Source organism: Companilactobacillus halodurans (assembly GCF_009600985.1).
GTDB classification, from domain to species: Bacteria; Bacillota; Bacilli; order Lactobacillales; family Lactobacillaceae; genus Companilactobacillus; species Companilactobacillus halodurans.
Window position 1 is genome coordinate 1 of record NZ_VDFP01000001.1, and the last position, 230,686, is coordinate 230,686.

General features: G+C 35.7%; 221 protein-coding genes, 6 pseudogenes and 3 riboswitches. Of the genes and pseudogenes, 37 read left to right on the top strand and 190 right to left on the bottom strand.

Going from position 1 to position 230,686, the window contains the following annotated elements; all coding sequences use genetic code 11:
• Positions 1–147: 147 nt before the first annotated feature.
• The 12 genes from FHL06_RS00005 to FHL06_RS00060 all read right to left on the bottom strand — a co-directional run bounded on the left by FHL06_RS00005 (position 148) and on the right by FHL06_RS00060 (position 11,193).
• Positions 148–1,026 (bottom strand): aldose 1-epimerase family protein, encoded by an 879-nt coding sequence (locus FHL06_RS00005; protein ID WP_153384205.1) that lies wholly within the window; start codon positions 1,024–1,026, stop codon positions 148–150.
• A gap of 10 nt (positions 1,027–1,036) precedes the next feature.
• Positions 1,037–2,479: an ATP-dependent protease ATPase subunit HslU gene (hslU, locus tag FHL06_RS00010; RefSeq protein ID WP_153384206.1), complete on the bottom strand. Its 1,443-nt coding sequence runs from the start codon at positions 2,477–2,479 to the stop codon at positions 1,037–1,039.
• A gap of 15 nt (positions 2,480–2,494) precedes the next feature.
• On the bottom strand, positions 2,495–3,019 hold the full coding sequence (gene hslV, locus FHL06_RS00015; RefSeq protein WP_153384207.1) for an HslVU peptidase proteolytic subunit: 525 nt from the start codon (positions 3,017–3,019) through the stop codon (positions 2,495–2,497).
• Positions 3,020–3,032: 13 nt separating this feature from the next.
• Positions 3,033–3,932 carry a tyrosine recombinase XerC gene (gene xerC, locus FHL06_RS00020; RefSeq protein ID WP_153384208.1) on the bottom strand — a complete coding sequence of 300 codons (900 nt, stop codon included), beginning with the start codon at positions 3,930–3,932 and terminating at the stop codon, positions 3,033–3,035.
• Positions 3,933–6,020, bottom strand: coding sequence for a type I DNA topoisomerase (gene topA, locus FHL06_RS00025; RefSeq protein WP_162000259.1), 2,088 nt, complete (start codon positions 6,018–6,020; stop codon positions 3,933–3,935).
• A gap of 104 nt (positions 6,021–6,124) precedes the next feature.
• Positions 6,125–6,943: a DNA-processing protein DprA gene (dprA, locus tag FHL06_RS00030; RefSeq protein ID WP_153384210.1), complete on the bottom strand. Its 819-nt coding sequence runs from the start codon at positions 6,941–6,943 to the stop codon at positions 6,125–6,127.
• Positions 6,944–6,990: 47 nt separating this feature from the next.
• A complete protein-coding gene (locus tag FHL06_RS00035; protein ID WP_153384211.1) occupies positions 6,991–7,761 on the bottom strand; it encodes a ribonuclease HII in 771 nt (256 codons plus the stop codon).
• Positions 7,751–8,605, bottom strand: coding sequence for a ribosome biogenesis GTPase YlqF (gene ylqF / locus FHL06_RS00040; protein WP_153384212.1), 855 nt, complete (start codon positions 8,603–8,605; stop codon positions 7,751–7,753). Before ylqF ends, FHL06_RS00035 begins: the two co-directional genes overlap by 11 nt.
• Before the next feature lie 9 nt (positions 8,606–8,614).
• Positions 8,615–8,839: a YozE family protein gene (locus tag FHL06_RS00045; RefSeq protein ID WP_153384213.1), complete on the bottom strand. Its 225-nt coding sequence runs from the start codon at positions 8,837–8,839 to the stop codon at positions 8,615–8,617.
• Positions 8,840–8,855: 16 nt separating this feature from the next.
• Positions 8,856–9,449, bottom strand: coding sequence for a YpmS family protein (locus FHL06_RS00050; protein ID WP_153384214.1), 594 nt, complete (start codon positions 9,447–9,449; stop codon positions 8,856–8,858).
• A 2-nt stretch (positions 9,450–9,451) separates the two neighbouring features.
• Positions 9,452–10,303, bottom strand: coding sequence for a GDSL-type esterase/lipase family protein (locus FHL06_RS00055; RefSeq protein WP_153384215.1), 852 nt, complete (start codon positions 10,301–10,303; stop codon positions 9,452–9,454).
• A 47-nt stretch (positions 10,304–10,350) separates the two neighbouring features.
• Positions 10,351–11,193, bottom strand: coding sequence for a DegV family protein (locus FHL06_RS00060; RefSeq protein WP_153384216.1), 843 nt, complete (start codon positions 11,191–11,193; stop codon positions 10,351–10,353).
• A 229-nt stretch (positions 11,194–11,422) separates the two neighbouring features.
• Between FHL06_RS00060 and trhA the strand changes: the two genes are divergently transcribed.
• Positions 11,423–12,073, top strand: coding sequence for a PAQR family membrane homeostasis protein TrhA (gene trhA / locus FHL06_RS00065; RefSeq protein WP_153384217.1), 651 nt, complete (start codon positions 11,423–11,425; stop codon positions 12,071–12,073).
• 18 nt (positions 12,074–12,091) lie between these two features.
• Here trhA and FHL06_RS00070 read toward each other — a convergent pair whose 3' ends face one another.
• From FHL06_RS00070 to FHL06_RS00165, 20 genes are all read right to left on the bottom strand, one after another.
• Positions 12,092–12,580: a dihydrofolate reductase gene (locus FHL06_RS00070; protein ID WP_153384218.1), complete on the bottom strand. Its 489-nt coding sequence runs from the start codon at positions 12,578–12,580 to the stop codon at positions 12,092–12,094.
• 14 nt (positions 12,581–12,594) lie between these two features.
• Positions 12,595–13,545, bottom strand: a complete 951-nt coding sequence (locus tag FHL06_RS00075) for a thymidylate synthase (protein WP_153384219.1) — start codon at positions 13,543–13,545, stop codon at positions 12,595–12,597.
• Positions 13,546–13,554: 9 nt separating this feature from the next.
• Positions 13,555–15,456, bottom strand: a complete 1,902-nt coding sequence (locus FHL06_RS00080; RefSeq protein ID WP_153384220.1) for an ABC-F family ATP-binding cassette domain-containing protein — start codon at positions 15,454–15,456, stop codon at positions 13,555–13,557.
• Positions 15,457–15,572: 116 nt separating this feature from the next.
• Positions 15,573–15,758 carry a hypothetical protein gene (locus FHL06_RS00085; protein WP_153384221.1) on the bottom strand — a complete coding sequence of 62 codons (186 nt, stop codon included), beginning with the start codon at positions 15,756–15,758 and terminating at the stop codon, positions 15,573–15,575.
• Positions 15,759–15,831: 73 nt separating this feature from the next.
• Positions 15,832–16,296, bottom strand: a complete 465-nt coding sequence (locus FHL06_RS00090; RefSeq protein WP_153384222.1) for a hypothetical protein — start codon at positions 16,294–16,296, stop codon at positions 15,832–15,834.
• A 52-nt stretch (positions 16,297–16,348) separates the two neighbouring features.
• Complete coding sequence (locus tag FHL06_RS00095) at positions 16,349–17,551, bottom strand: CCA tRNA nucleotidyltransferase (RefSeq protein ID WP_153384223.1); 1,203 nt, start codon at positions 17,549–17,551, stop codon at positions 16,349–16,351.
• A gap of 170 nt (positions 17,552–17,721) precedes the next feature.
• Positions 17,722–19,140 (bottom strand): Na+/H+ antiporter NhaC, encoded by a 1,419-nt coding sequence (gene nhaC / locus FHL06_RS00100; protein ID WP_153384224.1) that lies wholly within the window; start codon positions 19,138–19,140, stop codon positions 17,722–17,724.
• Positions 19,141–19,626: 486 nt separating this feature from the next.
• Entirely contained in the window at positions 19,627–20,874 is a 1,248-nt protein-coding gene (locus FHL06_RS00105; RefSeq protein ID WP_153384225.1) for a tetratricopeptide repeat protein, read from the bottom strand.
• A 72-nt stretch (positions 20,875–20,946) separates the two neighbouring features.
• Positions 20,947–21,222: an HU family DNA-binding protein gene (locus tag FHL06_RS00110; protein ID WP_057739444.1), complete on the bottom strand. Its 276-nt coding sequence runs from the start codon at positions 21,220–21,222 to the stop codon at positions 20,947–20,949.
• 188 nt (positions 21,223–21,410) lie between these two features.
• A complete protein-coding gene (gene der / locus FHL06_RS00115) occupies positions 21,411–22,724 on the bottom strand; it encodes a ribosome biogenesis GTPase Der (RefSeq protein ID WP_153384226.1) in 1,314 nt (437 codons plus the stop codon).
• 11 nt (positions 22,725–22,735) lie between these two features.
• Positions 22,736–23,395 (bottom strand): (d)CMP kinase, encoded by a 660-nt coding sequence (gene cmk, locus FHL06_RS00120; protein ID WP_153384227.1) that lies wholly within the window; start codon positions 23,393–23,395, stop codon positions 22,736–22,738.
• A gap of 59 nt (positions 23,396–23,454) precedes the next feature.
• Positions 23,455–24,669 (bottom strand): LysM peptidoglycan-binding domain-containing protein, encoded by a 1,215-nt coding sequence (locus FHL06_RS00125; RefSeq protein WP_153384228.1) that lies wholly within the window; start codon positions 24,667–24,669, stop codon positions 23,455–23,457.
• Between the two features lie 90 nt (positions 24,670–24,759).
• Entirely contained in the window at positions 24,760–25,311 is a 552-nt protein-coding gene (locus FHL06_RS00130; RefSeq protein WP_153384229.1) for an ECF transporter S component, read from the bottom strand.
• Positions 25,312–25,379: 68 nt separating this feature from the next.
• Positions 25,380–25,500: riboswitch (FMN riboswitch) on the bottom strand.
• Positions 25,501–25,593: 93 nt separating this feature from the next.
• Positions 25,594–26,313 carry a pseudouridine synthase gene (locus tag FHL06_RS00135; RefSeq protein WP_153384230.1) on the bottom strand — a complete coding sequence of 240 codons (720 nt, stop codon included), beginning with the start codon at positions 26,311–26,313 and terminating at the stop codon, positions 25,594–25,596.
• Entirely contained in the window at positions 26,300–26,845 is a 546-nt protein-coding gene (gene scpB, locus FHL06_RS00140; protein WP_162000260.1) for an SMC-Scp complex subunit ScpB, read from the bottom strand. The genes FHL06_RS00135 and scpB overlap by 14 nt, the downstream gene beginning before the upstream one ends.
• A 1-nt stretch (position 26,846) precedes the next feature.
• Complete coding sequence (locus FHL06_RS00145) at positions 26,847–27,569, bottom strand: segregation and condensation protein A (protein WP_153384231.1); 723 nt, start codon at positions 27,567–27,569, stop codon at positions 26,847–26,849.
• A complete protein-coding gene (locus tag FHL06_RS00150) occupies positions 27,569–27,961 on the bottom strand; it encodes a RibT protein (RefSeq protein ID WP_153384232.1) in 393 nt (130 codons plus the stop codon). The genes FHL06_RS00145 and FHL06_RS00150 overlap by 1 nt, the downstream gene beginning before the upstream one ends.
• Positions 27,962–27,971: 10 nt before the next feature.
• A complete protein-coding gene (gene xerD, locus FHL06_RS00155; RefSeq protein WP_192917930.1) occupies positions 27,972–28,892 on the bottom strand; it encodes a site-specific tyrosine recombinase XerD in 921 nt (306 codons plus the stop codon).
• A 12-nt stretch (positions 28,893–28,904) separates the two neighbouring features.
• A complete protein-coding gene (locus tag FHL06_RS00160; RefSeq protein WP_153384233.1) occupies positions 28,905–29,771 on the bottom strand; it encodes a CvfB family protein in 867 nt (288 codons plus the stop codon).
• Between the two features lie 270 nt (positions 29,772–30,041).
• Positions 30,042–30,305 (bottom strand): hypothetical protein, encoded by a 264-nt coding sequence (locus FHL06_RS00165; RefSeq protein WP_153384234.1) that lies wholly within the window; start codon positions 30,303–30,305, stop codon positions 30,042–30,044.
• Positions 30,306–30,514: 209 nt separating this feature from the next.
• On the opposite strand from FHL06_RS00165, the gene FHL06_RS00170 reads away from it, so the two are divergent.
• Positions 30,515–31,636 carry an NAD(P)-dependent alcohol dehydrogenase gene (locus tag FHL06_RS00170; protein ID WP_153384235.1) on the top strand — a complete coding sequence of 374 codons (1,122 nt, stop codon included), beginning with the start codon at positions 30,515–30,517 and terminating at the stop codon, positions 31,634–31,636.
• 197 nt (positions 31,637–31,833) lie between these two features.
• Here FHL06_RS00170 and FHL06_RS00175 read toward each other — a convergent pair whose 3' ends face one another.
• The 5 genes and pseudogenes from FHL06_RS00175 to dnaE form a co-directional block, all read right to left on the bottom strand.
• Positions 31,834–33,771 (bottom strand): hypothetical protein, encoded by a 1,938-nt coding sequence (locus FHL06_RS00175; protein WP_153384236.1) that lies wholly within the window; start codon positions 33,769–33,771, stop codon positions 31,834–31,836.
• A 361-nt stretch (positions 33,772–34,132) separates the two neighbouring features.
• Positions 34,133–34,940: pseudogene (locus tag FHL06_RS00180) on the bottom strand (DUF4931 domain-containing protein).
• A gap of 124 nt (positions 34,941–35,064) precedes the next feature.
• Positions 35,065–36,834 (bottom strand): pyruvate kinase, encoded by a 1,770-nt coding sequence (gene pyk, locus FHL06_RS00185; RefSeq protein ID WP_153384237.1) that lies wholly within the window; start codon positions 36,832–36,834, stop codon positions 35,065–35,067.
• Between the two features lie 67 nt (positions 36,835–36,901).
• Positions 36,902–37,861 (bottom strand): 6-phosphofructokinase, encoded by a 960-nt coding sequence (gene pfkA, locus FHL06_RS00190; RefSeq protein WP_153384238.1) that lies wholly within the window; start codon positions 37,859–37,861, stop codon positions 36,902–36,904.
• Positions 37,862–37,964: 103 nt separating this feature from the next.
• The gene (gene dnaE, locus FHL06_RS00195) at positions 37,965–41,285 is read right to left on the bottom strand and encodes a DNA polymerase III subunit alpha (protein ID WP_153384239.1); all 3,321 of its coding nucleotides are present in this window, start codon (positions 41,283–41,285) and stop codon (positions 37,965–37,967) included.
• Positions 41,286–41,378: 93 nt separating this feature from the next.
• Here dnaE and FHL06_RS00200 point away from each other — a divergent pair, with 93 nt between their 5' ends.
• Positions 41,379–41,576 (top strand): YjzD family protein, encoded by a 198-nt coding sequence (locus FHL06_RS00200; RefSeq protein ID WP_153384240.1) that lies wholly within the window; start codon positions 41,379–41,381, stop codon positions 41,574–41,576.
• A gap of 96 nt (positions 41,577–41,672) precedes the next feature.
• Here the strand turns inward: FHL06_RS00200 and FHL06_RS00205 are convergent, their stop codons facing one another.
• The 7 genes from FHL06_RS00205 to obgE form a co-directional block, all read right to left on the bottom strand.
• A complete protein-coding gene (locus tag FHL06_RS00205; protein ID WP_153384241.1) occupies positions 41,673–42,407 on the bottom strand; it encodes a hypothetical protein in 735 nt (244 codons plus the stop codon).
• A 65-nt stretch (positions 42,408–42,472) separates the two neighbouring features.
• The gene (rpmF, locus tag FHL06_RS00210) at positions 42,473–42,655 is read right to left on the bottom strand and encodes a 50S ribosomal protein L32 (RefSeq protein WP_153384242.1); all 183 of its coding nucleotides are present in this window, start codon (positions 42,653–42,655) and stop codon (positions 42,473–42,475) included.
• An 88-nt stretch (positions 42,656–42,743) separates the two neighbouring features.
• Positions 42,744–43,064: a lipopolysaccharide assembly protein LapA domain-containing protein gene (locus tag FHL06_RS00215; RefSeq protein WP_153384243.1), complete on the bottom strand. Its 321-nt coding sequence runs from the start codon at positions 43,062–43,064 to the stop codon at positions 42,744–42,746.
• A 13-nt stretch (positions 43,065–43,077) separates the two neighbouring features.
• Positions 43,078–43,875: an SDR family NAD(P)-dependent oxidoreductase gene (locus FHL06_RS00220; protein ID WP_153384244.1), complete on the bottom strand. Its 798-nt coding sequence runs from the start codon at positions 43,873–43,875 to the stop codon at positions 43,078–43,080.
• A gap of 14 nt (positions 43,876–43,889) precedes the next feature.
• Positions 43,890–44,816 (bottom strand): ribonuclease Z, encoded by a 927-nt coding sequence (gene rnz, locus FHL06_RS00225; protein ID WP_153384245.1) that lies wholly within the window; start codon positions 44,814–44,816, stop codon positions 43,890–43,892.
• A 14-nt stretch (positions 44,817–44,830) separates the two neighbouring features.
• On the bottom strand, positions 44,831–46,756 hold the full coding sequence (locus FHL06_RS00230; protein ID WP_153384246.1) for an acyltransferase family protein: 1,926 nt from the start codon (positions 46,754–46,756) through the stop codon (positions 44,831–44,833).
• Positions 46,757–46,768: 12 nt separating this feature from the next.
• Positions 46,769–48,055, bottom strand: a complete 1,287-nt coding sequence (gene obgE / locus FHL06_RS00235) for a GTPase ObgE (protein WP_337692510.1) — start codon at positions 48,053–48,055, stop codon at positions 46,769–46,771.
• Positions 48,056–48,250: 195 nt separating this feature from the next.
• Here obgE and FHL06_RS00240 point away from each other — a divergent pair, with 195 nt between their 5' ends.
• Genes FHL06_RS00240 through FHL06_RS00250 form a run of 3 tightly spaced genes read left to right on the top strand, consistent with a single transcriptional unit; the run spans position 48,251 to position 51,892 of the window.
• Positions 48,251–49,003 carry a DeoR family transcriptional regulator gene (locus FHL06_RS00240; protein WP_162000214.1) on the top strand — a complete coding sequence of 251 codons (753 nt, stop codon included), beginning with the start codon at positions 48,251–48,253 and terminating at the stop codon, positions 49,001–49,003.
• Positions 49,003–49,923 carry a 1-phosphofructokinase gene (gene pfkB, locus FHL06_RS00245; protein WP_162000215.1) on the top strand — a complete coding sequence of 307 codons (921 nt, stop codon included), beginning with the start codon at positions 49,003–49,005 and terminating at the stop codon, positions 49,921–49,923. Before FHL06_RS00240 ends, pfkB (FHL06_RS00245) begins: the two co-directional genes overlap by 1 nt.
• 22 nt (positions 49,924–49,945) lie before the next feature.
• Positions 49,946–51,892 carry a PTS fructose transporter subunit IIABC gene (locus FHL06_RS00250; RefSeq protein WP_153384249.1) on the top strand — a complete coding sequence of 649 codons (1,947 nt, stop codon included), beginning with the start codon at positions 49,946–49,948 and terminating at the stop codon, positions 51,890–51,892.
• A 95-nt stretch (positions 51,893–51,987) separates the two neighbouring features.
• Here the strand turns inward: FHL06_RS00250 and FHL06_RS00255 are convergent, their stop codons facing one another.
• From FHL06_RS00255 to FHL06_RS00270, 7 genes and pseudogenes are all read right to left on the bottom strand, one after another.
• Positions 51,988–53,352 (bottom strand): PTS transporter subunit IIC, encoded by a 1,365-nt coding sequence (locus tag FHL06_RS00255; RefSeq protein WP_153384250.1) that lies wholly within the window; start codon positions 53,350–53,352, stop codon positions 51,988–51,990.
• 52 nt (positions 53,353–53,404) lie between these two features.
• Positions 53,405–53,845 (bottom strand): hypothetical protein, encoded by a 441-nt coding sequence (locus FHL06_RS14575; RefSeq protein ID WP_202879058.1) that lies wholly within the window; start codon positions 53,843–53,845, stop codon positions 53,405–53,407.
• A gap of 15 nt (positions 53,846–53,860) precedes the next feature.
• Complete coding sequence (locus tag FHL06_RS14580; RefSeq protein WP_202879059.1) at positions 53,861–54,523, bottom strand: hypothetical protein; 663 nt, start codon at positions 54,521–54,523, stop codon at positions 53,861–53,863.
• A 96-nt stretch (positions 54,524–54,619) separates the two neighbouring features.
• Positions 54,620–54,778: pseudogene (locus tag FHL06_RS15065) on the bottom strand (hypothetical protein); the annotation flags it as partial.
• Positions 54,736–55,728 (bottom strand): beta-galactosidase, encoded by a 993-nt coding sequence (locus FHL06_RS14590; protein WP_202879060.1) that lies wholly within the window; start codon positions 55,726–55,728, stop codon positions 54,736–54,738. The pseudogene FHL06_RS15065 and the gene FHL06_RS14590, both read right to left, overlap by 43 nt.
• 23 nt (positions 55,729–55,751) lie before the next feature.
• A pseudogene (locus tag FHL06_RS15070) lies at positions 55,752–57,007 on the bottom strand (oligosaccharide MFS transporter).
• A gap of 109 nt (positions 57,008–57,116) precedes the next feature.
• Entirely contained in the window at positions 57,117–58,031 is a 915-nt protein-coding gene (locus tag FHL06_RS00270; RefSeq protein WP_153384251.1) for an AraC family transcriptional regulator, read from the bottom strand.
• A gap of 174 nt (positions 58,032–58,205) precedes the next feature.
• Here FHL06_RS00270 and FHL06_RS00275 point away from each other — a divergent pair, with 174 nt between their 5' ends.
• Both FHL06_RS00275 and FHL06_RS00280 read left to right on the top strand, forming a co-directional pair.
• The gene (locus tag FHL06_RS00275; RefSeq protein WP_153384252.1) at positions 58,206–61,508 is read left to right on the top strand and encodes a tetratricopeptide repeat protein; all 3,303 of its coding nucleotides are present in this window, start codon (positions 58,206–58,208) and stop codon (positions 61,506–61,508) included.
• Entirely contained in the window at positions 61,505–62,527 is a 1,023-nt protein-coding gene (locus tag FHL06_RS00280) for an aldose epimerase family protein (protein WP_153384253.1), read from the top strand. Before FHL06_RS00275 ends, FHL06_RS00280 begins: the two co-directional genes overlap by 4 nt.
• 138 nt (positions 62,528–62,665) lie before the next feature.
• Here FHL06_RS00280 and map read toward each other — a convergent pair whose 3' ends face one another.
• Entirely contained in the window at positions 62,666–63,502 is an 837-nt protein-coding gene (gene map, locus FHL06_RS00285; RefSeq protein WP_153384254.1) for a type I methionyl aminopeptidase, read from the bottom strand.
• 15 nt (positions 63,503–63,517) lie between these two features.
• Entirely contained in the window at positions 63,518–65,335 is a 1,818-nt protein-coding gene (gene uvrC / locus FHL06_RS00290) for an excinuclease ABC subunit UvrC (protein ID WP_153384255.1), read from the bottom strand.
• A 173-nt stretch (positions 65,336–65,508) separates the two neighbouring features.
• Between uvrC and FHL06_RS00295 the strand changes: the two genes are divergently transcribed.
• Together FHL06_RS00295 and FHL06_RS00300 are read left to right on the top strand one after the other, a co-directional pair.
• On the top strand, positions 65,509–66,066 hold the full coding sequence (locus FHL06_RS00295) for a hypothetical protein (RefSeq protein ID WP_153384256.1): 558 nt from the start codon (positions 65,509–65,511) through the stop codon (positions 66,064–66,066).
• A gap of 148 nt (positions 66,067–66,214) precedes the next feature.
• Positions 66,215–66,370: an SPJ_0845 family protein gene (locus FHL06_RS00300; protein ID WP_153384257.1), complete on the top strand. Its 156-nt coding sequence runs from the start codon at positions 66,215–66,217 to the stop codon at positions 66,368–66,370.
• A 114-nt stretch (positions 66,371–66,484) separates the two neighbouring features.
• Here FHL06_RS00300 and FHL06_RS00305 read toward each other — a convergent pair whose 3' ends face one another.
• The 5 genes from FHL06_RS00305 to pfkB (FHL06_RS00325) all read right to left on the bottom strand — a co-directional run bounded on the left by FHL06_RS00305 (position 66,485) and on the right by pfkB (FHL06_RS00325) (position 71,488).
• Positions 66,485–66,892, bottom strand: coding sequence for a hypothetical protein (locus FHL06_RS00305; RefSeq protein ID WP_153384258.1), 408 nt, complete (start codon positions 66,890–66,892; stop codon positions 66,485–66,487).
• A 257-nt stretch (positions 66,893–67,149) separates the two neighbouring features.
• Positions 67,150–67,854 (bottom strand): MgtC/SapB family protein, encoded by a 705-nt coding sequence (locus tag FHL06_RS00310; protein ID WP_153384259.1) that lies wholly within the window; start codon positions 67,852–67,854, stop codon positions 67,150–67,152.
• Between the two features lie 96 nt (positions 67,855–67,950).
• On the bottom strand, positions 67,951–68,535 hold the full coding sequence (locus FHL06_RS00315; RefSeq protein ID WP_153384260.1) for a PTS sugar transporter subunit IIA: 585 nt from the start codon (positions 68,533–68,535) through the stop codon (positions 67,951–67,953).
• A gap of 98 nt (positions 68,536–68,633) precedes the next feature.
• A complete protein-coding gene (locus FHL06_RS00320; protein WP_153384261.1) occupies positions 68,634–70,556 on the bottom strand; it encodes a fructose-specific PTS transporter subunit EIIC in 1,923 nt (640 codons plus the stop codon).
• A 2-nt stretch (positions 70,557–70,558) separates the two neighbouring features.
• Entirely contained in the window at positions 70,559–71,488 is a 930-nt protein-coding gene (pfkB, locus tag FHL06_RS00325; RefSeq protein ID WP_153384439.1) for a 1-phosphofructokinase, read from the bottom strand.
• A 126-nt stretch (positions 71,489–71,614) separates the two neighbouring features.
• Here pfkB (FHL06_RS00325) and FHL06_RS00330 point away from each other — a divergent pair, with 126 nt between their 5' ends.
• Positions 71,615–72,376: a MurR/RpiR family transcriptional regulator gene (locus FHL06_RS00330; RefSeq protein ID WP_153384262.1), complete on the top strand. Its 762-nt coding sequence runs from the start codon at positions 71,615–71,617 to the stop codon at positions 72,374–72,376.
• A 13-nt stretch (positions 72,377–72,389) separates the two neighbouring features.
• On the opposite strand, the gene FHL06_RS00335 is transcribed toward FHL06_RS00330, so the two are convergent.
• The 3 genes from FHL06_RS00335 to FHL06_RS00345 form a co-directional block, all read right to left on the bottom strand.
• Positions 72,390–72,845 (bottom strand): low molecular weight protein-tyrosine-phosphatase, encoded by a 456-nt coding sequence (locus FHL06_RS00335; RefSeq protein WP_153384263.1) that lies wholly within the window; start codon positions 72,843–72,845, stop codon positions 72,390–72,392.
• 1 nt (position 72,846) lies between these two features.
• A complete protein-coding gene (locus FHL06_RS00340; protein ID WP_153384264.1) occupies positions 72,847–73,104 on the bottom strand; it encodes a helix-turn-helix domain-containing protein in 258 nt (85 codons plus the stop codon).
• A gap of 588 nt (positions 73,105–73,692) precedes the next feature.
• Entirely contained in the window at positions 73,693–74,562 is an 870-nt protein-coding gene (locus FHL06_RS00345) for a LysR family transcriptional regulator (protein WP_153384265.1), read from the bottom strand.
• A gap of 104 nt (positions 74,563–74,666) precedes the next feature.
• Between FHL06_RS00345 and FHL06_RS00350 the strand changes: the two genes are divergently transcribed.
• Positions 74,667–76,289, top strand: coding sequence for a malolactic enzyme (locus FHL06_RS00350; RefSeq protein ID WP_153384266.1), 1,623 nt, complete (start codon positions 74,667–74,669; stop codon positions 76,287–76,289).
• A gap of 32 nt (positions 76,290–76,321) precedes the next feature.
• The gene (locus tag FHL06_RS00355) at positions 76,322–77,287 is read left to right on the top strand and encodes an AEC family transporter (protein ID WP_153384267.1); all 966 of its coding nucleotides are present in this window, start codon (positions 76,322–76,324) and stop codon (positions 77,285–77,287) included.
• A 103-nt stretch (positions 77,288–77,390) separates the two neighbouring features.
• Here FHL06_RS00355 and FHL06_RS00360 read toward each other — a convergent pair whose 3' ends face one another.
• The gene (locus FHL06_RS00360) at positions 77,391–77,720 is read right to left on the bottom strand and encodes a hypothetical protein (protein WP_153384268.1); all 330 of its coding nucleotides are present in this window, start codon (positions 77,718–77,720) and stop codon (positions 77,391–77,393) included.
• Positions 77,721–77,810: 90 nt separating this feature from the next.
• Positions 77,811–78,662, bottom strand: a complete 852-nt coding sequence (locus FHL06_RS00365; RefSeq protein ID WP_153384269.1) for a fructosamine kinase family protein — start codon at positions 78,660–78,662, stop codon at positions 77,811–77,813.
• 183 nt (positions 78,663–78,845) lie between these two features.
• Between FHL06_RS00365 and FHL06_RS00370 the strand changes: the two genes are divergently transcribed.
• Positions 78,846–80,177, top strand: a complete 1,332-nt coding sequence (locus FHL06_RS00370) for an MATE family efflux transporter (protein ID WP_153384270.1) — start codon at positions 78,846–78,848, stop codon at positions 80,175–80,177.
• A 57-nt stretch (positions 80,178–80,234) separates the two neighbouring features.
• On the opposite strand, the pseudogene FHL06_RS00375 reads toward FHL06_RS00370, so the two are convergent.
• The 3 genes and pseudogenes from FHL06_RS00375 to FHL06_RS00385 all read right to left on the bottom strand — a co-directional run bounded on the left by FHL06_RS00375 (position 80,235) and on the right by FHL06_RS00385 (position 83,702).
• Positions 80,235–81,130: pseudogene (locus FHL06_RS00375) on the bottom strand (EamA family transporter).
• A gap of 140 nt (positions 81,131–81,270) precedes the next feature.
• Positions 81,271–82,407 (bottom strand): glycerate kinase family protein, encoded by a 1,137-nt coding sequence (locus FHL06_RS00380; RefSeq protein WP_153384271.1) that lies wholly within the window; start codon positions 82,405–82,407, stop codon positions 81,271–81,273.
• An 11-nt stretch (positions 82,408–82,418) separates the two neighbouring features.
• The gene (locus tag FHL06_RS00385; RefSeq protein ID WP_153384272.1) at positions 82,419–83,702 is read right to left on the bottom strand and encodes a GntP family permease; all 1,284 of its coding nucleotides are present in this window, start codon (positions 83,700–83,702) and stop codon (positions 82,419–82,421) included.
• A gap of 344 nt (positions 83,703–84,046) precedes the next feature.
• Here FHL06_RS00385 and FHL06_RS00390 point away from each other — a divergent pair, with 344 nt between their 5' ends.
• From FHL06_RS00390 to FHL06_RS00400, 3 genes are all read left to right on the top strand, one after another.
• Positions 84,047–85,096 carry a CdaR family transcriptional regulator gene (locus FHL06_RS00390; protein WP_162000216.1) on the top strand — a complete coding sequence of 350 codons (1,050 nt, stop codon included), beginning with the start codon at positions 84,047–84,049 and terminating at the stop codon, positions 85,094–85,096.
• Between the two features lie 78 nt (positions 85,097–85,174).
• Positions 85,175–85,900, top strand: a complete 726-nt coding sequence (locus FHL06_RS00395; protein WP_153384274.1) for an alpha/beta hydrolase — start codon at positions 85,175–85,177, stop codon at positions 85,898–85,900.
• A 162-nt stretch (positions 85,901–86,062) separates the two neighbouring features.
• Positions 86,063–86,377 (top strand): hypothetical protein, encoded by a 315-nt coding sequence (locus FHL06_RS00400; protein WP_153384275.1) that lies wholly within the window; start codon positions 86,063–86,065, stop codon positions 86,375–86,377.
• Positions 86,378–86,500: 123 nt separating this feature from the next.
• Here the strand turns inward: FHL06_RS00400 and FHL06_RS00405 are convergent, their stop codons facing one another.
• Positions 86,501–87,706, bottom strand: coding sequence for a NupC/NupG family nucleoside CNT transporter (locus FHL06_RS00405; protein ID WP_153384440.1), 1,206 nt, complete (start codon positions 87,704–87,706; stop codon positions 86,501–86,503).
• Between the two features lie 238 nt (positions 87,707–87,944).
• On the opposite strand from FHL06_RS00405, the gene FHL06_RS00410 reads away from it, so the two are divergent.
• A complete protein-coding gene (locus FHL06_RS00410) occupies positions 87,945–88,790 on the top strand; it encodes an aldo/keto reductase (protein WP_153384276.1) in 846 nt (281 codons plus the stop codon).
• 51 nt (positions 88,791–88,841) lie between these two features.
• Here FHL06_RS00410 and ribH read toward each other — a convergent pair whose 3' ends face one another.
• The 17 genes and pseudogenes from ribH to FHL06_RS00495 form a co-directional block, all read right to left on the bottom strand.
• Positions 88,842–89,306 (bottom strand): 6,7-dimethyl-8-ribityllumazine synthase, encoded by a 465-nt coding sequence (gene ribH, locus FHL06_RS00415; protein ID WP_153384277.1) that lies wholly within the window; start codon positions 89,304–89,306, stop codon positions 88,842–88,844.
• Positions 89,306–90,508, bottom strand: a complete 1,203-nt coding sequence (ribA, locus tag FHL06_RS00420; RefSeq protein ID WP_153384278.1) for a GTP cyclohydrolase II — start codon at positions 90,506–90,508, stop codon at positions 89,306–89,308. Before ribA ends, ribH begins: the two co-directional genes overlap by 1 nt.
• The gene (ribE, locus tag FHL06_RS00425; protein WP_153384279.1) at positions 90,501–91,097 is read right to left on the bottom strand and encodes a riboflavin synthase; all 597 of its coding nucleotides are present in this window, start codon (positions 91,095–91,097) and stop codon (positions 90,501–90,503) included. The genes ribA and ribE overlap by 8 nt, the downstream gene beginning before the upstream one ends.
• A complete protein-coding gene (gene ribD, locus FHL06_RS00430; RefSeq protein ID WP_192917931.1) occupies positions 91,097–92,134 on the bottom strand; it encodes a bifunctional diaminohydroxyphosphoribosylaminopyrimidine deaminase/5-amino-6-(5-phosphoribosylamino)uracil reductase RibD in 1,038 nt (345 codons plus the stop codon). Before ribD ends, ribE begins: the two co-directional genes overlap by 1 nt.
• A 124-nt stretch (positions 92,135–92,258) precedes the next feature.
• A riboswitch (FMN riboswitch) is annotated at positions 92,259–92,391 on the bottom strand.
• Positions 92,392–92,434: 43 nt separating this feature from the next.
• Positions 92,435–93,751 (bottom strand): APC family permease, encoded by a 1,317-nt coding sequence (locus FHL06_RS00435; RefSeq protein ID WP_153384280.1) that lies wholly within the window; start codon positions 93,749–93,751, stop codon positions 92,435–92,437.
• Between the two features lie 13 nt (positions 93,752–93,764).
• Positions 93,765–94,478, bottom strand: a pseudogene (locus FHL06_RS00440) (gamma-glutamyl-gamma-aminobutyrate hydrolase family protein).
• Positions 94,479–94,681: 203 nt separating this feature from the next.
• Complete coding sequence (locus FHL06_RS00445) at positions 94,682–95,542, bottom strand: PRD domain-containing protein (protein WP_153384281.1); 861 nt, start codon at positions 95,540–95,542, stop codon at positions 94,682–94,684.
• A gap of 63 nt (positions 95,543–95,605) precedes the next feature.
• Positions 95,606–96,421, bottom strand: a complete 816-nt coding sequence (locus FHL06_RS00450; RefSeq protein WP_153384282.1) for a Cof-type HAD-IIB family hydrolase — start codon at positions 96,419–96,421, stop codon at positions 95,606–95,608.
• Positions 96,422–96,581: 160 nt separating this feature from the next.
• Entirely contained in the window at positions 96,582–98,009 is a 1,428-nt protein-coding gene (lacG, locus tag FHL06_RS00455) for a 6-phospho-beta-galactosidase (protein ID WP_153384283.1), read from the bottom strand.
• Positions 98,006–99,814: a lactose/cellobiose PTS transporter subunit IIB gene (locus tag FHL06_RS00460; protein WP_153384284.1), complete on the bottom strand. Its 1,809-nt coding sequence runs from the start codon at positions 99,812–99,814 to the stop codon at positions 98,006–98,008. Before FHL06_RS00460 ends, lacG (FHL06_RS00455) begins: the two co-directional genes overlap by 4 nt.
• Before the next feature lie 52 nt (positions 99,815–99,866).
• On the bottom strand, positions 99,867–100,217 hold the full coding sequence (locus tag FHL06_RS00465; RefSeq protein ID WP_153384285.1) for a PTS lactose/cellobiose transporter subunit IIA: 351 nt from the start codon (positions 100,215–100,217) through the stop codon (positions 99,867–99,869).
• A gap of 13 nt (positions 100,218–100,230) precedes the next feature.
• Positions 100,231–101,088, bottom strand: coding sequence for a PRD domain-containing protein (locus FHL06_RS00470; RefSeq protein WP_153384286.1), 858 nt, complete (start codon positions 101,086–101,088; stop codon positions 100,231–100,233).
• Positions 101,089–101,352: 264 nt separating this feature from the next.
• Positions 101,353–102,774, bottom strand: coding sequence for a 6-phospho-beta-galactosidase (lacG, locus tag FHL06_RS00475; RefSeq protein WP_153384287.1), 1,422 nt, complete (start codon positions 102,772–102,774; stop codon positions 101,353–101,355).
• Positions 102,775–102,786: 12 nt separating this feature from the next.
• On the bottom strand, positions 102,787–104,526 hold the full coding sequence (locus tag FHL06_RS00480; protein WP_153384288.1) for a PTS lactose transporter subunit IIBC: 1,740 nt from the start codon (positions 104,524–104,526) through the stop codon (positions 102,787–102,789).
• A gap of 16 nt (positions 104,527–104,542) precedes the next feature.
• A complete protein-coding gene (locus FHL06_RS00485; protein ID WP_153384289.1) occupies positions 104,543–104,893 on the bottom strand; it encodes a PTS lactose/cellobiose transporter subunit IIA in 351 nt (116 codons plus the stop codon).
• A gap of 13 nt (positions 104,894–104,906) precedes the next feature.
• Positions 104,907–105,758 carry a PRD domain-containing protein gene (locus FHL06_RS00490; protein ID WP_153384290.1) on the bottom strand — a complete coding sequence of 284 codons (852 nt, stop codon included), beginning with the start codon at positions 105,756–105,758 and terminating at the stop codon, positions 104,907–104,909.
• 322 nt (positions 105,759–106,080) lie between these two features.
• Entirely contained in the window at positions 106,081–106,896 is an 816-nt protein-coding gene (locus tag FHL06_RS00495; RefSeq protein ID WP_153384291.1) for a Cof-type HAD-IIB family hydrolase, read from the bottom strand.
• 353 nt (positions 106,897–107,249) lie between these two features.
• Here FHL06_RS00495 and guaD point away from each other — a divergent pair, with 353 nt between their 5' ends.
• Both guaD and FHL06_RS00505 read left to right on the top strand, forming a co-directional pair.
• On the top strand, positions 107,250–108,578 hold the full coding sequence (guaD, locus tag FHL06_RS00500) for a guanine deaminase (protein ID WP_337692512.1): 1,329 nt from the start codon (positions 107,250–107,252) through the stop codon (positions 108,576–108,578).
• On the top strand, positions 108,578–109,933 hold the full coding sequence (locus tag FHL06_RS00505; protein WP_153384292.1) for a uracil-xanthine permease family protein: 1,356 nt from the start codon (positions 108,578–108,580) through the stop codon (positions 109,931–109,933). The genes guaD and FHL06_RS00505 overlap by 1 nt, the downstream gene beginning before the upstream one ends.
• Before the next feature lie 201 nt (positions 109,934–110,134).
• Here the strand turns inward: FHL06_RS00505 and FHL06_RS14620 are convergent, their stop codons facing one another.
• The 14 genes from FHL06_RS14620 to FHL06_RS00575 all read right to left on the bottom strand — a co-directional run bounded on the left by FHL06_RS14620 (position 110,135) and on the right by FHL06_RS00575 (position 126,482).
• A complete protein-coding gene (locus FHL06_RS14620) occupies positions 110,135–111,265 on the bottom strand; it encodes a GGDEF domain-containing protein (RefSeq protein WP_238333932.1) in 1,131 nt (376 codons plus the stop codon).
• A 137-nt stretch (positions 111,266–111,402) separates the two neighbouring features.
• Positions 111,403–112,533, bottom strand: a complete 1,131-nt coding sequence (locus tag FHL06_RS00515; protein WP_153384294.1) for a GGDEF domain-containing protein — start codon at positions 112,531–112,533, stop codon at positions 111,403–111,405.
• A gap of 87 nt (positions 112,534–112,620) precedes the next feature.
• Entirely contained in the window at positions 112,621–113,784 is a 1,164-nt protein-coding gene (locus FHL06_RS00520) for a GNAT family N-acetyltransferase (RefSeq protein WP_153384295.1), read from the bottom strand.
• Between the two features lie 58 nt (positions 113,785–113,842).
• Positions 113,843–114,928: a DUF871 domain-containing protein gene (locus tag FHL06_RS00525; RefSeq protein ID WP_153384296.1), complete on the bottom strand. Its 1,086-nt coding sequence runs from the start codon at positions 114,926–114,928 to the stop codon at positions 113,843–113,845.
• 21 nt (positions 114,929–114,949) lie between these two features.
• Entirely contained in the window at positions 114,950–116,257 is a 1,308-nt protein-coding gene (gene celB, locus FHL06_RS00530) for a PTS cellobiose transporter subunit IIC (RefSeq protein ID WP_153384297.1), read from the bottom strand.
• Between the two features lie 139 nt (positions 116,258–116,396).
• Complete coding sequence (locus FHL06_RS00535; RefSeq protein WP_153384298.1) at positions 116,397–117,170, bottom strand: MurR/RpiR family transcriptional regulator; 774 nt, start codon at positions 117,168–117,170, stop codon at positions 116,397–116,399.
• Between the two features lie 138 nt (positions 117,171–117,308).
• Positions 117,309–118,766, bottom strand: a complete 1,458-nt coding sequence (locus tag FHL06_RS00540) for a 6-phospho-beta-glucosidase (RefSeq protein WP_153384299.1) — start codon at positions 118,764–118,766, stop codon at positions 117,309–117,311.
• A gap of 36 nt (positions 118,767–118,802) precedes the next feature.
• Positions 118,803–120,248, bottom strand: coding sequence for a 6-phospho-beta-glucosidase (locus FHL06_RS00545; RefSeq protein WP_153384300.1), 1,446 nt, complete (start codon positions 120,246–120,248; stop codon positions 118,803–118,805).
• A gap of 3 nt (positions 120,249–120,251) precedes the next feature.
• A complete protein-coding gene (locus FHL06_RS00550; protein WP_153384301.1) occupies positions 120,252–120,587 on the bottom strand; it encodes a PTS lactose/cellobiose transporter subunit IIA in 336 nt (111 codons plus the stop codon).
• A gap of 102 nt (positions 120,588–120,689) precedes the next feature.
• A complete protein-coding gene (locus FHL06_RS00555) occupies positions 120,690–120,998 on the bottom strand; it encodes a PTS sugar transporter subunit IIB (RefSeq protein WP_153384302.1) in 309 nt (102 codons plus the stop codon).
• Between the two features lie 235 nt (positions 120,999–121,233).
• Entirely contained in the window at positions 121,234–122,055 is an 822-nt protein-coding gene (locus tag FHL06_RS00560; RefSeq protein WP_153384303.1) for a Cof-type HAD-IIB family hydrolase, read from the bottom strand.
• An 82-nt stretch (positions 122,056–122,137) separates the two neighbouring features.
• Positions 122,138–123,442 carry a 3-phosphoshikimate 1-carboxyvinyltransferase gene (aroA, locus tag FHL06_RS00565; protein ID WP_153384304.1) on the bottom strand — a complete coding sequence of 435 codons (1,305 nt, stop codon included), beginning with the start codon at positions 123,440–123,442 and terminating at the stop codon, positions 122,138–122,140.
• Between the two features lie 166 nt (positions 123,443–123,608).
• The gene (locus FHL06_RS00570) at positions 123,609–124,943 is read right to left on the bottom strand and encodes a M20 family metallopeptidase (protein WP_153384305.1); all 1,335 of its coding nucleotides are present in this window, start codon (positions 124,941–124,943) and stop codon (positions 123,609–123,611) included.
• Between the two features lie 33 nt (positions 124,944–124,976).
• Complete coding sequence (locus FHL06_RS00575; RefSeq protein WP_153384306.1) at positions 124,977–126,482, bottom strand: YfcC family protein; 1,506 nt, start codon at positions 126,480–126,482, stop codon at positions 124,977–124,979.
• 166 nt (positions 126,483–126,648) lie between these two features.
• Here FHL06_RS00575 and FHL06_RS00580 point away from each other — a divergent pair, with 166 nt between their 5' ends.
• Complete coding sequence (locus FHL06_RS00580) at positions 126,649–127,191, top strand: hypothetical protein (RefSeq protein ID WP_153384307.1); 543 nt, start codon at positions 126,649–126,651, stop codon at positions 127,189–127,191.
• Positions 127,192–127,201: 10 nt separating this feature from the next.
• Here FHL06_RS00580 and FHL06_RS00585 read toward each other — a convergent pair whose 3' ends face one another.
• A complete protein-coding gene (locus FHL06_RS00585) occupies positions 127,202–127,699 on the bottom strand; it encodes an acyl-CoA thioesterase (RefSeq protein ID WP_153384308.1) in 498 nt (165 codons plus the stop codon).
• A gap of 104 nt (positions 127,700–127,803) precedes the next feature.
• Between FHL06_RS00585 and FHL06_RS00590 the strand changes: the two genes are divergently transcribed.
• From FHL06_RS00590 to FHL06_RS00605, 4 genes and pseudogenes are all read left to right on the top strand, one after another.
• A complete protein-coding gene (locus FHL06_RS00590; protein ID WP_153384309.1) occupies positions 127,804–128,067 on the top strand; it encodes a hypothetical protein in 264 nt (87 codons plus the stop codon).
• A 112-nt stretch (positions 128,068–128,179) separates the two neighbouring features.
• A pseudogene (locus FHL06_RS00595) lies at positions 128,180–129,767 on the top strand (L-lactate permease).
• 91 nt (positions 129,768–129,858) lie between these two features.
• Complete coding sequence (locus tag FHL06_RS00600) at positions 129,859–130,230, top strand: hypothetical protein (protein WP_153384310.1); 372 nt, start codon at positions 129,859–129,861, stop codon at positions 130,228–130,230.
• A 62-nt stretch (positions 130,231–130,292) separates the two neighbouring features.
• Positions 130,293–130,457: a hypothetical protein gene (locus FHL06_RS00605; protein WP_153384311.1), complete on the top strand. Its 165-nt coding sequence runs from the start codon at positions 130,293–130,295 to the stop codon at positions 130,455–130,457.
• 67 nt (positions 130,458–130,524) lie between these two features.
• Here FHL06_RS00605 and FHL06_RS00610 read toward each other — a convergent pair whose 3' ends face one another.
• From FHL06_RS00610 to tyrS, 6 genes are all read right to left on the bottom strand, one after another.
• The gene (locus tag FHL06_RS00610) at positions 130,525–131,673 is read right to left on the bottom strand and encodes a quinone-dependent dihydroorotate dehydrogenase (RefSeq protein WP_153384312.1); all 1,149 of its coding nucleotides are present in this window, start codon (positions 131,671–131,673) and stop codon (positions 130,525–130,527) included.
• Complete coding sequence (pyrE, locus tag FHL06_RS00615; RefSeq protein ID WP_153384313.1) at positions 131,673–132,311, bottom strand: orotate phosphoribosyltransferase; 639 nt, start codon at positions 132,309–132,311, stop codon at positions 131,673–131,675. Before pyrE ends, FHL06_RS00610 begins: the two co-directional genes overlap by 1 nt.
• Positions 132,311–133,003: an orotidine-5'-phosphate decarboxylase gene (gene pyrF, locus FHL06_RS00620; protein WP_153384314.1), complete on the bottom strand. Its 693-nt coding sequence runs from the start codon at positions 133,001–133,003 to the stop codon at positions 132,311–132,313. Before pyrF ends, pyrE begins: the two co-directional genes overlap by 1 nt.
• 16 nt (positions 133,004–133,019) lie before the next feature.
• The gene (locus FHL06_RS00625; protein ID WP_153384315.1) at positions 133,020–134,291 is read right to left on the bottom strand and encodes a dihydroorotase; all 1,272 of its coding nucleotides are present in this window, start codon (positions 134,289–134,291) and stop codon (positions 133,020–133,022) included.
• The gene (locus FHL06_RS00630) at positions 134,251–135,198 is read right to left on the bottom strand and encodes an aspartate carbamoyltransferase catalytic subunit (protein ID WP_153384316.1); all 948 of its coding nucleotides are present in this window, start codon (positions 135,196–135,198) and stop codon (positions 134,251–134,253) included. The genes FHL06_RS00625 and FHL06_RS00630 overlap by 41 nt, the downstream gene beginning before the upstream one ends.
• 263 nt (positions 135,199–135,461) lie before the next feature.
• Positions 135,462–136,706, bottom strand: a complete 1,245-nt coding sequence (tyrS, locus tag FHL06_RS00635) for a tyrosine--tRNA ligase (RefSeq protein ID WP_153384317.1) — start codon at positions 136,704–136,706, stop codon at positions 135,462–135,464.
• 338 nt (positions 136,707–137,044) lie between these two features.
• On the opposite strand from tyrS, the gene FHL06_RS00640 reads away from it, so the two are divergent.
• Positions 137,045–137,620 carry a histidine phosphatase family protein gene (locus FHL06_RS00640; RefSeq protein ID WP_337692513.1) on the top strand — a complete coding sequence of 192 codons (576 nt, stop codon included), beginning with the start codon at positions 137,045–137,047 and terminating at the stop codon, positions 137,618–137,620.
• A gap of 79 nt (positions 137,621–137,699) precedes the next feature.
• On the opposite strand, the gene yihA is transcribed toward FHL06_RS00640, so the two are convergent.
• The 7 genes from yihA to rpsO all read right to left on the bottom strand — a co-directional run bounded on the left by yihA (position 137,700) and on the right by rpsO (position 145,734).
• Positions 137,700–138,284, bottom strand: a complete 585-nt coding sequence (yihA, locus tag FHL06_RS00645; protein ID WP_153384319.1) for a ribosome biogenesis GTP-binding protein YihA/YsxC — start codon at positions 138,282–138,284, stop codon at positions 137,700–137,702.
• Positions 138,285–138,332: 48 nt separating this feature from the next.
• Positions 138,333–139,580 (bottom strand): ATP-dependent Clp protease ATP-binding subunit ClpX, encoded by a 1,248-nt coding sequence (gene clpX / locus FHL06_RS00650; RefSeq protein WP_153384320.1) that lies wholly within the window; start codon positions 139,578–139,580, stop codon positions 138,333–138,335.
• 136 nt (positions 139,581–139,716) lie between these two features.
• A complete protein-coding gene (tig, locus tag FHL06_RS00655; protein WP_153384321.1) occupies positions 139,717–141,003 on the bottom strand; it encodes a trigger factor in 1,287 nt (428 codons plus the stop codon).
• Between the two features lie 211 nt (positions 141,004–141,214).
• Positions 141,215–142,405 (bottom strand): elongation factor Tu, encoded by a 1,191-nt coding sequence (gene tuf, locus FHL06_RS00660; protein ID WP_153384322.1) that lies wholly within the window; start codon positions 142,403–142,405, stop codon positions 141,215–141,217.
• A 205-nt stretch (positions 142,406–142,610) separates the two neighbouring features.
• Positions 142,611–143,558 carry a tetratricopeptide repeat protein gene (locus tag FHL06_RS00665; protein WP_153384323.1) on the bottom strand — a complete coding sequence of 316 codons (948 nt, stop codon included), beginning with the start codon at positions 143,556–143,558 and terminating at the stop codon, positions 142,611–142,613.
• Between the two features lie 37 nt (positions 143,559–143,595).
• Positions 143,596–145,293 (bottom strand): ribonuclease J, encoded by a 1,698-nt coding sequence (locus tag FHL06_RS00670; protein WP_153384324.1) that lies wholly within the window; start codon positions 145,291–145,293, stop codon positions 143,596–143,598.
• A 171-nt stretch (positions 145,294–145,464) separates the two neighbouring features.
• Positions 145,465–145,734 (bottom strand): 30S ribosomal protein S15, encoded by a 270-nt coding sequence (gene rpsO / locus FHL06_RS00675; RefSeq protein WP_153384325.1) that lies wholly within the window; start codon positions 145,732–145,734, stop codon positions 145,465–145,467.
• A gap of 216 nt (positions 145,735–145,950) precedes the next feature.
• Here rpsO and rpsT point away from each other — a divergent pair, with 216 nt between their 5' ends.
• Positions 145,951–146,199, top strand: a complete 249-nt coding sequence (gene rpsT, locus FHL06_RS00680; RefSeq protein WP_153384326.1) for a 30S ribosomal protein S20 — start codon at positions 145,951–145,953, stop codon at positions 146,197–146,199.
• Between the two features lie 105 nt (positions 146,200–146,304).
• On the opposite strand, the gene holA is transcribed toward rpsT, so the two are convergent.
• From holA to FHL06_RS00760, 16 genes are all read right to left on the bottom strand, one after another.
• Complete coding sequence (holA, locus tag FHL06_RS00685; protein ID WP_153384327.1) at positions 146,305–147,318, bottom strand: DNA polymerase III subunit delta; 1,014 nt, start codon at positions 147,316–147,318, stop codon at positions 146,305–146,307.
• Positions 147,293–149,542: a DNA internalization-related competence protein ComEC/Rec2 gene (locus FHL06_RS00690; RefSeq protein ID WP_153384328.1), complete on the bottom strand. Its 2,250-nt coding sequence runs from the start codon at positions 149,540–149,542 to the stop codon at positions 147,293–147,295. The genes holA and FHL06_RS00690 overlap by 26 nt, the downstream gene beginning before the upstream one ends.
• 4 nt (positions 149,543–149,546) lie before the next feature.
• Entirely contained in the window at positions 149,547–150,161 is a 615-nt protein-coding gene (locus FHL06_RS00695; RefSeq protein ID WP_153384329.1) for a helix-hairpin-helix domain-containing protein, read from the bottom strand.
• A gap of 44 nt (positions 150,162–150,205) precedes the next feature.
• Entirely contained in the window at positions 150,206–151,258 is a 1,053-nt protein-coding gene (locus FHL06_RS00700) for a SepM family pheromone-processing serine protease (protein WP_153384330.1), read from the bottom strand.
• A 4-nt stretch (positions 151,259–151,262) separates the two neighbouring features.
• Positions 151,263–151,754, bottom strand: coding sequence for a pantetheine-phosphate adenylyltransferase (gene coaD / locus FHL06_RS00705; RefSeq protein WP_153384331.1), 492 nt, complete (start codon positions 151,752–151,754; stop codon positions 151,263–151,265).
• Position 151,755: 1 nt separating this feature from the next.
• Positions 151,756–152,307 carry a 16S rRNA (guanine(966)-N(2))-methyltransferase RsmD gene (gene rsmD / locus FHL06_RS00710; protein WP_153384332.1) on the bottom strand — a complete coding sequence of 184 codons (552 nt, stop codon included), beginning with the start codon at positions 152,305–152,307 and terminating at the stop codon, positions 151,756–151,758.
• Positions 152,304–152,570, bottom strand: a complete 267-nt coding sequence (locus FHL06_RS00715; protein WP_153384333.1) for a YlbG family protein — start codon at positions 152,568–152,570, stop codon at positions 152,304–152,306. Before FHL06_RS00715 ends, rsmD begins: the two co-directional genes overlap by 4 nt.
• Before the next feature lie 4 nt (positions 152,571–152,574).
• Positions 152,575–153,753 carry an FtsW/RodA/SpoVE family cell cycle protein gene (locus FHL06_RS00720; RefSeq protein ID WP_162000291.1) on the bottom strand — a complete coding sequence of 393 codons (1,179 nt, stop codon included), beginning with the start codon at positions 153,751–153,753 and terminating at the stop codon, positions 152,575–152,577.
• A gap of 135 nt (positions 153,754–153,888) precedes the next feature.
• Positions 153,889–155,742 (bottom strand): translational GTPase TypA, encoded by a 1,854-nt coding sequence (typA, locus tag FHL06_RS00725; RefSeq protein ID WP_153384334.1) that lies wholly within the window; start codon positions 155,740–155,742, stop codon positions 153,889–153,891.
• 56 nt (positions 155,743–155,798) lie between these two features.
• Entirely contained in the window at positions 155,799–156,578 is a 780-nt protein-coding gene (locus FHL06_RS00730; RefSeq protein WP_153384335.1) for an inositol monophosphatase family protein, read from the bottom strand.
• Positions 156,565–156,855 (bottom strand): UPF0223 family protein, encoded by a 291-nt coding sequence (locus tag FHL06_RS00735; protein ID WP_153384336.1) that lies wholly within the window; start codon positions 156,853–156,855, stop codon positions 156,565–156,567. Before FHL06_RS00735 ends, FHL06_RS00730 begins: the two co-directional genes overlap by 14 nt.
• Positions 156,856–156,981: 126 nt before the next feature.
• Positions 156,982–158,409, bottom strand: a complete 1,428-nt coding sequence (lpdA, locus tag FHL06_RS00740; RefSeq protein ID WP_153384337.1) for a dihydrolipoyl dehydrogenase — start codon at positions 158,407–158,409, stop codon at positions 156,982–156,984.
• Between the two features lie 6 nt (positions 158,410–158,415).
• Entirely contained in the window at positions 158,416–159,711 is a 1,296-nt protein-coding gene (locus tag FHL06_RS00745) for a 2-oxo acid dehydrogenase subunit E2 (RefSeq protein WP_153384338.1), read from the bottom strand.
• A 28-nt stretch (positions 159,712–159,739) separates the two neighbouring features.
• Complete coding sequence (locus tag FHL06_RS00750) at positions 159,740–160,717, bottom strand: alpha-ketoacid dehydrogenase subunit beta (protein ID WP_153384339.1); 978 nt, start codon at positions 160,715–160,717, stop codon at positions 159,740–159,742.
• Positions 160,718–160,719: 2 nt separating this feature from the next.
• Positions 160,720–161,823 carry a thiamine pyrophosphate-dependent dehydrogenase E1 component subunit alpha gene (locus tag FHL06_RS00755; protein WP_153384340.1) on the bottom strand — a complete coding sequence of 368 codons (1,104 nt, stop codon included), beginning with the start codon at positions 161,821–161,823 and terminating at the stop codon, positions 160,720–160,722.
• Between the two features lie 151 nt (positions 161,824–161,974).
• Complete coding sequence (locus FHL06_RS00760) at positions 161,975–162,973, bottom strand: D-2-hydroxyacid dehydrogenase (protein ID WP_153384443.1); 999 nt, start codon at positions 162,971–162,973, stop codon at positions 161,975–161,977.
• Between the two features lie 247 nt (positions 162,974–163,220).
• On the opposite strand from FHL06_RS00760, the gene def reads away from it, so the two are divergent.
• The 4 genes from def (at position 163,221) to FHL06_RS00780 (ending at position 166,843) form a co-directional block, all read left to right on the top strand.
• Positions 163,221–163,781 (top strand): peptide deformylase, encoded by a 561-nt coding sequence (def, locus tag FHL06_RS00765; protein ID WP_153384341.1) that lies wholly within the window; start codon positions 163,221–163,223, stop codon positions 163,779–163,781.
• A gap of 136 nt (positions 163,782–163,917) precedes the next feature.
• Positions 163,918–164,130 (top strand): DNA-directed RNA polymerase subunit epsilon, encoded by a 213-nt coding sequence (locus FHL06_RS00770; protein WP_153384342.1) that lies wholly within the window; start codon positions 163,918–163,920, stop codon positions 164,128–164,130.
• Positions 164,131–164,133: 3 nt separating this feature from the next.
• Complete coding sequence (gene rnjA, locus FHL06_RS00775; RefSeq protein WP_153384343.1) at positions 164,134–165,825, top strand: ribonuclease J1; 1,692 nt, start codon at positions 164,134–164,136, stop codon at positions 165,823–165,825.
• 73 nt (positions 165,826–165,898) lie between these two features.
• Positions 165,899–166,843 (top strand): diacylglycerol/lipid kinase family protein, encoded by a 945-nt coding sequence (locus tag FHL06_RS00780; RefSeq protein ID WP_153384344.1) that lies wholly within the window; start codon positions 165,899–165,901, stop codon positions 166,841–166,843.
• Positions 166,844–166,894: 51 nt separating this feature from the next.
• On the opposite strand, the gene recD2 is transcribed toward FHL06_RS00780, so the two are convergent.
• From recD2 to mraZ, 26 genes are all read right to left on the bottom strand, one after another.
• Complete coding sequence (recD2, locus tag FHL06_RS00785) at positions 166,895–169,282, bottom strand: SF1B family DNA helicase RecD2 (protein WP_153384345.1); 2,388 nt, start codon at positions 169,280–169,282, stop codon at positions 166,895–166,897.
• Positions 169,269–169,937 (bottom strand): tetratricopeptide repeat protein, encoded by a 669-nt coding sequence (locus FHL06_RS00790; protein ID WP_153384346.1) that lies wholly within the window; start codon positions 169,935–169,937, stop codon positions 169,269–169,271. The genes recD2 and FHL06_RS00790 overlap by 14 nt, the downstream gene beginning before the upstream one ends.
• 8 nt (positions 169,938–169,945) lie before the next feature.
• Positions 169,946–170,596 carry a histidine phosphatase family protein gene (locus tag FHL06_RS00795; protein WP_153384347.1) on the bottom strand — a complete coding sequence of 217 codons (651 nt, stop codon included), beginning with the start codon at positions 170,594–170,596 and terminating at the stop codon, positions 169,946–169,948.
• Positions 170,597–170,769: 173 nt separating this feature from the next.
• Positions 170,770–171,888, bottom strand: coding sequence for a tRNA 2-thiouridine(34) synthase MnmA (gene mnmA / locus FHL06_RS00800; RefSeq protein ID WP_153384348.1), 1,119 nt, complete (start codon positions 171,886–171,888; stop codon positions 170,770–170,772).
• 15 nt (positions 171,889–171,903) lie between these two features.
• Positions 171,904–172,239 (bottom strand): hypothetical protein, encoded by a 336-nt coding sequence (locus FHL06_RS00805; RefSeq protein WP_153384349.1) that lies wholly within the window; start codon positions 172,237–172,239, stop codon positions 171,904–171,906.
• Positions 172,240–172,295: 56 nt separating this feature from the next.
• Positions 172,296–173,444: a cysteine desulfurase family protein gene (locus FHL06_RS00810; RefSeq protein WP_337692507.1), complete on the bottom strand. Its 1,149-nt coding sequence runs from the start codon at positions 173,442–173,444 to the stop codon at positions 172,296–172,298.
• Between the two features lie 12 nt (positions 173,445–173,456).
• The gene (locus FHL06_RS00815; RefSeq protein ID WP_153384350.1) at positions 173,457–174,146 is read right to left on the bottom strand and encodes a 5'-methylthioadenosine/adenosylhomocysteine nucleosidase; all 690 of its coding nucleotides are present in this window, start codon (positions 174,144–174,146) and stop codon (positions 173,457–173,459) included.
• Between the two features lie 12 nt (positions 174,147–174,158).
• Positions 174,159–174,446: a hypothetical protein gene (locus FHL06_RS00820; RefSeq protein WP_153384351.1), complete on the bottom strand. Its 288-nt coding sequence runs from the start codon at positions 174,444–174,446 to the stop codon at positions 174,159–174,161.
• The gene (locus FHL06_RS00825; RefSeq protein WP_153384352.1) at positions 174,447–175,016 is read right to left on the bottom strand and encodes an NUDIX hydrolase; all 570 of its coding nucleotides are present in this window, start codon (positions 175,014–175,016) and stop codon (positions 174,447–174,449) included.
• A complete protein-coding gene (locus FHL06_RS00830) occupies positions 175,009–176,430 on the bottom strand; it encodes an MFS transporter (RefSeq protein WP_153384353.1) in 1,422 nt (473 codons plus the stop codon). The genes FHL06_RS00825 and FHL06_RS00830 overlap by 8 nt, the downstream gene beginning before the upstream one ends.
• Positions 176,431–176,469: 39 nt before the next feature.
• The gene (locus tag FHL06_RS00835; RefSeq protein ID WP_153384354.1) at positions 176,470–176,685 is read right to left on the bottom strand and encodes a cold-shock protein; all 216 of its coding nucleotides are present in this window, start codon (positions 176,683–176,685) and stop codon (positions 176,470–176,472) included.
• A 12-nt stretch (positions 176,686–176,697) separates the two neighbouring features.
• Entirely contained in the window at positions 176,698–179,478 is a 2,781-nt protein-coding gene (ileS, locus tag FHL06_RS00840) for an isoleucine--tRNA ligase (RefSeq protein WP_153384355.1), read from the bottom strand.
• A gap of 176 nt (positions 179,479–179,654) precedes the next feature.
• Positions 179,655–180,392, bottom strand: coding sequence for a DivIVA domain-containing protein (locus tag FHL06_RS00845; RefSeq protein WP_153384356.1), 738 nt, complete (start codon positions 180,390–180,392; stop codon positions 179,655–179,657).
• 15 nt (positions 180,393–180,407) lie between these two features.
• Positions 180,408–181,202, bottom strand: a complete 795-nt coding sequence (locus FHL06_RS00850; protein WP_153384357.1) for a YlmH family RNA-binding protein — start codon at positions 181,200–181,202, stop codon at positions 180,408–180,410.
• 2 nt (positions 181,203–181,204) lie between these two features.
• Positions 181,205–181,471: a YggT family protein gene (locus tag FHL06_RS00855; RefSeq protein ID WP_153384358.1), complete on the bottom strand. Its 267-nt coding sequence runs from the start codon at positions 181,469–181,471 to the stop codon at positions 181,205–181,207.
• A gap of 14 nt (positions 181,472–181,485) precedes the next feature.
• Positions 181,486–181,896 (bottom strand): cell division protein SepF, encoded by a 411-nt coding sequence (locus FHL06_RS00860; RefSeq protein ID WP_153384359.1) that lies wholly within the window; start codon positions 181,894–181,896, stop codon positions 181,486–181,488.
• 15 nt (positions 181,897–181,911) lie between these two features.
• Positions 181,912–183,147 carry a cell division protein FtsZ gene (ftsZ, locus tag FHL06_RS00865; RefSeq protein WP_153384360.1) on the bottom strand — a complete coding sequence of 412 codons (1,236 nt, stop codon included), beginning with the start codon at positions 183,145–183,147 and terminating at the stop codon, positions 181,912–181,914.
• 43 nt (positions 183,148–183,190) lie between these two features.
• Positions 183,191–184,534, bottom strand: coding sequence for a cell division protein FtsA (gene ftsA, locus FHL06_RS00870; RefSeq protein ID WP_153384361.1), 1,344 nt, complete (start codon positions 184,532–184,534; stop codon positions 183,191–183,193).
• Positions 184,535–184,610: 76 nt separating this feature from the next.
• On the bottom strand, positions 184,611–185,309 hold the full coding sequence (locus FHL06_RS00875; RefSeq protein WP_153384362.1) for a cell division protein FtsQ/DivIB: 699 nt from the start codon (positions 185,307–185,309) through the stop codon (positions 184,611–184,613).
• A gap of 20 nt (positions 185,310–185,329) precedes the next feature.
• Entirely contained in the window at positions 185,330–186,430 is a 1,101-nt protein-coding gene (murG, locus tag FHL06_RS00880) for an undecaprenyldiphospho-muramoylpentapeptide beta-N-acetylglucosaminyltransferase (RefSeq protein WP_153384445.1), read from the bottom strand.
• 5 nt (positions 186,431–186,435) lie between these two features.
• The gene (gene murD, locus FHL06_RS00885; protein ID WP_153384363.1) at positions 186,436–187,812 is read right to left on the bottom strand and encodes a UDP-N-acetylmuramoyl-L-alanine--D-glutamate ligase; all 1,377 of its coding nucleotides are present in this window, start codon (positions 187,810–187,812) and stop codon (positions 186,436–186,438) included.
• A gap of 16 nt (positions 187,813–187,828) precedes the next feature.
• Complete coding sequence (gene mraY / locus FHL06_RS00890) at positions 187,829–188,794, bottom strand: phospho-N-acetylmuramoyl-pentapeptide-transferase (protein ID WP_153384364.1); 966 nt, start codon at positions 188,792–188,794, stop codon at positions 187,829–187,831.
• A gap of 14 nt (positions 188,795–188,808) precedes the next feature.
• The gene (locus FHL06_RS00895) at positions 188,809–190,977 is read right to left on the bottom strand and encodes a penicillin-binding transpeptidase domain-containing protein (protein WP_153384365.1); all 2,169 of its coding nucleotides are present in this window, start codon (positions 190,975–190,977) and stop codon (positions 188,809–188,811) included.
• Positions 190,974–191,339 carry a cell division protein FtsL gene (gene ftsL / locus FHL06_RS00900; RefSeq protein WP_153384366.1) on the bottom strand — a complete coding sequence of 122 codons (366 nt, stop codon included), beginning with the start codon at positions 191,337–191,339 and terminating at the stop codon, positions 190,974–190,976. Before ftsL ends, FHL06_RS00895 begins: the two co-directional genes overlap by 4 nt.
• A gap of 15 nt (positions 191,340–191,354) precedes the next feature.
• Positions 191,355–192,305 carry a 16S rRNA (cytosine(1402)-N(4))-methyltransferase RsmH gene (gene rsmH / locus FHL06_RS00905; protein ID WP_153384367.1) on the bottom strand — a complete coding sequence of 317 codons (951 nt, stop codon included), beginning with the start codon at positions 192,303–192,305 and terminating at the stop codon, positions 191,355–191,357.
• Positions 192,295–192,726 carry a division/cell wall cluster transcriptional repressor MraZ gene (gene mraZ, locus FHL06_RS00910; RefSeq protein ID WP_153384368.1) on the bottom strand — a complete coding sequence of 144 codons (432 nt, stop codon included), beginning with the start codon at positions 192,724–192,726 and terminating at the stop codon, positions 192,295–192,297. Before mraZ ends, rsmH begins: the two co-directional genes overlap by 11 nt.
• 217 nt (positions 192,727–192,943) lie before the next feature.
• Between mraZ and FHL06_RS00915 the strand changes: the two genes are divergently transcribed.
• Positions 192,944–193,069 (top strand): DUF4044 domain-containing protein, encoded by a 126-nt coding sequence (locus tag FHL06_RS00915; protein ID WP_420360955.1) that lies wholly within the window; start codon positions 192,944–192,946, stop codon positions 193,067–193,069.
• Positions 193,070–193,391: 322 nt separating this feature from the next.
• Here FHL06_RS00915 and thiT read toward each other — a convergent pair whose 3' ends face one another.
• From thiT to FHL06_RS00975, 12 genes are all read right to left on the bottom strand, one after another.
• Positions 193,392–193,904, bottom strand: coding sequence for an energy-coupled thiamine transporter ThiT (gene thiT / locus FHL06_RS00920; RefSeq protein WP_153384446.1), 513 nt, complete (start codon positions 193,902–193,904; stop codon positions 193,392–193,394).
• A 115-nt stretch (positions 193,905–194,019) separates the two neighbouring features.
• A riboswitch (TPP riboswitch) is annotated at positions 194,020–194,120 on the bottom strand.
• A 32-nt stretch (positions 194,121–194,152) separates the two neighbouring features.
• Positions 194,153–194,950 carry a septum site-determining protein MinD gene (gene minD, locus FHL06_RS00925; protein ID WP_153384370.1) on the bottom strand — a complete coding sequence of 266 codons (798 nt, stop codon included), beginning with the start codon at positions 194,948–194,950 and terminating at the stop codon, positions 194,153–194,155.
• 2 nt (positions 194,951–194,952) lie between these two features.
• Positions 194,953–195,618 carry a septum site-determining protein MinC gene (locus FHL06_RS00930; protein ID WP_153384371.1) on the bottom strand — a complete coding sequence of 222 codons (666 nt, stop codon included), beginning with the start codon at positions 195,616–195,618 and terminating at the stop codon, positions 194,953–194,955.
• Positions 195,615–196,157 carry a rod shape-determining protein MreD gene (mreD, locus tag FHL06_RS00935; RefSeq protein ID WP_153384372.1) on the bottom strand — a complete coding sequence of 181 codons (543 nt, stop codon included), beginning with the start codon at positions 196,155–196,157 and terminating at the stop codon, positions 195,615–195,617. The genes FHL06_RS00930 and mreD overlap by 4 nt, the downstream gene beginning before the upstream one ends.
• Positions 196,157–197,020, bottom strand: a complete 864-nt coding sequence (gene mreC / locus FHL06_RS00940; protein ID WP_153384373.1) for a rod shape-determining protein MreC — start codon at positions 197,018–197,020, stop codon at positions 196,157–196,159. Before mreC ends, mreD begins: the two co-directional genes overlap by 1 nt.
• Before the next feature lie 45 nt (positions 197,021–197,065).
• Positions 197,066–198,067, bottom strand: a complete 1,002-nt coding sequence (locus FHL06_RS00945) for a rod shape-determining protein (RefSeq protein WP_153384374.1) — start codon at positions 198,065–198,067, stop codon at positions 197,066–197,068.
• Between the two features lie 92 nt (positions 198,068–198,159).
• A complete protein-coding gene (gene radC, locus FHL06_RS00950; protein WP_153384375.1) occupies positions 198,160–198,798 on the bottom strand; it encodes a RadC family protein in 639 nt (212 codons plus the stop codon).
• 8 nt (positions 198,799–198,806) lie between these two features.
• Positions 198,807–200,072 (bottom strand): bifunctional folylpolyglutamate synthase/dihydrofolate synthase, encoded by a 1,266-nt coding sequence (locus FHL06_RS00955; RefSeq protein WP_153384376.1) that lies wholly within the window; start codon positions 200,070–200,072, stop codon positions 198,807–198,809.
• A gap of 71 nt (positions 200,073–200,143) precedes the next feature.
• Positions 200,144–202,792 (bottom strand): valine--tRNA ligase, encoded by a 2,649-nt coding sequence (locus tag FHL06_RS00960; RefSeq protein WP_153384377.1) that lies wholly within the window; start codon positions 202,790–202,792, stop codon positions 200,144–200,146.
• A 580-nt stretch (positions 202,793–203,372) separates the two neighbouring features.
• The gene (gene thiI / locus FHL06_RS00965) at positions 203,373–204,590 is read right to left on the bottom strand and encodes a tRNA uracil 4-sulfurtransferase ThiI (RefSeq protein ID WP_153384378.1); all 1,218 of its coding nucleotides are present in this window, start codon (positions 204,588–204,590) and stop codon (positions 203,373–203,375) included.
• Positions 204,591–204,599: 9 nt separating this feature from the next.
• Entirely contained in the window at positions 204,600–205,745 is a 1,146-nt protein-coding gene (locus FHL06_RS00970; protein ID WP_153384379.1) for a cysteine desulfurase family protein, read from the bottom strand.
• Positions 205,746–205,819: 74 nt separating this feature from the next.
• Complete coding sequence (locus FHL06_RS00975; RefSeq protein ID WP_162000212.1) at positions 205,820–207,508, bottom strand: septation ring formation regulator EzrA; 1,689 nt, start codon at positions 207,506–207,508, stop codon at positions 205,820–205,822.
• A gap of 340 nt (positions 207,509–207,848) precedes the next feature.
• On the opposite strand from FHL06_RS00975, the gene rpsD reads away from it, so the two are divergent.
• Positions 207,849–208,460, top strand: coding sequence for a 30S ribosomal protein S4 (gene rpsD, locus FHL06_RS00980; protein ID WP_153384380.1), 612 nt, complete (start codon positions 207,849–207,851; stop codon positions 208,458–208,460).
• 61 nt (positions 208,461–208,521) lie between these two features.
• Here rpsD and FHL06_RS00985 read toward each other — a convergent pair whose 3' ends face one another.
• Positions 208,522–209,124 (bottom strand): DUF1054 family protein, encoded by a 603-nt coding sequence (locus FHL06_RS00985; protein ID WP_153384381.1) that lies wholly within the window; start codon positions 209,122–209,124, stop codon positions 208,522–208,524.
• A 51-nt stretch (positions 209,125–209,175) separates the two neighbouring features.
• Between FHL06_RS00985 and FHL06_RS00990 the strand changes: the two genes are divergently transcribed.
• The 3 genes from FHL06_RS00990 to FHL06_RS01000 all read left to right on the top strand — a co-directional run bounded on the left by FHL06_RS00990 (position 209,176) and on the right by FHL06_RS01000 (position 211,310).
• The gene (locus FHL06_RS00990; protein ID WP_153384382.1) at positions 209,176–210,480 is read left to right on the top strand and encodes a replication-associated recombination protein A; all 1,305 of its coding nucleotides are present in this window, start codon (positions 209,176–209,178) and stop codon (positions 210,478–210,480) included.
• A complete protein-coding gene (locus FHL06_RS00995) occupies positions 210,470–210,748 on the top strand; it encodes a hypothetical protein (RefSeq protein WP_153384383.1) in 279 nt (92 codons plus the stop codon). Before FHL06_RS00990 ends, FHL06_RS00995 begins: the two co-directional genes overlap by 11 nt.
• A gap of 88 nt (positions 210,749–210,836) precedes the next feature.
• On the top strand, positions 210,837–211,310 hold the full coding sequence (locus FHL06_RS01000; RefSeq protein ID WP_153384384.1) for a universal stress protein: 474 nt from the start codon (positions 210,837–210,839) through the stop codon (positions 211,308–211,310).
• A gap of 85 nt (positions 211,311–211,395) precedes the next feature.
• Here FHL06_RS01000 and FHL06_RS01005 read toward each other — a convergent pair whose 3' ends face one another.
• The 22 genes from FHL06_RS01005 to FHL06_RS01110 form a co-directional block, all read right to left on the bottom strand.
• Entirely contained in the window at positions 211,396–212,253 is an 858-nt protein-coding gene (locus tag FHL06_RS01005) for a helix-turn-helix transcriptional regulator (protein ID WP_153384385.1), read from the bottom strand.
• A 103-nt stretch (positions 212,254–212,356) separates the two neighbouring features.
• On the bottom strand, positions 212,357–212,650 hold the full coding sequence (locus FHL06_RS01010) for a glycine cleavage system H family protein (protein WP_153384386.1): 294 nt from the start codon (positions 212,648–212,650) through the stop codon (positions 212,357–212,359).
• Positions 212,651–212,655: 5 nt separating this feature from the next.
• Positions 212,656–213,861: an FtsW/RodA/SpoVE family cell cycle protein gene (locus tag FHL06_RS01015; RefSeq protein WP_153384387.1), complete on the bottom strand. Its 1,206-nt coding sequence runs from the start codon at positions 213,859–213,861 to the stop codon at positions 212,656–212,658.
• A 12-nt stretch (positions 213,862–213,873) separates the two neighbouring features.
• Entirely contained in the window at positions 213,874–214,095 is a 222-nt protein-coding gene (locus tag FHL06_RS01020; protein WP_153384388.1) for a DUF2969 family protein, read from the bottom strand.
• Positions 214,096–214,105: 10 nt separating this feature from the next.
• Entirely contained in the window at positions 214,106–214,399 is a 294-nt protein-coding gene (gene yidD / locus FHL06_RS01025; protein WP_153384389.1) for a membrane protein insertion efficiency factor YidD, read from the bottom strand.
• A gap of 1 nt (position 214,400) precedes the next feature.
• Positions 214,401–214,583 (bottom strand): DNA-directed RNA polymerase subunit beta, encoded by a 183-nt coding sequence (locus FHL06_RS01030; protein WP_153384390.1) that lies wholly within the window; start codon positions 214,581–214,583, stop codon positions 214,401–214,403.
• 8 nt (positions 214,584–214,591) lie between these two features.
• Entirely contained in the window at positions 214,592–215,581 is a 990-nt protein-coding gene (mreB, locus tag FHL06_RS01035) for a rod shape-determining protein (protein WP_153384391.1), read from the bottom strand.
• A gap of 105 nt (positions 215,582–215,686) precedes the next feature.
• A complete protein-coding gene (gene murA, locus FHL06_RS01040) occupies positions 215,687–217,009 on the bottom strand; it encodes a UDP-N-acetylglucosamine 1-carboxyvinyltransferase (RefSeq protein WP_337692508.1) in 1,323 nt (440 codons plus the stop codon).
• 24 nt (positions 217,010–217,033) lie between these two features.
• Entirely contained in the window at positions 217,034–217,267 is a 234-nt protein-coding gene (locus FHL06_RS01045; protein WP_153384393.1) for a DUF1146 family protein, read from the bottom strand.
• Positions 217,268–217,393: 126 nt separating this feature from the next.
• A complete protein-coding gene (locus FHL06_RS01050; protein WP_153384394.1) occupies positions 217,394–217,819 on the bottom strand; it encodes a F0F1 ATP synthase subunit epsilon in 426 nt (141 codons plus the stop codon).
• A gap of 17 nt (positions 217,820–217,836) precedes the next feature.
• Positions 217,837–219,288 carry a F0F1 ATP synthase subunit beta gene (atpD, locus tag FHL06_RS01055; RefSeq protein ID WP_153384395.1) on the bottom strand — a complete coding sequence of 484 codons (1,452 nt, stop codon included), beginning with the start codon at positions 219,286–219,288 and terminating at the stop codon, positions 217,837–217,839.
• Positions 219,289–219,309: 21 nt separating this feature from the next.
• Entirely contained in the window at positions 219,310–220,227 is a 918-nt protein-coding gene (locus FHL06_RS01060) for a F0F1 ATP synthase subunit gamma (protein ID WP_153384396.1), read from the bottom strand.
• Positions 220,228–220,244: 17 nt separating this feature from the next.
• The gene (gene atpA / locus FHL06_RS01065) at positions 220,245–221,780 is read right to left on the bottom strand and encodes a F0F1 ATP synthase subunit alpha (RefSeq protein WP_153384397.1); all 1,536 of its coding nucleotides are present in this window, start codon (positions 221,778–221,780) and stop codon (positions 220,245–220,247) included.
• A gap of 19 nt (positions 221,781–221,799) precedes the next feature.
• Positions 221,800–222,345, bottom strand: coding sequence for an ATP synthase F1 subunit delta (gene atpH, locus FHL06_RS01070; RefSeq protein WP_153384398.1), 546 nt, complete (start codon positions 222,343–222,345; stop codon positions 221,800–221,802).
• On the bottom strand, positions 222,332–222,853 hold the full coding sequence (atpF, locus tag FHL06_RS01075; protein ID WP_420360956.1) for a F0F1 ATP synthase subunit B: 522 nt from the start codon (positions 222,851–222,853) through the stop codon (positions 222,332–222,334). Before atpF ends, atpH begins: the two co-directional genes overlap by 14 nt.
• Before the next feature lie 86 nt (positions 222,854–222,939).
• The gene (atpE, locus tag FHL06_RS01080; RefSeq protein ID WP_010020175.1) at positions 222,940–223,152 is read right to left on the bottom strand and encodes a F0F1 ATP synthase subunit C; all 213 of its coding nucleotides are present in this window, start codon (positions 223,150–223,152) and stop codon (positions 222,940–222,942) included.
• A gap of 23 nt (positions 223,153–223,175) precedes the next feature.
• Positions 223,176–223,886 (bottom strand): F0F1 ATP synthase subunit A, encoded by a 711-nt coding sequence (atpB, locus tag FHL06_RS01085; protein ID WP_153384399.1) that lies wholly within the window; start codon positions 223,884–223,886, stop codon positions 223,176–223,178.
• Positions 223,887–223,973: 87 nt separating this feature from the next.
• Positions 223,974–224,603 carry a uracil phosphoribosyltransferase gene (gene upp, locus FHL06_RS01090; RefSeq protein WP_059074479.1) on the bottom strand — a complete coding sequence of 210 codons (630 nt, stop codon included), beginning with the start codon at positions 224,601–224,603 and terminating at the stop codon, positions 223,974–223,976.
• Positions 224,604–224,615: 12 nt separating this feature from the next.
• On the bottom strand, positions 224,616–225,626 hold the full coding sequence (locus FHL06_RS01095) for an L-threonylcarbamoyladenylate synthase (protein WP_153384400.1): 1,011 nt from the start codon (positions 225,624–225,626) through the stop codon (positions 224,616–224,618).
• A 2-nt stretch (positions 225,627–225,628) separates the two neighbouring features.
• Positions 225,629–226,510, bottom strand: coding sequence for a peptide chain release factor N(5)-glutamine methyltransferase (prmC, locus tag FHL06_RS01100; protein WP_153384401.1), 882 nt, complete (start codon positions 226,508–226,510; stop codon positions 225,629–225,631).
• A complete protein-coding gene (gene prfA, locus FHL06_RS01105) occupies positions 226,455–227,552 on the bottom strand; it encodes a peptide chain release factor 1 (protein WP_153384402.1) in 1,098 nt (365 codons plus the stop codon). Before prfA ends, prmC begins: the two co-directional genes overlap by 56 nt.
• 23 nt (positions 227,553–227,575) lie before the next feature.
• Complete coding sequence (locus FHL06_RS01110; RefSeq protein WP_153384403.1) at positions 227,576–228,157, bottom strand: thymidine kinase; 582 nt, start codon at positions 228,155–228,157, stop codon at positions 227,576–227,578.
• 151 nt (positions 228,158–228,308) lie between these two features.
• Between FHL06_RS01110 and FHL06_RS01115 the strand changes: the two genes are divergently transcribed.
• Positions 228,309–229,652 (top strand): Mur ligase family protein, encoded by a 1,344-nt coding sequence (locus FHL06_RS01115; RefSeq protein WP_153384404.1) that lies wholly within the window; start codon positions 228,309–228,311, stop codon positions 229,650–229,652.
• A gap of 63 nt (positions 229,653–229,715) precedes the next feature.
• Here FHL06_RS01115 and FHL06_RS01120 read toward each other — a convergent pair whose 3' ends face one another.
• Positions 229,716–230,684 (bottom strand): serine hydrolase domain-containing protein, encoded by a 969-nt coding sequence (locus FHL06_RS01120; protein ID WP_153384405.1) that lies wholly within the window; start codon positions 230,682–230,684, stop codon positions 229,716–229,718.
• Between the last annotated feature and the right edge of the window lie 2 nt (positions 230,685–230,686).

Genomic DNA, 230,686 nt, shown 5'->3' on the forward strand with positions numbered 1-230,686 from the left:
TATTAAGCGTATCAATCTTCAAATTTTTTGGCTCCGAGCAAGCTCGTCAGCCAAATAAAAAACAGCTAGACCAATTATGATCTAACTGCTTATGTAAACTGCCATCAACTTAATTTGACGAACAGCCCTTTTATTATCATTTTTATATTACTTGATTGAAATACTGAAATATGCTTCAAATTGTTCCTTAGGAGCCAATTTATTGATTGCATACTTGTGTTTCAAATCATTGTCGCTATCTGTTTTATCAGCAAGTCCCCACCATGGTTCGATACACATAAACTTACCGTTATCATCAGGATAGGTTGACCACATCCCGAAGAATTTGGCGTTACCAGTATCAAGTGTCAACTTGTGATCTGACTTGTCGCTTGAAATTGTTACTTCAGCAGGGTCATTCAAACGATAGACCACAGCATCGTCCACAAAGTAATCACGAGCCATTGAGAAGTTTTGATTCTCAACTTTTTGCTCATTATTCAAATCGACTAGGTGATCTGAAATAGGAATATGAGTTCTTGTTTCAACAGGGTCAACTTGAACTTTGTAATCTTCAAATTTCAAACCTTTATCAAAGGGAACGCTAAAACCAGGGTGTGCTCCAATTGAGAAGTACATATCTTCTGATTCTTCCATACTATCAACTAAGTAAGAAATTTGCACAGTATCCTTAACAAGTTGGTAAACGATACGCAACTTGAAGTGATAAGGATACTTCTTAAGACTAGCTTCACTAGTTGTCAAACTTAAAACTAATTTGGCATCTGTTTGTGAGTCAAGACTAAATTCTTGATCACGAGCAAATCCATGTTGAGTCATCTGGTACTCTTTACCATCAACAAAGTAATGGTCATCCTTTAAGCGACCAACGATTGGGAACAATACCGGTGCATGTCTTCCCCAAACCTTTGAGTCAGCTTGCCAGATAAATTCTGAATCTTCATTGTTCTTGATGCTGTTCATTTCAGCACCCAAAGAATTGATTTTTACAGTTAAAAAGTCGTTCTTCAATTGATAAACTGTCATGTAACTCCCCCTAAAGAATATAGCGTGAAAGATCTTGATCAGCAGCAATCTTGCCTACTTGTTCATGAACGTATTCACGTGTAATAGTAATGTCGCCCATTTGCATATCTGGACCTTCATATAGAATATCCGCCAAGATCTTTTCCAAGACAGTAGAAAGACGTCTTGCACCGATGTTCTGATTACTATTATTCAATTCAAAAGCAACTTTTGCAATCTCTTCAACTGATTCTTTAGTAAAAGTTAAATGTATGCCATCCGCGCGTGTAAGCGCTACATATTGTTTTGTCAATGCATTGTCTGGTTTAGTCAAAATTTGAATGAAATCTTCTTCAGTCAAGTCGTTTAATTCGACTCTAATTGGGAAACGACCTTGAAGTTCAGCAATCAAATCGCTAGGCTTGCTTTCAGCAAAAGCACCTGAGGCAATGAAAAGAATGTGGTCAGTATCGACTGGACCATATTTAGTGTTGATACGTGAACCTTCGACGATTGGCAAGATGTCACGTTGGACACCTTCACGAGAAACTTCACCTGAATTCTTTTTATCGCCAGCAGCAATCTTATCGAACTCATCAATAAAGATAATTCCTTTATTTTGAGTCAATTCAATAGCTCTTTGATAAATTTCATCATGGTCGACTCGTTTATCCGATTCTTGTTGAATCAACAATTCACGAGCTTCCTTAACTGGCAAAGTTCTTGTGATAGTCTTCTTAGGCATCAATGAGTCCATCATCCCACTCATATCAAGTCCCATTTGACCCATCTGGTCATCCATTGGACCAACTTTTTTAGATTCTTCGACTTTGATAGTTACCTCTTCGTCTTCTAGAAGTCCTTTATCCAATTGTTCTTTAACACTGAGACGACGATTACGGATTTCATCAGTAACTTCAGCATTGCTGTCAGGATCAGAATCAACCGTATCATTATTGTTGTTAAAAATACTACCGAGATTTTGACCATTTTGCATGTTATTTAACATACTCATGAAATCATTGTTGTTTTGTTTTTGTTCTTTTTTGACGCCAGGAGCTAGCAATTTAACCAATTTCTTATCAACATCGCGACGGACTTCTGGTCTAATTTCATCAAATTTGTCTTTTTCAACCATAGAAACAGCCATACTGACTAAATCACGTACCATTGATTCGACGTCGCGACCTACGTAACCAACTTCAGTAAATTTAGTTGCTTCGACTTTCACGAAGGGGGCGTTAACGATTTTGGCTAATCTTCTGGCGATTTCTGTTTTACCAACACCAGTTGGTCCAATCATCATCAAATTTTTAGGTGTGATTTCTTGTTGTAGTTTTTCTGGTACTTGCATACGACGGTAACGATTGTACAAGGCAATCGCAACCGCCTTTTTAGCGTCTGTTTGACCAATAATATAATTGTCTAATTGGGCAACGATTTGTTTTGGTGTTAACGGTGTTAATGTATCCATTTATTAATCTCCACTCTAAAATTTATCGGAAATAATGTTTTCATTCGTAAAGATATCGATTCCTGAAGCAATCTTAATTGCTTCCACAGCAATCTGTTCAGCATCCATATCTTTTGCATGACGTTGCATAGCAATAGCTGCCGCTTGAGCAAAGTTGCCACCTGACCCAATTGCTACGACATCTTCATCAGGTTCGATAACTTCGCCATTACCTGAAATCAATAAGAGACTGTCCTTATCCATAGCAATCAACAAAGCTTCCAATTTTTGCAAAGTTGGATCTTTTCTCCAATCCTGTGCTAACTCAACTGCAGCTCTCTTAAGATTTCCAGAGTAAGCCTTGAGTTTTTGTTCAAGCCAATCTTGAAGAGTAATCGCATCAGCTACTCCACCAGCAAAACCAATAATGACCTTATCGTCATAAATACGTCTTACCTTGTGAGCAGTTCCTTTCATGATGTATTTTTCACCCATTGTAACTTGACCGTCACCAGCAATAGCAGTGCGGTTATCATGTTTTACAGCAACTATAGTTGTCATTTATGTACCTTCTTTATCTTGGAAAATATTTTTTATAATCTTTTTTTAAATGGTCCATCGTCACGTGCGTATAGATTTGAGTCGTAGACAAACTAGAGTGTCCTAATAATTCTTGGACCGTTCTTAAATCCGCCCCATGTTCTAACATATGGGTTGCAAAAGTATGCCGAATCATGTGGGGATGGATATCGCTAGTTAAACTAGTCTTTTTAATGATTTGATCCAAAATATATTCGATTCCACGACTAGTTAAACCCTGTCCACGACTATTGACGAACACATATTGATGATCCTGATGATTCTTCGTCATCAAAATTTTACGACCCTGATCAAAGTATTTTTTTAAGGCATGTTGAGCATAGCTTCCAAAAGGAACGTAACGATCCTTATCCCCTTTACCATGAATCAAAACGATTCCATTAGAAAAATCCAATTGATCTAATAATAGGTTAGCACATTCACTAACTCGCATGCCAGTAGCATACAACATCTCCAAGAGCGCTGAGTTTCTTTGCGACAGAGGATCATCTCCTTGGACAGCTTCAAACAATTGCGTCATTTCTTTTTCATAAAAGTAATGAGGCAATTTTCGACCCTTATGCTTTAACTGCACCAAATCAAAGGGATTGGCATCGATGAAATCATTCTTAATCAAAAAATTATAAAACGAACGTAAAGCTGATATTCGCCTAGCAACCGTTTCATCCGCATAATCTTTTTCATCTAAATAAGTTAAATATGTCTCGATATCAATTCGTTTCACCTTGGTAAAGCCATTGAAACCACCATTTTGATGCAAAAAAGAAACAAAATTATCTATATCTTCTAAATAAGATTTTTTTGTTTCTTTTGAGTAGTGATGATTAATCATTAAATTTTCAACGAATTTATCGATTAATTCCTGTTCTATCATTTATTTTTGAATATCCTCTTCATAATCTCCATTTGGACAGATTACTTGACGACCACCCTTAACTTTCTTTTCAACTAGGTAGTGGCCATCTTTTGGACAATCACGTCCAATTGGTTTATCCCAAGAAACAAAGTCACAGTCTGGATATCTAGAACAACCATAAAAGATACGGTTCTTCTTTGATTTTCTTTCAATAACTTGACCTTTCTTACATTTAGGACAAGTAACGCCAATTTCTTTAACGATTGGTTTAGTATTACGACATTCAGGGAAACGTGAGCAAGCATAGAACTTGCCATAACGTCCCATCTTGATGACCATTGGTGCACCACAGATATCACAATCCATACCTGCTGGTTCATCCTTGATTTGAACTTTTTCAATTTTATCTTCGGCTGATTCTAATTCTTTTGCAAATGGTTTGTAGTAGCGATCGACTACTTGGACCCAATCTTCATTGCCTTCTTCAATTCGATCCAACTCATCTTCCAAATTAGCTGTAAAATCGATATTTACGATATCTGGGAAATAAGACTGAATCAAATTATCAACGATTTCACCAAGTTCGGTTGGTTCAAAACTCTTACCATTCAATTTGACGTAGTAACGACGTTGAATAGTATCAATTGTCGGAGCATAAGTTGAAGGACGACCAACGCCATTTTCTTCCAAAGCTTTGACCAAGGAAGCTTCAGTAAATCTTGCTGGTGGTTGAGTAAAGTGTTGTGCCGGATCATTTTTTTGCAACTTAGCTTTATCGCCTTCAGTTAATTCAGGCAAGATATTATCTTTCTTAGATTTTTCGGAAGTACTTTGATAGACTTTGCGATAACCTTCAAATTTCATCTTTGAACCATTGGCTCTAAAATTAACGCCATTTTGTGACAAATCGACTGTCATCGTATCAAAGATTGCTGGTGTCATTTGACTGGCAACAAAACGTGACCAAATCAAATTATAAAGTCTAAATTGATCACGACTCAAAATATCTTTCAATGAAGCTGGCGTTCTCATAACTGATGAAGGACGGATAGCTTCGTGGGCATCTTGAGCCCCTTCTTGGTTCTTATCTTTTCTCTCTTTGATAGCTGCAAAAGGTTCGCCGTATTCTTGGTGAATGAACTTTGAAGCTTCTGCTTCAGCTACTTTAGAAATACGCTTAGAATCAGTCCGCATATAAGTAATTAGACCAACAGTTCCTTCTTTTCGACCTAAATTGATACCTTCGTACAATTGTTGGGCAATCATCATTGTTTTTCTAGTCTTGTAGTTGAGACGCTTGTTAGCTTCTTGTTGCAACGAACTAGTTGTAAATGGTGCTGCTGGAGTTCTCTTGCGTTCCTTTTTTGTAACTTTATCGATATTGAAATCTTTTTTCTTATCAACTTTATTTAAAACAGCTTGAACTTGATCATTGTCGCCAAGCTCAGCTTTTTTACCATCCAAGCCATAGAAGTTAGCTTTAAACTTATCTTTACCATGCTTGAAAACTGATTCGATCGTCCAATATTCTTGAGGAACGAACTTCTTGATTTCATTTTCGCGCTCAATAACAAGTTTCAAGGCAATCGATTGAACACGACCGGCACTGAGTCCTTTTTTAACTTTTGCCCAAAGGATTGGCGAAATAGAATAACCAACCAAGCGATCTAAAACCCGACGAGCTTGTTGAGCATCAACCAAATTCATATCGATGCTTCGAGGTGACTTGAAAGCTTGTTTGACCGTGTCTTTAGTAATTTCATTAAAGACGACCCGATTTTTATCATTGTCATCCAACCCTAGTAAATGTGAGACATGCCAAGCAATGGCTTCTCCTTCACGATCCGGATCGGCTGCCAGATAAATCCTTTTAGCTTTTTTGGCTTCTTTTTTCAAATCCTTGATGACTGGACCCTTACCACGAATGGAAATATATTTTGGTTCATAATCATGTTCAACGTCGACACCCATCTGACTCTTAGGTAAGTCTCTAACGTGACCAAGACTTGCAACCACGTGATAATTACGTCCCAAATACTTTTCAATTGTTTTTGCTTTTGATGGCGATTCAACGATCACCAAGTTCTTTTGCTTTGTTGATGGCACGTAAAGTGCTCCTTTCCAATGGATCAATTAAAACTGTCAATATATTAATCACTGATTTTTCTTTTGTCAATTTAAATGATAAAAATATTTTTAAATATCCTGATTTATAAACTATTAAAATCGATCAGCGGGGTGGCCCCTTGTTCAATCAGACTATTGCAGCCAGCGGACAAACTAACATCGATTCGTCCAGGAATAGCCAAGACTTCACGATTGTTCTCTAGTGCTAAATCTGCTGTGATCAAAGAACCACTTCTTTTTTTAGCTTCTGTGACGATAACCTTTTGACTCAAACCGGCGATTATTCGATTCCTTTGTGGAAAATGAAATTTCCTGATAGGAGTCCGTGGTGGGTACTCACTGATTACCAAACCATTATTCATAATTTCTTGCTGTAAAGCAAGGTTTTCTTTTGGATAAGCAATATCAAGCCCACTTCCAATCACGGCAATCGTCTTGCCATGATTATTCAATGCGTGTTGATGAGCCCATGAATCGACGCCTTTTGCTAAACCGCTCACAATAGTATAACGATTTACCAAGCGCGGAACAAGACCGCCAATGCAACGAAAACTGTAATCTGTCGCCTGTCTAGACCCAACGATAGCCAAACAATCCGTCTTTAGTAAAGCAATATCTCCTTTAAAATACAAGAGCGCTGGAGGATTATAAATTGTTCTTAAGATTTGCGGATAATTGGAATCTAAGTAGTTTATCGCTTCAAACTCTGCAATTTCTTGCTTCTTTAATAATAGTAGAAACTGGTTAAATTTTGCAAATCCCCACTTTTCTTGCAGAAAATCATAAGTTTCATCTTCTAGATTAGCACTACTTGTCGAAATCTTTATAATATTTAACATTATCTGATTCGAAACCATCCCCGTTTGACGACATAGGATTAAGAATCGCGTTAATTTGTCCATAATAAAAACATCACTCCCTTAGTCTAAACTACGAAAATGATGCTTTCTTAATACAATTTATTTATGTTTTTTACTGGCGCAAAACTCAAGCGGTGAATCTTTGTTCGACCATATTTTGACAAGGCATCCAAATGTTGTTTAGTGCCATAGCCGTCGTTTTGATCAAAACCAAATTCAGGGTATAGTTTGCCATATGTCGTCATCAGGCGGTCCCGACTTACTTTAGCTACGATACTAGCAGCTCCAATACTTAACGACTTAGAATCGCCCTTAATCAATTTTGTTTGTGAAATATTAACAGGAATCGTCATGGCATCGACTAAAATTTGATCTGGCTTCAAAAAGAGTCGTTCAATAGATTCTCTCATTGTCAACTCAGTTGCATGATAAATGTTTTCAGTATCAATCAACTTAGGACTGCCAACAGCGACACTAATATCAATTGCTTGTTCACAAATTTGTTTATATAATTGGTCTCTTTTGGCACGTGATAATTTTTTTGAATCGTCCACCTCATAAAGTGTATTATCGCATGGCAAAATAACCGCTGCTGTAACGACTGGCCCAGCCAACGGTCCTCTACCAACTTCATCTACTCCTGCGACCACTAAATTGTGATCCCAGTAAGGCTTTTCCAAAAATTCCTTTTGATGAAATTTTTTAATCAAAACCTCTTTTTGAGCTTGCTTTTTATAAAATTGCTGCAATAATTTTTTTACTCCAGCCCTAGAATCTTTTGAAAATTCTGACAATAACGAACTATTAGCTTCATTTTCCAATAGTTTTTTAACTTCTTTAATCGTGTATCTATTCTTCATAAAACTCCCCAGGGACATCAAAAGTCAATCTGCCTAACTTGAGCTTACGAATATCATCGATAATTCTACGTGAGGCTCTGTCATAATCCTCTTTATAACCGAACTTCTCAGTTAGACTCATTAACAATTCTGGAGTCGTATGATTGAAAATATCGGAGTTAGTAAGTCCATACTTTTCCTGCAGATTGTCCATATAATGAGTCTCTAAAAAGTTCAATGCATAGATGGCAACATCATCAGGTGCATAGATTTTATCTTTGATAGCGCCTGAAAGAGCCAATTTCATGCCTACCTTGGGATCATCGATCTTTGGCCAAAGAATACCAGGCGTATCCAATAAGTCGATACCAATATTTGTTTTCAACCAATTCTGATTTTTCGTCACGCCGGGCTTATTACCAGTTACGGCCACATTCTTTCCAACCAAGCGGTTCAAAATCGTTGATTTGCCGACATTCGGAATTCCAATGCACATAGCTTTGATTCGATAATTTTGAACGCCATTTTTTTCATAACGAGCAATTTTTTCAGAAAGTTCGGAATGAATCAAACTTTTGATTTTGTTGAGTCCTTTGCTATGTTTAGCATCCAATTCAATGGATTTAGTGCCCTCTTGTTCAAAGTTAAGCTTCCAATCAGCTGTCACTTGAGGATCAGCTAGGTCAGCTTTATTTAAAATAATTATGTGCTTTTTTTTATCGATTATTTGTTCAAGAACCGGATTACGCGATGAAAACGGAAGTCTTGCATCGACGATTTCCAGTACAATATCCACTAGTTTCAAGCGGTCTTGCACTTGGTTCTTGGCTTTGTTCATGTGTCCCGGATACCATTGTAGTGCCATTGCCATCACCTATTTTCTGTCTATTTCTTGGTACTTTTGGAATGCCTCATCAAAAATTGTCATGCTGGGCAAATAACCAGCGTTTAATTCCAGATAATCTGAAATCTTTTGGTAACTTTCTTCATGCTTAGGAAAAGATGAATCATGAAAAGCATTGTTCGCAAATTCGGCCTCTGGTTCAACACTGTCAGCATTGCGAAGCGTCATTAAAAATTCATAAAAACTGCGTCTCATTCTTACTCCTTTCACGTTATTGGTTGTCAGTAATTTTACTATTCATTACTTCAAAGGACAATTTATTATTTTTTAAATCAATATTTTTAGCACGAATACCATAACCATCTTTAGTTGTAAATTTAGTGAATTTCAAAAGAATTGACTTATCTTTGCCATCGATATCGACCCAATTAGGTGTTTTAAAGCTATTCTTAATATAATTCATTACAAAGGAAATTGGCAATGATAAATCACCGATTTTCATTCCTTTTGCTTTCAATAAAATATCGCCATTAGTCTTAGCATATGGCTGCATCAAAATCGTAAAGTGGATTTTGGCTCCTAAAAATGAAATAGCACCGGTTAATTCAGCGTCCTTTTTCAAGACAAGTTGATAATCGGTTTTACCGTTATTTAATGTATGCTTCAAATAATATTGAGCCATCTTGTTAGCTTGTTGCTTAGTCATATTGACGGTAAAGACTTTTGAACTTTGATTTTCAACATTGGAAGTAACCTGATAGTTTTCTGTTGGTGAACTCAAAACTTTAGTTCCAATGAATCCTAACCCAATCACAATGATTGCCACGAGAGTTATGAATGCGTATTTCCAATAATTTCTTTTCATAATTATTTATAAAGCCACTCCTTTGTCGTTGTACTTACTTTGGCAAAAATCTTATCAGTCATCATATCATAACCAGTTCCGTTGGGATGGAAATGATCTTTTTTGTAAAGATATGGGTTGACCCCGGTTTTCTTAACTTTTTTATCGACTTGTTTAGTCTGATAGAGGTTATTAATATCGACAAAGTAAGTTTTATTAAATGTAGCTGCTACTCTAGCAGAGCCACGATTCCAATTGATAAAAGCAGTTTTGGCGTTCTTGACGTTTGATAAATAGACGCTGAAGGGATTATAAATACCAATCAAATAGATGGGAGCAGTTTTGTTATAGCTTCTCACATCAGTCAATAATTGCTTTAAACGCTTATCAAATTTGACTTGTTCATCAGCAATGTCGCCAGCTGTTAAATCCAAGCCCTTTTTTTGCAATAAATGCATGAAATCATTTCCACCGACAGTAATTGTAATAATATCTGCCTTCGGTAAATCTTGGTGCATATTTTTATCATTTTTAATGCGCGTCATAATTTGCGTACTAGTATCGCCTGACACGCCATAATTATGTGGCTGCGTAGGGATGTCATAATGATTTTGGACTTTGCTAGTCAATCTTGTGACATATCCGCCTCCAACTGATTTAGAATCGCCGACGCCTTGCGTTAATGAATCTCCAATCGCAACAAGACTGAGACTTTTCTTTTTAGGAACTGTTTTTTTCTTAGGTTTTTTGTTGGGAGCTTTCTTAGTGACAACTTCTTGTTGCTGGTGATTACCTTGAACAAAATAATAAGTTCCACCACTCACTGCCACTAAAATTAAGATTACAACGATGATCCAAATACTTTTTTTCTTCATTAGCTAAAATCCATCTTTCAAAAAAAAGCTGATGTCAGCATCAGCTTTTACTCGGTATAAAATTCAATTGCGAAGGCACCTGAACCAGCATGGGTAGCAATTACCGGACTGGTTACTCTAATAAGCAACGGTACGTCAGGAACGATTTGTGCCAACTTTTCCTTCAATTCATTTACATAGTCCATTTTGTCAACATATGAAATACCAATCGACTTGATGTTCTTTAAGCCTTTGATTTCTTCCATAACATTGTCCATATATTTTTCGATCGTCTTGCGACCACGGCCACGCTTGGCAATATCTAGACTATTATTTTTCAAAGTTAAAACTAAATTGATATTCAAAAGTGTTGATAGCGTTCCTGCAAAGCGACTCAAACGACCGCCACGAAGGATATTTTCAATACTTGTGACACCCATGTATAGGTAAGTATGTTCGCGCAAGACTGAAATAGCTTGCTTAATTTCATCGATCGACTTGCCTTCTTGAGCCATCTTAGCTGCTTTGATAACTTGAAAGGCTTGAGCACGATCAGTAAATTCAGTATCAACGACTTCCATGTGACGTTCGCTCATTTGCGCTACTTGTCTTGCTGCATTGATCGTTCCACTGATTGCTGGGGTCATGTTTAAGGATAAGATATCAGTATAGTCATCAGGAATTTTATCGATAACTTTCATGAAAGTACCGATTGATGGTTGCGATGTCTTAGGTAAATCTTTTGAGGCATCCATTTCCCGTACAAATTCTTCCCTTGTGATATCAACACCATCAGTGTATGTCTTATCATCGATACTAATGGTTAAAGGAACCATCCCAATATCGTATTTTTCTATTTCTTCTGGAGTTAACTGTACCGATGAATCGGTAAGGATTTTTACTTTAGTCATTTTATCCCTCTTTCATAGGGTCTTAGTTCTTAATTGTTTCAATTATAACAAAGTTTACCAAACTTATTGTTTCTAAATCACAAAAAAACTAACTATCTCAAGTATTTTTATTAAATATTATTTATAATAAAATAACTGTTATTTATTATACTAAAGATAGTTATTGTCTGAAAAGCCCTTAAAAGCATATAATGTTCAATAACAGACAAAAATAATTGAGGTTTTTAAAATGTCAAAAAAACATAATTTTACACGAAGATATTTGATCACTGATCAAGTCTTCAGTGCGGTCACTCATGGTATCGGAATTATTTTAGCCATTATCGGAGCTGTATTTTTACTGATCAAAGGCTTCCATCAGGGTAATCCTTTAAATATTACTGCTTATTTCATTTATGCTTTCACATTATTCTTTTTATACTTGAGTTCCACGCTCTTTCACAGTCTTTATTTCACGAAAGCTAAGGGCGTTTTCCAAATATTCGATCACAGTTCTATTTTTTTGATGATTGCTGGAACTTATACGCCATACTGCTTGATTTCGTTACATTCCACTTTTGGTTACACTATTCTCGCTTTTATCTGGATATTAGCAATCGGTGGAATTCTTTATAAGATTTTCAACGTTGGTCGTTTCAAGTATTTTGAAACCTTTCTCTATGTCCTAATGGGATGGGCTATTATTATCGCCATGAATCCGCTATATCACTCAATTGGAACCGTCGGTATCTGGTTACTAGTTGCCGGAGGAATAGCTTTTACATTAGGAGCTTGCATTTATTTGCTGAAAGACTTGAAATACATCCACGTCATCTGGCATATTTTTGTTATGATTGGAACTGCTTTGATGTATTTTTCAGTTTATTTCTATGTTGCTTAATTCATGTTAATAAAATAATTAAATCTTTTGATAAGTTTCGAAGGTATATGGATAAATATTTTTTTCATCCATAATGCCTTCTTTTTTTTCGATTAAATCAAATTTGTCATAATCGATGGGAATCATTTTAGTGTCGCCTGTAAACGCATGCGAGATTTTCGTAAGATACAGTCGATCTACATCATCCTTAAATAACTCAAAGATTCCAGCTCCACCAATGACCATAACCTCGTCATCAGGCTTCACATACTGTGACAATTTTCCTTTATCATTCAAAAGAACCACAGAATCAGGTACTTGATACTCTGGATTTCTTGAAATGACGATATTTAATCTTTTAGGTAAGGGACCATTTGGAAAACTTTCAAAAGTTTTGCGTCCCATGACAATGGGATGACCGGTTGTAACATCTTTAAAATGCTTCATATCATTAGGCAAATTCCAAGGAATATGTCCATCTACGCCGATATTATGATTCTCATCTTCTGCCCAAACAAAACTAATCATTGGCCATCTCTCCTTTAAACAGCAACTGGAGCCTTGATAGCTGGTTGAGGATTGTAATTTTCAACTACAATATCGCCTGCATCGATATCAAAGATACTCTCATCGCTATTGATTTTTAATTGTGGACCTGCAGTTGGCTTTCGACTTAATTGTTCTTTGACTTGTTTTAGATGATTGGAATAAATATGAGCATCCCCTAAGGTATGGATGAATTCACCGACTTCTAATCCAGTTTCTCGAGCAATCAAATGCGTCAACAAAGCATAACTAGCAATATTAAAAGGTACTCCTAAGAACAGGTCGCCACTTCTTTGATACAACTGACAAGATAATTTGCCATCATTAACATAAAATTGAAACAGCGTATGACAAGGAGGAAGCGCCATCGTTGGAACATCTTCTGGATTCCAGGCGCTAACGATCAAACGCCGTGAATTAGGATTGTCCTTAATTTGTTCAATAACATTTTTTATCTGGTCGATAAAACCACCATCACGCTTTTGCCAATGACGCCATTGAGCACCATAAACATCTCCCAAGTTACCAAACTTTTGGGCAAATTCATCGTCCTCTAAAATAGCTTGATCAAATTTCTTCTTCTCAATTCGATAAGCTTTGGCAAATTCATCATCGACTAAGCTGCGGCGACCAAAATCAGTCATATCTGGTCCAGTGTAATCTGAGCTTTCAATGTAATTCTTAAAGGCCCATTCGTCCCAAATATGATTCTTGTGTTCTAAAAGATACCTAATATTAGTATCTCCATGCAAGAACCACAACAATTCGCTCTTAATTAGACCAAAGGGAACTTTTTTAGTCGTCAAAAGTGGAAATGACTCCTGCAGATCAAAGCGCATCTGATATCCAAAAGTACTGATGGTACCAGTACCTGTCCGATCGCCTTTTTTATGTCCATTTTCCAAAACGTATTTTAAAAGATCTAAATATTGTTGCTCGTTATGCATGTTCTCCCCCTAAATGAATTGACCTAAATATTCCCAACGATCCATCAATTTATCTGATTCTTGATTCTTCTCGTCAAGTTGTCTTTGAAAGTCCATTAATTTTTCATAATCATTTGAAGCGTCATTCAATTCTTTTTTCAAACTGGCAATTTCATCATCGAGTTTTTCAATCTTAGGTTCCAATTTGTCAAACTCGATTTGTTCAGCGTAAGTCAATTTCTTTTTAGTTTCAGTTTTCTTCTGTTCAGTCTTTTCTTTAACTTCTTCGTGCTTTTGAATCTTATCTTCATGGTGTTGAGCCTGTTTCTTTTCGGAAGCTTCTTTCAAATAGCCAGAATAAGAATCATAGCTTTCTTCGATTTCACCTTGACCATCAAAAATCAATAACTTATGAGCTACTTTATCTAAGAAATAGCGATCATGAGAGACAGCTAAAACTGTTCCTTTAAAATTAGTTAAATAATTTTCCAAAATTGTTAAAGTCTCGATATCCAAATTATTCGTTGGCTCATCCAAAAGTAAAACATTGGGTTGATTCATCAAAATTGCTAACAAGTACAAACGTCGTTTCTCCCCACCGGAGAGCTCTCTGATAAAGGAGCCTTGCATCTGATGGTCAAATTTGAAAGTATCAAGCATCTGTGAGGCTGACATTTGATTACCATCAGTATTTCTAGCACCTTGACCAATTGACTCCAAATATCTGATGACACGCTTATCTGGGTCCATATCTTCAGTGTGCTGCGTATAATAGCCTAATCTAACTGTTTGTCCAGTTTTGACCTCACCTGAATCTAATGGTAATTGATGAGCAATCGTATTGAGAAAAGTTGTTTTACCGGAACCATTAGCACCAGTTATCCCAATTCGATCGCCACGAGAAACTAAATAACTGAAGTCTTTTAAGATGATATGTTTCCCAAATTTTAAACTGGCATCTTTAATATCGAATACATCGTTGCCCAATCGTTGTTGTGCAATATCAATCGACATTTCTTTTTGAGCTTCAGGCTTATTTTGTAAATCTTCTTTTAAATCGGTAAAGCGATCTTTTCTAGCTTGCTGCTTAGTTCCACGAGCTTTAACGCCAGCACGCATCCAATTTAATTCTTGCTTATAGAGTTGTGTCTTATGATGTTGTACGGAAGCGTAAATCTCTTCATTAGCAGCTTTTTGTTGTAAATATTTCTCGTAATTTCCGTCATATTCAGTAACATTGCGATTCTCTAATTCAAAGATTCTGGTTGCGACTTCATTCAAGAAATAACGGTCATGGGTCACGAAAAGAACTGAGCCTTTATATTTGCTTAAATAAGTCTGTAGCCAATCGATTGCTTCATAATCCAAATGGTTAGTTGGCTCATCTAAAATCAACAGATTGGCTTCTGAAATTAACGTCTGTGCTAAAGCAACACGTCTTTGTTGACCACCAGATAATTCACCGATTTTTTTATCAAGTTCAGTAATGCCCAATTTATTCAAAATCGACTTAACATCTGACTCCATTTGCCAAGCTTCAGCAGCATTCATTTTTTCTTGCAACTTAAAAAATTCATTTTGAATCTTCTTATCAGTCGAATTGATGTTAAATTTAGCCAATGAGTTTTCATATTGACGAATCAATTGAAATTTTTCGCCGCTGCCATTAAAAACAGCATCAATAACAGAAGATTTTGCATCTAAATCAGGTTGCTGTTTTAAGTAAGATATTTTAAAGTCTTTAGGCTTATCGACCTCAATCGTATTGAGATTATTAGGATGAACGATTCCGTCTAAAAGAGTTGTTTTACCAGTTCCATTAAGACCTAAAAGACCAATTCTGTCGCCTTCGTTGATCGTAAACGTAACGTCTGTAAAAAGTGTCCGTTCACCAAAGGTTTTTGAAGCATTTGTTATGTTTAAGGTTTTCAATTATTTCACCACTATAAATAAAAAATTCCCCTACCAATCTCGATAGAGGTATATGTTTTGTTCTGCTTTATTTTATCACATCAGAAGTGCTTAATGTATCGTCTCACCAAATGGACTCAATTATCAGCAACTTGATTAATTTTTAATTGACTCAAATTATAATACATCTGTTGTTGCCCGCCGAATCGAACTAAAATTTTCTCATGTTCTTGATCAAAATAAACGACAGCCCCAATTTGATTCTTCATAGCATCTTTTTGGTCATCGATTTTGACCATCGTGCCAATTTTTAAATTTCCCATGATTTACCCCTCTACTCAAGAAAATACGGGACTTAGCTAACAACTAACTAATGTCCCGTATTTTATATTTTCATTAAAGATCTTCTTTGTAGATATCATAAACTGTATTTTCTGGATCAATCGAAATGTACAGATTGCCAGTCTTACTTGAAATAGCTGAAGATTGATAAGCATTATCAAGTCCTTCAACATCCTTTTGCTTGAATGGGAAGTAAATCTGCATTGGTTCCTTGCCTTGATCGTCTTCAAAAACGATATCGCATTTTTCAATATCTTGGTATTTAATAATCCGGTTGAACATGCCATCAGCCATTGCTGCTGTAGAAACATCTGTATCCTTGATATAGTCAGCATCTGGTAAAATTTCAATTCTAAAACGTTTGCATGGATGGATTTCTTGCATACGTCCACCTTGAATACGTCCATAACTAGTCGTTACACGTGCAATCCAAACGTCACTCATCTCACTGTGGCTAACTGTCCAAGTATCATCATTTCTAAAGTAAAACTTGAGTTCTTTAAAAACATGTTTAGTCATATTATCACCCTTTCAATTTAAAAACACTTACTAAATTAATGATAACACAGCGTTATTGATTACTTAATAGATAATGCCTTAATTCATCGAAATTATTGGAAACGTTTCCTTCCACGACAGCACGCTCAATTTGGGACATCGACTTGCCAATGATAGGACCTGGTTTGACACCTAAAATATCGCAAATATCCTTACCAGAAAGTTTCAAGTCATGACTATTTTTTATAGAAATTTGATCTACCTTTTGATTTAATCCTTGATAATCGAACTCAATCCCAAACATTTTGCATAATTCAATCACACGACCAAAATTCTTAGTTCCCAACTTGTAAATATTCCACAAATCGAAATCTTGACTCTCAAACAAGTGCAAAAGCTTTAAAGTATCGACACTAGTCTCTCTGGTCTTATTGGAAACTTTCCAATCTCTTAAAAAGCGATTGAATTCATCATGATTCAAGCTCAAAACATAGCCGATAGCTACCCAGGCCTCATCTTCATCAATAAAATACTTGTCTTTTGGTTCCAACAATTCTTCTAATTCTAATTTTTGATCTTTGAATCCAGGACAATATTCGCTCAAACCTAGTTTTAAGAAATCGCCCAATCCAGTTTGCCAAGATTTACTTAACAACAATTTGACGAATTCCTCTCTAATCCGTTCAATTGCAATTTTTTCAAGCAAAGGTGCATTGTCAGCAATTGCCTGTGAAGTCTGTTCTTCTATTTTAAAATTCAATTGAGCTTGAAATCTGACTGCCCGCATCATTCGTAAAGCATCTTCATGGAAGCGTTCTTCTGCTTTGCCAACCGCGCGAATGACTTTTTTATCTAAATCTTTTAAACCATCGAATTTATCAATTACATTTCCATTGAGGTCAACTGCTAAAGCATTGATCGTAAAATCGCGACGTTTAAGATCATCTTCAAGAGACCGAACAAAAGTTACTTTATCAGGTCGACGAAAGTCTTGATAACCTGACTCCGTCCGAAAAGTCGTGACCTCATAAGCATCATCCCCCATTAAGACCGTGACAGTCCCATGTTGAATACCTGTATCGACCGTTCGTTTAAAAATCTTTTTAATTTCTTCAGGGTATGCACTAGTCGCAATATCAACATCATGAATTGGCAGGCCCAAGATATGATCTCGAACACTTCCACCGACAAAATAAGCTTGAAAGCCCGCTTGTTCAATCTGTTCTAATACTGGTAGTGCCTCTTGAAAATCCTTAGGAAGTTGTTTGATCTGCATACATTTACCTCAATTTCTAAACTAAATAATAAAAATCTTTACATAACAACTATACACGATATGTCAAAAATATCGCCAAAAATAAACAAAAGCAACTTGATTCCTAAAATACAACAAAAAATAGCCTTTATTTAAAATTTCTAAATAGAGACTATCTTCTTTGTTAGGACTTATTCAAATTGTTGATTTACCTTAACTGAAATTTTTCTTTCACTTGGAACTTGATTGTAATTTTTACCAAAGGCGAAGCCAAAAATAATCGTCAATAAAGGATTCAGCCAAACGTAAAAGGCACAAGGAATAAAGATTAACGGACTAACTCCTAAAACTCCTGAAATAAAGATTCCTGTAACTCCCCAGGGAACTAAAGCATTGATATCAGCTCCACCAGTAGCTAAAACTCTAGATAGGAATACGGGACGAACGCCTTGTTCATCGAAATTCTTTTTAAAAGTTGTTCCTGGCAAAATAATCGACAAGTATTGTTCACCAACTAAGAAATTAATACCGATAGCACTTAAAGCTGATAGTAAAATCAGTTTTCCCGGTGAATCGACTCTTTGACTCATCTTACCGACCAAATTATCTACGACGCCCATTTTGATCAAAACGCCTCCGAGTGTCAAAGCAACTAAAATTAAAGAAATACTGCTTAACATACTTGTGATTCCGCCACCGCTAACTATTAAATTGATCTTCTTATCGGGTGAATTCAATTGAAATCCATTCATGATCTGCTTGCTAATAGTCGTCAAAGTTGCATGGTCAATGAAGACATGCATGATAATGGCTGTCACTGAACCAGCCAACAAAGTAGGAATAGCTGGAACTTGCAAAATAGCGCAGGCAATCAAGACGATGATAGGAATCAGCATCCAAGCAGAAATAAAGAAATTATTATTTAAAGCATTAATTATATGATGAACTGAACTCATATCTGGTGATACGCTCGAGTGCCCCACAATCAAAAAGATTACTGCAGTAATAATGGCAGCAGGCAAAGCGGTGTGAGCAATCGTTTTGATATGGTCAAAGACGTTATCGACTCCAGCAATTCCGGTCGATAAATTAGTCGTTCCAGACAATGGCGAGAGATTATTGCCAAATAAAGCTCCTGAAACAATCGAACCAGCTGTCAATGCTGTATTGATGCCCATGACCTGACCGATACCCATGAAGACGATTCCTAAAGTACTGATAGTTGTAAAACAACTCCCAACGATTACGCCAACTAAACAGCAGCTGACAAAGACTGTAAATAAGAAAAATCTAGCATTGAGCAATTCTAATCCATAAACCATGATAGTGGGAATCACGCCTGACATTGACCAAGCTGAGACTAAAACGCCAATCATAATAAAGATTATCATTTGGATGATGCCTGGTTTAACGCCAGTGACGATACCATCTTGCAGCTCCTTCCATGAAAAGCCACGAAAGCGACCGTAAAATAACAAAATCGTAAAAGTTAATAAAATTGGAATCTGTGGCGTCATATTGAAACCAATCATCATGATTCCTAACATTGAAAACATTACTAACATAATCAAGAGACTTTCTAAAAACGTTAATCGACTTGCTTTTTTCATAATAATCACCCTATTTTAAATTTTCTTTGAAATTTTTTTAGCTCCAATAGGGTCTATAAAGATAATTCTTCTTAGTGTCGTCTATATCCTTTTGATTTAGGATTTGTGCAAAAGTTGCTTGCAATTTTAATTTTTCTAAAAATTTCATTTTCCAAACCTCCTAGAATTTAGCTTATAGGAACAAAAAAAACGCCTCTGCAATAAATGCAGGGACGCTCTTTGCGCGGTACCACCCAAAATTCAAGTAAAAATACTTGCTCTTTATTCCTATAACGCCGGACACGTGATTTCAATTTAGTATTTCATCAAAAATATCCTGCATGACTTGCACCAACCGTCAATTCTCTGAACACCCAGATATTTCGCTACTTGTTTAAAAATCAAAATCAATTTATGTCTAGAATGATAGCAGTTGTTTAGAATTTTTCAAGGTTTTTATTAAAAATAATCCAATTTAAATTAATTTTTCTAATTTTATTATAATGTTTAAGAGATCTGATCAAGTAAATCTTGCATATTCTCGTTGTCTGGATCTTGCTTCAAATAAAGCTTCAATGCAGCTTTTAGAGCAGCATTATTACCAGTGCTTCGTAAAATCTCGATCAAATCAGATAAGTAATCCAAATTGTCTTTAAAATCATCTAAAACTAAGAGGATATTTTCTTGAGCATCAGTAACATCGTCGGTTTCATATTCCGACTTAGCCAAATTCCAAACCAATTTAGGAGTATTGCTGACATCACGACTGCTTAACAAGTCCAAATTAGCCTTAAATTGACCTTTGGTAACGTAGTAATCACTCAGCTTAATAATCAATGGCATTGGATCATCAACAGTTCTGATACCCTTTTCGATGATATCGATAGCTTGTTTAGCATCTTCAACTTGTCCAGCATCAAAGGCGATTTGGTAAAGGCGATCATCAAGTTCATTGATATTCAAACCTAATTGAGCGTATTTGAAAGCATCGGAATTCTTTTTAATGTTTAAATAATCCTCTGCCAAAATTGGATAGGCAGTTGGATAATCGTGGTTAGTATCCAACAAATTTTCTAAAGTAGTGATTGATTTATTATAATTTTTGACTTGATTGTATAAAAATCCAAGTTGAAATTGGGCATCTTCGTTTAGTTCCAAGGCATTCAATTTTTCATATTCACTGATGGCAGCTTCATATTGTCCATCCCCTGCTAAGGAACTGGCTTTTCTCAAGACAATCGAGATACCCGAATAGTTTTTAATATCCATATCCAAAAGCATATCGTAATAAGTCAAGGCTTTGCTGAACTTATTTTCATCAAAATATACTTCTGCTAGAGCAAACTTAAAGACTTCTTCATCAGGGTATTCTCTGATACCAGTAAGAAGTTTTTGTTCACTGACTTCATAGAGTCCTTGAGACTGGTAAATATCGGCTGATACTAAGAGGTTTTCAGCATAAGCTGGTGAATCTGGAGTGATTTGTGAGATATAGTCCAAAGCTTTATCGCTATCACCATCAGAAACGGCAATTTCAGCCAGTCTAGAGAGGATTTGCCCTTCAGTTGGGCAAATGGACAGTAGATGTTCATAAATCGTTTTAGCTTGAACTGACAGGCCTCTGCTCATTAATGTTTCAGCCAAAGAAAAAAGTGTTTGATCATCATCTTCTCGAAGCGAATCCTGAATCAAATTATCGACTTTCGAAAAGTCACCATCATCAATTGTTTCTATAACCTTATCTGCTTTACTCAAATCCATACCTCCATTATTTTGCGTAAAAAAAGACGGTCAAAAGACCGCCCCATAATAACCAAAATGAATTAATTATTTAACTGAATCCTTCAAAGCCTTGCCTGGTTTAAATGCAGGTACTTTGCTTGCAGGAATCTTAATTTCTTCGCCAGTTTGTGGGTTGCGACCCTTACGAGCAGCACGTTGACGAACTTCGAAGTTACCAAAGCCGATCAATTGAACTTTGTTACCTTCTGATAAGTTATCTTGAATTGTTTCAAAAACTGCATCAACAGCAGAAGTTGCATCCTTCTTTGTCAAACCAGTTTTACTTGCTACACTATCAATAAGTTCAGCTTTATTTGCCATTTGTGAATACCTCCGGATAATTGTAAAAAATTTTTAGAACACATGAACTTTTATTAATGCGTTCATTATTCTATGTACAAAATTACCATAGCAATGCCGATGTGGCAAGCATTTACGCTATTTTTTAACATAATTCTTACAAATTATAAATATATTTATAAAAACGGGCCAAATAGCGTCCTTTTCAGCTATTTTCGTTTTCTTGGCAATATCTTGATCGGAGTTCCTTCAAAATCAAAAGTTTCTCGCAATTGATTTTTCAAAAATCTTTCATAAGAGAAATGCAACAATTCATTGTCATTAACAAAAACAACAAATGTTGGTGGTTGGACCGCCACTTGAGTCATGTAATAAATTCTCAGTCTCTTACCATTGACCAATGGTGTTGGAGCGATTGACGTTGCTCTCAATAACAAGTCATTAAGAACTGATGATTGAATCCGACGTTCACGATTAGCATAGACACGATCGACTAATTCTGGGATTTGATTGAGACGTTGTCCTTTGATTGCTGAAACGAACAGGATCGGTGCATATGAAAGATATTGGAACTCTACTCGTATTTGATTTTCAAAGTCCTTCATTGTATTTGTATCTTTTTTCAAAGTATCCCATTTATTGACAACGATTATTACACCCTTACCAGCATTATGAGCATAACCAGCAACACGTTTGTCTTGTTCTCTAATACCTTCTTCAGCATTCAAAACGACACAAACGACATCTGATTTATCAATTGCACTCAAAGCTCGTAAAACAGAATACTTTTCAGTATTTTCGTAAACTTTTCCACGTTTTCTAATACCAGCAGTATCAATAATAGTAAAGTCTTTATCAAGCCTTTCATCATGATACTTAGTATCGACAGCATCTCTAGTTGTTCCTTGCATATCAGAAACAATAACCCGTTCATCGCCTAAAATAGCATTAACTAACGATGATTTCCCAACATTGGGACGGCCAATAAAACTAAATTTAACTGACTTGTCTTCTTCTGATTTGTCATCATTAGGAAAGGCCTTAACGATTTCATCTAATAAATCACCTAAGCCAGTGCCTTGAGCACCAGAAATTGGATTAGGATCTCCAAAGCCTAATGAATAGAAATCATAAATATTTTGACGTTGCTCAGGATTATCAGCTTTATTGACAGCCAAAATTACCGGTTTTTTGGTGCGATAAAGAATTTTTGCAACATCTTCATCTTCCTTAGTTGAACCATTTTGACCATTAACGATGAAAACAATCACGTCAGCTTCATCGATTGCAATTTCAGCTTGGTTTTTAATTTGGACAGAAAGTTTCTCGCCACTCATTTCAATACCACCCGTATCGATCAAACGGAATTCTTTACCTAACCAACTGGCACGAGCGTAAATCCGATCACGTGTTACACCAGGCGTATCTTCAACAATGGAGAGTCTCTCATTAATTATTCGATTAAAAATCGTAGATTTCCCTACATTGGGGCGTCCTACTAACGCAACTACTGGAACAGACATATTTTGCCTCCCTACTTATGTTCATTTACTAATTCAGTTACTCTTTTAACTACTTCTTCAATTGTCATATTTGACGAATCAACTTCAATAGCATCGTCAGCTTTTTTCAATGGTGAAATTTCACGATGAGAATCCTTATAATCTCTGGCAGCTATTTCATCCTGCAACTCTTTTAATGGGGTTTTGATCCCTCGTTCAAGATTTTCCTTGAATCGTCTTTGAGCGCGAACTTCTACACTGGCAATCAAAAAGATTTTAACGTCTGCATTTGGCAAAACAGTCGTTCCAATATCACGACCATCCATCACAATATCAGTATCTCCTGCCATATCACGTTGCATTTTGACCAATTTTGCTCTGACTTCTTTGATGGCAGATACTTGTGAAACATTATTTGTGATTTCTTCTGTTCTAATTGCATCTGAGACATCTTCATCATCAAGATAGACATGCTGTCCATCTGATTTATTTGAAAAGTAAATTTTATGCTCTGACATTAGCTTTAAAATATCAAGAGTTTCACCATAACCTACATTATTCTTTTTTGCAAGCAAAGTCACTGTACGATACATTGCACCTGTATCACAGTATACAAAATCTAGTTTTTTAGCAATTAATTTGGCAATGGTACTTTTTCCGGCCGATGCTGGACCATCTATTGCAATTTGCATTAATTTATCTCCTTAATAAAAGGGCCCAGACAATAATGTCAAAGACCCTTCACTTAAAATTATTTAACTCTTAGTGATGTACCTGGTGTTAACGTTCCAACGCTTCCATTCATACTCTTTAATTGAGCAGTTGTTAGACCATTATTATAGGCGATTCTAAACCAATTGTCACCAGCTTGAACAGTATAATATGAACCGCTTGAACTCGAACTTGAGCTTGAATCTGAACCATCGCTTGATGAACTTGAAGTATCAGTTGAATTATTTGTTGTTGAAGCTTGTTGACTAGTTTGTGATTGTTGTTGATCACTTGTTGTACCTGTTGATTGGTTTTGACTCGAAGTCCCGCTATTATTGGAACTATTAGTTGTATCGGAGCTACCAGTACTTCCTGTATTATTTGCAGTATTACTGTTTGAAGCTGTTGAACTAGTATTGTTATTACTTGTAGCATTATTATTGCTATTAGTATTATTAGAGTTATTTGATTTTTGCGAACTAGTAGACGACTTTTTCTTATTTGAATCTTTCTTTGTCGACTTCTTTTTAGCAGAATCATTGTTACTTTTCTTCTTTTTCGTCGACTTATCTTTATTCTCAACCGATTTTTCTGATTGAGCACTATCTAAATCGCTGCTGCCGCTGCTGCCTTTAACAACATTAATAACGACTGGGGCAAACATAATCACAATCAGTGCTACTACCAAAGTAACAACTAACGTATGATTGCCACGTTGCTTTTCTTTAGTAACTGTACGCGAAACATGACCTTCATCATCAGTATCAGAATCGAAACTATTTTCCCAAGGTTTGTCATTTTTTTGTTTTTTCTTTTTTTCATCCTTGGCAGTCGGTTTGGATTCATTTTGAACTGACTGAGGTTCTTCTTCCTGTCGTTTTGGCATTGGCTTTTCATCAATTGGTGGCGTTGGCACAAAATTAGTATTATTAACATTTGATTCAGGATTATCATCCTGTTTTGCTTCACTTAAATGATCATGGATTTCTTCAGTTTGAAGATGATCCGCCGAATTATTGGAATAATTTTCATTTGAAGTATCCTCATAATTTTCTGCGGAACTCTGAGATGCACCATTAGAAGTTTGATTATCGGAAACAGAATCAGAATCATTTGTTGGTACATTTTCATTGTTACCAGTATCGATTAGATGATATTTCTTTAAATCTTCCAGACTGACAGAACCCTCTAAACCTTTAGTTGATTTAGGAACACGTGAATCGCCAGACATTTTGTTTTTATCATTATCGGCCATTAAGAACCAACCTCCTAATTTCTATCTCTTAAAGCATATCATAAAAGTTTAAACTTTTTCTTTAAAGATTTATAAAATTCTCTTAGGTTATTACTTAATGGCGAAATGTCCTTTGATTCTAGGATATACCAGTAAAATAGCGACCGAGATTATCAATGCCTTAATAATATTAAATGGTACCACACCTGTTGCAACATATTTAGCTAAACTCATGTTAAGTTGCATCCCTACGACATTCATATAAAGCGGCATAACTACAAAATAATTAAGGACTGACATAATAACAGTTAATGAAACAGTTCCCCACAAAATAGCACTGAATTTCTTATCCCTTTTCCAAAAATGATTAAAAGGCAATAAAAGTGCTACAGCACCAACAAAGGCTGCCCCACTACCAACTAAACCAGCAACTCCACTACCAGTGATGATAACGTGCACAACCGACTTAATCAAAGCAATCAAGATGCCTCCAACTGGTCCGAAAGCAAACGTCCCAATCAAAGTAACAACATCACTCAAATCAACTTTTAAAAATGGCAACCAGATCAAAACTGGAAATTCAAAAAACATCAAAATTGTACCTAAAGCTGCTAAAATTCCGACTCCAATAACTTCTTGAAATCTATACATACTTTTTCCCATAAAATCAACCTCTTCCATTGATTCCCAAAGAAAAAAGGACCTATTTTGGGCACACCAAAACAGATCCTATCTGTCTTCTTCCATCTAGACTTTAACTATCGGTACTGGAATTTCACCAATTCGGCCAACTTTCGTTGGGTCGCGGACTTTACCGCCGGTCGGGAATTACGCCCTGCCCTGAAAACCAATTATTTATTTTTATAATCATAATATAGCAAAAACCCTGCTACGTTGCAACTGAAGTACATTTTTAATTGCATACCAATTAAATCTTAAAGTAAATTAATCTTGTTTCTTCAATTCAGCAACTTCTTGACGAGTCAAATCACGATACTTACCTGAAACTAAACCATCAAGCGTCAAGAAACCATAACGTTCACGAGATAATTTTTCAACCTTATGACCAACAGCTTCAAACATATTCTTAACTTGGTGATTATGTCCCTCATGAATCGTAATTCTTACGATAGAAGTATTCTTTTTCTTCTCTTTAGACATGACTTTGACTTTTGCTTTAGCAGTAGTAAAGCCTTTCAATTTGATACCATTTTCTAATTTCTTGATATCTTCTGTTGCTAAAAAGCCTTCGATCTTAGCTACATATGTCTTTTCAACATGATATCTAGGATGCATCAAATGATTAGCAAATTCGCCGTCATTAGTTAAAAGCAATAAGCCTGATGTATCATAGTCCAAACGACCGATTGGATAAACTCTTTCATCCACATCTTCTAGTAGGTCAGTAACGACCTTCCTATCTTTATCATCTTTGACAGCTGAAATTACGCCACGAGGCTTGTACAACAAAATATAACGTTTCTTTTCAGTTTGCAATGGCATCCCGTCAACTTCAACGCGATCACTATGATCAACTTTGACACCCATTTCAGTCACGGTTTTATTGTTGACTTTTACATGTCCTTTAGCAATCAATTCCTCAGACTTACGACGTGAAGCTACACCAGCGTCCGCCATAAATTTTTGTAATCTAACTTTCTCCATTTATATCTCCTATATTTGAATCATCTTCAAAATTTTCTATTTTTGGTAATTCCGAAATACTCTTGATTCCAAAGTAGTCAAAAAACTCATCAGTAACCATGTAAAGATTGGGATGACCAGGAACATTCTTTTTCCCATGCTCTTTAATCAATTTACGCATTAGCAAAGTATTCAAGCTACCTGAACTTTGAACTCCACGAATTTCATCGATTTCAACCCTGGTAATAGGTTGACGATAAGCAACGATAGATAAAATTTCTAAAGCAGCTTGACTTAATTTTGTCCCTAAACCAGCCTTAAAGAAACTTGTTAGCAGTTCACTGAATTCATTTTTAGTGACTAATTTGTACAAGGAATTGTATTCAACTAATTGAATTCCCGAATCTTGATCAGTCAACAATTTTACTTTTAATTCTTCAATGTTTTGTCTTAAAGCGGCACTGTCGATTTCTAAAAGTTGGGCTAAATCCTTTTCTTTAATGCCCTGGTCTCCAGCAACGAACAGTAACGCCATTATCTTTGCTTGATACACATTAATTCCTCAATTCAATAAATAATTCACTCTTAAAATCAGCTTGACTAATGGCTACAATTTGCTTACTAGCCAGTTCCAAAATGGCCATAAAGTCAGTCACAATTTCTTCGACATTATGATTCAATTTTAACAAAGCCTTAAATGTAGTTTTTTTAACTCGATGCAACTCCGTCACGATATTGTTACTAGCATCTTCAATTGATAAAGTTTCATTTGCAATTGTTTCTGTCTCTGGCTGTCGGTTTTTTCTATCACGCAATAATTGTACGTATGTAGCTGCTAAATCGTCTAGAACAACTGAACCCGGTTTTAAAAACTGCCCTATTTTTTGGTCAGTAACACTGACTTCTTTATCAAACTGTTCTTTACGTTGTTGCTCTTTTTCCTCAAAATAAGCAGCTACTCGTTTGTAAGTTTGATAAGTCAATAATTGTGAGACCAATTCATCTCTTGGATCTTCATCCAAGTCTTCTTCGACTTCATCAGGAGCTTGTGGTAAGAGCATCTTACTCTTAATTGACATCAAAGTCGATGCCATAACCAGATAATCGCCAGCAATATCTAGTTGTAGAACTTTCATACTTTTTAAATAATCAATATATTGCGAAGTGATCTGGGCAATTGGAATATCATAAATATCCACTTTTGACTCTTTGATCAAATGCAGTAATAAATCAATTGGACCTTCAAAATCAGTTAAAATCAATTTTAATTTTTGCATTAACTTGTTTCTTCCAAATCTTTATCTTTTTTTAATTTTGACTTATTTTGACGCCATTGGGCCAATTGATCACTCAAATCAAAATTACCCAAAATAACTAATTCTGGGAAACGTTGTTGAATGTCATCAAAAATTTTAAAAATGTTACTTTGTGAACGATAGGATGGATTTAAAGAAATATATTCGATAAAAACAGTTTTGTTAGAAAAAGATAATGCCACAATTCCAGAATAATCTTCAATATTGCTTTTCCAAAGATATAACTGACGATTCTCATCTTCTGAATAGAGCTTTAATTCTTGTTCTAAGTTATTTAAATCTTTTAAATCACTGATATATGACAAAAACCCCATCGCAATTTTTTTATTTTCATCACTATATTTATAAAGCATCCTACTCCTCCTATGCACGCGGAAATGACTTATTATAAACTTGTTTCATATGAGTCTTATTAATATGCGTATAAATTTGTGTAGTTGAAATGTCTGAATGTCCTAATAATTCTTGAACTACCCGTAAATCAGCACCATTCTCTAGAAGATTCGTTGCAAACGAGTGCCTTAAAGTATGTGGAGTAACATCTTTTTCAATACCAACTTGAGCAATATATTTCTTTATCATGCGCCAAATTGACTGACGAGTTAATTTTTTACCTCGAAAATTCAAAAAGACTTCTTTTTGTTGACCATACTTCGTAACTAAATCATTGCGAGTTTCTGAAAAATATTTCTTTAGCCAACTGATGGCAGTATCGCTAATGGGTAACAGACGTTCTTTATTTCCTTTGCCTAAAGTCTTTATCAGTTCCAGATCCAAGTGTAAATCATCCATAGTCAGATTGACCAATTCACTTACACGTAAACCAGTTGCATACATGACTTCAAAAATTGTCCGATCTCTAATACCTAAAGGAATTGTAATATCTGGAGACTCAATCAAAGAATTGACTTCATCCATTGATAAAACTACTGGTAAATGATTGCCCTTTTTAGGTGCGTCCATTTGATTCAGAGGATTACTCTTGATCTTCTCAACTAATTCAAGCCACTGGTAAAATTTTCTAAGTGAAGAAAATATTCGCATCTGCGACGTTTTAGATTTTTTCATTTTATCTTGGTCAGCAAAAAATTGCGTCACGACAAAATGATCTTCAGGATAAAAACTAATTTTTCTATCTTCTAGAAATTTACTAAATTCCAACAAATCTTGTTGATATGAAATAATCGTATTTTGAGATAAACCTCGATCTAATCGTAAATACCGAGCATAATCTGCAATCGTATCGATCATTTCTTGGTTCTTAATTGATAATTTATCACTCATAAATTATCACCTCTATTTTAGATAAGTATAGCCGTCTTTTTGTTCAATTTTACGTTGTTTCATCAAATTGCCTAAAGCACGTTTAAAACTACCTTTACTAATACCAAAATATTCACGAATATCATCTGGATCACTCTTGTCAGTATATGGTATCTTTTTATCGATCGAATGTTCCAAAACTGCAACGATCATTTGAGCGTCAGGTGAAATTTCTTCATAAGCACGAGGTTTCATTGAAAGATTCAAACGACGATGGCTTTCACCAATGACACGGGCTTTGATATGTTGACCAACATGTAAAGGCTCACTTTGTTCATTAACATGGATGAAGCCCATATAATAGCTTTCAGTCATCACAAAGGCACCAGAATCTCTAATAGCAATCACGGTTCCTTCTTCATCTTTATTCATAATTGTTTTGAGTTCGCCAGGACTTCTAGCAATTTGCGTGTAAAGTTCAATATCAGCCAATTTGCCCCATAAACGACCTTTGTGATCAACTTCCAATTTGACCATCAAACTATCGCCCTTTTTAGGCCATTCATTATGTTCAAATGGCAAATCATCTAAAGAAACAACAATATCTTTATCTTCTAGACCCACATTTACAAAAACACCTAAGTCAGTTCTGACATCAGTTACTTCAGCGAAATCCCAAACTCCTTGAGTTACGAAGGGTAAAACGGTCGTCATTTTATTTTTATGCGCTTGATTCTCATAAACAAAGCCAGCAATTTCATCGCCAAGTTCAGGAATTTCAGTTAATTCACTCAAATCTAAGGCAAAAGTATAACCTTCAATTTGCACAAAAGCTTCATCCTTATTTAAATCAGTCACGGTGCCTGCTAGTACTTGACCATACATATCTGTTATTTCCATATTCACCATACTCTTTTATATTCGTTATTTTAGTAACCTTACATTAAAAATACCCTCTTTAACATGATTTTTGAGAGGGTATCAGTTACTTACATATTTAATCTTCTCTATTATATCAGAAAGACAATTCAAGTAATAATAACAGTTCATAAATATTATGTCACTCTAAAAAAAATCCCAATCAATTTGTTCAACAAATCAATTAGGAATTATTTTTTAACATTTTTTACTATTTGTTAAAATATCGGTATTATCATCTTTACCCTTTAACTAATGAACTTCATGAATTCTAAACATAGTATTAAGATAATCTGATTCTTCCGCACCTGTATTATATTTGTCATTCTTACAAGTATCATATCTTCTTGCTGCTGCTAGAACTTCAGCTGTTTGAATTTTGTCAAACGATGATACTCCAGAATTATCTTCATCCGGTGAAATTAGTGCAAACACATTTTCCTTGTTATTATCACGATATAATTTCTTCTTGCCTATCATGGTTATAAACTTAAAATCTTTTTTATTGAATGCCATTCTAAAATCCCCTTTCTTAGCCAGTTATCTATTGTAGTTGCATAAAATTTCAATAACAATCATTTAATACTTTTAATTATTTTTTGTATTACCCAAATTATGATGTATATTACTTTTCTTAAAAATGCAAGATTGATATTTTGATAATTTAGTGAAATAATTTTCATTGTACAAACGGTTTCAAATATTAATGAGAGAAGGATTTTGCTATGAGAATTAAAGCTGCTGTTGTTGATAAAGTTAATGATCCATTCGTTATTAAAGATGACGTTGAATTGGCCGATCTAAAAGATGATGGTCTCCAAGTTAAAGTTGTCGCTTCAGGTATTTGTCATTCTGACGAAGCATTGCGTACCGGTGATGCTGCTTTTAGTTTCCCAGTAGTTCTTGGACATGAGGGATCCGGAATTGTTGAAAAAGTTGGCAAAAATGTTACAAACTTCAAGCCAGGCGATCACATCGTTATGTCATTTTACTCATGCGGGCAATGTGACAACTGTTTGAAAGGCAAACCAACCCAATGTCGTAAGTATGCGGCTTCCAATCTTTCAGGTACTCGCCCTGATGGGTCTGACCATTTCACTGAAGACGGTCACCACGTAAGCGACATGTTCAATCAATCATCATTCACTACTCACACAGTTATTTCACAAAGAAATGCCGTTAAAGTACCTAAGAATCTTGATTTGAGAAAACTTGGACCTCTAGGATGTGGCTACGTTACAGGTAGCGGAACTGTCTTCAATACTCTACAACCAAAACCTGGAGACACAATTGCAGTCTTTGGTACAGGTGCCGTTGGACTTGCTGCTATGATGGCCGGAAAGATTTCTGGCTGTGTCAATGTCATTGCCGTCGATATCGTTGATTCACGTTTGGAATTAGCTAAAAAGTTGGGAGCAACTGACGTTATTAATAGTAAAAATGAAGATGCCGTTGAAGCTATCAAGAAAATCACTGGTGGCTTAGGTGTTGACTGGGCTGTTGATACAACTGGCGTTGCCAAAGTTATGACTGACTCGATTGCTGCTCTAACACAAGGTGGAACTAGTGCTACAATCGCTGTTACACCACAAAATATTGATATTAGTACTTGGAACGACCTCTGCATTGATGACAAAAAAGTTGTTGGTGTCAACATGGGTGATGCTATTCCTCAAGTTGATATTCCTCGTTTGATCAAATTCTATCAAATGGGTGTCTTCCCATTTGATTTGACTGAAAAGTTTTACGACTTTGACCAAATCAACGAAGCCGATGCTGATTTAGTTAGTGGTAAAACTATCAAACCAATCTTGGTTATCGATAAGGATTATCAACCAGAAGCTTAAATTTATAAATTATTATTAATAAAGAGACTCTAATTTCTATTAGGGTCCCTTTTTGTTTGGTTTTGGTTCGATTGTTTTTCACTATGTTTTCGTAAAACATTTATTGATACTAAAGCCACATTCTTTATAATATTTTTATCACGAATGCTTTCTAAGGTTACATAACATTAATTAATAAAAGTTGCATGCAATTAATCTTATATTGAATTAATAATAGACCAATTTAAGGTTGCTTGATAAACTCCACTTGGTTGATTCCCATTTGATAAATTTAATAGCAATCCTTCATTTTTATCCCATTTGATGGATGGTAAAGCCTCATCTTCATTTGATTCATCCACTAATACTTGATGATCAATGGATTGAGGACTTAATCCTGCTCGATAGTACATCATCTTGCCATTCAAAGGTTTGCCCTGTGAATTAGTAAGCTTGCTTACTTGCATTAAATAAACCTTCATTGGTGATTTACTTTGACGACTATCATCAATTTGGACGACGTCATTGGGTGAATTACTGTCTGACGTACGATGAACAATTGTTTTTTTATATGATGGAAAAATATTTTCAAATTTAATATTATTAAAATTTGTCGATATTTTCCCCACTTGGGGATCTATGGTTAATGCTTCACCTTTTACTGAAAATGAATTGTTATTGTCTTCAGTCTGTTGGCCATTAAAAATTGGATAACTATCAAAATGAGTAACTTTGGTATCTTTTGAAACAGTGGTTTCTAATTTAATAAGATGCTTTTCATCCATTTTAAAATTACCTAAATCAATTGTAATTTGCTGATTTTTCCCATCAGCAATAATTGAGTATTGATCACCGGATAATTTTTTCCCATCTATCTCAATTTGATCAACTCCAGTAAATGCCGGTATAGAAAAAGTTAGTGTCGACCCATTAAAATCTTGATACCCTTTATTACTTAAAACAAACTGATAAATTAATTTATCAGTATTAGAAACACCTTTGAGAGTTAAATTAGTATTATGACTATCTGAGTGACTGATATCATCGATAGTATTTTCGATATTAACTTTAGGGTCATATGGGACAGTGACGAATAATTTAGCAATATTAGTTTTATAAACTTTTCCATTAAGACTTAATTGAGCATAATAACTATCGCCAACATTATCACGAGTAACTTTATCAATTACATATTTAAAGGGATTTTTTTGTGTTGCTAACTGAATAGTCCTACCATCCTTAGTAATTCGAAACCAAATCATTTTAATATTTTCCGGCAATGCTTCCCTATTCGTTATTGGTGAATGAATTGCAAAAGTCACTTTATCATCAAGTTTGGCATCCTGGTCATCTAGTCCTCCACCAACAGTTATTGTCTTTTGCGTAAATAATCTCGTTAAATCAGTATTTAAAGCCACACAAAAAATAGTCACTTTTCCTGATTTTCCATTAGGATTAGCAACAATCAGTCCTGAATTTTCGTCAACTTTAGCAATACTTTCATCTGATGACTTCCAATAAAATAAAGCACCATTGTTCTTAGGTTCAGCCGAAGCCGTTGCAACAGCTGTATTTGTTACAATTGGACTAGAAGTATTGTATAAATAATCAGCATCAATATTCATCTTCACAGAAGTGGCATCTAACAAGTTATCAGTGACATTTACTGTCACGACATTTGAATAGTAAGAATATTTATCAATTTTAATTTTCCCAAAAAAATTTCTTTTAACAGAATACGTATCTACTAATTGATATATAATTTTCCCTATCTTGGTAGGACTAACAGTAATAGCAGAGCTATTATTCTTTTTAACTGGTTCCCAACCTAGGTTGCTTTTTTCCATCCAAGTATGAGTAACACTATAATTTGGACCCCATTTAACAAAATTCGATGGTTGTGAATTAGTATTAATTGTAATACTACTTCCAATATCGACATTATATTCTGAATTCGGTTGTGTAACAAATCCGCCTTGAAAGTAACCATCTAGTAGTCCTCCTACAGGATCTGGAGATGGTTTATTGTAATACTTTGGAATCTCTGTTCTCTTTCCTGACCCCAAAACAATTTCACTTTGAAATCCAGTTACTAAAAACGTTAGAAAAATAATTATTGGTAAAATTAAAAGCCAATTCTTTTTCCAATTGCTCATTTTTTCACCTTCTATTGTCTATGCCAGTTATTAGTATAAATTTCAATGTAAATTGCAACCTCTAAAATCAAAAGTCTTTTATTGTTTATTCTTGGTTTCATTTATTATTATTTATTTATTCAATATTGATATTTCATTTATATATTGAACTCTATCTTCACCAATCACCTGATAATACTGAATTTTAAAATTTCATTTTATTTCAAGTTACATATCAATTGAATTTTTTTACGAAGTTATCTCAAAAATCACTCATTGAAAATATCGGCAAATTATCAATGAGTGATTTTTGTAACAATAAAAGCCCAACCAAATCAATGGTTGAGCTTCTTTTAATTTGTTTGTAAAGTTTTGAGCAAAATTATTTTTCCACTTCAATTTCTTTTGACTGAGCATTTTCTTGCAGACGTTCCAATAAAACATCAGCAATTCCTCGAACTTGTTTGTCGCCATCACGTTGAGACAAACGATAGCCAACAAAGTAAGGTGAAACAACATAACGAGCTTCGATTTTACAAATGATCTTTCGACCAACTTTATAGAAAAAGAGATTGTAAGAATCGAACTTGCCGCCATATAAGTCATCAAGGACATATTTAACGGTCACACGAGTAAATTCTGCTAAATCATCAATATATTTAGGGTTATTGATCGTAACATTGAATTCAACGAAGCCCATGATGGGTTTTTCAGAAACATTAACATTGATGTGCTTCGAATTAAAAACATCCATCCCTGTAAAATTCTCTTCTTCAATATGTTTATAGCCATCCACTTTATCTAAACCGATAATTTGCAAATGTGGATGACGCAAAGAACCGCCAGACATTGGACCAAAATTTTTATACATTAAAACACTAGTATATTTTTTACTTTGAATCATCTTATTCCAGCATTCATATGCGTATTCAAAAATTTGCTGATTTTTTTCAACTGAATAATTTGAAATATCTCCAAAATGATCATGTGATTCAATTAGAACAGTTTGATCAGTATCTTTTAGAGTTCTAAACTTATTTTTCAGCCAAATCATATCATCTTTTTGATCGATTTATATTAGTCAAATTTTGCGTATCACAAAACGGACAATAATCTTTTTTCTTCTTAATATCTCTTGGTTTACCTTTTGCTTGTTCAATTTCAAAGACAAGCACATCTTTATTTGACAACTTTTCACCTCAAAATTATTTTCATATTATGATATTAACGCAAACACAAAAAAACTGAAAGAAACTCGTCAGTTTCTCTCAGTTAATTTATTATTCATTAAATTATTAAACTAAATGTTTAAAATTATAGTGAACGTGAAGCACCTTTGTATACAACACCACGTCTTGAATCAACAGTAACAGTGTCACCATCGTTAACAAGGTTTGTAGCATTCTTAGCACCAACAACTACAGGTAGACCCATAGCAATACCAACAACAGCAGCATGTGAAGTTAAACCACCGTTTTCAACAACAACGGCACTAGCTTTTTCAAGAGCTGGTAGGTAATCTTTGTCAGTCATTTCTGTAACAAGGATGTCACCTTCGTTGATCTTCTTGTTTGCTTCTTCAGCATTGTGAGCAACTACAACGTTACCAACAACTGATTCTTCACCAACACCTTGGCCTTTAACCAATGTTGAACCGATCAATTGAATCTTCATAACGTTTGTTGTACCACTTTCACCAACAGGAACACCGGCAACAACAAGAATCAAGTCACCTTCCTTAGCAAGTCCACGTTCTTGAGCTTTCTTAGCAGCAAGATCGAACATTTCATCAGTGTTTTCCGGCTTGTCAGCAATAATAGGATCTACACCCCAGTTAACTGTCAATCCACGTTGTGTAGTTTCGTCAAATGTGATAGCCAAAATGTTAGCACTTGGACGATACTTAGAAATCATACGAGCTGTGTAACCAGACTTAGTAGCTGCAACAATTGTGTTAATGTTCAATTCTTCAGCAGTTCTAACAACTGATTCACCGATTGATTCTGTAACGTTTGAACCTTTGTAATCTTCGAATCTTTGAATAGCAAGTTGGTTCTTCTTGTCTAATTGTTGTTCTGTACGTTCATCGATACGAGCCATAGCAGCAACAGCTTCTACAGGGTAGTCACCGTTAGCACTTTCACCTGAAAGCATTGTAGCATCTGTACCATCAAGAACAGAGTTAGCAACATCAGTAACTTCGGCACGTGTAGGACGTGGGTTTTCTTGCATTGAATCAAGCATTTGTGTAGCTGTGATAACTGGCTTACCAAGTGAGTTACACTTCTTGATCAATGATTTTTGAACGAATGGTACGTTTTCAAATGGAATTTCAACACCCATGTCACCACGAGCAATCATCAAACCATCTGAAACTTTAAGAATAGAATCGATATTGTCGATACCTTCTTGTGATTCGATCTTAGGGAAAATTTGTACGTATTCACAGTGTTTTTCTTCAAGGATTTCACGAATGTCTAAGACATCTTGAGCTTTACGAACGAATGAAGCTGAGATGAAGTTGATACCTTGGTCAAGACCGAAACGAATATCATCTGAATCTTTTTCTGTAATACCAGGTAGACGAACTTCAACACCAGGAGCATTGATACTCTTTCTTGAACCGATCATACCGTCGTTTTGAACAACTGTAACCAATTCACGGTTCTTGTCATCTTTTTCAGTAATCTTCAAGTCAACAAGACCATCATCGATCAATACGTGACCACCAACGTGTGTATCATCGTAAAGACCAGGGTAAGTAGAAGCAATTTTTTCTGGTGTACCTGTCAATGAGTCATCCATTGAAATACGGATTGTTTGACCAATCTTAGCTTCAAACTTGTTACCTTCTTGAACAGTTGTACGAATTTCAGCACCCTTAGTATCAAGAACGATACCTACAGTCTTACCAGTAATTTTTTCTGCTTCGTGAACCATTTCCATACGAGCTTTGTGTTCTGGATGGTCACCGTGTGAGAAGTTGAAACGGAAGATGTTAGCTCCTGCTTCAATCAACTTAACGATTGTATCAACATCGTTACTAGCAGGTCCGAGTGTACTTACAATTTTAGTTCTTTTCATCGAGAATCCCCTTTTCTTGTCTTATTCATCGTTTATTGTAACAAATTACATCATTTCATGCTTGAAATTATCTGCTTAAAGATTCATTCAAATCATAAAGTGATAAATCTGGTTTGTGCTTGCTATCGAATAAATCAAGAATATCATGTGAAGTAATCTTGTTATCTTCGATACCAATTGCAAGACCACCTTTGCCTTCAAGAAGAAGGTCAACAGCCTTAGCACCCATCTTGCTTGCTAAGACACGATCTCTTGCAGTTGGTGAACCACCACGTTGTACGTGTCCTAAGACAGTAGCACGTGTTTGGAAGTCACCATACTTGTCCAATTCATTCATGAAATCTTGAGCATGCATAACTCCCTCGGCCAAGACAATAATCATATTCTTATTGCCTTTTTCACGGCCTTCTGTAACTTTCTTTGCAATTTCTTTAATATCGAAATCACGTTCTGGAACGACAATCTCTTGAGCACCACCGGCAACACCAGCCCAAAGAGCAACGTCACCAGCACCTCGACCCATTACTTCAACAACGAAAGTTCTTTCGTGAGAAGTAGCAGTATCCCTTAACTTGTCAATGGCATCGACAGCAGTTGAAACAGCTGTGTCAAAACCAATTGTAAAGTCAGTATAAGGAATATCATTATCGATAGTTCCTGGTAGCCCAATTGCGTTGTAACCATGTTCAGTCAAACGTAATGCACCGTGGTAAGAACCGTCGCCACCAATAACAACTAGTGCGTCGATTCCAAATTTCTTCAATTGCTCAATACCCTTGAGTTGACCTTCTACGTTAGCAAATTCAGGGTATCTTGCAGAATGCAAGAAAGTACCACCGCGTTGAATACGGTCAGACACGTCAGCAGTTGTTAGTTGAAAGATGTCACCAGCAACCAAACCAGCATATCCATAATTGATACCAAACACTTCAAGCCCCTTGTCAATGGCTCTACGTGTGACTGCTCTAATAGCAGCATTCATACCAGGGGCATCTCCACCACTGGTTAAAATACCAATACGCTTCATTTGTTCACACTCCAAAATTATTTGTTTCTAAAACAAAACCTAATAAAATATAACATTTTTGTTACTTACTTTGTAGAGCTGAAAACGTTTTAAAATAAATAAATCAGTCTTTTTTTACGAAAACATTTCTTTTACCTAAAAAGTTTTCCAGTTTACTTTGCACATTACTATTAAAATCTATCCACCGGTTAGATTTCAAGAGTAAAGCCTGTCTTTTTTTCTCTCGATAAATTATCACCGGCATTTTACCACGTGAACTTTCAATCAATTGATACAATTCTTCAAGTTTTTCTGGATTGTCCATTTGAGGCATTATCCGTAAATATAACTTTTCTTTTGGTAATTTGACTGTATATTGTTTAGGATCCAAAAGACGTTCAGCAATTAATTCTAAATCTCCTCGCTGACCAACGTTGCTGCGACCTACAAAGAGAAAGATTTTACCATCCAGTTCCTCTTTTTCTATTTTTTGAAATAGCTTTGGAAAAACGGTCACAGATATACGGCCAGATTCATCTTCAATCGTCATAAAACACATACGTTGACCCTTTTTAGTCCTAATCACTCGTAAATTTTTAACTAATCCTAAAACATTAACATTGACATTTTGTCTATTACTTAAATCAACAATTTTGACGGTTTGTAAATCTAAAAGACGACTACGATATTTTTCAACCGGATGTCCTGAAACATAGACTCCCAAATATTCCTTTTCTTGATTGAGCTTTTCAGTCAAAGTAAAATCATTAACTTGATGTTTCTTTGGATCTAAGACATCGAATAACGATAAATTTCCACCAGCTAATTGAATGCTTTCAATCAAATCACGGAAATTATAGAGCAATTCTTTACGATTTTGATTGAATTTATCAAACGCCCCAGACAATACCAGTGGTTCTACGTAATCTGTCTTAACGAACCTTCGGTCAATTCGCTGTAAAAAGTTAATTGGACTAGTATATTCGCCATTTTTTTCACGCTGTTGAATAATTTCTGATGCCAAGTCTCGACGCATCCCTTTAATACTCAACAATCCAAAACGAATAGCCTCTTTCGTATCGACAAATTCATATTGGCTCTGATTGATATCGACATTCAAAATTTTTAAATGTGCGTCTTTAGCATCCTGAATATACGTCGTCACCTTAGATTCAGCATTCAAGTTTGAATTTAATAAGCAAGTAAAAAAGACATCTGGGAAATGGACTTTGATATACGCTAGCCAAAAAGCAATCATCGAATAGGCAACTGAATGGGATTTGTTGAATCCATAGTTACCAAACTTTTCGATATACTGATAAACCTTTTGAGCAGAGGCTTCATCATGTCCTTGAGAAACTGCCCCGTTAACGAATTTTTGTCGATTCTCTTCAATTAAAGCTTCATTCTTCTTACTGATAGCCCGACGTAAAATATCGGCATCAGCCAGTGAAAAACCAGCCATTTCAGATGATACTTGCATTACTTGCTCTTGATAAACCAGAACTCCATAAGTGGGTTTGAGAATTTTTTCAAGCGATTGATCAGGATAGACTACCGGTTCTTCACCGTGTTTTCGGGCAATAAAAGTGGAAATATTTTGCATGGGACCTGGGCGATACAAGGCATTAGTGGCCACAATGTCATCAAAACTAGTTGGAACCAATCTGCGCAAGACGCTTCTGATTCCATCTGATTCAAATTGAAAGACACCGTCCGTCGCTCCTAACTGGAAGATTTTTAAAGTCCTTTCATCGTTTAAAGGAATCTTTTCAGGAATGAAAGTTTTACCATATCGTTTGGAAATCTTTTTAATAGCCTCATCCAAAATAGTCAAATTCTTGAGACCTAAAAAGTCCATCTTCAACAATCCAACACTTTCAACATTGTATTTAGTTTGCTGAGTTAAATTGATGCCATCATCTTCTAATTGAACAGCCACAATATCAGTCATGGGCTTTTTACTTAAAACTATCCCTGCAGCATGAGTTGAATAGTGCCGAGGGATTCCTTCAACTCTTTGAGCAACTTTAAATATTAATTGATTTTCACGAGAATTATTAACTAATTCTCTTAAGGAAGCTGATTCATCAAAAGAATCATGCAAACTGATATTAAGTTTTTTAGGAATTGCATTTGACCATTGAGAAATCTGAAATTGCGTTTGACTAAAAGTTCTCGAAATGTCTCTTAAAGCCATCTTCGCTGCCAAGGTTCCAAAGGTAATAATTTGTGCCATATGATCAGAACCATATTTGTCATGCATATACATAACCATCTCATCCCGTCGGTCATCTGGTAAATCTAAATCGATATCAGGCATATTGGCTCTTTGAGGATTTAAAAAACGTTCAAACAAAAGGTCATATTTAATCGGGTCTACTTGAGTAATACCTAGACAATATGACACTAAAGAACCAGCAGCTGAACCACGACCTGGGCCTGTTTTAATACCAACTTCATGTGCATGCTTAATGACATCCCAAACAATCAAAAAGTAGTCTGAGAAGCCCATTTTTTCAATTACACGCAATTCATAATTCAAGCGATCTACATAATTTTGAGCAATATTATTATTGAAACGTTTTTTTAATCCTTTCAAAGCTAAACTATGTAAAAATTGAATCGAAGTTGTTTTATCTGGCGTTTCAAATTTTGGCAATTCAGTTTCCTTAAATTCAATCTCAACGTTACAGGCATCAGCTATTTTTTCAGTATTTTTGACAGCTTGTTGCATGTCGACTTGTAAAAAATCAGCAGTAAATTCATCCGCTTTTTTTAAATAATGATCGCCAGTTTCCACAACTTGTTCTAAACTTTCAAATCTTTGACCAGTTCGTAAATTATTGACGACTTGATAAGCTAAATGGTCATCAGAATTGATATATCTCACATCGCCTAATGCAGTCATCGGCAAATTCTCCATCTGAGCAGTTTGCTTAATATTTTTGACATTATCGATTTGGCCGGAATTTAATCCAACTCCTAAAAAGAAAGCCCCTTTGTCAAATAAGCCAACTATCTTTTTTAAATAGTCTTTGACATCAACTTGTAAAATTTCAGCTCCGCTGCCTGGTGTGATGACAAATAAATTATTTAAGTAATCTTTTAATTCCAAAATATCAAGAGGTTCTTTATTAGACATTATTTTGGAAGATATTTTAATTAAATTCTTATACCCTGCATCATTTTTTGAGAGCAAGATCAATGAATATTTATTAGTTGTATCAATAATTCCAGCAAGTTCAGCAGTTAAACCAATGATTGGCTTGAGGCCAATTTTTTTGGCATATTTATAAAAATCAATCGAACCATACAAATTGTTAATGTCGGTTAAAGCTAATGCTTGATAGCCTCTTTTTTTTGCTTGTTCGATTAGTTCCGTTAATTTAGCGGGACTGTGCAGTAAACTATAACTACTCATCGCTTGTAGTTGTGCTTGCAATTTGTCGCCCCCTTTGGTTAAAATTATATCAAAAGCAAGTGAAAGTTTATTGGGAAAATTATTCTTTTGTGCTAAACTACTTGAGAAAGCGAGATGGAAGAAATGAGATATATTGCTATTATTTTCTGGTCTATCATGCTGGGACAAGTTGCCGGATTCATTGGTGGTGCTTTAAACCAGCAAACTTTTAACATGAGTTATTCAGCAATCGTCAGCGTTGTATTTGCTGTCATTTTTAGTATAATTCCATTGATTCTAGATAGTTCTGTTAAAGACGAAAAAAACGCTTAATTTTATTAGGCGCTTTTTTATTATTTACAATTTATAAAAAAACTGTTAATTCATAAACTGTTAATTCATAATTTGAATTAACAGTTTTTTTGTTGATTAATATTTAGTGATATAAAGATAGAACTCACTTGTAGTCAAATTAATATTAAAATTGATACCCTTTGAAGTTATTTGATCCATCGAAGTCTTAGTAGAACTTTGTCCAGTATTCTTGATTTGTTTCGAAAAGTCTTTCAAAACCTTTTTCCCATCTGCACCTAAAATATTCGATACGACCATCAAATCAGTTGCAAAGTCCTTTTGTCCTGATTTAGACTTCAAATCTTTATATGAAAATTTCGTAGCAATGCCCATCAACTGATTATTTTGGACATTATAGTACCATTTAGTCCCATCATTCTTCTTATGAGTAAAAATCCCATTTTTTGAGATCAACTGTAATTGATCCGTTGGTTGACCTAACGACAACAACGTATAGTTATAACTTTGAGCAAAAGTCAGGTAGTCTGTAAGAGCCTTGGCTTTTTTTACTTTTACTAATTTAGTTTCAGTATCTTTTCCATTTGTAGCTTTGATTCTAACATTTTGATTTGTATTAGAAACTGGTACTGAAATGGCAAAATGTCCTCCATCAACCGCAACTTTCTTAGTTTTTCCAGCAACTGTATAAGTCAATTTTTTATAATCAGTGGCTTTCCCCTTGATTGTTGCTACTAGTCCATTGGCACTATATGACTTTTTAGTCGTAGACAGGCTTAAAGAAGAGCATCCCGTTAGCAATAAAAAGAATAGCGGAATAACCATCAATAACATGTATTTAAGTTTTTTCATAGTTGTTTCCCCATCTAATTTTAAATATGAAAAAAAGCCAAGACTAAATTGACTTGACTTTTTTATTAAGCTTCTTTGTTATCGTCGATAACTTTTTCACCTTTGTACATACCTGATGGTGATACGTGGTGACTCAAACGATATTCACCTGTAGCAACATCGAATTGCATGTTTGGTGTAGCTAATTTAATATGTGCACGTCTTTGACGCTTTCTTTGTTTTGATGATTTTCTCTTTGGAACTGCCATGTTTAAAAACTCCTTTATTTATATTAACCTAATCAAATCTAACGTTTAATATAATACTATCATAAAAACGTTTGAGCAAGCAAATTTACTATTTTGTTTGCTTTTTAGCATTATTTTCCTTTAATGCGTCAGCAATTTGACTGTCATGAGAAACTTTAACATTGGAAATTTGTTTCTTAGCATGACGGTTTAAATCATTATCTTTTTTCTTACCAGTGCCAGCTAGAAGCAACGTAACTAATGCCCCTAAAAGTAACGATACGATGATCAAAATGATCAAAGGTAACTTAACACGCGTGAAGCCAAAGCTGACTGCCACTGGATCTACATTTAATACAGCGAAGATCACTACGATTAAAACAATAACTAATCCGATGACGAATTTCGATTGTTTTCCATTACCATTCATTGTAAAGCTCCCCCTACTTCCGATTTCCAAGTGTTGAAGCAAAATAATCCCCAAGACTTGGAGCTAATTTATAAAGCACTGCTGCTAATTCCATATAGCGAGGACGATTAATCTCACGTTTATTCTTATCAAAAGTATTAACGATTTCCCATGCTAACTTATCCGGATCTAAGACAAAATTTTTGACCGAATCGAGATAAGTACCATTATGATCAGCCACATTGAAGAAATTAGTCTTCACTGGCCCTAGATTAATAGTTGTTACATATACACCCATTGGTCTTAATTCAAGTCTTAGACCATCAGAGAAGGCAATCACGGCTGCTTTTGTAGCTGCATAGGCTGCTGACTTAGGTGTTGTTATCTTACCAGCCATAGAGCCAACATTCAAGATATGTCCTCTGCCATTTTTGATCATTTCAGAAGCCACTAATCTCGTCATCAACATCAAACCGAGAACATTTACTCGAAACATCTTTTCAATCTTATCGAAGTCTGTTTCTAGATAATTAGAAAAGTCTCCAAAACCGGCTGCATTAACTAAATAGTCAATGTCGTCATTAATCTCATAAACGTCTTTAACACCTTGAGTAATTTGTTTTGGATCACTCATGTCAATTGATAAGTACTCATGATGCGCACTTTCAGCACCAACACGAATACATTCATTTTTAACTTGAAGCAATTTTTCTTCATTTCTGGCAATTAGAATTACATTGGCACCACATTTAGCAGCATTAACAGCCACGTCCTTGCCAATTCCAGAAGAGGCTCCAGTAACGATCAGTGTACGATTCAATAAATTAGTCATAACCATCCTCTTTTCTATTTAAATGGTACCTCATACAGGTCAAAATCTTTAGCCACGCGCGTATTCTTAAAAATCTTTTGAGCTTCTTTTTGTAAAATCAAAGCACCTCTACCAGTATATCTAGCAGAAATATGCGTTAAAATCAAACCCTTTGCATGGCATCTTTTCGCAACTTGAGCTGCTTGAGTAGCTGTGGAATGGAAATAGTTATAAGCCATTTGTTTCTCATCATTTGAAAAAGTCGATTCGTGAACGATCACATCAGCATCTTGAGACAACTTATCTATTTCTGGAGTGTATCTCGTATCAGAAATGATTGTCACGATTTTACTTGGCTTATCTGGTCCAATAAAATCTTTACCATTTAAAACTGTTCCATTTTCTAATTCAACAGTTTTCCCAGCTTTTAATTGACCAAAGATTGGTCCATTAGGAATATTATACTTCTTTAAATCATCAACTAACAATTCACCCGTTCGAGGTTTTTCAACAACTCGATAGCCAAAACAAGTAACACGATGCTTCAATTTTCCAGCGTAAACACTAAAGGTCTTATCATTAAAAATCTCGCCTTCATTTTTTAACTCGATATATTTAATTTGATAGCTCAGTTTGCTGCCAGTGACTTTCAAAGATGTTTCTACATATTCTTTAATTCCCACTGGTCCATATATTTCAAGTGGAGAATCGCCGCCTTGATTGGCCCGGCTAGACAACAACCCAGGAAGTCCAAAGATATGGTCGCCGTGTAAATGGGAGATAAATATCTTAGTTATCTTCCTTGGTTTAATTGTTGTTCTCAATATTTGATGCTGTGTAGCCTCGCCAACGTCAAAAAGCCATACTTCGTTTCTTTCATCAAGCATCTTAAGTGCTGTACTTGAAACATTGCGACCTTTCGATGGAACTCCGGCACCAGTTCCTAAAAATTCTAATTCCATAAAAAAATCCTATTCTATTTTTTATCTATTGTTTTCAAAATTTCTTTAGCAACATATGAAGTGTAATACATTGAACCATCAGGATTTGGATGAACATTGTCATCATAGAACCAGTCTGTATGGTTTTCTGAATAACCATTCCAATCAATGACTGTTAAATTCTTATACTTCTTTTGTGCTTGGTCTAAGACACCATTAACAGTCTTTTCCCATGGTCTTGTTGGTACGTGAACATTAATCCAGTAAACATGACGTTTAGGTCCAACTAAATTCATAATCTGACCTAATTGTTGCATATTGAATGGTCCGTTAGTTCCCAAACCAATCATAACATTTTGAGCTAAGACGCCTTGATCTTTATAGTTTTGCAAAATATCCACACTGGCAGTTAATTGACGACTGACAGCAGCATCGACGATAACTTTCTTATCATCGAATAACTTCAAGAAATTATCTGAACCATCGGCCATAACAGAATCACCAACAGCTGTCATTGGGATATCCTTTAATCTTTGCAAGTCAATTTGCGTCAAGCCATATTTCTCGAAATCAGTATTGATAGGATGATCTTTTGCAGCCTTCTTATACTTAGCATAGTCTGCTGCAGACATCTTACCTGTTGAATTCTTTTGCTTCTTAGCTTTCTTCAAATTCTCAATTGCTCGTTGTTTCTTAGCTTTATTAGCTTTTTCATTCTTAGTAATCTTGTTAGCTAATTGGCTGTGGTTAACATTTGGCTTAGGAGTACTTACCGCTTTAACCACGCTATAACAACCAGTAATACTAATAACAGCTACTACTAAGGCAATAATTCTTTGCCAACCTGAAGAAATCTTAAAGAAGTTCTTTACATCGCTCCACTTAGCATGTGCTAGTGGTTGTTCAACAAATCTAAATGAAAATTCAGTTACTAAGAGAATCAAAATAACTTCGATTACAGGATAAAGCACTGGATGATCAGCGACATTCTTGAATTTTGATTCAAAGAATATCATTACTGGAAATTGATATAAATATAATCCATAACTTCTTGCACCTATATAGTGGAAGACGCGATTCGATAAAATATCATTCCAGAATGAATCAGGGTGAGCTACAACAGCAATGAAAATACATGTCGTAACTGAGAAAATAAACATTCCGCCACGATACAAGAATGGATCAGAATCTTTGATTGTAAAAATCATTAAAATCATTAAAGCAATCGACAATAAACCAACTATATTTAGCTTCCATTTATCGCTCTTATGCAAATTGCTCTTCAATTTTTCAGCTGGCCAAATCAGTGCCAAACCGCAACCTAAAAGAATTGAGAATAATCTCGTATCAGTTCCATAGTAAATTCTACTTGGGTCAACGCCTGGCTTAAATAACATTGCCATCCAAATTGCTGAAGCAATTGAAACTATTAGAGAAAAGCCAAAGATACGACTCTTCTTAACGTGAAACTTAGTAAATAAAATCAAAAGAATTGGCCAAATAATATAGAATTGACCTTCGATTGACAGTGTCCATAAGTGAACGAATGGCGATTCATTATTAGCGAATCTTTCAAAATAAGATTGACCATTAAAAATTTGCCACCAGTTATACACGTTCAAAACATTGGTTAACACTATCTGATCTAAATGATAGAGTAACCCCTTTAAAAATATAACGATATATGCCCCAGATGCTAGTAAAACAAACAGCATCCCAGGATATAGTCTCTTAATTCTCTTTACATAGAAATTACTTAATGAGAAGGAACCACCATAATCAACAGTATTGAAGAAATGATCTGTGATTAAATAACCCGATATCAGGAAGAAAATTGGCACTCCCAAATACCCGCCGGAAAAAACATTAGGATTCAGGTGATACATAATAACACCAATCACACCTAAGGTACGTAGTCCATCAAATCCAGTAATAAACCTTTTTTTCGGTGATTTATCCATTTTTTATTGCCCCTAAATAAATTCAAAAGTGAAATCAAGAATTGTTACTGAATCGCCTGATTCAGCACCAGCCTTGATCAGTGCATCTTCGATACCCATCGACTTGAGTTGACGAGCAAAACGCATAATTCCATCTTGATGATCCATATTGGTTCTTTGAAGAAGCGATTCAACTTTCTTACCCTTAACGATAAAGCTGTGTTCATATTCTGGATCTTTTTCAATCGTGAAGGCTTTTTCTTCAGGTTCATAGTTGTAATCCTTATTCTCCTGCGTTTGAACATCAAAATGAATTGGTTCTGCCTTAGATAATACTTCACTAGTATGATTCAATAATGCCTTTACACCAGTATGTTGAATACTTGAAATTGGGAAAATATCAACATCATCTGGCAATTGTTTCTTGAACTCATCTAGACGTTCTTGCGAACCAGGTACATCCAATTTAGTTGGTACGATGATTTCTGGACGTTTTAAGACATTTTCATCATAATTACCCAATTCTTTTCTAATAGCTTGGTAGTCTTCCATTGGATCACGACCACTATTAGGATCCATATCGACTAAGTGCAAAAGAACCCGAGTTCTCTCGACGTGTCGTAAGAATTGAATTCCCAAGCCAACGCCATTTGAGGCTCCTTCAATCAAACCTGGTAAATCGGCGATAACAAAATCGTTACCATTATCTAAACGAACCATCCCTAAATTAGGCGATAAGGTTGTAAAATGATAAGCCGCAATTTTAGGCTTAGCAGATGTTGCTACAGATAATAAGGTAGATTTACCAACAGATGGGAATCCAACCAAACCAACATCAGCAATCAATTTCAATTCAAGTTTGATATGTTTTTCTTGACCAGGTTCACCATTTTCTGCCAATTCAGGTGCTTGATTCTTAGACGTAGCAAAATGAATGTTGCCTCGTCCGCCATCGCCACCTTTAGCAACGACCAACTCTTGGTTATTTTCTGTTAAGTCACCAATTAAATGTCCATTATCAACATCATAAACAGAAGTTCCCGTTGGAACATTGATATAAACAGGATCAGCTTTGTGACCATACATTCCCTTAATTTGACCATTTTGGCCAGGATCGGCTTTAAATATTCTCTTATATCTAAAGTCCATTAGGGTATTCATCCCTTCGTTAGCCCTAAGGATGATATCGCCACCGCGACCACCATCACCACCAGAAGGTCCTCCAAGCGGTACATACTTCTCGTGACGAAAGGCTACAGCGCCATCGCCACCCTTTCCGGATCTAACGGTGATTTTAACGTTATCTACGAACATTAAAATCCCCCTTTCTAAACTATAATTATCATTTCTAAATTTTAGCACAAAAACAGCTTCCATAATACGTTGAACTGACATTGATTGTCCAGTAATTTATTAAATGGTCTATAATAATTGAAAGTTTTTGGAAGATTTTGGCATTTTATGATTGATTTTGACCGTTAATGGTTGTATTATATTTTTTGCGAGGTGATGAAAGTGCTTACTGAAGAACGACAACAAATTATCCTTGAACAACTAAAAATTCATAATATTGTCAAACTCCACGATTTAATTCCATTAACTGGTGCTTCTGAATCCACCTTGCGTCGTGATTTACAAGACTTAGAAAATTGTCATAAATTACTAAGGATTCACGGCGGTGCTCAAAACGTCATTTCTTTACATGAAGAACCTGCTTTATCGCAAAAAGCAGCCGTTCATATCAATGATAAAAAAATGATTGGCCAAACAGCTGCAAACTTGGTTAGAAATCATGAAGTGATTTTTTTGGACTCTGGTACAACCATCCAATTCATGATCCCTTATCTAATCGAGCACACAGACTTGTTAGTCATTACCAATAGTGTCGACAATGCTTCGATGTTAGCCGATTACAATGTGAGCACATTTCTTCCTGGGGGAAAGTTAAAGTCATCTACTAAGGCTTTGGTTGGAGCAAACATTATTCAAACTTTGGAAAATTACCATTTTGACCGTGCTTTTATAGGTACGAATGGTTTTTCAGTGGATGCTGGCTATACAACGCCAGATCCAGAAGAAGCTGCTATAAAAAGTTTAGCGATTGCGCAGTCAAACCAATCTTATATATTGTCTGATAGTTCCAAGTTTTCGCAAGTCAGTTTTAGTCGTTTTGCTACTTTAGATGAGGTTCCATTAATAACTAACCGACTATCGGATAAAGAAAATGCTGTTTTAAGTAAATATACCAAGATAACGGAGGCAATATAGTGATTTACACAATAACAGTCAATCCTTCAATCGATTACGTTTTACAATTGAAGAATTTAAATACCGGACAAGTAAATCGGACTTCAAACGATGTCAAGCTTCCCGGCGGTAAAGGAATCAATGTTTCAAGAATTCTAAAAGAATTACAAATTGATTCAACTGCACTCGGCTTTGTTGGCGGTGCAACTGGTTCAATGTTTGAAAGTTTACTTTCAAAACACGACCTCAAGACTTCTTTCACTCAAGTTAAAGAAGATACACGTATCAACGTTAAGATCAATGCTACTGATCAAAACGAAGAAACAGAAATCAACGGTGCTGGTCCAGCTATCAGTTCTGATGAAAAACAAAGTTTTCTAGATAATCTTAAAGATATCGGTAAGGGCGATGTTGTGATTATGTCTGGAAGCCTTTGCAAAAATTTGGATTCTAAATTTTATTTGGATATCGCTGAAATGATTCAAAAACAAGGTGCTGACTTTGTGATTGACACTACTGGTCAAGCTCTTCTTGACACTTTGCCATTGCATCCATTAGTGGTTAAGCCAAATCACCATGAACTAGCTGAATTATTCAATGTTACATTTAAAAATAATCAAGAAATTATTACTTACGCCAGAAAGCTTTTGGAAAAAGGTGCTAAACATGTGCTTATTTCCATGGCTGGCGACGGTGCATTACTAGTTACAAAGGATAAAGCTTATAAAGCCAATGCCCCTAAGGGTACAGTCATTAACTCTGTTGGTGCCGGTGATTCTATGATTGCTGGTTTTGCAGGAACATTTATGGAAACAAATGATCCTATTGAAAGTTTCCATATTGGTGCTGCTTGTGGTTCTGCAACTGCCTTCAGTCAAGATATCGCCATTAAATCAAAAATTGACGAAGTTTATAAGAATATTTCAATTACAGAAGTTTAATAACTAAGGGAGACTTTTAAGAATGGATTTAAAACAACTATTATTAAAAGACGCCATGATTATGGACTTGAAAGCTACTAACAAAGAGGATGCCATTGAAGAAATGGTTGATAAGTACTATCAAGTCGGCGTCATTGATGATAAAGAATTATATAAATCAGATATTTTAAAACGTGAAGCGCAAACTAGTACTGGTATCGGTGATGGTATTGCTATGCCCCACGCTCGTGATAAGGCCGTTAAACGTGCTACTGTCTTATTTGCTAAGAGTGCCAAGGGAATTGACTATAAGTCACTTGATGGCCAACCTGCTTACTTGTTCTTCATGATTGCTGCTCCAGATGGTGCAGATAATCTTCACTTGCAAGCTCTTGCTGCTCTTTCTTCACTTTTGATCAATCCAGAACTCGTTAAGAATTTAAAAGCTGCTAAAACAGCTGACGAAGTTCAAGAATTGTTCGATAAAGCTATGAAGGAAAAAGAAGCTAAAGACAAAGCTGACGAAGAAAAGGAAAAGGCTAAAGAAGCTGCTGCCGCAAAGGCTGCTGCTAGTGACAATGACAAGCCTTATGTTGTCGCCGTTACTGCTTGTCCTACAGGTATCGCCCACACATACATGGCTGAAGCTGCTTTGAAAGAACAAGCTGAAAAAATGGGTGTTGACATCAAAGTTGAAACTAACGGTTCTGAAGGTGTCAAACATCAATTAACTTCTGCCGATATCGATCGTGCTTCTGGTGTTATCATTGCTGCCGACAAAAAAGTCGATATGCCAAGATTTAATGGCAAGCGCTTAGTTAGTCGTCCCGTTAGTGATGGTATCAACAAAGCTGAAGAATTGATCAACTTAGCCGTTGAAGATAAAGCTCCTGTCTTCCACTCAGAAGGTGGCGAAGAAGAAGAAAGTAGCGACTCCGGAGAAAAGAGATCGCTTTGGTCAAGAATTTACGCCGACTTAATGAATGGTATTTCTAATATGCTTCCATTCGTTGTTGGTGGTGGTATTTTAATGGCTATTTCCTTCCTATTGGAAAACTCTGTTGGTGCTAAGTCCCAATGGTTCTTGTTCTTCAATAACGTTGGTAATTATGCCTTTAGTTTCTTGATTCCTGTTTTAGCCGCTTATATTGCCGTTTCAATCGGTGATCGTCCTGCTCTACTACCTGGTTTCGTTGGTGGTTATATGGCATCTCAAGCTACTGCTTCAGTTGTTTCATCAAAGAGTCCTGCCGGATTTATCGGTGGTCTACTAGCTGGTTTTATCGCTGGTTGGATTATCGTTGCTTTAAAGAAATGGCTTAAAGTTATGCCTAAGTCATTGGATGGTTTGAAGACAATTCTAATCTATCCAGTTCTAGGATTGCTTTTAACTGGTGCCGTTATGTACTTCATGGTCGACCCAATCTTTGCGGTCGTTAACCACGCTATCACTGCTTTCCTTGAATCAATGGGTACTGGTAATGCTGTTGTTCTAGGCGCATTGCTCGGTGGTATGATGTCTATCGATATGGGTGGTCCTTTCAACAAGGCTGCTTACACATTCGCTATTGGTACCTTTACTGCAACTCAAGATGGTGCTTTGATGGCTGCCGTCATGGTTGGTGGTATGGTTCCACCTCTAGCTATTGCGATTGCTACAACTTTTTGGAAGAACAAGTTTACTGAACAAGAAAGACAAGCTGGTTTATCTAACTACATCTTAGGTCTTTCATTTATTACCGAAGGTGCTATTCCATTTGCCGCTGGAGATCCATTGCACGTTATCGTATCAAGTGTTATCGGTTCAGCTATCGGTGGTGGTTTGACACAACTCTGGGGCGTTAACGTTCCTGCTCCTCACGGTGGTATCTTCGTTACTCCATTAGCTAACAAGCCTTTGCTTTACTTAGTTGCCGTTATTATCGGTGCTATAATTTCAGGTGTTATCTATGGTGTTTGGAAGCCTGCTAAAAAAGAAGCAAATAAATAATTAAATTAACCAAAAAGGTTTCAAGTTGAGATTAATCTCTCACCTTGGAACCTTTTTTACTATTAATATAATAAATAGAAACTATTTGGCATCTTTTAAGAAGACTTTGAAATATATCGAGTATTACGTTTTTTCATTTGTTCTTGATACCAATAAAATAGCAACAAATAAATCACAAGTGAAATCACTGTTATTAGAATATATTTAACATTACCTTTTGAAGATTTACCGATCATAATTGCTAATATTTGTTCTATAGGTCCCTCTTTAGTTGCTGAACCTATTAAACCAATGCTTGTATTTGAAGTTAATAGAATATTTTTAAACATTGAAGTAATGAATGGTGCACTTAACGTTGCTGACCAAAGAAAAATTGGAATTTCAACTACTCCTATTACAATCATTCTCAAAACTTTTCCACGAGTAACAACTAATAAAGATGGCGTTATTCCCATAGCAATCAAGCCACCTAAAGGTAAAATATGATTCCCTGGTAAAATAAATGATTCAATAATGAGACAAGGTGCTAGAATATTAGCAACTGTCCAAACTTCTGGCCTACTGGATAAAAACGCCCAATCTAGGCCAATAAAACGTATTTGACCACCAGCTTTTTTGTTCAATTTGTCACTCAAAACTTGAATAATGGGATTCAGTGATGACGTTAACCAAGAACCAATAACATTGAAGAGCTCCAAAAAAGCACCTAAAAGAAACGCTAATCCTAAAGTATCTTTTATTGTAATTTTACCCACTATTCCAATGAGTATACCCACGAAGAAACCAGTGGCAAATTTTGAACCCCAAAACCCGACAATTTTATTTAATTTAGCCGAATCAAAATTAATTTTATCAATATTAGGAATGGTCCAAGAACATATCTCATTTAAAAGGAAAACTATTGGATTCATTAAATAATTCATATGAGTCGATGTCATTGGACTATTTTGATTATTCATTAAATCATCGAAAGTTGGTTTCATTAAATCAGAATTTTTTAACTTTAAAATCCCTAAACCCATAACAAAAATTAAACTTAATATAATGTTTGCACCCATATATACGGTTAATAAACCTACAAAAGATAAATGCCACATATCGAATATATCAATATCTAGCGTTTCTGTATAATGATAATGTAACATTGTTAAATTAACTACCATCATTAACGATAAAACTATCAAATTATAGATTGAACTCCATGTAATAATTGCAGCGGGAGTCCATCCCAAGTCGATGATATTTAATTTTAACGATGTTCTTTCAATTACTTTAGCGATGTCGTTATTATAAGTTCGCATTAATACGACAACTAACGTGGATGTTGCCATAATTGAAATAATGAACTTTGTAAGACTTTCAATCACTTTAGTAAATGAGGTCTTATTAATTGTTAAAACAACTGCTATGACTAAACATACTAGTGCTAGTCCATTTCCATACATTAAAAAATTATTCATCAGATTCTCCTAATAAAAAGACTGAGGAAATTAAGTTCCTCAGTCTTATTTTTTAAACTTTAAATTCATAAACTGGTTCAAGCTTAATTTCTTCAAGGTTGATTATTTCACCTGAATCAACTTCACTTCTAGCAGCCATAGGTGAATCACTTTTTATTTCTTGATCTTTTCTAATTGGAGTAATAGAAATATAAATCTTTTCATCGTGTCCAACATTCACATTATGACGCAAACCAATTTCCCAAGTTCTGCCATTCGAATAATTATCATTAATCAACTTATCTCGATAAAATGCATAGCCAATATCACCTTGATAATCAATCTTTAGTCGTAAATCTTTGATGGATTTTTTTATAAGGGCATTCGTATCAACACTTAATAGAACCTTGCCATCACTAATATATTCTTCACTAAATGAAGGTTTGATTTTAGCAGTCGTTAACGTATAGTCCGTTGTTAATTGATTTTTCGATTTGAGTGTTAATTTACTCAACAATTCATCTGAAATCTAACCATTGATAACTTTAATCTTAATTTCGTTATCTGAGCTCTCAAATCTCAAACCATTATTATCTACTAATAATTGAGCCGATGATAAAATCACATTATCACGCTCACCATAATTGAATTTCCAAAAATTCAAACTTTGTTCGTTAGTCAAAGTATATAAATCGATTTGTTCGTCATTTAAATCAGTTAAAGTAACCTTTGTTATTTCCGAACTTTCAGGATGAACAATAACCGAACCGTTTACCTTGTTGATAGTCCCTTTAGAAATTTGAATATCCTTAATCGTATCTTCATCAAAAACATATTCAGGCTTCATGCCACGTGGTTGATAGAAAAAGTAAGCTTCTTTATTTCCCCCTACTTTGGTGATTAATTGAACAGTTGCAGTTTTGAGGAGTATATTCTTAATATTTAAATTAAATGGCAAAATACAACTTTCTTCTTTATCTAAATCAAAGCCACCATTATAAGGGATTCTCAAGTTCTCATTATCTAGCTCTAAATCAATAGATTCATTTTTCTTATCTTCATTTTCAACGTGATCTTGGTAATTATTAATGAAAACAAACCCGGACCCATCATTTTGTCTAACCGAATATCTTAATTTATTAGTATCTTCTGGTTTGATATCTTGAGCTCCGTTAGGTAAAACGGTTTCCATCTTGCAAAATTGATTTTCAAAAGTCGTGAAAAAATAATGTTGACGTTTGAGCCGATAATATGAAGGTCTAGCTTGACCAAATTCTCCTAACGGTGCTTGATAATCATAACTAATTTTTGGTGTCGCATTTTCGTTAAGATATGGTGTTTTAAGCCCCAGTGGATTGGAACCACCATGAAAGACATAATAACCAACAAAATTACAGCCACTGGCTATTTTACATTGGTCATAGCATCGACGCTTTGATATGGCAATTTAAAACGATAGCTGTAAAATACCGTCATACCACCACCCATTTCACAGGCTGCATAAGGTATTTTCTTAGGATCATATTGCGGATCAAAATTATAGGTTGGATAACGATAATCACGATATATATATTCTGGTGTAGCAGGATGTTTTTTGATAGTTTTATCATAAAAAATCCAAGGCCAAAATGCATAGCCACCCCATAATGGCAGGACAGTATCGGTATGGGCAACGGCACCACCCCAACCAGTTCCAGTATAAATTGGAGCAATCATACCGGCATCTTGAGCTAATTTTTTCAAAGTTTTAATGTGTTCATTGCCATCTGAACCAGAAGGAATCCATTCTCCACTAGTACCTGTAGTTATTTCCCAAGCGGCACCAGCATGTTGAAACTCATTTTCCAATTGAATTCCAATAATTGGTCCACCATCTTTAAAAAATAATCCATGAACTTGTTTCCCAATTTCATCATATAACTTTTTAACATATCCTAAATATCTCTTATCATTAGAACGAGTTACTAACGGCTCTGCATAAAGCCAATCAGGGAAACCACCATTTCTAGCTTCACCATGGTCCCAAGGACCAATTCTCAAAATGACATCAATCGAATGTTTCTTACATAATAGGATAAACCTACGTAAATCCTTATTACCCGTCCAATCAAAATGTCCTTTGATTTCCTCATGATGATTCCAAATTACATAAGTAGGAACAATATTGATACCAGCCATTTTCATTTTTATTAATTCGTCTTCCCATTCATCGCAATTATACCGACTAAAATGAAATTCACCACAGATTCCAAAGAATGGATGATTATTTCGAACCATATAATGATTAGTAAAACTAAATTCATCACCCTGAGGATCTTTACCATGCAATTGTGGTAAAGCTGGTTGAATATCACTTTTTTGATTTCTTAAGTCTATCGAATGTTCAAAAATCTTCATTATTTATATTCTCCTTTTTTTAATTATGCCGTTGCTTGTTCACCCTCAGCAAATTTATTTCCGTAATTAAGAGCTTTCTTATCACCCGTTAATAATTTGCTGGATATTAATGTGAAGACGCACGCAAGTAGACCAATAATCACATACGTTTGAGAAAATCCAATCGAAGCATAGAATTTACCAAATAATGGCGAAAGAATAATTGACATTGCTGAACTAGTAAACAAGCACCCTAAATAAACAGATGATGATAAACGTAAATCAAAATTCAATGAAATATACTTGAATTGAGCAACCAAGAATAGTGGTTTTTCAAACGAGTGGATACATTTCATAGCACCTATCCAAAGTGGTCCCCATTGAAAAGAAGAACCCACGATTCTAATCGACATAATAGTACCTGCCAACAACAAAGTTCTCTTAGCACCTAATTTCTTGCAAACAACTGGAGCAACAGCTAAAAAGATAGCTTCAAAAATGTCTGGATGGATCCCAAATCACCGAACCACTTATTGCCAGCTGCTGCTGAAGAAAATTGTTGAACAAAATAAGTTCCAAATTGTTGATCATAAACATCATAAATTGAACCAACGCCAATCATAAAAATCAATAAAAAGATAAATTTCTTATTTTTAACAAGTCCAAAAGTATCTTTTAATTTGACTGAATCGGCTTTTTCTTTTTCTTCTGCTGAAAGATCAATTCTAGTTGATGCTAAAGCGATCATAGCTAACAAACTAGCACCTGAAGCAAGCCAAAAAGTAATATTAGGATCAATATTAATAATTCTTCCGGCTAAAAATGTAGCTGCGGCCCAACCAAATGAACCAAACATTCTACATCTTCCATATTCAAAACCATACTTTCTAGAAATTTTATCCATGAATGAATCGATTGCACCATAACCTGCATTAAATACAAATCCTAAATACAAACCACCAATGATAGCACCTACCCAAAAGGCACTCTTTAACAAAGGACCATATACATAAATAAAGAATGGTCCAATTGGTAGCAAAATTAAGAGAATCCCCAATAGCAAATTCTTTTTCAAGCCGATTTTATCCGACACATAACCAAAAAGTGGTTGCATCACTAAAGCCATAAAAGAATTTGCAGAGTACAAAATCCCCGTCTGCGTACTACCTATTCCCATTACTTGACCTAACCAAATAACGAAGAATGACATTGCAGCTGACCATGCAAATAAGTAAAAGAAACTAACTGCACTAACGGCAATATAATTACGTTTACGTACATCAAGTTTAAGCAATTTCAAACAACTCCCTTGTTCTATTATTTCGTAGACCTACTTTTGAATTCACCAAAATAATATATTGAAATCGCTTACATAAAAATAGACATTTTCACTAAAAAGATGGACTATTTTACACGCCAGTCGTATGACTCGTACTAGAATGATACGTTTTCCGAAAATTTACTGGAGAAATTTTATAAACTTTTTTAAAAGCTCTTGAAAAATAATATGGATCTGAATAGCCAAGCCCTTGAGCAATTTGTTGAACTGATAAATTAGTATTCTGTAAATAATGACTAGCCTGTTTAATTTTAACTGACGTTATGAATTCATTTACTCCCATATCCAAATTTTTCTTAAAAATCCTGCTTAAATAACTAACTGACACTCCTAAATAATTAGTCAATTTCCTTAATGTAATTCGTTGATCTAAATGATCATAAATATACTGAATTGCTTTTGTAAGATGCTCATTTCCCATATTCTTTTTCTCACCAGGTAGTTTTGAATGCATATTCATGTATGCCAATAAAGTACCCAATATTTGTGAATCATAAAAAACTGCTTCAAAAGAAAAACCTGAAGTTAAAGCTTGTATCATCTGCCAGAATAAGGACATGAGATAATTAATGTCATCTTCAGAGATTTCTTTTGAATATCTAAAAGTATTTTTTGCCTTTGCTGGAATAGACAAATACTCATGTACTAATTTCCCAGAGAAATGAACCCAAAATATATCCCAAGGGTATTTTTCTGAAGCAAAATAAGTATGTTCCACATCTGGAGGCATTATAATAATTGAACCTCTTGACATTGGCCATTTTTGAGTTTGTGATTCAACTGTACCCTCTCCACTAGTACAAAAAATCATAACCCACTCGTTAGCCCCAAGTGGACGATGAACATAATGGTACTTAGCTCTTGGGTAAAAACCTAAATCAGTTATATATAAATCTTTAATAATAGAAGAGTAATCAAATTGTCTCAGTATTTCATTTGGCAAAACAAATAAGTACTCATTAGCAAATCCCTCTAATTTATGCATACATATCCTCCTCAATTTATTATTTTCATTTCCAATATACCATGAATAGCTTTAACAGTAAGTAGTAATCAAATATAGTGTAAGATTATCCATCTTTAGTGAGTAACTTTGCATTTAAAGTAAACGGTTTCAGTAATAATATATCTTTAGAAAAAGCAAAGGAGATAATTGCTGATGGATACTGTTAAAAGTACAAATAATTTAAAAGTTACTGTAACTGAAAAAAACATTACTATTCCAACTTATAAAACTGGAAAGCCTGAAAAAAACCCCATGTTTTTAGAAAATCGTGCCTATCAAGGTAGTAGTGGAAAGGTTTACCCTTATCCAGTAACAGAAAAGATTGAAGACACTAAAGAAGACAAAGTTTATACTGCTGTCATTTTGGAAAATAAGTATGTTCAAGTTACCTTCTTACCTGAATTAGGTGGTCGAATTCAAAGAATGCTAGACAAAACTAATAACTATGATTTTGTTTACTTTAATCATGTTATAAAACCAGCTCTTGTTGGTTTAGCAGGTCCTTGGATTTCAGGGGGAATTGAATTTAACTGGCCACAGCATCACCGTCCAGACACATACTTACCAATCAATTATCAAATTAAAAGTAATTCTGATGGCTCAAAAACCGTTTGGATGAGCGACGTTGATCGGATGTATGGCACCAAAGTAGTTGTTGGATTCACACTTTTCAAAGACAAATCTTACTTAAAGCTTGAAGAATCATTTTCTAATCCAACTGAATTACCACAAACTTTCCTTTGGTGGGCAAACCCCGCTGTTCCAGTCAATAAAAATACTCAATCGATTTTCCCACCTGATGTACATGCTGTTTTTGATCACGGGAAAAGAGCCGTTTCAACTTTTCCTATCGCAACTGGAGAGTATTATAAAATGGATTACTCTTCCGGAGTAGACATCTCTAGATACAAAAACATCCCTGTTCCAACTTCTTACATGGCGGCCCACTCCAATTATGATTTTCTCGGAAACTATGACTATAAAAAAAGAGCTGGACTATTACATGTAGCTGACCATCACACATCACCTGGAAAAAAGCAGTGGACTTGGGGTAACGGTAATTTCGGTAAAGCTTGGGATCATCAATTAACTGACAATGACGGACCTTATATTGAATTAATGGTTGGTACTTTTACTGATAATCAACCAGACTTTACTTGGCTACAACCTCACGAACAAAAAAATTCAACCGAGTATTTTATGCCCTATCGAAATGTAGGTGCTGTAAAAAATGCCACGATTAATGCTGCAATTAATCTGACAAAGAATGATAATCACTTAATGATTTCTGCATATACAACCTCGGAATATAAGAATGCACATCTTGAATTAAAAAAAGACCAGCAAATCATCAAAATTATCAATTTAGATATTGCACCCGATAAGCCTTTTACAACTGAATTGTCAGAGATTAATTATCCAATTGATAAATTAAATTTGAGCCTTTTCGATAATAATAATGAATTGCTAGTTAAATATTTGCCAAAAGAAAAGAAAATCGAAAAAATCCCTGACCCTGCTAAAAAAATACCTATTCCAAAAGACATAAAAAGTAATGATGAACTGTTCTTTGCTGGTCAACATTTGGAACAATATCGTCATGCAAGTTTTCAACCAAAAGATTATTACTTGGAAGGTCTCAAACGAGATCCATACGATGAACGTATCAATGATGCCTATGGACTTCTTCTATTCCGGAATGGACTATTTAAGAAAAGTGAAATGTATTTTAAAAATGCCATCAAACGCTCTAACGAACACAATACTAATCCCGTCTCCGGATCGCCCATGTATCACCTGGGATTGAGTCTGGTCAAGCAAGGTCAATTCAAGGAAGCTTACGCTGATTTCTATAAAGCCACTTGGTCAGAGAATACTAAGTCTATTAGTTTCTTTGAAATGGCTAAATTAAAGCTTCGACAAAAAGATTATCAAAAAGCTCTTAGCTTTATTCAACAAGCCTTAAACGACAATTATCGTGATACCACTAATAGTTTTCTTCAAGCTCACGTATTAAACCTATTAGGTAAATCTCAAACTGCTCAAAAAATTATTGAAAAAAGTTTAGAAATCGATCCTTTAAATTTAGGATTATTGTATGAGGCAGTTTCAATCAATCCAAACAATCAAAAAAATACTGAATTACTTTCTAAATCAAGCACTAAATTAAACGATGTTTTAACTTTGGCCTCATTGCTTATTGAAGCTGGCCAATATCAAGATTCAATTAATGTCTTAAATCTATCTAAATCAAAAAATCCTCTAAAAGAATATTATTTAGCTTATATTTTTGATTTATTGAATCAAAAAGAAACTGCTCTAAAACACGCTCAAACAGGTGCTAATTTATCACCAAACTATGTTTTCCCTAATAATCTATTTGATATTTTAGTTTTACAAAAAATCATTAAATTGAATCCTCAAGATGGCTTAGCCAATTATTATCTGGGTAATCTCCACTATGACCGAAAAAATTATGACCTAGCTCAAGAATATTGGGAAAAATGTACTCAATTAAATCCAAATTATTCGATGGCCTATCGTAATTTGGCAATCAAATATTTTAATAAAGACAATAATCCTGATAAAGCTTTATCGTCCTTAGAAAAAGCTTTCAAATTAGACCCCAATAATACCCGTTTAGTTTTTGAATTAGATACTCTATATGAAAAAATGAATCTTTCTTTAAACGATCGTTTGAAATTCTTAATTTCAAATGAAAGATTAGTTGAAGAAAGAGATGACAGTTACATTCAACTAATAACCTTGTTAAATGACACTGGAAAATATCAAGAAGCCTACAAAAAAATCATGGCACATAACTTTCATCCCTGGGAAGGAGGAGAAGGTAAAGTAAGCACTCAATATAAATATTCCTTAGTTGAATTGGCTAAAATTGATCTTAAAGAAAAGCATCCTTTAAAAGCAATTGAAAAATTGACCAAAGCATTGACCTATCCAGAAAATATTGGCGAAGGTAAGCTAGTTACTCTTCACGAAAATATTGTTACATATTATTTGGGCCTGGCGTATAAATTGATAAATGATTCCCAAAATGCTAACTTTTACCTCACTGATGCTACAAAAGGTATTAATGAACCAACCAATATGCTGTATTACAATGATGAACCAGCAGATGCTATTTACTATCAAGGTTTAGCTTGGGAGCAACTTGGAAAGCCTGAAAGGGCTGTAGCAAAATATCACAAACTAATTACTTATGGTGAAAAACATCTCTTTGATAAAATAACTGCCGATTACTTTGCCGTATCTTTACCTGACTCACTTTTATTCGATGAAAATCCTCAAAACAAAAATAGTATTAACTGCTATTACCTGATGGGCTTAGGATATTTAGGATTAAATCAAACTACTACTGCCAAAAAAATGTTTGCTAAAATTGACGCTTTAACAAATCACTTCCAAGAAATCAAGCATATTAAAAATAACTTATGATAAAAACCTCTAAAGTTCAGTACTCAAAAAATCAGTACGAAATTACATTACAAAACAACAACGGCATGATAGTTAAACTTCTGAATTATGGAGCAACACTTGAAAAAATATTGGTTCCTACCGAAAATGGCGAATTAGTCGATTTAATTTTAAGTCTGGATAAACCAGAAGACTATAGCAAAGAGCGAAATTTTCTGGGTGGAACAATTGGGCGAGTTATCGGTAGAATCAAGTCAGGTATTTGGCAAAAAAACTCTTCAAAAACCTATCATTTGGAATTGAATGAAAACAATATTACTCATTCACATGGTGGTACCAAGGGATTGGATACTAGGAATTTTAAATTTGAACTAAAGCAATCGGCTACAAAATGCAGTGCTAGTTTTTACTATTTAGATAAAGCTTTCACTAATAATTATCCTGGCAATTTAAATATAAAAGTAAAATACCTTTTAAATGACCAAGATACACTCTTTTATTCCGTTTCGGCTTTTACTGATGAGACAACCCTTTGCAACATAGGCAATCATGTATATTTTTGCTTAGATGGACCTAAGACAACTGTTGAAAATAACTTTTTAAAAATAAATGCTGATAAATATTTGCAATTGGACAAAAATCATATTCCCTTTGGCAAACCCAAAAAAGTTCTTAATAATTGTTTTGATTTTCGAAAAGCAAACACTATCAAACAAGCTCTGGATTCATCTGATTATCAGATTAAGAATGAAAACGGACTGAATCATCCCTTCATTTTGAACCAAAAATTAGCACCTGCAATTAAGCTTTACTCTTCAAACAAAAAGAGATCAATGACTCTAAGAACGACCGCTCCAAGTATTGTCGTCTACACCGGAAATCATTTTAATTGCACTGGCATTACTCATAATTTCAAGAAGTATGCGGGAATTGCTTTGGAAACACAAATACCTCCAAGCGCCGAAAATCATTTACAATCCATCACTCTTGAACCAAATGAACTTTATCTAACCAAAACTTCTTGGAGCTTTAAATATTGATTTGAACTAAAAAAAAGAAATCACTTTTAATTTGAAGTGGTTTCTTTTTTCGATAATGATAAAAAATTATGAATTTTTAGTGTTGAATAAAAATTGAAAACTAGCTACGTTATGTCTTGGCATTAATCAAAAGTTCAATTAAGCTTGTTTGTGTTCTTTTAAATATTTACGAGCCCAAGTTAAGTACTTTTCATCTTCAGCAGCGTCTTGAGAGGTCAAAATCTTGGGACCATCTTCGGTAATTGCTAAAGTATGTTCATATTGAGCTGACCATGAGCCATCAGCACTAGCATAATAGATCCAATCATCGTTTGGGTCTTTAAGTGAGCGGTCAACGATTTCCCAAGTACCCTCATTAATCATAGGTTCGATGGTAATTGTCATACCATTCTTTAAACGCAAGCCTTTGCCTGGTTCACCATAATGCAAGACATCAGGCTCTTCATGCATTGTAGGTCCAATTCCATGTCCACAGAGCTCTCTAACATCTCCATAGCCATGTTCGTCTTCTGTATAATGTTGAATGGCATATCCGATATCGCCTAAACGTTTGCCTTCAACGCTTTGGGCGATTCCAAGGTAAAGTGATTTCTTAGTTACTTCCATTAAATCAGATGTTTCTTGAGTAACGGAACCGACACCATAACTCCAACAAGAGTCGCTTTCATAACCTTTATAGTTAACAGTCATATCGACTTTAACTACATCGCCTTCTTCAAGAATTAAATCTTTTCTGGGTGTACCGTGAGCAACTTCATCATTGACATCGACACAGGTAGCATATTTATAGCCTTCAAAGCCCTTTTCTGAAGGAGTTGCACCGTGACTCTCGATATAGTCATTAGCAAATTCTTCAATTGAATAAGCTGAAATTCCTGGCTTAATCATGTCGCGAAGTCCCAAATGAACTCCAGCCAAGATTTTACCAGATTCGCGCATCCCTTCGATTTCTCTTTCTGATTTTAATGTAATCATCTAAATCCCCCAATATTAACCTTTATAGTATTTTTTATGAAAATTCGTACTTGCTAACGTAATTTTAATTGTCTGAGCAGTCGTCTTAGGAATTCCCAAGTCAGTAAATTGCTCGATAGAAGCTTCTTTCATCTTCTTAACTGAGCCAAAATTCTTCAACAATTTAGTTCTAGTTTTTGGACCAACGCCTTGAATACTGTCTAAACGTGACGAAAGAGCATTCTTACTCCGAGTCTTACGCTGGAAAGTAATCGCAAAGCGGTGAACTTCATCTTGTATTCGTTGCAATAAATAAAATCCCTGACTCTTACGGTCTAATGGTACAAAAACTCCATCTTCGCCAGTAATCAAATGCGATGTATTATGGTGATCATCTTTGACCATCCCTGCAACTGGAATATCGATTCCTAATTCGTTGACTAAGACATCCATTACCGCACGCAATTCAATGATACCACCATCCATGAGAATTAAATCTGGCAGTGAACCATTTTCCTTAATCAATCTCGAATACCGCCGATAAATCACCTCACGTGTATTTGCCGCTTCATCAGCACCCGATTGGTGTTCAACCTCGCCTTTAATCTTATATTTTCGATAGCCGCTCTTTTGAGGACGACCATCTTGGAACATAACCATGGCTGAAACTGGATTTGTTCCTTGAATGTGTGAATGGTCAAAGGATTCAATGATGTGCCCATAAGGCAAATCTAGCGCATCAAAAATCTGCTTCTGAGCTCCATAGGTCTGGCGATTGTCCAATTCCATCAAGCGAAACTTTTCTTGTAAGACTAATTTAGAATTTTCAGCTGCCATATCCATTAAATCCTTTTTTTGGCCTCTTTGAGGCGTTCTAAAAGGAATATTTAACACTTGAGATAAAGTATCTTTATCCAAGTTATCAGGCACGAGAATCTCTTTTGGCAGGACCTGATTGCGTCGATTATAAAATTGAAGAATAAAAGTTGATAATTCTTCTTCTGGACTGTTGATACAAGCAAAAACCCTTTTTTCACGTTTCATCAAACGCGCTTGACGAATAAAGAAGATTTGAATTGAAATCCAACCTTTTTCGACATAATAATTAAAAATATCTCGAGGCGTACTGTCATTAGAAATAATTTTTTGCTTCTCAACTGTCGTCTCAATATATTTGATTTGGTCACGCAATTCAGCGGCACGTTCAAATTCCATTTTGGCAGAAGCCTTTTCCATTCGGTCCTCTAATTGACCCTTGACTTCAGCAACATTGCCACCGAGAAATTTCTTGATTTTTTCAATTTGAGCATCGTATTTTTCTTTGGGAACAGTTTTGAAACAAGCACCGAGACACTGCCCCATATGATAATACAAACAAGGTCGACCTAAATTCCCCTGACATCTGCGTAGAGGATAAACCTTTTGCAAAAAATTCAAGGTATTAGAGGCTGCCCAAACGTTTGGATAAGGTCCAAAATAGTAGGCTCCGTCTTTTTTGATCAGGCCAGTAATTTCCATCTTGGGATCTCGTTCATTGGTTATCTTGATATATGGGTAACCAGTGCCTCGTTTTAATTTAATATTATAATATGGCTGATGTTTTTGAATCAGTGTGATTTCAAGCAAAAATGCTTCTTTATCATTAGAAGTAATAATCGTTTCAAAATCGCGAATTTCTGAAACCAAACGAGCAGTCTTTCCTTCATGGGAACTTTTGAAGTATGATCTCACACGATTTCTGAGATTTTTAGCCTTTCCAACGTAAATTATCTTCGAGTTGATGTCCTTCATTAAATAGCAACCCGGACGTGGAGGTAACAGGCTTAATTTATGTTCAAGATATTGTGTCGCCATTGAATACCCCTCCCTCTTAGTTCGAACTTATCCTATATTAAGGTAATCTTGATAATTGTCAAATTAACTGCTACTTAATTATACCAATTTATAGTAAAACCGCTTTCTTGCCAATGATTTTTATTTATTTTAAAATAATGATGTCAAAATTGTTTTTTAAAGGAGGATTTTTTATGAGTAAGAAGTACATTGCAAATATTGTACCTTTGAATGATGAATTTATCGGCACCAAAGCTCATGGCAAAGCAGAATTTGAGGAAACTGACGACGAACTGAAGATTAAAATCGAAATGTTCGATACCCCTGCCAATACTCAACACTGGGAGCATTTTCACGGCTTCCCTGATGGCAATGATGCTCAAATTGCAACCATGGATCAAGACAAAAATCATGATGGTCTAGTCGATCTCCCTGAAACAGAAAGTGTTTCTGGTACCACCATGGTTCCTTTCGACAATGCTCCACATCATATGAATGTTCCAAATGACAATTACCCAGTCTCTGACGCTGATGGCCACTTTGAATATGAAATCACTGTTCCTTTAAAAGAGCTACAAGCTAAATTTAAAGAAGTCTTTGGCAGCGACGACTTAGAATTAGACAAACGTGTTATTTATATTCACGGCGTTGCTAAAGATTTGAAATTACCTGACACAGTTGCCGGTGTTGTTGGTAAATATGATACTCACGTAACGCTACCTATTGCCACTGGCAAAATTGAATTAGCTTAATTAGCTTTTTGATTACTATTTAATGACAAAATGACAATTCCCTAACATTTAGTTCAGGGAATTGTCATTTTTAAAAAAAGGAACTATAATGTATTTAAGAATAAAGAAGAAATTTAAAGATTAGAAAACTTGAAAGGGGCTGATACCGATGGGCCTAACAGTGAAACGTGAAAGCAATTTTGGCAGTTTATTTGATAAATTTGCCTCTCTTCCCGATGATGTAAAAGAAAACGAAAAACGCGTAGATGCTGCAGATAAGAAAAAAGCTGCAACAGATAAAAAGAATCTAAAAGATAAAAAATAAAACTTCTCTTGTTTTGATGTCACTTTCTATAAGTGAATGCCATTTATTTTACTATTTCTTTAACAGAGAATTCCTTTAAGAAAAGACCTAGGACAATTTGCCCTAGGTCTTTTTTTAAACAATACCATTATTATCACTACGATTATTATTTTTTGTTTGAATAAAATCGGCTGAAACAACTGGTCGACTAACATCTCGTCCCTTTTCATTAACATAACTATCTGTTGACATTACACGCCCGTAAAATTTAACAGGATCATTTTCCTGTAAATCAACGTCCCCACGCGCGAAGCTAGATAAATTATATTTTAACTTGATAGTCCTCGACTTATCATTTCCATCTAACGCAATTAATAAGTATTTATGTGCCGAATCAAAATTCTTAATATGTCCAACTTGATAAATCTTCGTTCCATAATACAAGTCAGTATTTGAATACAAATTATCAAATGATACATACGAGTACTCTTTACGCTCTTTATTAAATTCTGAAACTGTTTTTTGCTTGGACCTGTTAGCCATGGCAATTTTAGTTTCCTGAATACTACCGGCAATTTCATCCCTCGGAGTAAGTAAACCGATAATTAACAATAAAAAAAGGCATAAAAAGACAATTAAGACCCTGGTCGGTAAATGTCTTATCATTTAATTCCCCCAATAATTTAAAGATATCAAAGCTCAAATGTAAATACAATCAATTTAAGCCATTTAAAAATTTAAATATCTTTTTATAAAAATTCCCAATAAAAAATACTCTCGAGTAACTCGGGAATATTTTTTTAAACATTAATAGTTTCTACTTTAATGATATTATCGTTCATTGACAACCCCTCGACAATATCGACGTAATCTAAACTCTTACCAAAATCGATCGAGTAAACATTAGTATAGACCTTGATATTATCACGATTCATTACGCTAAAGCGAACACCTTCAACCGTGATATTATTTTTTTGAAAGAAATCATCAATAAATTTCTTCGTATCAACTTTATGCTTATATTCAATCTTTAACTTTCGAACTGGACTAATCCGGATAATTTTCTTCAAGAATCCTAAAACCGCATAAACGACAATAAATCCAGCAATAGCAATGATATAGTCGCCCATTCCAATGGCTAAGCCTAAACAGGCAACGACCCATAAACTGGCTGCTGTAGTAAGTCCTCGAATCGAATGGTGTTCAACGATAATCGTACCAGCACCAAGAAAGCCAATACCACTGATGACTTGCGCAATCAAACGAGCATCATCAGCCCGTAAGACATTTTTTAATTGTGGATATTGTTGAGCAACTTGTAAAGCGTTGAATCCAATATTCTTTTGAATCATTGCGACGATACAAGCTCCTAAGCACACTAGAATATGGGTTCTCAAACCAGCTGGTCGATGCTTATAGGCTCGATCTAAACCAATTATTCCGGCAAACAGAACTGATAATAACAACCTAATTACTACTGTAAGAACATCTAATTGACCTTGCAAATAAACCCCTCCAATGTTCTACATAGCTGATACTATACAGTATATCATTATCGACTTAATTCTTTGGTAAAAGTAACAAAAAAGTTTAAATTTCACCTAAGAAAATAGCCTAAGAACTGCCTCAGATGACTTTGCCTGTTTAAGCGACTTCAAAAAATCCTTTTTTAGCATCAAACGAGCTAAAGTCGACATATAAGGAACGTGTTGATAATCCTTTTCTGGATCAGGTATTAACAAACTAACTACCACGTCAACTTTTTCACCCTGTGCCCAAACGATTGGGTTTTTGAGCTTAAGAATAATCGCACGTAACTTGGAAATTGACGAATCCATTGCATGAGGCATGACGACTCCTCCACCCATTTGCGTCGAAGCCTGGTTTTCTCTCATAATCAATTTTCCGTAAAGTGCTTCAGAATCAATTTTTGAATCAGTTTCATGGGCAAATTTAGCAATATACTTCAATAATTCAATTTTTGATGAAGCATCGACGTCTAAAATAATATCGCTTGCAACCAAAACTTTTGAGAAATCACTCATCTTATCAACTCGAGGCCGATTATTTGGCACATTATTATCATTAGTAACGATGACAACAGTTCTTTTTGGAGCATCATCTGAATTCGGTGATTTTTTAAAATGATTCTTAATCCTTTGCCAAAGCGATGTTTTTTCTGTCATTAATCTTCACCTCTTAATTCAATGATACATTTTTTTATATGATAATGCTTTCAAAACAAAAAAACTGCCATTTCTGACAGTCCTTTTAATTACTTTATTTATTCTTGAAATAGATTCAAAATTTCATCTTTAGTCTTAGCTTTTCTTAATGAATCAACGAATTCACTATGCATCAATAGCTTAGAAGTACTTGAAAGATATTCTAGGTGACTATCGCCACTATCTTCATCAGGTATCAAGAATGAAATTACGATATCAACTGGTTGATTATCAAAAGTCTTCCAGTCAATGGGCTTCTTTAATTTAGCAATCAACATAGCTGAGTTCTTGATTGTCTTATCTTGAGCATGTGGAATGGCAATGCCTTTCTCCATCCCAGTTGAACTTTCTTTTTCACGAGCTAAATATTTTTGATAAACAGCTTTTGTATCAGTAGCATAGCCCAACTTCTTTGAGAAATCAGCCAAATATTGTAATAATTCGTCGCGTGACGCAACATCGACATCTAAGGCAATATTATTTTTATTCAAAATTTCACTTAAATCAGCACTGGAACTATTCGAAGAACTAGTTTGTTCAGCAGGTTCTTCATCAACTGAAACTTCACCAGCACTTGTTACGAGTGCATCATGTTTACTTTGACGTCCAGCGATGATTGAGAGTAAGAATCCTGATACTAAAGCACCGATTACAATCCAAAGAACCCAAAGGAATGGTTTATTTACTAATGGCAAAACAATGAAACCACCATGAGGTGCTGGAACAGAAATTCTAGTTACATAACTTAAAATAGCTGCAATCGATGAACCAATCATAAATGATGGTAAATTCAACAAAGGATTCTTTGCGGCAAAAGGAATAGCCCCTTCAGTAATGTGAGTCGATCCTAGTAAGAAATTAACATATCCAGCACTACGTTCCTTAGCTGTATAAGCTTTTTTATTGAACAAAACAGCAAATCCAGTAGCTAGTGGTGGTGCAATACATGCAGCTGAAACACCGGCCATGAAGAAATAATTACCTTGAGCAAGCAAAGCAGTACCTGTTAAATAAGCAGCCTTATTGATTGGACCACCCATATCGGCAGCACACATGATTCCGACGATCAATCCTAAAAGAATTGGACTAGAATTTTCCATACTCTTTAGAAATGACATCATACCTTGGTTTAAATCTTTCATAGGTACTGACATGTACCACATGATTGTTCCGGAAATCAAAACTCCCAAAACTGGGAAGATGAAAATTGATTTCAATCCATCAAGAGACTTTGGAATCCCTTTGAATAATTTCGCTAATAATACGGCAACATATCCGGCTAAGAAACCACCTAAAATGCCACCTAAAAATCCAGTTCCGTTAGTATAAGCAATCATCCCAGTAACAAAACCAATGACCAACCCAGTTCTCTTACCGATAGCCTCAGCAATATAAGCACAAAGAACAGGTACCATCAAGTTCATGGCGAAACCGCCAACAGTATTCAACAAGGCAGCGATAGAATTATATTCGGCACTCTTAGGGTCAGCAGAATTAATACCCCAGAAGAATGATACAGCAGTCAAAACACCACCAGCGACAACTAATGGCAACATGTGCGAAACACCATTCATCAGATAAACATAAAGTTTATGCCAAAATGTCCCTGTCAATTCAGCTTCTTCAGAACTGCTTTCTTTTGCGGAACCAGCACTATGATAGACTGGAACATTTTTATCATTTAAAATTTTATCAATTAATTCATCTGGTTCTTTCATACCTTTTGTTACTGAAACATTGACCAAGCGCTTGCCGTCAAAACGATCAATATCAACATCCTTATCAGCGGCAATAATAACACCATCAGCTTGATCTATTTCTGATTGACTAAGTGCATGTTCAACACCAGATTGTCCGTGAGTCTCGACCTTAATAGTAATCCCCTTTTTCTTAGCGGATTCTTCTAAGGCTTCTTGAGCCATATAAGTATGAGCAATTCCAGTTGGACAGCCTGTCGCTGCAATAATCTGATACTTTGCCATATTTAGGCCTCCATTTCTGTTATTTTAATTTGATCCATTAGAACATTAACATCTGAAAAGTCAGTTAATCCAGAAACGCTTGCTGTTGAACTAGCAGCAGCAATACTTCGTTTCAAATTATCTTTTAATGAAAGTTTTTGTTCGATGCCTGCAACAAAAGCGCCTAACATTGTGTCACCGGAACAAGCTGTGTTAACAACTTTAATTTTAGGAGCGTTTCCATAAAGAACTTGTTCTTTATTGACAAATAAGGCCCCTTTACTCCCAATTGACAAAAGAATGTTCTGTGCACCCTTTGCAATCAATTTTTTAGAATATTTAACAAGTGTATCCAAATCACTAGTTCCGTCTTCATCGAACCAAGAAGCTAATTCCTCATTATTTGGTTTTAGGAGATAAGGATTCTGTGGCAATGTTTTAACAACTTCCGGATAGCTAGTATCGACAATCAAGTCAAAATCTTGTTCTTTTGCCATTTGTGAGATTTTAACAATGGTTTCAGGTGCAATGCCTTTAGAAAAACTACCTGAAACGACTAATTTATCGCCCTTTTTTATCTGAGCAACTTTTTCTAAGAATTCAGCTTCTTTTTGAGAGCTCACTTCAGGTCCATTGTTTACTTGCTTAAATTCTGTATCATTTTCCAGAACACGCGTAAAAACATTGATGCGAGAAATTCCTTCGATATGAGTGAAGTCAGTTTTAATCCCCTCTTTTTGAAGGGATTCTTCAATAAACTTACTAGTAAATCCACCGCCAACTCCTAAAGCAGTATTATCAATCCCTAAATCTTTTAAGATGAAGGAAACGTTAACACCCTTTCCGTTTGGCTGAATATCATAACTATTAGTCCGATTAACGACTTCCGGCTTTAAATGATCTGTTTCAATAAACAAATCTATGGCTGGATTCAAAGTACATGTATAAATCATCATCTGACCCCTTTCCCATTTCTTAGATTCATCATACAATGTGATATTATGTAAATGTTTACATAAACGTTTAATTAACGAAAATTTATGAAAAATGCTTTACAATTTCAGGAGGATTAATTATTAATGAATGACAAATTAAGTTCTTCAGAAGAATTCCTATGGCAATACATCCAAGAAAATCTAACTGACATCCCTAATCTATCAATCATCAAATTGAGCGAAGATGCTAATGTCTCCACCGCAACGATTGTTAGAACGATGAAAAAGAAAGGCTATACTGGCTACACCGATTTTCGCCAACAATTGACTGCTAGTACGCAGAACAATTTCAAATATAAAAATCTTGAAAAAGTTGACCATGATATCAAACAAGCCATTTTCAAAAATAAATACGAAGTCGACAACACTTTACGAATGATCAATATTGGAACGATTGAAGATGCTATTCAAAAAATCAAAGATTCGGCTGATATTTATATCTTTGCTCGTGGTTTTTCAGAATTCATCGCCAATGAAATGACCACAAAACTCCAACTTCTTGGCAAAAATTGCATTATGAGTTCCGACCCCAATATTATTATCACGATGAGTAAACGCATCAAACGAGAAGACTTAGTCATTTTAATCACCTTAAACGGCGAAACTAAAGAACTGGTCACTGGCGCAAAGAATGCTTATAAAAATGGCGTCAGTACTTTGACCATTACAACTAGTGAAAACAGTTCCGTCGCAAAATATTCTGATATGATTTTATTAGGTTTTAAATCTCAAACTTCTTATTTTCCAGATTATGAAGTTAGATCTCGTTTACCTCTTCAAGTTATCAGCCGTATTTTATTAGATTCATATGTTATTAGAACGAAAAAAAATCATCAACTCGATTGAGTCGATGATTTTTTTATTTCTCAGATATTTTTTTCAGCCAAAGTGGCAACAATTTTTTCAATTGTTGATAAGTCCGATTGAATTTATGATCGTACCAAGGATCTTCTACTTCCTTATTCTGATTCAAAATCTCAAAAGCAAGATGAATTTTTTCTTGATCTTTATTTGGAGCCATCTTTTTTAAATTAACAATATTTTGTTGATCCATACCAATAATCAAATCAGCACTATCAAAATCATCCTGCGTGATTTGTTTAGCCTGATGCTTGATTATCGGAACATCTTGACGCTTTAATTCGGCAAGTGCACCAGGATGTGGACCATTGCCTATTTCATAAGTCGATGTGGAACGTGATTCGATTTGAAATTGTTTTTCCAAGCCTGCTTTTTTAACTAAATCCTTCATCATCATTTCAGCCATTGGTGAACGGCAAATATTTCCCAGACAAACAAAAATGACTTTTTTCATTTTAAATTAATCCTAATCGTTTCTTGACTTCTTTTAATTGCGCCTCTAAAACAGGATCTTTTCGACTAAGTACATCAAGTGTCGTGGCCTTTGCAGCTGGTTTTGTTGCTTTCTTACTTTCGTTATTCTTATACTTTCTAACCCAAGCAGCCACTTGTTGATATGAAATTCCATATTTTTCACCGGTTGCTTTGTAATTGTTGTCATGCTCCATTGCGTAATTAGCAATTTCTTTTTGTTGACTTTCATTGTAATTCATACTAAAAACTCCTAAATGGCTTGTTATGAAAAATTATACCATAGAAAAATGCATCAATGCCCATATATCGCAGTTTTCGCCAGTATAGAAAATTTGAACACAAAAAAATGGTAGCTCAGGGAGGAACCACCATTAAATCGACAATAGTTTAAACTATTATAATCATGAAATTATCAAGAAAGAGGAAACATAGGATTAATCTCCTCTTCGTACCAATGATATCACAATTACTTTCAAAATTTGACTCCTATATAAATTAAGCATAATTTTATAAATTTCTGAATAAACAGTAAAATTAGCCAAATTGGCTCTACAATAGCATTTCTCGTCAATTAAACATTTTCTATCCCATAAATCCCAAAAATATTTACCGTAAAAAGTGCAAATAATGTAATAAAAACACAATATAGTTTATTATATTGATGAGGTATAAATAATTGTATATTGTATTTGAACAAAAACTATGTCGACAAATAGATAATAAGCATAAATATTATCTATAGATTAATCCACCAATACTAATTGGCAAATACATTATAACGTTATTGGACTATACCTGTATACCACGAATGTTTTATAAAATAATATCTATATATTTTTAAAAACATCAATCAATTGTTTGAGCGTTTTATCACTTATCATGTTGTGGCGGTATACAAAAAGTATATAAAATGGCGGCAATTTTACCCCCTCAAGCTTGACTTCCTTGATTCCAGGTACTCCTTCAAATGCTGTCTGCGTTACGAAGCTGATTCCTTTATCTGCTTGAACAAGGTTTAACATCAACTTGTAATCAGCAGTTTGAAAGGTAGTATACGGGGAAACATTATAGCGTTCCTCGATATTTTGTAGAACTTGTTTGTGAACTGAACTTTCATCCAATGAGATAAAATCTTCATCAAATAATTGTTCAATCGTAGTTATTTTTGAAGTATCTCTTTTAGCTGAAGCAATAAATTTAAACTGATGCTTCTTAATGATTTGATAATCAAGATGATTTTCTTGTGGCAAGGTAGTTGTTCCTAAAAAAGATATATCTAATTTTCCATTTTTTAGTTTAGACAATAGTTCTCGAGAACCTTCGGATACTGGAACAATCGTGTTAAGCAATCCGTTTTGTTTTAATTTGTCAAAGACTTTGGGAATTAAATAATTTGTAATAATCGGTGGCCACCCCATTACAATCTTGTCTCTTTTAATACGATGCATATCTTCTTCAATTAAATCATTTTCCAGAAGTATCCTATTAATATGGACTAATAATTGCTGTCCAGCTTCAGTTAATGAAAGCGAGTTCGCATAGCTCTTCCGTTCTACTAAAGAAATACCATAAGTTTCTTCAAGTCGTTTAAGTGAATAAGTTATCGTGGGTTGACTAACTTTATAGAACTTGGCCGTTTCTGAAAAGTTCTTTAATTCAGATAATTTTTTAAAATATTGATAATCTTTTAGATTCATGTTTTTCACCTATAAATTTTATTTATTAATAATAACATATTTGACTATGTTTTTTATTATGCTGTATAGTTCCATTCGAAAGTTAATTAGGAGGCATTAAATTTATGAAATACACTGGTTTAGATTTACTAAATAATCATTTCTTAAATAAGGGCACTGCTTTTACTAAGGAAGAGAGAAAAGAAAATCATATCGAAGGCTTACTACCTCCATTTGTTCAAACATTGGACCAACAAGTAGAACAAGCCTACGAAAACTATTCCAATAAAGATACATTTCTTGCTAAGAGAATGTACTTAATGGATATTTTTAATGAAAATGTTACTTTGTTCTACAAATTGTTCAGTGAACATGTAAACGAGTTTATGCCAGTCGTTTATGATCCAACTATTGCTGATACAATCGAAAACTACAGTCACTTTTTCTTAGATCCACAAAATGCTGCATTCCTATCAATTGATGACCAAGATGATATCGAAGCTTCATTGAAGAACGCTGCTGCTGGTCGTAATATCAAGTTGATCGTTGTTACTGACGGTGAGGGAATTCTTGGTATTGGCGACTGGGGTGTTCAAGGTGTTGATATTTCAGTTGGTAAACTAATGGTTTACACAGCTGCTGCTGGCCTTGACCCAAGAACTGTTTTACCAGTTGTCTTAGATGTTGGTACAAACAGAAAATCATTACTTGATGACGACCTTTACATGGGTAATCACCACGAACGTGTTACAGGCGACAAGTACTACGACTTTGTTGACAAATTTGTTGAAACTGCCGAAGACTTATTCCCTGACATGTACTTGCACTTTGAAGACTTTGGTCGTAGCAATGCTGCCAACATCTTAAACAAGTACAAAGATAAGATTCTTACATTCAATGATGATATTCAAGGTACAGGTATTATTACACTTGCTGGTATCCTTGGTGCATTGAACATTTCTAAAGAAAAGCTTACTGACCAAGTTTATCTATCATTTGGTGCTGGTACTGCTGGTGCTGGTATTACTAAGAGAATCTTTGACTCAATGGTTGAAGAAGGCTTATCAGAAGAAGAAGCTAAGAAACACTTCTACCTCGTTGATAAGCAAGGTCTCTTGTTCGATGATACAGAAGATCTTACACCAGAACAAAAGCCATTCACTAGAAAACGTAGTGAATTTGACAATGCTGATGAATTAACAAACTTGGAAGCTGTCGTTAAAGCAGTTCACCCAACAATCTTAGTTGGTACATCAACACAACCTGGTACTTTCACAGAATCAATCATTAAAGAAATGGCCGCTCACACAGAACGTCCAATTATCTTCCCACTTTCAAATCCTACTAAATTAGCTGAAGCTAAGGCAGAAGACCTATTGAAGTGGACTGATGGTAAAGCACTTATTGCTACAGGTATTCCTGTTGATCCTATCGAATACAATGGTACTACATACAACATCGGACAAGCTAATAACGCTTTAGTATATCCTGGACTCGGTCTTGGTGCTACTGCTGTTAACGCTAAGTTGCTTAGCGATGGCATGATCAATAAAGCTGCTCACTCATTGGGTGGTATCGTTGATGCTTCAGAAGCTGGTGCTGCTGTATTGCCTCCAGTTTCAAAACTTGATAAGTTCAGTATCACAGTTGCCGAAGGGGTTGCTCAACAAGCAATTGACGAAAACTTATCAGATGCAACAGATGCTAAAAAAGCTGTTGCCGATCTAAAATGGGAACCTAAATATTAATATATAAATTTTCAAAAAAGGGGAATTAATTTATGGCTGCATTTATCACTTCATTAGAGAGTGTTGCTGAAATCGTTCTAGTTATTGCCTTGGGGTATTGGCTTAGAGGCTCAGGTAAACTAGGCGACGAATTTAAGGGTAATATTTCATTCATTATCATGAAGATTGCCTTACCTGCTTCAATCTTTGTTTCTGTTCTTAAGTATTTGACAAGAGACAAATTAGCAAGTTTATCAGGTGGTTTGGTCTTCACCTTTGCCAGTTTTACAATTGGCTACATTGTAGCTTGGCTTTTAACAAAGATCTTCCATATTAGAAAAGGACGTCGTGGTACTTTCATTAACATGTTCGTCAATGCTAATACAATCTTCATTGGCTTACCTTTAAATATGGCTTTGTTCGGTGACAAGAGTTTACCTTACTTCCTTGTTTACTATGTTATGAACACAATTTCAACTTGGGCTGTTGGTATCTTCTTCATCTCAAGTGATGATCCAACGGTTGATAAGGGTGAAAAGAAGGACTTCAACTGGAAGAAACTTCTACCTGCTCCACTTGTTGGTTTCTTAGTTTCATTAGTATTCTTACTTATTGCTATCCCAGTTCCAGAATGGATCAATAAGACCTTAGACATGGTTGGTGGTATCGTTACACCTATGTCACTTATCTACATTGGTATTATTTTAGCCGATGCTGGTTTGAAATCTATTAAGTTCGACCGCGATACAATTCTTGCCTTAATCGGTAGATTCATTATCGCCCCTGCACTTATGATTGCCATTATCTTAGTTGGTAGATCAATGACAGGTAACACATTGCCTTCACTAAAAAGCAGTTCATTCATCATTCAATCAGCTGCTCCTGGTTTAGCCGTATTGCCTATCTTGGTTGACCAATCTCATGGTGATGTCGATTACGCTACAAACCTTGTTACAACGTCAACGGTTCTCTTCGTTATCGTTGTTCCAATCTTAATGCAAATTGCAAACTTGATTTAATTATTGAAAACAATTAAAAATCACGTTCAGATCCTCCTCAAATAAAAGTAAAGAAAAAGTTCGTCAACATTCTGCGGTTGACGAACTTTTTTTGTATCTTTTCTTATTTAGGTGAAACCAATATAATCAAACGATTTACTAAGTCAGTTATTCTCTTAGCATCTTCAGCAATATCAGTACTCTTCCTATTTTTTACCGTTGAATGATTGACCTGCAATAAACTGATTGAATCTGTTTGGTCATTGAACTGCGCAATCGGCAAAACGATTTCTTGGTCATAAACAGAGATATTGCCTGATTCAACTTTAACGATATGTGACCCCTCTGGCATACTTAAAATATAGCTTTTAATTCTTTTTTGACTAAATTTATCTTGATAAAAACCATAAACAACGTTTAATTCATCCATAATATATTTAATTTCATTATTCATCTAAGCCCACTCCCTTCAAGAGGAAAACACCCTTATATTTAAGTATTACTCACTAACCAAGTAATTGACAAGTCATCGCAAGAAATAATTTTATTTTTCTAGGCTTTTCATCAAAGCATTTTCCAAACTAGGACCGTAAGTTTCTCCAAAAAGATTCAGATGAGCTAACAAATAATACGTTTGATACCAAGGAACACGCTTTTGCCAATTGTCTGCCATGGGATAGGTATCATTGTATCCTCGATAAAATTCTTCGCTGAAGCCACCAAATAATAACGTCATTGCAATGTCCATTTCGCGATTGCCAAAGAAAACATCAGGATCATACAAAATTGGCTGATGGTCGTCTTGAAAGGAAGCATTGCCATTCCACAAATCACCATGTAATAAACTAGGCGTGATGGGATTTTTTGAATAGTATTCACGAATCATTTCTTCAAATTGCTTCATCAACTTATCACGAAAACCATTCCAATTATTTTTTTGCTTAACTTGTTTGATCAATACTTCTAGACGTTGGTTGATGTAAAAGTCAGCCCAATTATCTTGCCAAGTATTGATTTTTTTATTTTTAGCGTTTAAGACATCATGATTTAAACCAAATTTTGACGCATGCTTTTGATGCATCTGAGCCACTAATTTACCTAAATCAAATTGAGACTCAGTTCCAAACTCGATATAATTCAAAATCAAATAGCCATTATTCTTGAAAGTTCCTGATTTAATCACTTGCGGAGCATTAGCTACTGAATTGATCAAATTTAAGCCTTTAATTTCATGACCAAAAAAACTTTGATCATTCTTAGGCTGAACTTTCAAAAAATAATTTTTTTGTGCTGTGGTTATTTTAAAAGCCAAATTAATATCTCCACCAGAGACTGGTTGAACTTGCTTAATATCACCTAAGTTCAATTCATCATACCAACTCTTATCAATTTGCATATCGTCACCCTTTCATCTAGCTTAATTTTAAAGATGATCTCAATTATCTTCAAGAATCAAAACTTTTTCTTGCGAGCTTATTTTACCTAGCGTATCATTAATATGATTGTTTTTTATTATATTCTCTGTTCGTCAAGTCATATTATCTGACAAGCGACTGTTCAGATAAGGAGTGACAAAATTTTGAATGATTTATTTGAAAAAGCCCCAATTCCAAAAGCCTATATGCAACTGGCTATCCCAGTTGTTTTAGGAATGGTCGCTAGTATGGTTTATAACCTTGCTGACACCTTTTTCGTAGCTCAGACGGGGAACGCTGATTTGGTGGCTGGAATTGCCTTAGGTAGTCCGCTGTTCTCATTTATGTTAGCCGTTGGTGATATTTTCGGTCTCGGTGGCAGTGCTGTTATTTCACGAGTCCTTGGTAAACATGACTACAAACAAAGCGCAAGAATCAGCAGTTTTTGTTTTTACATCGCGATTGCTCTAAGTTTAGTCTTAACAGCATTACTGCTTTTCTTTGAAAGCCCAATTTTGAATCTTTTAGGTGCAACTGATGCTACTCGTCCCTACATTGCTGACTTTTATCGTGTCTTAGTTTTAGGTTCAACTTTTATTATCGTTTCGCTGGTTCCTGGTAATATTATTAGAACTGAAGGTTTAGCCCAACTTTCTATGATAGCTACCATTAGTGGAACAGTTTTAACAATTATTCTAGACCCGCTTTTCTTATTCGTTTTCCACTGGGGAGCTTCAGGAGTGGCCTTTGCTAATGTCATTGGTTACTTCGTAAATACCAGCTTATTAGTTATTTTTATGCGTCGCGCTAAATCGCTGTCTCTAGCTCCTAAATTAGCACATATTTCCCGTCCTGCTTTTAAGGAGGTCGTAGCTGTCGGGATTCCTGCCTCCTTAACCAACTTGACACAAAGTTTTGGTTTAATGTTACTAAATGTTTATTTAGCCGCTTATGGTGCTCAAGCAGTTGCTGCCATGGGAATCGTCCAAAAAGTTTATATGGTCGTAATGATGATCATGGTCGGTTTTGCCTTTGGAGCTCAACCATTGATTGGATATAATTATGGTGCCAAAAATTGGTCTCGGCTAAAAGGCATTTTACATTTCGACTTAAAAATCGAAGGCGGCTATGCTTTGGTGTGTGCGGTAATTTTAATCATTTTTTCACCACAACTGATTAAGTTGTTCATGAATCAAGCGGCCATCGTTTCAATGGGAACCGTGATGCTACGAGCTATGCTGATTACAACGCCTCTAGTTGGTTTTATTTTAGTCTTTACAACAGTTTTCCAGTCCATTGGAGCTGCAACTAGCGCTTTAATTATGGCCTTGTCACGACAAGCTGTAATTTTAGGAATCGCAATCGTTATTTTGGCAAAATTATTTGGACTTAACGGTATTATTTGGGCTCAACCAGTAGCTGATGTTTTAACCTGCTTAATTGGTTGGTATCTTTATAAAAAAGCCTTTGGCAAGAAAAAACTTGCTCAAGATTAATCAAAAGGAGCTATCTTCATTCCATTTGGAAGATAGCTCCTTTTTTACTTTTAAAATTTACTTTTGTGCTTTAATCTTTGATTGACGCATCCCTAAAATATCCGGCAAAACTACGGCCAAGATTATTAGAATCACGCCGACAATTTGTACCCAATCAACTGTTTCTCCTAGGAGAATAAAAGCCACAACGATCGATGATGGCAATTCTAATGAAGATAGAATTGGTCCAATTCCTAAATCTAAATATGGCATGAAAATTGAATAAGCCACCAGAGGAAATACCATTGAAAATAACGCAATCAAAACGCCCCCTTAATCGTTGGCAAAGTGACTGACGAATGGATTATTTGTGGCGTCCAAACAATCGTTATCAATAAGAAAGCTCCTAAACACAATAGCCAAGTCTTTGATAATGGATCCAAATTATTTCCTAAACTAGCCGTAAACTGCATCGTACAAGCGTAAGCACAAGCGGCTAAGAAACTAAACAACAAACCTAACGGTGAAATTTCTTGCGTAATAGGAAACAGCCCTGCTGCAAGAACTGTTCCCAGTAAAACTAAAATAATATTAAAAACTTGCAGGCGTGATGGCAAACGATGATGAATCACTGATCCTAACAGCGTTGATAGCCAGACAGCTTGCATTAACATAACGGCTGCTACTGCGACGGGAATCAATTTTAACGCTTGAATATAAAAAGTGTTTGTAAAACCAGATGCTGTTCCAGCAGCAATCACTAACCCAATTTGTCGCCAATTAGTATACTGATTATGCAACCATTGACGACGAATCACTTGGATAATTCCTAATATTACTACGGCACTCAAAAATGACCAAAATAACAATGGACCATTAATGACTCCTTGATGTCGAGCAATTTTAAAGAGCGATGCTGGGATTCCAAAACTAATTGCCCCTAACCCAACAAAAACTGGTGCTAATTTTTTCAAAAAAATCATCCTTCTACTATTATATATAAATAATTCCAACGCAATTCATGTTACACGTAAATTTTCAAAACTGCTATGATTTCTCCAAATCAAAATAATAAATAAGTGCTTTACCATTTAATAGGCAAAGCACTTATTTATTATTTCGTATTTTTGATCAAGCGAGCAATATTTTCTGCCACTTGTTGAACGTTCTTATCTGTATTTTGAATAGCATCTGATAAACTTTCTACACCCGGAACACAAGTGAAGATAGCATCAATTCCTAATGGATAAAGTTCAGAGATTTTCTCACCAATCGAACCAGCAATTGCAATGACAGTTGCCTCAGGATTAACAGCTTTCGTTGCTTTAGCGACTCCAATCGGAGTTTTGCCAAATTTAGTTTGAAAATCAATCTGACCTTCACCAGTTATAACGACATCGGCATCTTTAACTTTTTCTTTTAAATCAGTGAAGTCAATCACGATATCGACTCCAGATTCTAATTTAGAATCAGTAAATGCCAATAAGCCCGCACCTAAACCACCAGCAGCACCAGCACCAGGCACATTTTCCAAATCCTTATTTAAATCACGTTTTAAAATATCAGCATAATGCGATAAAGCGTGATCTAAAAACTCGACCATTTCCGGATTTGCACCTTTTTGAGGTCCAAAGACATGACTAGCACCATTTGGTCCAGTTAAAGGATTAGTCACATCTGAAGCAATAATCACTTTAACATCCTCTAAGGATGCCATTTTTGAAGTATCGATATGGTCTAACTTCACCAAATTGGCTCCACCAAAACTCAATTCCTCACCTTGATTATCTAACAAATGGGCTCCTAATGCTTGTGCCATTCCAGCTCCACCATCATTTGTTGCCGAACCACCAATACCAATAATGATAGTCTTAGCGCCACGGTCAATTGCCGACTTCATTAGTTCGCCAGTCCCAAATGTCGTCGTAATATATGGATTTTGAGTAAATTGATTGATATATTGAATCCCACTGGCTTCGGCCATTTCAATGACAGCTACTTTTCCATCATTTATCAAGCCATATTTAGCAGTAGTCTTTTTACCTAATGGATTAGTCACCGTTTCGGCGATAATTTGACCATTTTTAGCATCGACTAATGATTGAACAGTCCCTTCACCGCCATCTGCCATTGGTACATTAAGATACTTTGCATCAGGATAGACTTTTTCAAATCCTTTACGCATTGATTGAGCAACTTGTTTAGCTGTCAAAGAATTCTTATAAGAATCTGGTGCTAAAACAATTTTCATTTACTTCACCCCTAAAACAAATTTCCGTACATTAATGTTGCGACGATCGTCATTGAAAGTCCAACTAGCATTTCCCAAAAGACAACTGTCATTCTTTCCTTGAAATGCATGTTGACTGCTTCAGCTGTGACGTGGAAATAATTACCATGTGGCAATTGATCGATAACAGTAGCACCAGTATGAACCATAGCTGCTGCACCAGTTCCAGAAATTCCCAAAGACATAATCGACTTGCTAAAGGAATTAGAAGCTAAGATAACACCAGTTGAAGTTGAAGCCGTAGCTGCAGCCATTAAGATTCCGGCGATTGGCGCTAAGAAAGTTCCGGAGATTCCAGAAATTTGAACGACTGAAACCACCTTTTGTGGCAAATTAGAAGCTGAAACTAAGCCAGCTATTGCACCAGCTCCGATTAAAATCATAACAACATCTGTCATTCGAGCAAGTCCTCTAGCCATGTACTTCAAAAATTTCTTTTGTTGTCTCATCGCTAAAGTACCGATCAATCCAGCAATTGGCAAAATATACATTGCATCAAGATTAAATGACGCCAAAACCTTTATTCCTAAAATATCGCCAACTGGCGTAATCAATAATAAGATAACGGCAACTAATGGCGTCACAATAGCTGCTTTTAAGCTGGGTAGATTCTTTGTTTCTTTAGTTTCGGTTTTATTTGTTTTAGGAACGAAACTACCTTTATTCTTAATTAAAGTTGCCAAAATAACTGTCACGATCAGACCAACAATTGCAGGAATAAAATCGGCAATCATTACTTGTGATAATTCGACATTGAAGCCCTTTGCGGCTGCAATGGTATTGGGATTAGGTGAAATAACATTTCCAGCTTTCCCACCACCAGATAAAGCAACTAATAAGGATAATTTGCTGTAATGCATTTTTTGACCAACTTCTAAAGCAATTGGCGCAACAATCAAGACAGCAACAGGAATAAAGATTCCTACACCTGTCAATACCATCGTCGACAATGCTAATGCAAGAATTGCCAACTTATCGCTGAAATGATTGACGATATTAGAGGCAATTACATTTGCAGCGCCAGACTCCATCATGACTCCAGCTAAAACTCCAGCTGCAATTACTCGAATAATAGTCCCCATGACACCAGAACTACCTTTAACAATCGTATCAGTTGTTTGTGACAAGGACATACCTCCGAGTAGACAACCAACGATAGCACCAAAAATCAAGGCATACACTGGATTAACTTTAAATAGAATCAATCCAATCGCCAAAAGCAGCCCTAATAAGGCCGCCCACCAAGCAATAACCATTATATAAAAACATCCCTTCTCAACAAATATTGAGTCAATTGTTAACTATTGAACAATTGATTAACGTGTGTATAATACCGTGATAAAAGGGCAAAATCAATGTGCATTTGCACAAAGTTATTTGTAATCAACGTTGTATTTGTTATCCAAATGGCTTTAAATCAACAACACTATTTTGGTAATTTATTTTAATTTTTTAATCTGCACAAATTGAGGTTGACTTGTCAACAAGTACAAGTTTGCACGTTATTTAACAAGCAAAAATCAATCTAAACGTACACAAATCTTTAAAACAAGGTAAAATGTTCATAATAATTAAATTAATTGTAAACGAAGGAAATAACATGAAATTAGATCCCAATTTGGCTCAAACGATTGTTGATAAAATGATGGAAAATATCCCTTATAATATCAACATGATGAATGAAAAAGGCGTCATCATCGCTAGTGGCGACAAAAAACGTCTTAATTCACTCCACATTGGTGCTATTGACACTATCAAGAGCGGTAAAACTAAACCAATGATTGAATCATATGGTAAATTTGGACAACCTGGAGTTAACATTCCAGTTGAATTTAAACATCAAACAATTGGCGTCATTGGTATCACTGGCGACCCAAAAAAAGTGACTCCTCTAGCCTCTCTATTAAAGGTCTCAACTGAATTATTGATTTCTCAACTCAATGATTCAAAATTAGAAAATCAGCACAAAGAAACCCTCAATCATTTCCTTTACCAGTGGACCAATACTGATAACGTATTAGAAAATGATGAATTAAGTATCCGTGCTCATTCTTTAAATATTGATTTATCATTGCCACGTTTTGCTGTGATCATTGAGACTAATAATACCAACGGCCTCATCATCAATCAAAGCGACTTCCACTTCAATCAGACTGCTGAGCAAATTTTGATTATTACCAAGAAGCAAGAAAATATTGAATACTATTTAGCCTTTTGTCAAAAAAATCATTTTCCTATTGGCATCAGCAACCGGGGGTATAACCTCAAGCAAGCTGTTAAAGAAGCTCAGGCGACAATTAAAGTCACTAAAGAATTGAATCTGACTAATATCTATTATTTTCAACAAATCAAATTCTCAAATGAATTGCTCAACAGCAACCTGTATTCTGACAAATATTTGAGTGTCTTCAAGAATTTTCTCAAAACTAAATCAGGCAATGAATTACTGGAAACATTGGAATGTTACTTTAAGCATAACGGTAACGTAACGGATACGTCACAAGCCCTTCAGGTTCACCGAAATACCACAAACTACCGTCTCAATAAAATATCAGAATTTTTTGAATTGAACTTACATGATTTAACCGATATTTTTCAACTCTATATCAATTTCTTACAATTCAAAAAACAACAGTATCACAAGAAATAGTTGCTTCTTTTAAGTGGACATTTTTTCACTTTATGCTTAAAATTTGTGTGACTAAAAATGTATTGCGAGGTTTAAATAATGGTCTTAATGAATCTTAATTACAGAACAAATTACTTACATACTTACTTTAAAACGACTGTCGTTTTACCAGACACCAACAAATCTGACTATACGACTGTTTGGCTGTTGCATGGCTATACCGGAGACGATACTGCTTGGATCCGGCATGTAAATATTGAACAACTAGCTCGTAAGCACAACTGGGCTATCATAATGCCAGAGGCTAGAAACTCATTTTATTCTGATTCTAACTTTATCCCCTACTATTCTTATTTCATTGAAGAATTCATCCCTAAAATGCAGCATATTTTACCTATCTCAACTAAACGAGAAAAGAATTACATCGTCGGCTCCAGTATGGGTGGCTATGGAGCATTAAAAATTGCTTTTATGAATAATGACATTTTCAGTAAAGTCGCTGCACTTTCACCAATCACTGACATTGAACACTTTCGCGATAATCCTAAGAGCCCAATGGATAAAAAGACCTTTGACAGTATTTTCGACAGCCCTGAAAAGGTTGCTCAAAATCAGTTGATCAATATTTACAACAATCGCCAACCTAAACAACAAATTCTAACTCTATGTGGCGATAGTGATTTTATGCATGAAGACAATATTATGTTTAAGAATTTTTTATCGATTCATGCTAAAGGTAGATATACTTGGATGCCAGTTGAGGGCGATCACTCTTGGAAAACTTGGAGTCAAAATATTGATCGAGTTTTTGACTGGTTATCTTAATTTTTACCGATATATTTTATTTTGCAATCGACGTCTAAGCCTACTTTGAGAGTATTTATAATCAAAAACAACTTGTTATTTTTAATATCTAATCGAACCAATTACGAGTAAATTAATAATTGGATTTAAGATAGTTCTTTACATCGAAAGGAAAATGACAAGATGAATTTAATTCAGTTACATGATTTTATAAAAGAAAATTACGAAGATGGTACATTTCAAAGTACTCAAGATTCTTATCGTCAAGTCAAAAATGACTATCAAGCCTCAAAGGATTTTCATGCCAGTACTGAAGACGATTATCAATTAGGTTATCAACAAGCAATGTCAGATTATCGAAGAGATCATGCTTTTCGTTACTATCCAAAGAGTTTGCTACGTTTTGCCAATGAAATTTCTGATAATAAACTAATCGAAATCACTAATTTTATTGATGGATATAAAAATGCACAAAAAGATATTTCCAAAAAACTATAACTATAAAAAGCATAACTATAAAAGAAGAGAATGAGACATTACGCCCCATTCTCTTTTTTTATTATTAATATCAATTTGAGTAAAAAAAACAAACTAGAAATATTCCAGTTTGCCTTTTTTATATTACCAAACGAATAATCCTACAAAAGCAGCTGACAATAATGATACTAAGATACCTGATAGCAACATATAGCCAACGTTTTTTGAAATAACATCATTCTTTTCTTTATCAACAATGCCCTTGAAACAACCAATAATCATTCCTAGAGTCGAGAAGTTTGCGAATGAAGTGATGAAGACTGTTAAAACAGCCTTAAAGTGAGGGTCAAAATTCTTGATAATTCCTGTAACTTTACCCATAACGACAAATTCATTCGTTACTAATTTTGTACCCATATATTGAGCCATTTGGAAAGAATCATGTGAACTCAGTCCTAACAGCCAAGCAAATGGATACATAATAATTCCTAAAATATGTTCTAAAGTTAACCATGGATTAACTAATTGTAAAATTTTATCGATTAAAGCTGCTAAAGCAACAAACGCAATTACGTTAGCGGCAATAATTAAAATCAAACGACCGGCTCCTAAAATTGAGTCACCTAAGAATGAGAAGAAAGGTTCTTTTTTGCCACCCTCGCCTTGGCCATTCAATTTGGCGATGGTATCTTCTTCAGGCGTGACAGTTACTGGGTTCAATAAACTCGTTACAATAATTGCATTGATAATATTGATGGGAATAGCCGTCAGAATAAATCTTCCTGGCATCATCTGAATATAAGAACCGATAATTGATGCCGTGACACAACTCATTGACATCATAGCCAAAGTGACATTTCTTTGAGCTTTGATTTGCTTTAATTGCAAACTTGAAACTGCCAAGGCCTCTGTATTACCTAAAAACATCATTTCAACTGCAAAGAATGATTCAAACTTTGGTTGACCAGTAATAAAGGATAATCCTTTACCGATCCACTTAATAATAAATGGTAGAACTCCAATGTATGTCAAAATATCAAATAATGGCACAATCAACAAAATTGGAAGTAAAGCACTTGTAACGAAATCCATGCTCTTGACATGGACCCAACTTGGTAGAGCAAATTCAATTCCGACGTAAGCAACTTGTACTAACCAGTTGAATCCATCAGCGGCACCAGAGACGATTGCACGTCCAACTGCAAAACTAGTTAAGAACCAAGCCAAAACTAAATTTAAAGCGACCATAATGGCAATCGACTTCCATCGAATTTCTTTTTTATTCTTAGAAAAGAGAAATCCAATCGCTAGAAAGACGATTACTCCTAAAGCGTTAACTACTAAGTACATACTCATTATATATACCTAACCCCTTTATAAATTTAGAAGTTGCCAATGCTAGATTATTCACTTCTTCAATTAATATTACATGGCGTAAAAATGAAAGTAAATAAATTTAACAAATGTGAACCAATTAAATCGTCTTCATTTTTAAATTAATTATATTGGCTATATAATAATAGTGTTAGCAGTTTCATAACATGAAATATATTCAATAAATAATTATTTGAAGAAATGAGGCAAAATATTGAAGTCAATCACATTCAATCAACAAAAAACGTCAGCTATCGGTATTGGTACTTGGCACATTGGCGAGGGCGATGCCAATAAAACTGAATCAGAAATCAAAGCTCTCCAATATGGACTAGATAATGGCATCAATCTTATCGATACCGCTGAAATGTACGGTGAGGGATTATCGGAAACATTAATCGGCAATGCCATTAAAGACTACGACCGAAGTAAATTTCAATTAATTTCAAAATTTTATCCCTATCACGCGACTGAGAAATTGATTGAAAAAAGTTTAAAAGCTAGTCTGAAACGTCTTCAAACTGATTACCTAGATTTGTACCTATTGCATTGGCGCGGTCAAACTCCTTTAGCTGAAACTGTTAATGGATTAGAGAAAATGGTCAAAGCTGGATTAATTAAAAACTGGGGCGTTTCTAATTTTGATCTCAATGATTTAAAGGAATTAGACTCAATTTCTCATGGTTCAAACTGTCGCATCAATGAAGATTTATATAATATCAGCAGTCGTTCAATTGAATATTCGATTCTACCTTGGCAAAAAGAGCATCAAATGTCATTTGTCGGCTATTCTCCTTTTGGATCAGATGGCGGACAATATCTAAAGATTAAGCCCGTTATTAAAGAGATGGCCCAACAAAAACACATTACCGTTCATCAATTGCTTTTAGCCTGGGTCTTAAGAAATCATGATGTACTCAGTATCCCAAAGACATCTTCAGTTGAACATATGAAAAGTAATCTTTTCGCTGTTGATGTTGAATTTTCTCAATCAGAATTGGATCTTTTGGATGAATCTTACCCTAAGCCTAATGAAAATTCTCAATTAGAAATAATTTGATTCATAGCTACTAAAAGCCTCGACTATTTTTCAATAATCGAGGTTTATTTTTTACTCTAATTTTATTTCCAAATTAATCATTTCTAAAATATCTTCAGCACATTCCGAGCCTTTGTTGCCAGCTTTACCGCCTGCTCGATCTAAGGCTTGAGCCATATTTTCTGTTGTCAAGACACCATAAGTCAGTGGAACTTTTCCATTCAAGGAAGTTTGAGCAATTCCGCTGGCAGATTGAGCACATACATAATCAAAATGAGCTGTTTGACCTTTAACTACAGCACCTAAAGTAATGATTCCATCGTAATTTCTTTGTTGAGAAATCAACCTAGCTATTCTTGGTATTTCCATGGCTCCAGGTACTTGAAAAGTTTTAATATCAGAAGCATTAACTCCACTTTGTTCTAATTTTGCAACTGCTCCATCAATCAACCGATCAGTCACGATTTGATTGAATCTTGAGACAACGATTGCTATTTTTAAACCTTGTCCTTTGATTTCACCTATTACTGGTCTCATTATTCCACGTCCTTTAACATATGATTAAATTTGTTCTTCTTTGTTTGTAAATACTTCAAATCAATTTCATTAGGTACTATTTCTAAGGGAATTCTTTTAGTAACCTTGATTCCTAAACGTTCTAATTGATTAATTTTGTCAGGATTATTAGTCATTAAAGATACTTCATTAATCTGCAATTTATTCAATAAATTAACCGCTAAACCGTAGTTTCTAGCATCAGCTTTAAATCCTAATTTTAAATTAGCTTCCACTGTGTCATTGCCTTCATCTTGCAAACGGTAAGCTTTTAACTTATTGATTAAACCAATTCCACGACCTTCTTGATGAAGATAGATCAACATTCCAGAACCATTATTTTCAATTTTTTTGAGTGATTCCTCCAACTGGGCACCGCAATCGCAACGTTTAGAACCAAAGATATCGCCTGTAAAGCATTCTGAATGGATTCTTAGTAATGAATCAGCCTTCAATTGTCCTTTATAAATTAAAAGGATTGACTTATCATCCTTAGTCAGATACGAACGTAGTCGAAAATGCCCATAACGCGTGGGTAAATCTACATCAGAATCTTCCTTTAACAAATCTTGTTCCGTCATATAACGATATTCAATTAAATCATGAATTGTAATTAAGTTAAGATGCCATTTTTTTGCTAATGGTCGCAAATCTTTTAAACGCGCCATCGTGCCATCTTTTTTAATAACTTCGCAAATGTAAGAGACTGGATTGGCTCCAGCAATTTTTGCTAAATCGACTGCGGCTTCAGTATGTCCAGTTCTTTGCATAACACCGTTATCTTTTGCTACCAGTGGGAAAATGTGCCCTGGATGATAAAAATCTTGAGCTTGACTGGTAGGATTGGCCAATTGAGAGATTGTTTTGGCACGATCAAAAGCTGAAATTCCAGTCGTTGTCGTCTTCACATCTGTACTAATGGTAAAAGCTGTATTAAATGCATCGTGAGATTTGGTCATTGGTTCAAGATTTAATCGAGTAGCAAATTCTTTACTCATGGGGACGCAGAGTAAGCCCCTTGCGTGAGTAATCATAAAATTGACATTTTCGGGTTTGACAAAATCAGCTAAACCAATCATATCTCCTTCTGACTCTCGATCTGGCGAATCAGCCACGATAATTAATTTTCCGGCTTTTAAATCTTCAATGGCTATTTTGACTTTTTCTATAATTTGATTACGCATGAGAATTCTCCTTAGCAACTTGATTTAAAATATATTTTGCAAGAATATCTGTTTCAAGATTGACGGTTTGATTGATTTGTAAACTTCCTAAAACAGTTTTTTCATGAGTGTAAGGTATAATGCCCACACTAAATTTATCCTCTTTGACATCAATAATCGTTAAACTGACGCCGTCGAGTGCCACAGAGCCTTTTTCAACTAAATATGGTTGATATTTTTCATCAATTGAAAATGTTAAGAGAGTAGAATTTCTATCTGCTTTTTTAGCCAACAACTGGCTCGTCGTATCAACATGCCCTAAAACAAAATGACCATCAAATCGTTTTTTGACTTGCATAGCTAATTCTAAATTAACCAAGCTACCAACTTTAAAATCTCTAATGTTACTCCTTGAATACGTCTCTGGCATTACATCAACGCTAAATTCATCCTTTGAGAAATTGGTAACTGTGAGGCAAATACCATCAATAGCAACGCTTTCCCCTTTTTTTAAACTTGAAAATTTATTTTCAACGATTAACTGATAATTGCCTTTAGTATGTTCGATGCCGTATATTTTGCCGATATTTTGCACAATACCTGTAAACATTATTTTTTCCTCCAAGTTGATATCCTGATGTTGTCTCCTAAAAATTTGTATTTAGGTTTTTGAAATTCAATTGTTTTAATTTGTTGATTTTGACCGTTACATGCTCCCAAACCATTGCCAAATATCATTGGTGCTAGATAAATTACTAAATGATCAATCATACCTGCCTGAGCAAACTCGCTTTGAATTTTACTGCCACCTTCAACCAGCAAGGCTTGAATTTTTTTCTCATTCAACAAATTTAGAATATTTTTGACATTCCAATCGCCAACAAAAACCTCCACATTATCAGGCAAATTACGGTGGGCTTTGGTTTCGCTTAAAAACCAAATTTTGGCTTGATTTTCAAAGATCCTTTTTGATAAATCAGCTGAATTAACATCTCTGACTAAAACAATTCTAACCGGCGGAAATTTCATTTTTTTATTACGAACTGTTAATTGCGGATTATCAGTCTTGAAAGTATTTTCACCAATCAAAACAGCTTGGTTATTACTACGTAAATCCTGTGCATCGTCATACGCAATTGAATTAGATATTAATGAGCGCTCGTTTGAAAATTTGTTAATTTTTCCATCCAAAGTCATTGCATATTTTAAAGTCACTAAAGGACGATGATTATTAAAAGAAAACATATAAGCTTGATTCAGGTCCGTTTTTATATTTAAGTTTTCAACTTCTATCCCGTGATCTTTTAAATATTTGACTCCGTGCCCACTTACCAAAGGATTAGGATCAAGACTTCCTATCACGACTTTTTTCAATCCAACTTCAACAATTCGTTGAACGCATGGTGGTGTCTTGCCAAAATGAGAGCACGGTTCCAAAGTTACAAAAATCGTTGCGCCTTTTGCCATTGATATATTTTTTAAATTGTTTAAAGTATTGATTTCGGCATGTTCATGACCAAAAGTTTGATGATGACCACTAGCTAAAACCTGACTATCTTTGACGATTACAGCACCAACTTTTGGATTAAGCCAAGTATCCGTTCCTTTCCTAGCTTCATCAAAAGCTAATTTCATAAAATCATTCATAATAATCCTATTCACCCCACAAAAAAAGCCCCGCAAACATTTTGCGAGGCTTTAAAGATAAGCTAAATAAGATTTCACACGAGAGCAACCTCAAATAAGCTTACTAGAAGTATGAAATAATTATTTTTTTCTTCTCCCATCCAGACTATACTGTCGGTCCCAGACTCTCACTGGGTCCACCACTTTCGTGGGTCACGGACTTCAATCGCTTGATTGTTACCGTCGGTTGGGAATTTCACCCTGCCCCGAAGAAATCTATTCAGTTTTCACCAAAGACGATACTCTATCTTAAAAATTATTTCAAGAAAAGTTTTTTCTGCTCAAAAAATAAAATGGAACTGCTACAAGTAATGCTCCAAATCCCCAAATTAAGTTGACCACATCAGTTTGAGATAATAGCAAAACTGAAATAGTAACAGCAACAACTGGTATCAACCAACCAAATGGTATTTTAAAGCCAGATTTACGATTCTTCATTGTTTTTCTAAACACTATAACGGCGATACAGCTAGGAATATATTGAGCAAATCTTGATACGGCACTAATTTGAGCCAAGGTATTGAAGGTTCCTGATAATGCAATCATTAATCCTAATAACGATGATATAACGATAGCTGGATATGGAACTCCAAAACGATTTTTATTGCTTAATGCCTTGGGCATCATCTTATTGTCAGCCATTGCAACACCAGAACGCGGTGTAATAAATGATGACGAAACACAAATTCCACCAATTGAAAGCAAGGTCCCTGCCGCAATCAAATACTTGCCAAAGCTTCCTGCTATTTGACCGAAAGCATCTTGCACTGGTGTAACGCTTGTTGCTAATGACTTCCCTAAGACGCCGATACAAACTGCTTGAATAAAAATATAAAAGGCTGCCACTGCCAAGATAATGATAATTAAAACTCTTGGTAAATCTTTTTGAGGATTCTTCATTTCACCAGCTGCAACGACAGCACCCTCAACACCTGTAAAGACATAGAACATTGTAATAGCTGCTAAAGAAAAGGAACTAGTATTCGAAACTGCTGCTGGCAAAAATGGCGTAAAATTACTTCCTCTAATGAACCAAATCCCCACAGCAATAAAAATCAATAAAGGCAATAATTTAGAAACAGTAATAACGTTGTTGATAATTGAAGCCACTCTTACACCGAGCAAGTTCATAGTCATTAAAGATAAAGCCAATATTGTGACAATTATATCCTTAGAAGCTGTATTGTTTAGTTGTGGAAAAACACCAGCTAATGCAGTTGCAAAGGCTACATAAAGCGTTCCTTCAGCAATTATCCTGATTGCCCAAGTAACAAAACCTACTTCATAACCAACAAAATTTCCAAAGGCTGCCTTAGCATAAATATAAGGGCCGCCAGTTTCCTCGAATAAACTAGAGTCTTCAGCAAAGCATAGTCCAATCGTTAAGATCAATAATGCATCAAAACCTAGAACTAATAAACTTGCCGGACCAAATAATTTCATGCCTTCATTGGGTAAAAGAAAAATCCCTGAACCAATGATTCCATTAATACCGAATAACAAAACTGTCCAAAAACCCATTTTATGAGTTTTAACTTTTGCTTGACTTTGAACGTGAACCGAAACTGCTTGTTTCATACTTTCCACCCTCTTATGTTCGATCGATAAATTGTTTAAATAAATCCAATTCTCGTGAATCATTCTGCCATAAATTCTCTGGATGCCATTGAACTGCTTGAACGCTGGCATCTTGATTCTCGATTCCTTCAATCACGCCATCGCTTGCTCTTGCGACAACTTTTAAGCCATCCGCAACACCTTTGATTGCTTGATGATGGCGTGAATTTACGAAGACATTATCGCCAATCGTTTTAAATAGTTGCGAGTCATGATTGACTGAAACAAAATGGGTTGGCTGGTCTCCTGGAGCTGCTTGATGGTGCTTTAAAATCTGACCAGGATACTGACTAGTTAAATCTTGATAAACGCTACCACCTAAAGCAACATTAATAATTTGGGCTCCGCGACAAAATCAAAAAATAGGAATGTTTTCGGCTACGGCCGTTCTAATAAGAGCAATTTCAAACAAGTCACGATTCCTATTAGTAACTCCAAGTTCTGGAATCGGCTCCTCGCCCATAAAATTAGGATCGATATCTGGACCACCTGTAAAAATAACTCCGTCCAGACGTTTTAATAATCCATTAATTTGTTCTTTAGGAAGATAAGGTAAACTAACTGGAATTCCATCCGCAGCTAAAACTGCATTGACTGCTGGACGAGGTACAAAATCCATTAGTTTTTGGTTAATTACTGGTGTAGCTTCTAAATAAACGTCCGCTGTAATTCCAATCAACTTGCTCATAAAATCGCTCCTTTTTTAATTTAATTTTTAGATTATCACTCTGAAATAATCTGTCAAATATTTTATTAATCATATTAATCATTTACTAATGTTTTTCTAATTTTATGGCCAGACAATCTGTAAATTGTTTATAAATTAAGGATTTACAGAAAGATTATAATTAAAAAAGCGTACTTAGATTTTTATTTCTAAGTACGCTCAATTTATTTATTTTGATTTAATCCATCTTCTTGAGTTATCCGTTGCAAGTGAATAATGAAATAAAGCATTTCTTTACTATTTAATTTTACTTGAGTTATTTTTTCAATTTCATTAAAAATTTGCCTCGCGATACCAGTCGACCCCGGATAATCTCGTTCCATTTCTAGTTCAATTTTTTTATCAAATGGAGTATCTTCTGCCATATCGCCAAGTCGTTCTAATAAATACTGTAAATGAATCATGAACCGATCATAATAATTGCTATTGCTGCCAGTACGAAAAATATTATTTCTTACTAGAATCGTCTTAATCAATTTCACCAAATCCACTTTAGAATGAATATAACGCTGATTGCTTTTATCACTGCCCCTTGCGTTGATAAAATGTAACGCTATATTGCGTATTTCTGACTCTGGAAGCTTAATATTCAAATTATGATTAATAATATCTAATCCCTTGCTAGCAACCAAATATTCACTAGTATACTTATCACTCATATCAGGGATTCGACTGGGCTTATATTTACCATCCATATAACGTTGATAAGCCCCATATATATGGTCGCTAAGCGTTATATACACATAATCTAGAACCGAATAGTCAAACTTTTTCTTAGCGTAATCAACAATCTCATAAGTCGTCGTGACAATGTCTATTGGGATATCTTTCAATAAAAAATATAAATCCTTTTGGGACTCATCTGTATCCAAGTAAAAAATCTTTTCAATTTTTGTGGTATCTATTTTTGAATCTTTTGATTTTCGAAAGGCAATCCCTTTGCCTCTAACAATGGCACGATGCTTGTCCCCTAAATCAACCAGTGCAGTATTATTATTAAAAATCTGATTTATAATCAATTGCATGCGCTTTCCCCCCCACAACCAATTATAAAAGAATAATTATAATTTAACCTTAAAATAAAAAAATTATTTTAAGGCAAACTTTTCAATAGCCAATCCGACGCCATCATGATTATTATCCTCTGTCACATAATCACTGGCTGCTTTAACATCTGGAAGAGCATTTCCCATTGCAATTCCCTTGCCAACAAGTTTTATCATCGGAATATCATTATCACGATCACCCATGGCAATCACAGAGCTTAAATCAAGATTCAGTTTTTTAGCTAAAACCTTAATAGCCTCGCCTTTATTAACATCTTTAGGGAAAATTTCCAAGAAACCAACTCCAGTTCGAACTACGAAGTAATCTTGATCGAACCTTTTATGTACCATTTCACTAATTTGGTCCAATTGAGCTTCATCCCCATTAATAATGGCCTTAACGATTTCAAAATCATTTGGCAATTGATCAGGTTCTTTAAAATACAAACCGTTGTCATTTTCATAAGCCTGCATAATGGTGTATTTATCAATCCAGTTTCGCTGACTGGTATAAGTATTACCTTGATTATCGACGACGTTATATTGCAAATCATTGTCTTTAATAAATTTAACGAATTCTCGGTAAAATTTGTTTGTCATAGTTTTTTGAGCGATAATTTCACCGGCCAAATTTTCTATAATGGCTCCGCCATTAGTAATTATGTACTGGTCTTTACCTGAAATCCCCAATGACTTTGTGTACTTTACAACAGCATTATGAGTTCTTCCTGAACAAAGGACAATTTTAATTCCTTGTTCTAAAGCTTTTTTAATAACTTCTTTATTCTTTTTTGAAATTGATTTTTCACTTGTCAATAAGGTATCATCCATATCTAATGCAATTAACTTATAGTCCATGTTATTCCTCGATTTCTTTGTTTTAATTATATTGTATAATTTTTCCCAAAAAAGAGCTTTGAGATTTAATAAAATCTCAAAACTCTATTAATTTTCAACGTTTAATTTTAGAATTTAGTAATTTCAATCCCTAGGTAAATTACTTCTACTAAAAATATTTTTATTTCATAGTATCAGACAGTTCTTTGAACCAAAGAGCACTCTTTTTGACATAACGTTTTTGATTCTTGAAATCAACATAGAAGAGTCCATAACGCTTATTGTAACCATTAGCCCATGAGAATTGATCTTGCAATGACCAAATGAAGTAGCCATTGACGTCAACTCCAGCTTGACGAGCTTTAAATAGAGCTTCTAAGTGTTGATCGACATAATCGATTCTCTTTGAATCATCATAAATATAATCATCAGGAGCATCTTCTGGAACTTGTTCCTTCATGCCGACACCATTTTCAGTGATATAAATAGTCTTGCAGTTCTTATATTCCTTGTGGATTCTCATCAAGACATCATATAACCCTTCTGGATAAATATTCCAATCCCAGTCAGTCGTTGGAATATCAGGATTCTTGACCGTCTCGCAAACTCCATGGAATTTAAAGGAACTCGTTCCCTTATCGCCAGTTCCGTTGAAAGTATTGCCGCTCTCGCCGTCGTAGGCTTTTACATATTGATTTTGATAATAATTCAATCCAAAGAAGTCATTTTGAGTACTTGCCTTCTTCAAAATATCCATATCACCATCTTGAATTTCTAGATGAGCATCGTTTTTGTCTAAAATTTCATTGATCAAAGACATTGTTTCATCACTATACTCACCCAAGAACGTTCCATCTAACAAGAAACGATTGATAAAAGCATCTTGAAGTGCTGCGGCATGACGATTTTCTGGAGTGTCTACGATTGGGTATACTGGTTGAATCACATGAATCAAGCCGATTCTACCTTTACAGCCCATTTCCTTAAACGCATTGACTACTTTAGCGTGAGCTAACAACTCATTATGTTCTGCTTGAATAGCCGATGAAACGTCAAAATGATGATTTGGTGGAAAATTTCCACCGATATATTGCGACTGTGCTAGAGAAATCAACTCATTAATCGTAAACCAATGAGTTACTTCTGGAAATTCTTTAAAACAAAACTTAGCATAGTCAACAAAATGGTCGATTTGTTTCCGGTTGAGCCAATCTCCTTGATCAAATAAGGTCTTGGGCGTATCGAAATGATGAAGCGTGACGTATGGTTCAATTCCATCATCTAGACATTCTTTGAACAAACGGTGGTAATAGTCGATTCCTTTTTGATTGGGCTTGCCATAACCGTCTGGAAAAATTCTGGTCCAAGCAATCGAAACACGGATAGCATTCAAACCATACTTCTTTGACAAAGCAAGATCCTCAGGATATCGATTGTAGAAATCACTCGCAGGGTCTGGGCTGAAACGACCTTGCTTCTTCAGGTAATCATCCCACATAGTCTTTCCTTTGCCATCGACTTTTGTATTGCCTTCGACTTGGTATGCAGCAGTTGCACCGCCGAGTACGAAGCCTTTTGGTAATGATTTTACACGGTTAATCAATGTCATTTAGAATCTCCTTTAGACTTATCAGATTTTTCGTCTGTATCTTGGTCATTTGTATCTTTAGTATTAGTATCTGAATCTTTAGTATCTGAATCATCAGAATCTTTATTTTGAAGCTTATCAACAATGAAGCTCAAAGCTTTATCAGCGTGTCTTGTCAAATCAATATACTGTTTACCAGTAGTAGTAATCATCTTGACATCGCTCTTATCTGTTTCTTTCTTCAATGAATCACGCATAGCATCCATTTGTGGAGCAAGTACAGCAACATCCATATCTGGCAATAAGTCGCCGTGAGCACCATAAGCGGCAGCGGCAGCTTCAATAGGCAATTTCTTTTCTTTAGCCATCTTATTCAATGCATTAGCAAGGATACCGGAAGTACCACCACCAGCACAGATAACTAGAATATTAAGATCTTTTTTATCTTTAGTAATTCCCAAAGGAATATCTCCTGCACTCGTTGCAACAACAGCGTCTGTATCTGCAGTAGCAGTTTCACCATTAGCAGCAGCGGCAGCAGCTTTTTCATTTTCTTCTGAAACTTTTTGTAAATCATATGCTTTAAAGAATGGGTAGTAAACGGCAACATCCATTGCGAGTAATAGAAAGACTAAAATCAAAGCTTGAATTGAGAATCCAACACCCATAAACAATCCGATAGGACCTGGAGTCGTCCATGGCAAGTTATAAATGAATCCATTCATACCCAAGTGATCAACGAAAATCTTGAACAACCAAACGTTCAAAATTGGAGTTCCGATAAATGGAATGAAGAAGACAGGGTTCAAAATCAATGGAGCACCGAACAAGATAGGTTCGTTAACACCAAAGGAAACAGGAATTGCGGCAGCACGTCCAATAGCTTTTAATTCCTTTGATTTAGCCCAAAGAGCAAACATGTATGTGATGACCAAAGTAGCACCAGTACCACCTAAAGTAGCAACGAAGTATTGTGTACCTTGAGCCAAGATATTTGTAGCATGTCCACCGGCTTGGAAGACCTTCATGTTTGTTTCAACATTAGTTAAATAAATAGCAGTAACAGCTGGTTCAACGATTGATGGACCTTGAATACCGATAAACCAGAAGAAAGCCATAGCACCATAGACAATAGCTAATCCGATATAACCATCGGCAGCTGTGAACAATGGAGCGAGAACTTGAATAATCCAAGCAGCCAAGTTAGTACCAGTTGCCATTCTGAAGAAGACATCAAACAATCCGAAGACAGATGTTGACAATGCGAATGGAATAATATTAGCAAAGGCTGATGAAATATTTTGTGGAACTGAATCAGGCATCTTCAAAGTGATGTGATTCTTGAAACATAAATAGTAAAGATTTGGAACAATGAAACCAACTAGAAATGATGCTAATAGGCCTTTAGTACCCATGTAGCCTTCAGTGAAGAATAAAAGACCAGCTTTGTTAGTAAATGGATCAACAGCAACTAACAAAAAGGCAATTTGTGAAGCGAACATTACGGATGCTACAGGAACTTGATTGATCTTTGGCAAGCGTAAGTTCAAGCTCTTGGTCAAGGCTCTAGCAACGTTAGCAGCGGCCATTAATGACAAAACACCCATTGAGTAGTTATAAATCTTCATTAATCCGTCACTAACATTTGTTGGCCAATAAAAGCCCCAAATATTAGGAACATCAGCAACCAAAATGAACAAGGACGAGAAGATGATGATTGGCATTAGTGAAATGAAACCATCACGAACGGCTTGTAGATAAATGTTGGCTGAGAGTTTTTTAAAGAACGGTTGTGCTTTTTCGATTTGTTTAACGATCGTATTCATAAATACTTACCCCCAGAGTTTGTTTTTTTGAATACTTAAAATTTCTAAATAATCAGTTCTTCATATCTAATTTCTTTTCAATCTTATTGATTCGATCGTATTCATCAATGAAGAACTTGCATTGGTCCATTAACATCATTGTTGTCATCAATGTGTCTTGACCATGGACCATAATAAATGTCACATCCATGTCCATGCCGCCAGCTTCATCAGATAGCAGTTTTGTTTGTTCATTGTGGGCATCGACGATTGACTGATTTGCTTCTTTAACTAATTTCTTAGCTTCCTCAATTTTTCCCTCACGGGCATTGTCAAGTGCCTTTAACAAAGCAGTCTTGGCATCCCCGGCATAGGCTACGATTGCAAAACCTGTCATTGAAATATCTTCTTTAGTAACTGCCATAATAATTTACCTCTTACTTTGTAATTTTTTCTTTGGTTAAACGTTGAATGTGAATGATGAAATATAATAATTCGTTACTACTTAATTTTTTGTCCAGTTCAGTCTGAAGTCTTTCATATAACTCTTTAGCAATTTGAAAAGATTCTGGATAAGAACTTTGCATTTCATCCTCAAGATTTTTGCTAAACTCGGCATTGTCCTCTTGTGACTGGTCATCTAATCTTCCTGCTAAATACTGCAAGTGAATCATAAAACGGTCATAATAATTTCCATTGTCTTCTCTTCTAAAAATCGCATTGTCGGTTAAAACTGATTTAACAATTTGATTGATGCTTATCGTCTCGCTTTCTTTCAAATCATTTGCTGAAGGTTCATCTCCTTTAGCATTGATAAAGTGCAAGGCGATACTTTTTATTTCTGATTCTGGAAAATCAACATCTAGATTACGATTGATAACATCTAAAGCATGACTGGCGATTAAATATTCAGTCGTGTATTGATTGCTCATATCAGGAACCATGCTTTCTTGATAGGTATCAGATAAGTATCTCTGATAAGCTCCAAAGATGTGATCGCTTAATGTGATATATACGTAATCCAAAACGTTATAATGCAATTTGGTTTTTGCATAATCAATGATTTCATAAGTAGTCGTCACCACATCAATGGGAATATCCTTCATCAAGAAAAACAGATTTTCTCGAGAACTCTTAGTATTCAAATAAAATATTTTTTCAATCTTTTTTGTCTCTAAATTTGAACCTTTGCTCTTTTTGAATGCAATTCCTTTGCCTTTAACAATCGCCTGCTTATGATCTCCTAGGTTAATCAACGCACTGTTATTATTAAAAACTTGAGCAATCTCGACCATCGACATTCCTCCTTTCTGGACGCAAAAAGCGAGATTACCGACACGAAGTTTTGGCTATAACTATATAGTTGTAGCTACATAGTTAAAGTTCTAAGTGTCTAGTAATCTCGCCTAATCTAATAGTAACAATTTACTAGTTATTCATCTTTCAACACAATTAGTATATATCAGTTTCAAACTTTTGTAAACGTTTCCAAACATATTTTTTTATTAAGCAAAAAACAGAACTTGAATTTATTACTTTTCAAGTTCTGTCAAATTTATTTATTCAGGAATTTCATGCGTTTCACTAAGCTTCTTAAACCAATAAGCACTCTTCTTCACATAGCGCTTTTGAGTTGGGAAATCAACGAAGAACATTCCATAACGTTTGCTGTAACCATTTGTCCATGAGAATTGATCTTGCAAGGACCACATGAAGTAGCCTTTGACGTTGACTCCATCATTAATAGCTTCGGCAATAGCTTTAAAGTACTTCTTTAAATAATCGATTCGCTTAGGGTCGTCGATAATAGTATTGTCATCAGCATCTTTTGGCAAGCTCTCTTTCAAACCAATTCCATTTTCAGTTACATAAATAGCGGGAACCAATGGATATTCTTTTTTAATCCGAACTAGCATATCGTGCATCCCCTTAGGATAGATAGACCAATCCCAATCAGTCGTTTCAATCCCATCAGGTTTTCTTTCTTCACCGATACCGTGCAATCTCGAAACAGAAGTCCCTTTAGCACCAGTACCATTATGGACCATCTCTGAATCGCCATCGTAAGCTTTAATCCACTTGCTGAAGTAGTTATTGACGCCAACAAAGTCTAGTTGATGAGCTGCACGACTTAATTCGTCCATCTCTTCTGGAGTTGACTTAAACATAGGTTGATTATTTGCATCAACGATTTCTTTAACTAACTTCAAAGTTTCAGGATTATATTCTCCAGCCAAGGTCCCATCCAAGTACAAACGGATTTCAAAGGCATCTTGCAAAGCTGCAGCATGTTTGTCGGCAGCACTATCTGTATATGGATAGACCGTTTGCAAAGCATGGACGATCCCAATTTGACCACCGAGATTCATTTTCTTATAAGCATTAACGATTCTAGCATGAGCAACCATTTGGTTGTGTTCAGCTTGAAAGGCCAAGTCAAAGCGACCAGTTACCCCAGGAGGAAATGTTCCACTGACAGTTTGTTGAATAGCCATCGAAGTTGGTTCATTAATGGTAATCCAATATTTAACTTCAGGAAATTCTTTGAAGCAAAATTTTGCATAATCGACGAAAGCATCGAGCATCTCTTGGCTCAACCAATCACCCTTATCGTGCAACTTCAATGGCGTGTCGAAGTGATGCAGCGTTACAAAGGGAATGATATTGTGCTTTTTGCAGGAAGCAAATAACTTATGATAATAACTGACCCCGCGTGGCTCTACTTTACCAGTTCCATCTGGAAAAATCCGTGACCAAGCGATTGAAACACGAATTGCTTGAACTCCGTACTCCTGTGCTAAAGTTAAATCTTCGTCATAGCGGTGATAAAAATCAGCTGCAGGATCAGGACTGAAACGTCCTTGCTTTTCAAGGTAATCATCCCATAAGACTTTTCCTTTACCATCTTCTTTAGTAGCACCTTCAACTTGATAAGCTGCGCTGGCGCCACCCATTAAGAAGTCCTTTGGTAATTTCAACATTAATAAAACCTCCTAAATATGATCTTTGACAAATTTCAATGATTTTTCTGGATCTCTTGTTAATTCAATATATTCTTTACCAGACGTTGTGGCTAATTTTGCACCATATTTGTCAGTAATTTTCTTAACGTTGCCTTTCATACTTTCCATTTGAGGAGCCAAGATAACTAAGTCCATGTCCTGAATCATATTCATATCTTGACCATAAGCACGTGCGGCAGCTGATAATGGCAAGTTTCTTTCTTTAGCCATCTTATTCAAGGCATTAGCTAAGATACCACTAGTACCACCACCAGCACAGATGACCATGACGGCTGTTTCTTTATCTAGGGTCGAGTCGTCATCCGTTGCGGTCTTATCTGAATCGCTTGAATCAGCTGAATCAGTTGATGATGCCATGACTGTACCGTCATTATTTGTTTCAGGTTCAGCATCGCTGTCACTTGCACCAGCTGTTGCTGTTGCTAAGCCTTCTTCTTTAGCTTTTTCATTTTCGCCGGCAAGCAATGAGTTATCATATGATCTCATGAATGGCATCCAAATGAATGCATCGACAACCAAACTCAAAATGACGAAGACAAAGGCTAATGGAGCAAATCCAGTACTTACTAAAATACCAATTGGTGCTGGAATGACCCAAGGCATGGTGTACATCATACCGTTCATCCCAAGAACCTCAATGAAGAACTTGAACATACAGATATTGACCATCGGTGTAACAACGAATGGTACGAAGAAAATAGGATTCATGATAATTGGAGCACCGAACAAGATAGGTTCATTAACTGAGAAACTTACAGGAATAAATGATGCTTTACCTAAAGCTTTCAATTGTTTTGATCTTGCTAAGAATAGGAACAAAAATACCAAGATGAAAGTTGAACCAGTACCACCCATGTTCATAACATAATCTTGAGCATTTTGTGCTAGAACGTGTGTAGCTTGGTGACCAGCTTGAATCAAGTTCAAGTTGTCAGCTGTGTTAGTAACTTCAATAGCTGATACGGCAGGTGCAACGATTGATGGTCCTTGAACACCAACGAACCAGAAGAAACCCATGGCTCCAGCGATAAAGGCTAAGCCGATATAAGAATCACTGGCACTGAAAATAGGTGCTAACAAAGCGATAATCAATTGAGCTAGATTCTTACCTGTCAATGTTACTAGTAAAAGCGAGAAAGCCCAGAAAACTGTGACTGACAAGAACATTGGAATAACATCCTTGAAAGTCTGTGAAATATTTTGTGGTACTTGTGGTGGCATTTTAATAGTAACGTTATTTTTAATACAGAAATAATAAATATTTGGAACAATCAGTCCAACTAAGTATGAAGCAACTAGACCTTGTGTACCTAAGTATGTTAGGTCAGCTCCACCTTTATTTTGAACGATTGAACTAATGATGAAGGCAATTTCAGCTGCCAAAATAATGGAAACTGAATTCATTTGATTAGTTTTTGGTAAATCTAGATTCTTTGTATCTGTTAAATTTTTAGCAGTTGTTGCAGTTACGAACAATGCCAATAGACCCATTGAATAGTTATAAGCAATCATAATATTGTTTTCAACATTTGTAGGCCAATGATATCCCCAAGCATTTGGTACATATGCAACTAGGATGAACAAACTGGAAAACAAAATAATTGGCATTGAGGCAATGAAACCATCACGAATTGCTGAAACGTAAGCATTTGCGGCAATTTTTTCAAACGCAGGCTTCATTTTTTCAATTCTATTAGTAATGACATCCATTTTTAATTCCCCCTCTTTAGTCTGTCATACTTAACTTCTTTTCAATTTTTCCGATACGTTCGTACTCATCGATGAAATACTTGCATTGATCCATCAACATCATAGTTGTCATCAAAGTATCTTGACCATGAACCATGATGAAGGTCACTTCCATATCCATGCCACCAGCTTCATCAGCCAGTAACTTAGTTTGTTCATTGTGAGCATCTACGATCGATTGATTGGCTTCTTCGACCAATTTCTTTGCTTCAGCAATCTTACCCTCACGAGCATTATCTAAAGCCTTTAACAAAGCAGTTTTTGCATCGCCAGCATAGGCAACGATTGCAAAACCTGTCATCGATATATCTTCTTTTGTTACCGCCATAATAGTTATCCTCCTAACTCTTCACATCTTCTTGAATCAATCTTTGAATGTGAATAATAAAATAAATTAACTCATTGCTGCTTAAATCCTTACCCAATTTTTCTTGAATCGCCTCATAAATATCATTGGCAATTTCAAATGAATCTGGATATGAATTTCTCATTTCAACTTCTAAATTGGGATTCAATTCTTTTTTATCCTCTGGCTCATCTAATCTCCCCGCCAAGTACTGCAAGTGAATCATAAATCGATCGTAATAATTGCTATTAGCATCCACTCTAAAAATTTGATTACGATTCAAAATCTTATTTACTATTTCATTAATATCCTCACTCTCATTTTTTTTGAGAGTTACCGTTTGTGATTCATTCCCCTTTGCATTAATAAAATGAAGTGCAATTCCTCTTATTTCAGACTTTGGAAAAACCACTCGCAAATTATTTTCAATTACTAATAAAGCGTGATTGGCAATCGCATATTCAACTGGATACTGATCATGCATATCAGGTATTAAATTCTCTACATAATTACCTTTTAAAATCCGTTGATAAGAACCTAAAATGTGATCGCTTAAAGTTATGTAAGCATAATCCAAAACATTATAATTATACTTTTTGACACCGTAATCAATTATTTCATAGGTGGTCGTCACGATATCGATAGGGATATCTTTCAATAGGAAATATAAAGTTTTTTGCGATTCTTTGGTGTCAAGATAAAAAATCTTATCCACCTTATCGGAAACAATACTTGAACCCTTATGTCTGTTAAAAGCAATGCCTTTTCCACTGACAATAGCTTGACGATGATCTCCTATGTCGACTAGAGCACTGTTATTATTAAAGACTTGCACAATTTGTACCAATCCTTTGTCCTCCTTTCATATTTTAGGCAAGAAAAAAAGACCACCAGTATTTCACAAATGTAGATTCCAAAACGTTCCTACAAAAATTCCATACAAGTGATCTCGCCTAATTTAATAGTAACAACTCACTCAACAAATAAAAAAGATCACCAACATTTCGTCAATAGTCTTACAACTTCAATCGGAAATGCTGAGTGATCTCGCCTAATTTAATAGTAACAACTCACTGAGCTATATTCATTTCTTTCAACGAGTTAAGTATAAAACAAATATTTATTTTTGTAAACGGTTACAATAAATTATTTTTTAAATCTATTTTTTATCAGTTTAGCACATACTTTTCAAAAGCACGTGCCACGCCGCTTTGATTATTATCATCGGTTACACGATCAGCCAAATTTTTAATTTTAGAACTGGCATTTTCCATGGCTACGCCAATACCAGCTTTTTTCAACATCGGTATATCATTTTCGCCATCGCCAATTGCTAAGGTATCCTTCAAATCAATCTTTAAATAATCGGCCAAATGTACTAAAGCACTGCTTTTGTCGACATTTTTGGGCATAATCTCTAAGAATCCAAGGTCGGTCCGAACTACATAATATTTTTGTCCAAACTTAGCGAGAACATCTTCTGTAATTGCATCTAACTTTTCTCCATCTTCATTTAGAATTGCTTTGACAATCTCAAAATCTTTTGGAAGTTGATCTGGAGTTTTGATCTTTAGGCCTTTATTGTTTTCAAAAGCCTGTAAAATAGTGTATTTGTCGATAAAATCATTATTGCTGGTATAAGTATTTCCTAAAACATCAACCGCATTGTAATGCAAATTGTTTTCCTGAACATAATTGTCAATTTCTCTATAAGCTTGATTGGATAACGTCTTTTGGTAAATAATCTTGCCTGAAATGGTTTGAACTACTCCTCCTCCATCAATAATAATGTACTGATTATCTCCGGATATCCCAAGTTTATTCAGATATTCAACCATGCCATTAAAGGTTCTACCTGAACTTAAAACGACCTTGACGCCATTTTTTAGTGCTTGTTGAATCGTTTCTTTATTTTGAGAAGAAATCTGCTTTTCATCATCCAATAAGGTATCATCAATATCCATTGCCACTAATTTAATTGCCATTAATTTTTCCTCCACTTAACTATTAGCCTTATTTTGATAATAGAATATTAAGCAATCGCTTTCAACCACAATTCAAAAAAATTAGGCCATATTATCTGTTTACAAACAAGCAAATTTAGCATTTTTTTATTAGCTATCTTATTATTTTTGAATGTTTAAAGTCTATCTTACTAAAAATAGTTATAGCAGCACTTAAAAGCGCATACATAACTATGATTATTCCAATATTTATGTAAAATCAGACCTTTTTGAAGTGCTTTTAATATCAATTTGAGTAAAATACGAACTATTTACTATTTATTTAAATAATTATTCATGTTATCCTTACATATATAAATTTAAGGAAGTGTTAGATTATCACCTATCAAATAGTTTTTGAAGGAACGATTATTTCTTCAGCAACGTTTGACAAGGCGGATTTTACACCAGAAACTCTTACATGTGTAGACCAGTCAGGTACAATTGACCGCGTTATATCCGCTGCTGATACTGATTATCAGCGAGTCAAACAAACTGCAAAAAATAATGGTTCCCTGTATCAAGTACCAAAGGGAAGTTACTTATTACCAGGATTCACTGATTTACATATTCATGCACCACAATGGCCACAAGCTGGCTTAGCTTTAGACAAGCCGTTAAATGAGTGGCTAAATACTTATACTTTTCCACTAGAATCAAAGTTCAAAGACTTAGATTTTGCTAAAAAAGTTTATCAAAGTCTTGTAAAAGAACTGCTGGCTAATGGAACAACAACTGGACTTTATTTTGGTTCAGTTCATACAGATGCCAATTTGATTTTGGCAAGAATCTGTGCTGATTTAGGCCAAAGAGCTTTCATCGGTAAAGTGGCAATGGATAATAAGGACCAAACACCTGATTATTATCGTGACGATTCATCAGAAGCTGCTTTACAAGAAACAGAACGTTTCATTAAAGAAATGCTTTCTTTGCAAAAAGAGACTCAAGCAAATTTGACACCAGTTATCACGCCACGTTTTGTCCCTAGTTGTACTGATGAAACGCTTTTAGGCTTAGGACAATTGGCTCAAAAGTATGATTTACCCGTTCAATCGCACTGCAGCGAAAGTATTTGGGAAGATAGTTACGCTATTGATTGTTTCCAAATGACCGATGCCCAAGTGCTCGATAAATTCAATCTTTTGACTGATAAAGCCGTTATGGCTCACGGAACTCAGTTGCGTGATAGTGATTTAGATTTATTCAGTCATAATCATTCCGCCATTGCGCACTGCCCTATTTCCAATGCTTATTTTGGCAATTCGGTCATGCGAGTTAATGAAGCAAATAAAAGAAATGTTACTGTCGGTCTTGGGACCGATATCTCCGGAGGATTTTCTCCTAGTATTTACCGCAATATGCAACAAAGCATCATGTCTTCACAAATGTTAGAAGATTCAGGAACTGACAACGCTCGATTGAGTGCTGACAATGTCTTTTATCTGGCAACAGTTGGTGGGGCAAAAGCTTTGCATATTCCAGTAGGACAAATCAAGTCAGGCTTTAAAGCTGACTTACAAATTGTTCAAGACCAATACTTCGATGTCTTTTCAAATGAACCTCAAGAAATTTTTGAAAGACTTGTTTACCACACAAACAAAGAAAATATCAAACAAGTTTATGTATCAGGAAAACTGGTACATGAAAACCGAGGAGAAGAATAATGGAAAATAACAATAAAAGCAGCCTATTAGTTGGCCCTGACGATAAAGTTGGTATGGGCGAAGCTGGTTTCTTAGGCTTGCAACATGTTCTAGCAATGGATATTTATGTTCCACCTATTGTTTTAGCCGGTATGATGGCTATGGGATTGGGTGATCAAATGGGATTACTGCAATCGACTTTCTTAGCCGCCGGAATTGGTACGATTTTACAAACATTCGTCTTCATGAAGATGCCCGTTTCTCAAGGACCTTCATTTGTTCCACTTGGTGCTGCCGCTGGTGTGGCACTTGCTTCAGGTGGTTTAAAGGGTAGCGGTATGGCTAACTTGATTGGTGCTCTGTTGATTGGTTCAATTATCTTAATCATTCTTGGTGCCACTGGTCTTTTCCAAAAAATCATTAATCGTTTAGTTCCTGCTCTAGTTGGTGGAACCATCATCACTTGCGTTGGGTTATCTTTAATTCCAACTGCTTTAAATGACAACATTTTCAACGCTGCTGGAAAAGTTAACAACAATATCATCTTAGCTTCTGTCACAGCTTTAACGTTACTGATTTCCGTTGGTATCAGTTTCAAGTTTCCAAAAGTTCGTCGTTTTTTCAGAACTGGTTCAATCATTTTAGCTTTAGGTGTTGGTACTGTCGTATCAACTATGATGGGCGTTTTCGACTGGAAAGAAGTTAATAACGCTGCTTGGTTCGGTCTCCCAGAAAGAACTATTTTCCATTGGGGTATCAACTTCAATGCTTCAGCTATTATTACATTTATCATTATCTATGCTGTTATCACTACTGAAACTACTGGTACTTGGTTCGCCATGGGTGCCGTTACTAATCATAAAATCACTAATAAACAATGGAACCGCGGTATCATTGGTGAAGGCTTAAGCTGTATGGTCGCTGCTTTATTAGGTACAACTCCTGTAACAGGCTATTCAACTAATGCCGGCGTTATTTCAATCACTGGCGTTGCCAGCAAACGTGTCTTCCTCTTTGCCGGTATTTGGTTCTCAGTTCTTGGTTTCTTCAGTAAATTATCAGCCTTTCTAGCAGCCATTCCTGCACCTGTTATCGGTGGTGTCTTTGCAATTATCACCGTAACGATCATGCTCAATGGTTTAAACGTAATCCGTGGATTAGAAACAACCGATCGTGACCTTTACATTATCGGTATTCCAATTGTATTGACTTTGGCTTTGGTTCTATTACCTACTAGCGCCAGCAAGAATGCTCCACAAATTCTTCAATACTTATTAGGTTCTCCAATCGCTGTGGCCGCAATCGCTGCAATCATCTTGAACTTAGTAATGCCAAAGACTAAACCTGCTATTAAAGCTGAAACAGAAACAGCTTAATCAATAACAAGTATTTTAATTACAACCTTTAAACCTCTTTAGTTGGTAAAATCCAATAAAGAGGTTTTTTCTTTGAAAAAATGTCAAAAAAGCGTTATCCATCCCACAATTAAAGTCATGAGATTTTCGCTACTTGCTATCTAAGTTAAAAGCCCCATAAATGTCAGATAACTATTTAACATTTATGGGGCTTAATTTATTCTATTTTGCTGTAACTTGCTTTCGACCATGTCTTTTAGAATAATACAAATTCTTATCAACTCGATTGTAAAAATCAGTTGGCTTCTTATCTTGGATTGCAATTTCTGAAATACCCATGGAAATAGAAATATGAATCGTATTCGACTTCAATTTAATTTCCAAATGATTCAAAACTTGAAAAATCTCATCACAGACTTTTTTGGCAGCTGCTAAATCATAATCAGGAAAAATGATATTGAATTCTTCCCCACCAGTTCGATAAAATTTAATCCGTTCATCATTTTCTAACAAAACGATAGAAACAGCATTAACAACTTGTTTTAAAACAACATCCCCCGCCAAGTGTCCAAAGGTATCGTTGATTTGTTTAAAGTGGTCGACATCAAACATAGCCATAGCTAAATGTAACTTGTTTTTTTGGTGCGTCGAAAAAAGATAATTCATTTCTGATTCATAAGCAGCGTAATTCAAAGCCTTAGTCAAAGGGTCGTGATTGATTGTCTCAGCCAAACGCTCACGAACATAATTATCTCGAAAAACCATATGGACGTAGCTGTACAATAAAATTTCAAAAATAGTTAGGTACAGCCACTGTTCTGATAAAACCTTCCAACTAAATTCAAATTTCAATTTCATAAATAGCCATAAAAGGCCGCCAAAGGCTACTCCAATAACGATGTAATAAAAGAACCGATAATGGCTTTTTTGCGTATGTTTTTGTGCCCAATACATTAACCAATATAAAGACATTAAAGTCACCGCGTGACACCAAGACTGCCACGAACCAATCGATGAATTTATAATCATATAAAGAATAAATAATGGTACAAAAAAATAATAGGGAAAATTAATTTTCACAAAATAGGCGCAAAAAATTAAACCTATGACTTGAAAATTCATAAACTCCCAAGCAAAAGATCCGCCAACAACCACTCCTTGCATACTTAAAACAAAAATTGCCATATAAAAAAATCCGACTATGGATTCAACTAAATGATCGTCAATCGATAATTTTCTTTGATGTACTTTAGTTTTGACCCATTCTGATAAAACAACATATAAGGTAAAAACACCTAAAACAAAAAATATTCCACTAATAAATGGCGTTATTCGCCAAACTGACCAAGTCAAAGGTATTTTCCTCGTCATCTATAAATTTTCAATCCAAATGTAATTTTGCTAATTTTACTATAAATATTGCATCCTGACACGAATATCCTGATAAATATAAAAAAGCTATGTAATCTTTATTCCTAGATTGCATAGCTTTAATTTGCGGTAATTCGCATTCTTCCATGTTTTTTTGAATAATATAAATTCATATCGACACGATTATAAAATCCGGTGGGAGTATTATCTTTTTTTGCTAATTGAGAAACGCCCATAGAAACCGTAATATAAATTTTTTGTCCTTTAACTTCAACAGGTACATGATTCAAGGCTGAAAAAACCTGATTGACAATTTCTTTAGTAGCATCTAAATCATATCCAGGAAAAAGAATATTGAATTCTTCGCCGCCAGTCCGATAAAAAGTTACTTTGGGGTTGGTGGCATTGAGAACTGTTTGAACTACATCGACAACATTTATTAAAACTTCATCGCCTGCCAAATGTCCATATGTATCATTAACTTCCTTGAAGTGGTCAATATCAAACATCACCATCGACAAATTCAAATTATTGCTTTGATGACTATTGAATAAATACTCCATTTCTGAACTAAAAGCAGCGAAGTTTTTAGCTTCCGTTAAAGCATCATGATTAACTGAAGACGTCAAATGTTTCTTTAAAATCTCATTTTTAAAGAGCATCCGAGTATAACTATAAAGTAAAATTTCAAAAATAATCAGATAAATCCACTCTTGGATAAAAATCGACCAAGAAAGCGAAAATTTAGTTTTTACTATATACCACAGAATCAATCCATAGATGGCACCGGTTAAAATATATGGTATCGAGGGATAACTTTGTTTTTGAGCTCGCTTGGAGACCCAAAAAATTGACCAATAAAATAGCATGACAGCAAAGGCATAAATCCACGACTGCCAATAAGTGATTGAATCATTGATTATCATAAAGATTAAAACAATTGGAAAAAATATATAAAAAGGAATTCGGATTTTAACAAAATACGCGCAAAAAGCTATTGCAACTAATTGAAAATTCATAAATTCCCATGATACAGATTTTCCACTTACTGTAGCTTGTAGACCATAGATAAATAAAACCATGTAAATGATCCCAAACCAAGCTTCAATTGTATGTTCTTTGATAGTTGAATCATAATCAATAATTTTGGCCTTTAACCAATCTATCAATACCTCATATAGAGTAAAAACACCAAGAATAAAAAAGATACTTGTAATAAACGGCGACACGCGCCATACCAGCCAGGTCAATTACCCGCCTCCATCAATTATTCTTTAAATAATTAAATAATATTACAATATCTATTTTACTACAATTGAAATTTTATATTGTATAACTTAAAAATAATCAATCAGTTGAGGCTTAATTTGAACAAAAACATCATTGACAGCATTAATTTGCTTAATATCTCCTTTGATAACGCCATGTTCAAATAACGAATTTAAACTACGATATCCAAAAGCTGCCTTAGTTAAATCTTGAATCGAGATTTCAAAATCGGCTCCGATTCCGTCAGCTTCTTCAAAATTGACAATTCCATCGTTGATAGCTAAAGAATATGTATGGTCGTTCCATTCCAAACTATCTTTTACTTGAAAATGGACTTTAGGCAAATTCATCTTCTTTACTGGGTAACGTAGCATGAAATCCTCTAAATTAACGATTCGAGCCATCATATAAGGAACTACTTCTAGTTTTGCCGAATAAGGATCAGCTAACAAATCAGCTTTAAAATCTGGTTCTGGAGATTCATAAACAAAATTTGAAAAGATTGATTGATGCTTAGTAATAAATTTCAATAATAATTGACGACTCAAATGATTTGAGTTAATCCACTCTTGAATATAAAAGGTCTCAGCCTGACTGTAATAAACTAAATAGCCGATTAATTTATCATCATCGTCATAGGCAAGTGCAACCTTGTAATCAGAGTGCTTCTCTTCCATGTGACTCCACCACCATTGAGGTCGCGTGACACCACCTAAAAAGTTTGCTTCAAAATACATTTTCTTAGCATCATCGGGAAGCTCATTGATATTTAAACGTTTAACGTGGCCGTGTTGACCAACTTCAACTTTGGGCAAATCAGTATTTTTAATCGTAATCTTCGTGTGGTCAAAGACTTGTTCATAGCCAAATTGACGATAGTAGCCAAAGGAAAATGGTGCTAAATACGAAAGCGTCACGTTATCTTGATACATATCAGATAAGGCTGCTTTCATCAATGAACTAGCGCCTCCTCGCCCGCCAAACTCGGGAGCACTCATGACATCCCCAATTCCATTCATCTTAAAATCCACCCCGTGAAAATTAATATTGAATGGAATACTTAATAAACCGCTGCCTAAATTCGATTCATTCATGATGCCATATACTTTTGAATGATCATACCGTTCTTTAAGCACGTCACGCCGTTGTTTAGAATCGGTCCGATTAAATGAATATAAATATAAATCATAGAACTTATCAAAATCATCTTTCGCTAATAAATATTTATTCATATTATTCTCCCCATAAAAAAATACTATTCTTTTGCGAATAGTATCTTTTTTGTTTTTTTTATTCAACCAACTTAAAACTACTCCAAGGCTCGATATAACTCAACAAGAAAGCCTCGTTAGAATTCAGGTGTCCCACAATATTACGACGACCATCATTTTTAATATCGCGAAGTGCTATTTGCGTCTCACCTTTGTATTGACCGTAGTCTTCATTAACAATGATGATATCGCCTCGTTGGATATCTTGAGTATCATGGGCAGGGAAGTACCCATCACGGTATTTAACTCGTGTCATTGTACTACGTAACAAATAATCAGATGCATCACCACGATATACATGAGTAGATTTTAAGACAACTTCTTTTTCGAGATCTGTGATATTGGAGGACAAATCTACTTTCAAAGTTGGGTATGTTGCATAAAAGACAGTTGCAGCTTTTTTTAATTCTTCATCAGAAGCATAAGTGTTTCCAATAATTACATCATCAACTACCCCAGTCAAAAGCAAATGCTTAACTTGAGTTTCGATTGGCAAGTCACGATCGTCTTCCAAAGTTGGCAGACCATCTTGAACTGGCCAAGGACCAAAGGTTGCTTCATGCGAACTGACAAAAGCAGCTGAGTGGATATTGCGTTTCTTGAAGAAATTCGACCACTTGATAAAAAACTTCTCGCCTAATCCAGTATATCTTTGAGGATAGAAATTATGACAACCTAAAAGATTATTTTTATCGGGATGATAAGAAATAATATTGTCCAAATAATGCGTACCAGAACTCATATTGATTTCAATCTTCAATCCGTAAGGATTACGAGTCATCTTAGCTTCTTCCATACCAGAGAAGCCTTCATCTAATCTAATTCCATAGGCACCAAGCTCATGGAAAAATGATAGATCATCATAACTGATAGCTAGTGCTTTAAACAAACGTGGATTCATATCAACAATCGTTAAAAACCCTAGTTTATTTGCATAAGCAATTGTTTCTTTAAAACGGTTGATAGTTTTATCTTTGTCATCGCCTAATTCAAGCAATGAGGCAAAAATTCTAGAATAACCAAGTTTACTAGCAGTATCGAGATACTTTTTATCTTCATCTAAAGTTGAATGCTCTGGATAAAGCGATAATCCGAGTCTTCTCAAAACGAGACCTCCAAAAAATTATTATTTAGCAGCAGCTTCTTTAGTCTTACCAAGTTCAACGGCCAATTTTTCTTTATCCATTGACTTGAAGAAGTACCAGTACATCAAAGTATCAAGAATAATGTTGATAATTTGCATGACTGAACCGGAAATGTGACCAGTTGCAATGAATCCAGAAAGGATTGGTGGAGTTGTCCATGGAATATAGACACCCATTGGTCTTGCAACTAAGTTTGTTGCCATACCAATATAAGTTGTCAAAACATTAATAAGTGGTGTCAAAATAAATGGAACTAATAATCTATAGTTCATAACGATTGGTAATCCGAACAAGATAGGTTCATTAATATTAAAGATTGCAGGCCCGGCAACCAATTTACCTAAGGTCTTCAACTCTTTACTCTTAGAAGCAAAGGCTAGCAAGAAGGCTAAACCGATTGTGGCACCAGAACCACCCATGTGAACGAAGTTATCAAAGAATGATGTTGTAACAATGTTTGGAAGTGCTTTGCCAGCTGTAAAGGCAGCGTGGTTAGCATTTAGTGCTGTCAACCAGATAGGCATCATAACACCAGAAACAACGTTAGCACCGTGAATACCGAAGACCCATAGGAATGAAACTAAGAATTCGGCTACTAGAGCACCTGGCAATGTATTACTCAAGTGACTCAATGGATCAGCTAAGAAGAAGGAAATGATGTTTGGAATACTTTGCATTGGTGTTGCTTCAACACCTAGACGAATCAACCAAACAAGCAATAGAACTAAGAAACCTGGGAACAAAGCAGCAAATGAATTACTTACTGCAGGTGGAACTGTATCAGGCATCTTGATCGTCCAGTTCTTGTGAACCATCCAAACGTAGAAGTCGGTAATAAATAAGCCGACGATAATAGCTGTAAATAGTCCAGCTGAATCAAATTGTGTTAATGGAATCCACAATGCTCCAGCTTTATCTGTTTTCAATGGGATAGTTAAAATAAAAGCACCCAAGGAAACAATTGATGCAGAAATTGGATCGACTTTATAACTTTTAGCTAAGTTATAAGAGATACCAATAACGGCAACCAAACCCATAATATGGAATGAAGCGTTAGTTGGATATTGTAGAACTGTTGCCCAATTCTTACCAAAGATACTAGCCATGAAGTCTAGATAGGCTTGAATTGGAAATTGTGCAATGATCATGAAGATTGAACCAATGATGATCATTGGAACGGCCAATGTCATACCATCACGCAAAGCAATCAAATGACGTGAAGAAGCAAGCTTGCCGGCGATAGGAATAATCTTATCTTGGACGAAGCTGTTAGATTTCTTTCCAGCCATATGTAAAACCCCCTCAAATGAAATTTGTTACTAAGCAGAAACACTGTTATCCGCTTACAAAAACCATTGTAAACCTTTTCATTAAGATGTGTATAGTTTTATGCCAGTTAGTAATATATTTTTATAAAAAAACACGTCACTAATCTGTGACATGTTCCGTAAAACGATTATCAATATGGTCTACCATTTTATGGTAAGCACAATTGGAAATCTGTTCCATTGTATAAACGATTGGCACTTGCGTTGTAACGTTAATATGCCCTTTACGATTTTGTGGCGTATCATAAGAAATCGAAAAATCAGTTATCTGATTCAAAATTGAATATGAGTTAGCCGTTAGAGCAATTGTTTCAGCACCATTTTTCTTGTAATACCTGGCCTGCTCTAACACTTGATCTGTCTCCCCAGAGATTGATACTAAGATTAAAAGCGTCTTACTAAAATCTCGGTCCGAGAAAGGTTCAGGTTGGAATGGATCAATAATTGGCAAGGAATAAATACCATAACTTGATAGAATGCTAGCACCATATTGAGCTATGCGACCACTGTTTCCGACTCCAAAAAACAAAACTAAATCTGAAGCATTGATCATGTCAGCAGCTTGATTAACCTTATTATCAAAGGGTTCTTCATCTGCTACTAGCTGGAAGAAATTTTTAATTGGTTCCATGCTAGGATCTTGTTGGGATTTAGCCGGTTGTTTCAAACTTTGTTTTAAAGCAAATTTAAATTCTGAAAAGCCGCTATATTCCATCTTTTTCAAGAATCTCAAAATAGTTGTCGTTGAAACATGTGCTGCATCTGCCATTTCACGAATTGTCATATTTTGAACTTCTTTAGTATGACCGATAATATATTTATAAACTATCAACTCAAGCCGATTCAATTCATGTACTTTTTGGTATGGGAACATATTCAAACCTCCTTTTTATTGGTATATATCATTTTTAGTAAAACTATTATTATTATAAATGTAACAAGTTACATATTCTATAACTAAAAAAGCTAAAACAAAATATTTTTAATTTTGTTTCAGCTTTTTTTATTGAATTCAGTCTAATTGTGAACCGTTTGAACGGATTACTTTTTGATACCAATAGAATGAATCCTTCTTTGAACGTTCAAGTGTCCCTTTACCTTCATCGTCTTTATCGACATAGATAAAGCCATAGCGTTTCGACATTTGACCAGTTCCAGCAGAAACTAAATCAATACAACCCCAAGGTGTGTAGCCTAAGAGATCAACACCGTCTTCATTGACTGCTTTAATCATTTGTTCAACGTGAGCACGTAGATAATCGACACGATAATCATCATGAATGCTGCCGTCTTTTTCAACTTTATCATAAGCACCGAAACCATTTTCAACAATCATCAATGGCTTGTGATAATGTTCAGTCAACCAATTCATTGAGTAACGCAAACCAATAGGATCAACTGGCCAACCCCAATCGTTATATTTTAGATTAGGATTCTTAACGGTTTCACGATCACCAACGAACTTGAATTCTGGATTATCGTCGCTATATTTAACAGTCATGGAATTATAGTAACTAAAGCCAACATAATCAACTGTTCCTTCTTTTAAAACAACACGATCTTCAGCAGTGATATCAGGTCTTAAGTCATGATTCTTAAAGTATGCTTCCATCCCAACAGGATACTCACCTAAAGCCTGAACATCACCCCACCAGTAACGTCTTTGCATGGCTTTTTCAGCTAAAAGAATATCTTTTGGATCTGAAGAAGCTGGATAAACGGGTGTGAAATTGAGCATATTACCAATTTTAAAATCAGGATTGATCTGGTGACCAATTTTAACAGCTAACGCACTTGCAACAACCTCATAATGTGATGCTTGGTACATTAAAGCTTCACGTTCTTGTTCGGATTCATTATCTCTAAAAATCAAGCCTGAATCAGTTGCAATTGAAAAGTCATTTGTGTACGTAGTTTGGTTATTGATTTCATTGAAGGTCATCCAATACTTAACCTTATCTTTGTAACGTTTGAAACAAACAGTTGCAAATTTAACAAAGAAGTCGATAACCTTACGATTACGCCAGCCGCCATATTCTTTAACTAAGTGATATGGCATTTCAAAATGTGACAAAGTAATAACTGGTTGAATGCCATATTTCAAGCATTCATCAAACAAATCATCATAAAACTTTAAGCCTGCTTCATTAGGTTCTTTTTCATCGCCTTTGGGAAAAATCCTTGTCCAAGCAATTGAAGTTCTAAAACTCTTAAATCCCATCTCAGCAAATAATTTAATATCGCCTTTATAATGGTGATAAAAATCGATTGCTTCATGATTTGGATAATTCTTGCCAGCAATCACGCCATCAGTAATTTCACGGGGATGTTGATAAGCACCAGCTGTCATAATGTCAGAAACACTGACACCTTTACCGTCAACGTTCCAAGCTCCCTCAAGTTGGTTAGCGGCAACAGCTCCTCCCCATAAGAAGTCTTTTCTTAAACCACTTTTTGTTACTTCAGTCATATAAAAACCTCACTTAATCTTATATCTTTTAATTATTTATTCGGAAATATCTTCACCGTTTGAAGAGATGACTTTTTGATACCAAGCAAAGGAATCTTTCTTATAACGTTTAAGACTGCCATTTCCCTCATCGTCTTGGTCGACATAAATCATGCCATAACGTTTTTTCATCTCACCGGTACTTGCTGAAATCAAATCAATGTGGCCCCAAGGCGTGTAACCAATCAAATTGACACCGTCTTCTTTGACAGCTTTTTCCATTTGTAAAATATGATCGTGGAAATAAGAAATACGATATGGATCATGAATTGAACCATCTTTTTCTAATTTATCGTAGGCACCAAAACCATTTTCAACGATAAATAGTGGCTTATGCCAACGATCCGTCATCCAATTCATTGCATAACGCAAACCAACTGGATCGATTTGCCAACCCCAATCAGATTTTTCAACATAAGGATTGGATACTAAATCGTTATCTTCATCATAGTCAAAGTGGGTCTCGCCCTCTTTAGCTTTAGTTGTAAATGACATGTAATAACTAAAACCAACGTAATCCACAACGCCAGCTTTAATAGTTGCTAAATCTGCATTGGTGATATCCAAATCATAGCCTTTACGTTCCCAGTATTTTTGAATCCACTCTGGATAAAAACCTAGAGCTTGCACATCGCCAAAGTAATAACGATATTGCATTGCACGTTCGGCTTTCATGATATCTGCCGGCTTAGAAGTCAAAGGATAAACCGGACACATTGCAATCATTGATCCTACTTGTAATGATGGGTCAATCTTTTTAGCAATTTGAACTGCTTTAGCGCTGGCCACGAATTCATAATGGGCAGCTTGGAACATTTCCTTTTCCCAGTTGTCATCCTTACCTAACTGCAAGCCAGAATCTTGCAACAATGGGTGTGGATCGCGCCAGTCGGTTTGATTATTGATTTCATTGAAAGTCATCCAATATTTAACTTTATCTTTATAGCGTTTGAAACAAACCTCAGCAAAGTGGTCGAAGAATTCAATCATCTTGCGATTGCTCCAGCCGCCATATTCTTTTACCAAGTGATATGGCATTTCAAAGTGTGACAAGGTGATAACAGGTTGAATTCCATATTTCAAACATTCATCAAACATATCATCATAAAACTTCAGACCAGCTTCATTAGGTTCTTTCTCATCGCCATTGGGAAAAATTCTTGTCCAAGCAATTGAAGTTCTAAAGCATTTAAGTCCTAATTCAGCAAATAGCTTAATATCTTCAGGATATTTGTGGTAAAAATCATTACCCCAGTGATTTGGATAAATTTCGCCATCTTTGACGCCATCGGTAACTTTTCGAGCAACATCTTTAGACCCAGAAGTCATGACATCAGCGATGCTGACACCTTTATTGCCTTCATTCCAGCCACCTTCTAGTTGGTGAGCGGCAACAGCTCCTCCCCAAAGAAAACCATCGGGCATTTTTATTCCTTCACTCATAAATTATTTTCCTTCTTTATCAAGTCTCTTGTACAAGTCAACGATTTCTCCTGCTAAATCTCTAAAGGTAATAGCATTCATAATGTGATCTTGTGAGTGGACCATCAAAAGTGTCACGGTAGCATGTTCACCATTAGCTTCTTTAGTTAACATCCCTGTTTGAGTATTGTGAGCATCGACTAAAGCTTGGTCTGATTCCTTTAATTTCTTTTCTGCAAGTTCAAAATCGCCCTTTTTGGCAGCATTGATAGCTTCAAAAGCAGAACTCTTGGCATTTCCACCGTTAATAATCAAGCCCATTACTGTTTCTAGTTGTTTATCATGTGTTTCTTCTGCCATAATTACTTCTCCTCAACTTTAAATTAATTTAAACGCTTACTTTATTTTTTAAAATTAAAAGGGTGCAAGTATTTGCACCCTTTAAGTTTTACATATCAAAGACTAGCCGATTGATTTAACAGCTTCTTTGAGAACTTTTTCACCATTCATCATTCCGTAGTCTTGCATATTAATAACTTCAACAGGAATGCTTAACTTACCTTTGAATTGTCCCTCTAAATATCTAACTTGAGGTCCAAGCATTAAGATATCAGGCTTTTTTTCATCCAATTTTGCATCTGCATCAGCAGCGGAGGTAGCAAAAATTTCTGCATCGATTCCGTCACTTTCAGCAGCCTTTTGCATCTTTGTAACTAATAAACTTGTTGACATACCAGCAGCACAACATAACATAATTGTTTTTTCAGCCATAATCAAAAACCCCTTTTATTAAAATCATTTATTTGTTTTCTCATTAAAACGTTTGCTAAAAACGCTTTCATAGAACAATTAGATTGTATAACGACAATCAAACTTTATCAAGATGTTTTTACTAAAAAACAAAAATTTCTAAACATTTTTATACTTAGCGTTCTACTATTTTACAAATGTTCCTGCTGAAAAATTTGGTCAAAAAAAACTGTCAATTTTAATAAATCAACAGTTTTTATTTAAATTCACCTTTTAGAACTCGATCAATCATTTTGGCTACGCCGTCTTGATTATTGCTTTGTGTAATTCTCCAGGCAACATCTTTAACACTATCGATGGCATTCTCCATTGCAACGCCATAACCAGCTTCTTTAACCATTTCTAAATCATTTCCATAATCACCAAATGTCATAAAATCAACCATGGGAATATTTGCAAACTCAGAAATTTTTTGCAAAGCAGACAACTTAGTAACATCTTGTCCATTTATTTCAAAATAATAACTACCTGACCGACTAATCGTGACCGGCAAAGACGTGAAGGATTCCAATTTCTTTTGTAATTCAGGCAATCTTTTAGGTGGACAGCTGAAACAAACTTTATAAATATCAAAATCATTTCGATTATTGACTTTGATTAAATCCTCCATCGAACGAGCTTTCAAATGATGTCGACTCATTCCTTCAAAATAAGTTGTAAAACTATGTCGTGGATCATAAATATAAATATCGTTTAATCCATCTAAAACTACTTTGAATTTACTGAACTCGCTTCGTTTAAGGATTTCAGCAACTACACCATGGTCTAATGGTTGATCAATAATTTTTTTGCCATCGGAATCAACTACTACAGCCCCATTCAAAACGACTCGAAAACCTGGAACTTTTAAATCATTGGCAAAAAATTTATTAACTGAATCAAGTGTTCTTCCTGAACAAATAGCAAAATTAATCCCGGAACTGACTGCAGCACGAACTGCACGAATATTTTCAGAAGATATTTTGCTGTAGCTATTTAACAAAGTTCCGTCCAAATCAGTTCCAATAAATTCAATCATCTATAAAAGTAACCCCTTACACAAAAACAATTTAAATTAATGATACGACACTCCCTCATAAAAAAGAAGTCTTATTAATAAATTATCGTGCTACAAGGATTTTCTTAAAGTCAGAAATGAATCCCGGATACGATATATCGATTGCTTCAATATTTTTAATTTTAAAGGGCGTGTCAGTTAAAATTGAAGCTACACAAAGCATCATCGCTATTCGATGATCATTATGACTATCGACATCGTCTTTAACGACTACTTTTTGTTCTCCTTGTATGACAATGTAATCATCATTAACTTGCATAACGATACCTAACTTTGCCAATTCGACACGCATATTTCTGATTCGGTCACTAATCTGCAAATGGGCATCATGAATCCCTCTAATAACCGTTTGTCCTTTAGCTTGTGAAGCCATCAAGGCTATTAAAGGTATTTCATCAATAATGAAAGGAATTTGTTTCGCATTAATTTCAGTCCCGTGAAGTTGTTGATATTTAATAATCAAATCGCCAAAAGGTTCCACGCTATCAACTGAGCGATTCTCTATTTGAATCTTAGCCCCCATTTGCTTAGCAACGTTTAAGAGGCCAATTCTAGTCTCATTAAGACCTACTTTAGGCAAAGTTATCTGACTGTCCGGAGAAATCAAGGCTCCAGCGATGTATGCTGCAGCTGATGAAAAATCTCCCGGAATCGTCAAATCCTGACCTTTGAGTCGACTGTGACCTGGATGAACAACAATAATATCTGGGTCAACTGACACATCTGCACCAAAATAATTAGCTAATACCTCGGTGTGATTTCTAGTTGGAAGTTTCCGGATAATTTTTGTTTCGGAATTGGCAAAAATTCCAGCCATAACTAGACCACCCTTAATTTGAGCACTAGAAATATCCTGCTGGTAAGTGATTCCTTTCAAATTATCGTTGCCTTGGATTTTCAATGGCAGAGTTTCATCGCTTAAAAACTGATAATTAGCTCCCATTTTTTTGAAAAGGTTCAACAAATCTGTCGCCGAGCGCTTGCTTAAATAGTCTCCTCCACGAATTTCGTATGGGTTATTGCTACTTGCTAAGGCACCTAATAATAAGCTCTCTAAAGTCCCGACGTTGTCAATATTCAATGGTTCATCGAGTGGCTTGAACTTATGATCGACACCTTTGATAATCATGTCATTATTACTTATTTCGGTATGAATCTTCGCCCCTAATTGTTGAAAAATCTTAGCTGTAACAGCTAAGTCGTAAGAGTACGTAAAATTACTGATTTGCGTAACTCCCTTTGCTAACGCACCAAAAATTATAGCTCGATGTGCAATACTTTTATCCCCAGGTACTGTAACCTCACCTTGAAACTTAAATTTAGATGGTCGCGTATTATAATCAAACATTCATTACACCTCAAATATATTTATAAGCGTTTCATTATATATTAATCAAATGCCCTCTTATTGCTTTCATACTGTTACGCTACCTAATTTTCAAATATAAAACAAACTTAAAGTCTTGAGAATAAAAAAAATAGGACATCTGCCCTATTTTAAAATAATTTATTCATTAAACACATAATCTGTATATAGCTTCAGCGAATATTTCCATTGCTTTTTTCATATCAGCTTTGCTCCAATTCTCATTAGCTTGGTGCATGAAATCAGGAGTGGTTGGCAACATTGCCCCAAAAGCCACACAGTTGTGCATTGTTCTCGCAAAAGTTGCGCCACCAGAAATTGCTGGTTGAGATTTTGTGTCGCCAGTTAAATCTTGATAAGTCTTCATCAAGGTCTTAACCAATTCACTATCTGTTGGTACATAAAGTGGTGCAACGTAATCAAAATCTTCATATTTCAAATCAAATTTTGCGACAGAATCAGAAACTTTTTGAATCAATTCGTCATGGTCAACTTTGACAGGAATTCTCATATCAATCTGCATTCTCGACTCATCTTTAGTAATCTTTAAGCTGGAAATATTAAAAGTCAATTTACCAGAAACATCATCAGAAACATCGCCTAACAAATTTGTAGCATTAGCATCTTCACCAAAGGCTTTGAGAAATTGCAATACCTTAATATCAGGATAGACGTCACTCAAGGCAATACCCAATCTAACTACAGCATTGACTCCTTGTGGTGCATTCATTGCGTGAACAGATTTTCCGGCAACTTCAATTTGACCATCTTGGTGTTCAGCCTCAAAGTTATGATTTTGTAAAGCAGCATATACTTCAGCTTGTTTTGGACCATCATAAATAGCTTTTCCAGGTACAGCATTAAAGGCATTTTCTAAGTCAATGTTCAATTCATTTGAACCAGGACCAGTTAGATATGACTGTTGCAAGCCCTTTTCAGCATAAATCAATGGAAATTCTGCATCGGGAGCAATTCCCATATCGATGGGATCTTCTTTCTTATTGTATTCTGCCAAACATCTCCATAAGATTTCTTCATCAGTCCCAAAAATCACTCGAATTTTCTTATTGAATTTATAACCTTTATCAAGAATTGCTTTGATAGCATAAATAGCTGCAATCGTAGGACCTTTATCGTCTTGAGTGCCACGACCATAAAGTTTATCATCCTTTTGCGTTAATTTATAAGGTTCAACATCCCAAGCCTCTAAGTTTCCCGCTGGGACTTCATCCAAATGACCAACGATTCCAAAAGTTTGGTCGCCTTCACCGATGTCAGCATAGCCATAATAACCGTTTGGATCTTCAAAAGTTTTGAAACCTAGCTTTTCAACTAAGGACAAAGCTTCATCTAAAGCCTTCTTAGGTCCTTTTCCAAATGGTGCTTTAGATTCTTTGGGCTCATTGAACGAAGCAATTCCAACTAACTTGCTTAAATCATTAATAGCCTCTTCTTGAATTTGATCTGTAATAAACTTTTCCATTCTAAAATTCCCCTAAAAATTTATTTAAATAACTTATTTAAACATTGAGCAAACAACTAAGAACACAGCAACAACTACAAACAAAATAGCGACTAATTTCCACATGTACTTCCACCATTTAACAATGTCGACGTGGCCAATTGCTAAAGCGCCCATTACGATACCAGAAGTTGGCGTAATCAAGTTGACCAACCCAGAAGCTGATTGATAGGCGGTAATAACTAGTGAACCATCAACGCCAGAGAATTTGCCCAATGGTCCCATAATTCCCATGGTAGCTGCAGCAAGTCCGGAAGTCGATGGAATCAAAAATGACATTGGAATGTAGAAAATATAAGTCAAAACGATGAAAACACCAGCTGAAAGGTTTTGTAGGCCAGTTTCACCAGCGTGCAAAACGGTGGCAGTGATATATCCATTATTCATAATAACTTGAATCCCACGTGCGACCGCCACGATAATAGCAACGCTTAGAAAATCATTCATTCCGCCTAAAAAGGCATCGATATATTCAGACTCTTTCATGCCAAAGACAAACATAATCACAACTGACATCATCAAGAATAACGTCGTGATTTCAGTAAAGTACCAAGTTCCTAAAGGAGCTAAATCTTTACCAATCAAAGCACCTAAGAATGGTACATTGGTTAACCACTTAGTGAAGTGGTCAAAGAAAGTCCAATTTGGATTCAAACTTGACCATGGAATCAAACTAGCAATCATTACAATAAAAGTTAAAGCAAAGAGCCAAAGCACAGCTTTTTGTTTCTTAGTTAATTTTTGACCAACAGTTCTTTCAGCCATGGAAAATTCACGTAAGTCCTTTTCACGGCGTTCAAAAACATATGATTGTGAAGGATCTTTTTTGATTTTATCTGCATAGCGCATAACATAAATGATACTAATTGCTGTTACAATAATCAGCAAGATAAAACGTGGAATCAATCCCTTACCTGGTGAAATATTGATTGTCTGTGAAGCAACTCCAGTAGCAAAAGGGTTAACTGTCGATGCTAAACAACCAACTTGAGAGCCAATCAAAGCTATAGAAATAGCCGTTATCGAATCATAACCAACACTGATCATGACCGGAATCAAGATTGGATAAAAAGCAATCGTCTCTTCACCCATACCATATGTTGACCCACCGATGGCAAATAATATCATTAAAATTGGAATCAAAGCTTTTTCTTTACCTTGATACTTTTGAACAGTGGAACTAATTCCATCATCCAAAGCCTTCGTTTTATTGACGACTCCTAAGAATCCACCAATTACTAAGATAAAGAGTGAAACTGAAATTGAACCTTCAGTCTCAGAAGTTCCAACCATACCATTGATTGGAGCCAGAAAAACATCCCAGATTCCTTGAGGACTGCTTGTTCGGGCTTTGTATGTACCTGCAATAATATTTCCCGCTTTAGTGGTTGCATACTGTCCTGCGGGGATAATCCAAGTCAAAACTGCGACTAGAATTATTAGGAAAAACAAAATAGTATAAGCCGATGGCATTTGCCATTTTTTGGTTTTCTTTCCCATTAATTCAACCCTCCATTATTTAATATAAACTCAGGATATACGATAAAATCGCCTATTACAATGATTTGCATCAAAATACTTTTATGGTCATGTTTTCAAGAACAGTTGTGCAAACGTTTGCAAAATATTACAATATTAATAAGTATTCTAAAAAGGAGCGATTAAAATGACTGATACGATGGAATTTGGTAAAAAAATCAATCATCGTCCAATTATTGTAAGCCTTATTTTAAGCTTAATTGCTGGTGGATTAGGATTAATCGCCAATTTCAAAGTAAGTTTAGCATTATTTTTTATAATGCTTTTTCTCTGTATTTGCGTTTACTTTCCAATTTATCTTCGTGATTTATTTGGCCATTGGCAGTTAGAAAATCATGGAATTTCTTACTATAAGATGGACTCGTATTTAGACAAATTAAAAATGATTTTATTTCCCAAAAATGTAGATTTTCAATTTATCAGTTATTCACAAATCAAAAATTTTAAAGTTATCGAAGAAGACAAAGATTATTCATTAGAGAACCTCTTAACAATCAAACCTGCTAAGCAATCGATTTTTCCTTGGTCAAGAAAACCCTTTTTCTTAAAATTGGAACTCAATCAAAGCGAAATCGATTTAGACCTTTCTTACGATCAGCTTCATGACAAACAAAATGCCCTCTTTCGCTTGGCTACAGCTTTAAAATTCTTAAAACAAAAAATTGATTAAAGCAATTTTGTTAATCCAGCGATAGATGACTCAAGAAGTCATCTTTTTTTTGAAAATTTTCTCGACGCTCTATTAAACGTTTTGCAAAACCTGCACAAAGGTACTGTTCTTCTTTTGTTTCTGGTACAAGTTTTGGCATCTCTAAAGATTTATTTGAACGCAAAGCGACTAAAGTACAAAAGCTTGTAAAAGCAATCTCTGAAGTATCATCTTTTAAATCCTGACTGATGATTTTTGTGAAAACCTCAATTTGTCTGCCGCTGATTCCTGTTACGATTGATTCGATTTTGATATGTTTCTCAGTAGTGATTGGGTGCCAAAAATTGACATGGTCATAACCTGCTGTTGCAATTTTTCCATGTACGACTTTAAAACTGGCCAAACCAGCATTTTCATCCAATAGACTTAAAGTTTTACCACCAAAAAGCGTCTGTTTATCGTTTAAATCAGCTGCAAAGACGATTCTTTCACTGATAGTTTTTGTTTCCTGACAAGTGATTTGTTTCATTTAGCTACCTCACATTTTTTAATCAAATAATTATATTTTAACTTTTCAAATTTCGATTTCAAATTTATATTATAATATCATTAATAACAATTCTGGAGGGAAATATGGCTTTTCTACTTTGGTATACGAATTATTTTATCGATATAAACTCTGATAATTCAGTTGATCCTCGAACAATCGAATCAATTGGAGAATTAGGCAACGTATCCACTAACGGGAACAATACCGCTTGGCACATCCAATCTCAGTTGGGTGAAGAGGATTTTAATAGACATTTGAATAAAATTTTGACAGATAATACCAAAATTAATCCCGATGATGTCACAGTTACCAAGGGCATTGATGGAGGACCATTTAAAATGCTTTAGACGAACTCAATTAATTGGGTTCGTTTTTTGTTAATTATTTTTAAGGTTATTGTTCACAAGAATAAGTAAAAAATTATATAATATATAAAATTAGTTTAAAAAGGAGTACTTTATGATTCTTATTGCACTTTCTGCTGTTATTTTGCCGTTAGTTTTATTAGGCATTCTCAACATGCCGGCTACCAAAGGGATGTCGATCAGTGCATTTATCGTTTTATTAGAAGGTTATTTCATCTGGAAAATGCCCTCAAAAGTTTTATTAGCTTCAATTTTTCAATCCATCCACAAAGCCTTGCCGATCCTTTGGATTCTCTTTGGAGCATTGATGATGTTGACTACCCTTCAACACACTGGTGCAATTGAACGAATCAATTCAGGGTTTCACAAAATATCTGCTGACATGCGCCTACAACTAATCTTAGTAGCATTTTTATTTGGAGGCTTAATTGAGGGTGTTTCAGGATTTGGAACACCTGCCATGGTCACAGCGCCATTATTGATTGCTCTAGGATTTTCACCCATGGCCGCGGTTACGCTTGCCTTAGTAGCTGATTCAACGCCCGCATCATTTGGAGCAGTTGGTACGCCATTGACAGTTGGATTAAGCAATGTCAGTGAAAAAGCTGATTTCTTGAATGCCATTGGTCAACGCATCACGCAACTAGATTTGTTCTCAGGTACTTTTATGCCCCTATTACTAATCTTCATGTTAACGTTTTTATTTGGCAAAAAAAGACGATAACCGGTTAAAAGACTTCTTAATGCTCATACCTTGGAGTCTCTTTATCGGATTGGTTTATAGTCTCTTCGCCCTTCTAGTTTCATTTATGGTCAGTTACGAATTTGTTGCTATCCTTGCACCTTTTGCCACAATCATCGTAGCAATCGTTTCAATCAAATTGAAATTACTTCTACCTAAATCAGTCTTTGAAACGCCCTGGACGATTTCTAAAAAGAAAATCAAAGATGATGCCTCAATGTCTTTACTGACTGCCTGGTCGCCATATATTGTGGTTATACTCATGCTTTTAGCGACAAGAACGATTGCACCACTGAAAAGATTCTTAACTGAGACTTTGAATCTTTCTTGGACTACAATCCTTGGGTTCAAGCAAATCAACTCTGACTGGGAATTTCTTTATTCACCTGGAACGCTTTTAACTATCGCCGTTATAATTGGACTCTTGATTCAAGTAAAGTCGCTCAAAAGCTTTTTGCCAACAGCTAAAAAAGTTGTCTTTTCTATGAAATCAACTGCACTGGCCCTAATCGTAACCTTGATTATGGTTCAAATCTTTACTAACTCAGAATTGAATACGACAAACTTACCAAGCATGCCTATGTATATTGCCAAGGTGATTTCCAAATACCTATCATCTATCTGGATTATCATTGCGCCATTCTTGGGTCAATTAGGTTCATTTGTAACTGGTAGTACAACTGTTTCAACCTTGACTTTCGGACAGATTCAAGCTGACATTGCTTCTAAAGCTGGCGTCGGTCAAGATCTTGTCTTAGCTGCCCAATTAATTGGGGCCGCTGCTGGTAACATGATCTGTGTTCACAATATCGTTTCCGTTAGTTCTGTCGTTGGTCTATCAGGTCAAGAAGGAAATATTCTACGTAAAACAGTTGCTCCAGCTTTAATTTATGGATTATTAGTTGGTATTGTCGGATTTATTTTCACTCTCTTCATCTAACTAAAGATAAGTAAGGACTTTCTTCTAAGCCATTTCCTCTATTAGGTGTATTATTCAAATCAGGAAATCAACTGTTTTGGAGGAACTAAAAATGGAAATGGGTTCATTGGCCGAATGGGTCGAAGGTCTAGGAGAGTTATTAGCTGTTTGCGTAGCATTATTTTTGCCATATTATCAAGCTTGTAAAAAGAAACAAGAAAAAAATCAACGAGCTAAACAAGTGATAATCGGCACTTCAAAAACCATTTTGGAACTAAATAATATTCAAAAATCTATCGAATTTGATGAGCTAAAAACCTTTGTGGCCGTTTATTCAGTTTTAACAACTAATGATGCTACGATTAAAATTATGGATTTAGGCAATGAAATTTTGACAATCATCGGTGATGAGAATGTTTTGGATGATTCACAAAAAAGTAAGATTAGAAATTTACAAAATGAAATTAAATTAATAAAGATTTAACAGCAAACCAAAATTTTTCATATGTTATGATTATAATTATTGAATTAAGGAGGTTTTGGTTTATGAACAGCGCTGTTAAGCTTATTATTGGCATTATTGTAATAGCAATTATTTTACTGCTCGCAATTGTTACGGGAACAAAAAGCACCAATTCATCGGAAATTAAGACGACGCCAAAAACTGAAAAAATAGCCCAAGCAAATAAGAATATGATAACTATTCTTTAAAATCAAAAGGGGGTCTTCTTAGTTGGATTAATTAATTCCAACTAGGAAGATCCCCTTTTATTTCTATCTATTCTTCATGAAATGACGCACCAGAATTAGCGTCTAATTCGATTTTTTCATTTTCAAGCTCAGTTACTTCAATGTCCTTGCTATCACGTACTGGTTGTTTTGAAATACTATCAGAATAATCTAATTGATCTAATACTTTTTCATTCGACAAATATTGGTTGATTCTGTTCAAAAGCGTAGGCCCGTTGTAGATAAAGCCTGTGTACACTTGAACCAAACTAGCGCCAGCCATCAAAGCTGCCTTTGCATCTTCTGGCGTAAAGACTCCACCTGAAAACATGATAGGCAGATCAGGATAGTTTTGGTGAATAGCCTTTGTTAGACTCAATGATTTTTTAAAAATAGGCTTTCCACTCAATCCACCGCCTTCATTATGATGAGGCGATTGCAAATTATTGTGGATTGAACTTGGATTAGATGCCGTATTAGTCAAAATGATTCCGTCCATCAAGCCACCCGTTTCTTTGAGCAATTCCAATAATTTTTCAGTAGTAATATCATTCCCAAATTTACAAAAAACAGGTTCTTTAATATGTAAATTATGAATTTCTTGTAAAAGCTTTTTTGCGACTGGAATCTCTTGTAAAGTGGTGACGCCCTTTTGATTAGGACAACTTTGATTCAAAGCGATGTAGTCAGCAAATGAATGGATTTGGCGAATATCTTCTACCATTTCAGCAATCATATCTTCACTATCCAGACCATGTCCTGGAGCGACACTGATACCTAATTTAACGTGTCTAGGCGTATTAGCAAGATGCTTTCTAGTTTCTTCAACGCCCAAATTATTTAAACCCATTCGATTAATAATCGCATTATCTTCTGGCAAACGAAAAATTCGTTTTTTCTTGTTTCCCGGTTGATTATTTTTAGTGATACTGCCAATTTCAACAAAACCTGCCCCTAAAGCACCTAGACTATTGTAAAATTCGGCTTTTTTGTCGAAACCAGCGGCAATTCCAATTGGTGAATCAAAGGTTACGCCTTTGACGGTAACTTTCAGATTATCAAATTTTTTAGTTCGAAAAATCTTTTTTAAAACTTCGGGAGTCTGATTGAACATTTTCAATCCTGAAGCCACGATCTGATGGTCAACTTCTGGATCCATTTTGAAAATTGCTGGTCGCACTAACTTATATAGGTCCATCATTTACCCCAACTTTCCGGATTCTCATACCATTGCTGCAACAATTCCATATCATTTTCTTCAACGTAATCTTGATCTTGGGCAACTTTAATCATGGTTGGATAATCAGTCAAAGTGAACAACTTAGTTCGTTCATCGGCAAAGTTTTGCGTACTTTCTGGTAGGTCATATGAGAAGATAGCAACGGTTCCAATTACTTCTCCGCCTTCTTCTCGAATGGCTTTCACAGCCTTTAAAATACTGCCACCAGTTGAAATTAAATCATCGATTAAAACAACTTTGTCGCCTTTTTGCAAACGGCCTTCAATTTGACTCTTTTTACCATGATCCTTTTTTTGAGGACGCACATAGTTAAGCGGCAAATTTAAAATATTGGAAACGCCTGTGGCATGAGGGATGCCCGCTGTAGCAACTCCACCAATAACTTCTGCTTCCGGATACTTTTCTTTAATCAATTCAGCTAAATCATGAGCAATTGTTTGGCGAAACTGAGGATAAGCAATAGTCAAACGATTATCAGTATAAATCGGCGACTTGATTCCACTAGCCCACGTGAATGGTTCCTTAGGACTTAAAGTCACCGCCTTAATCCTTAATAATTGACTTGCAATATTGTTCGCAACAGCAAATTTATCCATTATTTATTCCACTCCTTACAAATATTCATATATGCTTGATGACCATCTTGTGCCTGTGTAATTGGACGCCCAACAACAATGCCGTCGCTGCCCAAAGTTCTTGCCTGAGCAGGCGTTGCAACACGTTTTTGGTCTCCTACTTGAGCTGACTTAGGTCTAATACCAGGGGTAATGCACAGAAAATCAGAACTAGTAGCATCTTTTATCATTGGTACTTCTAGAGCTGAAGAAATCACCCCATCGGCACCATTATCAAAAGCTAATTTTGCCAAATGAGCGACATAATCTGCTGATTTTAAAGGAATCTGCAACTCATTTTCCAATTCATTTTGACCCAAAGAAGTCAATTGCGTTACTGCTAACAACTTAGTCTTTGAACCAGCCAAGCCACTTTTAGCAGCAGCAATCATTTCTGCTCCACCAGAAGCATGAACTGTCAACATTTGAACATCCCATTTTGCAATCATCTCGCACGTTCTCTTAACCGTGTTGGGAATATCGTGCAATTTTAAATCAAGAAAAATATTGTATCCACGCTCTCGCAAATTATGCACGAACGGATATCCAAATTGGCAAAACATTTCTAGACCAATCTTCAAGAAAAGCTTTTCACTCTTTGGAAATTGATTCAAGAAATTAATACATTCAAAATCATCTGCAAAATCTAATGCTACTATAACTGGTTTATCCATTTTTACCCCTCATTCTCTAATTCGTGTAAACACATTCTCCATTGACAAAAGTTTTTTCTACTTGTCCATAGACCTCTTGACCAATGAAAGGACTATTAGTTCCCTTTGATAAGAAATCAGCTTCTTTGATTTGATACTGATCGTCTAAATTAATGATTGAAAAATCAGCTTTTTGGCCAACCTTAATCTGACCTGCTTCTTTGATATCGAACAACTTAGCAGGATTTACTGCCATCAGCGTCAATAATCTTTCTAAACTCAACAAACTAGTTTTGACTAATCGCGAATACAACAAAGGAAAGGCCGTCTCAATTCCGGTAATACCAAAGGCACTCTTTTCAAATCCTTGATCCTTTTCTGCTTTGGCATGTGGTGCGTGATCAGTCGCTATCATATCGATAGTTCCATCCAAAACCCCTTCAATCAAAGCTTGACGGTCGATTTCGCTTCGCAATGGCGGATTCATTTTAAAATTAGCGTCATCTGTTAAAATATTTTGGTCGCTTAACAATAAATGATGCGGCGAAACTTCACAAGTAACATTGATACCTGCATCTTTAGCCATTCTTACCAACATGACGCTATCTTTTGTTGAAATATGGCAGACATGATAATGAACGCCATTTTCTTTTGCTAAAATCAAGTCTCGAGCTAATTGAGACGTTTCAGCTACTTGTTTGATTCCTGGCAAGCCTAAGCGTTTTGCAGCAGAACCAAAATTGATTACGCCATGATTGAATAAATCTTTATCTTCAACATGGGCTGCTAAATGACTTTTAATTGCAGCAATTCTTTCCATAGCTGAATACATTGACTGAGCATTCATAATTCCATGACCATCATTAGAAAAGGCAAAAGCGCCTAATTTTTGTAAACCTTCAATATCAACTAATTCGTCACTAGTCTCACCTTTGGTAACTGGTGCATATTGCAAAGTATTGATCAACGAATTTTTTTGATTCAATTCAATTTGTTTTTGAAATTTCTCTAAATCATCTGGCACTGGAATCACGTTTGGCATAGCACCGACAGTTGTAAATCCACCATGGGCTGAGGCCAAAGTTCCCGTTTTGATGGTTTCTTTATGAACTTGACCAGGTTCTCTAAAATGTACATGCACATCAACTAACCCAGGAGTTACTAACTTAAACCCGGCATCGATTGTTTTAATGCCCTCAGCTGGGATTTTTTCGGCAATATTAACAAACTTGCCATCTTCAATTAAAATTTCGCAATTAATTAATCTCTTAGCGTAAAATAGCTTGGCGTTTTTTATCAGCAACTTCATTTTCCAAATCGTCTCCTTCTAGAACTGCTTCTATCATAGCCATTCGCATGAAGACACCGTTAGCCATTTGAGGGAAAATATACGATTTGTCGCATTCTGCTACATCATCAGCAATTTCAACTCCACGATTGATTGGAGCGGGATGCATAATCATCGTATCAGGCTTCATCATGGCAACTCTTGTTGAATCTAAACCATAATTTTTAAAATAATCAGCTTTTGAAAAACTTTGATTCTCCTCAGAAGACAAACGTTCATGTTGAACTCTTAACAACATCACTACGTCCATTTCGCGACATAAGTCATCAACATTCATATGTGGCCCCATTTCCGCAAATTCTGGCGTATACCAAGCATTCAACCCACCGAAGTACATCTGAGCTCCTAAACGAGTTAAAATTTCAGCGTTAGAATGAGCAACCCGGGAATGACTTAAATCACCGATAATTCCAACCTTGAGACCATTGAAATTGCCAAAGTGTTCGTAAATCGTCATTAAATCTAATAATGATTGTGAGGGATGTTGACCAGTTCCGTCGCCTCCATTAATGATATGGATTTTTAAATCATGATTGTTAACGAGATCTTCATAATACTTATCTTGACTGTGACGAATTACTGCTACGCTTGCACCGATGCTTTCTTCAGTTTTAACCGTGTCATAAAGGCTTTCACCTTTTGTTGTTGAAGAAGTTGATGCATCAAATTGGATTTCGTTCATTCCTAGTTTCATTTCAGCTACTTGGAAACTTGATTTTGTTCTAGTGCTATTTTCAAAGAATAAATTGATAGCAAATTTATCAGCACCTATTTTTGACTTCTTGCCTGACTTAAATTCCATCGCTGAATCGATTAAGTCATAGACCTCTTGATTTGATAACTGTGACATAGAAAGTATATTTTTCATTGTTTTCCTCCAAATTAAAAGGGATAGCCTTCATCCAGCTACCCCTAAAAGTTTGGTTTTAACCTGACCTTTTAGACCTCGCTGGATCTATTTAAAAGTTCCCTGATTTTTTTTAAGTAAACAAAAAACTTCCTATCCCACAAGGAAAGGAAGTTTACACTTTTTGCGTTTGATGTGTAAGTAACCTTCCAAGCCTCACAGGACTTGATTAAAAGTTTTCGTTGCAAATAATATAAACGATTTCACACATTCAGTCAACAGTTTTATTTAATTTTAGCTAAGAAATACTTCTTCTTACCACGACGAATAACGATGTACTTGCCGTCAAATGAATCTTTTGGATCAATTTCAATTGTTGTATCAGTTAATCTTTCGCCATTGATTCTAATAGCACCATTTTGAATATCTTCACGAGCTTGACGTTTAGATTTATCGACATTAACAGCAATCAAAAGATCGACTAAGTTGATTTTTTCGGCTGGAATTTCTTCACTAGGAACGCCATGGAAAGCTTCAGCAACTTCTTGTGTCGTTAATTCTTGAATTTCACCTGAAAACAATACGTCAGTGATTTTTTCAGCTGTCTTCAAAGCTTCTTTTCCATGAACGAACTTCGTTACTTCTTGAGCCAATGTTTTTTGAGCTAAACGTTTTTCTGGTGCGGTCTTAACAGATTCTGCTAAGTCCTCGATTTGGTCTTTTGTTAAGAAAGTAAATTTCTTCAACAAGTTGATAACATCTTTATCATCTTGATTGAACCAGAATTGATAGAATTCATAAGGTGAAGTCTTCTTAGGATCAAGCCAAACTGCGCCACCAGCTGTCTTACCAAATTTTGTACCATCAGCTTTTAGTAATAAAGGAATCGTTAGCGCATAAACTTTAGCATCTTGTCCTTCGGCTTTGTGAATCAAATCAAGTCCAGCAGTCAAATTACCCCATTGGTCGCCACCACCAACTTGCAATTGAACATTGTGTTGACGGTATAGCGTAAGGAAATCGAGTGATTGTAGGATTTGGTAAGTGAATTCTGTAAATGAGATTCCAGCTTCCAAACGACTTGAAATAATTTCCTTATTCAACATTGTGTTGACGTTAAATAATTTACCGTAATCACGCAAGAAATCTAGGATGCCGATTGGTTGCGTCCAGTCGTAATTATTGACCATTGTAAAGTCGCTAAAAATTTTCTTAGCTTGATTGCTCAAGGCTTCAACGTTGTGGTTAACTTGGTCCATAGTTTGCATAGGACGTTCAGCTTTTTTACCACTAGGATCACCGATTGAGCCGGTTGCTCCACCAATAACGATGTATGGATGATGTCCAGCGTTAGCAAATCTTTCCAAAGTCATAAATGGCAATAAGTGACCGATATGCATCGAATCGCCAGTTGGATCCATCCCACAATATAAAGAGATGTCCTTTGAATCGACTAAATCTCTTAGACCTTTTTCATCTGATTGTTGATTGATCAAGCCACGCCATGACAATTCATCAATAATATTCATAAATTTTCCTCCTAAAATAATCCTCGTTACAAAACTAAAAAGAGCGCCTCTGCAATAAATGCAGGGACGCTCTTTGCGCGGTACCACCCAAATTCAAGTTAAAAACTTGCTCTTTACTCCTGTAACGTCGGAAACGTCATTTTAGTTAAGTATTTGATAACTCATCCTGCTTGGCTTGCACCGACCGCCAATTCTCTGTTCACTGAAATGAGCTACTACTATTAATTACTAAAACGTATTATAAGTATGATGATACACAGCACGCGATTTTTTTTCAAGCATTTTTTAAGTATCCTCTTTAATTATTGTATAATGAAGTTGTTTTTTTGAGGGGGAATATTATGAAAAAAACACTCTATTTGATGCGTCATGGTCAGACACTCTTCAATATTTTAAAAAAAATTCAAGGCTGGTGCGACTCGCCTTTAACACAAACCGGCATCAAGCAATCAAAAATAGCTGGAGAATACTTTAAAAGTCACCAAATCACCTTTGATCGTGCATTTTGCTCCACTGCCGAACGTTCTAGCGATACCTTGGAACTTGTCACTAAAATGCCTTACAAACGTCTCAAAGGCTTAAGAGAGATGTCCTTTGGAAAATTTGAAGGCGAACATGAATATCTCAATCCTAAAATTAGCGATCCAAGAAAACAATATGGTGATTTCTTTGTTCAATATGGTGGCGAAGCCAGTTGGGAAGCACAGGCTCGTGTTAACGATACCATTACAAATCTTATGAATGAATCCGGACAAAACACTTTGGTCGTCAGTCATGCTGGTTCCATCATGCTCCTTTCGTCGCTTTGGACTGACCCTAACAAAATTATTGACAGTGGCTTTTCTAATTGCAGTATTTTAAAATATTCTTTTGAAAACAATAAATTCACTTTGGAAAAAATTATCAACTTCTGACCAAACTAAATAGTTCTAGCAATCAAAATATCGTGATTGCTAGAACTATTTTTCATTCAATATAAAATTCAATCCAAAATCAAATTATATGTGATTCAATCCAATCCCAAACTTCATCCTTGCCTTTTTTAGTTTCAGCACTAAATAGCTGTAAAGTATCGGTTTGGTTGATACCCATAGTCTTTTGAACTCGACTGATGGTTTTGTTCCATTGATTGCCTTTGACCTTGTCCATCTTCGTAGCCACGATCAATGTCGGGATATGATAATAACTGACATATTGATACATAGATATATCATCATCACTAGGATCATGACGACCATCGACCAAAATAACAACGCCCTTTAAGACTTTACGCGTCGTTAAATATTCTTCAATCATAACGCCAAATTCTTCACGTTGTTTTTTAGAAACTTTTGCAAAACCATATCCTGGAACATCAACTAAATATAGCTGATCTTCAATATTGTAAAAGTTTAAAGTTTGCGTTTTTCCAGGCGTACTAGAAGTTCTGGCAAAAGCCTTACGATTAATCAAAGTATTTATCAACGATGATTTCCCAACGTTTGAACGTCCTAAAAGGGCAATTTCAGGATAGCCTTCGTCAGGATACTGTTTAGAACTGACAGCACTTAAGTTCATCGACACATTATTTACTTGCATAATTCACCTCAATTAAGTAATTTTACCATAGAAAAAAAAGGCTGCCAATTAGGCAACCTCTCCATTTTTAAGAATAATTTCTGGTTCTTTAACTTTTCTTACAGCATCCTTAGTAACTTTAACGCCCTCAACATCATCGCGACCAGGAATAGTAAACATAGTATTTTGCATTGTCTCTTCAACGATTGATCTCAAACCACGAGCACCTGTGTTACGTTCAATCGACATCTTCGCAATTTCCTTGAGTGCACCATCGGTGAAGGTCAATTTAACTCCATCGAGTCCTAATAATTCAACATATTGCTTAATTAGGGCATTCTTAGGCTTTGTAAGAATATCGACTAAGTCACTCTCAGTCAATTTCTCAAGCGCTGTAACGATAGGAATACGACCAATAAATTCAGGGATGATACCAAACTTCATCAAATCCTCAGGAATGATTTGTTGCATCAAACTCTTTTCTTCGGCTACAGTAGCTTTTTGCTCAGCACCAAAACCAATTGTCTTATCGCCTAAACGGTTCTTTACAATTTGTTCGATTCCATCAAAAGCACCACCAACAATGAAAAGAATGTTAGTCGTATCGATTTGAATCAATTCTTGTTGAGGATGCTTTCTTCCACCTTGTGGTGGCACACTAGCAATTGTTCCTTCAAGAATCTTCAAAAGGGCTTGTTGAACACCTTCACCTGAAACATCACGAGTAATCGAAACATTTTCACTCTTCTTGGCAATCTTATCGATTTCATCAATGTAAACAATACCGTGTTCAGCCTTATCGACATCGAAATCAGCATTTTGCAAGAGTTTCAAGAGAATATTTTCAACATCCTCACCTACATAACCAGCTTCTGTCAATGTAGTTGCATCAGCAATGGCAAATGGAACTTTCAAAATACGAGCTAAAGTTTGAGCTAAGAAAGTCTTACCTGAACCAGTAGGTCCAATCAAGGCAATATTACTCTTTTGCAACTCAACTTCGCCGTCTTTAAGATGTTCCATTTTGTTGATTCGCTTATAGTGATTATACACAGCAACTGACAAAGCACGCTTAGCAGCATCCTGTCCAATTACATAATCGTCCAAGATCTTTTTAATTTCTATAGGTGTAGGAATATTGTCAAGATCTAATGGTGTATCTTCGTTTAACTCCTCATCGATGATTTCTTTGCATAAATCAATACATTCATTACAAATATAAACACCGGGTCCAGCAACTATCTTCTTTACTTGATCTTGTGTCTTACCACAAAACGAGCAACTAATAGTGCCAGTATTTTCTGTACTATCAAACATGTATAATTTCTCCTTCAATAGTTCCAATAGTTTGAAAGTCTAGCATGGTAATAAATAAGAGTAAAGTATTTAGTTTCAACTCAATTTATAAAAAAAGGAAGCCCAATGGCTTCCTAGATTTTAGTTAAAGATTCAATTATTTTTCAACTGATGAGTCAACAATCAATTCGATTGCCTTCTTAGCACCAATATCATGAGCTAACATATCATCTGAAAGTGCATTTCTAACTGCTTTTTCTTCCATCTTGTATTCGTCAGCAAGTGACTTGATTTCAGCTTTAATTTCGTCTTCTGATGGTTTGATATTTTCCTTAGCAACAATTGCTTCGATAACTAAGTCAGTCTTAACACGTTCTTCAGCATCCTTAGCAAATTGTTTCTTCAAACTATCTTCGTTTGTACCAGTCATTTGGTAATACAACTTAGGATCGATACCTTGACGACGTAAGTTTGCTAGGTATTGGTTCAATTGGTTATCAACTTCTGTATCAATCATTGCTTGAGGAATTGAGTCAATCTTAGCATTCTTAACTGCACCAGAAATTGCTTCTTCTTGGATATTTTCTTCAGCAGTTTCTTTCTTTTGATCCTTGATTTCATCATGAAGCTTTGTCTTCAATTGTTCAAGTGTGTCGACATCTTCATCAACGTCTTTAGCAAAGTCGTCATCTAACTTAGGTAATTCCTTTGTTTTAACTTCGTGAAGCTTTGTCTTGAAAATAGCCTTTTTACCAGCTAAATCTTTTGCTTGGTAATCCTCTGGGAAAGTAACGTTAACGTCAATATCTTCACCAGCTGAGTGACCGATCAATTCATCTTCGAATCCAGGAATGAATGTACCTGAACCTAATTCTAGTGAGTAGTTTTGAGCACTGCCACCATCGAATTCTTTTCCATCAACAGTACCAACATAGTCGATTACAACTGTGTCGCCCTTTTCAGCCTTACCATCTTTAAGAACAAGTTCAGCTTGTTGTTTTTGAAGATCTTCAAGACGCTTTTCAACATCAGCCTTCATAACATTACGTTTTTGTTTCTTAACTTCGATACCTTTGTAATCGCCAAGTTCAACGTCAGGTTTAACAGTAATTGTTGCTGTAATAGCCCAAGGTTTGCCCTTTTCCATTGATTCAACATTGATTTGTGGTTGATCAACTGGTTCAACCTTTGTTTCGTCGACAGCGTTTTGGTATGCATTTGGTAGAACTGCATTTAGAGCGTCTTCGTACAATGCTTCTTCGCCGTACATACGGTTAAAGATTTGACGAGGTACTCTACCTTTTCTAAAACCAGGAACATTCAAGCTCTTCTTAACACGATTAAAAGCAGTATCTAAGCCACTCTTGATAGTATCTTGGTCAATTTCGAACTTAAGTTCACCAGTATTATTTTCTTTTTTTGTAAATTTAGCCTTAGCAGACATTTATATTATCCCTCCGGTATTTCAACGATCTCATACTTTGTAATATTACCCTAAAAAGGCAATATTGTAAACATTAGACGTGATTTCTAACTAATTTTAAAACATCATTTGTCTATTATAAAATACTTTATGCTATTTTTGAATATTTAAGCATAAAAAAAAGAGCTGGATTACCCAACTCTTTTTTAAAATTATCATTACCACTTAGAAATTAGTCTAAGATTTCTGTAACAACTCCGGCACCAACAGTACGGCCACCTTCACGAACAGTAAATCTTGTACCATTTTCAATAGCAACTGGAGCAATCAAGTCAACTTCGAAAGTAACTTGGTCACCAGGCATAACCATTTCTACACCATCTGGTAGTTCAATAACACCAGTAACATCAGTTGTGTGGAAGTAGAATTGTGGACGGTAGTTTGAGAAGAATGGAGTATGACGTCCACCTTCTTCTTTACTCATGATATAAACTTCACCCTTGAACTTGTTGTGAGTCTTGATTGAACCTGGCTTAGCAAGAACTTGTCCACGTTCGATTTGATCACGGTTAATACCACGTAGTAAAATACCAACGTTATCTCCGGCTTCACCAAGATCCAATGTCTTACGGAACATTTCTAGACCAGTAACAGTTGACTTAAGAATTTCTGGCTTCAAACCAACAATTTCAACTTCGTCACCAATCTTAACTTCACCACGATCGATACGACCTGATGCAACAGTACCACGACCAGTGATAGTGAAGACATCTTCAACAGGTAGTAAGAATGGCTTTGTGTTATCACGTTCTGGTGTTGGGATGTATTCATCAACAACATCAAGAAGTTCTTCAACATGTTTAACTTCTTCAGGGTCTCCTTCAAGAGCCTTCAAAGCTGAACCACGGACAACAGGAATGTCATCCCCTGGGAAATCGTATTCTGATAATAGTTCACGAACTTCCATCTCAACTAGGTCAACTAGTTCTGGGTCATCAACAAGGTCAGTCTTGTTCAAGAAGACAACGATGTATTCAACACCAACTTGTCTAGCAAGCAAGATGTGTTCACGAGTTTGTGGCATAGGACCATCAGTAGCAGCAACAACAAGGATGGCACCATCCATTTGTGCAGCACCAGTGATCATATTCTTAACGTAATCAGCGTGTCCTGGAGCATCGATATGTGCATAGTGACGCTTTTCAGTTTCGTATTCAACGTGAGCAGTGTTGATAGTAATCCCACGTTCCTTTTCTTCTGGGGCCTTATCGATATCAGCATAATCTTCAGCCTTAGCTAAACCTTTTTCACTCAAAATCTTAGTGATTGCTGCTGTCAAAGTAGTCTTACCGTGGTCAACGTGACCAATTGTCCCAATATTTACATGGGGCTTAGTTCTCTCATAATGTTCTTTTTCTGCCATTACAAAGAATCCTCCTAAAATTTCATTTCATAAGATTGATCCAAAGAAAATGTTCTTTAGACGACTCTTTACTGAAAAATTATACTACTTTCAGAGGTGAAAGCAAAGTAATTCAACGCAAATCACCGACTAAAAATATACTCTTTGGATTATACGGGGCGTAAACGAAATTGTAAATACTAAGAGCAAAAAAAGTTTAATTTTTTCACTCTTGAAAGGTATTTATCAGTTCATCGAACCTTTTTAACCAAGTTTTTACGTTGTCTAACCCTTGATTATCACTTATCTGTGAATCATCAACTAAACCATACCTTAAAAGCATTGCTTTTGTCCAGAGGGTTGGCTTCGTTATTATTTCATCACCGAATGGGTATACGAAAGCCGAATACAATGAAAGCTCACCTTTGAAATTTTCCATTTGTGCATCATTTTCATCGGTCAATAATTTTTCTAATTCGTCACACATTTTCAAATAGACATCAGTTGACATAATAGGCATTAACTTGCTTGGATTGCAAGTTTTATTTTTTCCATAAAAAGAAATATCAACATTTTCATCAAGACCTAATTTTAATAAATTCTCCAATGCTTCACTCTTTAAAAGTGGATGCAGCAAGGGATTCTCCAATAAAATCTTGGCACTCTCAATATAATCTTTTCGATTAAATTGGCGCAATTTTCTTAATAATTGAATTTGTTGAGAAGTTGACTCTGTAACGATCGACAACAATCGTTGCGTTACCTTTTCTTTTTCAGGCTTAAATGATCTCTCATGTCTATCTTCTGCCACTCTGATTCTTTTAGTAACGTCTGCCAAAAACTCTGGCTTAATATTTGACAAGGTATTTGAATCATAAAAATTCAACATTTGATTGGCTAACAAAAAATCATTGTTTTCTAAGACAATGTCTAAAGCCAATTCAGCAGTATCCGGTTCGCTAAGGTAATAATTAAAATAATCTAATATCACTGCTTCAGCATCGCCCGGTCTTTTTTGATTCAACAAAGAAGCAGCAAGCCCTTTATTGATAGAAAATGACTGCTGCATTGAATATGCCTGAGTATATAAATCAGCTGACTCAATCCAATTGCCTTTATCAAAAGCTTCATCGGCTTGGTCAATGATTTTTTTTAGATTATTTGAATCGTCCATAAAATACCTCAACAATATCTGAATAGATTAAATCATTCTACTTCTTTGCTTTTCTGTGTCTGTTTTGATTAACTTCCATGATTACTGGCAAAATAACTGGGTGTCTATTAGTTTGTTCATACAAGAAATGATTTAACTTATCACGTACTCCTTGTTTGAGATCCGACCAATCGAAATCTTTACTATTTTGCATGTAATCGACGATGGTCTTAACAATGATATCTGAACTTTCATTTAATAAGTCACGACTAGCACGCATATAAACAAAGCCACGAGCCGTTATTTTAGGCTTAGCAACGACTTTCTTCTTTTTACGGTCAATTGTAGCTACTGCAATGAAAACTCCGTCTTCGGCCAATAATTCCCGATCACGCAAAACAATGCTACCGATATCGCCAATACCAATACCATCAATCATAGTATCGCCAGCATCAACGCCCTTACCTTGATAGAATTGACCATTTTCATAGTTCAAGACATCACCCTTTTTAGTAAGGAAGATATTTTGATAAGGAACTCCTGTTTCATGAGCTATTTTAGCGTGTGCATCTAACAAACGGTACTCGCCTTGAACTGGAATCACATTTTCTGGATTCAATAAATTAATCATCAATTGCAAATCAGATTTGTTAGCATTGCCAGATGAATGCTTATCATCACTTAGAGCCTTAACTTCTGCACCGGCACGATAAATTGCATCCCTAGCTTTGGCAACAGTAGTTTCCATAGCGTGTGAAGGAGTCGTGGCAATAAAGACCAAATCGCCTTCCTTGATTTGGAACTTCGTCTTAGAGGCTGGATTAGCCATTTTACGAAGCACTTGAACGGGTTCGCCCATTTTACCAGTCTCGATGATAACTAGCTTGCTTTCATCAATTCCTTTTAATTCACGAGGCTTAACTAATAGCTCTTTATTAGAAACCTTCAAATAGCCAAGTTTCATAGCTGTTTTCAAAATCTTTTCAGCATCTGTTCCTGATAAGAAAACTCGACGACCTGTCTTATTAGCTGCATCCAGTACTTGTTGCATTCTTTGAATATTAGAAGCAACTTGTGCCACAATTATACGTCCATCGTGATAACTGAATGTATCCAAAATATATTCATAAATATCTTTTTCACTAGAATTTTCATATGGAGATTCGGCATTTGCTGAATCACTTAATAAGGCTAAAACTCTTTCACTACCAATTTTGGCAATGCGGCCATAATCTGTCTTATAAGTTGGTGTTGCGGCTTGGTCAAATTTAAAGTCTCCAGTATAAACAATTTGTCCTTCGCTTGTCTTAATTACTGTACCTAAAGATCCAGGAATTGAATGCGTTGTTTTGAAGAATGAGACTGATGCTTCTTCAAAATCGATTGCTGTATTTTCGTCAATAATATGGAAATCTGAGAACTTCTTACTACGACGATCACTGGCACATACGATTTTAGCCAATTCAATCGTCATTTCAGAACCAAACACTGGAATATCATAGTCCCCAATTAAATAAGGCAATGCTCCAATGGCATCAGCATGTCCATGTGATAGGAAGATTCCTACTACCTTGTCGATGTTTTGCTTGATGTATGTCATATCAGGAACAACTACATCAATCCCATAAAGATCGTTATCAGGATACTGTAAACCAATATCCAAGATATAAATCTCATCATTTACTTCTATTGCGTACATATTCTTTCCATTTTCACGTACGCCACTTAACAAAATTATTTTAATTTTTTTGCTCATTTTCATCTCTCATTTCATTAAAATAGCATAGATCATAATATTCTATTGTGATTTTTAAGTCTTTTAAGACTATTTAAGCTATACCTGTTTGCTATTTTACCATATCAAACAACATTTAGAAAAAATAAGCGAAAAAAAGAGATTCCATTTCTGGAATCTCTAAAATAATTATTAACGACGTAGACCTAATGACTTAATCAATTCACGGTAACGTTGAACATCCTTATTACGTAGGTAACCTAACAAGTTACGACGGTGACCGATTTTCTTAAGCAAACCAACATATGAGTGGTGGTCTTTCTTGTTAACCTTCAAGTGGTCGTTTAATGAGTTAATATCATAAGTTAAAACTGCAATTTGTACTTCTGGAGAACCTGTATCTCCATCTTTACGAGCATATTTTTTGATAACTTCGTTTTTCTTTTCTTTTGAAATAGCCATTTCAATTCACCTTTTCCTTATATATTTAGCCAAACTATGCTTGCGTTGGTGATTCGTCAAACAGAGCATGGTTAACACAGGTATATAATTTACTACAAATCAAAGAATATTGCAATACCATAAAAAAAACAGACAATTTATTGCATTGACAATCTGAATTATGTATAATTCTATGTATTGAGTTTTAAGCTTAATAGGTTATCGGAGGTGAAATTAATGCCACAAATTAAATCAGCTATGAAACGTGTGAAGACTGCAGAAGCTGCAACTCTTCGTAACACTTCACAAAAGAGTTCAATGCGTTCAGCAATTAAGAACTTTGAAGTATCAGCAGAAAAAAATGCTGACAACAAAGATGAAATGTTCAGAACAGCAATTCGTGCTATTGATATGGCTAAGTCAAAAGGTCTAATCAAGGCTAACAAGGCTGCTCGTGATAAGTCAAGACTTGCTAAAATGAATTAATGATAAGCAACCATGAGGTTGCTTTTTTTGTACCTTAAAATATTTTAAAAAGCGAAGTAAACGACCTATTCCTTATGAAATCAGGTGATTTACTTCGCTTTTTCTTTAGGCAAATTTAGCTAAGAAAAGATCAAATAACAATTCTTTGTCGCCCTGCCCAGACTTTACTTGAAAATCTAGGTTAACAATATCTGTATACATCAATTGTAAATTATTCATTTTTAATGATTTCGTTTGACGATGGGCTAATTTGACCCGGTATGGATGCAAGTGAAGGTTCTTTGAAATAGTGCTTTCTGATAAACCCTTTTCCGTAAGAATTTTTACTTGAATCAATAAACGTAATTGTGAAATCAAAATGGCTGTTAAAAGAATTGGATCAATTTTTTGTAAAAGAAATTGATGATAGAGTTCTTCAGCTTGGTAGATATTTTTCTTCAAAATTTCGTTCATCAAGTCAAAGACATTGTCCTCTAATGATTGAGGAACTAATTCTGATACAGCTGCACTATCAATCTTTTTTGTTTTTAAAGAATATAACTTCAATTTACTCAATTGATTAGTTATCAAAGAGTAATTGCTCTTAGTTTTATTGATCAACAAATCTAGAGCATTAGGATCAATTTGATATCCAGCTTGTTTCAAATCATTTTGAACCGTTCGACTTAAAACTGGACCTTCCATTTGGCCCGCATTAACGGTCGTTGCCAATTTTTTCAATTGTTTAACAACTTTTTTACGGGCATCTAATTTATCATAAGAAGTAAAAATCACTAATATGGTCGATGGCGTGGGATTTTGAATATACTTGATCAGCAAGTCAACATTTTGTTCAATTGCATTTTTAGTTCGTTCAGCAGTCAAAAAATAAGGATGTTCCGCAAAGACTAATCGTTTTTCGCCGAAAAAAGGTGCAGAAATAGCCTCATTTATCATATCGGCAATAGAGACTTCCTCTAAATCAAAATTGGCAAAATTCATTTCCCGTTCTTCTGGACTCATAATGCTCTTAAAACCTGCTTTAATTTCCTTGATAAAGACTTCTTCTTTACCAGTTACTAAGTAAACATTTTCCAGTTTACCTTGCTGCAGGTTATTTTTTAAATCTGTTATTCTCAACTACGTCACCCTTTAAAAAAGTTGTTATCTTCTCTTTATTAGTAAAGAAAGAATAATACCAAGATATCATACCATATTCGGCCGTATTAAAATAATCCACCTGATGCTGCATCAAACGTTTTAAAGTTTCTTTATTAGGATGTCCATAACGATTGTTAATACCTGAAGAAATAAAACCAATCTTAGGATGAGTCGATTTCAACAAAGTATCGCCTGTTGAGGTCCGTGATCCGTGATGACCAACTTTTAGATAATCAACTTTAAACTTATGATTTGATAAAATATCTTTTTCACCGACAATATCTAAATCGCCAGTAAACAACCAATTGCGGTTATTCATCTTGGCAAGTAACGTCAACGAATCGCCGTTTTCACCGATACTAGGTTTCTTGGGCCAAAGAACTTGCCAATCAATCGTATCTTTCAAGACATCTCCTTGTTTTAAATTATGAAATTTTACATTGGGGAATTTCTTAATAGCGCTCCTAATATGGATATTATTCTCTAGCCCCACTCCAAAATTGACTTGCTTAACTTTAAATTTGTCCAGCAACGTATCTAAATTGCCGATGTGGTCGACATCCTTATGGGTTAAAAATAATTGATCGATATTACTGATGCCACGAGATTTTAAGAACGGAATGGTACTTTTTTCAACTTGATTGCTATTAGTGCTCTTTGCCCATTGCGGTTTAGGAAAAGCAAGTTTTCCACCGACGTCAATTAAAAAGGTCTTCCTAATCAAAGGCGTAGTTATTACAATCGAATCACCCTGACCAACATCAACTAAATTAACTGAACCAAATAAAGGAAACTTATTTAAAAATATACTGATACAAAAAAACAACAGATAAAGACTCAAGTACTTATTTAAAAAGGTTTTGGTTTCAATGTAGAATAATGCCAAAATCATTAGAACAATTAATAACCAAACTGAGATTTTCCCTGTAATGAATAAAAAAGTCTGATCAATCGATAATTGATTCAATAAACGATAAAAATCGTCGAAATACTTATCGACAGTCTTCCAAATACTCCAATGAACGCTTAAAGAGGAGAGCAGCGTAATCGGTAGAATAAGATACGTAAAAATAGGCACGAAAATAACATTCATTAATATCGTTAACCAATTAAATTGATAAGTATAAAAACAAATCAATGGCAAACTTACCAAATTCATTTTAAAAAATTGTACTAAGAAATTACTTTTCTGATAAAGATAAAAAATAGCAAAAGAGAGTAAAAAACTCAACTGACCGCCCATTTCTAAAATAGCGAACGGATAAACAAAAGTACAAATCAATAACGCAACGGCAAACATATCCAGTCTGCTCAAAGACAAATGCATTTTTTGACAGACTATCCCAACAGTCACAAAGACGATTGCACGCCAAATCCCGCTTTTAGACCCTACTAAAATCCCATAGCAAGGTAAAACTATTAACATAGCTGAGTCGACCCACTCAACTGGTATCCTTAATAAAGACGTTAACTTTCTTATAATTATTAGCAATATCAAAACATGCAGACCTGAAAGACTAAATAAGTGAATAACCCCTAAAATACTCAACATACTTAAAAAATCTCTTTCAGATGATTCGGTATATCCCACCAATAAGCTTTGAGCGTGAATCTTTAAGTGTTTTGGCAACTGACTTAAATATTTGATTATATGTATTCGTAAAACATTTATCCTATCTTCGATTGTTTTTGATTGATAGCTACTTTTTTGAGAAAACTCCTCAATTTTAATAGTTTTAAAAATACCTTTATGTTGCAAATATTTTTGATAATCGAATTCGCCAATATTCCTGGGAGGGGTTATTTCTTGAATTTGACCATTTTTTATTTCTACTTTCACAGGATAATCAAGTTGCTTCCAAAAATTTTGGTCCGTTTGACTCTTTATCCGATAATTAAAACGAAAATTATTTTTCTCACCCTGTAATTCGCCACTAAGACTATCGCCATTAACCGTCAAAGTATCTGGAAAAATGACTCCTGATTCAATACCCTCAGTTATGACGTGTTGTTGTTGAATAAAAAAACAACGACCTAAAAAGATTATTCCTACTATAAATACTAAAAGATTCAATTTTTTATTTTTAAGAATTAAAATTCGCCAAATCATTAAAGCGAGTAAAACCAAAAAAATATAGCCTTGAAAATAAACTGTCGTTATTAAAATTGCCACAATCCCTGGAAAAATCCAAAAATCTTTCATTTACTCAAACCGTCAATTGATCTTTCAAAGATTCCAAACTTTTCTCACCAATTCCCGAAACCTTAGTTAAATCATGCAAATCTTTAAAATTACCATTCTTTTCTCGAAAAGCGATGATTTTTTCGGCTTTCTTTGGTCCAATCCCAGAGACATCTTTAAAGTCGTCAGCTTTGGCTGAATTTATATTGACCTTCTTTTGTCCTCCACCACTGCCCTTATTTGCTGAATTTTGGGGTGATACCTGTGTCTCTCCAGTATAAGGAACGTAAATTTGCATCTGGTCAGTGACTTTTTGAGCACGATTTATTTGCTTAACATCAGCATTTGCCATCACGCCACCAGCCATTTGCAAAATATCTTGAACGATAGTTCCTTTTTTAACTCGATAAACTCCTGAATTTTTAACTGCGCCTTGAATATCAACCACAAAAATATCGTTATTGATTTTTTGCTTTTTTTCAGGAGCTTCTTTATCTTTAGTAACAACTTCAGTTTTGATTTCATTTTGAACTGGCTTAGTCTTATGAGTCCAAAAATATAATGAACCGAATATACTCATTACTAAAATCATTGCTATCACGATAATATTTTGTTTGATATGACTGAATACTTCTTCCATTTTTACCACCTCATATCCAAAATACGTAAAAAAAAAACACAGCCCTATTTAGACTGTGTCTTTTCAAGATAATTAATGGCATCATTCAAGTTTTTAACTGGAACAATTTTCATCTTTGTATGAATTTTTTTAGCTGCTCGTAAAGCTAAATGATAATTATTTACGTATCCAGGTTCATATTTTTTAATCTCTTTAGTAACTGGATCATTTGGTGCAAAGAAAATTGTAGCTCCCTCTTCTGAAGCGGCATAAACTTTCTTCTCAACCCCACCAATTGGTCCAACTGTTCCATCTGGAGAAATCGTACCTGTACCAGCAATCGTTCTACCGGCTTTCAAATTCTTATTGGTAATCTGAGAATAAACTTGCAAAGTAAACATCAATCCCGCTGATGGTCCACCGATATTACCAGCGTTTATCTTAGTAGGAGGATTTCCCTTTGCTTCAGTGTTGTCAGTCAAAGTAATTCCTAAGCCCAAGCGCTTAGTATCAGCTAATTTGACCAAACCACCACTTGCAGTCATCTTCTTGCCATCACGTGTGAATTGGATTTTCACTTTAGCGTTTTTCTTTTGTTTCTTAACATATTTGATAAACTGATCGGCATTATTGAAATGATAACCATTGATCGATGTAATCGTATCTCCAACTTGTAATTTCTTGTTAAATTGGGAATTAGCCATTACATCCATTACATAAACGCCTAAGTATTTCTTAGTGAATGGTTTATCAGCTTTTGAATATGCTGCTTGAATGGCACTATTAGTTGCCGATTTCATATAGTAACTTTGGACTTTGAAATAGTCTTCGCTACTTTCATCGCCCATCAAGTCTTGTTGCGAATAAATCGTTTCAAAATTATTACCTAAAGATTTTAGAAGCGTATATGGCGTTCCACTCACAATTCCAACGGTCGTCAAAAGCAAATTACCCTTTTTCTTATCATGCTTTCCATCAACCTTAACAAACTGAGAAGTATCTTCAGCAGTACCAGGAACTTCCAAATAATAACCAGTTGGCAAAGTAAAAAATGCCATTACGACAATAATAATAAAAAGGGCGCCAAAGACCTTATTTCTAGTTTTGTTGAATTTCAAAATATTATTCCTTCCTCAACTTATCTATCAATGCTTTTGCAACTTCAGGAGGAACAAATTCTGAGATATCCCCACCAAACTTTGCTACTTCTTTCATCATTGATGATGATATCGTAGCATACCTATCATTTGCTAACAGAAAAACCGTATCGATTTTTTTATCGAGAACACGATTAATGGAAGCAACTCCAGATTCATATCCGAAATCGTCCGGATTACGCATCGAGCGTACCATAAATTGTGCACCGACCTCAGCCGCAAATTTCGTAGCTAATTCATCCTTACCATCCATCACAACAATGTTTTTTATATCGCCTAAGGCATCTTCGATGAATTTCTTTTTTTCCTCATATGAGAATAAATAATTTTTAGAAGTATTCGTCATCGGTACAACGTATAATTTATCAAATAATTTTGCTGCACGACGAATAATATCTATATGACCATTAGTCACGGGGTCAAAACTACCCGCATAGAGTCCAATCTTTTGCGACATTTTATCCTCCAAACTGATATACTGCTACTTTGGTATCTTTATATTTCTTTTCCTTTAATAATTCGATACGAGAAAAATCACTCAAATCAATATCGTAATCAGTCTCATCAACGATGATTGCCTCTGGATTCAATAAGTCTGATTCAACCATATCTTTAATAATTTGTTCTGTTACTTTCATCCTATATGGAGGATCTAAAAAAACTAAATCAAATTTTTGTTGATTTTTTGCAAAATTTTCTAATGCATCTGTTGCTGAAGATTTCAAAACTACAAAGCTATCTTCCTCATGAGTTTTCTCAACATTTTCTTTAATCGTATTGATTGCTTTATAGGCTTTATCTACCAAATAAGCTTGCTGATAACCTCTTGAGACAGCTTCAATACCAAGACTACCAGTTCCCGCAAATAAGTCTAAGGCGACCCCACCATTCAAATATGGTGAAATCATGCTAAAAACAGCTTCCTTTACTTTAGCTGATGTTGGTCGAGTATTGTTAGTCGGCACCGCTTTTAAATTTAAACCTCGAAATTTACCTGAAACAACTTTCATTCTGAATCCTCTTTATTATCATTAGTTTTTAAAACATAGTGTTCATCCAATTCTTTGCGATGAGCTAAAGCGACACGTTTAACATACTTTTTTGCTGTTAATTCTTTTTTTACTTCCGCAGCTTTACTGGAGTTAACATATAACATTACGTATTTCATTTTTGGAGAAGTATAATAAATCGTTCCATAACGTTGCAGCTTTTTTCTCCATTTCAAAGAGTAGATCCAGACATACAATGCCTGACGCTCCACTTTTTTGTACATAAAATCATCCTTTTTTCATTTTCTCAAATTTAGTCGTTGCCTCAAGATTTAAAACGATTCCTAAAGCAATTGATAAAATCAATAAACTAGAACCACCATAACTAATAAAGGGCAACGTAACACCTGTTAAAGGAATTACACCAAGCAATCCTCCAACATTTAAAACTAATTGCGATAAAATCATTGTTGCAATTCCATAATAAACCAAAGAGTTATAAGTTTTCCTAGAACGAAATCCTAAGGAGATCATTCGAAAAATAATTATAAATAAAAGTCCTAAAATAAAGGTTACTCCTACTAAACCTAATTCTTCACTGATAATCGATAAAATAAAGTCAGTATGAGGCTCAGGTAAGTAGCCTCTTTTTTGAATACTATTACCTAAACCAACCCCAAAGACTCCACCGTTACTGATGGCGTAAAATGAATTCACCAACTGCGCACCGGCTTTTTGTTCCAAAAGAAATGGATGTTGCATGGCTAAAAATCGTTGATAGCCATAGCTTCCCTTAATAAAGGCTGGCGGAAATTTAGTAATAAAGACTATCATGCCCACAAAAATAAAAGTTAAAAAGCCACTCAATTCCGCAATTAATTTCCCTGGAATCGTAGAAGATGCAACGATGACCAATGTAATCAAAGAGAGAATCAACGCCCCACCAACATCGGGTTGGAAAAGAACCATAATAATTATCGAAGCGACAATCAGCATTGGTTGAAAAACTTCTTTAAGAACTTCACGCCAACCTTTTTTTTGCGACAACCGATTCTTCTTATTGGTCAAAAACAAGGCCAAAAACATAATTAAAAATAACTTAGCCAACTCCAAGGGTTGAAAATTAATAATTCCCAAATTAATCCACGCAGAAGCACCGTTGACCCTACTACTAGGAACCAACAATGCTCTAATTAAAAGATAGAGGAGCGAACCAACAGTTACCAACATAATAAAGCTCAAAATTCTTTGATTCTTCAAAATCTTCTCTTTGAGCATAAAAGTCACCAAACAAAGAAATGCTCCCATGACGGCATAGATTGCTTGTTTAATCAGATACTGATTAGTTTTACCACCTACAACTAAGGCATTATAAAAACTGGCAGAATAAACCATAACGACTCCAATACCTAAGAGCAGGATGTATGGAATGACGATCCATAAGTCAATTTTCCTTAATTTTTTCACGTTATACTCCTAAAATCTGATATTAAGATTATACCACCAAATAAATCAAGAAAAAAAGGCTAGGAGCAAATGCCCCTAACCCTTTATTTAAATTTAATGATTAATTAAATTTCTTTTTTTGATTTATCAAATATATTAGTTCTTCTTTGATTTATCGAACTTCTTACGTTCGTTTGTGTTCAAGATCTTCTTACGCAATCTAACATTCTTAGGTGTTACTTCACAAAGTTCGTCTTCGTTTAGGAATTCGATAGATTGTTCAAGTGACATATCCTTAGGAGTTCTGATAGCAGAAGCGTGATCCTTACCAGCGGCACGAGTATTTGTAAGGTTCTTACCTTTAGTAACAGTAACAGCGATATCTTGGTCACGGCTACTTTCACCAACGATCATACCTTCGTATACATCAACACCGGCACCAATGAACAATGTACCACGATCTTCAACTGATTCAAGACTGTATGTAGTTGATGGGCCTTGGTTGATTGAAACCAAAGCACCAGTTCTTCTACCTGGATTCCAGTTCTTAACAACTGGTTTGTATTCTGAGAATGTGTTGTTCAAAATACCATAACCACCTGTCATTGAAAGGAATTCTGTTGAATAACCAATCAAACCACGTGATGGAGTTGAGAAAATAAGTCTTGTTTGACCATTTCCTGTACTTTCCATGTTTTGCATGTCACCTTTTCTTTGAGCCATTGAGTCAATAACAGCACCAACATACTCATCAGGTGTATCGATTGTTACCTCTTCAAAAGGTTCACATTTCTTGTTATCAATTGTCTTGTAGATAACTTCTGGACGTGATAGTTGTAATTCGAAACCTTCACGACGCATCTCTTCAACAAGAATTGACAAGTGAAGTTCACCACGACCAGAAACCATCCAAGCACCAGCTTGGTCAGTATCATCGACACGTAGTGAAACATCAGTGTGCAATTGTTTCTTCAAACGGTCTTCAATCTTTCTAGCAGTAACTTCTGTACCTTCACGACCAGCAAATGGTGAGTTATTTTGTAAGAACATCATCTTCAATGTTGGTTCATCAATACGTAGCAAAGGAAGTGCTTCTTGGTGGTCAACTGGTGTAACAGTTTCACCAACATAAATATCTTCCATACCAGAAACAGCGATTAAGTCTCCAGCTTTAGCTTCGTTGATTTCAACACGTTTCAAGCCCATGAAACCAAATAATTTAGTTACACGGAAGTTCTTTGTTGAACCATCCAATTTCATAACAGTAACGTTATCGCCGACTTTGATCTTACCTCTAAAGATACGACCAATACCGATACGACCAACGTAATCGTTATAATCTAGCAAAGCAACTTGGAATTGCAATGGTTCATCTGAGTTATCAATTGGAGCTGGAATAGTCTTTAAGATTGTGTCAAACAATGGCTTCATTGTGTGTTCTTGATCTTCAACCTTATCTGAGTAACTTGAAGTTCCGTTAATAGCTGAAGCATAAATAACTGGGAAGTCAAGTTGTGAATCGTCAGCACCTAATTCGATGAACAATTCAAGGACTTCGTCAACAACTTCAGCAGGACGAGCACCTGGTCTATCAATCTTGTTAATAACAACGATTGGTGTTAAGTGTTGTTCCAAAGCTTTCTTCAAAACAAAACGTGTTTGTGGCATTGTACCTTCATAAGCATCAACAACCAACAAAACACCATCAACCATCTTCATGATACGTTCAACTTCACCACCGAAGTCAGCGTGTCCTGGTGTATCCAAAATGTTAATTTTCTTGCCATCGTAATCAACAGCTGTATTTTTTGAAAGGATTGTGATACCACGTTCTCTTTCAATAGCATTTGAATCAAGGGCACGATCTTGGAGTTCGTAGTGTTTCCCTAGTGTGTCTGATTGTTTTAGCATTTCGTTAACTAATGTAGTTTTACCGTGGTCAACGTGAGCGATGATCGCAATATTTCTAATATCTTCTCTTCTCTTAGTCAAATTAGTTCTTCCTTCCATAAATACGTGTTTACATTACTTGCAATAAAAAAACTGTGAATGACTGTCACAGTTCATTAACGCGCTTTAAGTGTCTTTAGTGCCTCAGAAACAACTTTCTGGGTACCAACTATTACGACTTGTGATTCTAACATATTAATTGGGCTATCGTCAATACTTACGACACTCATCCCCGAAGCCTCACACATAACACGTCCAGCGGCTAAATCCCAAGGAGCTAAGTATGACATATACATGACTTCTTTTCCAGTCAATAGATGTCCAAATATTATCCCAGCACTGCCGTAAACCCTGAAACCACTGCTTTTTTTAATCACACTTTGCACATTAAATTTATTTGCAAGAGCCATTGGTGCCGAAACATCAACTAACCCTTCTACTAGCGGTAAATCCTTTGGATTATCAATCTTTTCATCATTGACAAAAAGTCCAATCTCTTTTCCGCCATGATAAATTTTCTCGCCAATAACGTCTATGATAGCACCAATTAGTGGGCGACCGTCAATGTAAGCGCCAATCATTGATGCAAAATCATCCCCACGCTTAACAAAGTTCATTGTTCCATCGATTGGATCGACGAAAAATACCAATCCTGACATATCTTTTACTGAATCTCCATACCCTTCTTCGCTAACGATTGTAGCCTCAGGATATGCTTTTTTGATTTCACTATTGATAAACTTTTCAGTTTTTTTATCAAAATTCGTTACTAAATCATTGCGGTTTTTTTTAGTAGCAACCGACATTTTTTTAATTGAATCTTCACGTAAACTTTCACCAACGTGTTTTAAGAGGCCAACTAAAAAATTATCGATTTCTTTACTATCTATTTTCATTTGAAACCCTGACTTTCCCATCATTCTTAACTCGTCGACTCGCTTTAAAAACTTGATAAATTGAATAGCCTGATTGAACTTCAAATTCTTTGTCTAAATTTTTTTGATCCATTTTCATTGGAACAACTTGCTGAAATAAACGATACTTCTGTAAGAATTCGTCTTTCGCTATTCCAGATTCATAGGCCTTTTCTACAGCATTATATAAATCGATCACGGTTACGATTTCTTCTTGGCTCCAACTCGAATCGAGTGGATAACTGTAATTGCTTCGCATAGAAATAACCCCTTTTCATCTTTATTCTACTATACAAAAAAAGCGATACAAATGCATCGCTTTTTATCGAATTCATTTATTTAGTATACGAAATAACTTTATTCCGGTTTCTAAACGCAATCATCCTTAAATATGTGTTGGATAGCCAATCAAAATATCGGCAGCTTCTTGAATTGGTTCACCTAATGTTGGGTGTGGGTGAATCGTTAAAGCAATATCCTCAGCATTTAGTTGACAGTTGACAGCAACGCTTAATTCTGAAATAAGGTCGCTGGCACCTGGTCCAACAATTTGACCACCTAAGAGAGTTCCTGTTTCTTTGTTAGCAATCAATTTAACGAATCCTTCGGCATCATCAAGTGAAACTGCACGAGCATTACCAGCAAATGGGAATTTACCAACTTTGACGTCGATATTCTTATCCTTGGCATCTTTTTCAGTTAAACCGACGCTAGCAAGTTCTGGGTCAGTAAAGCAGACTGCAGGCACGCCTAAATAGTCGTTAGCAGTGTTTTTACCAGAAATTGCTCCAGCAGCCGTCTTAGCTTCAAAGAATGCTTTATGAGCCAATGCAGGGCCTGCAGTGATATCACCAATAGCATAGATGTTATCAACTGATGTCTTGCCTTGTTGGTCAACTTCGACTAAACCACGATCAGACAACTTGACGTTTGTCATCTCAAGACCAAAGTTATCAGTGTTAGGACGACGACCAACGGTCACCATACAATAATCTGCAGTGATAGTAGTTGGTTTACCATCAAGTTCATAAGTTACTTCAACACTATCGCCTTTATTTTCACTCTTTTTAGCCATGGCATTAGTAATAATCGTAACGCCCTTTTTCTCAAGCTTCTTTTTGACGATTGAAACCATATCTTTTTCAAAGTTTGGAATAATATTTGGCGAGCCTTCCAAAATAGTGACATGTGAACCAAGATCAGCGTATGCACCAGCTAATTCAGTCCCGACATATCCACCACCAATAATGACGAATTCTTTAGGAACTTCCTTAAGATTTAATCCACCAGTCGAATCAATTACTCGATCATTGAATTTAAATCCTCTAATTTCAATGGGACGACTTCCGGTTGCTAAAATCAAATTCTTGAATTTGATAGTTTGACCGCCGCCATTATCCATAAATTGTCTAGGTCCACTAGGCATAACTCGTAATTGCGTGTCACTGTCTAAATATGCTTCACCATGAATAATTTCTACATGATGCTTCTTTAAAAGCATTTGAACACCACTGGTCATTCTGGCAACAACTTTTTCATCTTTCCAAGCTTGCGTCTTTGTAAAATCAATTTTGGCATCGCTTGTCGTGATTCCGTAAGTCGTTGAATCCTTAGCTTGTTGAAGTCTGTGTCCTGCAGTAATCAGTGCTTTTGATGGCACACAGCCAACATTCAAGCAAACTCCTCCAACTGTATCTTCTTTTTCAATAACCGTTACATCTTGTCCTAATTCTGAAGCTCTGATTGCTGCAACATAACCACCAGGGCCAGAACCGATGATAACAGTTTCTTTTTCAATTACATTTTCTGCCATTTTAAATTAGCCCTCCATTAATAACATATCTGGATCATGCAACAATTTCTTCAAGAGGTTCAATGCATTTTGTGCCAAAGCTCCATCAATTAATCTGTGATCGTAACTTAATGAAAGTTTCAACATTCTTCCTACTTGAATATTGCCATCATCGTCAACATAAGGTTCTTTAGCAATCTTACCAACACCTAGAATTGCAACTTCTGGATAGTTGATAACTGGTGTAAACCAGCCACCACCAATTGAACCAACGTTACTGATAGTAATTGAACCACCAGACATTTTATCGGCACTAACTTTATTATCATAAGCAGCTTGTGAATTTTCACTGATTTCCTTGGCAATTTCAAACATTCCCTTGGAATCAACATTCTTAACATTTGGAACGTACAATCCATGCTCAGTGTTTGTCGCAATTCCAATATTGTAGTAATGCTTATAAACGATTTCATCAGTTGAATCATCAATTGAGGCATTCAATTCTGGATATTCTTTCATAACCGCTACCAATGCTTTTGCGATATAAGGCAAGAAGGTCAAGTGAATTCCTTTATCTGCAGCTAAAGCCTTATACTTCTTACGGTTTGCCATCAAAGCGCTTACTTCAACGTCATCAAAACTCGTTACATGTGGAGCTGTGTGTTTACTATTGAGCATTGCTTTTGCAATTGCTTTTCTAGTCATAGACATCTTTTCACGTGTTTCAAGTTCAGGCGTTGCTGACTTGTAAGGCGTGATTGGTTGAGCAGCAGGTGCACTAGTTTGTGCTTGTGCCTTTCCTGGTTGTGTTGCACTTGCAGGATTTCCACTCTTGAAGCTATCAACATCAGTCTTCGTGATTTGACCATGTTTACCACTTGGAGTTACTTGAGATAAATCAACATTTTGGTCACGAGCATACTGACGAACAGAAGGCATTGCTAAGTAATCGCTATTAGCTGAGCCTGTTGCCGGTGCACTCGAAGCAGGTGCTTTTTCTTTAGATTCATCAGCCTTTTTATCTTCTGACTTATCTTCAGATTTGTCTTCTTTCTTTGGAGCCTCATCATCTCCAGTATCTGGCGAACCATCATCAATGACGATCAAAGTATCGCCAACTTCAACTGTGTCTCCCTCTTGAGCAACAATTTGCTTAACAGTACCGGCAACAGGAGAAGGCAACTCTTCAACAGATTTATCATTTTGAATTTCTACTAAAGAGTCATCTTCTTTAACGGTGTCTCCTTCTTTTACTAACCAGCTAGAAACTTCACCTTCAGCCATACCTTCGCCAAGTTCAGGTAGTTTAAATTTGTATGCCATAGTTGTTTTCCCTTCCTTCGATTACTTACTAGTAGTTAAGAATTTCATTTACTTTTTCTTCAATTTCTTTAGCACGTGGAATCCAAATATCTTCACCCAATGCAAATGGATAAACACTATTTGGAGCGGCAACTCTACCAATTGGTGCATCGAGAGAAAGAATAGCATCTTCGGCAATAGCTGAGGCAACTTGTGCTCCAACACCAGCCATTTTTTGTGCTTCTTGAACAATTACAACTTTGTGAGTCTTTTGAATAGATTTAAAGATCGTATCTGTATCAATTGGTGAAACTGTTCTAAGATCGATAACTTCAGCTGAAATATTCTTTTCAGCCAATGTGTCAGCAACTTTTAATGCTTCATTGACTTCGGCACCGTAAGCTACGATTGTAATATCATTTCCTTCACGAGAAACATTAGCTTTATCTAAAGGAACCGTATATTTCCCATCAGGAATGTCATCTTTCATGGAACGATATAATTTTAAGTTTTCCAAAAATAGTACAGGATCATTATTTTCAACAGATGAAATCAACAATCCCTTAGCATCATATGGATTACTTGGCATAACAACTCTTAATCCTGGAACGCCTGTGAAAAAGTTTTCCAAGTTATCAGCGTGCATTTCAGCAGTGTGAGTACCACCACCATAAGGAGTCCGAATCGTTACCGGTGCATTCTTTAGGCCATTGAATCTAAAGCGCATCCGTGATAATTGGCCAGCAATTTGGTCGACAGCTTCAAAAGAGAAGCCCATAAATTGGATTTCTGGAAGAGGACGCCAACCAGTTAAACCTAAACCAGTTGCAAGTCCTAAAATACCAGATTCAGCTAATGGAGTATCGAAGACACGGTCTTCACCGTATTTTTCTTGAAGGCCTTGTGTAGTTCTGAAAACACCACCATTTTTACCAACATCTTCACCGAAGATCAATGTTTTTGGATCATCTTCAAGAACAATGTCTAAGGCGTCTGTAATTGCTTGAATATAAGTTTTCTTAGCCATTTTTACTTCGACTCCTTTGCTTCAAATTTATCGATTTCTTTCTTCATTTCTGGAGTTGGAATTTCAAAAGTACGTTTCAACATATCAGAAACTTTATCAGCAGGAGCGGCATCTGCTTCTTTAATTGCTTCTTTAAATGATGCTTTATATTCATCGACTAATTTATCTTCTTGATCCTCTGACCAAAGTCCTTTATCTTCAAGAACTTTTCTCAAACGAATCAATGGATCTTTGTCGAACCAAGGTTGTTCTTCTTCCTTAGTTCTGTAACGTTTAGGATCATCACCCGCACTTGAGTGAGCACCAAAACGATATGTTAAAGTTTCAATCAAAACTGGTCCATTGCCAGCTACCATATAATCACGAGCAGCTTTAGCAACAGAATAACAAGCTAAAATATCCATTCCGTCTACTTGAATACTAGGAATTCCTGCAGCTACAGCCTTTTGGGCTAATGTAGGAGCAGCAGTTTGCTTAGCACGAGGAGTTGAAATGGCAAAGCCATTATCTTGAACGATAAAGAGAACTGGTGCTTGATAAGCTCCGGCAAAGTTCATACCTTCATAACTATCACCTTGAGAAGTACCACCATCACCTGTATAAGTGAATGCAATCGTATCTTCTTCTTTATTCTTCTTAATTCCAAGTCCAACACCAGCAGCTTCAACGTATGCAGCACCGATAATAATTTGAGGCATCATTGAACGTGCCTTAAATTCATTTCCAAGCACATGACCACGTGACCAAAGATAAGCTTCAGTAACAGTTGCTCCATGTTGAATCAATTGTGGGACATCACGATAAGCTGGTAATAAATAATCTTGCTTCTTCATTGCTAGAACAGTTCCCATCTCGGAAGCTTCTTCACCTTCAGTCGGAGCATAAAATCCCATGCGACCTTGACGTGAGAAGTTCATTGTCTGTTCATGTAGTGCACGTTCCCATACCATCTTTTTCATAAATTCAACTAAATCATCATCAGAAAAAGAATCAAAGACTTCTTGATCTGTAATTTCAGCATTTTCATTTAAAACTTGAATGGGTTTTGAAACATTTGATAAATTATTTTTAATTGCCTCAAAATCAACAATTGGTTTACTTGCCATTCTCCACAGTCCTTTCATAAAAAACTCAATCCCTTGTGAAACTTGTAAGGGCTTTCATATATTTTTAGTTTAACATTGATCCAACAAAAAACAAGAGGTTCCGGCTTTTCGGAAACAACTTTTTTTAGTCTAAATATTGTGAAAAATATAACTATTTCTCTAAATTAATTTCATTTTCAGATTTGCCATTTTTAATTTCATCAACCATCGAATTCAATGAAATAGTAGCCATATTCTTAACCGCTTTCGTTGTGTAAAAAGCAATATGTGGTGTCAAAATGAATTTTGGACTTTTAACTACTTTTTCAAGTAATTTATCATCTAATTCTTGACCATTTAAATCATTGTTGAAGACTCCAACTTCGTTTTCATAGACATCTAAAACGGCACCATAAAGCTTTCCATCAACAACGGCATCGTACAAATCTTCAGTATTGATCAAATCTCCACGAGCAGTATTAACCACAATCGCATTATCTTTCATTTCCGAAATTGAGTCTTTGTTAATCAAAGTGTGACCCTTACCAAGGCTTGGAATATGCAATGTTACGACATCTGATTTCTTGAGAAGTTCATCTAGACTGTCCACATACAAGCCTTGTTTTTCAATTTCAGGATTGTGAAATTTGTCATAAGCAATGATTTTTGCACCAAATCCTTGATAAATTTTCATGGCTGCACGACCGATACGACCAGTTCCTGCTACACCAACTGTCAATTGATTCAATTCGCGACCGATATCAGGTGCCCATGTAAAGTCGTGATCATCGACTTTTCTAATCATATGCTTTAAATTGCGTAAAAGAGCCATCAAACCAGTTACTGAATATTCAGCTATTGCCTCTGGTGAATAACTTGGTACATTAGTTAAACGAATTTGATTCTTCTTTAGAGCTTCAAAAGGAACATTATCGACACCGACATTTCGAAGTGAAAGTACATGAATCCCGAACTCATTCATCGTGTCAAAGATTTTTTCATCATAAGGTAGTTGTTGATAAGCTACGATTCCATCAAAACCTTTGGCCATTTGAACTGTTTCTGGGGTCAAAAGATCTGTCACAATCTTGACCTCAATTCCATTTTCTTTAGACCATTCTTCAATATATGGCTTCTCATCTGACCGAACGCCATAATCAATTAACTTCATCATAAAAGACCTCCGCTGTTATATTTTATGTAACCCTATTGAAATCGGTAACATATACAACTAATATTTTATCATTCTCAAGTTTAATATCCCAAGGATATCTGTCGATAATCTCATCGAAATGAATGGTAACGTTTTCTTTAATTAAAATGGTAAAAAGTTTTTCAATTACTTCTATTTTTAGAGAAAAATAATCTATAATGAATATACTAAGGTATTTTGTACAATTAAACATTTGGAGGAAACTATGTATTTTATGAAAGATATCGTCCGTGATGGCGATCCTGTTTTAAGAAAAGTTGGAACCAAAGTTAAATTTCCACTAAGTGAAGACGACAAGAATTTAGCTGCCAATATGATGGAGTATCTCGTTAAGAGTCAAGATGAAGAATATGCTGAAAAACATCAATTAAGAGCTGGCGTCGGTTTAGCTGCACCTCAAGTTGGAGTTTCCGAAATGATGGCTTCTGTTCTCGTACCAAACGATGACGAACCTGACAAGCCACTCCTAAAAATCACTTTGATCAATCCAGTAATCGTTAGAAATTCAGTTCAACGTGCTGCTTTGTCTGAAGGTGAAGGCTGTTTATCAGTTGATAAAGATGTTCCTGGATTCGTTCCCAGAGCTGACCGTATTACTATTAAATATGATGATTTTGAAGGAAACTCACAAACGCTTCGCGTTAAGGGCTACCCCGCTATCGTTTGCCAACACGAAATCGACCACTTAAATGGCCACTTATACTACGATAAGATCGATAAGAAAGAACCATTTGAACTAGACCCAAGTACCGTCGTTATTTCTTAATTAAGTCCCTAAGTATACTTACCATTTCTATTATGGTAGAATTGTGCTATCTATTGATTAACGCACAAATGGACTGGAAAAAAACGTCAAATGAAACTGACCTGTTTCATTTAATTCGATTAAAGGAGAAATTATATTGATTTATAAAGTTTTATATCAAACAAGTGAAATAGATAACCCCCGTCGTGAATTTACACATTCACTCTATATGGACGCAGCTTCAAGCATCGAAGTTCGTCAAGCAGTCGAGGATAACACCGACTACGAAATTGAATTCATTCAGGAGCTCGACGAAAAACATCTCGAGTACGAAAAAAAGAATCCTGACTTTAAATTGACGGAGTTTTAATTAATGTCCTTTAAAGTAAAAAATAATGAAGTTGCCGTTTTCGCCATCGGGGGCCTTGGCGAAATCGGTAAAAATATGTATGGAGTTCAATATCAAGATGAACTAATTGTCATCGATGCCGGAATTAAGTTTCCTGAAGATGAACTCCTCGGAATTGACTACGTCATTTCTGATTATAGCTACTTAGTAGAAAACAAAGATAAGATCAAGGGATTGTTCATTACCCATGGTCACGAAGATCACATTGGTGGTATTCCTTATCTTCTAAAACAGCTTCCAAATATACCTGTCTATGCCGGTCCATTAGCTTGTGCATTAATTAAAGGTAAATTGGAAGAACATGGTTTACTAAGAACTACTGAATTACATGTTCTACATGAAGACGATGTGATTAAGTTCCCTAAGACAAGTGTTTCATTCTTTAGAACTACTCACTCAATTCCTGATACTTTGGGAATTGCAGTTCACACTCCTCAAGGAATCATCGTTGAAACAGGAGATTTCAAATTCGATTTGACTCCTGTTGCAGGTTTGCCATCACCTAACCTTCAAAAAATGGCTGCCTTAGGTCAAAAAGGTGTTTTATGTTTACTATCTGATAGTACAAATGCGGAAATTCCAACTTTTTCTAAATCAGAACGTTCAGTTGGTTTAACGATTCACCAAATATTTGAAACTATTAGCGGCAGAATCATTTTTGCTACTTTCGCTTCAAATATTTATCGTATTTCGCAAGCTGTTGATGCAGCAATTCAACAAGGTCGTAAAATTGCTGTCTTTGGTCGAAGCATGGAACAAGCAATTGAAAATGGTCGTGAACTAGGCTATTTGAATATCACTGATGATATGTTGATTGATCCTCATGCTTTGAATAAGACGCCCGCAAGCGAAACTTTGATTCTTTGTACTGGTTCACAAGGTGAACCCTTAGCTGCCTTGAGTCGAATTGCTAACGGAACTCACAGACAAATCACAATTCAACCAGGAGATACCGTTATTTTCTCAAGTAACCCTATTCCTGGTAACACGATCAGTGTTAACCACTTGATCAACCAACTTTCAGAAGCTGGAGCTGAAGTTATTCACGGTAAAGTTAATAACATCCACGCTTCTGGACATGGTGGTCAAGAGGAACAAGAATTGATGCTTCGTTTGATGAAACCTAAGTTCTTCATGCCAATTCACGGTGAATACAGAATGTTAAAGATTCATACTGAATTAGCAGAGCTTTGCGATGTACCTCAAGACCACTCTTTCCTTTTGGAAAACGGTGATGTCTTGGCACTAACAAAGGATAGCGCGCATGTTGCTGGTCACTTCCCTGCTGGAGATGTTTACGTCGATGGTAAGGGTGTTGGTGATATTGGGAATGTTGTTATCCACGATCGCCAAGTTCTTTCAGAAGAAGGAATGGTCGTCGTTGTTGCAACAATTGATTATCAAAAACACATCGTTTTAGCCGGTCCTGATATCCTTTCTCGTGGTTTCGTCTATATGCGTGAATCAGGTGAATTGATCAATCATGCTCAAAAACGTGTCTTCCACTTAATCAAGAATGCTTTTGATGACGAAGATACAAAAGTCACTGAAGCCGTCTTAAAACGTGTCATTATTGAAGGATTGCAAGAATTCTTGTACAAACGTACAGCTAGAAACCCTGTGATTTTACCAATGCTAATTGGAACTTCAATTTAAAAAGTAATTTATAGAAATTCAATCTAAAGTAGATCAATTGATCTACTTTTTTTATTTAAAGGGTAGCAAGCAAATGGAAAAAGAAAAAATCGAGATAATTTTAAATCATTATGCCGGCAATGGTCTTGCTCAAAAAGCCAGTGATAAGGTGACAAATTTTTTAGCCAAAAATAAAATCCCTTATGAGATTCACGCGACAAAAAAAGATGGCGATGCAATTCGGATTGCTAAAGAAATAGCCAATTTAAATCTCAAAAGGACAAAATTAGTCGTTATCGGTGGCGATGGCACGCTGAATCAAGCCCTTAATGGCGTTAAATCATCAGATTATCCTAATACGCCTTTAGGTTATATTCCTGGAGGTTCTGGAAATGACTTCTGTCGTGGTATTCAATTAAAAATCAAAAATCCCGTTATACTGATTCAAGCAATTCTTTCCATGAAACAGCCACGGATGATCGATGTTGGAAAAGCAGTTAATGAAATGGGAACTCATTACTTCATCAATAATATCGGCATTGGTTTTGATGCCAGTACAGTCTATTACACCAATCACTCCGAGCGTAAAGAATTTCTCAATAGCTTGCATCTGGGAACTTTGTCATACTTCACGAATCTTTTAAAAGTAATCAAGAGACAAAAAGCTTTTAAATTAGATGTCGATGAACAACAAAAAAAGCATTTTGACAATGCTTATATTGTTGTTGCTACCAATCATCCCTATTTTGGCGGTGGCTTTGCCATCGATCCTAGTGCCACGCCTTTTAATCACAAACTAAACTTAGTCGTTGTTAAAAAAATTACCGGCATGACATTTGTAAAATTATTTACTAAATTGCTAACGAATGGCTCACATTTGCAAGATAAAAATGTTTGGCATATTGAATCAACTAATTTTCGCTTACAAAATCATCCTCAACAGCATGGACAAATGGATGGTGAAGAATTAGGTCAACATGACTTTGATTTTGACTTTTCCATCAATCAACATCAATTCTGGCTACCTGTAAAAAATTAAAGACACCAAAAAGAGATAGAATTCCAATTTCTGGAAATCCTATCTCTTTTTTTACTTATTTTGAATTGTTAAAAAATCGCTTGGTTTAGTATCTCCCATGCCAATCATAGGATCAATTGAATTATTCATGACCATATCAAGCGTCAGGCGATAATCCTTGGGCTTTGTTTCTTCCTCAACCTGTGCTTCTTTTGATTTTGGTTGCTTAATCTTAAATGTTACAAAGATTCTTTCCTTAAGAGTCGTTTTCCGATCGCTTGATTGATCTCTAATCGAACGTTCAAAAGCACTTCTGTCTCCTACCATAATCAAGAGTCGTTTTGCTCTTGTAACGGCGGTATAAAGTAAATTCCGACGCAGCATGCGTGACTCTTCATTAACTAATGGCAGGATAACCATTTCAAATTCTGAACCTTGAGATTTATGTATCGAAGTACAATAAGCCAAAGTAATATTGATCCAATCTTTACGATCCAAAGTGACTTCATTGCCATCAAAATCAATAATCAGCTTATCCACTTTATCAGTATTTTCCTTAGCTAACAAAATCCCAATAATCTTGCCAATTTCACCATTAAAAACATTATCTTCCGGCGAATTGACTAAATAAACGACTTTATCGTTGATACGATATTTGGTATTACCCATCGAAACCTCTTTACGTTTAGGTTTCATCGGATTAAGCACGTTTTGAATGACAAAATTCAAATTGTCGATTCCTGCTTGCCCACGATACATCGGAGCTAACACTTGGACATCTTCAATATCAAAGCCACGTTCATTTGATTTACTGATTATTTGTGACAAAACATTGGGAACATCTCGACTGGTACAGCCAATAAAACTTCGATCAGATCTATTTTCAAAAATACCATCGACAATCACGCCTTCATTGATATCATGGGCCAACTGAATAATGGTCGAATCTTCATCTTGACGATGAATATTTTTTAAAATCGTCGTTGGAAAAGCTTGGCTGTTGATCAAATCGGAAAAGACTTGACCTGGACCAACTGATGGCAACTGATCTTGATCCCCTACTAAAACGACTTGCGTTCCTGGTTGAACGGCTTCAATCAATAATTTAAACAATTTCGTATCGACCATCGACATTTCATCGATTATCAGCAACTTGCAATCCAAACTAGGTTCAGCAAACTCATCATCTTCAGTTCCAGTTAATCCTAGAAGCCTGTGAATCGTTTTTGCGGGCAATCCGGTAGATTCACCCATATGTTTTGCTGCACGTCCTGTAGGAGCTGCTAGAGCAATTGCATAATCATCTGAAGCTGGATCTAAAGTTTCATCATTTAATTTTCCATAGGCAGCCACAATGGCATTGATAATCGTTGTTTTCCCGGTTCCCGGACCACCAGTTAATAGAAAAATCGGATGGGTCAATGATTGTTCAATGGCTTTTTGTTGTGAAGCGTCATATTCAACGTCAAAGTCTTTTTCAATTTTCTTTAATTCTTTTTTTAAAGCATGTTTCGTCCACGAAACGCCTTTGAAAGTATCGGTAATCATCTTGAGCGATTGAGAAATTGACCATTCACTGTCGGACAAATCTTTTTGATAAACATTGCCATCTTCGACTAATAGGACTCCATCTTTAACCAAGTTTTTCAAGCCATCGACTAATTTCTTATCTAAATCTGGCGTTGAACTAGTCCTTAACACGCCACTAACGCGACGAATCAATTCATTTCCATCGACGTAAGTATCGCCAGTTTCATTGATTAAAGAACTGACCATCTGAATCATAGCTCCCTTGATTCTGCGAGGATCATCGCCGGTGATTCCCAAACGTTTGGCCAATTCGTCAGCTCGTTTGAACCCGACTCCCTTAACGTCTATGACTAATTGGTAAGGATCGTCATTGATTTTCTCCATCGTTTGAACGCCATATTTTTGATAGATTCGTGCACTTAAGGTTGGACCAAAGCCAAAATTATTCAATTGGTAAAGAGCCTGTTCAGTTTGATGGTTACTTGATATCTGTTCAACAATTTGTTGAGTCTTATCTTCACCTAATTTCAAAAAATCCAAAGCATGAGGATCTTTGATAATTTTATCGATAGCATTTTCGCCTAATTCATCAACGATTTTTTCAGCTTTTTTCTTCCCAATTCCTGGAAATTCATCACTTGAGAAAAAATTGATCAATTCTTTACGACCACTGGGACGACTTCTCTTATAAGTCGTTGCTTGAAATTGTTTCCCATACTTAGGATGATCAACGATTTTACCCTCGAATCGATATTCTTCTTCTTCAGAGATTTCGCCAAAACTACCTGTTACAACAATATCTTTGGCATCCCAATCAGTATTGGTCTTTTTGATTTTAATCGTAAAAATTTTATAGAGATTTTCTGGATTTTCAAAAAAAATGGCTTTGACAGTGCCCAAGAAATAAGGTTTCTCGTTACTTTCCGTCATCGCTATCTCCTTGTTGTTTAATAAATTCTTGCAAATCAGCTAATTTCTTTTCGTTCTTCAAATAATAATCCTTGTCTAAATCTTTAGCTTGATTTAAGTAATCCTGGTAATCTTCTTTAAGGTTCATGGCACACAAAGCCATATTGAAGTAGTGTTTGGCCTGTGGCTTAATTTTATTAGCTTGTTGGTAGAATCGCTTTGATTCTTCAAAATTGCCGTTAGCAAGCAATAAATCGGCTAATAACTCATTAGCTGGCAAATCCTTGGGCGCTTTTTCAGTAGCCGTTAAAGCATACATAATCGCTAATTGCCGTTTTCCCTGCTGATCTAAAGTTTTGGCCATCATAAAGTAAGCCTCAAAGGCATAATTATCATCGACTAATTTTTGAAAAATTTGGTTAGCTTTATCATATTTATCGGCAAGATAATAAACATTTCCCAAATTGTAGAGCAAGTCTTGATTATCCTTAAACATTTCTAACGAACGCGCTAATAGTTCTTCAGCTTGCTCTAAGTCACCAGACTGAACTAAATAAGTCGATAATTGCAAGATTTCTGGCAACTGCTTCGGATTTTTATTCAGGTCGCTCACTAATAAGTGGACGGCTTTTTCCTTTTCGCCCTGCTTAAATAATTGTTCTGCTTGTTTGTTCATGTAATACCTCAAATTGTATCTGAACTGTCCAACTTCTTATTCAGATAACCTGTTTCATTCCATTTTATTAATTTAAACTTACCATCATTATATTGTAAATGAGTCAAACTAGTATTTGAAAGACCGCCATCTTTTCTAATATCGGCAATATCTGTCCCTAATAACGATTGAATCAAAGTTACCAAAGCAGCTCCGTGACTGACGATTACGACGCTTCCTGAAGCCTGATTTTCGTCAACAATTCTTTTGACAGCTCCAGTAGTTCTTTTAGCAACTTCCTCAAATGATTCTCCGCGAATTAAATCAGAATCATAATCACAAGGTTGATTTCTGAAGGCATAGATGACTCCGGGAATTTCATTTTCTAATTCGGAAAATTTTCGACCTTCCATGATACCTAAATCGAATTCACGCAAGTCATCAACAATTGACAACGGAATTTGGCGATTCATATCTTCGATTAAAGTTTCTGCTGTTACTTTTGCACGAGGCAATGGACTGGCGTACATGTGATCGATTTTCGTTTCTTGCAAACGTTTAGCTAATAAACTGATATCATTCATACTTTCTGACAACAAAGGCGAATCGCCATGTCCTCCTTGATACTTGCCCTCAAGATTCCATTGGGTCTTTCCATGTCTGATAAAATACAATTCCATTTTTTCTCTCACCTTACAAAGTTAATTACTTATAATTATGAGTTTTTTGTCTTATTTTTTCAACCTTTGACTCATCTTTACAGAAAATTAAACCTTCAGATACTAAAAAAGACTTTAAGTAAGTAATCCTTACTTAAAGTCCCTGTTGAATTTAGTTTAGTTATTTTATTTCATTAAATGTATTGCAACTTCTTTTCTGCCATGTAAGCAGCATCGATAGTTGCTCCACCCAAGCACTCCTCGCCATCATAGAAGACAACCTCTTGCCCAGGCGTGATAGCACGAACTGGGTTATCGAACTCAACATTGACCTTGCCGCCACCTAAAACGTGAACAGTAACGCCAGTATCTTGTTGACGATATCTAAACTTAGCTGTGGCATGGAAAGTATCACCATAATCTAAGCCAGTGATGAATGAAAGATCTGATGCATCCAAGTGGTCAGCGTAAAGTGCAGGATTGTCATATCCTTGGTCGACATAGAGAATATTCTTGCTCATGTCCTTACCAACAACGAACCAAGGCTCGTTTGACTTACCATTTCCACCGATTCCAAGACCTGATCTTTGACCGATCGTGTAGTACATCAAACCAGCATGCTTACCCTTAACAACGCCATCAGGTGTCATCATAGTACCAGCTTGGGCAGGCAAGAACTCACCCAAGAACTTACGGAAGTTTCTCTCACCGATGAAACATACACCAGTTGAGTCCTTCTTCTTAGCAGTAGCGAGTCCAGCTTCCTCAGCAATACGACGAACTTCTGACTTTTGCATTCCACCAATTGGGAAAATAGCCTTTTGAAGCTGGTCTTGTTGAACAGTACTCAAGAAGTATGTTTGGTCCTTGTTAGCATCGCCACCACGTAATAGGTGAACCACACCGTTATCGTCACGGAATGATTGTGCATAGTGACCCATAGCGATGTAATCAGCATTCAACTTGTTTGCATAATCAAGGAATGCCTTGAACTTAACCTCTTTGTTACACATAACGTCAGGGTTTGGAGTTCTACCCTTACGATATTCATCTAAGAAATACTCGAAAACACGGTCCCAGTACTCCTTCTCAAAATTAACTGAATAGTAAGGAATACCAATCTTATTAGCAACCTTAGCTACATCCTCATAGTCTTCTGTGGCAGTACATACGCCAGAGTCATCAGAATCATCCCAATTCTTCATGAAGACACCGATAACGTCATAGCCTTGTTGTTTCAAAAGAAGTGCACTTACTGACGAGTCAACGCCACCACTCATTCCAACTACTACACGCTTCTTCTTATTATCCATTTTAAAAACCTCATTTTATTTAACTAATACGTTTTTTTCTTTTAAAAAGTTCATTAAGTATCGATAGTCACTGACCTCTTTATCAGTGTCTTTAACCTTGAACATATTTATATTGTGCATCCCGCTTTTATCTGTGATCGACAATTTTAAATCATCTAAATCCTTATTTACAGTAGCACGCAAATAATATCTAGCTGCGTATGGAGACGATCCATTAATAGGATGTTCCAAACGGAAGCTTCCTTTATTTGTTTCAATAAATCCACTGTCTAAAAGTGAATATTTTTTCAAATCAGGGTTCAATTCATAAACTTCCTGATCCCCTTGTACTTGAGCTTGTCGTTTATCCATTTCAATCATCCCTTATAAATTAATTATCTATTAATTACAAGTTTGAATAAAATCAACTAATTAGTCAAGTCGCGAACGATTTCAGCTATCTTTTTGGCGAGTTTGACAACATCTTCTTCAGTGTTGTCTTTACCAAAACTGATTCGCACTGAATCTTGAATTTTTGGACTGTCTTCACCAAACATGGCGATTAAAACATGCGATGGTTCAAGGCTTCCAGCTGTACATGCTGAACCACCCGAAATAGCAAAGCCTTCTAAGTCTAGTCTTGTCAACAAGACGCCACGATCAATTCCTGGTAAATACAAATTCATCACATGGTTCAAAGCTTTACTATCATTTGGTCCATTAACGCCAAATTCAATTTTTTCTTGAGTTAAAACTTCTTGAATTTTTTGTTTAAAACCAAAATAACGTGCTTGACGTTCTCGTTTAACTTCTGGAGTAATCAATTTTACAGCTTGAGCAAAACCAGCAATAGCAGGGACATTTTCTGTTCCCGCACGCCGTTTTGTCTCTTGGTCTCCACCTTTAATAAATGAAGGAATATGAATCTTGTCATTTATGTAAAGGAAGCCGATAAATTTAGGACCATTAATCTTATGGGCGGAAGTTGATAACATATCAATATGTTCAGCTTTAACATCAATGTCTTCCATTCCAAATGCTTGAACAGCATCGGTGTGGAAAAAGGCATTGGAGTCTTTGACAACTTCACCAATTTCTTTAATTGGGTTCATTGAGCCAACTTCATTGTTTCCATACATAATCGACACGAGAATAGTATCGTCACGTAAGGCCTCTTTAACTTGTTGAGCTGTAACTTCACCGCGTTCATTAGGTTTCAAATAAGTTATTTCAAATCCTAATGATTCGAGATATGCCATTGGTTTCAAAATCGCTTCATGTTCAATGGCTGTTGTAATGATATGTTTTCCTAGTTTTTGTCTAGATAACGCTGTTTCAACGACAGCCGTATTATCGCTTTCAGTACCGCCACTAGTAAAGACGATTTCTGAGTCTTTAGCATTGATACTTTGAGCAATCGTGTGACGACTTTCATCTAAAACTTTTCGAGCTTGGCGTCCAAAATAATTGGTAGCTGATGCATTACCAAAATTATTCGCCATTTGATCGTGCATCACGTCGACTACAGATGTAGCCATTGGTGTGGTGGCAGCATTATCTAAATAAATATATGCCACAATAAATCCCCTCTATTCTTGGTCTAAAAAGTTCAGCAACATTGTTACTGATTTGCGTCCGGCTTGTAAAACAAATTCGTCAAAGTTTACGCTAGCATTTTCGTCGCCAACATCACTCATTGAACGAATAACAACGAATGGTGTTTTAAATTCAGTACAGACTTGAGCCACAGCTGCACCTTCCATTTCAGATGCCAAGGCATCTGGGAACGACCTTTTTATTGTAGCAATTTTTTCTTTTCCGTCAACAAATTGGTCTCCAGTGACAATTAAACCAACTTTTTCAGTCAAGCCAGTTCGTTCTGCAGCAGCAGCAATCTTCTTGACATAGTTAGGATCTGCTTGGAAATAGAGATCTTTTTGAGGAAGTTGTCCCACTTTATAGCCAAAACCAGTTGCATCGACATCATGGTAAGCCATCTTATCAGAAATAATGACATCTCCAATGTGAAGGCCTTCGCCAATACCGCCAGCTGATCCAGTATTTACCACAAGGTCAGGTTGATAACGATCATTGATCAAAGTTGCTGTCATACCAGCTTGAACTTTACCAATACCGCTTTGAGCCAAAAAGACATCATGATTTTTATATTTTCCAATTGTGAATTCAACACCAGCAACTGAATCTTTTTTGATATCAGTCAGTGATTCCTTCATCATTTGGATTTCTTCTTCCATAGGTACGATAACGCCAATTTTCATACTTTAACTCCTCTAAATAAAAAATAATATTAAAAATACCAAAATAATTAAGCCGAATACTGTAATGATGGCAATATTTAGCTTTTTTTTCAATCTATTTGTCTTAATTTCAAAAGATTGAATATTTTCTTGAATAGTTTGCTCAGGATGTTCTTGACGATATTCATTTTCAGAACGTTGTCTTTCCTGTTCACGAATTCTTTGTTGCTGAGCTTCCACTTGATCAGCTCGAACGACCGCTTGTGGTTGATTTGATTTTTTTACTTTTGAATTATAAAAGTTTTTAATTTTTGAAAACATTTATTTTTCCTTTGCTTGTAACAATTCCCAATAAGTAAGAGCATAGATTGTCTTTGAATCACAAATTGCACCCTTTTTAACTTGAGCTTTAGCTTCATCCAAGCTCAATTTTTCCACATCTAAAAATTCATCAGGATCAAGTGGACGTTTATTTTCAACCTTTTTTAAATTGGTTGCTTTAAACATTGTCAATTTCTCATTGGAATAACCGGGACTAGCAAAAAATGCCGTGACCTTTTCCAAACTATCAGTCGTCAAACCTAATTCCTCATTCATTTCACGTAGAGCAACTTCTTTTAAATCGCTACCTTCATCTGAATCGATTTTTCCGGCCGGAATCTCTAAAGTTTCCTGTTCAAGCGGTGAACGCCATTGTCTGACAAAAATCATCTTGCCATCGTCTGTAAATGGCATAATTCCTACGGCACCATGGTGTTGAACAATTTCACGAATATCAGATGCTCCATTGGGCAAAACGACTTGTTCGACATCGACATTAAAAATTTTACCGCCAAACATTCTTTTTTTAGCAATTACTTCCTCATAATATCTTGAATCTTCTTCACTCATTCTTTGACCCTCTTGACTTTATTAATCTAATAACGGACATAACGATTGCAATCAAACAGATAACAACTGCAAACGTCATTGTGGCATGCATTCCTTCAATGAAAATATCTGGACGACCATTGATATAAGTTGTCACAGATTTTCCATAAAACTTACTCATTGATAAGAATAAAATCGTTGTTGATAAGGAAACTCCAATTATCATACCTAAATTACGAGATAAGGTATTCAAACCACCGGCTATTCCTAAGTCGCGACTTTTAACTGAACTCATAATCATCGTATTGTTAGGTGCCTGGAAGAGTCCATTTCCTAAACCATTCAAACCAATGCACAATAAAATGAACCAAATGCCTGTATTTATATTAAAGAATAAATATCCTAATTGTGCAATTTCAATTACAGCTAAACCGACAATTGTCAAAATTATTGGATTGACCTTTGCTGATAGTTTACCAGAAATCGGCGCAACTACAACCTGCACCAGTGGAAATGCCATCAAGATATAACCAGCGCTAGAAGCTGCTATGCCAAGCGCATTCTCCAAATAAAATGGCGAAATCACATTGAAAAAGAAATTGGTTACAAAAATAAAGAAACCTGCAACTAATCCTAAAGTGAAATCATGATTCTTAAAAATCCGCAATTCAATCATAGGTTGTGCAACGGTCTTTTCAATTTTGAGGAAAATCCCTAAGAAAATTGCTGAAACAATAAAGGTTGCAATAATATAAATATTACTGAATCCAACTGCCTGACCGATAAAGATAGCACAGAACAATAAAACTAAAGTTACAAAATAAAGCAAAAAGCCTGCAACATCAAATTTTGTCGGATTGGTAACTTCTTTTTTAGGCAAATTGAAATAACCCAAAGTTAAAGCCACTAAGCCAATTGGAATATTGATCCAAAAAATATAGCTCCAGTGCAGCTGACCTAAAACTAAACCACCAATACCAGGACCAGCAATCGCCCCAATCGAGACAAATGAACCAATATATCCTAAAGCGTAACCTCGTTCGTGTGATGGGAATGTCTGAGTGATAATCCCATTATTAGTTGCCATAGCCATTGAAGCACCCATTGCCTGAATAACACGACCAAGCAATAACATCCATAAATTAATACTTAGTCCACAAATAACTGAACCAATGATAAATAATATGGAACCGCATTTAAAAACTTTTATTTTCCCGATTGAATCGGCAATTTTTCCAAACATCAATAAAAAGATACAAATAGTAACTAAGTAAATTGATACGACCCATTCGGCCATATTCATTTGAATATTCAAATCTTTACTAATAACTGGCAGAGCAATATTTACGATTGACCCATCAAGAGTCGACATCAAGGTAAAAATACCGACCGAAATTAAAACCATCCATCTTTTTGGATTTACTTGCTCATTCATTTTTTCACCATTTTCTCTTATCAAAGAAAAAAGAAAGCACTATTCAGCACTTTCCTCATCTTTAATATTAATATTAACTGCTTGTGGACCCTTATAACCTGGTGCTAATTCAAACGTCGTCTCAAGTCCTTCTTTAATATAAAAGTCCTCTCGATTAAGAATTGAATCCGCAAAAAAGAAAATATCTTCTTCACCATTATTTATAAAGCCGAAGCCGCGGTTTTTATTAAACCTAACTATTTTTCCTGTGAACATTAGTCACCATTCCTAATCATCAAAGCCCTCAGTCTTTGTTTCTGGATATTCTTCAGATACAATCTTAGCACATCTAGCACAGAAAGTTGGGTAATTTGAGTCGCTGCCCACATCAGTCTTAATCATACGACATCTTTGACAAACGTCTCCTTGGGCTTTTTCAACCAGAACACTAGCCAATTCATATTTATCAGCATTTTCTGGTGCAGCTTCATCAGAAATTTCAAATTGAGAAACAATCAATAACTGACCAAAATTACTATCAATTTTGTCAAAGACAGCCTTTAATTCAGCGCTTGGATAAACAGTAACTTTAGCTTCAAGTGATTTACCAATCAATTTGTCGCCACGAGCAACTTCAAGTGATTTCAAGACATTATCTCTAAAGTCCATGAAAGTTGACCAATCTTTTTCAATTTCAGCTTGGTCAGAAATTTCTTCAACCTCTGGCATATTAGCTAATTGAACATATTCTTCAGGTTCTTTCAAGAAAGTCCAAACTTGTTCCATTGTATGAGGCAAAATTGGTGTCAATAACTTGGCTAATTTAACCGCAACATTGTAGATAACGGTTTGCATTGAACGACGAGAATGAGCATCTTCAGCATCAATGTAAACAACGTCTTTAGCAAAGTCTAAGTAGAAAGTTGACATCTCATTAACGATGAAGCTAACGATTGACTTGGCTACATCAGCGAAATCATATTTATCGTAGTCAGCTAAAACTTCTTTGACTAAATCATTTAACTTAACAGTAATGTACTTGTCTTCTGGACGAAGGTCATCATAAGAAACGCCATTTTCCTTAGGATCAAAGTCAGTTGTATTAGCTAACATAAATCTGATTGTGTTACGAATCTTACGATATGTTTCTGATACTTGTTTGAATGAGTCAACAGAAACCGAAACATCAGAACTTGAGTCAACAGAAGCAACCCATAGACGGATGATTTCAGCACCGAATTGTCTTTCAATATCAGCAGGATCAATAACGTTACCTAATGATTTACTCATCTTAACGCCCTTCTTATCAAGGGTGAATCCTTGTGAAAGAACGGCTTTATAAGGAGCAACGCCAAAGGCAGCTACTGAAGTAACTAACATTGAGTTGAACCAACCACGGTATTGGTCAGAACCTTCAAGAATCAAGTCAGCTGGGAAAGTCAAGTTCTCACGAGCTTGGGCTACACCAGCATGGGCTGTCCCAGAGTCGAACCAAACATCCATAATATCTGTTTCTTTAGTGAACTTACCATTTGGACTGGCTGGATTAGTATATCCATCGGGAAGAAGATCCTTAGCATCTTTTTCGAACCAAATGTTTGAACCATATTTGCCAAATAATTCAGCTACGTGGTCAACAGTTTCTTTAGTCATGATAGGATCGCCATTTTCAGCATAGAAAATTGGAAGTGGAACTCCCCATGAACGTTGTCTTGAGATGACCCAATCGCCACGATCGCGAATCATATTGTAAAGACGAGTCTTACCCCAGTCAGGGATAAAGTCGATTTTTTCAATTTCATCAAGAATTTGTTGTCTGAATTTGTCAATTGAAGCAAACCATTGTGGTGTAGCACGGAAAATAACTGGTTTCTTAGTACGCCAATCATGTGGATAACTGTGAGTGAAGAAACTAAGTTTCAAGAGTGAACCATTGTCCTTCATTCTTTGCGTAATCATTTTATTGGCATCATCGTAGAAGACACCTTCATATTCAGGTACTTCGTCAGTAAAGCGTCCTTGTGCGTCAATTGGTGAAAAGACAGGCAATTTGTATTTCATACCGACAACAAAGTCATCAGCACCAAATCCAGGAGCAGTATGAACTAAACCAGTACCATCATCCAAGGTAACGTGATAACCAAGAATCAATTGAGATTCACGATCATAGAATGGATGTGTTGCTGTCAAGCCTTCAAGTTCAGAACCCTTGAAAGTCTTCAAGATTTCAACATTTTCCCAACCTAATTGTTCTTGAACGAAACTGATTCTTTCTTGAGCAACGACATATTTCTTACCATCAGCCTTAACCTCTGCATAAATAAATTTAGGATTTACACAGATAGCCATATTTGAAGGAATTGTCCAAGGAGTAGTTGTCCAAATGATAAATGAGGCATCACTGTCAACTAAGCCTTTCCCATCACGCACTTTGAAAGCGACAAAAATTGATGGGGACTTGATATCCTTATATTCAACTTCAGCTTCAGCAAGAGTTGATTCTGAAGATGGTGACCAATAAACAGGTTTTTTACCACGGTAAATATAACCTTTGTCGACCATTTCACCGAAAACTTTAACTTCGGCTTCTTCAAATTCTGGTTGATAAGTAATGTATGGGTGATCCCAATCAGCTGAAACGCCAAGACGTTTGAATTCAGCCATTTGTTTCTTGATTTCACCTTGAGCGAATTCGTAACATAACTTACGATATTCGTTCATGCTCATTTCCTTACGTTTAACACCCTTTTTAGCCAATTGTTGTTCAATTGGTAGACCGTGAGTATCCCAACCAGGAACATAAGGTGCACGGTATCCGTCCATGGACTTATATCTAACGATAATATCCTTTGAAATCTTGTTCAAAGCATGTCCCATGTGGATATCACCATTAGCAAATGGAGGTCCATCTAGTAGTTCGAAAGTTGGTTTGCCTTCGTTTAATTTTTGACGCTTTTCATAAATTTTATTATCTTCCCATGCTTTTTGCCATTCTGCTTCTTTGTTTGGCAAATTTCCACGCATAGGGAATTTAGTTTTACCTAAATTTAAAGTATCTTTTACTCGCATCTTTTCACCCCTTCTGAAAATAAAAAGAGCTCATCCAATTTAGGACGAGTTCTCGCTATACCACCTATTGGTAAATCAAATAAATTGTCTAAGAGCTGATATACTTAAGATAATTTTTACTAACCTCACACCATTCGTTAGCTCGCTGAAAAGATATCTCAAAAGCACTTATTCTCTTAATTTTTTTTAGGATCCTCGCCAGAATCATCTTTAAAATTGAACGTTGGTTCATTTTGTTGATGATTAATCGTGTACGATTCGTCTGGTTGGTCATCCTGAATATTGTTATTATAGTTCATTTTATCAGAATTGAAAACTGTATCTTGATTATTTTCATAATCTTGTGAATCATCTTGATAATTTTCAGCTGAATCACCTGAAGAATCGCCAACTTCTTTTTTAAGTTTGTCAGTAGATGTACTGTCGTTAAGTTTCGACCATTCAGGATTATCAACCATATCTAACTGTTGCTTCAACATCCCTTGGAGTCCTTGACGGAATGAATTGACGCTGCGTTTCAAATTATCAGTTTCAATCGTTACCTGTCGAGCCCGGTCAGAAGCATCTTGCAATATCTGATTAGACTTTTCAGTTGATTGATTAAGCAAGTCTCGAGCCTTTTTTTGTGACTCTTCAACGATAATTTGAGCTTCCTTTTCAGATTCAGTCTTAACTTTTTCAGCAGCCTCTTGAGCTACCAAAATTGACTGATTCAAAGCATCTTTCATATCGGTAAAGTACTTCAGTTGTTCCGAAGTATCTTTCAATTCTTTTTCCAATTGGGTGTTTTTTTGCAAAGCTAAATTATAATCTTGCGCTGCTTGCTTCAAAAAACTGTTAACTTGGTCGCGGTCATAGCCTCGAAATTTACTATCAAATTCTTTATCATGTATTTCTACTGGTGATAATACCATAACTTCACGCCCCTATTATTTCTTAATAATGTTAACTGAAAGAATATATTTATTATTCTTTGATTTTCCCATAATATCATTGACTCTAATCCTACCATAACCTCGAACGCTTAAAGTATCAGTCATGGTAACAAATGAACTAGCATTTTTATTGACGACCCAGTTAATCTGGACTTTTCCATGATCAACTAAGGTTTTAGCAGTCTGTCGAGATAAATCATAAACTGTTGCCACAATTGTGTCCAATCTCAAGGATTTGACACTGATCGTATCGTCAACTGATTCATCCTTAGGCAAAAGTAATTCATTAAAACCTTTTTTAATCAAATGTATTTTATAGGGTCCAATCTTTTTAACTTGTTCTTCAACAAAAGTATCAAGTGACTTAAAGACAAAAAATTGCCAATTTTCTCCATCAGTAATAATGTCACCGAAACGATCACGTTCAACACCTGATCCAGTTAGGGAGCCCAATATTTGACCATGGTGCAAATTAGCAAATTTCTCCGGATGCCTAATTTCATACATTGTAATTTCATAATCTGCTTCAACGGGCGTGAAATAACTAGGGGCAATTATTCCTCTGACTCTTTCAGCACCGCTGAATCCACCAAAATAATGCACATAAAGATCATCATATTTGTTGATTAGATTATTTAAAATCGTCTGTTCACGCAAATTCAAAAACTCAGTGAGTTGGGGAACATACATATTTTGAGCTTTTAACAAGATATCGCTCATTTTATCAATGAAGGGCTTTTCTTCCTTACGAAAGAATCCTCCACCCATAATTGTTTTTTTATCATCCATAATTAGATTATCAAAAATACCACTTTCTGCAATAGTCGAATTAAAATAAGTGCAACTATTGGAGAAAAATCAAGAAAGCCAATACTAGTTGGTATAAACCTTCTGATTAGATTTAAAAATGGATTTACCGCCGAAGCAATTATCCTTCCAAAGGCTGAATTAGCCAACGCCGGTATAAACGACATTATACAGTAAATAAATATAATGAATTCATACAATTCAAATAAACTGCTTATAGCAAGTGGCAACCCACTTAAGATTCGATCCATATCTTTCCTCGACTTTATTCGTTTATGTCTGGTATGCTTCCATCGATTTCAAATTTTGGTGGTGTACAAAGAAAGATTTTTTCTCCAACACGCTTTATTTCGCCATTTAAAGCAAAAATACTACCAGTTAAAAAGTCTACGATTCTCTTTGATTGTTCATCATTGACATTAGCAAAATTAACAATCACTGCTTTATTATTCAAGAGTTGCTTGGCAATAACTTTTGCATCTGAGTAGACCCTAGGCTGATAAATTGCAATTTTACTATTAGCTTTAGTTCGATCACTAGCTGTACTCATAGATACGACCTTTTCATTATTTGAATAATTTCCTTTAGGTTGTTTAGTATTATTTTCAACTTGAGGTTCATCTAAATCATCGTCATCATTAATACCAAAAAAGCTTCCTAATTTTTCAAATGCCATAAGAAAATCTCCCTTTTACTTTTTATTGCGACGTTTAAAGATTGGAGGAGTTGAATCGTCATCATCATCACTTAAATCGATAGTTTCTGGCTTTTGGAAAATTTCAAAATCGCCTTTTTCACCAGGAACGTTCTTTTGTTTAGAAGCATCACGGTTAATATCCCAATCTGCTAATGGGTCATCAGATGATTGTGGCTTTTGTGCTTTTGAATCATCTTTATCTGACTTTTTATTGTTATTTAACATTGCTCTTGGGTTGTTTAATGGACGCTTGAGAGGTTCTCTCTTCTTGTCTTCACTTTCAACGCCTGTAGCAATAACTGTAACTTTAACTTGATCACCAAGTGTGTCATCGATTGAAGTACCAAAGATTATATTAACATCTGAAGTAGCTTGTTCGGAAACAATTTGCGCTGCATCTTGAGCTTCAAACAATGACAAGTCTGGTCCACCAGTAATATTAAGCAATACTTGCTTAGCACCATCGATAGAAACTTCCAATAATGGTGAAGAAATAGCTTTCTTAGTAGCTTCAGTAATTCTGTTCTCACCATTAGCTGTACCGATACCCATCAAAGCAGAGCCTTGATCTGACATAACTGTCTTAACATCGGCAAAGTCCAAGTTAACAAAACCAGGTGATGTGATAAGGTCAGAAATACTTTGAACGCCTTGACGTAAAACATCATCAGCAATACTGAATGCTTCACCCATTGGTGTCTTCTTATCAACAATTTCAAGCAATTTACTATTAGAAATAATAACTAAAGTATCAACATCTTTTTTAAGTTCAGTAATACCATCGGCAGCAAAGCGTGAACGTTTTGCACCTTCAAAAGCAAATGGACGTGTCACGACGCCAACTGTCAAAGCACCGCTTTCCTTTGCAATATTAGCAACGATAGGGGCAGCACCTGTACCAGTACCACCGCCCATTCCGGCAGTGACAAAAATCATATCAGCGCCTTCCAGAGCCTCTTTAATGGCTTCTTCACTTTCTTGAGCAGCTTTTTGTCCAACCTCAGGATTTGAACCGGCACCTAATCCACGTGTCAATTTAGGTCCTAATTGAATTTTTGTTTCAGCATTTGAGCTTTCCAAAGCTTGAACATCGGTATTAGCAGTAATGAATTGTACACCTTTGATTCCTGCTTCTACCATTCGGTTAACAGCATTGCCACCGGCGCCACCGACACCAATGACTTTGATAACCGCTCCTTTATTTTGGGTTGAGTCTAAAGTATATTCCATTAAGGAGTTCCTCCTGTTTAAAATCTAATTTATTTATTATTAATTAATCAAAAAATCGACTCCAAAAATCTTTGAATTTCGAAATTTTCTTACCTTTTTCAGGTTCTTCAGTTTTTTGTGCGGGTTGATCAACCTGATCAGAAGCAGGTTGTTGCACTTGCTTTTCTTCAGGTTCTTTTGAAGCAACAGGTTGTTGCTGAGGATGTGAGTCAGCGCGGACGGTCGCACCGTTGACCACGTTATCAGCAATAATACCTATATCGTTTAATCTTGAAGCATAAGTTACCAATCCTAAACCTAATGAATACGATGGTGACCGCATTCCCATTTGGGTTGGAACATAACTTCTAACTTTAACATCAAAAATATCTCGAGCTAAATCTTCGATATTAGGCGTTGCCGCAACTCCACCAGTCAAAACAATTCCACCTGGCAAAGATAAGGCTCCTGCATCTTCAAGCGGTGCTTGAAGTCTTGTGAAGATTTGATTCAAACGAGCCTCAATGATTTCGGATAAATATTCTTCTGAAATCATCGACGGTTCATTTTTACCAACTACTTCTACACTGATATTATCACTTGTTTCCGACTTAGCTGAAGATGCATTTCCATAATAAAGTTTCAATTGATTAGCATTATCGACCGTCGTATTTAAAACAACTGAAATATCATGCGTGAGATAGTCTCCACCTTCAAAATCAACTGTTGAAAGCTTCAAATTGTGATCATGAACTACAGAGGCCGTAGTCTGACCTGCACCCATATCAATAATTACGGCACCAAATGAACTTTCGCCATCATTTAGAACTACTTGGCTCAATGCCATTGGAGATATAACTTTATGGATTATATTTAGACCGGCTTTTTGAATAGCCTTCTTAGTATTATGTACGATTGTCTTTGGAGCAGTGTAGATGATTCCTGACATTTCCAAACGTACACCGATCATTCCTCTAGGATCACGAATATTTGTGAATCCATCAACGGAAAATTGTTTAGGTATTAGAGAAACTACTTCTCTTTCACTAGGTAAGTTTTGAACCATGGCAGCCAACATAACTTGTCTGACATCATTTTCGTTGATTTCTTTTGATTGTGAACCAACAGCTATCATACCTTGACATTTTTCAATCTGTAACATATTAGCCGATATACCGACTACAACATCATGAATTGAAATATTCGCTTGTGTTTCGGCCTTCTTGATGGCTCGCCTGATGGCATTAGATGCTTTATCTATATCTACTATAACGCCACGGCTTACTCCTTCTGAGCTCTCGCTTCCTACGCCAACGATACTTAAACGATCGTCAGACGATTCAGCAACCACTACTTTGATCGAATTCGTGCCAATATCCAGACCTACAAAAAATTCAGAATTATCCATTAATCGTGGCAGCCTCCCTTACCTAGAAAAAATCTATTCATTAAAAAATTTTAACACAAATATGATTATAATAAACCTATTTCTTATCATTAAATGGATAAGAGTAGGCTCCAATCTCTAAATCTATAACGCCCTTTTGCTTCATTTGAGCAGCCATTCCTGGATAATATTTTAGTTTGGATTTAACCGTTCTCATATCTGCAACTACCTTATTTCCATCATTCATATCGATCTTAATTCGATAAGGATTTAATTTCGTAGGAGCGTTATAAATTTCAGAAATGTTTGTCTGAACATTATTCGGTAATTTTGAATAAATGTTCGACATTTTATTTAAACGTTTCCCAGAAAAATTACTATAAATTGGATAATTGCCGATTGGAGCATTCATTTTTTGGTTTATCACCTGACCATTTTTTATAATCCGATAATAACCGCCATTTTTAGCGATGAGACCTAATGTTGGGTGCTCTTTAACACTGATCGTCAAATCTCGTAGATTGCGAGTTTTAAAACTCAATGATTGGATGGATGGTAGTTTTTTTTCAGCAGTTTGTGAAATCGACTTATGATGCAACAAAACGTTCAATAAAATCGAATTATCATCAACTTTAGTAGCATCGATAACCTGTTGAGCACCAAGATCATTAACGCCTTTAACGTTGATGTTCCTAACTTTACTCAAGGATGAACCAAAATAAGCAATTAACACTATGATAAAAACTATCAAAAAAATTAAGCTATTTTTACTTACTTTAATCCTTCTTTTTTTCAATGCCTTTAATCCTCATACATTTACTTATTTACTAAACCAGTCAAAACTTTGATTAATCGATCGCTGGCATCAGCGACACCAATTTTTTTCGATTCAGCAGACATTTTCTCTTGGAGCTCTTGATTATTCATAATATTATTTATTTCCATAAATAACGATTCTGAAGTCAATTGAGACTCGGTAATAATTTCAGCTGCACCAACTTTTGAAACTGACATAGCATTTTTAGTTTGGTGATCGTGGGTCACATAAGGACTAGGGATAAAGATTGCCGGGATTCCTAAAGCGGTAATTTCTGCAATACTAGTTGCACCGCTACGTCCAACAATCAACTTAATGTCAGGTAAAATCTCTGGCATATTATCAATATATGGCAATACTGAAATATTTGCACTCTTTAAATATTTTTGATCAATCAATTTAACAACATTGTCATAGTGAACGCGACCCGTTACAAACAAAACTTGGTAATCTGCCTCAACAAATTTTTCCATTGTTTTGATTGTGGCTAGATTGATTGGCTTAGCTCCACGAGAACCGCCAAAAATCATAACTGTATCTTTATCTGGGTCCAAATCAAACTCTTTCAAACGATCATTCTTTTTAATATTGACTACTTCTTGAGCTCGAGGATTACCAGTGAAAACAATTTTTCTTTTTTCACTGAATTGATCTGTTGCTTCAGTAAAAGCAATCGCAATCTTATCGACAAAATGCGCTAAGAATTTGTTAGTTATACCAGCGATAGTATTTTGTTCGTGGATTACCGTCGGAATATGCATTGCGTGTGCAGCATAGACGACCGCACTAGAAACATAACCGCCCGTACCAACTACAATATCAGGTTGAAACTCTTTGATGATTTTTTTGGACTTACGAATACTAGAAAGAAACATTTCAACTACTTTGACATTTTCCAAAGTTAGTTTTCGTTTGAAGCCACGGATTTCAATCGTCTTAAAGTCAATCCCTGCATTCTGCACTATTTTGCTTTCTAAGCCTTTTTCAGTTCCCACATAAAGAACATCATCAATTAGGTCTCGTTCCTTTAAACGCTTAATTAAGGCCATTGCGGGATAGATATGTCCACCGGTACCACCACCGGAAACAATTATGCGCATTTTTGTCATTTGTTAACTTCTCCCTTTAAGGTTTCAACCTCTTCAATGAATTGATCGCCACGTTCTTCGAAGGTATGGAATTGGTCCCAGCTAGCAGCTGCAGGCGACAATAAGATAACATCTTCAGGGTCGCTTTGTTTATAAGCTTCAGGTACAGCCTCTGTTAGGTTATCGACTTTCACAATATTCCCGACATCAGCTTTTTCAGCTGATTCAATAACTTTGTCAGCTGTTTGCCCATAAACGACCAAATTTTTAACTTTACCCTTTAACGATGGAATCAATTCATCAAAACCATTTCCACGATCCAAGCCACCGGCAATCAAAGTAATTGGAGTTTTGAATGCTGTTAGAGCAACAATCGTAGCTTCAACATTAGTGGCCTTAGAATCATTGTAGAATTTATGACCACCAAATGTGTCAACGTATTGGATTCGATGTTTAACGCCTCTAAATGATGACAAGACTTCAATGATATCTTCATCGCTTACATCATATAGCTTAGCTACAGAGATTGCTGCTAAAGCGTTTTGAACGTTATGTTCGCCGGGGATTTGAATATCTTTAGCGTCCATAACTTTCTTGTCGTTACAATACAAGACGCCATCTTTTACATAAGCACCCTTTTTTAATTCTTGGTTATCTGAGAAAGGAATGATTGTTGCGTTTGATTGCTTAGCCAAATCACGCCATTCAGCCGTGTTCCAATTGACGATAAAATAATCATCAGCAGTTTGGTTCTTCGTAATATGCATTTTTGCTTTGATATAGTTAGCACGTGTCTTATGAAAATCTAAATGAGTAGAATAAATATTATTCAAAACTGCTACATGTGGATGAAGATCAATCGTTCCTTGAAGTTGAAAACTAGATAACTCAGTAACGACAACATCATCTTTAGTAGCTTTTCTAATAACGTCTGAAATAGGAATTCCAATATTTCCAGCATAATAAGAGTTTTTGAACTCAGGAGAATGCTTCAACATCAATTGAATTAAAGTTGTAACAGTTGTTTTACCATTTGTTCCGGTAACGCCAACCATCGTAGCATCAGAATAACTATAAGCTATTTCTGGTTCAGTAATAACTGGAATGTTTAATTTCTCAGCTTGTTGAACCAAATCATTGGAATAAAAGATTCCAGGGTTCTTAACCAAATAATCATAAGAATCATCGATGAGACTAGCATCATTGCTTCCCGTGATTACTTTAAAACCATCAGCAATCAATTCCTTAGCTTCAGTATTTTTTTCCAAAGGATTGGAGTCGACGACAGTTACTGTTGATCCCATGTCCTTTAATAGCTTAGCTACTGCAAAACCACTTTTGGCTAAGCCTAAAACTAATATCTTTTTGTTTGAATATCTACTCTTTGTTTTCATTGCCCTTAATTACTTCCTATACGAATAAAATTAAATAAATTGTTGAACAAATTAGACCAACAATCCAAAAGACGCCATCAATCTTCCATTCAGTCCAGCCCATCATTTCAAAATGATGATGAATTGGCGTCATTTTGAAGATACGGCGGTGGAACACTTTGAACGAGAATACTTGTAACATAACGCTCAATGTCTCAATTACATAAACCAAACCAATCAATAATAATGACCAGTAACGGCCAAGTAGGATTGAAATAGCTGCCAAACCGGCACCGAGTGCCAGTGAACCAACGTCTCCCATAAAAATTTTGGCCGGTTTGTGATTATAAATTAGAAATGCTAACAACGCACCGACAACTGAAAAACAGACGATAGCTAAATCGAATCGATTTTCATTTATCGAAATGATTCCATAGGTTGCATAAGAAATTGCTCCTAAACCACCTAATAAACCATCTAATCCATCAGTTAAGTTAGTTGCATTAGAAAAGCCAACTAACCAGAATAATGTGAAAAGCACGAAGATAATCACCGAATCAATTGAAACCAAACCAGGAATCGTAAAATTCAGTGGCAATTGATCGCCATTGTAGACGTATAGAAAAATAATACCAACTACAATTTGCAAAAGTGCTTTTTGATAAGCACGTAAACCTAAATTACGTTTTTTAAAGACTTTGATAAAGTCATCAATAAATCCGATACAACCATACAAGACGATTACAAAAGTCGTAATCAAAAGTGAATGCGTTAATTGTCCTTGCCAAGCGCCGACCCAAATGTTGGTGATTAACATGGCAATAATTATTAACAAGCCACCCATTGTGGGCGTACCAGATTTTTTTTCATGCCATTTAGGACCTTCTTCTCTGATAGATTGTCCCTCTTTATGTGCAACTAAATAACCAATTAAAAATGGCATAAAAATGGCTACGATTGCAAATGAACTTACAACATCAAAAACAATATGACTTAATTCCATGGAAATCCCCTTAATTATTTATTCTTCAATGTAACTATAATTTTACCACTCTCATTTATCACATGACCAGCCTCAACAGACTGTTTCGTGACATATCCATCACCTTTTGTCGTGACTTGTTTACCAGTAATTTCAGCAAACTTCAAAACATCGTTTTTCGACCATCCAGAAAGATCAGGCATCGTCATTGCTCCATTAGTCAATAAAACGATTCTTTGTCCCGGCATGACCTTTTGACCACTAGCTGGCAATTGCTGAACGATTTTATCACCTGTTCCGATAACGCCAGATTGCAAATCAAGCTTCTTAATTTCTTTTAGAGCATCATTAGTTGATTTGTCTAAGAAACTTGGGATTTTCACATATTGACTACCAGCCTCGGTAGTCTCAGTTGTGGAACTTCCTTGATTGACTAATCGTTTAACAAGTGGATTGAAAACTTCTGAAAGAATTTTTTCAGCAGATTCAGTCATTTTTTGTGGCTGCTTCAGCGTTACATAGACGATATATTTAGGATTATTATATGGAATCATCCCTGCAACAGAGAATATGTAATTATTTGAGCCCGTCAAATAACCTCCACTTGGTGAAGCAATTTGAGCGGTCCCAGTTTTAACACCAACCTTAACTCCAGGAACGTTATAAACGACCCCGGTACCATAACTCTTCGTTACAACTTGACGCATCGCTTTTTGAACTTTCTTAGCTGTACTAGCTTTGATCGGCTGACTAACGACTTGTCGTTTAAATTTGCTTGTAGTCTTACCCGTATTAGGGTTGACCACTTTTTTAACGATTTGTGGTTTAATCATTTTCCCACCATTAGCAATCGCTGAAAAAGCCTGCAACATCTGCATGGTATTAACGTTGACACTTTGACCAAATGACGTCATCGCACGGTCGCTAGCGTGTTCAAATGAAATACCTCCAGAGACTTCACCCGGCAAATCAACGCCTGTTTTTTCACCGATATTAAAACGATGCAAGTATTTCAACCAAGTTTTAGAACCCATTTCTTCTTCCAATTTGACCATCCCAACGTTAGATGATCTAGTGAAGGCTTGGGACAAAGGAATATAACCCCATCCGGCCGTATTCCAATCACCTATCGTTCGTCCGCCAACTTCAACCGTTCCCGATTTGTACAATTGATCAGGATTGTAATTGCCAGAATCAATAGATGCGGATAAAGTCAAAATTTTCATAACGGAACCGGGTTCAAACTGATCTTCAACTAAAGTATCGCGCCAACTATCGCTTAGGCCCTTTCCGGTTGTAGGATTAAATGTCGGTCTTTGTGTCGCCGCTTCAATCGCACCTGTTTTAGCATTCATAACTAAAATTTGCAGCCCTTTAGGCTCATATTTCTCTTGAACGTTTTGAGCCAAAATCTCTGAATACTGCTGAATTCGACTGTTCAAGGTCAGATAAACATTTGATCCATCAGCCGAGTTCTTCTCAACAACCTGTGAATTTGGCAATTCATTGCCGCTGCTATCCACTTTGGTAACTTTTTTACCGTTATGGCCAGCCAAAATTTTATTGAAGTATTTTTCAATACCCATAACGCCACTAATATTGCTAGTTTTGTCATTATCATTATCGGCTTTCGTTATTCCAACTAAGTTAGTTGCAAAAACACCATTTGGATAAGCACGTGAAGGTAATTCTTCAAAATGAATTCCGGGAAGATTCTTAGCATTGATCTTCCGTTTTATTTCAATTGAAAGGCCTCGTCCCGCTTGACCAAACTCTACTTGATACTGTTTCTTGTTTTTGGGAGTTAGGTATTTACGGATTTGCTTTTCAGATAACGGTAAATATTTGCTTAAAACTCTGGCCGTTTTATCTTTATTGGTCACATAATCAGCTTTACCAGAACTAGTTTTAGATTTATGAGAAACGATTGCATAAATATTATAAATTGTGGAATCTCCAGCAATCATATTGCCATCAGAATCTAGGATATCACCACGTTTTGCATTAACTTGCTTAACGTGCTCATACTTTTGTTTGGTTCTTTGTACTAAATTAACGCCATCATACTGTTTCCCAACAGAAATATAGGCGAACTTTTGAATAAAAAGGATAAAAGAAAAGGCAGTCGCAATCAAAATTACCATACCAACAATATAATGATTGCGTCTTGCCTTATTTTTAAATAATTTTCTGAACTTACTCATTTTGAAATATTCCTTACATTGTTGTCACTCATTTTTAAATTATGTTTCTTCGCAAAAGAAGAAAAACGATCAAAACTGGTCAACTCAGAAATTTCTTGTCTTAAATTAACGTTACTTGTATTAGTTTTTGAAATTTGTGTCGTTAGACTATCTAACTTATTTTGAGAAGAAGTCATAGAAACTTTCATACTTACTAAAGTCACCATCAGCGCCAACGTTAAAAGAGCGAGACCTACAATTGAGAAAGCCTCAAACTTCGACAGAGAAACACTATGTTTTTTGGGTGTCGCTTGAACCTGAACTTCTGGTTCTTGTGCAACTTGATAGTCTTGTAAATTTCTAGCAGTATTTTCTTCTCTCATATTTATAATTCTCCATTATATCTTTTCAACAACACGCAACTTTGCACTATGAGCTCGATTATTTTCAGTCAATTCTTCCGGATTAGGTAAAATAGGCTTTCTAGTGACCTGTTTTAAAATCGGTTTTAAATTATCAGGAATAACCGGTAGCCCTCTTGGTACATCAACATGTGAATTATCTTTAAAAATATGTTTGACAATTCGGTCTTCTTTGGATTGAAAAGTTATAACGCTTATTCTGCCATGTGGAGCAAGCAAATCAATTGCCTGTTCAAGGGATCTTTCTAAAGAACCCAATTCATCATTAACTGCAATTCTGATTGCTTGAAATACTCGTTTTGCTGGATGACCACCAGTTCTTCTAGCAGCAGCTGGAATAGCATTTTTAATAATATCTGCTAATTCCAATGTCGAAGTAATACGATGGTCTTCTCTGATGCGTTCAATTGCACGAGCAATTTGTTTAGCAAATTTTTCATCACTATACTTATAAAAAATACTTACTAATTCATTGTACGACCAATCATTAACAATTTTTTCAGCATCGAGATCTTGTCTTTGATCCATCCTCATATCAAGACGAGCTTGTTTCTTATAGCTAAAGCCTCTGACAGCATCATCAAATTGGGGAGAAGAAACTCCCAAATCATAAACGATTCCATCAACCTTCTCTACTCCAAGTTCATTTAAACGTGCCTGCATATTCTCAAAATTATCACGAATTAAAGTAAGCGAATTATCGCCAATTATATCAGCATTATTTTGAATACTTTCACCGACCTCAATAGCAGCCTCATCACGATCAAAAACATAAAGATGACTGTGGTGAACTCGACTCAGCAATTCTTTGCTGTGTCCACCTCTTCCGAAAGTTGCATCAACGTAGATGCCATTATCGTGGGGATTTACTTCATCAATGGTTTCTTTTAAAAGTACTGTTTTATGTTTATATACATTAGAAGTCAAAGTCTGTCATTTTCTCCGATATTTCTTCAAAATTATCTTCAGCCTCTTGGCTAAATTTATTCCAACGTTCCTCATCCCAAATCTCAATTCGGTCGGATACGCCTACTACTACACAATTCTTATCTAATTTAGCAAAATTTATTAACGGCGTTGAAAGATTAATCCTTCCCTGTTTATCAAATTCTACTTCTGCAGCAGCTGAGTAAAAGAATCGAGTGAACGCTCTTGCATCTTTTTTTGTCAAAGGCAATTTATCAAGCTGTGCCTCTAACTTGTTCCATTGTTCGAGCGGATACCCAAATAGGCAACCATCCATGCCACGTGTGACAACAAAACTTTCACCAAGCAACTTTCTAAATTTGGCAGGAATAATCATTCTACCTTTGTTATCAAGCGTATGATGAAATTCACCCATGAACATGGTTAGCCCACCTCGATTCCTTAACACTTCCTAATTTACCACAAATCCCCACTTTTAACCACACGATATTTAACAAACTTCTAATAAATGTGAAAGCAGTTACTAATTGTGTGGTTCTAGAGGTGGTGGATTTTAATAAATTTTAGATTAATCGGTTTCAAATATTGCATAAATTAGACTTGTGAAGTAATATTTTGTTATATATATGAATTAGGTGGTGAAAGTTTTGAATGATAAAAAGCCTAAAAGCACATTAACTAAAATTACACAAGGTTTCGTTTGGTTAATGATTATCGTTACCCTTGTTGGTGTAGCTCTCACCGCAGTAACGAGCTTTATCTAAATAAAAACACAAAAGTTAGACAAAATTGAATACTTTTAAACTGTTAAGGCATGGCTCTCTGTATTCGCAGAGAGCCATGCCTTTTGTTTTCCCTTGAATTTTCTTTAAATTCTTCCATATCTTTGTGGGAATCCATTAAGACATTCTGTTTTAAATGAGTGAAAGAAGACTGGTATTAATTTCACTTTGAAGGTACTAACCGACGACTCGGGTTTTATATTCGACCATAAAAAAAGTGCTTAATAACTGTTTGACAAGAAATCTAACAGTTATTAAGCACTTTACTTTAATTGAAAAATTCAATAACTCTTTTCATAAAAAACTAATTATTTACTAGAATCAATCGCTTGAAGATTCGGCTCAGCAAGAATGATAAGACAATCAGCATTATCATATTAGCAATAAAGCTACCACCGTTAATTACTAACGAATAGATCCATGGGTTCATTGACTTTGGTGCATATGATCCCCAATAAACGACACCAGCAATGAAGTGGAAGAAATATTTAGCGAAAAAACCAATAGCAGAATAAAAAATTATTAAACCAACGGCATTTTTCCCTTGTTCAAGTGCTCGTTTCACTTGACCGCTACCTAGACCAATCAAGCCGACCACGCCAAATGCTAAAGGATACTCAACAAATCCTTGCAATGGATTCAAAAATCCACCGGTACTAAAACCTCTCAACAAAAGATCCAAGATTCCCCATACTAAACCAGCTGTTAAACCAGCACCTACACCTCTTCTTAGAGCGAAGATTGCCATGGGAATCAGCCCATAAACGAACTCTATTGATGAAACACCAGTAGAATGTGGTATAAATGACAAGACCATGGCCAAAGCAGTGATTATGGCTCCCTCGGTCAAAACAATCAAGTTGTTTCTATTTCCTACATTAGTCAAAAAAAGAACTCCCTTCTGATTTAGTCATCACAAGAGAGTTCGAGCATTCGCTTGAACAACACTATCCCTACGCATGCATTAACATAACAGGTTTAAAGGGTCTGAACTTAGTTCACTCTCAGCCAGAAGGCTCCCCCTGTGTTGACTTATTTAATTACAAAAAGATTGTACCATAGTGCTTACTTTCTTCCAAACACTCTACCCCAAAAACCAACTTTTTTTGTATGAGTAGATAAATCAAGTGGAATCTGTTCACCCAGCATGCGACGAGCAATATTTCGGTAACTGTGACCAGCATCGCTTTCTTTATCAAACACAACTGTTTGACCGGCATTTGAAGCGGAAATCACTTTATCTTCATCAATTACGATTCCTAAAAGCGGAATTCCCAAATGATTAACAATATCGTCAATCCTCATTGAGGTTCCATCATTAATCATGTTCTTACGAATTCGATTAATAATCAAATGCGGCGTAATCGGCATTTTCATACTCTCTAAAATACCTACCACTCGATCAGCATCGCTAACTGAAGCAACTTCAGGATTCGTTACGACCAATGCACCATCTGCGATAGAAACGGCATTTTGAAAACCATATTCAATTCCAGCTGGACAATCAATCATAACAAAATCAAAACGTTGCTTTAATTCATTGATAATTGAACCCACTGATTCTTTATCCAAAACATATTTATCAGCAAACTGTGAAGCAGCTAGCAAATATAAATTGTCTTCAAACCTTGGATCACGGACTAGTGCCTGTGAAACAACTACTCGATGTTGCGCAACATCCACAATATCATAAACGATTCGATTAGTTAGTCCCATAACAGCATCCAGATTTCTTAAGCCAATATCTAAATCGACCATACAAACCTTTTTACCAAGACTTGCTAAGACAGTACTAACATTAGCAGTAGTAGTAGTTTTACCAACTCCACCTTTTCCTGAAGTTACGACTATCGATATTCCCATAGCTAACCTGTCCTTTTTCCTAAATCATTTAAGCGATTTTTATAGTTCGTTAACTCATCAACATTAATTGAGTGCAAATCATCAATATAAGCAAAGCGACTATTTTGAAATTGATCTTGATTATCGTCGGTCACAATTTCAACTACATCGGCAATCCGTAATTGATCGACATTCTTTAAATTGCCAAAAATATAAGCGTTAGTATTATCAGGAAATCCCGCTTGAACGATACCATTGACCTCGCCCAAAACATAAATTGAACCAGATGCACAAATTTGTGCATCCCGATGCAAAGTTCCTAAAAATATTAAATCACCTTGGTAAGTTAATTTTTGACCGCTTCTAACAATTCCTGATTCAACATTCACTTTGTTTTTATCAAGGATTTCTTTTACGACTGTCTTTGATTCGACATCTGATTCAATATCGTTCAATTCTAACTGTGGAAATTTATCAAAGAACTCTCTAATTTCACCCTTTTGCTTCTCATCGAGTAATCGATTGCCAGTCTTAATCGTAAATTTAATGACATCATCATCTTCAGTTGATTTTATATTTTGTTGCGTAATTAGCTCTTTGAGTTCCTTAAACGCATCAATATAATTAGCTTTTGCATCAATAATTACTGAAAAGCCATTTTTATCACCCTTTAAAATGATGTCATTCATTTACTATCCCTCCGATATTTCATCAACCACTGAGATAAATTGTTCAATGGAACGTACAGAATAAAGAAAACCACTACATTCCATAACAATGTTGGCCCAAGCGTATAAGTGATGAAATCAAACACACTCGTACTTGTTTGTTGCAACAAACTTTCCAAAAGGTAAATCCCTGATTGTAAAAATGTCAACGACAAAAAGTAGATTGATAAGTCATATCCCATATTATTTTTAATCAATAGAAATTTGAAATGGTCAATTCCAACCATTATCAATGGTAACAAGACAGTATATAATCCAATGATTCCATAATAATACGAATCATAGATCAAACCAAAAATAATTCCATAAGTCAACAATTGCCGACGATTATCAATTCTCATTGTCAACATAATGATTACCATCAACATTAATTGTGGCAAAACGTTAACTGTCACATGGTTCATATTATTCAAAAAGGCCCATTTCATTAAACCATCAAGGTAAAATGCAATCAAAATGAATAATACTTGACCAAAGATTTTGCGATTTTTTATATTCATTACTTTTCACCACTAACAGATGATTTAATGACTGTAACAACAGTAAAGTTACGTAATTCAGCAGCTGGTGTGATGTAAACAGAGTTCGTCATACCATAATTATCCTTCTTGATTCCATAAACTTTACCAATGTAGAGCCCACGTGGAGTTAACCCACCTAAACCTGAAGTGATGACGCTTTGGCCTTTTTTAATATTCTTAGTTGAATTTACATTCTCCATTACCAGATCACCAGTCGAACTGTCATAACGACTGACAACTCCAGTAACGGCCTTACCATTGCTTCCAGAAATTTCTGCAGCAAACTTATCATTTAATTCATTATCAGTTGAAATCAATTCAACTTTTGAACTTACCTTATCAACTTCAATGATTCGTCCAATCAAACCTTTACCTGACATAACGGGCATATTCTTTTTAATGCCACTAGTTTGGCCACGGTTAATCGTTAAATAATTTTGCCAACTGCTTGGAGAACGAGATAAGACTGAAGCATTGATAGTTGAATAGTCTGTCAAAGTACTATTCAACTTCAATTCTTGCTTTAATTTCTTATTCTCATCTTGAACTACTCCTAATTTAGCCTGATTCTGTGCTAATTCACCGATTTTGGCTTTAAGACGCTTGTTTTCGGAATACGTATTATACAAATCAGAAAATTCTGAGGTAGCATTTTTTACAGCATTAGTTGGGTACGCAAATACACCTCCAACTAAACTGACGACATCATTACCAACTTGTTGGACTACAGGTGGCGTATTTTTTTTATTACGAATGTTAACAGTAAGCGCCAAAAGACCAAAAGTCACAATAATGAGTATCATTAAAATAATTAATTTTTTATTTGAAAAAAATCTTTTCATTGCTTCCTCCTAGTAGATCAAATAAAAAAAACGGGATTAACCCGCTTATTTTTGGCGACGCATTACATCGATATTTTTAAGTGATTCTCCAGTACCGATGGCCACACAATCTAATGGGTCTTGAGCAATGAATACGGGAACGCCAGTTGCTTCAGAAATAACTTCTGGTAAATGGTGCAACAAAGCACCGCCACCAGTAAGGACAATTCCATGATCGATAACATCGGCAGCAATTTCTGGAGATGTTTCTTCAAGAGTTTCCTTAATAGTTTCAATTATTTCTTCAACATTCTCGTGAATAGCAGTAGCAATATCTTCACCAGTTAACTGAACCGTCTTTGGTAAACCAGTAACTAAATCTCTACCACGAATTTGCATAGGGTCAATTTCTTTTGCTTTTTCAATGGAAGCCGAACCAACTTGAATTTTTACATCTTCAGCGGTTCTTTCACCGATTTGTAGATTGAAGTTTGATTTGATATATGCAGAAATAGAATCATCAAACTTATCTCCAGCAATTCTAATTGAACGTGATGAAACAATACCACCCAAGGAAATTGTTGCAACATCAGTCGTTCCACCACCAATATCAACAACCATGTTACCTGTTGGATCCATAACTGGAAGTCCGGCACCAATAGCTGCGGCAAATGGTTCTTCAATTACATAAGCTTCTCTAGCACCAGCGTGTTGAGTAGCTTCAATAACGGCTCTCTTTTCAACTTCAGTAACGCCGCTTGGTACACAGACCATTACTGAAGGTTTTGAATTATTAGCTGATTTTTCAATGAAATATTTCATCATTGCAGCTGTCGTATCGTAGTCAGCAATAACACCGTCACGCATTGGACGAATTGCAGAAATACTCCCCGGTGTACGACCTATCATTTCACGTGCATCTGAACCGACTGCAACTATTTCTCCAGTGTTGTTGTTCTTTGCAACAACTGAGGGTTCATTTAAAACTATACCTTTGCCTTCAGCATAAACTAAAGTATTTGCTGTTCCCAAGTCTATACCGAGCTTTTTTGATCCAATACCAAACAATTTATTTCTCTCCTTTAAGTACACACCACATTTTACGCTAAACAAAATTATATCATAGAAAACGCCGATTTAAAGTAGGACAAAATCATATCCTAAATTAAATTTAAGCTCTTCATCCGAGAATAAGTTTTTTTGGTAATAATTAAATGATCTAATAAATTTATTCCTATTAAATGGCAACACTTTTTCAATCTCAAAGTGAACTCTTGATCATTTTTCGAAAACATCAACGAACCATTAGGATGGTTATGAGCAATCACAATCTGTGTTGCTGAAATCTTGATAGCTTCTCTTAAAATATCTCGTGGATGCACGGTGGCTTGATCAACTGTGCCAATAAAAATAACTCTTTCGTCAATTATGTGATAGCTATTATTCAAATAAATGGCTATCAATTTTTCCTGTGGTGCACTTCCAATTTTATTTATTAGATGCCGACCAATATCATCAACAGAAACAACTTTTTCTGACAACGTATCAGACTGAATTTTCCTAGTTCCTAATTCGATAGCGGCTAAAATTTTACAAGCTTGCGCCACTCCTATACCATTAAACGACATTAATTGCTCTAAACTCAAATTTAAACTTTCAGAATTGCAAATAATCGTCTTGGCCAAATCAGATACTGGAAATTTTTTTGTTCCGCTGCCGATGATTACGGCTAGTAATTCTTCATTTTTTAAGGTGCTGACACCATACGCTATTATTTTTTCTCTTAAATTTATCATCATATATGAAATTACGAAAAGTAGTTTTCTAATTCTGAAACCAAATAAAACGAACCAGTAATCAAAAGAATCTGATCTGCAGTTAAATCGTTAATAATTTTCTGTAATTGCTTATGATAATTTTCAATAAAAGAAACGTTTTTATACTCAGACAAGTTATAATCGCTTGCCGTAGCAGAACGCATCATATTAAGTTTTGTAATATAAATCTGTTTTGCTTTTGGGGCCAATTCTTCAAGAATCTCATGACGATCTTTATCTTTCATTCCAGCATACAAAACAATTATATCCTTATTTTCATAAGTTTTTGATAAAGAATTAATTAAATTGTAAATTGCTGAAATATTATGTGCACCATCCATTAAAATCAATGGATTTTTTTGTACAATTTGTGCCCTTCCAGGAAGTTTATGACTATCCAATCCTTGTTTCACGGATTGTGACAAAACTTCTTGGTGATGGGCTTTTTGATAAAGTTCATAAGCCTTAATAGCAATACTTGCATTCATTGCTGTAGTTTTTTCAAACCCCTGACAAAGAATATCAGTTATAGTAATTTCACTATCGGAATAAGTAAAGCTCAATTCAAAGTTATTTGTTTTAAAATCTTTAACCAAAAAATCAGTTCCTAGTCTAAAGAGTTGACTTTCTTTTTGTTGAGCTGCTTTTTCGACAATATTAGAAACGCTACTGTGCAAATCACCAGTTACTATAGGCTTTTTTTCTTTAATAATACCAGCTTTTTCCCTGGCAATATCTTGAATCGTCGGTCCAATCAACTTTTCGTGATCCAAATCAATTGATGTAATAACTGAAACAGTCGGTACAATCACATTTGTTTTATCATGCTTAGCTCCGATTCCAGCTTCAATTACAGCAACATCGACACGTCCACGGAAATAAAAATAACCCAAAATGGTTACAAATTCAAATTCTGCAAGAGGAATATCGCCAACTTTTTCCTTGATAAGGTTGACCTCATCCACTAAATCAGCATTAGAAATATATTTATGATTAATTTGAATTCTTTCATTAAATTCTTTTATAAACGGAGAAGTGAACATTCCAACACGTTGTCCAGTGCTCTCCAATAAATTAGCCAAAAAATTAGTAGTAGTTCCTTTACCATTCGTTCCAGTAATATGAATCGTCTCATAACTATTTTGTGGATCACCCAAACGATGCAACGCTTGTTTGATATTGTCCAAATTATTAGTCCGATGAAATTTTGGCAACGAATGAATATATTTAATTGCTGCTTGATAATCTTCTAACAAATTTAACGCTCCAATTTTTATTAAACAAAAAGGGCTGACGTTTGCCAACCCTTATCATTATATACTCAAATTTACTTGTTGTTCTTTAATTGTTGAATTCTTTGTTGAACTTTTTCTTGACGTGATTGATAATCAGCTAATTTTTCTTTCTGCTCGTTAACAACCTTTTCAGGAGCTTTTTTAACAAAGTTTTCATTTGATAATTTCTTATCTAAACGCGTGATTTCTTTATCCAATTTTGCGATTTCTTCATTTTGGCGAGAAATTTCTTCATCAATATCAATTAGTTCGGCTAATGGAACGTACAACTCAGCTGAATTAGTTACTGATGTCATAGCTAAAGCAGGTGCCGTTAAGTCAGTTGCCACTTGCAAATCCTTTGGATGCATGAAACGGTCGATATATTCCTTATTATTCAAAATAACAGCTTTAACTTTATCATCTTGAGGCTTAATCATAATATCAACAGCTTTAGACATTGGTGCATTGACTTCCAAACGAATCTTTCTAAGTGACTTGATCAATTCAATCAAGACATCCATTTGACTCATTGCATCATCATTATCAAGTGATTCTTGATATTCTGGATACTTAGCATGCATGATGGTATTTCCATTATGAGGCATCGTCAACCAAATCTTTTCAGTTACAAATGGCATGATTGGGTGCATTAAGCGCAACGTTTGATCAAGTACATAAGTCAAAAGCATCTTCTTTTGCTTCTTAGCAGCTTCGTCATCCCCTGTAAGAGTTGCCTTACTCATTTCAATATACCAATCACAGAAGTCATTCCAGATAAAGTTATAAAGCGTTCTTCCAACTTCACCAAATTCAAAATTATCCATTAAACGTGTAATTTCTTTAATAGTATGATTCAATTTGGCTAAAATCCACTTATCAGACAAATCGTATGTTGTAACAGCTGAAAGATCATCCATTGCAGGAGTGTCATCGTCGAGATTCATAATAACGTAACGCGAAGCATTCCAAATTTTATTGATGAAGTTCCAAGCTGAATCCATCTTGTCATAACTAAATCTAGTATCTTGTCCTGGAGTTGATCCATTCATCAAGAACCAACGTAAAGCATCAGCACCGTACTTTTTGATAACATCCATTGGATCAATTCCGTTACCCAATGACTTGCTCATCTTACGACCTTGCTCATCACGAATAAGTCCGTGAATAACAACGTGATCAAATGGTTTCTTACCAGTGAACTTCAAACTTTGGAAAATCATTCTTGAAACCCAGAAGAAAATAATATCATAGCCAGTAACTAAGGTATTAGTTGGGAAATAACGTTTAAAGTCATCAGCATCAGTATCAGGCCAGCCCATAGTTGAAAATGGCCAAAGAGCACTTGAGAACCATGTATCCAAAACATCTGACTCTTGATCCCAGTTTTCGATATCCTTTGGTGCTTCTTCACCAACATAAGTTTCACCAGTCTTCTTGTTATACCAAGCTGGAATTTGGTGACCCCACCATAATTGACGAGAAATTACCCAATCATGAACATTTTCCATCCATCGTGTAAAGGTATCTTCAAAACGATCAGGAACGAAGTTTACTTTATTATCAGTCTTTTGATTCTTCAAAGCCATTTCTGCTAATGGCTTCATCTTCACGAACCATTGTGTAGAAAGCCTTGGTTCAACTTGAACGCCGGAACGTTCGGAGTGTCCAACGCTGTGAACATATGGTTCGATATTTATCATATCGCCGTTATCTTGCAAGTCTTTGACCATGGCCTTACGAGCATCGAAACGGTCCATGCCATTATACTTGCCAGCATTTTCGTTCATTTTTCCATCAGGATTCATGGTATTGATTCTCTTCAAATCATGACGATTACCGACAGCAAAGTCGTTAGGATCATGAGCTGGAGTAATTTTAACCATACCAGTTCCAAATTCTTTATCAACATAGTGGTCAGTAATAATAGGAATCTTGCGGTTTACTAGAGGTACGATAACTTCCTTACCAACAATATCCTTGTAGCGTTCATCATCGGGAGCAACGGCTACGGCAACATCACCAAACATAGTTTCTGGACGAGTCGTAGCAATTTCGATATATCCTGAACCATCAGCATATGGATATTTGACATGGTAGAAAGCACCTTGGTCATCCTTGTGGATAACTTCAATATCTGACAAAGCTGTTTGTAGTTGTGGATCCCAGTTGATGATATATTCGCCACGATAGATCAAGCCCTCATTGTATAGTTTAACGAAAACTTTTCTAACTGCCTTTGACAATCCTTCATCGAGGGTGAAACGCTCACGTGAGTAATCAAGTGATAAACCTAATTTACCCCATTGCGATTTGATGATAGAAGCAAATTCATCTTTCCATTTCCAAACTTCATCGACGAACTTTTCACGGCCAAGATCATAACGGCTGATGCCTTGTTCGCGTAGTTTGGCTTCAACTTTAGCTTGAGTAGCAATTCCGGCGTGATCCATACCTGGAAGGTAAAGCGTATCAAAGCCCTGCATTCTCTTATAACGAATCAAAGTATCTTGAATCGTAGTGTCCCAAGCGTGACCCAAGTGCAACTTACCTGTGACATTTGGTGGTGGGATAACGATTGAATAAGGTTTTGCTTTCTTGTCGCCCGATGGTTTGAAGTCATCGTCGTCTAACCAAGTTTGGTAACGGCCATTTTCGACTTCTTTGGGATTATATTTAGTATCCATGTCGATTTCTCTCATGTGTTTTTCCTCCAGATTTAATAGTGCTTATTGTGTTAAAGATTAGGGTGTTACTTTGAATTTCGAATAAGAGTTTAAATAACTTATTCTCAAAACTTTTTGTTATTTTTCTTTCCTGCTTTATAGCTAAAACGAACTGCGAGTGGCAGACTCCTGTGCTTTGCTACACTTCACGAATCACTTGTTACACAAGCAATTGGTGAAGTTAGGCAAATGCTCGAAGTCTAGGTGGCCACTCTCCGTTCTCTTAAAATCATGGTATACGGACGTCCAAGACGTCCCCATAACAGTTTCTAAGTGGCTTCGCCACTAAGAAACTGTAAAAAAAGAAGCCTTCATCCCAAAAATAGGACGAAGACTTCGCGGTACCACCTAAATTAAGAGCCAATTGACTCTTCACTCAAACAACAGATAACGGTGGCCCGATCATTTTTCTCATGATAGCTCACAGGTAACAATTAATTAGCTCGGTTTGACAATTCTCAACAACATGTCTTCTCTGTAAGCCTGACTAATCAACCCTCCTCTTCAAAGCTGATAGATTGATAATAAATCATAAATTAAAAAACGTCAATTGATTTTATAGTAAACTACTGATGTTTTCTTGGTCACTTTCCATGAACTTGTCGCCATGTTCGATGGTTGTGATTTTAATTCCGTCCATGGCTCTTTGAATCAAGCCATCAATATCGAGTGAACTTTCAAATTTTCTAGTCTTTTCGATACTTGGACGTGTTTTTGGTGCTGGTGGCGCAAAGACTGTACAACAGTCTTCAAATGGTTGGATTGATAAATTGAAGGTATCAATTTTTTCAGCCAAGCGAATGATTTCTGTTTTATCCATTGTTGCAACTGGACGCAAGATTGGTGTCGTTGTAACATCGTTGATTGCAGCCATGCTTTCTAGTGTTTGGGAAGCTACTTGACCAACGGCTTCTCCATTAAAGATTGCCAAGCCATTTTCTTTTTCACGAATCAAATCAGTCAATCTCAACATGAAACGACGTTGAATCGTCATCAAGTATTCTTCAGGAACTCCTGCTTTGATTGTTTCTTGAATTTCAGCAAAAGGAACTTCAATAAATCTGATATTGCCACCAAAGGCAGTCAATTTAGAGGTTAATTCCTTGGCTTTATTCAAAGCTTGTTCAGATGTATAAGGAGGACTAAAGAAGTGAACCATTTCAATATCCACTCCACGCTTCATTGCCAAATAACCTGCAACTGGTGAATCGATTCCACCTGAAAGCATCAACATAGCTTTTCCGGCAGTACCAACTGGCAAACCACCTGATCCTTTAACAGTTAGATATGATAGATAGATTCCATCTTGTCTAACTTCCACAGAAATTTTAATATCAGGTTTTTTCATTTCAACATCAATTCCTGGGAACTCTTCGCAAATTGCATCCCCAAGTTGTAAATTGATTTGATTAGTATCTAATTCGTAAGTGTGATCTGCACGTTTAGTTCCCACTTTGAAGCTCATGCCTGGTTTATAAGCCTCATGCATCATTTCAACTGCTTTTTTCTTAACGTCTTCAAAATCACGTGAAACCTTAACACTTAATGAAAAAGTTTGAATCCCGAAAACATTCTTTAGCTTTTCCATAACGGGCTTAGCATCGGTACCATTTAATTGAATATGTAAACGGTCACGATGTGGCTTCATTCTTAAATCTGGATAATCTTTCAAAACTTTAGCAACATTGCCATGCAAGCGGTCGATAAAGCTCTTACGATTTTTCCCCTTTGTTGATAGTTCGCCATAACGAACCATAATTTCAGTATATTCCATGTAATTCTCCTAATTCAAAATTTGGAAATGGTCATGGATTTCATCAAGATTTTTGATAAATTCGTCCATTTCTTTTTCAGTATTGCTTTCATCCAAACTGACACGAACTGCACTTGTCGCAATATTTTCTTGAACATTCATTGCCTTTAATGTTCCAGCTTCAAGACCCTTTTTAGATGAACAAGCGCTAGTTGTTGAAATATAAATATCACGTTCCTCAAATGTGTGAACGATCGTTTCACCACGAACGCCATCAATCGTAAAACAAATAATGTGTGGAGCAAAATTATCTGCCACTTTTGAAAAGACGTGAACGTTATCTAAAGTCTGCAAATGCTTAATCAATTTATCCTTTAATTGTTCCATCTTCTTAGCCTTACCAGCTTCGTCATCTTTCAACAAACGAAGAGCTTTAGCCATAGCTGCAATTCCAGGAGTATTTTCGGTTCCACTACGCAAATTAGATTCTTGACCGCCACCAGCCATCAAAGGTTCTAATTGTTTGCCTTCCTTCATATAAATAAAGCCAGTACCACGAGGTGCATGGAATTTATGACCTGAGAAAGTATAGAAATCGACTCGAGGATCGATTATTTGTGATTCTAGACCTTTGCCGATAGCTTGAATTGCATCGACATGATAACTGATGCTTGGATAATCCTTTAAAACTTCAGCAATTTCATGAATTGGTTGAACTGCTCCAATTTCATTATTAACAGCCATTGTTGAAACTAGAATTGTATCCTTACGAATAGCTTTTTTCAAATCATCAGCACTGATATGTCCTGATTTATCAACTGGTAAATAGGTTACTTCAAAGCCTAATTCTTCAAGTTGATGCATCACATTTAGAACCGACGCATGTTCAATTTCGGTAGTGATAATATGTTTACCGAATTCACGCTTCTTAAAAGCTGTGCCCTTGATGACCCAGTTGTTCCCCTCGGTACCACCACTGGTAAAGACAATCTCGTCTTGTTTGACATGCATCAAGTTAGCAATCTGTTTTCGAGAAGTTTCTAGTAGTTCATATGCTTTCAATCCTAACTTATGCAAACTAGAAGGATTACCGAAATATTCCGTACTAGCAAGGTTGTAAGTTTTTAGAACTGAATCATTAATCTTAGTTGTTGCACTATTATCAAAATATATCATTTCTGCCTCACCAAAATAAAAAGGCCTCACGGCCTAAATTTTAATCTATTATAACTTAACACATTTTTACTGAATCATGAATTAATTGTTTCTTTTATTCGATCAACTGATCCTGTTTCTACATTTTCAAGTGCTTTAGAAATCACTTCAACTGATTCATCATAATTGTAATCATCATCAAACAATGCTCTTGCACGAATCAATTCGTCGGTAAATTCAGGATTCTTATTAGCATAGCGGTTCGCATATTGTAATAATTTTTCTGCCAATTGGACATTATATTTCAATTTGGTTGTTTTTTCTACTAAATTGTCTAAATCTTCTTGAGTCACGATGACTTGCTTGCTGATATCTTCCATATTAATCTTATCAGCATCTAATTCATCATAGAGCTTATTGATTTCATCGTAGACCATGTAGAAGTAGTCTAGATAGTCATCAGGCAATCCTTTCAGATTCAACTGTTCCATCATTTTCTTCTGCATTTCAAGACGTTTAGCATATTCTTCTACACTATTTCGAGCAATTTGTTCACTTGATATCATCTGATTCAAATCGTCATTGATTGATTTCTCACTGGTCTCAATTTCATCCATCTTTTTAACGATTTGTTTGAAATTGGACTTAACTTCAGAATAAATTGCTTTTTTATCAGCCATATTTTGAACATCAGCATCATACTCGCGACGAACGTCTTTTAAAGTGTCAAAATTTTCCCTAAATGTCTTCAAATTATTATCAGTTAAAATATATGATTCTTCCAGCTTTTGGATTCGGTTATCCAAACGATTATGTTGGAAGACCGCATGGTTGATATAATCTAAAACTGGTTTTTGATTTTTTAGAACTTCTTGTTTGCTATCGATTTCAAGTGTCAAAACTTCATATAAATTATCGATTCGTTGTTTAATATCTTCATTATTAGTGTTGACGGCATCAAAATTTAATTCCTTTAATTTGTCATTAGATTCATCAATTTCATGCTGAACATCAGAAAGCAATTGCACAATATCATCATTAAATTGGTAATGTTGTTTATCCAATTTTTGATAGACAGACTTAATTTCATCAATTTGACTTGGAAAGACTTCATTCAAATCATGATACAAAGGCTTAATCACCTTTAACTGATCATTGATCAAGCCTAATTTGATTTTAACTTCATCAAGACATTGACTGGCTTCGATGTGATCCCCTTTAGTCGTCAATTCTTTTTCTTGATCTAACAAATTAGCTACTTCAGTCAATTCGTTCTCTAATTGATCAGTTGCTGGACCATAAGTAAATGATTGCGTCACGACTTGTTTACGGATTTCTTGATATTGCTGTTGTAGCTGCTCACTGTGAGTCGCATTCAATTCATTACTATTCAACAACTTTTCAAAGCCTTGTGAAACCTCACCGATTTTACTTGCGAAGTCATTCATTTCAGTGTTTAACTTCTTTAAATCGCTAGCCGCACCAAAAACTTTGAATTCAGTATTTTTATATTCAGCTCGTCTGATCTGAGTTAAGATATCGGAAAAAATGTCATCAGTTTGCTTTTGGTATTCGGATTTCAATTGCTTGAATCGAACATCACTTGCACCAGACAATTTCATTTTCTCTAGTTTCTCAATTTTATCATCTAATTGAGCTTTCTTTAATTCATCGGTCCGATCCTTATAATCATTCAAAGTTGATGCATTTTTTCTCTGCAAAAACCACATATACCATAGAAGGATCAAGATAACTAAAATTATTCCTATAATAATTGCAAACACTTTTACACCCCTAATGACGATTCAGTCTTATCTTTAAGAAATTATACCAAATATTATTGTCTTTATTATCAGTATTGACGTTTCATAATAAAGTTTTAAACTATTGAATCATTTAACAGTCAGTATATGAAAATAGTTTTGACATTGAACATTAATCACGGTATACTAGCCTTCGTGTAAAATATGCAGCAAGGAGTGGCAAGAACGTCAACAGTTCTCGACGATTTAGTTCAATTAGTAACCGTGGCTGCACAAGGTGAAAATTGTAACGATAACTGCACGAATGCTAAACTCCGGTTAATTATTTTACTCCAGACAAACATTTTGGAGGAATTTATTTATGTCTAGATATACAGGACCACGTTGGAAATTATCACGTCGTTTAGGAATCTCACTTTCAGGTACAGGTAAGGAAATTGCCCGTAGAAACTATGCCCCTGGTCAACATGGACCAAACGGTGGCCGTCGTAAGGTTTCAGAATATGGTCAACAATTAACTGAAAAGCAAAAGTTACGTTTCATGTATGATGTTAACGAACGTCAATTCCGTAACTTGTTCAACCGTGCCGGTAAAATGGATGGTATCCACGGTATTAACTTGATGATCCTTCTTGAAACAAGATTGGATAACATGGTTTATCGTTTAGGTCTTGCAAGTTCACGTCCACAAGCTCGTCAACTTGTAAACCACGGTCACATCACAGTTGATGGCAAACGTGTTGATATCCCTTCATACGAAGTTCAAATTGGTCAAAAGATCAGCCTTCGTGAAAAGTCAAAGGATCTTGCAATCGTTAAAGATAACCTTGAAAACGTTGTTGGTCGTCCTGGTTTTGTTAACTACGACGAAAACACAATGACAGGTTCACTAGTACGTAACCCAGAACGTGACGAACTAGAACCAAATATTGATGAATCTCTAATCGTTGAATACTACAACCAAGTTCTTTAATATTTGTCAAAAATACATTCACTTATTGGTGGATGTATTTTTTTTACGCAAAAAAAGACGCCTATTTGGCGACTTCTTGATTGAACCAGACTAGATATTTGCTCAATTGGAGAAACTTATCCTGTAACAATCGATCATAATTTCCCTTTTGAACTATTTCGGCATCTTTTTTTAATTCAAAACCAATTACTAAATCACTCGATTTAACTTTTTCATATCTGGCAATGACTTTTTCAAAATCAATTGTAGCATTAAACATCTCGCTAGCAGTATGATTATTAGATACTTGCCAATTTTCTTGGGTGATTTGGGACTGGTGTTTTCTTAAAATCGGATAATAATTTGGCCTTTGGCGAATATCTGCCAATAAACTGAATGTTATGAAATATCGATCCGGCCAAAGACCAAATTCTAAATGGGGCGTCTTCTTATAACCCTTCTTATCTTGATTAATGGCTAACCAAGTATCGGGAGGTGGATTTTTAGTCCGTCGTTGATGCTTAGCAATTTTCATAAAGAACTCTTGTTGATATTCTTCTTCAAGTCGCTTTTGCAAATTGGAACCGAAAATTTCGAATTTTGGATCTAAATTTGTTTTAATTAAATCTAGGCGTCCTTTAAGGGTCATATCGTCAAAAACTTTAAAATCATTTTTATCAAACATGTTCTCAATCCTTTGTTGTAGAATATACATATCAATTATATAGGAGGAACTATGCAAAAACCATTAGCATATCGAATGCGCCCTACTAATATCGATGAAGTTGTCGGTCAACAGCATTTAGTTGGTCCTCACAAAATAATTCGTCGAATGGTGGAAGCAAAAATGCTATCTTCAATGATACTTTATGGTCCTCCTGGGATCGGTAAAACTAGTATTGCTAGTGCGATTGCCGGAAGTACCAAGTATGCATTCAGAATGTTGAATGCTGCGACTGATAGCAAAAAAGATCTTCAAATCGTCGCTGAAGAAGCCAAAATGAGTGGTACCGTCGTTTTATTGCTCGATGAAATCCATCGACTTGATAAAACCAAACAGGATTTTCTATTGCCTCTCCTAGAAAGTGGCTCAATTATTTTAATCGGTGCAACTACTGAAAATCCATATATCAATATAAGCCCTGCTATTCGTTCTAGAGTCCAAATATTTGAATTGAAGCCACTCAACAGTGATGACCTTAAAAAAGCTGTTAGACGTGCTTTAAAAGACGATAAGAATGGACTGGGCAAATACAACGTCAAATTAGACGACAATGCTTTGGATCTCCTGGTCAGTTCAACCAATGGTGATCTCAGAAGTATTTTAAATGGACTGGAATTATCAGTTCTTTCAACTGAAAAAAATTCAGATGATGTCATTCACATTGATTTGAAGTCGATTGAAGAGTCGGTTCAAAAAAAGGCCATTTCTGCTGACAAAAACGGTGACAGTCATTATGATGTCATTTCAGCATTTCAAAAATCGATTCGCGGCAGCGACCCAGATGCTGCCCTCTTGTACTTAGCTCGCCTTTTAGAAGCTGGTGAATTAACTTCTGCCATTAGACGACTGATGGTCTGTGCTTATGAGGATGTCGGTTTAGCCAATCCTCAAGCATGTGCAAGAGCCGTTCAAGCTGCTCAAGTCGCCCAAATGGTGGGACTCCCAGAAGCTCGCATCCCTCTAGCAGATGCTGTAATCGACTTATGCTTATGTCCAAAGTCAAACTCCGGTATGAACGCTATCGATTCAGCTTTAGATGATGTCAAAAATGGTAAAGCAAACTCAATCCCTGATGATCTCAAGGATGCTCACTACTCAGGCGCAAAGAAACTCGGCCATGGCGTTGGTTATAAATATCCACATGATTATCCTAACTCTTGGGTCAGCCAACAATATTTACCAAATAACTTGGTCAATCGAAAATATTATCAACTAAATAATACTGGTAAATATGAACAAGCCCTAAATTTACGGATACAGCAAATTCAAGAATGGAAAAAGAATTCAAAACGGAGTCGGAATAATTATGATAATTAAAATTTTAATGATATTGTTTATAATATTTTTGTTAGCCTTAGCTTACACGCTTTGGTCACACAGCAGCGGTAAATTCTTAATTTATTCACCAGATGAAAATCTTACTTTGAAAAAGGTTATGCGATTTACCGCTGGTTTACTGGTGCTTGTAGCGATACTTGGTATTGTAATCATGTTTGTCGGGACTAAGGAAACGAACTTTATCACGCTTCTTTTAGGCAGTTTGATTGCTGCCGGATTCTCAATTTATTTAGCAAATATTCGCTAAATCTTAACTGATGACTGTATTTATTTTCCTAAATAAACTAAAATAAAGATATAAAAGCAGTAATAATACATTAACGGGGTGATTACTTATGTTACAACAATATAAAAACATTCTCGTACCAATCGATGGTTCATTTGAAGCTGAACTAGCATTCAAGAAAGCGGTTGAAGTTGCCAAAAGAAATAATGCCGCTATTCACTTAGTTCACGTTATTGATACTAGAGCTTTCCAAAATGTTTCTAGTTTCGATTCAACAATGGTCGAACAAATTACTGAAAAAGCTAAAGAAACAGTTAAAAGTTATGTTAAAACAGCTAAAGACGATGGTCTCGATGAAATTGACTACAGCATTGAATATGGTGCTCCTAAAGCAATCATTGCTACTGACTTTCCTAAGAAATTAGGGGTCGATTTGATTATGATTGGGGCCACTGGTCTTAATGCAATGGAAAGATTGTTAATTGGATCAGTTACTGAATATGTAACTAGAACAGCGGCTTGCGATGTTTTGGTCGTTAGAACTGATTTGGATAACAAAACTATTAAGAAACAAAAGAAATAATAATTGAATGAAAAAAAGAGGTTCACCGATTTTTAAAATCGGTGAACCTCTTTTGCATTATTGGAATTTAATAAATTGTTTTTTATTAAAAGATGTTCAAGTGCATATCTTTTACTTTAGATTTTAACTTTTCGAAAACTTGTTTGTTTTCACTGATACTTGAGATTACATAAGCTTTAATATAATCTTCATCAGTTTTTTGACCTTCACGAGTGCCTGCTTCAGCTAAGTAGCAGTACATTTCGTCAAGTTTGAACAATGTTTGTTCTTTCCTAGCAATGATAATACCTTCATTAGCATATTCGATTGCTTTGTCGTTATCATCTAATTTCAATGACAAGTCAGCCATATTGGCATAAATCAAAATGCTATCGTGGTAATTCTCATCACCAATCTTGCCTAGACTAGATTTAATCAAGTCTTTAGCTTGATTATAATAAACTCTTGCTTCATCAACTGACTTTTTGTTGATATAAGCTTTTGCTGTAAAGACATCAATTAAAATGTCATACATATCAACATTAGCAATATTGACATTCATTGCACGATTAAAATCAAAAATTGCTTTGTCATAATTCTTGCTAGAAACATATTCAATCAAACCATTGAAGAAGTGAATCAACTTGATTTCTTGCTTATTATTGACATTGATGTTTTTAAGCTTACCCAGTTTGTCACTAATGTCATCGAAATCATCTTGATAGAATGACTTCTTAATATCGCTAATAATTGAATATATTTGACTATCGTCATTGACGATAACAAGGTTCATTGTGATACCCAGTCTTTCACAAATACGAACCAATATTTCCATGCTTGGAATCTTGTCTTTTTTTTCAATCAGGCTGACAGTTGCCTGTGTACATATGCCATCAGCTAACTCAGATTGAGAAATACCTCTGAGTTTTCTGTAATGGCGGATCTTTTCACCTAAGATTTTCATTCTAAACTATCCCCATTCATTTATTAATTCCAAGGATAATTTAAACAGTTATTAAAAAATGTTGCAAGAAATAAGTAGCGATAAAAAGATAAATTTTAAAAATTTAATTATTTACCTCAAAGAACCATGCATTTTTTTCACTACTATTTAATAACTCTGGATTATCATTTAATTTATCGTTAACTTTAACGATTTTCCCGCTAACTGGCGATTCTAGCTCAACTACAGCCTTTTGTGCTTCAATCTCGCCACTTGATTCACCTTTTTTAATTTCACTATCTAAATCAGGTAATTCAACATATTTGACATCGACTAAAGCCTCTTGAGCCTCTTTAGTCAAGCCTATACGTGTTGTCTTTTCACCTTTTTTTACCCAATAATAATTCTTATTACTCATATTATTTACCTGCCTTGTCCAAATGTACCGTTTTCAAACATATAGCTCTTGTGATGGAATCTCATTGACATTATCAATCCAATTCCAATCATGTTTCCTAACAACGCTGAACCACCTTGCGAGACAAAGGGCAACGGAATACCTGTCAGTGGCAATAATCCAACGCTCATACCGATATTTTCAAAAACATGGAACAAGATCATCATAATGACACCTGTTGATACATAAGCATAAAATTCATTCTTTGTATCAAAAGTCACTTGAACCATTTGATAAATTAATAAAAAGTACAACAAAATTAAAACACATGAACCGACAAAACCGAAATTCTCACCAATAACGGAAAAAATCATATCTGATTCACGAACTGGAACATACACATTCGAGACATTGAATCCTTTACCAAATAATTGTCCAGATCCAATAGCCTTCATATTTTGCCAAATCTGATAACCATTTTCAGAAGTATCAGCTGATGGATCGAGCCAACTATCGATTCGGGCAAATTGGTAAGATCTAAAACCGAAATTGCCTAAAATTTGTCGACCCCAATCAGTTGTCGCAAATAGTAAAGCTGTTCCACCTACAACTGCAACAATCAAGAAAGCTGGCAATAAAATCCGCCAATCAATTCCAGAAACTAGAATCATTCCACCCAAAATGGCGACGAAAACTAAGATTGTACCAAAGTCATTTTGCAACTTCAATAAAACCATGATTGGCAAAGTATAAAGCAACATCTTACCAATCAACAAAAAGTCGGTTCTAATCGTGTGTGAGCGATATTCGCTATTATGATTGGTAATTACTTTTCCCAGCATTAGAATAAACGCTGGCTTCATAACTTCAGATGGTTGGAATGTGAATGAACCGATGGCAAACCAACTCTTAGCACCAGTGTTTGCCGCATACGACCTACTATAAAAGATTAAGACTAAAAACAGCAACGCCAATCCCGCATAGTAAGCATAATTAGCCACTTGCCAAAGTTGCTCTGCATCAAACTGCATTATCACGGCGATGACTACAGCACCGATGACATACCAAACTATTTGGCTAGCTACATTTTTTAAAGGATTCTGCGAATCTTGAACTGTCGCAACGTAGATTGACATGATACCAATGAGCGCTAACATCATTACGGAAAAAATTATGCCGTAATCGATTCTTGAATCCACATCATTTTTTCTTCTATTTTCTCTTATTTGCATATTTACACCTGATTAATGATTATGTAAATTGTATTGCATTAGCAATTCATTGATTGCATCATCTAATTTAACTGACTTGAACGGAGTATCGTTGCTTTCAACAAATGATAAATAACGATCTCCGTCTTTTTTAATTGTACCAATGTATTTCTTACGATCCCAAAGTTCGTATGTTTCAGGATTATCACTGATATCTTTTAAACTTATTTCAACTGATTTTTTTCTACTAGACATTAAATCTTCCCTACTTTTTATTATGAAATTTTTTTGCGATAATTTCGTCCTCATATTTTTCCGGATGAGGATTTCTAAAAATAGTGAAATTATCTGGCACCGGATCAACTCCACCACGAACGAATGGATTGCACCTAAAAATTCGTGCTATTCCCATAATCGATCCTAAAATTCCACCGTGCTTTTTGACCGCATCTATAAAGTAAGTCGAACACGTTGGGTAATATCGACAACTGGGTGGCAATACTGGAGAGATAAAATTTTGATAGAATCTTACGATTCCAATTAATATTTTCTTTAGCATACTACCTTAGAAAATCGAACATATGCATCCAGGTTCCTGGCCATAGAACAGCCAGTGGATTCGAACCACCCAAAGCTGAACCTATCAGCATCCCTAAGACTAAGAAGATTAACATTAATAATAGTACCCAACCTATTTTTCTAAAAACATCATGACGATATTCTTTACCAAAGTCTTTTTTCATTTTTCATCCTAGTATTTCTTATGTTTTTCAATATTATCCAACAAAACACCAGTACCTAAAGCAACTGAATCTAATGGGCTATCTGTTAATAGAACTGGTACTTGAAGTTTTTCAGATAATAGCTTATCCAAGTTTCTCAATAATGCACCACCACCTGTAAGCATGATACCACGGTCAATAATATCACCAGATAGTTCTGGTGGTGTTTGCTCTAAAACGTTGCGAGCGGCGCTGACAATTTGCTCTACGCCATCTTCCAACGCACCTTGAATTTCAACTTCATTAGTAGTGATTTCTTTTGGCAAACCACTAACAATATCAATTCCGCTAGCTGAGAAAGTTTTGCTTTCGTCAGCATCCATTACGCAACCAATTTCAATCTTAATTTGCTCAGCAGTTCTTTCACCAATAATCAAACTGTGACGTTGCTTGATAAAACTTTGAATTGCAGTCGTCATCTTATCACCAGCAAAACGCAATGAACGGCTTGTGACGATATCTCCCATTGAAATAACAGCAATATCGCTAGTACCGCCACCAATATCGATTACCATATTTCCTTGTGGTTTAAAGATATCTAAACCAGCACCGACAGCGGCAACCTTAGGTTCAAGTTGTAAATAGACCTTGCCGCCACCAGCTTGTTCAGCAGCTTCAATAATCGATTTTTGTTCAACTGGCGTTACATTGGTTGGTGCACAAATCATAATAGTTGGTTTTGAAAAACGACCGCCAACATTTAATTTATCAATAAAGTATTGAAGCATTTTTTCAGTAATATCAAAATCTGCAATCACGCCATCTTTTAAGGGACGAATTGCTTTAATATTTGCTGGAGTCCTTCCAACCATCATGTAGGCATCTTTACCAACAGCCACTACATCATTATTCTTTGTATTAATTGCTACAACTGAAGGCTCGTTTAAAACGATACCTTCTCCTTTTACATCAATAAGTACATTTGCTGTACCCAAATCAATTCCTAGATATTTTGACATACCTTATCCTCCAAAATCTAAACACAAAAAGTATATCATAACCAGCCTAATCATTAAATTGCCAATAAAAAAAGAAAGTGGAATTTCCACTTCCTTAAGTCAGATTTAAGCCAATTTTGTAACACTTGGTATTGTATTTAATACTAATCTTTCTCGACCAGATTCATCAATTGAAACTCGTCTAATTTTAGCACCTAAATTTCTTAACTTTTCAGTGAAATTATAATATCCACGATCCAAATATTGAAGGTTTGAAACTCGAGTCTCTCCTTCAGCAACTAATCCTGCTAATACCAGTGCTGCAGCAGCACGTAAATCAGTAGCAGCAACATTAGCACCACTTAGTTGGGCTGGACCGAACATAATAACAGAATTACCTTCAATCTTATACTCGGCTTTCATCTTGCCGAATTCTGGGAAATGCATAAATCTGTTTTCAAAAACAGTTTCTGTCATAACAGTAGTTCCAACACTTAATAGTTGTGCGAGCGTCATTTGAGCTTGCATATCAGTTGGGAATCCAGGATGTGGCATCGTCTTAACATCAACAGGTTTTAAGCGACCATTTGAAACGACGTGAATGCCATCATCGCTTTCTTCAATAGAAACGCCCATTTCTCTTAATTTCGAAATTAAAGGACGGTTGTGAATTGCCACAGCATCCTTGATGAAAATATCTCCACCAGTAACAGCAGCGGCAATCATAAAGGTTCCAGCTTCTATTCTATCTTGCATAATTGAATGTTCACAACCATGTAAACTTGAAACACCTTCGATACGAACAGTATTCGTACCTGCTCCAGTGACATTTGCACCCATCTTGCTTAAAACGTTAGCAAGATCAACAATTCCTGGTTCTCTGGCGGCATTATCAATAACTGTTTCACCATCAGCTAAAGTTGCAGCCATCATAATATTTTGGGTTGCGCCAACGCTTGGGAAATCAAGATAAATGTTTGCACCATGCAAACCTTCCGTTGTAGCATCAATAAAGCCGCCATTTTGAGTAAAGTTTGCACCCATTGCTTCCAAGCCTTTGATATGCAAATCAATTGGTCTAGAACCGATTGCACAGCCACCAGGCATTGCTACATGTGCTGCCTTATTTCTGGCTAATAGAGGTCCTAAAACGACGATTGAAGCACGCATTTTATCGACTAACTCTTCAGGAGCAGTTGTCCCTACTCCTTTGCTTGTATCTACTGTTAATACTTCGTCAGATTCATCATAAGAAACTTTGGCATCCAAAGCCTTTAAAACTTTAGACATTGTTATTACATCCGATAACGGAGGGATATTAGTTAAAAGGGTCTTACCCTTTGATGCTAAAATAGTCGTTGCTAAGATAGGCAAAGCGGCATTTTTTGCACCTTCAATTCTGACAGTTCCTTTTAATTGCGTAGGTCCATTTACGATTATTTGTTGCACAATATTCTCCTCCAAAACCTGGAATCATTTAAAAAGCAAGGCTATATTTTGCGATAGACTAAAAATGCTCATAAAAAAAGAGCTTACTGTATAACCTAGAGCGATTGCAATAAACGCTACAAGTAATTGTAACATTTTAGGGTTGGTTTTGTTATATAACTTTTTCCAATCTACCACTTGCAAGACGTTAAAACTGATCCAAATAAAGATAATATGGCTCACAAGCGTAATTATGGCATTTACTCCAATGTTTGTCATTTTATAAACCTCACTTTTCTAAATACTAACATTTTTTTAAGATTTGACATCATTTAATGACAATACTTTAGATTTCTTTAAAACAAAAAAAGACCAAGCAAATGCTTGATCTTTTGATTTTACAATTTATTTGTGTGAACCTACGTTAATTCTATTTATAGCCTTACGTAGAGAAACTTGAGCACGGGCTAAATCATCAACATTGTGTTTTTGTTCAGCAACCTTGATTGTCTCTTCAGCCTTTTGCTTAGCATATTCAGCACGTCTTAAATCAATGTCTCTAGCTCTTTCGGCACTGTTAGCGACGATTGATACTAGATCATTGCTACACTCCAAGAACCCGCCATTTACCGCGATAGAATCTTCATGATGAGGTTTGTCGACACGACGGACACGAACTTCATCAATCACCAATGGGGCGATGATTGGAGCATGGTGAGCCATGACACCAATTTCACCATCAATGGTACTTAAAACAACGAGTTTTGCATGATGATCGTAAACAACACCATCAGGAGTAACAATATTGACCGTCATTATGTTTTCAGCCATATTATCTCCCCCTATCGTTAATTGGCGACTGCTTGTTCAGCATTATCGTCTTGACCATCAGCTGGCTTCCAGCCCATCTTTTTGGCTTTATCAATGACATCTTGAATTCCACCAACACCATTGAAGGCATCTTCAGGAATATCGTCATATTTACCATCTAAGATAGCACGGAAATCCTTAACTGTTTCTGAAACAGGAACATAAGAACCTGGAATACCAGTAAATTGTTGAGCAACACTGAAGTTTTGTGACAAGAAGAATTGAATTCTTCTGGCACGTGCAACGACAGTCTTTTCTTCGTCAGACAACTCATCCATACCTAAGATAGAAATGATATCTTGAAGTTCATGATATCTTTGAAGAACTTCTTGAACTTCAGTAGCAACATTATAGTGTTCTTGTCCGATAATATCAGGATCAAGAGCAGATGATGATGATGCCAATGGATCAACAGCTGGATAAATACCTTGTTGTGTCAACTTACGTTCCAGGTTAGTTGTAGCATCCAAGTGAGCGAAAGTTGTAGCAGGAGCAGGGTCAGTATAATCATCGGCAGGAACATAAACGGCTTGAATTGACGTGATAGAACCCTTCTTAGTAGAAGTGATTCTTTCTTGCAATTGACCCATTTCTGTAGCCAATGTTGGTTGATAACCAACGGCTGAAGGCATACGACCTAGCAAAGCTGAAACTTCAGAACCAGCTTGTGTAAATCTGAAGATGTTATCGATAAACAATAGAACATCTTGACCTTCAACATCACGGAAGTACTCAGCAATTGTCAAACCTGTTAAGGCAACACGCATACGAGCACCAGGTGATTCGTTCATTTGGCCATAAACCATGGCCGTCTTTTTAAGAACACCGGATTCCTTCATTTCATAATAAAGGTCATTACCTTCACGTGTTCTTTCACCAACACCAGTAAATACTGAGATACCACCATGCTCTTCAGCAATATTGTGGATTAACTCTTGAATCAAAACGGTTTTACCAACACCGGCACCACCGAACAAACCAACTTTACCACCACGAACGTAAGGTTCGAGTAAATCGATAACTTTGATACCTGTTTCAAGAATTTCTGTTGATGTATTTAATTGATCATAAGCAGGTGCTTCACGGTGAATACTCTTTCTTGGGAAGTCAGAAGGAAATTCCTTACCTCCATCCACTGGTTCACCTAAAACGTTAAACACACGACCTAAAGTTTCTTTACCAACTGGTACGGAAATTGGACCGCCTGAATTAACAACTTCAGCACCTCTTTGAAGTCCATCGGTAGAACTCATGGAAATAGCACGCAAGGCGCCATCACCTAATTCTAGGGCAACTTCAAGAGTGATAATTGATCCGTCGCTTTTCTTAATCTTTAAAGCATCATTAAGTTCTGGCAAGTCTCCATCCAAAGGAAACTCAACATCGACAACTGGACCGATTACCTGAATAACTTTACCTTTGCTACTCATTTAATTTGGCTCCTTTCTAAACTATTCAAGTGCAGCAGCACCACCGATAATTTCAGTGATCTCTGTAGTAATTTGAGCTTGACGGGCACGGTTATAATGCAATGACAAATCTGAAATAAGGTCGTTAGCATTATCAGTCGCACTCTTCATAGCTGTAACAGAAGCAGCATGCTCTGCTGTTTTTGCATCCATCATTGCTCCTAAAACCAAACACTCAATATATTGAGGTACAATTGCAGATAAAACTGCTTTAGGGTTAGGTTCTGTGATGTATTCAGTCGCAACCTGTTGTTCTTCTGCGGAAACATCGTCAGGTTCAGTCAAAGGCAACAATTTTTGATTAGAAAAATTAGAAACCAATGAGTTCACGTGATGGTTGTGACAAATATCAATTTCATCAAACAATTCTGCTTGATACATTTGAAGAATCGTCTTCATGATTGGTGTGATATCTTTAACTGTTGGAATATCTGGTAAACCAGTATATTCATAAGCAATATCATAGCCACGTGTCTTGAAGAATTCAGTACCAGTAGCACCAAGGGAAATAATCGTAAATTTACTTTGGTCACCATGATATTTCTTTTCAAAGAGATCCATCATAGCTTTCAAAATATTACTATTATATCCACCAACAAGTCCACGATCACTTGTGATAACAACATAAGCAGTCTTTTTAACTTCACGAACTTTAAGAAGACTGTTAAGACTTAGCGGATCAGTCGAATCATCAGCAATTGACAATTCCTTGAAAACATCAGCCGCTGTTAAATGTCTAACAATATCTTCAACCTTTTTTTCATACAATTGATAAGCAATAGATTTCTTTTCAATACGAGAGAGTTTAGCACCAGAGACCATTTGCATGGCTCTTGTAATTTGACCAGTTTTCTTAGTAGAAGAAATTCTTCTTTTAATATCCATAAGTGACTCAGCCATTATTTAAACCTCCTGTATTATTTATCTTGCTTACTGTCATCATCTGACTTAGATGCTAAAAAGTTTTCTGTAAATTCCTTTACATCAGCATTAAATTTATCTTCGTCAGGTAATTTACCTGTATCTTTGATTGTCTTTAGAAGGTCAGCATGGTTAGCATCGAAATATTCAGAAAGTGAAGCTTCATATTCTTTAATATCGTCAACTTTGACCTTATCTAAGAATCCTCTTGTCAAGGCAAACAAAATCAAAACTTGTTTTTCAACAGGAACTGGAGAGTGTACGGGTTGTTTTAGAACTTCCTCAGTACGACGACCACGATCTAGTTTTGCTTTTGTTGCTTCATCAAGATCAGAACCGAATTGAGCAAATGATTCCAATTCGTGATATGAAGAAAGATCTAGACGTAATGTACCAGCAACCTTCTTCATAGCCTTAATTTGGGCATCCCCACCAACACGAGAAACAGATGTACCAGCATCGATAGCTGGACGTGTACCTGAGTGGAACATATCACTACTCAAGAAAATCTGTCCATCAGTGATAGAAATAACGTTAGTTGGAATATAAGCAGACACATCACCGGCTTGTGTTTCAACAATAGGTAGAGCAGTCATTGAACCGCCACCCAATTTGTCGCTCAACTTAGCAGCACGTTCTAGCAAACGTGAGTGCAAGTAGAAAACATCACCGGGATATGCTTCACGCCCTGGTGGTCTACGAAGCAATAGCGAAATTTCACGATAGGCATTAGCTTGCTTGCTTAAATCATCATAGACAATCAAAACATGCTTGCCGTTATACATGAAATATTCACCCATTGCGGCACCAGCATATGGTGCGAAGTAAAGCATAGGTGCTGGTTGACTAGGACCAGCTTCAACAACGATTGTGTAATCCATTGCGCCGTGCTTTCTTAAGGTTTCAACTTGGGCTCTAATTGTTGATTCCTTTTGTCCAATTGCAACATAGATACAAATCATATCTTCATCTTTTTGATTAAGAATTGTATCAATAGCAATTGATGTTTTACCAGTTTTACGGTCACCAATGATCAACTCACGTTGACCACGACCAATAGGAACAAGTGAGTCAACTGATTTCAAACCTGTTTGTAAAGGTTCGAAAACTGACTTACGTTGCATAACACCAGGTGCAGGTGATTCAATAGGTCTTGTCTTATCTGTCTTAATTTCTCCCTGACCATCTACTGGTTGACCCAAAGAGTTTACGACACGTCCGATCATCTTGTCCCCAACAGGAACTTCCATAATACGACCTGTTCTTTTAACAGTATCGCCTTCACGAATTTTATCGTAACTACCTAAAATAATGATACCAACATCATCACTTTCAAGGTTTTGAGCCACACCAAAAGTACCGTCTTGGAATTCAAGCAATTCACTCGCCATGGCATTCTCAAGGCCATTAGCACGAGCGATACCATCACCGACGTATGTAACTGTACCTACTTCATCAACTGAGAGTTCATTTTTATAGTTCTTTAACTGTTCTTTGATCAGTGAACTAATCTCTTCAGTTTTGATGCTCATTCTTTTCACCTCGACTTAATTAATTAACCAATAGCGTCTTCTTAATATCATTAAATCTCTTAATAACACTGCCATCGATAACTTCGTCTCCTACACGGATTATAACGCCACCGATGATTTTTGAATCAACTATTTTCGTTAAATTTACTTTATTTACTGAAAATCTCTTTTTAATCACAGATTCAAGATTTTGAGCTTGAGCATCGCCTAAATCAATACTCGTAGTGACTGTAGCTTCTACAATGCCATTTTCTTCATCATACTTATTAATGAAAGCGTCTGCAATTTCGATGATACAATCCATACGATTATTGTTAAAAACTAAACCAAGAAAATCTTGCATTAAAGAACCAAATTGGCTCTTCAAAGTATCCAAAATTTTTAGCTTTTCAGTGCGAGAAATAGAACGTCCAGCAAGAGCAAAACTCAAACTGGGATTTTCTTCATAGACCTGCTTTAACGACTTTAAATCTTCAAGCATCTCTTCAATAGAATCCTGTTCTTGGGCCACTTCAAAAAGTGCCTTACTATAACGCTTTCCCACTTGAACTTTACTTAGACTCATTTACCGTCAACTCCTTAATATAAGAGTCGATTAGTGACTTTTGATCATCTGCGTTAAGTTCTTTAGAAATAACCTTCGAAGCAATTTCCAAAGATAGATTAGCTATGTCTTTTTGTGCACCAGCCATAGCATCTTCTTTAGCCTTAGCTGCATCTGATTTTGCTCTTTGTCTTACTTCTTCAGCTTCGCTATGAGCATCGGAGACGATAGACTTCTTTTGAGTCTCACCGCTCTCCTTAGCTTTATTTACAATTCCCACTGCTTCAGCACGTGAATTTTTAAGAGCATCTTCACGTTCTTTTGCCAACTTTTCAGCACGTGAGCGTTCCTGATCCGCATAATCAAGATCGCCAGTAATCTTTTCAGATCTGGCATCCATCATCTTTGTAACAGGGCCCCAAGCAAAATGCTTGACCAACAATGCCAAAATGATGAAAGAAACAAGAATGAAAAGCATGTCACCCAAAGCTACTTGATTAGCTCCGAGAACTAATAAACCTGCCAATATTCTTCACTCCTTCCTCTCAAATAAAATACATAAATATAAAAAGGCGATTTAATTATTTTATCGCCAAATTTTGGTTTCTATATGTATTAAACGAAAAGAATAACGAACGCAATAGCAATAGCGATGATAGGAACAGCTTCAATAAGACCAACACCAATGAACATTGTTCCTCTTAATTTGTCAGCTACTTCTGGTTGACGGGCCATTCCTTCAAGAGTCTTAGAAATAACAAGTCCGTTACCGATTGATGCTCCAAGAGCAGCGATACCAGCTGCAAGAGCTGCCGCAATATCTTTCATAATTAAAAATCCTCCAATAAAAGTTATTCTTGTTCCATTTTACGTGAAATATAAACCATTGATAAGGTGGTAAATACATACGCTTGGATGGCTCCAATAAATACAGAAAAGCCTTGCCATACCATAGCTAATGGTATTGCTGCTACAAAGGTAACAGCTCCAACACTTTTTGCAACAGTTCCAATAAGTGCAAGAAGTACTTCACCGGCAAATATATTACCGTAAAGACGCAATGATAATGTTAGGAAGTTTGTAAACTCTTCCAGAAGGTTAATTGGTAGTAAGAACTTTACCGGTCTCGCATAATTGGATAAATAGCCACCAAATCCAAATTTCTTCACAGCATAATAGTGTGAAAGCAGCAATGAAATTGTTGCAAGTCCCATTGTAATCAATGGATTGGTTGTTGGTGACTTAATATATGTGAATCCGCCGACCTTTAGCTGGAATATTAATCCCAATTGATTAGCTACAAAAACAAATAGGAATAATACAAATGCATAAAGATTAAAGCGTCTACCTGACCCATCTGGCATTGTCGACTTTACAATACCGTTAGTAAAATCAATCATCCATTCGAGTACATTCTGTGCTTTACCAGGTCTCATTGTGATTTTGCGAGATAATGCAAATACCAAAATGAAAACGAGGATTGCAGAGACAAGAACTGACAAGTCATTTGCAACATTGAATCTTAAGCCTAAGAAATCAATAAACTTATACTTATCATCCAATAATAACCCTCCTTTCTTCGCTTATTGAAAACAATTGATACCACAAAATAATAACACTAAATAAAATATAATAAAACAATGAAATCTTTATTTTGTCCCAAACAAACGATCACCTGCATCGCCTAGTCCTGGGAAGATATAGCCACTATCGGTAATCTTCTCATCAAGCGATGCTGCATAGATATCAACGTCTGGATGGGCATCTTGAACAGCTTTAACACCCTCTGGAGCTGCAACCAAAACAACCAAGCGCATGTGCTTTGCTCCACGTTTCTTCAAAGCATCGATAGCCATGTTAGCTGACCCACCAGTAGCAAGCATTGGGTCAACGATAAATAGTTCACGTTGATCGATATCGCTTGGAAGTTTCACAAAATATTCATGTGGTTTCAAAGTTTTTTCATCACGGTACATACCAATGTGACCGACTTTAGCAGCTGGAATCAATTCCAAGACACCATCAACCATACCAAGTCCAGCACGCAAGATTGGAATTACAGCTAATTTCTTACCTGCAAGGACCTTTTGTGTAGATTTACCCATTGGTGTTTCTACTTCAACATCCTTAAGTGGCAAGTCACGTGTGATTTCATAAACCATCAACTCACCAATTTCATTGGCAACTTCACGGAATACCTTTGTACCTGTGTGCTTGTTTCGGATAATTGTAAGTTTGTGTTGGATCAATGGATGGTTCAATACTGTAAATTTAGACATTATATGTCTCCCTTATTTTTTATAGTGTGCATTTCCAGCTGATTTGTTAAGCCGATTACTGTAGGCTGCTCCATGACCTGTGTCTGGGAAGCCCTGGGCCAAAATATATTGCACATGGTCCGAGTCTAATTGACGTAATCCGGCAAATAAATCTCTTGAAGCACTAATTACATCTTCACCAAGTGAAAATGTTTTAATCCCTGATGGTACTTCTTTTAAAATTTGTTCGGTTGCCATAACTCCTAATGGAACATTTTTAGCAACATACTCAGAAATAGCCTGTTTAAAATCATTGACATCGTCGACAATAATCACTTGTGCGCTAGGTGCGTAATGCTTATATTTCATTCCTGGTGCCTTTGGAACTTCACCAGCTGAAACTTTATGGTGATCACTATTGACATTATCAATAACTTTTAACAAGTCATCTGAGTCGACCATACCTGGTCTAAGAATAGTTGGTACATCAACGGATAAATCAATAACAGTTGATTCGACCCCAAGCTTTGTTGGACCATCGTCCAAAATAGCTGCAATTTTACCATGCAAATCATGATAAACATGCTTAGCTAACGTTGGACTTGGTTTACCAGAAGTATTAGCTGAAGGACCAACGATAGGTTTACCAAATGTCTTGATTAAATCCAGAGTTGCCTTATTATTGGGCATTCTAAAAGCAGCCGTCGTCAACCCCCCAGTGACCGCCTTAGAAAGTTTACCTGGCTGAATTGGCATGATAATCGTTAATGGACCGGGCCAAAAAGCCTTCATGAGCTTTTGTGCTAATGGCTTATAACTGTTATCAGCGTACTCCCAGACCATATCTGGACCAGATACATGCACGATTAAAGGATTGTCGCTAGGACGTCCTTTAGCAGCGTAGACATCTTTGACTACATCAGGTCTAGTGGCATCAGCTCCTAAGCCATAAACAGTCTCAGTTGGAAAAGCAACTAACTGTCCTTTGGCTAAGAAATCTGCAGCTTCTTTGATCTGTGTATTCTTAAGTATTTCAGTATCCAATACTACATCTCCTTTTTAGCTTTTAGATATCGGTAATTCCCACTTATATCTTTATGAAATTCTACAACATATTCGGGTAAATTATCACAAAAAATTTGTTTTATCGCATTTTTTTGTCGAAAACCGAACTCCATATACAAAATACCACCATTAGAAAGATAATTATCAACTTTCTTTGAGATACTCTCATAGAATTCTAAACCATTATTCTTTCCATATAAAGCTAAATCCGGTTCATATTTAATTACGCTAGTATCCATATCAACTTTTTCAGATTCTGCAATATACGGAGGATTAGAAACGATTACGTCAAATTTCTGTGGTTTGATCTCTTCAAATAGGTCGCTTTCTTTAAAGAAAATATTATTTGTTTGGTAATTATCAGCATTTTGCTTTGCTACTTTCAAAGCTGAATTGGAAATATCTGTCGCCAGAATATCATCATTAGGAAATTCTAATCCAAGAGTCACGGCAATGACACCGGCACCAGTTCCGATATCCAGAATACTTTCTTGTTCTTTTCCATGCTCGTCGATAATTTTTTGCACCATCTCTTCAGTATCTTGGCGTGGAATAAGTACACTATCATTAACTGAAAAGTTTCGATTCATGAAATATGCGTATCCCAAAATATACTGTACAGGAACATCCATTTGCAATTTGACTAATCCCTGACGAAATTTTCGTAAAATATCAGCTGGAATTTCTTCATTACGATGCAATTGTAATTGAGTGTAATTGAATCCCGACAACTCTTCTAATAAATACTGGGCGTCTTCAGGAAATTTTCCTCGATCTTTTAACATAGAAAAAGCCCTTTTCAGGGCGTTAGAATAGCTTAGCTTCTCCACTTTGAATCTGCTCCAACTTCTCTGCTTGATCATGAACAATCAAAGCATCAATTATTTCTTCTAATTCGCCGTTCATGATTCGATCCAACTTGTTCAATGACAAGCCGATACGGTGATCAGTGACACGGTTTTGTGGATAATTGTAAGTTCTAATACGTTCCGAACGATCACCAGTACCAACGGCTGATTTACGTTTTTCATCGTATTCATTTTGATTTTGTGATTCATAGTAATCATAAACACGTGACTTCAAAATTTGCATAGCCTTTTGACGGTTTTGTTGTTGTGAACGTTGATCTTGCATAGCAACAACGATTCCTGTTGGCAAGTGAGTCATACGAACAGCTGATGAAGTCTTATTGATATGTTGGCCACCAGCACCAGATGAACGGTAAACATCAGTTCTAATATCTTTAGGATCGATATCGATATCTACTTCATCGTACTCTGGCATGACAGCAACAGTTGCTGTAGAAGTGTGAACTCTACCTTGTGATTCAGTAGCAGGTACACGTTGAACACGGTGTGCCCCATTTTCATACTTCAACTTAGAATAAACGCTGTCACCTGTAATCATGACAGCAACATCTTTGTAGCCACCAACTTCGGTATCAGTTTCATCAATAATGTCAAAAGTCCAACCTTGTTTTTCAGCATACTTGCTATACATCGTCAACAAGTCAGCGGCAAACAAACTGGCTTCATCGCCACCGGCAGCTCCACGGATTTCCATAATAATATTCTTATCATCATTAGGGTCTTTAGGAAGCATCAAAAGAGTAATCTTGTGTTCAATTTCATCAAGCTCTTTTTTGGAAGTTTCCTTCTCATCCTTTGCCATTGCTTCCATTTCGGAATCGTCAGTTTCACGCAAAATCTCATCGCTATCACTGATACTTTTTTTCAATTCTTTGTAACGCTTGAAGGCAGCTACGACATCACGCATGTCAGCTTCTTCTTTAGAATAAGCCATGTAGCGTTTAGTGTCGTTGATAACTTCAGGATCGCTCATTAATTCTTGAAGTTCGCTATATCTTTCAAGTAGCGTTTCTAGTTGTTCAAATATTTTATCCAACTTAACTATCCTTTCTTCTATTATTAATCTTTATTAAGCATTGGAGGATGGTTATAGTGTCGACGGCATACTGGGTAGTACATTTCATTACCACCGATTGCAATCTGATCTCCGTCATAAACTGGTTTACCATTTGCCATACGCATATTCATTGTAGCTTTTTTTGTACAGAACCAACAAATTGTCTTCATTTCTTCTAATTTATCAGCATACAACAACAAATATTTAGTTCCTTCGAACAATTCATTTCGAAAATCGTTCTTCAAGCCAAAAGCCATAACTGGGATTCCTAAATCATCAACGACTTTTGTTGCTTGCAAAACCTGATCTTTGGTCATGAATTCACATTCATCGATCAAAACGCAAGATGCGTTTGGATTCTCTTCTTTGACAATTTCAAAAACATTTGAATCATCCTTAAGAGCAATTGCATCACGAGTTAACCCCATTCGACTCTCTATCTTACCTGCACCGGAACGGGTGTCTAAAATACTAGTCATTAAGATAACTGACTTACCTTGTTCTTCATAGTTATGCGCTACTTTCAAAATCTCAATCGATTTTCCACTATTCATAGCACCGTATTTAAAAAATAATTGAGCCAAATTTACGCCTCCAAAAATATGTCCTAAAAGATTATAACGAAAAAAGACGCTCTTGAACACATCAAACATTTTCAAATCGAACAAAATCAACTAAAATGTAGCTCAGGTGTGATAATATTATTTTAATTAATTCAATTTGGGGTTTTTATTAATGACATTTAAATCAGGAATCGCAACATTAACAGGAAAGACATCCTACTTTATTTTAAACAAGCTTTTTAATGGTGGATCTTCTTATCCAGGAAAAATTGCTTACAAAATTGATCCAGATATTTTAAGAAGTCTCGGCAAGGATTACGACCTTATCGTTGTTACTGGTACTAATGGTAAGACTTTGACAACATCATTGATCAACAAAATGTTGATTCAAAAATATGATGACGTTTTGACCAATCCAACCGGTTCTAATATGATTCAAGGTATCGTTACAAGTTTTGTGACGCATCACAAAAAAAGCAAAAAGCCATTGGCTGTTTTAGAAGTCGATGAAGCTAACGTGCCTATCATCTGTAAATATATCAAACCAAAGTATTTTGTCTTAACAAATATTTTCCGTGACCAAATGGATCGTTACGGTGAAATCTATACAACTTATCAAAAAATTGTCGATGGTATCAAAATGGCACCAGATGCAACTATCATTGCTAATGGCGATGCCGCTATCTTTTCTTCAAAAGAATTGCCTAACAAATTTGTTTACTATGGCTTTTCTGACAAAGGCGATGAAAATGAAGATTTTAAAGCACCAACTAATACTGACGGCGTTCTTTGTCCTAAATGTAATCACATTATGCACTATCATATGATTTCTTATGCCAATCTTGGCAGTTACTTCTGCCCTAATTGTGGTTTCAAGCGAAATGATTTGAAGTATCAAGTAACAAAAATTTCTACTCTCCTACCTAATAAGACTGAGTTCGAAATCGATGGCAATAAGTTCAAGATGAATATCGGTGGAAAATACAATGTTTACAATGCTTTGGCTGCTTTCGCGATTGCTTCAGAAATGGGTATCAGCACCGACCAAATGCAAAAAGCCTTTGCCTATGATGAAAAAGTTTTTGGACGTCAAGAGACAATCAACGTCGATGGCAAAGATGTCAACATCATCTTAGTTAAGAATCCCGTTGGTCTAAATCAAGTCATCGAAACAGTTCTCAGCGACAAAGATCCATATACATTAGCCTTTTTGTTGAATTCTAACTACGCTGATGGAATCGATACAAGCTGGATTTGGGACGGAAACTTTGAAGATTTTGATTTCGGCAAACTACCACTAGTTATTACTGGTGGGAAACGTGTTAAAGATGTAACTTATCGATTCAAGATTGCCGGTCTCGATATGAAGAAAAATCTGGAAACAGTTGAAATTGAAGATTTCGTCAAAGAGATACCAAAGATTCCAACTGAAAAATTATATGTTCTAGCAACTTATACCGCTATGTTGGGACTTCGTAAAGCCCTTGGCGATAAAGGCTATATCAAACAAAAATAATATATATTTAAAAGACTACTTATTACTATTCGTATTTGAATAGTTACAAGTAGTCTTTTTTTATTATTTACTTTCTTTTAAAAATGAATTTAAAATTGTTTCTCTTCTTTCCAAAAATAATTGATTAACTTGTCTTGGATGAACACGGTTAGTCAAAACAACCATCGCATTTTGATGGGCATAATCTAAAGCAATAAAATGTCCCGTATAGCCAGTGTGGAATAAAACATGGCCAGAGCCATCTGGTTTAACATCCCAACCTAAAGAGCGACCAGGGTTTAACTCCGTATAGTTATGATAAAGAAATTTTTTATCAGGTAACAACATGTCTTGTGCAAATTTCAAAACATCATTTAAAGTTGAAAACATTCCAGCAGATCCACAATGCTTGCCTAATTGTTGAGCCTTAGGGTCATTAACGACTCCCTGCAACATTTTTCCTGCTACTTTATAAGTCGGCACGCACAATTTTTTGTCTGGCTCAAAAGTGGTTTCCTTTAGACCTTCGGGTTCAATAATGTATTTCATAATAGCATCTTGAACTGGCATCTTATAAAACTTTTCAATCACTAGACCTAAAAAGATCAAACCAGTATCCGTATAAACTACTTTCTTATTAAAAGTATCAGTTACAGGTAGCTTCAGCATGGCTTGAAGCAATTCTTCACCATTCATCTCATCACGATCAGGAATAAATCCATGAATACCAGAAGTATGAGTAATTAAATGAAATAATTCGATTCGACTATCGGTAAATTCAGGGAGATATTTTTTGATTGGGTCGTGTAAGTTGATCAATTTCTCATCTAACATTTTTAGAATCAACGGAACTGTCCCCATCACTTTAGTTAATGAGGCCAAATCGTGCAATTCATCGCCTTTGAGCGGTAAAATTTCAGGAAACCATGCCTTATTGCCGTATGTATATTTTTTCGTCTGAGACGAGCTGATGAAGCCGAAACTAGCCCCAGGAACAATTTGTCGATTAACTAAATCAATTATTTGAGCTTTAGTTTCTGTAAAATCTGCCATAA

What these genes read in the sequence shown, in the direction of transcription:
- FHL06_RS00005 (WP_153384205.1), bottom strand. Translation starts at nt 1,026, where the DNA reads ATGACAGTTTATCAATTGAAGAACGACTTTTTAACTGTAAAAATCAAT.
- hslU (WP_153384206.1), bottom strand. Translation starts at nt 2,479, where the DNA reads ATGGATACATTAACACCGTTAACACCAAAACAAATCGTTGCCCAATTA.
- hslV (WP_153384207.1), bottom strand. Translation starts at nt 3,019, where the DNA reads ATGACAACTATAGTTGCTGTAAAACATGATAACCGCACTGCTATTGCT.
- xerC (WP_153384208.1), bottom strand. Translation starts at nt 3,932, where the DNA reads ATGATAGAACAGGAATTAATCGATAAATTCGTTGAAAATTTAATGATT.
- dprA (WP_153384210.1), bottom strand. Translation starts at nt 6,943, where the DNA reads ATGGACAAATTAACGCGATTCTTAATCCTATGTCGTCAAACGGGGATG.
- FHL06_RS00035 (WP_153384211.1), bottom strand. Translation starts at nt 7,761, where the DNA reads ATGAAGAATAGATACACGATTAAAGAAGTTAAAAAACTATTGGAAAAT.
- ylqF (WP_153384212.1), bottom strand. Translation starts at nt 8,605, where the DNA reads ATGGCACTACAATGGTATCCGGGACACATGAACAAAGCCAAGAACCAA.
- FHL06_RS00045 (WP_153384213.1), bottom strand. Translation starts at nt 8,839, where the DNA reads ATGAGACGCAGTTTTTATGAATTTTTAATGACGCTTCGCAATGCTGAC.
- FHL06_RS00050 (WP_153384214.1), bottom strand. Translation starts at nt 9,449, where the DNA reads ATGAAAAGAAATTATTGGAAATACGCATTCATAACTCTCGTGGCAATC.
- FHL06_RS00055 (WP_153384215.1), bottom strand. Translation starts at nt 10,303, where the DNA reads ATGAAGAAAAAAAGTATTTGGATCATCGTTGTAATCTTAATTTTAGTG.
- FHL06_RS00060 (WP_153384216.1), bottom strand. Translation starts at nt 11,193, where the DNA reads ATGACTAAAGTAAAAATCCTTACCGATTCATCGGTACAGTTAACTCCA.
- trhA (WP_153384217.1), top strand. Translation starts at nt 11,423, where the DNA reads ATGTCAAAAAAACATAATTTTACACGAAGATATTTGATCACTGATCAA.
- FHL06_RS00070 (WP_153384218.1), bottom strand. Translation starts at nt 12,580, where the DNA reads ATGATTAGTTTTGTTTGGGCAGAAGATGAGAATCATAATATCGGCGTA.
- FHL06_RS00075 (WP_153384219.1), bottom strand. Translation starts at nt 13,545, where the DNA reads ATGCATAACGAGCAACAATATTTAGATCTTTTAAAATACGTTTTGGAA.
- FHL06_RS00085 (WP_153384221.1), bottom strand. Translation starts at nt 15,758, where the DNA reads ATGGGAAATTTAAAAATTGGCACGATGGTCAAAATCGATGACCAAAAA.
- FHL06_RS00090 (WP_153384222.1), bottom strand. Translation starts at nt 16,296, where the DNA reads ATGACTAAACATGTTTTTAAAGAACTCAAGTTTTACTTTAGAAATGAT.
- FHL06_RS00095 (WP_153384223.1), bottom strand. Translation starts at nt 17,551, where the DNA reads ATGCAGATCAAACAACTTCCTAAGGATTTTCAAGAGGCACTACCAGTA.
- nhaC (WP_153384224.1), bottom strand. Translation starts at nt 19,140, where the DNA reads ATGAAAAAAGCAAGTCGATTAACGTTTTTAGAAAGTCTCTTGATTATG.
- FHL06_RS00110 (WP_057739444.1), bottom strand. Translation starts at nt 21,222, where the DNA reads ATGGCAAATAAAGCTGAACTTATTGATAGTGTAGCAAGTAAAACTGGT.
- der (WP_153384226.1), bottom strand. Translation starts at nt 22,724, where the DNA reads ATGTCTGTTCCAGTAGTTGCGTTAGTAGGACGCCCCAATGTAGGGAAA.
- cmk (WP_153384227.1), bottom strand. Translation starts at nt 23,395, where the DNA reads ATGCAAATTGCAATAGATGGTCCAGCATCGGCCGGAAAAAGTACCATT.
- FHL06_RS00125 (WP_153384228.1), bottom strand. Translation starts at nt 24,669, where the DNA reads ATGGCCGATAATGATAAAAACAAAATGTCTGGCGATTCACGTGTTCCT.
- FHL06_RS00130 (WP_153384229.1), bottom strand. Translation starts at nt 25,311, where the DNA reads ATGGGAAAAAGTATGTATAGATTTCAAGAAGTTATTGGAGTCGGAATT.
- FHL06_RS00135 (WP_153384230.1), bottom strand. Translation starts at nt 26,313, where the DNA reads ATGGAGAAAGTTAGATTACAAAAATTTATGGCGGACGCTGGTGTAGCT.
- FHL06_RS00145 (WP_153384231.1), bottom strand. Translation starts at nt 27,569, where the DNA reads ATGCAAAAATTAAAATTGATTTTAACTGATTTTGAAGGTCCAATTGAT.
- FHL06_RS00150 (WP_153384232.1), bottom strand. Translation starts at nt 27,961, where the DNA reads ATGCTTTATAAATATAGTGATGAAAATAAAAAAATTGCGATGGGGTTT.
- xerD (WP_192917930.1), bottom strand. Translation starts at nt 28,892, where the DNA reads ATGAGTGATAAATTATCAATTAAGAACCAAGAAATGATCGATACGATT.
- FHL06_RS00160 (WP_153384233.1), bottom strand. Translation starts at nt 29,771, where the DNA reads ATGGAAATAACAGATATGTATGGTCAAGTACTAGCAGGCACCGTGACT.
- FHL06_RS00165 (WP_153384234.1), bottom strand. Translation starts at nt 30,305, where the DNA reads ATGGCATTCAATAAAAAAGATTTTAAGTTTATAACCATGATAGGCAAG.
- FHL06_RS00170 (WP_153384235.1), top strand. Translation starts at nt 30,515, where the DNA reads ATGAGAATTAAAGCTGCTGTTGTTGATAAAGTTAATGATCCATTCGTT.
- FHL06_RS00175 (WP_153384236.1), bottom strand. Translation starts at nt 33,771, where the DNA reads ATGAGCAATTGGAAAAAGAATTGGCTTTTAATTTTACCAATAATTATT.
- pyk (WP_153384237.1), bottom strand. Translation starts at nt 36,834, where the DNA reads ATGAAAAGAACTAAAATTGTAAGTACACTCGGACCTGCTAGTAACGAT.
- pfkA (WP_153384238.1), bottom strand. Translation starts at nt 37,861, where the DNA reads ATGAAGCGTATTGGTATTTTAACCAGTGGTGGAGATGCCCCTGGTATG.
- FHL06_RS00200 (WP_153384240.1), top strand. Translation starts at nt 41,379, where the DNA reads ATGGAAGAAATGAGATATATTGCTATTATTTTCTGGTCTATCATGCTG.
- FHL06_RS00205 (WP_153384241.1), bottom strand. Translation starts at nt 42,407, where the DNA reads ATGAAAAAACTTAAATACATGTTATTGATGGTTATTCCGCTATTCTTT.
- rpmF (WP_153384242.1), bottom strand. Translation starts at nt 42,655, where the DNA reads ATGGCAGTTCCAAAGAGAAAATCATCAAAACAAAGAAAGCGTCAAAGA.
- FHL06_RS00215 (WP_153384243.1), bottom strand. Translation starts at nt 43,064, where the DNA reads ATGAATGGTAATGGAAAACAATCGAAATTCGTCATCGGATTAGTTATT.
- FHL06_RS00220 (WP_153384244.1), bottom strand. Translation starts at nt 43,875, where the DNA reads ATGACTAATTTATTGAATCGTACACTGATCGTTACTGGAGCCTCTTCT.
- rnz (WP_153384245.1), bottom strand. Translation starts at nt 44,816, where the DNA reads ATGGAATTAGAATTTTTAGGAACTGGTGCCGGAGTTCCATCGAAAGGT.
- FHL06_RS00230 (WP_153384246.1), bottom strand. Translation starts at nt 46,756, where the DNA reads ATGGATAAATCACCGAAAAAAAGGTTTATTACTGGATTTGATGGACTA.
- FHL06_RS00250 (WP_153384249.1), top strand. Translation starts at nt 49,946, where the DNA reads ATGGATTTAAAACAACTATTATTAAAAGACGCCATGATTATGGACTTG.
- FHL06_RS00255 (WP_153384250.1), bottom strand. Translation starts at nt 53,352, where the DNA reads ATGAATAATTTTTTAATGTATGGAAATGGACTAGCACTAGTATGTTTA.
- FHL06_RS14580 (WP_202879059.1), bottom strand. Translation starts at nt 54,523, where the DNA reads ATGGAAACCGTTTTACCTAACGGAGCTCAAGATATCAAACCAGAAGAT.
- FHL06_RS14590 (WP_202879060.1), bottom strand. Translation starts at nt 55,728, where the DNA reads ATGAAGATTTTTGAACATTCGATAGACTTAAGAAATCAAAAAAGTGAT.
- FHL06_RS00270 (WP_153384251.1), bottom strand. Translation starts at nt 58,031, where the DNA reads ATGCATAAATTAGAGGGATTTGCTAATGAGTACTTATTTGTTTTGCCA.
- FHL06_RS00275 (WP_153384252.1), top strand. Translation starts at nt 58,206, where the DNA reads ATGGATACTGTTAAAAGTACAAATAATTTAAAAGTTACTGTAACTGAA.
- FHL06_RS00280 (WP_153384253.1), top strand. Translation starts at nt 61,505, where the DNA reads ATGATAAAAACCTCTAAAGTTCAGTACTCAAAAAATCAGTACGAAATT.
- map (WP_153384254.1), bottom strand. Translation starts at nt 63,502, where the DNA reads ATGATTACATTAAAATCAGAAAGAGAAATCGAAGGGATGCGCGAATCT.
- uvrC (WP_153384255.1), bottom strand. Translation starts at nt 65,335, where the DNA reads ATGGCGACACAATATCTTGAACATAAATTAAGCCTGTTACCTCCACGT.
- FHL06_RS00295 (WP_153384256.1), top strand. Translation starts at nt 65,509, where the DNA reads ATGAGTAAGAAGTACATTGCAAATATTGTACCTTTGAATGATGAATTT.
- FHL06_RS00300 (WP_153384257.1), top strand. Translation starts at nt 66,215, where the DNA reads ATGGGCCTAACAGTGAAACGTGAAAGCAATTTTGGCAGTTTATTTGAT.
- FHL06_RS00305 (WP_153384258.1), bottom strand. Translation starts at nt 66,892, where the DNA reads ATGGCTAACAGGTCCAAGCAAAAAACAGTTTCAGAATTTAATAAAGAG.
- FHL06_RS00315 (WP_153384260.1), bottom strand. Translation starts at nt 68,535, where the DNA reads ATGACAGAAAAAACATCGCTTTGGCAAAGGATTAAGAATCATTTTAAA.
- FHL06_RS00320 (WP_153384261.1), bottom strand. Translation starts at nt 70,556, where the DNA reads ATGGCAAAGTATCAGATTATTGCAGCGACAGGCTGTCCAACTGGAATT.
- pfkB (WP_153384439.1), bottom strand. Translation starts at nt 71,488, where the DNA reads ATGATTTATACATGTACTTTGAATCCAGCCATAGATTTGTTTATTGAA.
- FHL06_RS00330 (WP_153384262.1), top strand. Translation starts at nt 71,615, where the DNA reads ATGAATGACAAATTAAGTTCTTCAGAAGAATTCCTATGGCAATACATC.
- FHL06_RS00335 (WP_153384263.1), bottom strand. Translation starts at nt 72,845, where the DNA reads ATGAAAAAAGTCATTTTTGTTTGTCTGGGAAATATTTGCCGTTCACCA.
- FHL06_RS00340 (WP_153384264.1), bottom strand. Translation starts at nt 73,104, where the DNA reads ATGAATTACAATGAAAGTCAACAAAAAGAAATTGCTAATTACGCAATG.
- FHL06_RS00345 (WP_153384265.1), bottom strand. Translation starts at nt 74,562, where the DNA reads ATGAATCTAAAAGATTATCAATATTTTAAAAAATTATCTGAATTAAAG.
- FHL06_RS00350 (WP_153384266.1), top strand. Translation starts at nt 74,667, where the DNA reads ATGAAATACACTGGTTTAGATTTACTAAATAATCATTTCTTAAATAAG.
- FHL06_RS00355 (WP_153384267.1), top strand. Translation starts at nt 76,322, where the DNA reads ATGGCTGCATTTATCACTTCATTAGAGAGTGTTGCTGAAATCGTTCTA.
- FHL06_RS00360 (WP_153384268.1), bottom strand. Translation starts at nt 77,720, where the DNA reads ATGAATAATGAAATTAAATATATTATGGATGAATTAAACGTTGTTTAT.
- FHL06_RS00365 (WP_153384269.1), bottom strand. Translation starts at nt 78,662, where the DNA reads ATGCAAATTGATAAGAGTTGGTATGATGAATTGAACTTAGGTGATATT.
- FHL06_RS00380 (WP_153384271.1), bottom strand. Translation starts at nt 82,407, where the DNA reads ATGAAAATTGTTTTAGCACCAGATTCTTATAAGAATTCTTTGACAGCT.
- FHL06_RS00385 (WP_153384272.1), bottom strand. Translation starts at nt 83,702, where the DNA reads ATGGTTATTGCTTGGTGGGCGGCCTTATTAGGGCTGCTTTTGGCGATT.
- FHL06_RS00390 (WP_162000216.1), top strand. Translation starts at nt 84,047, where the DNA reads ATGAAATTAGATCCCAATTTGGCTCAAACGATTGTTGATAAAATGATG.
- FHL06_RS00395 (WP_153384274.1), top strand. Translation starts at nt 85,175, where the DNA reads ATGGTCTTAATGAATCTTAATTACAGAACAAATTACTTACATACTTAC.
- FHL06_RS00400 (WP_153384275.1), top strand. Translation starts at nt 86,063, where the DNA reads ATGAATTTAATTCAGTTACATGATTTTATAAAAGAAAATTACGAAGAT.
- FHL06_RS00405 (WP_153384440.1), bottom strand. Translation starts at nt 87,706, where the DNA reads ATGTACTTAGTAGTTAACGCTTTAGGAGTAATCGTCTTTCTAGCGATT.
- ribH (WP_153384277.1), bottom strand. Translation starts at nt 89,306, where the DNA reads ATGAGACCAGTAATAGGTGAAATCAAAGGACAAGGTTTAAAAATAGCA.
- ribA (WP_153384278.1), bottom strand. Translation starts at nt 90,508, where the DNA reads ATGCGTAATCAAATTATAGAAAAAGTCAAAATAGCCATTGAAGATTTA.
- ribE (WP_153384279.1), bottom strand. Translation starts at nt 91,097, where the DNA reads ATGTTTACAGGTATTGTGCAAAATATCGGCAAAATATACGGCATCGAA.
- ribD (WP_192917931.1), bottom strand. Translation starts at nt 92,134, where the DNA reads ATGAATGATTTTATGAAATTAGCTTTTGATGAAGCTAGGAAAGGAACG.
- FHL06_RS00435 (WP_153384280.1), bottom strand. Translation starts at nt 93,751, where the DNA reads ATGAAACAAGCAGTTTCGGTTCACGTTCAAAGTCAAGCAAAAGTTAAA.
- FHL06_RS00445 (WP_153384281.1), bottom strand. Translation starts at nt 95,542, where the DNA reads ATGCAATTGATTATAAATCAGATTTTTAATAATAATACTGCACTGGTT.
- FHL06_RS00450 (WP_153384282.1), bottom strand. Translation starts at nt 96,421, where the DNA reads ATGGACTATAAGTTAATTGCATTAGATATGGATGATACCTTATTGACA.
- lacG (WP_153384283.1), bottom strand. Translation starts at nt 98,009, where the DNA reads ATGACATTGATTAACCGTGTAAAATCATTACCAAAAGGCTTCGTACTC.
- FHL06_RS00460 (WP_153384284.1), bottom strand. Translation starts at nt 99,814, where the DNA reads ATGAATACGATCGTTAAACAAATCGAAAAAGCACAACCGTTCTTTAAA.
- FHL06_RS00465 (WP_153384285.1), bottom strand. Translation starts at nt 100,217, where the DNA reads ATGGCAGTTACTAAAGAAGATATTTCAATGACAGGTTTTGCAATCGTA.
- FHL06_RS00470 (WP_153384286.1), bottom strand. Translation starts at nt 101,088, where the DNA reads ATGGTCGAGATTGCTCAAGTTTTTAATAATAACAGTGCGTTGATTAAC.
- lacG (WP_153384287.1), bottom strand. Translation starts at nt 102,774, where the DNA reads ATGTTGAAATTACCAAAGGACTTCTTAATGGGTGGCGCCAGCGCAGCT.
- FHL06_RS00480 (WP_153384288.1), bottom strand. Translation starts at nt 104,526, where the DNA reads ATGGATGTCATTACTAATAGAATTGAAAAAATGAAGCCTGCGTTTGAA.
- FHL06_RS00485 (WP_153384289.1), bottom strand. Translation starts at nt 104,893, where the DNA reads ATGGCGGTAACAAAAGAAGATATATCGATGACAGGTTTTGCAATCGTT.
- FHL06_RS00495 (WP_153384291.1), bottom strand. Translation starts at nt 106,896, where the DNA reads ATGGCAATTAAATTAGTGGCAATGGATATTGATGATACCTTATTGGAT.
- FHL06_RS00505 (WP_153384292.1), top strand. Translation starts at nt 108,578, where the DNA reads ATGGAAAATAACAATAAAAGCAGCCTATTAGTTGGCCCTGACGATAAA.
- FHL06_RS00520 (WP_153384295.1), bottom strand. Translation starts at nt 113,784, where the DNA reads ATGAATAAATATTTATTAGCGAAAGATGATTTTGATAAGTTCTATGAT.
- celB (WP_153384297.1), bottom strand. Translation starts at nt 116,257, where the DNA reads ATGGCTGGAAAGAAATCTAACAGCTTCGTCCAAGATAAGATTATTCCT.
- FHL06_RS00535 (WP_153384298.1), bottom strand. Translation starts at nt 117,170, where the DNA reads ATGTTCCCATACCAAAAAGTACATGAATTGAATCGGCTTGAGTTGATA.
- FHL06_RS00540 (WP_153384299.1), bottom strand. Translation starts at nt 118,766, where the DNA reads ATGACTGAAGTAACAAAAAGTGGTTTAAGAAAAGACTTCTTATGGGGA.
- FHL06_RS00545 (WP_153384300.1), bottom strand. Translation starts at nt 120,248, where the DNA reads ATGAGTGAAGGAATAAAAATGCCCGATGGTTTTCTTTGGGGAGGAGCT.
- FHL06_RS00550 (WP_153384301.1), bottom strand. Translation starts at nt 120,587, where the DNA reads ATGGCAGAAGAAACACATGATAAACAACTAGAAACAGTAATGGGCTTG.
- FHL06_RS00555 (WP_153384302.1), bottom strand. Translation starts at nt 120,998, where the DNA reads ATGGCTGAAAAAACAATTATGTTATGTTGTGCTGCTGGTATGTCAACA.
- FHL06_RS00560 (WP_153384303.1), bottom strand. Translation starts at nt 122,055, where the DNA reads ATGATTGAATTTATTGGAACTGATTTGGACGGAACTTTGTTAAATAGC.
- aroA (WP_153384304.1), bottom strand. Translation starts at nt 123,442, where the DNA reads ATGTTTGATTATAATACGCGACCATCTAAATTTAAGTTTCAAGGTGAG.
- FHL06_RS00570 (WP_153384305.1), bottom strand. Translation starts at nt 124,943, where the DNA reads ATGGAAAAGTTTATTACAGATCAAATTCAAGAAGAGGCTATTAATGAT.
- FHL06_RS00575 (WP_153384306.1), bottom strand. Translation starts at nt 126,482, where the DNA reads ATGGGAAAGAAAACCAAAAAATGGCAAATGCCATCGGCTTATACTATT.
- FHL06_RS00580 (WP_153384307.1), top strand. Translation starts at nt 126,649, where the DNA reads ATGACTGATACGATGGAATTTGGTAAAAAAATCAATCATCGTCCAATT.
- FHL06_RS00585 (WP_153384308.1), bottom strand. Translation starts at nt 127,699, where the DNA reads ATGAAACAAATCACTTGTCAGGAAACAAAAACTATCAGTGAAAGAATC.
- FHL06_RS00590 (WP_153384309.1), top strand. Translation starts at nt 127,804, where the DNA reads ATGGCTTTTCTACTTTGGTATACGAATTATTTTATCGATATAAACTCT.
- FHL06_RS00600 (WP_153384310.1), top strand. Translation starts at nt 129,859, where the DNA reads ATGGAAATGGGTTCATTGGCCGAATGGGTCGAAGGTCTAGGAGAGTTA.
- FHL06_RS00605 (WP_153384311.1), top strand. Translation starts at nt 130,293, where the DNA reads ATGAACAGCGCTGTTAAGCTTATTATTGGCATTATTGTAATAGCAATT.
- FHL06_RS00610 (WP_153384312.1), bottom strand. Translation starts at nt 131,673, where the DNA reads ATGGACCTATATAAGTTAGTGCGACCAGCAATTTTCAAAATGGATCCA.
- pyrE (WP_153384313.1), bottom strand. Translation starts at nt 132,311, where the DNA reads ATGGATAAATTTGCTGTTGCGAACAATATTGCAAGTCAATTATTAAGG.
- pyrF (WP_153384314.1), bottom strand. Translation starts at nt 133,003, where the DNA reads ATGGATAAACCAGTTATAGTAGCATTAGATTTTGCAGATGATTTTGAA.
- FHL06_RS00625 (WP_153384315.1), bottom strand. Translation starts at nt 134,291, where the DNA reads ATGAAGTTGCTGATAAAAAACGCCAAGCTATTTTACGCTAAGAGATTA.
- FHL06_RS00630 (WP_153384316.1), bottom strand. Translation starts at nt 135,198, where the DNA reads ATGAAAAATATACTTTCTATGTCACAGTTATCAAATCAAGAGGTCTAT.
- tyrS (WP_153384317.1), bottom strand. Translation starts at nt 136,706, where the DNA reads ATGAATATTATTGATGAATTGTCATGGCGTGGCTTGATCAATCAACAA.
- yihA (WP_153384319.1), bottom strand. Translation starts at nt 138,284, where the DNA reads ATGCAAGTAAATAATGTGTCGATGAACTTAAGTGCTGTCAGTTCTAAA.
- clpX (WP_153384320.1), bottom strand. Translation starts at nt 139,580, where the DNA reads ATGTTTGATAGTACAGAAAATACTGGCACTATTAGTTGCTCGTTTTGT.
- tig (WP_153384321.1), bottom strand. Translation starts at nt 141,003, where the DNA reads ATGTCTGCTAAGGCTAAATTTACAAAAAAAGAAAATAATACTGGTGAA.
- tuf (WP_153384322.1), bottom strand. Translation starts at nt 142,405, where the DNA reads ATGGCAGAAAAAGAACATTATGAGAGAACTAAGCCCCATGTAAATATT.
- FHL06_RS00665 (WP_153384323.1), bottom strand. Translation starts at nt 143,558, where the DNA reads ATGGACGATTCAAATAATCTAAAAAAAATCATTGACCAAGCCGATGAA.
- FHL06_RS00670 (WP_153384324.1), bottom strand. Translation starts at nt 145,293, where the DNA reads ATGAGCAAAAAAATTAAAATAATTTTGTTAAGTGGCGTACGTGAAAAT.
- rpsO (WP_153384325.1), bottom strand. Translation starts at nt 145,734, where the DNA reads ATGGCTATTTCAAAAGAAAAGAAAAACGAAGTTATCAAAAAATATGCT.
- rpsT (WP_153384326.1), top strand. Translation starts at nt 145,951, where the DNA reads ATGCCACAAATTAAATCAGCTATGAAACGTGTGAAGACTGCAGAAGCT.
- FHL06_RS00690 (WP_153384328.1), bottom strand. Translation starts at nt 149,542, where the DNA reads ATGAAAGATTTTTGGATTTTTCCAGGGATTGTGGCAATTTTAATAACG.
- FHL06_RS00695 (WP_153384329.1), bottom strand. Translation starts at nt 150,161, where the DNA reads ATGGAAGAAGTATTCAGTCATATCAAACAAAATATTATCGTGATAGCA.
- coaD (WP_153384331.1), bottom strand. Translation starts at nt 151,754, where the DNA reads ATGTCGCAAAAGATTGGACTCTATGCGGGTAGTTTTGACCCCGTGACT.
- rsmD (WP_153384332.1), bottom strand. Translation starts at nt 152,307, where the DNA reads ATGAAAGTTGTTTCAGGTAAATTTCGAGGTTTAAATTTAAAAGCGGTG.
- FHL06_RS00715 (WP_153384333.1), bottom strand. Translation starts at nt 152,570, where the DNA reads ATGTACAAAAAAGTGGAGCGTCAGGCATTGTATGTCTGGATCTACTCT.
- typA (WP_153384334.1), bottom strand. Translation starts at nt 155,742, where the DNA reads ATGGAAGGAAGAACTAATTTGACTAAGAGAAGAGAAGATATTAGAAAT.
- FHL06_RS00730 (WP_153384335.1), bottom strand. Translation starts at nt 156,578, where the DNA reads ATGAAAATAGATAGTAAAGAAATCGATAATTTTTTAGTTGGCCTCTTA.
- FHL06_RS00735 (WP_153384336.1), bottom strand. Translation starts at nt 156,855, where the DNA reads ATGCGAAGCAATTACAGTTATCCACTCGATTCGAGTTGGAGCCAAGAA.
- lpdA (WP_153384337.1), bottom strand. Translation starts at nt 158,409, where the DNA reads ATGGCAGAAAATGTAATTGAAAAAGAAACTGTTATCATCGGTTCTGGC.
- FHL06_RS00745 (WP_153384338.1), bottom strand. Translation starts at nt 159,711, where the DNA reads ATGGCATACAAATTTAAACTACCTGAACTTGGCGAAGGTATGGCTGAA.
- FHL06_RS00750 (WP_153384339.1), bottom strand. Translation starts at nt 160,717, where the DNA reads ATGGCTAAGAAAACTTATATTCAAGCAATTACAGACGCCTTAGACATT.
- FHL06_RS00755 (WP_153384340.1), bottom strand. Translation starts at nt 161,823, where the DNA reads ATGGCAAGTAAACCAATTGTTGATTTTGAGGCAATTAAAAATAATTTA.
- FHL06_RS00760 (WP_153384443.1), bottom strand. Translation starts at nt 162,973, where the DNA reads ATGAAGTTAATTGATTATGGCGTTCGGTCAGATGAGAAGCCATATATT.
- def (WP_153384341.1), top strand. Translation starts at nt 163,221, where the DNA reads ATGTATTTTATGAAAGATATCGTCCGTGATGGCGATCCTGTTTTAAGA.
- rnjA (WP_153384343.1), top strand. Translation starts at nt 164,134, where the DNA reads ATGTCCTTTAAAGTAAAAAATAATGAAGTTGCCGTTTTCGCCATCGGG.
- FHL06_RS00780 (WP_153384344.1), top strand. Translation starts at nt 165,899, where the DNA reads ATGGAAAAAGAAAAAATCGAGATAATTTTAAATCATTATGCCGGCAAT.
- recD2 (WP_153384345.1), bottom strand. Translation starts at nt 169,282, where the DNA reads ATGACGGAAAGTAACGAGAAACCTTATTTCTTGGGCACTGTCAAAGCC.
- FHL06_RS00790 (WP_153384346.1), bottom strand. Translation starts at nt 169,937, where the DNA reads ATGAACAAACAAGCAGAACAATTATTTAAGCAGGGCGAAAAGGAAAAA.
- FHL06_RS00795 (WP_153384347.1), bottom strand. Translation starts at nt 170,596, where the DNA reads ATGGAATTGTATTTTATCAGACATGGAAAGACCCAATGGAATCTTGAG.
- mnmA (WP_153384348.1), bottom strand. Translation starts at nt 171,888, where the DNA reads ATGGATAATAAGAAGAAGCGTGTAGTAGTTGGAATGAGTGGTGGCGTT.
- FHL06_RS00805 (WP_153384349.1), bottom strand. Translation starts at nt 172,239, where the DNA reads ATGGATAAACGACAAGCTCAAGTACAAGGGGATCAGGAAGTTTATGAA.
- FHL06_RS00815 (WP_153384350.1), bottom strand. Translation starts at nt 174,146, where the DNA reads ATGAAAATTGGCGTTATCGTACCTATGGAAGAAGAAATCCAAATGATG.
- FHL06_RS00820 (WP_153384351.1), bottom strand. Translation starts at nt 174,446, where the DNA reads ATGTTTTCAAAAATTAAAAACTTTTATAATTCAAAAGTAAAAAAATCA.
- FHL06_RS00825 (WP_153384352.1), bottom strand. Translation starts at nt 175,016, where the DNA reads ATGAGTGAAGAAGATTCAAGATATTATGAGGAAGTAATTGCTAAAAAA.
- FHL06_RS00830 (WP_153384353.1), bottom strand. Translation starts at nt 176,430, where the DNA reads ATGAATGAGCAAGTAAATCCAAAAAGATGGATGGTTTTAATTTCGGTC.
- FHL06_RS00835 (WP_153384354.1), bottom strand. Translation starts at nt 176,685, where the DNA reads ATGTTCACAGGAAAAATAGTTAGGTTTAATAAAAACCGCGGCTTCGGC.
- ileS (WP_153384355.1), bottom strand. Translation starts at nt 179,478, where the DNA reads ATGCGAGTAAAAGATACTTTAAATTTAGGTAAAACTAAATTCCCTATG.
- FHL06_RS00845 (WP_153384356.1), bottom strand. Translation starts at nt 180,392, where the DNA reads ATGGTATTATCACCAGTAGAAATACATGATAAAGAATTTGATAGTAAA.
- FHL06_RS00850 (WP_153384357.1), bottom strand. Translation starts at nt 181,202, where the DNA reads ATGGATGATAAAAAAACAATTATGGGTGGAGGATTCTTTCGTAAGGAA.
- FHL06_RS00855 (WP_153384358.1), bottom strand. Translation starts at nt 181,471, where the DNA reads ATGGATCGAATCTTAAGTGGGTTGCCACTTGCTATAAGCAGTTTATTT.
- FHL06_RS00860 (WP_153384359.1), bottom strand. Translation starts at nt 181,896, where the DNA reads ATGGCATTTGAAAAATTAGGAAGCTTTTTTGGTATTAATGATGACGAT.
- ftsZ (WP_153384360.1), bottom strand. Translation starts at nt 183,147, where the DNA reads ATGGAATATACTTTAGACTCAACCCAAAATAAAGGAGCGGTTATCAAA.
- ftsA (WP_153384361.1), bottom strand. Translation starts at nt 184,534, where the DNA reads ATGGATAATTCTGAATTTTTTGTAGGTCTGGATATTGGCACGAATTCG.
- murG (WP_153384445.1), bottom strand. Translation starts at nt 186,430, where the DNA reads ATGCGCATAATTGTTTCCGGTGGTGGTACCGGTGGACATATCTATCCC.
- murD (WP_153384363.1), bottom strand. Translation starts at nt 187,812, where the DNA reads ATGAAAACAAAGAGTAGATATTCAAACAAAAAGATATTAGTTTTAGGC.
- mraY (WP_153384364.1), bottom strand. Translation starts at nt 188,794, where the DNA reads ATGGAATTAAGTCATATTGTTTTTGATGTTGTAAGTTCATTTGCAATC.
- FHL06_RS00895 (WP_153384365.1), bottom strand. Translation starts at nt 190,977, where the DNA reads ATGAGTAAGTTCAGAAAATTATTTAAAAATAAGGCAAGACGCAATCAT.
- ftsL (WP_153384366.1), bottom strand. Translation starts at nt 191,339, where the DNA reads ATGAGAGAAGAAAATACTGCTAGAAATTTACAAGACTATCAAGTTGCA.
- mraZ (WP_153384368.1), bottom strand. Translation starts at nt 192,726, where the DNA reads ATGTTCATGGGTGAATTTCATCATACGCTTGATAACAAAGGTAGAATG.
- thiT (WP_153384446.1), bottom strand. Translation starts at nt 193,904, where the DNA reads ATGGTCTTGTCATTTATACCACATTCTACTGGTGTTTCATCAATAGAG.
- minD (WP_153384370.1), bottom strand. Translation starts at nt 194,950, where the DNA reads ATGGGAATATCGATAGTCGTAACTTCAGGAAAAGGTGGAGTTGGTAAA.
- FHL06_RS00930 (WP_153384371.1), bottom strand. Translation starts at nt 195,618, where the DNA reads ATGAATGACATCATTTTAAAGGGTGATAAAAATGGCTTTTCAGTAATT.
- mreD (WP_153384372.1), bottom strand. Translation starts at nt 196,157, where the DNA reads ATGAATATAAAAAATCGCAAAATCTTTGGTCAAGTATTATTCATTTTG.
- mreC (WP_153384373.1), bottom strand. Translation starts at nt 197,020, where the DNA reads ATGAAAAGATTTTTTTCAAATAAAAAATTAATTATTTTAATGATACTC.
- radC (WP_153384375.1), bottom strand. Translation starts at nt 198,798, where the DNA reads ATGATGATAAATTTAAGAGAAAAAATAATAGCGTATGGTGTCAGCACC.
- FHL06_RS00960 (WP_153384377.1), bottom strand. Translation starts at nt 202,792, where the DNA reads ATGAGAGAAATCGACATGGATACTAAATATAATCCCAAAGAAGTCGAA.
- thiI (WP_153384378.1), bottom strand. Translation starts at nt 204,590, where the DNA reads ATGGAATATACTGAAATTATGGTTCGTTATGGCGAACTATCAACAAAG.
- FHL06_RS00970 (WP_153384379.1), bottom strand. Translation starts at nt 205,745, where the DNA reads ATGATATATTTTGATAATAGTGCAACAACTAAGATTAATGATTCAGTT.
- rpsD (WP_153384380.1), top strand. Translation starts at nt 207,849, where the DNA reads ATGTCTAGATATACAGGACCACGTTGGAAATTATCACGTCGTTTAGGA.
- FHL06_RS00985 (WP_153384381.1), bottom strand. Translation starts at nt 209,124, where the DNA reads ATGTTTGATAAAAATGATTTTAAAGTTTTTGACGATATGACCCTTAAA.
- FHL06_RS00990 (WP_153384382.1), top strand. Translation starts at nt 209,176, where the DNA reads ATGCAAAAACCATTAGCATATCGAATGCGCCCTACTAATATCGATGAA.
- FHL06_RS00995 (WP_153384383.1), top strand. Translation starts at nt 210,470, where the DNA reads ATGATAATTAAAATTTTAATGATATTGTTTATAATATTTTTGTTAGCC.
- FHL06_RS01000 (WP_153384384.1), top strand. Translation starts at nt 210,837, where the DNA reads ATGTTACAACAATATAAAAACATTCTCGTACCAATCGATGGTTCATTT.
- FHL06_RS01005 (WP_153384385.1), bottom strand. Translation starts at nt 212,253, where the DNA reads ATGAAAATCTTAGGTGAAAAGATCCGCCATTACAGAAAACTCAGAGGT.
- FHL06_RS01010 (WP_153384386.1), bottom strand. Translation starts at nt 212,650, where the DNA reads ATGAGTAATAAGAATTATTATTGGGTAAAAAAAGGTGAAAAGACAACA.
- FHL06_RS01015 (WP_153384387.1), bottom strand. Translation starts at nt 213,861, where the DNA reads ATGCAAATAAGAGAAAATAGAAGAAAAAATGATGTGGATTCAAGAATC.
- FHL06_RS01020 (WP_153384388.1), bottom strand. Translation starts at nt 214,095, where the DNA reads ATGTCTAGTAGAAAAAAATCAGTTGAAATAAGTTTAAAAGATATCAGT.
- yidD (WP_153384389.1), bottom strand. Translation starts at nt 214,399, where the DNA reads ATGCTAAAGAAAATATTAATTGGAATCGTAAGATTCTATCAAAATTTT.
- FHL06_RS01030 (WP_153384390.1), bottom strand. Translation starts at nt 214,583, where the DNA reads ATGAAAAAAGACTTTGGTAAAGAATATCGTCATGATGTTTTTAGAAAA.
- mreB (WP_153384391.1), bottom strand. Translation starts at nt 215,581, where the DNA reads ATGTCAAAATATCTAGGAATTGATTTGGGTACAGCAAATGTACTTATT.
- FHL06_RS01045 (WP_153384393.1), bottom strand. Translation starts at nt 217,267, where the DNA reads ATGACAAACATTGGAGTAAATGCCATAATTACGCTTGTGAGCCATATT.
- FHL06_RS01050 (WP_153384394.1), bottom strand. Translation starts at nt 217,819, where the DNA reads ATGGCTGAAAACATAATGACGGTCAATATTGTTACTCCTGATGGTGTT.
- atpD (WP_153384395.1), bottom strand. Translation starts at nt 219,288, where the DNA reads ATGAGTAGCAAAGGTAAAGTTATTCAGGTAATCGGTCCAGTTGTCGAT.
- FHL06_RS01060 (WP_153384396.1), bottom strand. Translation starts at nt 220,227, where the DNA reads ATGGCTGAGTCACTTATGGATATTAAAAGAAGAATTTCTTCTACTAAG.
- atpA (WP_153384397.1), bottom strand. Translation starts at nt 221,780, where the DNA reads ATGAGCATCAAAACTGAAGAGATTAGTTCACTGATCAAAGAACAGTTA.
- atpH (WP_153384398.1), bottom strand. Translation starts at nt 222,345, where the DNA reads ATGAGTCTAAGTAAAGTTCAAGTGGGAAAGCGTTATAGTAAGGCACTT.
- atpE (WP_010020175.1), bottom strand. Translation starts at nt 223,152, where the DNA reads ATGAAAGATATTGCGGCAGCTCTTGCAGCTGGTATCGCTGCTCTTGGA.
- upp (WP_059074479.1), bottom strand. Translation starts at nt 224,603, where the DNA reads ATGTCTAAATTTACAGTATTGAACCATCCATTGATCCAACACAAACTT.
- prmC (WP_153384401.1), bottom strand. Translation starts at nt 226,510, where the DNA reads ATGATCAAGCAGAGAAGTTGGAGCAGATTCAAAGTGGAGAAGCTAAGC.
- FHL06_RS01115 (WP_153384404.1), top strand. Translation starts at nt 228,309, where the DNA reads ATGACATTTAAATCAGGAATCGCAACATTAACAGGAAAGACATCCTAC.
- FHL06_RS01120 (WP_153384405.1), bottom strand. Translation starts at nt 230,684, where the DNA reads ATGGCAGATTTTACAGAAACTAAAGCTCAAATAATTGATTTAGTTAAT.